The sequence below is a fragment of the Mucilaginibacter xinganensis genome (assembly GCF_002257585.1).
GTDB lineage: Bacteria > Bacteroidota > Bacteroidia > Sphingobacteriales > Sphingobacteriaceae > Mucilaginibacter > Mucilaginibacter xinganensis.
Genome location: NZ_CP022743.1, coordinates 4,605,770 through 4,836,455, shown reverse-complemented (window position 1 = coordinate 4,836,455; position 230,686 = coordinate 4,605,770). Strand labels below are relative to the sequence as shown.

Sequence of the window (230,686 nt, the reverse complement as noted above, 5' to 3'; positions counted from 1 at the left end):
CAGATTTTCTTTAAGTGCTATCTGAACAATTGCGCTTTTGGCGGCGGCATGCTTTACCACATTGTTTATTAACTCCTGAACAATGCGGTAAACAGCTATTTTTATAGCTTCATCGGTAGTAAGCTTCTCTATTCCGAAGCTTTGATAGGTTATTGGCAGGGCACCGCTGTTTGTTACCTGGTTGCAGTAATCTTCAAGCGCATCGTTCAGGCTCAATTTAAGCAAACTTTCCGGCATCATGTTATGTGCCACACGCCTAAGTTCGGTAATTGACTGATCCAGCATGTTCATCGTTTTTTCAAAGGCTGCAGCATTATCTGCACTAATAATCATGTTTTGTTTCATACTGCTTAAAGAATATTTAGTACCCGTTAATATACCCCCAAGCCCGTCATGAAGGTCTTTGGCAAGGCGGCTTCGTTCCGCTTCCTGCCCCTCCATTAATGCTTGTGTTGATAGAAGTTCTTTTTCTTTTTCCAGGATCTGGATCTGTTGCTCTTTTAATTCCCGCTCAGATATCAGTAGCTTTTCCTTTCGGATACTGTTATTTCGTAATAGCCAGGCAACAATAAGCAATACTGCTACTGCACAAGTTAAAACCACTATATAAATACTGCGCTTTTGAAGAGTAAGTTCCCTGATCTGCTTTTCCTTATTCAGGTTATTTATTTCTGCCTCTTTTTTTGATACGTTATATTTTGTTTCAAGCTCCTGGGTATTGATTAAGATCTGGTCAGCATGAAGTTTTGTTCTTATTGAATCTTCCAAAAGCCGGTTATGATGATATGCTGCAATGTTGCCTGTAAGCAGCTCAACATCCCCAAGTATGCTGTAGTCTTTCTCCTCAACCAAAACCGAACCGGTTTCGCGGGCAATAGCCACAGATGCCTGAAGGTGTGATTTTGCGGACACATAGTCTCCTTTATTAAAAGCGTACAGCGCTAAAAAGTAATCAGCATCGGCAATAGTTCTTTTATTCCCCGTTTCTTTACTCAGCAGCATTATCTCATCTGTATAGTTTTTTAATAAGTCATACTTTCCCTGTAATGCAAAAATATTATTGAATGCAACCAATTCACTTAACAGGGCAATCCTGTCATTTAACTTTTCGCTAATTCCTTTTGCCTCCTTTATAAGGGTTAAGGCTTTATCTGGCTCGCCCAAGTTCACATAAACAAAGCTTACGTTTAAAAGCGCTTCCTGCAGCACAATTTTATTGTTAACCGCCCTGCTAACCTCAATTGCCTTTAAACCATATTCAAGCGCTTTCTGAGGGGAATGCCCTACCGAAGAAAAGATGCCTAATATATTGGCATAAACAGCGGCAAGGTGTTTTTTGTCATCTAAACGTTCATAGACAGCAACAGCCTTTAAATAATAGGCGTAGGCCTTTTCAATATCCGAGGCATCGGTATAACATCCGGCAATATTATTGTAGGCTGCCCCTTTAAAATAATCATTATTGGTAGTTTCTGCCAGCGCTACGGCTTTTAATGCCATGTTTATTGCCTCAAAATTTTTTGCCTGCGAGCTTAGTACATCGCCATAACACGCATAGTATTTTAACAAACCTGTTTTGTTTTTTAACCGCGTAGCTATTTTATAAGCCATGTCATAATAATAAAGCGCCGAATCAGGCTTGCTACCGGCAAACACATTATAACCCAGGGCAATCAGATTGATCATTTTGGTGCTGTCGTCCATTGAGTTTTTTACGGCAGTAAAATATTTTGCGCGCTCTTTTGCGCCATCGTCCTGCGCAATGGTTTTAAAAGGGAGAAGCAGCACGCAAAAAGCAAGCAGCAAGAGGTACCTCATGTATTAGTGTATATTATATATGTAACAATGTAAAAGTGAGATTTATTTTCTCATAAAAAAACTCCCTTTTTAGGGAGTATGCTATTGGTGTTCAGGAAGATACTTTTGGATTGTGATAAGTATTAAAAGGTTATTCATTTTAATAAAACAAAACAATATTATGAAGTATTTTAAAATTTTAATTGCCACAACCGCACTGGGTTTGCTAACCCAGCTTGGCAGTGCACAGATACTAAAACCGGGCGAGATAGCAAAAGAAGCAGGCACCAGCGAAGTTAACAACACGGAAACAAGCACTATTGACAATGGCGTTAACAAAGCAGCCGGTGCAATAAAAGGCTTGTTTAAAAAGAAGAAGAAAACAGACCCTGCAACTACCGCAAATGCACCTGTCGCCCTTCCGCCGCCAACCCAGTCAGGCACCGCTATTGGTATGCAGCAAGGCCCGATAAGTGCCTACAACAACTACGATTTTGTACCAGGCGACCAGATTATATTTGACGATAGTTTTGCTGATGACCAGAACGGCGAATTTCCGGCGCACTGGAACCTGGGCGCGGGCCAGGCGGTGGTGAATACTATAGCGGGAAGGCCGGCATTTTTATTAACAGATGGTAATTATGCACACGTTAGTCCGTTAATTAAATCACCGTCTTACCTGGGCGATGCATTTACTATTGAGTTTGATAATTATAGCAGCGGCGGGTATCCCCCTAAATTATATTTCTATAACAGTAACGCCAATGCAATTGCTGCATCAAGCGACCAGGCCTGTATAACCATAGCTACGGACGTAATCGGGATTGAAAATAAAACAACCGGCCTTGATTTGCAGGGCAAGATCCCCGCAGACATTCTTAGTGAAAGGTACCTGAATAAATGGCACCACATCGCCATCGCCTACCGCAATAACCAATTAAAGGTATATGTTGACCAGTATCGCGTTGCAGTAGCGCCAAACCTGGGTACCAAACCCCATGCATTTGATATAGAGGGTATAGGCGACCCTAATAACCCTATTATAATAGCCAATGTTCGCGTTGCCAATGGCGGGGGTATGAACATGCTGGGTAAAAAATTCACCGATGCTAAAATCATTACCCACGGAATAAACTTTGATATTGATAAATCAACTATTAAGCCCGAAAGCATGGGTACCCTTAATATGATAGTTGGTATATTAAAAGATAATCCTGATTTAAAATTCGAGGTTGACGGCCATACCGATAACAGCGGCGGCGCAGCCCACAATGCAACGCTTTCGCAACAACGCGCCGATGCCGTTAAGTCACAACTGGTAAACATGGGTATTGATGGCTCGCGCCTTACCACCAAAGGCTTTGGCGACACCAAACCGATCAGCAATAACCTTACGCCCGAAGGTAAAGCCAATAACCGCAGGGTTGAATTTGTAAAACAATAAACAACAATTAAAATAAATAAACTCAAAAATCACCACAATGAAAAAGAAAGTAATGTACATGGTATTGGTTGCCGTATGCTTTTTTGCATACTCGTGCAGCACCAAAAATGACCCCACACCAACCACTACCACTTATAAGTTTATGGTTAACGGAAATACCTATACGGAAACAACGGCTGTTGATTCGGCAACTTCCATTTCAGGGGGAACAAAAGATCTGAATGCGCTGGGTGTAACAGGTCAGTCATCTGATAAATCGGCACAGGCGGCTATTATATTTTTCTGGGCAGGCACCGCGAAACCTAAAGCAGGGACATACACTATAGTTGGTGATGCTACAAAAATTGCGGCGGGACAGGTAGCTGCTTTAGTTATAGATAAAGTTACTGTAGCCAAACAGGGTATTTATGGGACTACCGGATTAGACGGCTCAACATTAACAGTTGCGGTAAGCGCGTCGGGAAAGATCTCACTCACTTTACCATCAATAGTGATCAAAGGATCCAATTTCGATAACACAGATCCTAAGAATTCAGTTATTACTGACGTTACCGGATCGATCTCTGGCAGTGTGGCCGAACAATAACATAAGTACATCTGCTAAAAACACCAACAAGCCGTGTTGTAATTAACCGGCTTGTATTTAAATCTCTGGCGAAAATGAAAAAAGTATTTTTATTAATCAGCCTGTTTTTGCTGATTTACTGCGGCCTAAAAGCGCAGCCCGCTACCTTCCCGGTAACAGATAAACAGCCTGCACTGGTCGACGGGCTTGAACTGGGTTACGTCATTAAATCGACCGAAGTAAAAGCCGTTGGTAACAAGGGTGATTTTAGTCGGTACGCTGTGAGCTTTTATGTTCGCAACACCACTAACCAGGGTAAAATAATGCTCTACAAACAGGGCTGGAATGTTCTGAATAACGTATCAGACCAATTGGCGCAGTTTAACTGTGTGAATGCAACTGGTGCCAGGTTAACATCAAAAGAAGCAATTATTAATGCCGAAGCCTGCAACGTGCTGGCAATGGTGAATGATTGCGACCCCAAAAAAGTTGACAGGATAAGGCAATTTGTACAGATAGGTTATTGGATTAAACCGGGCCAAACCATAAGCACAACCGCCATTTTAATCACGCCTTTAAATACCCTTCCCGATGTGCAGGTAACCTACCTGGCCAGCCAGCTAACACCGCTTGCGTCAGCTTCAGTAGGTGGCCCGCAGTTGGTTCCCGTAGCAGGCGGGCAATACAACCAACCGCCGCCGCCTCAACAACAACCGGTCGACGGGCTTGAATTTGTAAAGCTTAAGAACAGCTTTAATAATATGTACCTGAATAACCAGCAGGGCCCGCCGCAGGCAACAAATATTGATCCAGGCTGGTGGAGTGCGCAATGGCAGGTACTTGATATACCCAACAGCCATTATGTTAGTATAAAAAATCGGTGGAAGGAAAATTATCTGCTGGTTGACCAGCGGGGCTACGTTACGTTTACCGATAACTATGCCGACCGCGCAGGGTATTGGACCATGGAAACCACAAACGACCAGAATGTATATAGGTTCCGCAACCTGATGACGGGGGGGTACCTGTGTATTGCAGCCAATGGGGTATTGATCCAGTCGAAAACTCCTATTAACAATTTTTCCTCGGGCTGGCTGTTGGAGCAGCCTTGATAAAGGTAATCGGAACCAAATTAAAAAGATTTTAAGCGTGCTGTAAACAGTACCGGCATTAATGCTGGGTGTTGTTTTTATGGGCTGATTAATATATAAACCTAACGATAATGAAAAAAGTAATTTACACTTTGTTGTTCCTGGCTGCAGCCAATATGGCATCGGCACAGCTGTTTAATAAGTTGAAAAACAAATTAACCAGTGGCGCATCAAAAACCGCACAGAGCCAGGTAACCGGTCAGGCAGCCCCTGGCACCACAGTTGCACCAGATGGAACCGCCATAAAGTACACCGACCCTGCAGGATACGGAGTAGTTTTAATGACTTTCTCGCAGCAACAGCGCAATGCCAGCCCGGATGGGTTTGATATATGGTTTAGACGGGTTGAAGTAGTTAACAACCAGCTTGTTGCTAAAATAGCCGATTATAATATGGCCATGTATAGCTACAACAACGGACAGTTTCAAAAAACCGGCGAGACCCCTGATATGAGCATCCGCAATTCGTTGAAAAACGGCAGCGAGTGGGAGCAGCGGAGCACGGACTTTACCCAAATTGACCAGGGCCATGCGCTAATGAAGGACGGGCACAACGTGGCGTCAGGCATGATGGGCGGCAAGGCTGAGCAAAGCATGACATTTAACGGCAAACCGGTTGGTAACTTTGCCATGTTCCAAATAGCCCATAATGCCGACTCCACTATTATTGCCATAGCTGGGATGAGCGTTACAGGCGGGATGAATTACCACATGGTAGCATCAAACGGCATTCGGGTATCACTGCCAAAGGTTTACGGCACACTGCCATTGGTTAGCCCAGACGGTAAGTTTATTGGCGCTATTTCAGGAGTTGATCGGGTAGTTTATATGTCTAACGGAGCAAAACTGCCAATTAATGATATATTAAATAACCAGGTTTGGCTTCGCAATACAGGCAATGTTTTTTATATCCCTGTTAACAGCAACAACACTGTACTTGAAAGAAATGGTGCTGTTTTTTTTAAATTCAATAATCCGATTGAACCTAAAAATCTGTTTTTAAATGCCAATGAAACCGGCATGGCTTGGATGGGTTATCGTGGCCTCTATTTTTCAGATGGTACCGTGTTTGAAAACGCATCCTCGCCCACGAAGGTAGTAATCGACAATAAAGAAGTAATAGTTTTCCTGGATGTAGATCTTTCTAACGGCAGTTTATACCTGTGCAAGCACAATTTGTAGGATAATTAAACGCGTAAAACTTGAGGTAAAGTAAAAGGTAATAATAGAAGTTTATTGAAAACTTAATATTTATATAATGAAAAGATATTTGAGTATAACGGCATTTATCCTGTTATCCGCAAAGCTGTTTGCACAGAACGGGCGCGCTTCAGACGATGATCTGGCGAGGGCCATGCGTGGCGGCCGCTTATCGCTTAACGCAGAAAAAAGTGTTCTTTCGGCCAGCGAACAAACGCAGATAAACATAGATGTATATATCCCGCCTGCTACAAATAGCGATGGAGATTTTATTACAGACGGTCACCCGGTGCACATGTCTGATGCGGCACATACGCTTGCCAGTGCCGGTATACCTGTATCATACCACGCTCAAAACTGGAAGATTTTGCAGGGTGGCGGTTCATTGGACATAGTTGATGAATATTTAGTCCGATATACTGCTCCATCACAAACTCCACCGGATAATACCATGGTCATATCGGTAGAACTGATACCCACCGGGCACGACCTGCCCAAAGTGGTGCTGTTGAAAACTTTGTATTTTGAAACAGGGGATAACATATTTGCCTTTAACGTACCTGCATCAGGCATTAACGATGCCCGCTACAGTCAAAAAACCACCGGCGCTAAAGCATCTGCTACAAATCCATCAACTGTTGCAGCCATCGACCCTGCTATACTGGCCCGGATCCCGGCTGCTGACCGGGCAAGGCTGCTGGCCAAAAAAAGCCAGGTTGATGCGGCCTTACAATCCAGTGATGTAAACCTGGTGAGCCTTACAAGTAATGCAAATGCTATTTTCGACCCTGCAAATAACGTAACCGTGATAAAGTTTATAGGGCTTGGGCGCGATATGGGCCCGGGCAGCCACACGGCTGCCGGCAGCGGTGTAATGATGATAACTTATACCGGCGGGTTGACTAAAGGGGTGCATCCTTTTAACGGTAATTCAAATGCGATATATTTTACCCCTGATATACGGCCGGGCGTAAAGGTTTGCGCATGTTCAATGCAGGGAAATCAAAGCCTTCAAAAATTGCATTGCGGCGGCACCCTTACCATTACCAGCATGGATGGCGACTTTATTACAGGCACCATCAGCTCAACTGTATGGAATAACAAAACCGGGCATGACAAAATCTTTAACAGGGGTACGGTTTACGGCGTTTTTAAAATAAGAAAAGCATATTAATATACCGGCATGAAAAGAACAACGCTATCTATCCTGCTGCTGACAGGGTTATTAATTACTGTAAGTGTGCAGGCACAAGACAAAAGTTCGGCATTCAGGAAGCAAAGGCCCGAAGAAACAGCATTTTTAAATAAACTGCATAACGCGCTTTTTTATGCTTTGCCACATACTTTCCGCGACTGGACAACAGGCAAGGAAGATACAACATTTGACGCCATGAAATATTGGTGCCGGGATCCTGTTAGCTGGCATGATTGCACCGGCGATATTTTGAAAACAGTTGGATTAGGAGACCCTTACGCATTAGACTGGCAGGTGGAATTCACCATGCCCGAAGCAGAAAGCGGGGGATTGATGGGTGCTGCTGTTAGTGGTATAAAAGACTATACCAATGCACAGCAGGTGGCAGCTGCGCTTAAATCAATTAATAGAACCAAGCTGAAAATTTTTATTGTAGCGAACCTTTATATCACAGGTACCCATAGTTCGATGGCTTTGTCGTATTGCGCTAAAACGCCGCCTGTTGCCCTATCCATACCGGTGCCGACAACCCTTGCTTTAAAGGGGATCCGTTCCGCCGGGTGTCCTATTATGGATGGTGGCAGTGTAAGCCTCCACGGCGATTATTATGATACCGCCCTTGTGTTTTTAGGGAAGCCGGTTGTAGCCAAAAGCACGGAAAATACTAATGATGGATTGACAGACACCCGCTACGAACTTGCTTTTAACCGAACAAAAATTGGCAGACTGGTAGTGCAAAATATCGCCGTGCAATTTAAAGGTGATTCGGCCGATATCGATGAAGCTATCAAAATGATTGACTGGCAAAAGTTGAGTGATTTGATTGAAAGATAATTGTTAGGGATGGTGTCGCAAAGCGGGCCGGGGCGAGCCTGGCCTGCCAGCGGCCCAAAATCAATGTCTTCAATAAATATTAAAAACATTTATCCTGATACATGGTGAGCATAGCAAGTAATTAAGCATGACAAATTGTACTAATATGAAAAAACAGTTATTGCCTGTACTAACTATTATAGCCATGTGGTTCGTTCTGCCTTTATATGCCCAGACGCCCACCAAGGCCCAGGCGGAGGAAATGGCCAGGAAGATGATGACCATGACGCCTGCCCGGATGATGAAGTTTCGCGATTCGCTGATGAAAGCAATAATGCAGCAACAAGCAAAGGCGTTACCCAACGGCGACCAGTTGTTAATACAGCATCATTACGACACTACTTATACTACGGTTAGTTTTTATTATTCAAAGAAGGTAGCAGAGGCACATAGCAATGGAGGTGGCCCATCAGGCTCATCGTTTTACATATGCGCCGGAAAATCATCTAAGGCGCCCATGATGTACGAGGCAAACGGGCGCACCATAGTGCAATGCAGTATGAACCCCGTAGGCGCCAATACGGATGAAATAGACGAAATGGCCAACGGGATCAATAAGAATAAGAAATACCTTAAAACCGCCCAGGCGATCAAGAACACCGATATTGCAAGGCAGATGTCATTTTCGTCAATGTCCGTCAATGATAATTCGCTTAGCGGTACAGCCAGCGAAAACAGCGGATATACTGGAAAAGGCGGAACTACAATTACAACCACAAACCCGTCTGTAACCAGGATGTCGTTTTCATTTATATACGACCCTGTTCAGGTATTATCCACAGTAGGGTTGGGGGCTTCGATAAAAATTCACACTTCCAGCCACGACGAGAAAGGCAACCACGCTGAAAATGACGATACTGAAAACATAGGCATGAGGGCTTCAACTGATCCGCATTTTGCAAAGATAGCGGGTGCCCCCACCCAAACGTCAGGGACCCTCGACAACGCCTACCTTAAGGTAACTAAAACGACTTATGGATTTAAAATTCAATATTCTAAAACTGAGTATATCCGTGAAAATAATGCCAATATAACGGAGAACCTTACAGCAGATATTGGAGGACCGGAACAACAGTATGAGGCAGTGTTAGAACCTATGCCCGCCAGCAAATACGAAACATGGCTGCCAAAAGGTCCCAAAGTTGATGGCAGCGATGACGCAAAGGGTGACGACAGCTCGAAATTCTATGTAACGGTACACGATAAAAATAACCCTGATAAACTTTATCCGGGCAATTTTACCGTACGTTATGAATTAAAGGACATAACCCATTACAAAGGCTTTAACAGCAATTACCCGGTTTATGCCGGTAACGAAACCGCAGATTTGAAAATATGTGACAGCACAAAATATTTTTCGGCAGGTACATTTGACCCTGGCCGATGTACAGATAGCGTAGCAACCTCGGTTATCAATAATGGGAGCCTGGCCATTGTTCAGATAACGAGTATGGACTACGGCGCCTGGGGTAAGCTTACCGCCAAAGTAACGCTTGATGACGGAACTGAGCTTACCGCCAGCCCATATTACGATAAAGGCGAAACATTTATTACCATACCATTTGACCGTGATGAAAACAAAATTGCAGATGCATGGGAAAAAAGTGAAAATATTTTACACAAAGGGTACGGACTCGACTGGGATGAAGACGTTAAACCGGATAACCATCATAATGGTGACAATATTTCGCTTATTGACGAATATCGAGGGTTTTTAACCGAAGATGATAGCTACAACCCGGTTTACAAGCGGTTCTCTCCTCAGGTAAAGGAATTGATAACCCTGGGGCTGGCGAATATGAATGCGGCAGACCAACAGTATAAAAGCGCTATAAAAATGGGGGCGCTGGGTTATAGCAGGGCGTCTGGTGTTAAAGTATATCACCTCAGCAATTCACGGTATGGCCAGCGTGAACCGGGTGAGCCATCAGGGGTAACTTATGGCAGATGGGTGAATTATAATACACCGCTCCACACTTACACCCGCGGAATAGTAATAATAACCAATAGTGTGGTAAGGCCCGCCGGAGATAAAACTGTTGCGTCCACAGTGCCCGTAAATGGCGCGTCCGCAGCCGATACACGGTCTGGCGGAATATATCCCGAAGATACCCAAAACGTTGTAATATGGACAGATAACGTAGTGAAGACTTCCTATAAACCTGATGAATATTTACCGGCCAACGGTAACACTAATGACCCGAACGTGATCCGGAAAAATGGGTATTTAAGAGCGGCGAACACCGAATTTAATGTCAATATTGACCCAATGCATGCGTCTGACCTGGTTAGCCAGTATTACACTCAAAACCTTTCGCGAATTATAACCTTTACGGTTGCCCATGAGCTTTGCCACACCACTCATGTGCATCATCACCATCTTGCTGCGGGTGACGATGGCGCGTACGACGGCGTGGCGGGCTGCCCTGTGCGATATTGGCTTAATAATTATAACCCGGTAAACTGCAGCACCTGGGTGGCTATGTATATAACGGGAAAATGGAACCCTGCAACGTTAACAACGCCCTGGGGTATTAACCAGCCAATGCAGCTTTGTACCTCAGGTGATAATTGTTTTAGTCAGCTGCAATTAAAAAAACATTAACCAGCATGTTAAAAGCGGGTTATGTCAGTTGTAGAATTAATCTGTAACCAGCAATTCTTAATGTACATTAAGCATTAACATTACTGCATTAGGTATCTTTGTATATAAATTATTAAGGAGACTAAATGCAAAAGTTAATTGAGAAAATATACAGCCGTCCGGCACGCCCGGGCATGGTTGGAGATGGTTTCAGGGTGTTTAACTATTTTCCTAATGCGGAACTTACACAAAAACGGGTAAGCCCTTTTTTAATGCTTGATTTTAATGCTGCATATGATTTTGGTCCTTCAGATCATATCCGCGGGGTTGATGTGCATCCGCACAAGGGGTTTGAAACAGTTACCATTGCTTACAAAGGAAGCGTTGCCCACCATGACAGCACGGGTAACAGCGGTGTAATTAACCCGGGCGATGTGCAATGGATGACAGCCGGCGCAGGCATTCTGCACAAAGAATATCATGAAGAGTCATTCTCCAAAAAAGGTGGTCCGTTTGAAATGGTGCAGCTTTGGGTAAACCTGCCTGCAAAAGATAAATTAACCGCACCGGCGTATCAGCCTATAACCGCCGACCAAATGGGAAAGGTTGTTTTGCCTGGTGATGGTGGTGTTGTGAATATAATAGCAGGAAACTTTAATGGTTTTCAAGGGCCGGCAACTACTTTTACCCCGGTTAACCTGTTTGATATCAGGTTAAACAAAGGAGGTAATTTAACTGCTGATATTCCGGTTAGCCATAACACTATATTGCTGGTAATTGAAGGCATGGTAACCGCTAATGGCGAACAGGCAGCGGAACACGATTTTATCCTGTTTAAAAACGAAGGCGAAGAAATAAATATAACCGCTGATGAAGACAGCATCATACTGTTATTAAGCGGTGAACCGATCAATGAGCCGATTGCTCAATATGGCCCGTTTGTAATGAATACCCAGCAAGAATTACAGGTAGCTTTCCAGGAGTTTCAATCAGGAAAATTCGGGGTTCTTGAATAAACGGTGATATCCTTCTAAACACAAAAAGCGGCGAGGAGCCGCTTTTTGTGTTTTATGCTGTTACTGTTAGTTTGCGGCAGAGCTCCAACCGTCACTCCAGCCACCATTCAGGCTTGAACTTTTTGATTCTTTTATTAATTTATCATATTTAACAGCTTGGGCAGGAGTTAAAACTTCTTTAATTTTTTTGATAGTTGCAACACGTAAGGGAGCAACGTCGGCCAGCATTTTATTGGTGTTGCCGTGTTCTTTAACCTTGATTTTGTCAAATTTCTCTACAGATTCCTTATAAATGGCGCTAACTTTTTCAGTTTGCTTGTCCGAAAGGTTCAGCTGCTTTTGCAATCCTTTGGCTTTTTCAACCGGGTCGGTAACTATCTTAGGGCCTTGTGCATTACTTGCAGTTGTTAATCCAATAAACAAGCAGCATATTAACAGAAGTTTTTTCATTCTTTATAAATTAAAGGTTATTGATATGATAAATATAGTGTTCTTTTAAACCAAATGGAAATCATAAAGATATTACATGGCTTGGTATCCTGGTACAAACAATAGCTTAGTTTACTTTGGTAACCATGGGCATACAAACGGGCGAATTGGGCGAACTTTTAAATACCAGCCGTTTTAAATGAACAATTTCGGCAATGTTATTACCTTCGGTAATGTGCAAAAACTGGTTGGGGGCAATATTTTTAAAATGTTGTATGGTATGGCTGCCCGCCCAGTTTATCTCAATCTCATCAATAAATTTTGCTTTTCCAATCCCTATTTCCTGCTGCAACGGTGATGATCCGAAACTGCCTCCTGAGTTAACGTCCTTATAAACGCTTCGTTTTACTCCATTTTCTGTAAAGGTTATCCTGATATGGCTGCCAATTGCGGCTTTATTGGCTTTTACTCCTTCCAGCCTTAAGCTTATCCAGTTATTATTGTTTTGGCCCGGGTTAACATATAATGAGCTGGTATATGAATCACCCTTAAATGCGCCCCCTATTTCCGCGTAAATATCCTGTATGCCGGTATTCCTGATATCGGCAAAGGCAACGCCATGTCCTTTTTGCAGGTTCCCCATGCGTGAAGAGACGGTAACGTCGGCAAACCTCTTTCCATCAATGTTCCTGAACATTTTATTGGGCACGAGTGATTTAAAATCAGGATTTCCGGTGCCGAAATACATATCCATATAGCCGTCATTATCAATATCACCAAAATTAGCGCCCATACTGAATACTACTTTATTAAGCCCGGTTTCTTTGGTTACATTGGTGAACGTGCCGTTGTGGTTGTTTTGGTATAAATAAACATTACCGGCATTGGCCACCGGTTTTCCAAGGGCTTCAGCAGCAGAAAAATAGCCAAGGCTTTTGCCCATATTGCCATAGTCGCATACGATAATGTCACTCCATCCATCATTATTATAGTCAAAAAACCAGGTTGTGAATGTGCTTGCTGTATTTGTGCTTAATCCTGCTCTTTGAGTAACATCCTCAAAATCAACCTCGCCGTTTTTTAGTCCCCTGTTTCTCAAAAGATACTTAGTTCCATCCATCGATGACAGGAATACATCGGGCCATCCGTCATGATCAAAATCGGCTGACGTTGCGCCTTTCACAAATGCCATCACATCGCAGTGCGCCTGGCCTGCTTTATCAGTAAAAGTACCGTCGTGGTTATTGATATACAGCATACATTTATGTGTCCCGCCGGCATCGTATGTGGTGGGGTTTTCCGCACCAATAAACACATCAACCCATCCGTCATTATTAAAATCGGCCCACACGGCGGCCTGGGTAGGGTGTAAAAAGAACAGCCCGCTGGGTATGGTAACATCTGTAAATGTACCATCGCCATTGTTGCGCAATAACGAGCTTGGCTGGTTACCAAAACCCTGTGCATTCCAGGCACCTCTTAAAACAAAAATATCTTTATAGCCGTCATTGTTGTAGTCGGTTTGTTGAATATTTAAACCGCCGTTTATCCCCTTTAGCCCGCTTTGTTCCGTAATATCAGTAAAAGTTCCATTCTTGTTATTCTGAAAGTAATGCAAAGGGTCGTCCAAATCCCATCCCGAGGTTACAATATCCAGATATCCATCATTGTTAAAATCATCAACAATAACACCGCCTGCTCTGCCATTAACATTCAGGCCCAGGCTGGCAGCCATGTCAGTGAACGGTTTAATTTTAAACGCGGTGTCGGCATCCAGGCCGGGAATCAAAAACTCCTTTGGCACATTTTTGGGGTAGCCGCCCAAAGTCATATAGGCAATGTTGAGCAGCCACATCGATTCAAGGTCGTCCGGGTGGCTTCTTAAAATGGTTTGATACGTTTCTATCGCCTTTGCTGAACCCGTTTTTATAACGTGGACGCCGCCATCCTTTATGGGAAAAATGCATGACGAGCCGTTATGATTGAGCATACAATTGGTGCGTTCGCCCAGTCTCATATATGCAATCCCAATATTGGGCATCAATCCGCCGATGCTCATAAAATCCATTTTATTTACCAGATCCTCGTAAAGTTCTACAGCCTGGTTTTCTTTCCCTACTTTAATGCTCAGTGAAGCTCTTACTGCCATCAGGTTAACATTGTTTTCGTTACCCGGCAACTTTAACATTGAGTCGGCACGTGCCATTTTTACTTCGGGGCTGAAAGGGTTTTCCATGGTGTAATTTCTGTTCCGCAACTCTTTAAGAATCCCCGGCATTTTTCCCCTGGACGAGGTTCGGCTATAAGCCGTAACTATGATGATCAAAAGCAATAAAATAACTGCTCCTGCAATTTTTCTTTTAGTTGTCATAAATAATTTATTGACGTAATAAACTCCTTGATTTTTTAAAATTGTTTTTAATAGCCAGAACGGCCATTTGTTTAATGCATAACCGGCACCCCTTAATCGATATCTTTAAACAGGGGCAGGTGATTAGCAATTGCGCAGGCCTCCCTCACTATATTTATCTGGAAAGAAGACCTACTGCCAGCTTTATTGTGCGCAGTATTTAACACCGCAAAGCGTGTTGTGCCTTAATTTTGATAATAATGAGGTGTTAGCAGTTAGACCTGGGTGGTTGCTCCGGGATGTCGAGACTATGACAAATTATTTGCAACACAGGTTGTATGATTTTAATTGCAGAATTTTTATAAGGCGAATTAAATTCAAACTTGGTGAATGCAAAACTCAAATTGTCAACTACTGTGCTTTTGCCATATGGAACATGTTCCTTTTTTGGGATTTTTACCCCATCGATATTTTCGGCGTGAATTACGTTTTGATTTGATAACAGCGTAGTATCGTAGTTGGGGACGCATTTTAGATAGATAGCGTTCCTTGTTACCCGCATTTCAACATAATTGTACGACTCATCTGCAAACCGGATACTTCCACTTACCTTTTCATAAGTGGCCCATTCGCTTACACCGGGCATACTTGCGGGGATCTTTATTTCGGTAAGGTCGTTAACATTATAAAGGCCATCTTTTATCTGGACATTAAAAAAGCTATCTGCTTTCAGGTTTAAATATTGATAAACCGCTAACTGTCCGCATAAATTTAGCAGGTAAATACTAAGGAACAATATGGATAGTGTTTTTTTCAGAAGGTTTTTGGTTTGCGTTTTTAAATATCGGGTTTATAAACTAACATTCAAAATTATTTTCCCTGAATCCTGATTGCCCAATTGTGTCATAAGCAAAACAGAAATGGAGTAACGAAATTACACATGGCAACTTAAGGTATAACTTTAAGTTATTTAGGATTGTATTTTGTAATATAAATCCGATTTGAAAAGCCTGGATATTTGCTTAACAAAATAAGATATAGTTATGCAGTCTTCACATCATTTCACTAACCACACTTCATTTATCAATATTAATGATAACACAAAAAAGATAATATTTATTGCTTGTACTGCCTTTTGTTTTACACCTTTTGCGAGCCCTGCGATTGCTTTAATAATGGGCCTGGCTATTGCACAACTTATCGGCCACCCTTACCTGCACTTAAACCATAGGGCTACGCATTTGTTGTTACAAGTTTCCGTAGTTGGCCTGGGTTTCGGCATGAATATGCACAGTGCGCTGCAAGCAGGTAAGGAGGGTGTTTTATTTACTATAGCATCCATAAGCGGGACTTTAGTTTTTGGTTATTTTATGGGCAAATTTCTTAATATTGAAAAGAAAACCTCTTTCCTGATCTCAGGCGGCACGGCGATTTGCGGGGGGAGCGCCATAGCTGCTATATCTCCCGTTATTAAGGCAGAAGAAAAACAGATCTCGGTAGCCCTGGGCTGCGTGTTTGTATTGAATGCTATCGCCCTGTTTTTATTTCCGGTAATCGGACATCACCTCAATTTATCGCAAACACAGTTTGGCTTATGGTGTGCCATCGCCATACATGACACAAGTTCGGTCGTAGGTGCGGCAAGTAAATATGGCCCGCATGCACTTGAAGTTGCAACAACGGTAAAACTGGCCCGCGCGCTATGGATTATTCCGGTAACTTTTATGTCGGCCTTCCTGTTTAAAAATCAATCAAAAACGGTTAGCGTACCATATTTCATCGGCCTGTTTGTTATGGCGATGATAGCCAATACCTATATTCCGGCCATTTCAATTGTGAGCCCTTATTTGCTCATTATTTCCAAAGCGGGTTTAACGCTGACATTGTTTTTAATTGGAGCAGGGCTTTCAAGAAAAGTGTTATCGGCGGTAGGCTTCAAACCATTTTTACAGGGAACTATACTGTGGATAGCCATATCGGTATCGGCTTTGTATGCGGTTATGCATTTGGCATAGTAAGAATTACGTAACCGAATTGCTTAATCATATAAAAAGTTAAATAAATATAAGCCTTTTTATTATCCTTAAACTCATTCTCCCTTTTTCGTATTTTTGCAATTGTGAGTACGCCGGTTAAAAAAACTACCCCTTCAAAAAAAACGCCTGTAAGCAAAGTTATCCCTGCAAAAAAAAGAACCCCGGCCAACAAGAAAAAACAGAACAGCTTTTCGGTAAAGTGGAAAATAGCTTTGGCCGGATTTTTACTGGTGTTGCTTTCGCCATTTTACTATGGCTATGTAATAAAATGCTTTACCTCAACCTGGCGCTGGATCAGGGATATGGGCAGCGATCCGCATTACCGCACTTTTAAAAGCTTTAACATCCGAATTCCTGATAAATATGCTATCCATGGTATTGATGTTTCATCGTACCAGGGCAGGATTGACTGGCATAAGGTGAAGAACATGACGGAAGATGAGGTACACATTAGCTTTGCGTTTATAAAAGCTACCGAAGGTGTGGTTATTGTTGATCCGTATTTTCAGCGTAACTGGCGCGAAGGCCCTAAAGCAGGGATAATTTGCGGTGCCTACCATTACTTCAGGCCAAAAGCAAGCGGCAAATGGCAAGCGGTGTTTTTTTTGCAAAACGTAAAAACAGAAAAGGGCGATTTGCCTATGGCCGTTGATGTTGAAGAATTAAATGGCGTTGCCCCTGAAAAAATGCGCGCGGAACTGAATGCATTTTTAAAATATGTAGAGGCTAAAACTAAAATTAAACCAATAATATACTCGGGACTAAAGTTTTACCAGGATAACCTGGAAGGTTATTTTGACGACTATAATTTATGGATAGCCCATTACTATCAGCCGCAATTAAATGCGGGCAGCACAACAAAATGGAGCTTTTGGCAGCACAGTGACAAGGCAAAAGTAAGCGGAATTAATCATGTAACAGATTTTAACGCCTTTAATGGTGATAGCGTGGCATTCACTAAACTGCTTGTTAAATAAATTAAATACCTGTAATTAAGCTAATTGCAATTTAATTGCATTGGCAATGCAATAAGAATTGTTAATTAATGTTAATGTTTTTGATTACTAAATTTTTAGTTATACTTTAGTTTTCAATAAACCTAACATATGAAATTCACAATTTTACTTTTTGTTTCCAGCTTACTGTTAACCTTTTCCTCGTCGGCGCAAAACCTTTATTCGGTAAAAGGCTCGGTAATTGACACTGCTTCGAACGCTAAGCTGGCAAACACCTCCATAAGCGTATTAAATGCTAAAGATTCTACCCTGGTTAGTTTTACAAGGGCAAATGCATCGGGTGCCTTTACACTTCCCAATTTAAAAAAGGGTAAACTCATACTGCTGGTAACCTATCCCGGTTATGCTGATTATGTGGAACGTTTTACCCTTGATTCTGCAAAAAGCACGCGTGATTTCGGGCGTGTAAGTATGATCCTGAAGGCTAAGCTTTTGGCTGATGTTATTGTAAAAAGCAGCCGTGCTGCTATGAAGATGAAAGGCGACACCACGGAGTTTGATGCCAAGGCGTTTAAGATACAACCTAATGCCAAGGTTGAAGACCTGTTAAAGCAGTTCCCGGGGATCCAGGTAGATAAGGACGGCAAAATTACAGCCCAGGGCCAAACGGTTACTAAAGTGCTGGTTGATGGTGAGGAGTTTTTTGGGGATGACCCTACCCTGGTTACCAAGAATTTGCGTGCCGACATGGTTGACAAGGTGCAGCTTTACGATAAAACCAGTGATCAGGCAACTTTTACAGGCATTGACGACGGTAAAAAATCAAAAACCCTCAACATACAGCTCAAGGCCGATAAGAAAAATGGCTATTTCGGTAAGTTAGATGGTGGTATTGGCACCAATGGCTTCTATTCGGGGCAGGCATTGTTCAATAAATTCAAGGCTAAAGAAAAATTTTCGGCCTATGCCATAGTTTCTAACACGGGTAAAACCGGGTTAGGTTGGCAGGACAGCCAAAAGTACGGCGGGAGTAGTTTAGAGGTTAGTGACGATGGCGGCTTGATGTTTACCGGCGGCGGTGACGGCGATGGATTTGATGATGGCTGGAATGGCCAGTATAATCAACGGGGACTCCCTGTAGCGCGCACGGGCGGGCTGCATTACGATAACAAATTTAATAAGGACAAGGAGTCAATTAACGCCAATTATAAAATCGGGTCCTTAGAGGTTACCGGGACAAGCAACACATTATCGCAAAATAACTTACCAACCGGAACCATAAATACAGACGCAAATCAGAAATATGATAACTATATCTTTCGCCAAAAGCTGGACGCTACCTACCAGGTAAAACTTGATACCTCATCAAACTTAAAAGTAATGACTGACGGCACGCTAAAAAACAGCAAAACAAATACGAATAATGTTACGAAAAATACCCGGGCAGACGGGTCGGCGCTGAACGATAATACCAGTAATACCATCAATAACAGTAATTCGCAAATATTTAACGCAAGCGCATTCTATACCAAAAAGTTTAAAAAGAAAGGGCGCACGCTTTCGGCGCTTGTAAGTGATTCATATAAACAAAGCGAAACCAAGGGCTTTTTGAAATCAGATGCTCACTTTTTTGATGAAAAAGGCAAGCTTGATAGCACACAACAAATAGATCAGTATAAAACCTATAAAACAAAAAGCAATATATTAACCAGTAACATTACTTATACCGAGCCGCTGTCAAAAGCATCATCATTTATTTTTAATTACAGCGTAGGTATAGATAACGGCACATCAGACCGGCGGTCATTTAATGCTTCGGCACCTAATGTTTACAACGTATTGGTTGATTCATTGAGCAACAACTTTAAGCTTAACCAATTGTCAAACCAGGTAGGTGCATTTTATAATTATCAAAAAAAGAAAATCACCGTAAACTTTGGTACCAAAGTAACTGCGGTTAACTTTAACCAGGTTGATGAAGCCACCAACTATGAGTTTAAGAGAAACTTTGTAAACTGGAATCCCCAGGTTAGGGTTCAATACCGGCCTTCGCAACAAAAGTACTTTAGCGTTAGCTATCGCGGCAGCCCTACGCAGCCCACGATTGACCAGATCCAGCCGGTGGCAGTAAATAATGATCCATTGCTGGTTATTATTGGCAACCAGCAGTTAAAACCGGCTTTTGAAAACAGCTTTAACATTAACTATAACTCCTATAAGGTTTTAAGCGGCATGTCTTTCTTTGTATATGGTAATTATTCCTACACATCAAACCCGATAGTAAGCAACCAGACAACCAATTCGGCAGGTAAGAGTATTATACAATATGTAAACCTGGCTACAAAAAATCCGTCAAATTTTTATCTGGACGCCAGCGTGAGCAGGAAAGTAGGGCATACAGATCTTAACATTGGGCTTAACGGGAACATTTCGGGCAACAATTCGTATAATTTATCAAACTCCGAACTCAACTTTACAAAATCAAACACCTATTCCGGGGGTATACAGGCGTACGAATACATCCAAAAGAAATTTGACTTTAACGTTTTTTTCGGGCCTAATTATACCTTTAGCGGTTCATCGCTGCAGCCTAATACAAACAACAACGGCCGGGGGTTTAATGCACGTGGCTCATTCACGGTATACCTTCCCGGCAAGTTTCAAATTGCTTCAGATGCTGATTATCAATACCGGGCAAAAACAGAGACCTTTAATACCGACTTCCGCCGCACGCTCGTAAATGCGTCACTAAGCAAAACATTTTTAAAAGAAGATAATTTGAAATTTACCCTTGCCGCCAATGATCTCCTTGATCAAAACAAAGGATTCGACAGGACTGTAAATGCAAACTTTATCCAACAAAACACCTATACCACTATAAGAAGATATTTTATGTTTTCTGTAACCTGGGACTTTAATAGCATGGGCGGTACAGCAGCAAAAAAACAATAACTATGAAAACCAAAATCATCACAATTATAGGCATGCTGTTACTGAGTGGCAGCATGCTATTTGCCCAAAATGAGCACTTTACAACGCACGGCACCATTGAATTTGAAAAGAGTGTAAACATGTTTGCAACCATCAAAAAATGGATCACGCCTGAAAATGAGTCGTTTTTAGCCCCCCTGCTGGAATCATACAAAAAAACACAGCCCCAGTTTAAGAAGAGTAAAAGCATATTGAATTTTACTGATAACAAAACATTGGCTACCCCTGTTGAGTCAAACGACGCCGATCCTAATTCTTTTTTTAATGACGAAGCGGTTTCCGGTCAGCCAAATACCACTTATACCGACCTGGATGATAAAACCAGTATTACGCAAAAAAAGGTTTATGAAGATCTTTATTTAGTTAAAGATACCCTTCGTAAGATAACCTGGAAAATCACGGATGAAACGCGTGAAATTGCAGGTTTTACCTGCAGGCGCGCTAATGCACTGGTAATGGATTCTGTGTATGTAGTTGCTTTCTATGCCGAAAAAATACCCGTTTCTGGTGGTCCCGAATCATTTACCGGCTTACCCGGGATGATCCTTGGGCTGGCATTGCCGCATGATAATGTAACCTGGTTTGCCACTAAAGTAACAGATATGACCATAGAGCCCAAAGCCATGACCATACCAAAAAAAGGCAAGCCGGTGAATAGAATGGCCCTTTATAATACGCTTAAACAGTTGATGAAAAATTGGGGACAGGGAGCAAAAGATGAAATGAAGGCGTTGATATTATAGTGACAGAAACATTTTTATAGATTTAGCATGGCGCTGCTTATATTTAGCCGTTATTTAAAAGAATATGCTAAAAAAAGGCGAACATATTGAAGGTACACCAGCGGAATTAGAGCTGTTGTTAGTGGCGGATAAAAAGGCAAAAGTTTTTTTTGAAGCACTTTCAAAATCGTACAAACAAGGCTATTGTGATTGGGTGGGTTCAGCCAAGCAGGAAGATACCCGCAAGGTTAGGGCTGCAAAGGCATTGATAATGCTGCAAAATGAGCAGAAAACGCTAAAGACTTAACGAGGATAGGCTATTGGGTATTGAAATAATATTCCAATGTTAAACGCTTGTTTTGAATCTTTAACTTACCAAAAAAACCGCCCGATGTTCGATCTGCTGCTTAAAAATATTGACAAGTATATTCATCTGGATGATACAGAAAAAGAAAAATTCATTTCGCTGCTTCGCCCAAAAAATATCAAACGCAAACAATTTATACTTAATGAAGGCGAAATTTGTAAAAACTCGGTTTTTGTAACTAATGGCTGTTTGCGCGGTTTTACAGTAGATAAAAACGGTGTAGAGCACGTGTTAAGCTTTGCTCCCGCTGATTGGTGGATGGCTGATATGTATAGCCTGATCTCGCAAAAGCCCGGAATTCTTAATATAGAAGCGCTTGAAGATACCGAAGCCATCGTTCTGTCAAAAATAAACCAGGAAAAGCTATACCACGAAGTACCCAAGTTTGAACGTTTTTTTCGCATCCTTACAGAAAATTCATTAGTGGCTAATCAGCAGCGGATAGTTGATAACATGAGCCTAACCGCAGAGGAACGTTACAGTATTTTTTGCAAGCGTTATCCCACCCTTATTGATCATCTGCCTCAAAAACAAATAGCATCATATATAGGTGTAACGCCGGAGTTTTTTAGCAGGATGAGAAGCGCGTTGCTAAGGAAGCCATAGCCGGTATTTCAGGCTTAATGCAAGCCTGTTTTTAATAAGTACAAATTTAAATATACTGCGTACCTTATCGCATTTCTTAACCTACATCATCTTTCGTTAATAGCAACCGCCTTACCTTTGTTGTGTAAAAAATAACAGAAGGAAATAACAATGGCACATACCGTATTACATAAAGCCGAAACCCGTGGACATGCAAATCATGGCTGGCTTAACAGTTATCATTCATTTAGCTTTTCAGGATACTATAACCCTGAGCGAATGAACTTTGGCGCTTTGCGGGTATTGAATGATGATACAGTTGACGGAGGGATGGGCTTCGGCAAACATCCGCACGACAACATGGAGATTATCTCCATTCCGCTTGAAGGAGACCTGGAACATAAAGACAGCATGAACAATGTTGCTGTTATAAAAAATGGCGACATACAGGCGATGAGTGCCGGCACGGGTATTTATCACAGCGAATACAATAAGGACGGAGAGCAGCGTGTAAAGTTTTTACAAATATGGGTTTATCCCAATAAAAAAAATGTTGAGCCCCGGTATGACCAGATCACTTTGAATTTGGAAGACAGGCATAATAAATTACAGCAAATCCTGTCCCCGGATGCTAATGATGCCGGTGTTTGGATCCACCAGAATGCCTGGTTTCATTTAGGTAAGTTTGACAAAGGTATCAGTAGTGAATACACCATAAAAGGGGAAGGTAATGGCGTGTATGTATTTGTTTTAAATGGTGGCCTAAAGATAAATGACCAGCTGTTAAATACCCGCGATGGCTTCGGGATTTGGAATACAGATAAATTCAATATCACGGCCGAAACTGACACTGAGTTTTTGTTGATGGAAGTACCAATGGAATTTTAAGGTTAGACTAAGAAGGCGACAGGCCAGAAACCTTCGCCTTCTTAATTCTGATCCCCGCCCCCAAAAAAAATATGAAGACACAAATTTTGACAATAGGAAGGCATCCTGAAATCCTGCAAACCGTAGTGCGGTTAATAAACAACAATCCTGAATGGAATGCGACAGGAGTGTGCACAGATGATGAAGCCGTACTGGCATTTAGTACGCAGGAATTTAACCTGGTTTTGCTTGGAGGTGGGATAGAAGAAGAAAGTGAACAAAGGTTGTGCGATGCTTTTAAAGCATTAAAGCCTCAAATACTCATAGTACAGCATTACGGTGGAGGAAGCGGTTTATTAACTGCGGAGCTTTACCAGGCGATGGGTAAACGTTAATATTAGGAAGTCGACAGTTTACAGACTGTTCCCAACTTTTTTTCAATATTCCCCATTTTAAGCGAACTTTAAATTAAAGTTATCGTACACATGGTTTGTATAAACCAATAAATACGAATCAATCTTCTGATTCATCTGTGTATGCCATCAGTTAATGCGAATGCCAAGCGATACAAACCGGTGAAGGTGACAGGCTTTTTGCTGGCTTTTGTTTTCTTAATAATGCCCCGTATTGGTTACGCACAAAATGAGAGCCTGAAGTTTGAGCACATGGGTTCGCGCGAGGGGCTTTCGCAAATCAATGTAAATTGCATCAGGCAAGACAGCCGCGGCTTTATGTGGATAGGAACCAGGAATGGACTTAACCGTTACGATGGCTATAAATTCATTACTTTCCGCAACAACTCAAGAGACACAAACTCGATAAGTAACAACATGATCACCGACCTTGTTGAGGACCATAACGGTAATATATGGTTGGCGACACAAGGGGGGCTTAACATGTACGATCGACTTAGCGGTCGCTTTAAAAGATATTTACACAATGATCAGGACTCCAAAAGTTTGTCTAACAACCTGGTTAATCGATTAGCAATTGACAAAAATGGCATTCTATGGGTGGCGACGCAAAACGGCGGGCTTGATCGTTATAATATAAAGCAAGGTGGTTTCCAGCATCACATGCACATTGACAATGATTCGACAAGCATAAGCGATAATAACGCCCGTACCATATATATTGACTCGCAGGATAATTTGTGGGTGGGGACAGCAGTAGGCGGATTAAATCTTTACAACAGGAAGAACAATACCTTTTCAAAGTTATTGGGAATTAATCCGTTAAATGGTATTGCCGCAAAAAATATTACCTGCATTTTTGAGGATAAACAAAAGCATTTATGGATAGGAACCCAGGAAGATGGTCTTTATGTATACGATAGGGAAAAGAATGCTTTTAAACATTACCTGCACAGCGATGCCTCGCCGGGGACCATTTCAAGTAATGCCATTTACAGCCTTAATAATGATGAAAACGGAAACCTTTGGATAGGGACTGAAAACGGCGGATTGTGTATTTTAAACAGGGAAACAGGAAAAATTAATACGTACCTCCATGATGAGATTGATAACAACAGTATTATAGGGAACTCCATTTATGGTATTTGCAAAGATGCATCGGGAAATATGTGGGTAGGTGCTTTTGCTGGCGGTATTAATTTATTTAAAAAATCCACATCAAATTTTAAGTTGTACAGGCATAACTCATCGCCTCATAGCTTATCAAATAATTATGTGCTTGACATTTCTGAAGACAGGAATAAGAATATCTGGATAGGAACGGATGGAGGTGGACTCAACCAATTTAACCCTATAACAGGCACATTCAAAAATTACAAGAAGCCTGCGGCTGGAAAAAATGGAATAACCGGCAATTATGTTTTAGTATCAAGGCAGCATAAAGATGGCAAAATATGGATAGGTACCTGGGGTGATGGCGCTAGTGTTTTTGATTCTAAAATCGGCACTTTTAAAAACTTTAAAAAAGATCCCGCCAGGCCACAGGGAATAGGAGGTAATAATGTTTATTACATGCTGCATACCCGGGATGGGAATACCTGGTTAAGCCTGTTTAATGATGGTTTGGATTTTTATGATCATGCTACCGGCATTTTCAAACACTATAAATACAATATTAATAATAAAAACGGACCGAGCAGCGACAGGATTTACTCGTTATTTGAAGATAAAGCAGGGAATTTATGGATAGGGACTTCAGATGCCGGATTGGAACTTTTAGACCGCAAGAATGACACATTCACTCACTTTAAACATGACGAGACAAGAAATAGCATCAGCAATAACGGCGTAACTGAAATTTTTGAAGATAGCAAAAATAGATTGTGGTTGGGGACTTTATCAGGACTTGATCTTTTTAATCCCAAAAGCGGGAGGTTTACAATTTTTACTAAAAAGGATGGCCTACCAAGCGATATTATATATGCAATAAGAGAAGATACAGATGGGATATTGTGGATAAGTACAAATGGAGGCATAACAAGGTTCAATACCGCCGAAAAATCTTTTACCAATTATAACACTGAAGATGGTATTCAGGATGATGAATTTAAACCCCACTCGGCGTTAAAAGCTGACGATGGTAAGCTGTATTTCGGCGGGGTTAACGGATTTAATGTATTTTTTCCTCAAAATATTAAAAAGTCAGCAGGCTTTGCCCCATTGGTTATTACCGGTTTCCAGGTATTTAATAAGCCCGTAACTGTGGCGCAAAACAGCAAGGATCCGTCTCCTCTAAAGCAAAATATTACAGATACACGCAGTTTAGAACTATCATACAAACAGTCTGTATTTTCATTTGAGTTTGCTTCATTAGATTATTCTTCAACAGACAGGAAACAATATGCTTATAAACTTGAGGGTTTTGATGATGACTGGAATTTTGTAGGCAGTAAAAATACGGCATCATACACTAATTTACCCGCCGGCACCTACCATGTAAAATTAAAATATAAAAATAGTGATGGTGTATGGTCGCAGATAACTTCGCCGTTAGAGATAACTATTGTGCCGCCATTTTGGCTGACCTGGTGGTTTGAAATATTGGGTTCAGTTTTAATCATTGCGGCAATTTATGGCTTGTTCAAATACCGGGTAAGATTAATTAAGAAACAAAAAGGTGTTTTGGAACAGCAGGTTAAGGATCGCACTGAAAGCCTGGCACAGTTAACTATCTCGGAACGCAAATCGCGGGAGGCTGCCGAGAAAGCAAAAGAAGAGGCGGAAGCTGCGAAGGAAGAAGCTGAAAATGCCAATAAAGCGAAAAGTGTTTTTTTGGCAACCATGAGCCACGAAATAAGAACACCAATGAACGGGGTTATTGGGATGGCGACTTTGCTGTCAAATACGCAACTCACGGCTGAGCAACAAGATTATACAGAAACCATAAAAAGTAGCGGTGATGCACTGTTAAAGGTTATTAATGATATTTTGGATTTTACCAAGATAGAGACCGGCCACATGGAGCTGGAGGAGCATGATTTTGATTTACGTGAATGTGTGGAGAGCGTGCTGGATATTTTTTCGGGCAAGGTGGCAGCGTTAAATCTCGACCTGGTTTACCAAATAGCACCCAATATACCAGCCCGTATTATTAGCGATTCATTACGGCTGGGGCAGGTGTTAATTAATTTGGTAGGTAATGCGGTGAAATTTACCACGCGCGGCGAAATATTTATTGACGTAAAAGCCTTGAAAAGCAATGAGAAAGAACTTGTATTGGAATTTACTATCCGTGATACCGGAATAGGTATCCCCAAAGATAAATTAAGCAGATTGTTTAAAGCTTTCTCACAAATTGATTCAAGCACTACACGGAAGTACGGGGGCACCGGCCTTGGGCTTGTTATAAGTGAGAAATTAGTTAAGCTGATGGGCGGCGCTATTAATGTAACGAGTAAAACAGGCTTAGGAACCGTATTTAGTTTTACCATCAACGCACGTCCGGGGAACAGAACCGAGCGTACTTATGTGAACCTGAATTTGGAGGATCTAAAAAGTAAAACCATTTTAATTGTAGATGACAACGCTACCAATCGAAGCATTTTAGAAATCCAGCTCAAACAATGGCAGTTTACCCCCTTAGTTGCTGAATCGGGAGGCGAGGCTTTAAATATTTTAAACTCAGGAAAAACGTTTGATCTTGTTATTTCCGATATGAATATGCCGGGTATGAATGGCGTTGAACTGGCTAAGAAGATTAGAAGTGTTAAACCCGCTATGCGTTTAATTTTGTTAAGTTCAATTGGTAACGAACAAATTAGAAACGATGCCGGTTTATTTAATGTAATACTTACTAAACCTGTAAAACACCATGCGCTTTACAAGCATATTATTGAACAATTAAAGGACATTACAACAGCACCCCATGAAATGCAGCCGGTTAGTAGCCAGCTATCAAAAGAAATGGCTGAACGACATCCGATGGATATTTTAATTGCTGAAGATAATTTTGTAAACCAAAAAGTAATCTTACATATTCTTCAAAAAATGGGATACAATCCGGACGTGGCGAAAAACGGGCACGAGGTACTTGATGCGGTTTCAAAACACAACTATGATCTGATACTGATGGACATCCAAATGCCGGAAATGGACGGACTTGAGGCTACCGGGTTTATACGCCAGCATCTTATTGATCAGCCTGTTATTATTGCTATGACAGCAAATGCAATGACAGAGGATCGCGAAGCGTGTTTGAAAGCGGGCATGAATGACTACTTAAGCAAACCCATGAAACTGGGTGAAATTATAACCATGATAGAAAAGTGGAGCGGTAAAAAAAGAAAAGCCTAACTTTCTGGTTTAATCCCAGCCTTTAACGTAGCAGATACAAGCCTAATAATTGTTACGCATATACCGGAAAAACATCCCATTCTCTTCCGTATTGCGGTCTGAATGATCACAAATAAACTAAAAAAGCAATACTTTACCAGACTTAAGAAATGATCAAAAGCAGCCTGGTTCATGGTTAATACCGAAAGGTGTTTTGTTTACCCTCCCGTGTGAATGGTCAAAAGCTTTGTGTTGCAGGTATGTTTTTTGTGACGAATTTTGATTAACACGCACTTCTGAAATGATCTCAGCTTTAGCTGGCTGATCAGTTTTTACAACTTTTTTCATAATAACCTCCTTTTACTAAGATTTGGCATTAATTGGTTACACTAAGTTAACCAATTAAGTTGTTCATTTCAAAGGGTTTATTGTAAAATTTTTCCCGGCAGTATTAACCCTGTTTAAACGAAGTTTTTTGACTTATTGTGCCATCATAATACCGGATTCTCATATCACTGCCCCGGCACATTCGGTACAAAAAAAATAGGCCCACGTTAATGTTAGGCCTATTTAAATTCTATAAAAGATTACGAAGGGTTAAAGATGCTTTTATTAAGCGATTTCAAACTTAGATAAACTCACAAATTCCTGTACTCTTGCGGCAATTTCTTCCTGCGAAAGATTTACGATCTTTTCCGTACCGAATTTTTCAACACAAAAAGATGCCAGCGCTGAACCGAAAATGATCGCATTTTTCATGTTATTGAAATTTACAGTGCCAATTTTCGCCATATAACCAATAAAGCCCCCTGCGAAAGTATCTCCCGCGCCGGTTGGATCAAATACCTCGGCTAGCGGCAAAGCAGGCGCAGCAAATATTTTACCCTCACCAAACAACAATGCACCATGCTCTCCTTTTTTAATGATCAGGTATTTAGGCCCCATAGTCAGGATTTTATTGGCTGCTTTCACCAACGAGTATTCGCCCGAAAGCTGGCGCGCCTCAGCATCATTAATAGTTAATAAATCAACCATTTTAATGGTAGCCAGCAAATCATCTAACGCTATATCCATCCAAAAGTTCATGGTATCCATCACAATCATTTTCGGGCGATTTTTTAGCCTGTTAATTACAGTCTGCTGCACCTGTGGCGTAAGGTTACCCAACATAAGATATTCGCAATCCTGGTAATTTTCCGGTATAATAGGATCAAAGTCGGCCAAAACGTTGAGTTCAGTAATTAATGTATCGCGTGTATTCATATCGTTATGATATTTGCCGCTCCAGAAAAATGATTTCTCCCCGGCTTTTATCTGCAGGCCTTCAGTATCAATATGATGATTGTTAAAATCCTTTATAAAGCTTTGCGGAAAATCATCACCCACTACGGCAACAATTTTTGTTTTATTATAGAAGTATGAAGCGGCTAAACTTGCAAAGGTGGCGGCGCCGCCAACAATTTTATCTGTTTTGCCAAAAGGGGTTTCAATAGCATCAAATGCAACGGTACCAATTACCAGTAAACTCATGAATTATGTGATTAAATTTTTGCAAATATTATGATTTTACGCCACAATTGCCTCAATTTAATAATCGAGTGAAAATTTAAATGGCTTTAAGTCAGCCACTAAATTATTAATTGAAATAAAATTTGATTTTTTTTCAAAGAGTTGTTGCGTAATTACACCGGAAATGATACTTTTGCACACTCCAAAACGGAAAAGATTCCTGAGTAGCTCAGCTGGTTAGAGCATCTGACTGTTAATCAGAGGGTCGCTGGTTCGAGCCCAGCCTCAGGAGCACAAGCCCCGCACGTCTGCGGGGCTTTTTTTTGCCAAAAATGTTTTAAAAGGAGTTGTGCAGTTTTGCCTGCTGTACATATTTTGATTTGTAATATTTTCTTTACGTTAAGTGTGTTATATTGCAGCATATTTCACCGGAAGCTCCCTGATAATTGTTAAGAAATACACCGAACTGTGATTACCCATGAACTTATTCATCAAATTCAGTTTAATGACGATGAATCTGCGTTCAATGAGCTATATAAACAATATGTAGTCAAATTGTACCAGTTTACGTATTCATTGTTAGACGACAGGGAGGTGGGAGAGGAAATTGTGAACGATGTTTTCCTGAAGGTTTGGATAGGGCGTAAAAAGCTTGATTCGATAAGGAATTTACACGTTTACTTATATGTTGCCGTAAAAAATGCATGCTTAAATCACCTGCGAAGCATTTCATCGAAAAAGGTTAGGGAAATAAAAGTAACGGAAGCATATTATTTCCATTTGTCCGTTGATCCTGCCCAGCTCCTTATTGGTAAGGAGTTAAAAAAAAAGGTTGTAGATGCTGTTAACGAATTGCCGCCAAGGTGCAGGTTGATCTTTAAGATGGTAAAAGACGATGACCTGTCATGCAATGAAGTGGCAACCATACTTGGCCTTTCAAATAAAACAGTATTTGCCCAACTTACCATCGCCCTTAAAAAGCTTGACCACGCGTTGCGTACTTAATAGTTGTACTAAAATATATACCATAGAGGGCGTACTTAAATATTTTCTTTTTTTTAAATTCCGATTAAGAAAATCTTAGCTGAGCTGTGTCCTTACAGCAGAACATTAATTATTATGGGAAAATCCAGGTTTATTGAGCTCATGGCAAAGCGTGTTGGCAAAACAGCTACTGAAAAAGAGCTGAAGGAGCTAGAAATATTTCTTGACCGGTTTCCTGAATATAAAAAAATGCAAAAGGTTACTGATGCCTTAACAACAGATTTAAAACAGCAGGACCCCGCAGTAAAACAAAAAGACTTTAGCGAAGGGATTGAAGAGCTTTGGTATAAGATTAAAAATTCAGGTGAAGGGCAGGTAGTCTTCGAAAAAAGAAATGTAAGATCATTAATTTATTGGAGGGTGGCGGCAGCTATATTATTGATGCTTACTATAAGCGGCATATTTTTTTATACTAACAGGCAACTTGCTGATAATCAATTGACAAAAGTGATTATTCGCCATGTTTATGTGCCATACGGAAAAACTGCCGGAATAATATTGCCTGATGGTACAAAGGTAAAGCTTAATTCGGGCAGTACGTTTTCTTATCCCGAGACATTCTCAAAAACAACACGGGAGGTAGATCTGGAAGGCGAAGGTTTTTTTGAAGTGACCAAAAATGCTAAAAAGCCGTTTCTTGTGCATACAAATACCCTTACTGTAAAAGTACTCGGTACTGTATTTAATGTTAAGGCCTATCGTAATGACAAAAATATTGAAACAACGTTGCTAACCGGAAGAGTGCAGGTTGAATTGAAAGACAAGCCTGAGAAAAGTATAATATTACTACCTAATGAAAAACTTATTGTTGACAATAATATATCCGGAATACTTAATGCCTCTGCCGCCAATGCCAGGGAAGCTAAAATAGAATACCAGGTAACGGCTTTGCCCCGGGTTAGCGCGAAAGGTATTAAAGAAACAGCCTGGCTTTATAACAGGATAGTATTTACGAACCAAAGTTTTGAAGAGGTAGCTAAGCAAATAGAACGAAAATATAATGTGCAAATAACATTTGAAGAGCAGTCACTAAAAAACGAACAAATAAGTGGGGTATTGGAAAACGAATCATTGGAGCAGGCACTGGAAATTATTAAAATGACAACGCCGTTTAAATTCCGGATAGATGGACGGGCCATTTACTTAGCGCATATTGGAAACGCAATCAATTAATTTATTCACTCAAGCTTATATTATTATGAAAGAAACTTACTTATCAGATTCCTAAAGTGCTATATAAACAAGGGAAGAGGTGGTACTCTTCCCCCTTAAAAATCGGGACAAAATAACAGGAGTAAAAGTTTTCAGACAGCTTACTCCATTCCTTAATTTTCAAAAACAAATGTAATGAAAAAACTAATAAAGGCATTTGCGTTTATATATGCACAACCATGCTTTAAATTCATTTTACTAATGAAAGCAGCATTTTTAATAATTCTGGTTGCCTGCCTTCAAGCTTCGGCAAGTGTTTACTCCCAGCAAAAGTTCTCGCTCGATATTAAGCATAGCGATGTAAGCAACATACTTACCAAAATTCAAAAACAAAGCGATTACCGCTTTTTTTATAATTACTCGAGCATCAAAAAACTAGGTAAGGTAAATCTACAGGTAAAGGACGCTACCATTAACCAGATTTTAGATGCGATAATCGAGAATAAGCTCCCCTATAAAATAGCAGATGACAATGTGGTTATTATATATAACCAGGATGATGTTAACGCGCAGGTTACCGTAAAAGGAAAGGTTGTTGATAAAAACAACGAACCACTTATCGGGGTAAGCGTGAAATTACAGGGCACCAATTTAGGAGTAACTACGGATATTAATGGTGAGTTTTCAATAATAGCGCCTGAAAATGGCGTTTTAGAATTAACCTACATAGGTTTCGGAAAAAAAGTTGTTCAAATTGATGGGAAGACAAATTTAACGATTACAATGGATGCGTTGCCTTCCGCATTAAGCGAGGTGGTAATTGTAGGATACGGAACAAGTAAGAAAGTTGATGTTACTGGTTCAATATCAAGTGTTAAAGGTGCTGATATTCAAAATTTACCCGTAAGCTCTGCTACACAAGCTTTGGAGGGAAGGGCCAGTGGTGTGAACATTGTTCGTAATGACGGGAGCCCCGGCGCTGCGCCAAGTATCCGAATCCGTGGTACAGGTACCATTAATGATGCTAATCCGCTTGTGGTAATTGATGGTGTACCCACCAGTAACCCAGATGCATTAAGCGATATCAACCCTAATGACATTTCATCCATCGACATTTTGAAAGACGCCTCTTCGAGCGCGATTTATGGTACCAGGGCTGCGAACGGCGTGGTTTTGGTAACAACCAAAAAGGGTACATATAACCAAAAGCTAAGTACTACTGTAAATTTTTATAATGGATTTTCAAACTCAACCAAATATATAGATCTGCTAACTGCACCAGACTTATACAAATTGAAGCGGGAAAGATATACCAATGATGGCGTGGCTATTGACGCACCGTGGAACAATGATTACTACGCTGTGCAAAGAACTGACTGGCAGCGCGCGATTATGGGTACCGGACACGTAACTAACGGCGATGTTAACATTCAGGGTGGAAATGATGTATCAAACTATTATTTTTCAACCTCAATTTATAATGAGGACGGAATAATTGATAAAACTAATTTTAAACGCTACAGCACCCGAATCAATTCGGAGCATAAGGTAAAACCATGGTTAAAGCTTGGCGAGAATATACAATTAACCTATGCAGCTAATAATAGCTTTAATAATAACGACTCGCAAACGGGTTTAATATTTTCGGCATTGCGCTTTAACCCTGCTATACCTTTGATTAATCCGGACGGTAGTTATGGCACATCAAAAGCTTTTGCCAACCAGCTGGGAGATATTAACAGCCCGTATGCAACTGTACAGGAAGCCGACAGATTTAGCAAAAAATATCGGGCTTTAGCTAATGCCTTTGCAGAAATTACTTTTGTAAAGGAATTGAAACTACGTGTTAATTATGCTTTTGACGGCACAATAAACCGGGGATACAATTTTAATATTGCAGATGTAAACCAGGCCAGGCAAAATACAACTTCTACCTTAACTCAAACTGAGGAAGAGGTATCATCGCAATTGGTAGAATCCTTCCTTACTTATGATAAAGTATTTGGCAAAAGTCATGTAACGTTTACAGGTGGTTATTCTTATCAAAACTTTAAAGATTATGGCTTTAATGCTTCAAGGGTGGGATATGATGATACAGACCCGGCTCAAAGAGTACTTAACCAGGGTAACAGCCAGTTTAATTCAAGTTTACCGGTGCAACCAACTTCCCTTCAATCAGGTTTTGCAAGGTTGTTTTATGATTACGACGGCAGGTTCCTTGCAACAGTAACTTTCCGTGCGGACGGATCCTCAAAATTTGCTCCCGGCAAACAATGGGGGTATTTTCCTGCTTTTTCACTAGGCTGGAGGCTGTCTAACGAGCAATTTATTAAAAATATAACCTGGATAAATAACCTTAAGTTAACAGCTGGTTATGGTGAGCTGGGAAATCAGAATGTTGGACCATACCAATACCTGAGTTTACTAAAAATTGGCAGTACCTATGAAAATGGTGGTTATGCTTTTGGTGGTACAGGTGTAAGTGGCGCTGCTGTTACAAGTATAGCTAATCCGGACATTACCTGGGAACGTACCGCCATGACTAACATTAGCCTTGATGCAGGCTTTTTAAATAACAGGTTAAATACAACAGTAACCTGGTTTAATAAGAATACAAAAGGTATGCTTATTTCACCGCCTGTGGTAGGTTCAGCCGGTTCAGTAGCCATTCCTAATCAAAACATAGGTACGATGAACAACCATGGTGTTGAGGTAGAATTTAACTACCAGGGAGGCGATAATGGCTTAAAGTATTCATTTGGAGCAAATGCTTCATTCATTAAAAATAAAGTAACCAAGCTTAATGGCGATGGCACGTTTATCGGATCGGTAGTATATGGCCGTTCAAGCCAGGAGATCTCAAGAACTTACCAGGGGCAACCAATAGCTTCATTTTACGGATGGAAAACCGATGGCTTATACCAAACCCAGGCCGAGATAGATAATGACCCCGCCCTTAAAAACGATTCGAGAAAAAGTGCAATCAGGCCAGGTGATGTGCGATTTCTTGATTTAAACGGTGATGGTTTAATTGATGGTAATGATCGTACAACCCTGGGCAACCCTAATCCCAACGTTACTGCCGGTTTACAGGGGAGTATATCTTACAAAGGCTTTGATTTTTCGGCAAGTTTTACAGGCGTGTTTGGCGTGAGCTTATACAATGCCGACAGGATGCAGGGAATAGATCCAACTTATCCGTTTAATCTTTATGCCGAAGACTTAGGCCGCTGGACCGGCCCGGGAACAAGCAATAGCATCCCAAGATTATCGCTTGACCGAGCAAATGATAACTACCGCACCTCTGACCTGTTTGTTGAAAGCGGCAGCTATTTCAGCCTTAAAAATGCGACGTTGGGTTATACCCTACCTGTTAAATGGGCTAAAAAAGCAACTTTAAGCAGTTTAAGGTTCTACGCATCCGGTCAGAACATATTTATGATAACCAAATACAAGGGATATACGCCTGAGCTTGGATATACTAATGGCAATTTACAAAGGGGGGTTGATGTGGCCCAGTACCCTTCGGTTAGAACAATTACGTTTGGTTTAACAGCTAAATTATAAAATCATGAAATCGAAAATAATCATATATACAGTCATTGTGTTTGCGTTATTTAACAACGCTTGTAAAAAAGCGCTTGATTTAAAACAACAAGGGGTTTATACCTCAGATAATTATTTCAGAAATGAAGTTGATGCTGTTAATGCAGTATCCGGGATCTATAGCCTTTTAGAGGAAGAAGATTATATTGGCCATGCAGAAGCTACATTTGATGTTCCCTCTGATGATTACTGGCGCTCGGGCGATCATGGAGAAGATGAAGGAATAGAGAATTTAACCTATGATGCTTCAAATGCAGCAATAAGGTATCCATGGAAATGGAGATATGAGGAAATTAACCGCTCAACAAATTGCGTCATAAATATCCCTAAAATAACTGCTATTTCTACTGAGGTGAAAAATCGGAGTATGGGCGAGGCTTATTTTTTAAGAGCTTTTGGGTACTGGCGCTTAATGATAATTCATGGCGATGTCCCTATCATTACCGAAGAAGATTATACCAAACAGATTTTTAATGTTCCAAAATCGTCAATTGAGGATGTAAGGAAACAAATTGAGTCAGATCTGCTGAAGGCGGTTGAATTGTTACCTGAAAGCTATGGCGCTACGGATCGCGGCCGCGTAAGCAAAGGGACGGCGCTCGGGTTTTTAACCAAGCTTTATATGTATTGGGAAAAATTTCCCGAAGCAATAGCTACAGGCCAAAAGGTAATCTCAAATTCGCACTATGCATTGGCTGCCAATTACACTGATAACTTTACCCGTGCCAATGAGAACAGTACAGAATTGTTATTCTCTATCCAGGCAGTACAAAACGTTGTTCAAAATGATTTTACAGTATATTATATCCCAAGGCCATGGGGTGGATATGGTTTTAGCCAGCCTTTACAGGGTTTGGCAAATGAATTTGAGGCCAATGACCCGCGTAAGGCTGCTACCCTTTTGAGTGTTGGCGATAAGATAGATTTGGGTGATGGTAATGGACTAACCACTTTTACTGCCGATCTGTCGGCAACAGGCTTTGCTTTTAAAAAGTATGCTGTTTTTAACACAGCGGCAGATGGCGGTGGCGTTGACCATACCTTTGCAGTTCCGTTAATGCGGTCGGCTGATATTTACCTTTTGGTAGCAGAGGCCTTAATCCGTACGCAGGGCGCCGGTGCGGGTGATGCACTGATCAACCAGGTAAGGCACCGGGCATCACCGTTATTGCCGGCGGTTTCTGGTGCAGGTATGACGCAATTAATTCATGAACGCCGTGTGGAGCTGGCCGGAGAAGGCGAACGCCACCAGGACCTTATGCGTTGGGATAAAGCTAAAATTGTTGATATTGCGGCGATATACAACCTGCCGGTTTCAAAGGCCCCTATTGACCAGTCAAAAACAGTAACATTTATCCGCCCTAAAAATTATTATTTTCCTTTGCCACAGGTAGAAATTGATAAGAGTAAGGGAGTTTTGGTGCAAAATCCAAACTTTTAAAAATAATAATTTAATTTAAGTTGCCGGTAGCCCAGTATTCATTATTGATAAATATGATTATGTTGGCTACCGGCTTTTATTTGCCATTAAAATTCGTAATTAAAAGATTATATATAGATGAGAAATTGCTTGTTAGTTTTTATTATCGGTGTATTTGGTTTAAATGCTTATGCCCAGGTTGATCAAAAAGCTTCCCATGATTTTATTGAACGGGTTATTCCGGGTAGGTCGGCATCTTTCATTGTAGAAGCCATAAGCCAGGATAATGGCAAGGATGCATTTGAACTTGACAGCCGCGATGGTAAAATAATTTTACGTGGCAGCAATGGCTTATCTGTAGCAGCAGCTTTAAATTATTATCTTAAAAATTATACCTTTTGTGATATCGGGTGGAATGGCACAAATTTAAAACTACCGGCAAGTTTGCCCCCCGTTTCAAACAAGGTACACAAATCTACCCCATACCAATACCGGTATTACCTCAACTATTGCACGTTTAATTACTCAATGGCATGGTGGAACTGGGAACGCTGGCAGAAGGAGATTGACTGGATGGCCTTGAATGGGATCAACACACCGCTTGCCATTACCGGCGAAGAAGCTGTTTGGCAGGATGTATATAAAAGTATGGGCTTTGCCGACAAGGAATTGGCTGCATTTTTTAGTGGACCTGCATATTTTTCCTGGTTTTGGATGGGGAATATTGATGCATGGGGCGGTCCATTACCTCAGCACTGGATGGATAGCCATAAAGCATTGCAGAAAAAGATCCTGGACCGTGAGCGCTCATTCGGGATGAAACCCGTACTGTCATCATTTACAGGGCATGTGCCACCTTCTTTTAAAGACAGGTTTCCGAAGGCAAAAGTTAAAAAAACCAATTGGGACGCCGGATTTCCTGATGTTTATATTCTCGATCCGGATGATGAAATGTTTGAAACTATTGGCAAGAAATATATCGAAGCGCAAACAAAGGAATTTGGAACGGATCACCTTTATTCTGCCGACACATTTAATGAAAATGTACCACCCACCAACGATTCAACCTACCTGGATGGGATGAGTAAAAAAGTGTTCAGGTCGATGACAGTTGCAGACCCTAAAGCGGTTTGGGTAATGCAGGGGTGGATGTTTCATTACAATAATAAATTCTGGCAGCCCCAGCAGATCAAAGCTTTGCTGAATGCTATTCCTAATGATCAAATGATTATCCTTGATCTATACAGTGATGCCCACCCGGTTTGGAACCGTACCGATGCTTATTACGGCAAACCCTGGATCTGGAATATGCTGCAAAACTTTGGGGGTAATATCAGCTTGTTCGGGCGGATGCGCCATGTAGCTGCTGACCCTGCCATTGCACTTCACGACCCGGAATCAAAAAATATGATGGGGATTGGCCTTGCGCCGGAAGGGATAGAACAAAACCCTGCGCTGTTTGAATTGATGTTGGAGAATGTATGGAGAAACACGCCCATTGATGCAGATGAGTGGGTAAAAGACTATGCCCGCAGGCGCTATGGTCAAAAGGACTCCCGTGCCGGCGAGGCATGGCATATTTTATTAAATACCGTGTATAGCGGTGGGCTGACAGAGGGAGGCCCCGAATCAATAATTGTTGCAAGGCCAACAATGCGGCCGACTATCGACAGGGTATTAACCAAACTGAACTACGACCCTAAAGAACTGGTAAAAGCCTGGAGTTTACTGATAGCCGCCGCCGGTAGCCTTGAAAAAAGTGATGGTTTTCAGTATGATTTGGTTGATGTAACCCGGCAGGTGCTTGCCAATTATGCCACACCATTACAGCAAAAAATGGTTGCCGCGTACAAAGGCGGCGACAAAAACGGCTTTAAAAAATACAGCACCGCATTTTTACAGCTGATGGATGATATGGATGCCCTATTGAGTACCCGTAAAGACTTTTTATTGGGTAAATGGATCAATGAAGCAAGAGCCAATGGCATTACTGACGCTGAGAAAAATCTTTACGAATTTAATGCAAGAGACTTGGTGACCCTGTGGGGCGATAAAGAAAGCGGGCTGCGGGAATACTCCAACCGCCAATGGGCAGGGTTGATAAAAGGCTATTATAAACCACGCTGGGAATTATATTTTTCACAGCTTAATAAAGCAATGGCTTCCAACACGCCGTTTGATGATAAGGTATTTGATAAGCAGGTAAAAGACTGGGAATGGCAGTGGGTTAATAAGCATGATAATGCCTACCCGGATGCTATTAAAGGCGATGCCATTGAACAGGCTGAACTACTGTTTGCAAAATATAACAGCATCATCCAACAATCTTATTAACCCGGGGCAAGATGATTAAGAGGTTCTACTTGTTTTTAGCGGTGCTGGTTTTATTGGCTTGCAATGCCGCTGTACTTGGGCAGACGAGTAATGACCATATTTTCCCGGCATCGGCAATCGCCAAACCTTATATCGATTTTGACAGCAAAGGATTTTTGGTTAATGGTAAACGTACTTTCCTGGTATCTGCTGGTTTGGAATATGCGCGCGTACCGCATCAGCTTTGGTACGACAGGCTTTTGCGTTTAAAAAGGGCAGGTTTTAATTGTGTGGAGATTTATACCATGTGGAATTTTCACGAGCCGCTGGAAGGGAAATTTAATTTCAGCGGTGATCATGACCTGGGTGCATTTTTAGCACTGGTGAAAAAAATGGGTATGTATGCCATAGTCAGGGTTGGCCCGTATTATTGCGCCGAATGGGATAATGGCGGTTACCCTATATGGCTCAAGTTTAAAAGAGGACTAAGAGTACGGGAAGACAATGCCGTATTTGAGGAATATGTAGATCGTTTTTTTGATAAGCTGCTGCCAATAGTATTCAATAACCAAATTAATAAAGGCGGCGCAGTAATAATGGTGCAATTAGAAAACGAACATCCGAACGGATGGGGTACTATTATGCCTGATAACTACTTTAAGCGCTTGCAAAGCAAAGCACTGAACTTAGGGTTACAGGTCCCTTACTTTTTTAGCGGACTGCACCATTCAAGCGACCCTGCCGGGGATGGTAAACTTGATGATTCTAGCCGGCCAAATCCGTGGTTTTCAACCGAGTTTTGGAGTGTTTGGTATTCTCAATATGGTGCAAAACCAGCCGATGCCGGGGTATATGACCGGCGTACCTGGAAAATAATCGCGCATGGCGGTAATGGCTACAATTATTATATGGCGCATGGCGGATCTAACTTTGGATACACCAATAACGATGAGGATGCAGCGTCCTATGATTATGGTGCTGCAGTTGGCCAGGCCGGCGATCTTCGGCCGCTTTATTACACTTTTAAGCGCGCTGCCTTTTTCGCGCACAGCTTTAAGGAGATTCTTGAAAACAGCATAGATGCAACCGCTTCAATTAAAAATATTACTGCTGATTCAGGCCTAAAGATAACCGCACGTTCAAGTAAAGCCGGCGATCTTGTTTTTTTGGATAACCCGGGGGCTACTGCTTTAAAACCAAACCTTAGGGTAAACGATATCAACTCAAATATCAGGATTAGCGTTAGGCCGGGCGAGATTTATCCGCTGGTGCACAACTTCAATATCAATAAAGCTATAACCATTGACTGGGCGTTTACACGGATATACGGTATTATTAAGCAGGGAAATACCACTACAATTTTGGTTGAAGCGGAACAGAATGAGCCCGTTTCTTTACATTTTTTAGCAGCTGGTAAAATAAATGTCCCACAAAACTCAACTGAGATTAAAATAACCGGAAATAAGGTTGATGTTAACGGCACAATGAATGGGAGCGGAGTAGCTGTTGAATATTCCTTTACAACGGGTAAACAAAAGATCCGGGTATTAGCCATGAACAGAACGGCCCTGGATAAAACATGGGTGGCAGAAATGTCTTCATCAAATATAATCATCAGTGGGGTATCCTATTTAGGAAAAGCGGCGTTTAAGAATGGAAAGATCCTTGCTGATGCTGAGTATCCTTTAACATCAAAAAAAGATGGCCCTGCCATGATTTACTTTGAGAAAGGTTCCGCATTGCTGCTGAATGATAATCAAAGATCAGTAAGCGCAAAAGCAATTGTTAAATTATCATCCTGGGAAACTAAAAATGCCACTGATGCAGCAGCATCTCGTTATGATGATAAAAAATGGTTTAAAAGTTCATCGCCTTTGCAAATGGGCGCTGACGGTGATTTAACACCTTATGTCTGGTACCGCACACGATTTAGCGCACCAACAACCGAAAAATACACCATGCAGGTTGACGGCGGTGGCAACGGAACTGTGTTTATAGATGGAAAACGCGCCGCTAAATGGAAAATTCGCGATGGTGAAGTCTCGTTTGACGTAAAAAAAGGAGAGCATACGCTTGCTGTTTTTACTGCTCATGATGGCCGAGACAAGCTTGTTGCCTACCTGGGGGCTATTAATGATGTTGACCAAAAGGGCTTATCAGGCGATGCGACGCTAAAAAATGGCGGGCCGTTTATCAGTACTTTGGCTAACTGGTATTTTATAAAAGCAGCAAAGGTTGACAAAGTAAAACAAGGACCCCCGGTTTTTGATACTTCTCAATGGAAAAAATACACCATCGGTGCCGATGCCTTTGACCAGAAGGAGGGTTTTGGCTGGTTTCAAACCATTATCCCGGCACAACGGGAAGGTTTTACAAAGCTAATATTGAGTTTCAGGAGTGTTGACGAAAATGCTACTGTATTTATTAATGGTAAACAAATAAGCCATCATGAAGGATGGAACACGCCATTTAACGTTGAGGTTAATGATTCCGCTGTTCTTGAAAAACCAATGACACTGGCTGTGTTTATAGAAAATTACTCCAATGAAGGCGGGATTGATCAGCCGGTAAGAATAAATAATAGTGGCGATGGCGTTTTATTAACAGGCTGGAAAATGCGCGGTGGGCCTGGTAACCCGGATGAAACGACTGGCTGGGCTAAACTCGCCAAAAATAGGTTGCCTGATGGGCCGCAATTTTATCGCTCGCAATTTACTATTCCGGCGGTTAAGGGGCAGCATCTCATCTGGCGGGTACATACAAATGGGCTCAGCCATGGTTCCGTTTGGATTAACGGGTATAATTTGGGCCGCTATCCCGAAAAAATCGGTAACGATATAGGTATATACGTTCCCGAGTGCTGGTTAAAACAGGGTATTAATAAACTGGTAATTTATGATGAGGATGGTGAAAGGCCGGATAATGTGCGCATCCTATCAGAACAGGCTGCCGGCAGGGCGACTTATAAATTAGCAGGTAACATTAATTAAAAATTTTAGCTATATGACATTGTCCAACAACAGATTTATAACTCTTGATATTTTTAGAGGGATGACCATTTGTTTTATGATCATTGTAAATGCGCCGGGTTCCGGCGCTATTCAGTGGGCGCCGCTTGATCACGCTGCCTGGTTTGGCTTTACACCTACAGACCTGGTTTTTCCGTCCTTTCTTTTTGCTGTGGGCAACGCATTAAGTTTTTCAAAAAATAGGCTCCAAAGCAACGGTGGATTTTTAGGAAAGATATTTAAGCGTACGGTTATAATTTTTTTATTGGGATACCTGATGTATTGGTTCCCGTTTTTTCACCGCGAAAATGGAACATGGATATTTAACCCTCTTAGTCATACCCGGATTATGGGTGTATTGCAGCGGATTGCGCTTTGCTATTTCTTTGGGGCCATAATTGTTCATTATTGCTCAAAGAAAGCAGTTGTTGTTATTTCGGGGTGCCTGTTAATTGGGTATTGGGCATTTTTACTGCTGTTTGGCGAGGCTGGTAAAGAATATACGATGCTGGGCAACGCGGGCACTCGCCTGGATATCTTAATTTTAGGTAATGACCACTTATACCATGATAAAGGAGGTCCGATAGCTTTTGACCCGGAGGGGTTGTTAAGTACGTTAACAGGTATTGTAAATGTTATAGGAGGATATCTGGCGGGCGCATACATTCAGCGGAAAGGAAGAAATTACGAGTCTGTAGCCAAATTATTAATGTTTGGTGTATTGCTTATTTGCGGGGCTTTGTTTTTTGCGCAGTTTTTCCCGATTGCCAAAAAATTATGGACAAGCTCATTTGTATTGCTTACTGTGGGCATTGACCTGGTTTTATTAGGGATGCTGGTATATGTAATTGAGCTGAAAAATATAAAATGGGGAACAAACTTCTTCCTGGTATTTGGCCGTAATTCATTAGCCATTTATCTGCTGTCGGAGTTGTTGTTAACGTGCCTGCAGCTAATTTGGGTAAAACCTGACTTGAGTTTTTACGACTGGATTAACAACGTTTTTTATCAGCAAATATTCCCCGGAGCATTGGGCACGCTCGTTTTTGCAACCTGTTATATGCTGCTTTGCTGGTTTGTGGGCTACCTGATGGATAAAAGAAAGATCTACATAAAAATATAATTAAAGCTGATGCTTTTTAATTTATTAACTAATTTGATTTGAAAACTCCTTTTACGCTTGCCGTTGTTGCTGTTTTAGTAACACTTTTTTGTGGCGGCGTTTCCGCGCAACACGCAAACCACCTGCGATATGTAAATTCGTTTATCGGTACGGCCAAAAGCAACGTAGCAACCAAATGGGGCAGCGAGGGCGGTACTTATCCCGGGGCGGTAGCGCCATCAGGGTTTATACAGATAAGTCCCGAAACAACGTTTGCGAAAGGCTATAACTACGAAAATAACGCCATTTATTATTTCAGTTGTTCCGGGCACATGAGTGGCTTTCCGGAGGGCTCATCGGGTCACTTTTATGTCATGCCGGTTAATACGGACGCAGGGTTTGAAGCTGGCGGGTATTGTCGAAAGTTTTCGCACACAAACGAAACAGCAAGTCCGGGATATTATAAAGTGATTTTTGATGATGACCATACTATTGCCGAAGCAACAACAACAGTAAGAGCAGGGTTATTCCGTTTCACATTCGCTGCGGCTTCACGGCCTGGGATCTTTATTGGCGACGCTATGGAAATCAATGCTGTGTCACCCACAGTATTGCAGGCTTCAAATGGAAATACAGTTATCAATTTTACCGAAGCATACACAAATAAAAAGCGGGTTAACGGCGGCTGGATCTTCAGTTTTGAATCGCCATTAAAAGGTGAAAAAGTTATCGGTCTTAAGTTGAGCGCGTCGCCAGTTGGGTATGCAAGCGCTCAAAACAATATTGATAAAGAAATCGGTGCCTTGTCTTTTGAACAGATCCGTAAACGTACAAGTGACGAATGGCTTAAGAAACTAGCTGTTATTGATGTAATTGACGAAAACGAACAAAATAAAACCGTTTTTTACACAGCGCTCTATCATTCGTTATTGATCCCCTGGGTTATAGATGATGTGAACGGCAAATACAAGGGTGCTGATGGTGAAATTTACCAGAAAACAGGTGCCTGTCAATATGGAGCTTTTTCTCCGTGGGATACCTTCCGTTCCCTGCATCCGTTGCTTACCCTGCTTTACCCCGATAAGCAAAAAGATGTGGTTTTATCCATGCTCGATGTATATAATCAAACCGGCCACCTACCAACAGAATCCATGACTGGTAATCATGCTGTGCCGATTATAGTTGATAGCTATCTTAAGGGGATTAATGGTTTTAGCAAAGAGCTAGCTTATAAAGCTATGAAAAGTAATTTAGTAGATTCTCCATTTTTACAACCTGATATGGATATCTACCATAAAAACGGATATATCCCTTTTACGCGTTCTGAATCAGTAACACGAACGCTTGAATACGCTTATGATGATTGGGCCCTTTCGCAGTATGCAAAACAAGTGGTTCACAATGATGAAGACTATAAGATACTCTTAAACAGAAGCTACAGTTATCGTAATCTTTTTAATGCTGATGAACTTTTTTTTCTTCCCAGAAATAAAAGCGGTTTTAAGCTTCAGCCAGGTATGTCAGGGTATAAAGAAGGCGACAAGTGGGTCTATACCTATTTTGTCCCTCAAGATGCAAAGGATCTGATCAACCTGCTTGGGGGGAATGAGCGGTTTGCTTTCCGACTTGACTCCGCGCTTTCCCATAATGCCATTTTATTTGATAATGAAACGGTGTTTCATTTGCCTTATTTATTTAACCAGGCGGATAAGCCTGAATTAACACAAAAATGGTGCAGGCAGATCATGCTTGAGCGATTCAGTAATTCACCGGGTGGATTGCCTGGTAATGATGACCTGGGTTCTACCTCAAGCTGGTACGTTTTCAGTGCTATCGCCGTATATCCGGTATGCCCAGGAAGACCAATTTATGCTATTGGCTCACCGCTGTTTCAATCGGTAACGCTACACCTTCCAAACAACAAGGATTTTATAATTAATAGCCCAGGCTCATCTGTGAAAAATCCCGTTGTACAATCAATCTATATAAATGGAGAGTTATGGCCGAAATCGACTATCTCACATGCTAAGCTGACAGCAGGTGGTGAAATGGTTTTTAATATGGGGCACAAAGCCGGAAAGTGGCCGTTGAACAAAAAACCGGTTGAACTTTCGGAAACAAAGAGCAGTCCGAAATTCGAAATTTTAAGCTACTCCGTTACTAAAAAGACCGTCGAGCCTGATGAATTATTATCTGTAAAATTCTCTATTATCAACAAAGGTGCCACGGGAACAAAAACAGTTAGTTTAACAGTTAACGGAAAGCGCTATGGGGTTAAAAATTGCATGGTTGCGTCGGGAATGATAGTAAAAAATTCTATGCAGGTCCGGCTATACCCAGTAGGTAAATCTATACTAGAGATTAATGGAATGAAGCCAATGTCAGTTATAGTTAAAAAATCTAAAAAGTCGGTAGCGCATAATTACAGCGTAACAGCGCTTACTGCAACCCCAATGATTAGGCTAAATGAGAAGCAACAGCTCAATTATAACATTCAAAATATTGGGGGTATAAAAAGTGTCCTTAATATCCCGATAATTATCAACGACTCCGTGGCTTTCAGAGATACTTTAATACTTAACCCGGGTGAAACGAAAAACCTTAAGCATTATTTTGTTGCCGCAAAAGCAGGGTTTCAGCACGTTATAATTGATAACAATAAGATTGATTATAAGGTTTACATGGGTAAAAAGGAATCGCTTTTACTAGACCTGCCGTCGGTGGGAATCAATGCTGATAATTTGATAACTGACAAGTCAGGTTTTAACAATAACGGGCGAATTATATCTTCCAACGCGGAGGATACAAAAAATATTGGTGATAAATTACTTTTTGGGGACAACTGTTACGTCGAATTGAATTCTGCGGCAAGTTTAGATGAACTTGGGGAAACCATCACTATGATGACATGGGTATATCCAACATCTGTTGAGCCAGGTTTAACAGATGTTTTTACCAAAGGTGATATCAACGTTTTGCAGGTAGTTGCGGGTAAATCACTTACTTTTTTTACAGGTGGTTGGGGAAGAGGAGATTGCACTGTTGATTTGCCATCGGATTGGCTCCAACATTGGCATCATATAGCGGGTGTATGCAATGGCAAAACGCTTTATGTTTATATAGATGGCGTGTTAAAAGGAACAGCAATAACAAATCAAATCGCGAATCTGTCGGTTAATAATAAATGGATGCTGGGACGAAATGAGGAGTTTCCGTCAGAAAGGATATTCCATGGGTATATGAATGGTGCAAAAATATTTAAAGAGGCGTTATCGGAGGAGGATATTTTTAAAGTATTCAACAACGAGAAGGAATTTGTAAAAAAATAAATTAAAATTCCCTTTTTACTATCTTCATTACCAATTTTCGGCTGATATTTAGAATGCCTATGAACAGGAAAATACGATTTCTTTGAGAATAGGTCGGCAGTAATAGGCGTTGGCCGCACGCACGCCGGTAACGCCCGTAATGATCATTAGTCGCAATTTGGAAATTCTCAAACAGTTTCTAAACGCTTATTATTGATCATTATGAAAACGAAATTACCTGTGACGGTTATTTGAGATGTTTTTTATCAATTAAATTTTTGCAAGGGAATGATCGCTGTAAAGTGTTCCAAATATTAAGTATCTTCCTGAAAATTAAGTTTTACCGGTTGCAGCGTATCGTAAACCTAAAAAGCATCTGCTACGATGAGACTAAATAGCTGATTGCTTTCGGCTGATGGTTTTAACTATTTAAAGCTGTCTTTCTGCCTTCCTTAAAAACAGAGCTGTCTTTAAAGAAAACACCGATCCAAACCAATGTCGACAAAATAAACGCTGTTGGCAGCAGATGCTGGGAAATCTCTATAGCGCCTGCACCGCCAAGATATCCGCACAACAAGAAAAAGCCAATTCGCCAGGTTGCCGGAATTAAATATAAAACTACACATGTCAGTTCAAGTAAGCCTAATAAAGATAATGGGAAATAGGGGATAATACCCGCCTTTGTCAAGTTACTTACGATGATGGCAGCGCCTGCAAATTTTGCAGTAGCGCTTAATGCCAATAGTAAAGCGGGTAGCCATACCAAGATGCTTGTTGTGATCTTTTTAAGTTTCATTTTTTTTATTTGCTTAGGCTTAATTTTAGGGCAGTTAAAATTTCAGATGGTTCTACCCTGAGCCGGTAATCACCTCCCTCGGACTTAGCGAAAAGAACCTTTCCATTTTTATCAAGTATAAAAACGGCAGGCACGGGCACCTCCCTTGATTGGTCATCATAAAAACTGTAAAAATCCACGCCCAGTTTTTGTGCTTCGTCCACAGCTTCAACAGCGTTTTGAATGATTGTAGTATATAGCTTAGCCACTTGATTTCCACTATCACTTAGCACTTCGAATTCCAGGGCTTGTTTGGCCTGCATATCTAAAGAGCTATCAGGATTCTGCGATGAAATGGCTATAAAATTAGCGCCCAAGGCCTTAATATCAGGTAAGATCCTTTGATACGCGTTTAAGATCAGATTACAATAAGGGCACCAGTTCCCTCTGTAAAAAGTTATCACTACCGGACCCTCATTGAGCAAATCCTTTAGTGCAATTATTTTATTTACCGCATTGGGAAGGTGAAACAAGGGAGCCTGATCGCCAACTGATAGTTTCAGGGGAGACACGTAATCCAAAGCTAATTGGTCAGCATCCTCATTAAATACCTCTAATGATTCTTTAGAAATCATTGCCGCCAGATTCGCCTGTAATTGAATCTTTTCCTGTTCGTAAACAGGTGTTTGGTGAAATTTTGACATTGTTGTTATTTTTTAGCGTCGTTATTGACGACACAAAAATGCGACGATATCGGAAGCGAAAAAATGAATTGGATTAGGAAATAAAGTTAAACTGGTTCAACTTTATTTCTTCCTGTTTCTGATTTTACTTAGGAATTCCGTAGTAAAGCCGAGATAAGAAGCTAAGGTGTATTGAGGGACCCGGTTGGCAATAGCGGGGTATTTTTGAAAAAATTCATCATATCTTTCTTCAGCGGTTTTACTTAAATTAGATAACATTCTTTTTTGTAGAAAAGCAAAGGACTGCTGGGCGGCAATTCTAAAAAACCTTTCGAATTTTGGAATTGCTTCCATCAAAAGTTGTTCAGACTGGTAGTCGATTTGAATTAATTTGGTATCTTCCAATGCTTCAACAAATAGTGTTGCCGGTACTTGATTAATGTAGCTGTTAAAGTCACTGATCCACCAGTCTTCAATTGCAAAGGCAATCGTATGCGCTTGCCCCTTGTCGTCTGCCAGATAGGCTCTCATTGCACCTTTCACTACATAACTTCTGTACTTACATGTAAAGTCGGGTTGAACAATCAATTGCTTTTTTCTGATATTTTTCACCTTTAAAAATGAAACTATCCGGTTATTTTCGTCCTCAGTAAGTTCAATATATTTCGCAAAATGTTTTTTTATTGCCTCAAAATCATCCATGATATAAAAGTATATTTATTTTAACTATTAAAATCATGGGGTGGGTAAACCGGATCCGCATTACTAAGATGCTTAATATGAGCCGTAACGGGAAAAATGAATTTCGTTGGTCACTCTTCACTAACTTACTTTCTTTTTGTAAAAACCTGATGTAAGTACTGATGGTAACCAAGAGACAATTTGCAAATATTGTATATCGGAGTTTGTTGTTTGCCAGTGTAACAAGGTGGTCAATAGCTTCGAAATAAATATTTTGAAGGCGACCAACCGACTAAAAGATGAATAATATCCTATTATTACTAAATTTACCCGTATGAATATGACCTGTTCCCGACCATTCGGCACAATTTTGGTGACTATTACTCTCCTTCTGAATTTTATCGCTTTAAGCCAGGCTCAACAAAAAAAAAATCATACAAATAAGCAAGCTGTGGTCGGGGATACTTTATTAAGGTCATTCCAATCACCACCAGATTCTGCTAAATCGCGGGTTTATTGGTTTTGGATTTATAACAGGGTGGACAAAGCAGGTATTAAACGGGATCTGGAAGAATTTAAAGCGAAGGGTATAAGTGGCGTCAATTTGATCTGTAACGGTGGCTATGCAGGTAAAGAGCCCTTGCCGGGTGTGAAATTTCTTGGCGAAGAATGGCGCGAGCTTTTTAGATACGCGGTTAAAGAGGCTAACAGGCTGCATATTGAAATAGGCTTTAACCTTGCCGGCGGCTGGACGATGATGGGTCCATCGGTAACCAAAGACAACGCCATGAAGAAAGTTGTTTTTTCGAAACTAGAGGCTTCGGGGTCAGTTAAGTTTGACAGGGCACTTCCGCAGCCCGAAGTGGTAGAGGGCTATTATCATGATATTATGGTACAGGCATTTCCGGTACCGGATAGTAATAAACAAATCAACCCTAAAGAGATTATAGACATCACTGACAAGTTAGACGCTAATGGCTATTTAAAATGGAATGTACCAGCGGGTAAATGGGTGATTTTGCGTACAGGTTATACATTAACAGGACATCCATGGAGTAAATGGAAGGCTTATCCCGAAGGGGATACCTTTAAGGGTGGCGAGGGCTATGAGATAGATTATCTGAGCCGCGCCGCGTTAGACGATTATTTCGCTCATTTGGGTAAAACCATAATTGCCGAGGCTGGTAAAGCCGGAGGTCATTTGGATTATTTATGGTCTGATAGCTGGGAATGCGGCAAATTGACCTGGACCCAGGATTTTGCTCTCCAGTTCAGCAAATTCAGGGGTTATGATCTGAAACAGTATATGCCTGCTTTGGCTGGTTATACAGTGATTAATACGGAGCTATCAGCGCGTTTTCGTGATGATTTTGACCGCACGATCCAGGATTGTATAGCAGAGAATTTTTATGGACATTTTGAAGAGCTATGTCACAAACATGGCCTTAAAGTGGGTAACGAAGCTGGCGGGCCAAATGATATTCCCCCGCAGGACGTCCTGAAAAACTTTGGGCATTCTGACATCGTTGCAGGCGAGTTTTGGGTAAACGGCACTCGTAACGCACCGGGCGGTTATAACAAAAATCGGCGCGAGCGGCTCAATCTTAAACAAACGTCAACAGCGGCCCATGTTTACGGTAAACGCCAGGCCGAGGCAGAGGCTTTCACAGAGCAGGAAAAGGATGGCACACACTGGAGCCTTGGGCCGGGCGATTTAAAGCCTTATGCGAATGATGCTTTTTGTGAAGGTATTAACCGTTTGATGCTGCATGCGGCCACTTGCCAGCCACCGTCAGACGGTAAGCCGGGATATGAGTATTGCGCCGGGCAACATTTTACACCCAACATAACCTGGTGGGAGCAGTCGCCAGCATTTTTTAGCTACCTGTCCCGTTGCCAGTATATGCTGCAACAAGGGAAATTTGTAGGTGATGTTTGCTTTTATCTGGGCGAAAGGCCGCCCTTGCTGGCCCCGCCAAAATACCTTATCTCTACGCTTGGTCCGGGCTATGACTGCGATTACACCAATCCCGAAGTGTTATTGACCAGAATGAGTGTAAAGAACGGGCGTATTGTGCTGCCCGATGGCATGAGTTATACGCTTTTGGTATTACAGAATTGTGTTTCGCCCTCTGCGGAGATAGCTAACGAAGTTGGCTCTTATCAAAGCCTTTCGGTATCTTCCATCCCGTCTAATGCGATGTCATTACCGGTAATCAAAAAAATCAGGGAGTTGATAAATATGGGCGCTACCGTTGTTGGGCCGCCACCAGTTATGTCTGCTGAACTGAAAAACTACCCGGAGTGTGATGTGCAGGTACGAAAGATAGCTGCTGAGATTTGGGGCGACCTGGATGGTAAAACGCATACCGAGCGCCGTTTAGGAAAGGGACGTATAATTTGGGGCAAAACGCCACGGGAAATTCTTTTAGCTGACGGGGTGAAACCAGACTTTTCATTTAACGGGCAGGCCGAAAAATCAGATGAGTTCGATTATATCCATCGTAAAAGCGGTGAAACAGATATTTATTTCGTTATCAACCGCAGCAATCAACAGCAAACACGTGACTTTACTTTTAGAGTTAGCGGCAAGCAGCCTGAGATATGGGATGCTTTAACCGGTAATGCGGTCATCGCCAAAGCTTATCATCATGACGACGCGACTACAACATTATCGCTGCAGTTGGATGCTTTTAGTTCTTATTTCATCGTCTTTCGTAAACCAGTTGCCGCAATAGCTCAGGGCGCGGCAACGCGCAACTTTCCTAAGCTGGAACCGCTAGCCGAATTTGATGGATCGTGGACTGCATCATTTGATCCAAAATGGGGAGGACCGGCCAAGACTGTGTTCCCGGAGCTGATCAGTTGGACCAAACGCCGGGAAGAAGGAATAAAATATTACTCAGGGACGGCTACCTATACCAAGACATTTGATCTGTATAAATACAAAAAGGGAGAGCGGATATTTCTTGATCTTGGAAACGTGAAGGATGTTGCCGAGATACGCTTAAATGGGAAAAAGCTAGGTGTTTTATGGTGTGCCCCGTGGCGCGTTGAGATCACTGACGCAATCAAACAGCGATATAATGTTCTGCAGGTTAATGTGATTAATCTATGGGCAAACCGTGTGGTGCATGACTTAAGCCTGCCAAAAGAAAAAAGACTGACGCAAACACATGACGTTTTCCGTTTTGATATGCTAAATGTAAACACCCCTTTGTTGGAATCCGGATTACTGGGACCTGTAAAAATATTATCGGCTACGGATTAAAGAAATATTGCGGGGAACGTTGGCCAATAACTCTTCAAAAATTTATTTGCTGGTGTTGATTTGTGCTGGTAGGGTGCTAGGGAGCTTATTCTTTCAATTGATTTACAAAGTGTTATGTTTTTAATGTGTTAAGGGATGCTGAAGGAGGGATAAAAGTTTAGATTTTTTTCAAGAAATCTCTTGACAAGTAATAAAAAAAGTCACATCTTTGCAGCCCGCAAACGAGGAAGGAAAAAGGGGGAGAGCGGGGAAAGAAAAGGGCGACAAAATAAAAACGAAATAAAGTTTGCCAGAATAAAAAAGGTTTATACCTTTGCAGTCCCAAAAGAAAGGGGCGAAAGAGCCGAAAAAAGAAGGAAGTGATTCCGGGAGTGGAAGGCAGGGAAGGAAGCGATTTCCGGACCGATAAAAAGTGAAAAGTTAAGCAGCGGAAGCTGCGAAAGCATATAGCCTGACTGAGACAGAAAGGCGGCAAGTTCTTATAAGATACTGGATAATCATGTAGCGTAACGGTAACACACTGTTATGAGACGAAGAGAGAAAGAGGGATACTGTATAAAGATAATTATATACAGATTCTATTATTAATAATAGGGTCAGTGAACAAACAAAACATTTTACAATGGAGAGTTTGATCCTGGCTCAGGATGAACGCTAGCGGCAGGCCTAATACATGCAAGTCGGACGGGATTGGAGAGCTTGCTTTCCATGAGAGTGGCGCACGGGTGCGTAACACGTATGTAACCTACCCTTATCAGGGGGATAGCCTCTCGAAAGAGAGATTAAGCCCGCATAACATTTTACCCTGGCATCAGGGAATAATCAAATATTTATAGGATAAGGATGGGCATGCGGAACATTAGCTAGTTGGTAAGGTAATGGCTTACCAAGGCTACGATGTTTAGGGGATCTGAGAGGATGACCCCCCACACTGGTACTGAGACACGGACCAGACTCCTACGGGAGGCAGCAGTAAGGAATATTGGTCAATGGGCGGAAGCCTGAACCAGCCATGCCGCGTGCAGGAAGACGGCCCTACGGGTTGTAAACTGCTTTTGTACCGGAATAAACCTCATTATGTATAATGAGCTGAATGTACGGTAAGAATAAGGATCGGCTAACTCCGTGCCAGCAGCCGCGGTAATACGGAGGATCCAAGCGTTATCCGGATTTATTGGGTTTAAAGGGTGCGTAGGCGGCCTGTTAAGTCAGGGGTGAAAGACGGTAGCTCAACTATCGCAGTGCCCTTGATACTGATGGGCTTGAATGTACTAGAGGTAGGCGGAATGTGACAAGTAGCGGTGAAATGCATAGATATGTCACAGAACACCAATTGCGAAGGCAGCTTACTATGGTATGATTGACGCTGAGGCACGAAAGCGTGGGGATCAAACAGGATTAGATACCCTGGTAGTCCACGCCCTAAACGATGAATACTCGATGTTAGCGATATACAGTTAGCGTCAAAGCGAAAGCGTTAAGTATTCCACCTGGGGAGTACGCCCGCAAGGGTGAAACTCAAAGGAATTGACGGGGGCCCGCACAAGCGGAGGAGCATGTGGTTTAATTCGATGATACGCGAGGAACCTTACCCGGGCTTGAAAGTTAGTGAATTGAGCAGAGACGCTCAAGTCCTTCGGGACACGAAACTAGGTGCTGCATGGCTGTCGTCAGCTCGTGCCGTGAGGTGTTGGGTTAAGTCCCGCAACGAGCGCAACCCCTGTGTTTAGTTGCCAGCACGTAATGGTGGGGACTCTAAACAGACTGCCTATGCAAATAGAGAGGAAGGAGGGGACGACGTCAAGTCATCATGGCCCTTACGTCCGGGGCTACACACGTGCTACAATGGGCAGTACAGAGGGCAGCTACCTGGCAACAGGATGCCAATCTCAAAAAGCTGTTCACAGTTCGGATCGGGGTCTGCAACTCGACCCCGTGAAGTTGGATTCGCTAGTAATCGCAGATCAGCAATGCTGCGGTGAATACGTTCCCGGGCCTTGTACACACCGCCCGTCAAGCCATGGAAGCTGGAAGTACCTGAAGTGCGTAACCGCAAGGAGCGTCCTAGGGTAAAGTCGGTAACTGGGGCTAAGTCGTAACAAGGTAGCCGTACCGGAAGGTGTGGCTGGAATACCTCCTTTCTGGAGCAGTATCCACAAACTCTCTCTAAAAAGTTAAGTATCAGCGGAAGCTGTTTAGCTACATGACCAGGTTCTTATATATTAGTTGATTAGAGACTAGAGATCAGCGATTAGTTGAAAGACAAATCAAGGTCGAAGTCATTAATCAAATACTAATTAAAACGAAACAAAAGGAAAACCCAAAAGATGAAGCCATCGGGGTATGTGACCTTAAAAGGGAAAGCATAGGACCAGTGGCAGTAAGCAGTGGCAGCAGCAGTAGGCAGACAAGTCCTGCAACTGCAACTGAATAACTGCAACTAAATAGACAGTCCTGTAGCTCAGCTTGGTTAGAGCACTACACTGATAATGTAGGGGTCAGCAGTTCAAATCTGCTCGGGACTACACTGCAGCGCAGCTGCAGAGGCGATTAGAGGTTAGAGAACAGAGATTAGGAGGAAACAACAAATCGCTAATTAACTAATCACTAATTAACTCATCCAAAGGGGGATTAGCTCAGCTGGCTAGAGCACCTGCCTTGCACGCAGGGGGTCAACGGTTCGAATCCGTTATTCTCCACGATACCCACCAGTTGCCTGACAAGGCATGGATAATGACAAAGGCGATCCGCAAAGGAAGACCGGGGTAAAAGTTCTTTGACATATTGGAAGAAGTAAATTGAAAGAGAAGACAACAGTATAGAGGACTGTTGAGGCTTCGGAAGTTTACGAAAATGGAAGCAGGATTGTAGTAATACGATTTTGCGGAACAGGGAGTAAATGGAAGAACGCAACAAGAATCAAAAAAGCATACATACCGAGCAAAAGGCGGTATAGTAGAAGAAAGTAAGAAAGGGTACACGGGGGATGCCTTGGCTCTCAGAGGCGATGAAGGACGTGATAAGCTGCGATAAGCTGCGGGGATTAGCAAATATGAATTGATCCGCAGATTTCCGAATGGGGAAACCTAACTATTTGAAGAATAGTTGCATAAATGCGCGAACCTGCTGAACTGAAACATCTAAGTAAGCAGAGGAAGAGAAAACAACAGTGATTTCCTGAGTAGTGGCGAGCGAAAGGGAAGAAGCCCAAACCGGCTATGTTACGGCATAACCGGGGTTATAGGACCACAACATGAAACTTAAATAAAACCGGAACGGGGTGGGAAACCCGGCCATAGAGCATGAGAGCTGCGTACGGGTAATAGATAAGTGGATAGTGGTATCCTGAGTACCGCGAGGTCGGAGACGCCTTGTGGGAATTGCCGGCACCATCCGGTAAGGCTAAATACTCCTGAGAGACCGATAGTGAACCAGTACCGTGAGGGAAAGGTGAAAAGAACCCCGAACAGGGGAGTGAAATAGAACCTGAAACCGTGTACTTACAAGCGGTCGGAGCGGACAAGTTCCGTGACGGCGTGCCTTTTGCATAATGAGCCTACGAGTTACTCTTTCCTGGCAAGTTAAGTGTTTAAGACACGGATCCGAAGCGGAAAGCGAGTCTGAATAGGCGTATAGTCAGGGGAGGTAGACGCGAAACCTTGTGATCTACCCATGGACAGGTTGAAGGTGCCGTAACAGGTACTGGAGGACCGAACCGATAAACGTTGAAAGTTCCGGATGATCTGTGGGTAGGGGTGAAAGGCTAATCAAACTGGGAAATAGCTCGTACTCCCCGAAATGTTTTTAGGAACAGCCTGGCGGTGAAGTTATTAAGAGTAGAGCTACTAATTGGGTGCGGGGGAGTCAAATCCTACCAAATCCAGATAAACTCCGAATGCTTAATAAATTACGCTGGAGTGGGCTCTGGGTGCTAAGGTCCAGGGCCGAGAGGGAAAGAACCCAGACCATCAGCTAAGGTCCCCAAATTACCACTAAGTTGAACTAACGAGGTCCGATTGCACAGACAGCTAGGATGTTGGCTTGGAAGCAGCCATTCATTTAAAGAGTGCGTAACAGCTCACTAGTCGAGCGATCGGGCATGGATAATAAACGGGCATCAAGTGGTATACCGAAGCTATGGATTTGCAGCAATGCATCTGGTAGGGGAGCATTCTATTATCCGGTGAAGCAGGAGGGACAACCGACTGTGGAGGGAATAGAAAAGCAAATGTAGGCATAAGTAACGATAAGGCGGGGAGAGAAACCTGCCCACCGAAAGACTAAGGTTTCCTGATCAACGCTAATCGGATCAGGGTTAGTCGGGGCCTAAGGTGAAGCCGAAGGGCGTAGCCGATGGACAACTGGTTAATATTCCAGTACTTTTTATAACTGCGATGCGGTGACGGAGTAGTGACACTGACGCGAACTGACGGAATAGTTCGTTAAATGCTGTAGGTATATGGACTGTAGTTAAGTACGCAGACCATGCTGAAAGCAGATAGTACGCAGAACCTTCGGGGGATGTGATAGTTCAGGTAATCAGACTTCCAAGAAAACCCGCTAAGCTTCAGGTTATAAAAACCCGTACGTAAACCGACACAGGTAGTCGAGGAGAGAATCCTAAGGTGCTCGAGTGAATCATGGCTAAGGAACTCGGCAAAATGGCCCTGTAACTTCGGGAGAAGGGCGCTGGTAGCAATATTCAGCCGCAGTGAAAAGGCCCAGGCGACTGTTTAACAAAAACACATGGCTATGCAAAATCGAAAGATGACGTATATGGCCTGACACCTGCCCGGTGCCGGAAGGTTAAGAGGGGATGTTAGGGTTAAACCGAAGCATTGAATCGAAGCCCCGGTAAACGGCGGCCGTAACTATAACGGTCCTAAGGTAGCGAAATTCCTTGTCGGGTAAGTTCCGACCTGCACGAATGGTGTAACGATCTGGGCGCTGTCTCAGCCATGAGCTCGGTGAAATTGTGGTATCGGTGAAGACGCCGGTTACCCGCAACGGGACGGAAAGACCCCATGCACCTTCACTACAACTTAACATTGAAATCGGCTACAGGATGTGTAGGATAGGTGGGAGACTGTGATCTGGCTTCGCTAGGAGTCAGTTAGTCAACGTTGAAATACCACCCTTTCTGTATCTGGTGTCTAACTCCCTAACGGGAGGACATTGTTTGGCGGGTAGTTTGACTGGGGTGGTCGCCTCCAAAAAGGTAACGGAGGCTTTTCAAAGGTAAGCTCAGTACGCTTGGTAACCGTACGCGGAGTGCAATAGCATAAGCTTGCTTGACTGTGAGGCAGACAAGCCGAGCAGGGTCGAAAGACGGATATAGTGATCCGGTGGTTCTGCATGGAAGGGCCATCGCTCAAAGGATAAAAGGTACGCTGGGGGATAACAGGCTGATCTCCCCCAAGAGCTCATATCGACGGGGAGGTTTGGCACCTCGATGTCGGCTCGTCACATCCTGGGGCTGGAGAAGGTCCCAAGGGTTGAGCTGTTCGCTCATTAAAGTGGCACGCGAGCTGGGTTCAGAACGTCGCGAGACAGTTCGGTCCCTATCTGTTTGGGCGCAGGGAAGTTTGAGTGGGGCTGACCTTAGTACGAGAGGACCGGGTTGGACGAACCACTGGTGAATCTGTTATGGCGCCAGCTGTATTGCGAGTAGCTACGTTCGGAATAGATAAGCGCTGAAAGCATCTAAGTGCGAAACTAGCCACAAGATGAGACTTCCATTGAGGGTCGTAGCAGACTACTACGTTGATAGGTTACAGGTATAAAGGTGGTGACATCATAGCCAAGTAATACTAATCGCCCGAAGCTTTCTCATAGCAGGTAATTATGGAGATCAGAGACTAAAGATCAGAGATTAGGACTTGTCCTTGGAACTGACCGACTACCCTTTGATCTCTGAACGCTAAATATTGTTGTTTTCTCAATCTACTTACTTCTTTCAATAATATGTCATTGTTTATTAGTAGACAGTTAACGGCGTTTAGGCAACTAATCTCTAATTAACTAATCTCTAATCAACTAAAAATATTCAGGTGCCTATATCGGCGGTGTCCACCTCTTCCCATTCCGAACAGAGAAGTTAAGCCCGCCAGAGCCGATGGTACTGCAGTAAAATGTGGGAGAGTAGGTCGGTGCCAAATCTTATCAAGACCCTTTCATCTTTCGATGAAGGGGTTTCTTGCTTTATACCCCCCCCCGGGGTGTCTAGAGTATATCTATTTAAGTAATTTACTTTTTACTATCGTCACTACTTATTTTATCGGTTAAAAGGCTTTTCAATGCTTGTTTACCACCTTCATTATCCGGGTTTAATTCGATTGATCTCTTATACATAAAGATTGATTCCTGTATTTTGCCCGTTTTGGCCAAAGCTTCTCCATAGCTATCATAAGTATTGAAACTTGCTGGAAAAAACAAAGTATTAAGTTTCAACGTTTCGAGCGCGAGTTCGTCGTGATTAGTAAAATTTCCCGAATAAAGGAGCTGCAGGCCTAATTCGTTCATTTCGCCTTCGCTTAAATAATAATGTGCCGAATCGGCTCTTAAGCGTTGGAGTTTACAGAACGCCGCATCTACACCTTTGATTGCTAATACTTTACCATATACCTTCGTTAAAGACTTTTTACGGATAATTATAGCCTTGCCGTTAAGGATAGCCATCGTGTTAATTCCGTTTCCGTAAATGCTCCGGTTAAATGTATTATCAAAAATGATGACGGTTTGTTTTTTGGTGATATTCCTGATAAAGATACTTAAGGCGCCAGGTTGCCCACCTGTGTGGAAAACCATCTTCCCGGAAGAGCTATCAGCAAATATAAACCATCCGAGACCGTACGATGTCTTGCCGATTCCAATATTGGCAATATTATTTTCGCCATTGTTTAGTTTTGCAGGTGTAAATGCTTCATCTAGTGTAGACTTTTTTAAGAGCTTGTTGTGGTAAAGCGCATCATCAAACTTCAGCAGATCTGCTGCCGTGGTGATAACATTACCCTGCCCTATAAAGCCGCTTGCGCTAAAGGTTCTCCACCTGTATTTTGCCAGGCTATCAACATTTTGCATCTTATCCGAAAATAGAAAAGGATATTCATAGTTAACAGCCCTTTTGTTATCCTGAACGTGTGTGGCATTTTTAAGAAAATAAGTACTATTCATTTTAGCCGGTGTAAAAATGTATTGCTTTACATATTGCTGAAAGGTAATGCCTGAAACTTTCTCAACAAGAAGGGCCAGCAGGCAATAGTTGGTATTGGAGTATTGCCACTTTTCGCCCGGGGTAAAACTTAACGGTTTATTCCACATTTTTAATGATGACAATACGTCTTTGTTGCTGAATATTTTGCCGGGGTTTTCAGTGATTTGCTTTTCGTATAATTCATAATCGGGTAAACCAGAGGTGTGGGATAGGAGATTTCTTATAGTTATTTTACGGTACGGGAAATCGGGAAGGTATTTTGCCAATGGTTCGTCTAACTTAAATTTATTTTTGTCTCTTAACTGCAGAACTGCTGTTGACGTAAACGTTTTTGAGACAGATGCCAGCGAAAATTCAGTGTTATCGGTATTTGGAATATTGTTTTCAAAGTCTGCTAAACCGAACGACTGTTGATAGATAATGTTTCCCTGCTCAGCAACCAGTACATTTCCGTTTATTTCACCGTATTGATATAATGATTTAAAGAAGGTATCCAGGCGCATTCGGATGTCCTGTCCGCCAGCACGGGCGGTTGTCACCATACATAGTATCAGCAGGAACAGGGTCTTGGTAGTTGTTTTCATTTGCGATGTTTTTCCACAAATGTATAGGCCTTATTAATGAAACCGCATTTAGAAAAGCTTTGGAAAAGCTTTAGAAACCTTTAGATTTACCACTATAATCAGAAATTAATGCAAAACACAGTATTTATCATTAATGATCGTTTTTTTGTTGACGCAGAAAGAAGCGAGCTGGTGGATAAAAAGACGGGCGAAAAAAATCGCCTTGAGCCCCGTTTGATGAAATTACTCGTTCTGTTGACTGCACAACAGGGCAACATTGTAAAAAGGGAATTCATAATAAAAGAGATTTGGGATGATTACCCCGGGGCAAATGAGGGATTAAACCAGGCAATTTCCTCCCTGCGCAAACTCTTGGCGGATGAACAGAAAGCAATCATACAAACCCAGCCTAAAGTTGGTTATAGCCTGCATGCGGTAATTTCGCCGGTTGGTAAGCGTAAGCTTCAGTTGAAAAAAAAGAATGTACCGTTTATGATTGGTGCGATTGTTCTAATACTCGTGGTGTTTTTGACAGTGGATATTTATTTTCAAAGAAAAGCACTCCCGGCAACTAACCGGCAAGTAAATGAAAAAAACGATGCGGAAATATCAAGACTGGATTCGATCCGTCAGGTTTCGAAAATAAAGCTGTTATTAAAAGATACTTTAGGGCCTGCAGCTAAGGGGGATTCATTGAGGACTAAATAGAGATGTTGAGTAAATCAAACACACATCTTAAAAAAGCTGTAATCCTTTACACCTGGATTGGTTTTATTCTCCTTTAAACTTTAACCCGATCTGCCCCCTTGCAATATCCAGCATTGCAATCATCTGCCTCGACATTTCGTAACTAATAACCGGGCTTTCGGTTTTACCCTCACGGATCAATTGACAAAAGTGTGCTATTTCATAGTTCAGGCCACCGTCTGTAAAGGGTACATCAAGGTCAACCGAGCGGCCATCAAGATAATTAATGGTTGCATGGGATGGGTTCCACCAATTTTTATGAATAGTTACATGACCAAGAGTTCCGCAAATCAAGGCATCGCCTTTTCCGTGCAAGTCAAATCCGGCATATAGCTGTGCGTAACCGTTTGTATGGAGGGTTTGAAATACAGTAAACATATCAATACCTGTTTCGCCGAAGCGCCCCATTGTCTGCACTTCTTTGGTGTCACCAAGCCAGTCCACGGCTAAAAATGCTTCGTAAATACCTATCCCCATAATTGCCCCTCCTGCCAGTTCGTGGTTAAAGTTCGGGTGTTCCGGCGCAATATCAGCTACCGATGAGCCTGCCCTTACATAACCTACCGGGCCGATGGGGTCATTCAACAGGTATTCCTTTAAATTACGATATAAGGGATAAAAAGGCGGCTTCATTCCTTCCATAAAAAGCAGGTTGTGCTTTTTCGCTGCCGCAATGATTTCCTCCAGGCTTTTAAGATTGATGGCTGCCGGTTTCTCACACAACACATGCTTACCGGCTTTAAAAGCTGCAAAGCAATAATCGGCGTGGCTGTCGGGCAGGGTTGCTATATATACGGCGTCAATATCGCTTGTAAGTAATTCGTCAACGGTTTTGCAGGCGTTACCACCATGCAGGGCGGCAAAACTATTTACAGATTCTTCACGGCGCGACCATAATGAAACCAATTCATTACCAGGTACTGCTTTGAACCCCTGCATAAACCGGTGTGCAATACGCCCGCAACCAATAATACCCCATTTTATCATTTTTATTTTAAAAAAGCAGAGACGCAATAAATCGCGTCTCTAATAATGTCTTTAATAATATTCCCTTCCGGCGGCGCAGCATATAGCGCCTTTGCTATTATTGATATTGGATATAGATCGGGAAAGGCCTTTTCTTTAAAACTTCCTGTGGGGTAAGCATATGATGTGGCGCTTTCTTGATATCATTTTTGTAAAATAGTTTAAAGCCGGTGAACTGAACAGGTTCGTCACGAACAAAATAACGGTAAGTGCCTTCTTTCAGATCAGGTTCGCCCCATCCATCCATATCAATTACCATTTGAACTTCGGGACGCAGTTTGATGTTCTTATAGTTAGTTAGCATCTTTTTTGTAAAGCGGTGAACTATTAAAATTTTCGGTGGCAGGTGATTCTTTCTTACCAGGTTAGCAAGGTAATTTGATACATAATTGATGTCATCAGCATCGTAGGTGCCTATCTTTTTTCCCGGATGTGTGCCGTCTTTCATAGAAAATTCAGGATCCATACCAAAATGAACATTAGGCATACTCAGGTATTTTTCAAGCAACGGCAATTCAACCCTTATCGTGCTTAGTGCAACCTGTACATCCAAAAACACAATAGCATGTGCTTTTTTGGCAAGTTTTAACACTGTATCTATCTGTTTAAGCGGCATCCGATGACGGTATTTACCATCTTTGCCAGCGTCGCCGCTGGCTACAACAGCAATATAATGCAGTGCGGGTTGCACCGGTGTTTTTGGATCGGCTTTTTCCCAGTTCTTTACTTCCCCTTTTAATTTAGCAAGCATTTCATTTGGCGGTAATTCGCCAAGGATGCCCATTTTTTTCGCATAAAGATTACCGTAAAAAGCTACGACCCTTTTGAATGGCAATATAGCGCCTGGTAACGGATAAGGGGTGTTTTTTACGGGCCATTTCCCAGTAGTATCGCCATTGGCAAGGCGCTTCATCAGCGAGTCGTAAAGCTTTTTATCAATTGGCGGATATACCACTTTTGCGGTAACAGTATCCTCAGGTGCTTCGGCAGCAACTTTTTTGGTGGTGTCTTTTGCGGTGGCGGCCTTGTCTTTACCAGCGGGCTGGCTGCAACTTGAAAACAGCGCTAACGCGGATAGTACAAATGCAGCAGGAAGAATAATGTTTTTCAATTTCATTTATCAGATTTTTGTATATGGCAGGGGTTCTGCAAAGTAACACCTTTTTTTGTAGTTGGATTGGTTTAAATTATCAACAATTTATCAGTTTCAGGTTGTAAATGTGCAGTTTGCACATTTACACTTGTTGTCGGATTCTAAATGGCCGGTGTGCTACAACTATAATGCAGTTTTATAGAACTTCCCAAAAACTCCCAATGGTAGTTTACAACCTGCGGTGGCCTGCAGGTAAAGCTCCCCGGTTTCCAGGTTTTGAACTTGCGGATATGCACCTTTGATCAGGTTTTCAATTATCACCGACGAGAAACCAAGCGAATAGGTATTTAAGATCAGGAAATGTTCATCGGGATCCAGCAGTTGCATCACATCGGCCATCATTTCATTGATATTATCTTCCAGCTTCCACTTTTCACCGTTTGGGCCATGCCCGTAAGCCGGGGGATCAAGAATGATCCCATTATATTTTTTACCCCGCTTTAATTCGCGTTTTACAAATTTCAGTGCATCTTCAACCACCCAGCGAATGTTGGTGAGGCCCGAAAGCTCCTGGTTTTCATTAGCCCACGTAACCACCTGTTTAATGGAATCAACATGCGTGGTATCGGCACCGGCAGCCCTGGCAATCAGCGAGGCCCCGCCGGTATAGGCAAACAAGTTGAGCACTTTGGGCTCGGGCGTTTTGAATTTCTTTATATTTTGGGTGATATAGTCCCAGTTAACAGCTTGCTCCGGGAAAATCCCGAGGTGTTTAAAGGAAGTTAACGCTAACCTGAATTTAATACCCGCCTCGGGGTTTTTGTATTCAATATGCCAGCGATCAGGGGTGGCCGGGTTCTTTTTTACCCATTCGCCAGATGTTGCCGAACGGCCCTTAAATTTAATATGATGCAGGCGTTGCCACTCTGAATTGCTTAAAGCCTTGCTCCACACCGCCTGCGGCTCGGGCCTTATCAATATCACGTTGCCAAAACGCTCCAATTTTTCAAAATCACCGCAATCAATCAGTTCGTAATCTTTCCAGTGTATTGGTGTGAGGAGTTGGATCATGGTTGTTAGTGATTAGAGACCAGAGGTTAGCGATTAGATAGAATAAAACGCAAATATAATAATCTATGGCCTGATAGTGATTGAAGTTTTGTAATTGAAGGCTTTGATTCGACGAGCTTTACCCGGGTTCAACTAAGGTTCTGGCCAATAACCTTTAATCTCAGCCTATAACTTGCCTTTTGCCGCTTGCATAAACTTGCTGGCAAATACAAATGAGTTGAGTTCTTTATTGTCGGTGTGTGCTATTTCTTTATTTGAACCTTCCCACCATTTTTTGCCCTCGTGTAAAAAAACAATATGGTCGCCTATGCCCATCACTGAATTCATATCGTGTGTTACAATAACGGTAGTTATCTTGTATTCTTCTGTCAGTTCGTTGATGAGTTCATCAATCAGGATAGAAGTTTTGGGGTCGAGGCCCGAGTTTGGCTCATCCACAAAAAGGTATTTAGGCTGCATAGAAATGGCCCGGGCAATTCCTACTCTTTTTTTCATGCCTCCTGAAAGCTCGGAAGGGTATAATTTGTTTTTACCTTCAAGGTTAACTCGCTTGAGACAAAAATTTGCACGGTCAAGTTTTTCGGCACTTGTTTGCTGTGTAAACAAGTTTAGCGGAAACATAATATTTTCCTCTACCGTCATTGAGTCAAATAATGCGGAGTTTTGGAATAGCATTCCTATTTCGGTACGGATGGGCACCCGCTGGGTGAAATTCATTTCTGTAAAGTTCTGATCATCAAAAAAAACCTGCCCTTTGGTTGGGTCGTGCAACCCTACGATACATTTAAGTAAAGTAGTTTTCCCTGATCCTGACCCGCCTATGATAAGGTTATTTTTACCTGCAGTAAACTTTGCACTAATGCCTTTAAGCACCTCGTTCTCACCAAATGTTTTATAAATATCCTTTACCTCGATCATAGCATTAAACGTGTTATAACCAAATCGGCAAATAAGATCATTACACAACTGTAAACTACTCCTTTGGTAGCTGACTGTCCAACTTCGAGCGCACCGCCCGATGTGTAAAATCCCTGGTAAGCACAGATGGAAGCTATGATAAATCCAAAAACAACCGCTTTAACAAGTGCAACTCTTACAGTAAGGCCATCAAAACCGCTGTGTACACCTGATATGTAATCAGCCGGGCTAACATCGCCAGACAATACACAGGCAATCCAGCCGCCGGTTATGCCTAAGGTAATAGATGCAATAACCAGCAGTGGCACCATCGTCATTCCCGCAATAATTTTGGGGGCAATTAAATAGCCAGGCGCATTTACACCCATAATTTCCAGGGCATCAATTTGCTCAGTTACCCGCATAGTGCCTATTTGCGATGCAATGCTTGAACCTACCCGGCCAGCCAGCACCAATGATGAGATGGTTGGACTAAACTCAAGGATGGTTGAATCGCGCGCTATGCTGCCGGCAATACTGCGGGGCACCAACGGACTTGACAACTGGAACGCCACTTGTATGGTGGTGGCGGCACCTATAAATAATGATATGATACTGATTATCCCGAGAGATCCGATGCCCACAGATACCATTTCGCGCATTACTTCGGCCCAATAAACTTTAAATTTTTCGGGTTTGCGGAAACTTAAGTGCAGTAAGAGTATATATTTTCCTAAGCTATTAAACATTTAATAATTAAAATTCGGCTAAAAATACGGTTTTAAGCAATACGGTGCATTACGCAAAATCTTCTTAATTAATATTATGCCTTTTTAGTGATAAAATTGCAGAAACATTAATAGTGAGAATAACTAAAATACAAACAGTTAGTTTTGACAAATGTTACATTGGCACCATATATGCCAAAAATATACGCAAATGAAAAAATTGCATCATGCTTTAAGGCTGTTTATTTTATCAGTAATTGATTTCTTTTACAAACCCTTTAAAAAGTTTATTCCCTTGCAAACCTTCCGGTATGCTGCGGCAGGTGGTGCAAATACAGTGTTTGATATTGCTCTTTTTTCTGTTGCCTATAATTTCATTTTCAAAAAACAGAATATAGATATCGGGCATTTAACCATGAGTCCCCACATTGCATCGCTGGTATTTGCTTTTTGTTTTAGTTTGCCTTCTGGCTTTTATCTTAACCGCTATGTAGTATTCCAGCAATCCGGCTTAAGGCGCAGGAGCCAGCTTATCCGGTACCTGATAGTGGTTTTTTTCTGTATAATTTTCAACTACCTGCTCTTGAAATTATTTGTGGATTATTTTGGTTTCTATCCTACTCCATCAAAAGCGTTAACGACAGCGTTGGTGATTATTTTTAGCTATAGCAGCCAAACTTATTTCTTTTTTAAAACAAAAACTACGGACTGATTTAGTCCGCTGTAGTTGATAAGCAATTAGATTACCACAGGGCTCGGCCGTTAAACGACTTAGCCCTCTTCTTTTTCACCGCCTTTTTTCCCGGCTTTACCGAAAATTTAACCAGCTTTACCAAAAGCCATAATCGGCGCGCTTACATATAAATTAGATTTGACGTATAATATCATTGGGGATTTTTAGATATTATTGTTTGAATTAACATTACAGTATTCAAACACCAGGATAAAGAAAATGAAAAACGCACTCATAACAGCATCAACAAAAGGCATAGGCAGGGCAATTGCAATAGCGTTTGCAAAAGAAGGCATTAACCTTGCCCTTTGTTCAAGGAACGGCGATGATCTTGCTGCTTTCAGGGAAGTATTATCCGTTATTAATCCCAGTATAAACATATATACCGCTGTTACCGATGTTAGTATAAAACAACAGTTACAAGACTTTGCGCAGGGTGCAGCGCAACACCTTGGTTTTATGAGCATAATTGTTAATAACGCAGGCATTTATGAATACTCCAGCATATTGAACGACACGGAAACTACGCTTGACAAGCATGTAAATACCAACCTGATGCCTGCTTATGAGCTTTACCGTTATTTTGGAAAAACAATGATGGCGGCGCGTGAGGGACATATATTTAACATATGCTCCGTAGCATCGTTAAGCCCTATTGCTGAGGCTGGTACCTATAGTGTAACAAAGTATGCGCTGCTGGGTCTTAACAAAGTAATGCGTACCGAGATGCAGCCATACGGTGTAAAAGTAACGGCCATTATACCTGGCTCAACCCTGACCGACTCATGGAAAGATATGGAGGTTGACAAGGATAAAATGGTTTTGCCTGAAGACGTTGCATCGGCTGTTGTAAACATTTACAACATGAGTGCGGGTGCAAACGTAGATGAAATAGTAATAAAACCGACTTTCGGACAAATATAAATCAACTCAAAAACAATATAACAATGAACAAAAAACTATATCGTGATGAATACCACAAAGTGTTTGGTGGTGTTTGTTCAGGCCTGGCAGAATATTTCGAAATGGATGTTACTGTTATGCGCCTGCTATTTGCTTTCACCTTTTTTATTATGGGTGTAGGCTTCGGTACTTATATCATTCTATGGATAGTATTACCAAAAAAGGGTTACCTGTACAATAATTATAATAACCCAACGGTAGATTATACCGTGCCGCCACAACAAGCCGGCAGCCAGTTTAATACGCCGCCGCAAACCGGCAATCCTTTTGGTGGCAATCCTTTCAGTGCCAATCCATTTGAAAACGCACCGGTTGAAAGTGCTGCTCCCAAGCAAAAATCGCATGCGGGTGTTATAATAGGTTTGGTGCTTATTATGGTTGGTGCAGCAATCCTTGTTGATGAATATGATCTTATTCCTGATTTTGATTTCGGCAGGTTGTGGCCTGTAATACTGGTTGTGGTTGGCGGTTCGCTGATTATATCCGGCCAAAGAAAACAAGCCTGGGATAAAGAAGACTGGAAAGCTGGCCCCGAAAAAGAAGAACCAGCCGCTGATGACCAGGCTGCACCAACTGCTGACAACGCACCAACTGCATAATTACAGGTTCATAATAAATGAGCTAACCATAAAATAAAAATTAATATGAAAAACGATAAATTAATTCCGGGTGTAATCCTGGTGCTTATAGGAGCAGCAATACTGCTGGGCAATTTCGGATTGCTGCATTTTCGGTGGTACAATATATTTCACCTTTGGCCAATATTTTTAGTTATTGCCGGTGTAAACCTGGTATTTGCACATAATAAAACTATTTGGGCAACTATTATAAAAATAAGCGTAATGGTAATTGGTGTAGGCCTGTTGTTTTTTGGCGATTTTGGCGATCGTTATAACTTTTGGCCACGCCACAATTTTAGCTATCACAGCGATGATTTTGATGACAACAACGATGACGATAGCGACAGCAGCGGGTCGGATTTTAAAATGAGCGGTTCGGGCGCTTTTAATGAGCCTTATAACGTTAATATAAAACTTGCCCGTCTTAACATAACCGGCGGCGGTACCGCTTACAATTTATCAGATACTACCAACCAGTTGTTCAGCGCATCAACAATGGATAATGACAGCCGTTATCTTTTAACAAATACTAAAACTGACTCTGTTTATGTGGTTAACTTTAAAATGAAGGATCATAAAGGCATAAACTTCGACTCAGATAAAAACAAAGCCGAAATGCGGTTAAATTCTAACCCTATTTGGGACATAAGCGTTGAAACCGGTGCTGCAAGCCTTGATTTTGACCTGTCGAAATTTAAAATACGTGACCTTAAATTGCATGGCGGCGCGGCTTCCTTTAATGTTAAATTAGGTGCACCTTTAGCGCTAACTAATGTTGATGTTTCAACCGGGGTTTCAAACGTTGAAATAAGCATTCCTGAAAATGCAGCCTGCAGCATTGAGACGGATTCGGGCTTATCAGGTAACGATTTTGAAGGCTTTAATAAAACCCGCGACAACAACTATGAAACTCCGGGTTTCGCATCGGCCAAAAATAAAATACATATCCATATCAGCGGCGGCCTGTCAGGCTTTGCTGTAAACCGGTACTAAGTAACATTAAATAGATTTAGGCTGAAAGGTTGTAGTGTTGAAATAAACGTTACAACCTTTCGGCTTTATAGCGTTTTAAACTAACTTTGGTATGTAATGGAACCTTCTGATAATACCGTTTTTCGAGCCGTCAATACCTATTTTCTTGTTATCAATGGCAAGCCTGAAGGTCCATTTACCACGGAAGAGTTAAAACAGCACAGAATAAAGTCAGGCGACTTTGTTAAAACAGCAGAAATGGACGACTATAAAGAAGCCCATGAAATTATTGAGCTGAGACAGGTTTTAGGTTTTAAGCAGGAGGCCCTTATTCCCCAGTATTTTGGTAGTTTTGATCAGCGGTTGATGGCTTCTGCGCTTGACTGGTTTTTTGTTTCGGGTGTATGCATTGTGCTTGCCTTTATAGTTAGCTTATTCATCAGCGATGCAGCAACCCGGCTGATAGTTGTTTTGAGCCTTTTTGGCGTTATTCCCCTGGTGAAATTTATCTACCATATAATTATGGAAAGCTCGGCGAAGCAGGCAACCTACGGCAAGCAGATTTTGAAGATAAAAGTTTGCGATATGCAGGGCCAGCGGATCAGCCTTGGCCTGGCAGCGGCGAGAAACCTGGCTAAACTACTTTCCGTGTTAACCTTTTTTGTCGGTTACCTGTTCAGCTTCTTCACAAAACAACAACAATGCCTTCATGATATGATTGCAGGCACTTTGGTGATGAAAGACAGGTTGTTTTGAGTTTACCTTTCGGGTAAGCACAAAAAGTGTACTGACTATTTTTTTTACAACTACAATTTTACAACATAGGTTTTTGCCAGTAAATCATGCAACGCCTGGCGGTGTTCAGTAAAAAAGATGCTTAAAAAGCCGCTATAAAACAGAAAAATTGAAATGGCTTTACCTACACTCCGTAAAAGCGCATTCAAATAACTCAATCCCGCGCCGTCAATATCAACTACTACCAGCCGACACAACTTTTTGCCCAGGCTGCCTTTCATCGGTGATGCTTCGCAAATTGAATTGTACAATACAAGCGTAATGCTGGTAATTAGCTGCAATAAAAGAATATCTGTCACCGGCATCTTTAACAAATCGTTGTAAGACTTTAAATTGAAAACAAAACCGTTAACGGCGAGCATCCGTAACACCAGGTTCATTAAAAAGGACAGGATCACGTAGTCGATAACATAGGCAAGCAATCTCCAGCCAAACGAGGCCAGGTTATCCCCTGTTGGTAAATAAATTCCAATCGACTCAAAATAAGGATAAAATTCCGGCAGATCGCACGCATCCTGCCAGGTATCGGCTATAGATGAACGTACCCTTGTATGCACATCAATGTTCATTTTAGTTAATTCCTGGTAGCTGAACGGGCCACTTTGCTCACCATCAATTAAAATGTAATAATCTGTCATATGTAAAAGTATAAAACAACTAATTTACCTCATTATATCCTGATAATAAAAAGACTGTTTCGTGTCGGTAAAGTTATAACGAATAGTAATAAAGCGCTCAAATTTTAACTTTTTTATCTCGAAACATACAAACGTTAAAAAAGTGCAAACTTTTGTAAGAATAAAAGTGTTTATTTTTATTAGACGTGAATGTTTAGCATATAACTCCAAAAACATTCCGAAAGCCGATTGGAGGAGCGTCGAAAAATATGAATACACACCCTGTCCCCAAAAACGAAACAGCACGTGTAAAGGCGCTTCGCAATTACAATATATTAGATACGTTGAACGAGGCTGAGTTTGACCGGCTTACCGAGCTTGCATCGATTATATGTGACGTTCCTATTTCGCTGATCACCCTTATTGATGAAGACCGGCAATGGTTCAAATCTGTTATAGGCCTTGATGTAAAGGAAACTCCACGGGATATTGCTTTTTGCAGGCACACCATAATGGATACTTCGATATTAGAGGTGGAGGATGCCACGAAGGACGACCGTTTTAAAAATAATGAATTTGTACTTAATGACCCCAATGTCAGGTTTTATGCAGGCTATCCATTGATTGATACGCAGGGGCACGCGCTGGGTTCATTATGTGTAATTGATGACAAGCCGAGAGCATTAACGACTAAACAAAAAAGAGCGCTTGAGCTATTGTCAAAAGAAGCCATTTCGCTTATTATTGAGCGAAGGCAAAAAGAAGAGTTAAGAAATTTTGAAAAACTGTTTAATCTCTCAAACGACCTGGTTTTTGTTGGCGGGACGGACGGGTATTTCAAAAGAATAAATCCTGCTTTTACCAGGATATTCGGATGGACGGAAGACCAGCTTTTGAATACAAGGTCATTTGAATTTTATCATCCGGATGATATTGCCGCTTCCGAAAAGGAGTTAGAAAAATTGGGTAAGGGCCAAAGTACCGTTAATTTTTTACAGCGTTTTAGAACGAGCAGCGGAAAATATAAAGCCATCGAGTGGACATCGACACCGGAGCCTTCAACGGGTAGTATATTTGGTATTGGACGGGACGTTTCTGAGCTGATATTAAAGGAAAAACAACTTGCTGCAAGTGAAGAAAGGCAGCGCATTTTTTTTGAAAACTCACTGGGTGTTATGTTTACGCATGACCTTAAAGGGAAATTTCTTTCAATAAATAATGCTGCTGCTGATGTACTCGGCCATCCGCGCGATAAAATAATGAAAGCGTCTTTGTATGATTTGAATCCTGACCGCAAAGATGCAGTTGATGCCTACCTGGCCAGGATCCAGTTGGAAAAAAGCATAAAAGGACAAACTTCGACACCTCAAAAAGATGGAACAGTAAAAATATGGCTGTACAACAGCGTATTTGAAAATACCGGCGATCACGAGCCTTATGTGATTGTGGATGGGATGGACATAACTGATAGGTACCGCCTTGAAAAAGATTTGGTCAGAACTACACAAATGCTGGAAGAAACCAACAGGGTTGCAAGGGTTGGCGGCTGGGAGTTGGATATGGGAACCGGGAAGATCAGTTGGACGTCGGTAACCAAAGACATTCATGGCGTAAGTGCTGGCTATGAGCCGGATTTATCATCAGGGATAAATTTTTATAAAGAAGGTGAAGATCGGGAACGCATAATTAGGGTGATTGATAAAGCTATTTCGACGGGCAACCCATGGAATGAAGAATTGCAGCTTGTAACGGCCAACGGAGAGGAAATATGGGTAAGGGCCTTAGGTAATGCTGCGTTTGAAGACGGAAAATGTATCAGGCTTTATGGCACTTTTCAGGATATTAATGATTACAAGTTAGCCGAATTGGCCCTAAAAAAGTCAATGGATACCCAGGAAAAATTAAATCTTGTATTACTGGAGCAGCTTGAAGTAATACAGCAGCAGGACAAAACCATTGAAAAGATCAGGGAATTTGAATTCCTTGCTGATTCTATCCCGCAGATGGTGTGGACATCCAACGCAGACGGGAGTTTTGATTATTATAATAAACACTGGTATAATTATACCGGGCTTACGCCGGAAGAGACAAAAGAGAAAGGATGGGACACCGTGTTGCACCCTGACGACGTGAAAAATGACTTTGCCTTATGGGAACAGGCCGTAGCAACCGGGCAGCCTTACCAGTCAGAAATCAGGCTAAAAAGAGCATCTGACGCAGTATATAAATGGCACCTTGCAAGAGCATTGGCGATGAGGGACGAGAATGGCAATGTTATAAAGTGGTTTGGCTCATGTACTGATATAGATGAGTATAAAAGAGCACTTGACCTTGAAAACCGGATAAGCCAGTTTGAGGATTTTAACCGGATTGTAGCGCACAATTTACGCGGACCCGCAGGCAGTATCGATATGATTTTGAATATGATGTCGGCGTCGGATACCCGCGAGGAAAAAGACGAGTATCTAAAAATGCTAAAACAGTCAAGCTCGACACTTATTGAAACTTTGAATGAACTGATGAAGGTGCTTGAGGTGAGGAATAACCAAAACCTGCCTTATGATGACTGTGACCTTAATGACATTACGCTGAATGTAAAACAAATGCTAACCGGGCAAATCATTTCGAAAAAGGCCATTATAAGCACCCACTTCCATATAGCGGTGATGAAATTTCCGAAAATGTATCTTGAAAGTATATTCTATAACATGATCAGTAATTCATTAAAATATAGTAAAACTGATGTGCCTCCTGAAATAGATATTACTGCACAAAATAAAGCGGGGCGCATGGTACTTGTCTTTAGTGACAACGGGATAGGGATTGACATGAAGCGGCATGCCAAAAATATCTTTAAACTTAACCATACTTTCCATTCAGGGTATGATAGTAAGGGCGTAGGTTTGTTTATGACCAAAACACAGATTGAGACTTTTGGTGGTACTATCTCCGTAGAAAGTAAACCGGGGGCGGGTAGTAAGTTCACTATAACGTTTTAATGCCTATGACCTTCATTTGCCCAAAATGCGACCGCGAGTTATTAAATGAACAGCAAACGCATTACTGTGCAAGAATCAGCCTGGACGATCTGTTTAAAAATAAACCCGACGAATTGCTGTTATTATTTGATAAACTTTTGGCCGAAGTAACAGACTGGCCTGATGTTTTAGCCGGTACTACACCCAACTGCATCACTTTTGTTCACAGGCAAACATTCTTTGTTATCAGGCCGATGCAGAAGCAACTCGACCTCAAATTCTATTCTGATAAAAAGCTGGTAGATCCGCCTGTTATCAAAAGCATAGCAACTGCAGGCAGATTTCAGAACCACATCAGGCTAAGCAATATAAACGAGTTAAGGCCGCAAATATTCAGCTGGATCAGGAACTCTTATCAATTGTTATAACCCGGTAAGGTTTCGTTCAGGTAGTTATCAACAAAAAAAGAGGGTGTGATCCTAAAATCACACCCTTTTTTTTTGTTGCTTAATATTATTCTCAGATTCTTAGTAACGGTAATATTCCGGTTTAAACGGACCATCAACAGTTACACCGATATACTCAGCCTGATCCTGGTCTAAAACTTCCAGTTCAACCCCTATTTTTGCAAGGTGTAAACGGGCAACTTTTTCGTCAAGGTGTTTTGGCAGGGTATAAACTTTATTTTCGTAAGCGGCGCCATTGTTCCAAAGCTCAAGCTGGGCAAGGGTTTGGTTAGTGAACGAGTTACTCATTACAAAGCTTGGATGGCCGGTTGCGCAACCTAAATTCACCAGGCGGCCTTCTGCTAATATAATCAGGTCCTTACCGTCAATAGTATATTTATCAACCTGTGGTTTAATCTCAATTTTGGTATCGCCATAAGCGCCGTTTAACCACGCCATGTCTATCTCGTTATCAAAGTGACCAATGTTACAAACGATAGCTTTATCCTTTAAAGCGCGGAAATGCTGTTCGCGAACAATGTTCATGTTACCTGTTGCAGTAACCACGATGTCGGCTTCAGTGATAGCAGTGCCAAGCTTTTTAACTTCGAAGCCTTCCATAGCTGCCTGTAATGCGCAGATAGGGTCAATTTCTGTTACTATAACACGTACACCGGCATTGCGCAATGAATCTGCAGATCCTTTACCTACGTCACCATAACCGCAAACAACAGCCACTTTACCAGCCATCATTACGTCAGTTGCACGACGGATAGCGTCAACCAATGATTCACGACAGCCGTATTTATTATCAAATTTTGATTTGGTAACAGAGTCGTTAACGTTAATTGCAGGCATTGGTAATGTACCAGCTTTCACGCGCTCATATAAACGGTGTACACCGGTAGTAGTTTCTTCAGACAGACCTTTGATGCCGCCAATCAGCTCCGGAAATTTATCTAAAACCATGTTGGTTAAATCGCCGCCATCATCCAGTATCATGTTCAATGGCTTGCGGTCTTCACCAAAAAATAAGGTTTGCTCAATACACCAGTCAAATTCTTCGGCATTCATGCCTTTCCAGGCATAAACAGAGACGCCTGCAGCAGCAATAGCAGCGGCAGCGTGATCCTGGGTTGAAAATATATTACATGATGACCAGGTAACTTCGGCACCTAATTCTATCAATGTTTCAATTAAAACTGCGGTTTGGATCGTCATGTGCAGGCAGCCTGCTATCCTTGCACCTTTTAATGCTTTTGACGGGCCATATTCTTTGCGTAAAGCCATTAGTCCCGGCATTTCTGCCTCGGCTAATTCAATTTCTTTGCGGCCCCATTGTGCCAGCGAAATATCCTTTACTTTGAATTTTACAAATTCGGTCTCTACTGATGACATAATTCTTTTATTTTTTTTTCAAAGGTAAGGCATCACCTCATTAAAATGAAATACGGGATGCTAACAAGAGGACACAATGGTGCGAAGTTGTCCTATGGCAAGTTGTACCAGCGTGTTTTTAAGATAAATCAGCAGGGTTATGCCTCAATAGCCTTTGCCTCATGCCTGGGTAGCTTGTTCGGCTGGGCAGCTTTGTTGTTTTGTGACATGGAAAGGCTGCCGTTATAAACAGCGCCGTTCTCTACGGTCAGGGTTTGGGTCTTTATCTCACCGTTAACTTTTCCGGTGGCTTTTATTTCGAGCGAATTGGTTTGGATATTGCCGTTTACAACACCGTAAACAACCATTTCCTTGGTTATAACATTACCTCTTATCTCTCCTTTTTCACCTAAAATAAGGCCCTCATCAACCACCACGTCGCCGGTAATTTGTCCATCAATCCTTGTAAAGGCAGGCGCCTTCAGGTTGCCGTCAAAAATGCTGCCTTCACTTATCAATGTTGATATGGACTGCAAATCCAATGAAACTTTTTCTTTTTTTGAAAATAATGCCATGGTTTTGTTTAGGTTACTAATTATTAAGTGTCAGAAATTTTATAGGGTTAATTGCCTTGCCATTTTTGCGTACTTCATAATGCAAATGGTTCCCTGTTGAATGACCGGTTGAGCCTACTTCGCCAATTTTTTGGCCTACGGTAACTTCCTGGCCAACTTTTACGGTAATACGGGATAAATGCCCGTACAAGGTTTCAAAATTATTGGCATGTTCTATACGTACACAGTTGCCGTACCCGCCATAACGGCCTGCAAATACCACTCTGCCGGTGGCAGTACATTTGGCTTCGTCGCCGCGGTTACCCTTAAAATCAATACCGGGATGAAACTCTGCACTGGCTGTATTAAAAGGATCGCTCCGGTAGCCAAAATAGGAAGTTAACGCACTAACCCGCGGGTAGCCCATAGGTGTAAAGGCTACCGTATGTACCAAACGGTTTAAATATTCATCATACAAGGAATACTTTTCTTCATCGGTAAGTTTGGCTGCTTCTGCGTTACCATTGCCACCAACAGCTTTAGTAGAAAAGCCTTTGAGTCCGCGTTTTTTAAGGTAATCATTAATGGTTTGAAGTTTACCTTCGATAGACTGGATATAGTTTTGGGCGTTGTTGGGCTTTTTAACTTCAACACCGGCCACAGGTACTTCACCTTTGAGCTTGATCAATTGCGCTACCAGGTTGTGTTTCTCTTCTTCCTGTTCCTGGTTTTTATGACTCAAATAAATTACAGAAAGGGTTAGGGTAGTAATAACGGCTAAAATACCAAGCAGATAATGCTTGATGCGGCTGATATGTTTTGTTTTGATCTGTAATGTTTGAGAGCCTTCTTTATTCTTGTTTACAATAATAACTGTACTTACGTCAGACGGTTTCAATTTCATCGTAATTGTTAATTAGGGATCGCAAGGTAGCTAATCGGGCTAAAAAAACAAAATCATGTTTTTGTTAATAATTGATTATCAATGACCTATTCTTTTTCCTGTATTTTACCCGTTTCCCCGCATGTTTGTGGCCCTTTAACGTCAGCAAATTGTTATTATTCTTCTTTTTGAATTTTAACTGGTAATGATTTGTTATTTTTGTTTTGAAATTTAGAAAACGAAAAAAAATGTATCCAGAATATTTAGTAGCCCCAATGCGGGAAGAGCTTACCAGGGTTGGCTTTGAGGAGTTGAAAGATGCAGATGCAGTGACTAAAGCTATTGAAAGCGAAGGGACTGTTTTTGTGATGGTTAATTCTGTTTGCGGTTGCGCAGCAGCAAATGCACGCCCTGCTGTACGCATGGCTGCAAAAAACGAAAAACACCCTGATAAAATGGTAACCGTTTTTGCAGGTATGGAAGCTGACGCTGTGAACAAAGCACGTGCTTATATGCTGCCTTATCCTCCATCATCACCGGCCATGGCTTTATTTAAAGATGGCAAGCTGGTTCACATTATTGAGCGTCATCAAATTGAAGGCCGCCCGGCACAAATGATTGCTGATAACCTGATTGGTGCATTTGAGCAATATTGCTAAAAGATTTTTATACCTATAAAATAAAAACCGGCTCGCAATTGTGAGCCGGTTTTTTTTTATTTAATAGTTATTGAACTTTGGTCATATTAACCGACTGTCAAGCGTCATTAACTGTATTAAAAATGACAATTCTGTTTTTCTTTTTTTTTAGCTGCGTTTTTTTACTTCATGGTCGATAGTCAGCGCCTGCTCTTACTGCTCACAGCCAGCTGCCCGCTCCCTTTATAGTTTATGGTTGATAGCCGAAACTTTTTTTAACTAATCTCTGGTCTCTAACCTTAGATCACTCCGATCTTAAACTTTTAACAGGGTTTACCAGGGCGGCTTTAATGGTCTGGAAACTTATGGTAACTAATGCGATCAGGATAATGAGCCCGCCTGACAGTGCGAACATCCACCACTGCATGGTGGTGAGAAGTATTCTCCCGTACCGCAAGGTTGTCCGAAAGCCGCCGCGCGTGCTATTTCCTAAATCGCTTGATACCCTCGGAGACCATGTGCGCACCGCAAGGCTGCAACGGGGACTCCTGCAAAGGGACGTGGCGAAGATAGTAAATGTGTCGGAGGATTCGGTAACGTATTGGGAGAATGGCAGGGCCATCCCGCAGATACAGCACTACCCGCTGATTATCGCGTTTCTGGGATACTATCCCTTCACTCACGAGACTGACAGCATTGCCGGAAAACTGAAGCAACTGCGCTTCTGTCTGGGATACTCCTATGAGCAGTGCGGTGAAGTCTTTGTGGTCAATGCCTCAACAATACGGGCCTGGGAACTGTGCCATAACCTTCCATCGAAAAGCAAGCAGTCACTTATTCAAGCCCGGTGGCGCAGCCTGCCCGATTTTCTCACAAAAAAAACCACTTAATATGAAAGCACAGAAAAAAACCGCGGTACCCTCGCCGATGTCATACAATGAGGCAGTCCGGCACGCCTATGACCAAATCTTAAAAAAAGCGACGCAGCTGCTCGCCGCCCTAGAACAGGAAGAGTTGCGGTACGTACTCGAAAGAACGCAGAACGGTTCGGAGCCTCCCATCATTCTTCATGAACTGGTAAGCCCCATAGTCTACCTCCGGCTTGAATGCGTTGAGGATTCGAAACTGGTGATCCACTTCGGTGCCGAACCGTCTTCGCCGTTTCCCGAGGTGCAGGCGGTTACTGCCGGATTCCTGCGCACGCTGTTCACCCTGACCGGGAAGGCCTATACCGGAGTCAACGTTGAGGACTGCGTGAAGACCGACTGGCTGATTAATGTCTGTTCGGAGATGTTCGAGTATCTCGAAGGGCGTACCAAGTACCACACGTTTCGGAGAATTCCATACAAAAAGCGCACCCCGCAGCGAAAGCGGGTGTTAGCGGTGGCGTAAAAAAGCAATACTGCTCGAAAAGAGCGGTATTTTTTTAAAGATAATACATTCTTTATCGAAAAGCGATCGCAGCTACTTATCATGAATAGCACCCTCTCATGAATCGTGGGCCCTATGACTAAACGGTGTCTTGAAGGACTGCTTACTCGCTCCAGAATGAGCTCTAATGAATATATCCGGTAGCGGGTGTCTAACAATCAAGCTGCCTCACCGAGGCGGCTTTTTAATTCCTTCTTGGTAAGACTGATTTAGAATTGGGTAGACTAACCTTAAATGGCATCCGTGAAGTTGCTGCTCTGTCTGACAAAGATAGAAAGCAGGTCTTTACGGTTGCGGATGCCTTGACAATGGATGCCCATTAAACAACAAAGCCTGGCACCCGCCAGGCTTCCTTAAATTATTACTTATCGTTTCCATAGTCACGAGTCCGCCAGGCTTTTGACGCACTGCATCTCGCGAGAATGAGGGGCGTACGGCCTAGTCAAAAACCAATACTTATTATCTATGGTACACCCCTAATTACTCACAATCCCTACAGCTTGTACAAACAGCATCGTCACACTACTCTATCTCTTTAAAGTGGAAAACAAATTTCTAAAGTCAAATACCTTATTTCATCTTTAATCCATTCAATTTCTCTATTAATAGGAGTATCCACAATTGAAATATCTCCATTTATGTTTATTTCTAAATTAATTTCCTTTAATTTATTAGATACCAAAAAAGTTGTATTACTGGTCCACTTTGCCGTCCAAATCAATTTTGAATAAAAGAAAAATGTTGGATATGTTTTAAATAAAATAACAGTCTTCGTTTCGGATGTTTTTAGAAATTTGAAATTTACATTAAGTAAAGCATAATCTAAAAAATGTTCGGCTATCACTTGGCCTACTATCGTTTTATTATTGTTTTTCTTTGGGCCGCCGCATAATATATTTTTTAGTTGGTAGTCAATTTTTTTAATATGTTTGTATGTATTGACTAATATTTCTAGGTCAAGTCGAAGCACTGCAAATAATGCCTTTAAGCATTCAAATGCCGCATCACACAAGTAATCCTTCTTTTGATCAGAGTTAACACTTTCAAAAAAAGCAAAATCGAATTCATTTCGGATAAGATAAAGTTCTTGTCCTGTTTTTTCTCCCATTATCTCTAAACAGCTTGGCTGGTTAATTAATTTAATAAGAATTTTTTTTGTATTCTTTAGTTTTAAAGGAGGAAGAAGAAACGTGTATAAATTTTCAATTAAGCTTGAATAATTATTTAATATGTAGTCATCGTTCTTTAGAACAATTTGTATTATTATTCTTTTCTCTTTCATATTTTACTATTTAGGGAGAGGATACCATTGTCGATTTGGTGACCGTCCTCTGTGTGTCCTTGCATAAGCCGTCACTAAAACGGATTCTAATGATAAAGCCTGCAACCTGTTACTTGTTCTGGCTATTCTTACCCAACTATAAAGTCGACCAGGCTCGGCATTATCAAGCCCTTTATTTAGTCTATTGACCTGATATGCTGGTCTGGGGTTACTTCCATTATCAGTATCTTGCCTTCCAGAAATGCCATATTTTTCGGTTATCATATCACCATGCATATCAAGACTGAAAATTACATAAACTATATGCGGGTCGCTATTGTCTTTGCGGTTCCCGTTTCTTACAACTGTAGTAGTTACCGCCAATAAATCAGCTACATCTTCTCCAAGCTTGGCAAAGAAAGCGAAATACTGTCCGAGAATTTCTTCACTTCCGGCAATCCCATCAGCCGCAACGTCTTCAGGGCCTCCTCCAGCAGCTATTGTGCCAAGAGCAAAACCATTGGTCCAGTTCCTCACCTTTGAAGATAAGGATATGCCCTTTGATTTTGAAGTATCAGCGGCGGCTTTTGCATCAGCTCTTACTTTATCCTTTCCTTCTTTTGATGTTTGCCCTGCAATTTGAAGCCCCAATGCATAGTTAGTCGCATCAGGAGTACCAACGTTATCATATGTAGCATTTCCCCAATTATCATAACTTACACTCATCCCGTCCGGGTCAGTAAATCTTATGGGGTTATCCTTTACGTAATTGTAAGTTGACCATCTCCTATATATTTCCGCCAATGGATCAACATTCGTCCACCTTCCAATTACAGGATCATAGAACCGCGCGCCATAATCGTACTGTCCGAGTTCCTCCTGTAACTCCTTTTTATTGTAAAGGTATTCATTTTTCGGACTAGTTACACTCCTGTCTATTTCCATCCCAAAAGGTAGGTAATCATTGTTTTGGTAAGGTACAACAGTTCCTGTTTTTGTGCCAAAGGTTACCCGGGTATTGCCAAGGTTGTCACCAAGATAATACTCATAGTTGTATCCTGCTCCATTTGGCACGGCCTTGCCTTCCTCGGTTTGGATAAAGCTAAGTGTGTCGGTTGCGGTTCCATCGTATTGGATGCCGCCAATATAGTCGGTATTGCCGGTTGCCGAGCTCACCCTGCGCAGCTTGTTGCCTGCTGCGTCATAGGTGTATGTAATGGTTTTGCCGCCTGTTATATTTTGCGGCAGGTTGAGCAAGTTGTACCCTATGCTAATCCCCTTGCTGTTATCTATTTTTACGTTCCCGTTGCCATCATAAGTATAAGCGTGGCTGCCGGTTGGGTAACCTATAGTTCCTGCATCTAATGAACGATCGTTTATACTTTGCGCCTGGTTAGTACTGCTGTAAGCATAAGCCATGCTATCAATCACCACGTTGTTGTACACCCTGCTCAACGTATTGATATTCCCCATTACATCATAGCTTATGCCGCGCTCGGCAAAGTGGTCGCTCGATGCGCCGGATGTAAGCCGGTTCAGCCTGTCGTAGGTATAGGTAAAGGTATTGGTATTTGGCAATGCGGCGGTTCCCCAAAGCTGGTAGGCTATGTTGCCGTTGTATTGCTTGTTGGTTCCGGTATTATATTGCAATTGCAACTGGAACAGGCTTGCGCTGCTGCTGCGCAGCCAGCCGCGCTCGTTATAGGTATAATTTATAGGCTGCAAAAAGTTAACACTGTCTATGCTATGCAGGTTTTTGGCTTTTACCTGGTTTATTTCATTATAATCAATTTTACTGAGCAGTGTTTTGGTAGTTGGGGCATTGCTGCCATTCCGGATCTGCTCCCAGGTTTTTAGCTTTCTTCCTACATGGTCGTACAGGTACGTATTGGTTATGGTAAGCAACGGTACGGTTGTGCTGGTAGTGTTCCAATGCTTCCTTGTTACCGTGGTTGGCTCATTACTAAAATCATAGGTTATATTAACAGCGTCAAAGTTACGGGCATCAACGGTACCGCCAAGGTAATGCTGTGCATAGCTTATTAAACTTCTTCCCCAGTAATCGTAATAATGGGTACTCCACAACAGGTCTGCAGGGGCATTCAATACCGCCGTCTTTGTTGCCACAAGCTGCCCCCTTGTGCCCTGGTCTGTACCTGTTGGCGCGATAAATTGCGATGGCATGCCCGGTGCATTGCTATAATTGTCATAATAATTAACCGTAAGCAGTGTGGTATCACGGGTTGGCCAAGCCACATTGGTATAGCCGGTGCCGGTGGTGAGGGCAGTTTCGTACAGATTGGTGGTTATCCCCGTAAGGGTGCCTTGCAGCGCAGTTCTGGTAACGTCAGCCCCGCCGTTCGTCCAAATACCGGTCATTACCGCCCTGCCCTGTGCATCATATTTGGTGTAGATCCATTGTTTGTTGAAGTGCTGTAAACTGTCCTGCGTGGCTACGGGCTGGTCCATGTTGTTATAAACGATGTATTCCCAGCCCTTGCCGGGTAGTTTCTTTTGGATCGGCCTGCCTAGCCCGTCATACAAATACTGGTAGCAGAAATTGTTCAGCGTGGCTGTGCTGATGGCAGAAGTGCTGTCCGGCTTGGCGCCCGGCGGCAATACAAATGCCAAACGTCCCATGTCATCGTACACATAATATGTGCTGAGCTGCTGCAGGGTCGTACCCACATAATTATAAAACCGCTTTAGCAAAACGCGGCCGTCAATGTCCTTGTATTCCTCAACCGTGCCGGCCCTGCCGCTTGTCCAGTTCTCGTCTTTTGCAATGGTTACAGTTAGCCGGCCCGTGGGGTAAGTGGCGTTATTGCCCACCCTGTTTAGCGTTTGCGCTCCGCTGGGTATGATGGAAGTCGTATAAAGCGCAACCTGCCTGCTGTTTCCAGAAGTATCCGGCGCAGCATATGCAACGTTATTGTTTGAGGTATAATCCATTTTTACCGTATGCCCGCCGCCGGTTATCCCGGTAAGCTGCCAGGGAACGCCAGTAGCTCCCTGCTCAACAGGCCGGTTCAGCGGCGAGTTGTCAAACTGGGTTCTCGCATGTGCGCTGTCAATTGCCGAAACGCCCGACCAGGACGGCGGCGCCGTGTAAAAGCCCTGCTGATCCGTACTTACCGCATTGGTCCGGTAGCTGCCGGACGCGCCTGTTAAGGCGGGATAGGGCAGGTATCTGTTTATCTCGCGGCCATACTGGTCGTAAGCCTGCGGCAGGATTATGTCCTGCAAGGCCGGGCTGGCCATTACCTGGACGTTTTGGACGGGCCGGCCTAGGCCATCAACGTATTGAATGCTTTGCATCAGCTGGCAAGTGCCTTGACCCGCTAGCTGGCTCTCATCCGTAAACCCAGAAATCCGCGGAATGCCGCTGATCACATAATTACCCGTAAGGGTTGGACTGGTGGTTAGTGGCGCACAATCTACCGCCTGGATCTTTGCGACAAACGGCGCAAGGCTCCTGAAGCCCGGGGCAAGGGTTACCCTTACATTGCTGCTGTAGGTACCCGTCGTGCCTGGAGATGACAGGGTAAGCGGGCCTATGGTTTGGGCGCTTATGCTTGTTATGTACAGCAGCAGTGCTGCTGTGGCAATGTAGCGGAAACTTGAGGGGGTTATTTTCTTCATTTCTGCTGATCTTAGTTTACGGTAAGTGAAAGGTCGCTGCTGCCGGTTGCCACGGTCACGCCGTTGAAGGTGGCATTGTGACCGCTCACCGGCGTGCGGGTTCCGAACGTAAACGTGCCGGTAAAGGTTCCGTCAAAGGCTGCGACGACGGTCGCATAGGTAGAGGGCGGCACGATGAATGCCTGCGGACTGGCCGAGGCGGTGAACAGGTAGGGGCTGCTAATGCCGCTGAAGGTTACCGAGCCGCTATGACCCGATGCATTGGTGATGGTGAGCTGTACGCCGGAAGTGCAGGCGCAAACGGTATTTGCTTGTGCCTGTCCGTTGGTGTTCAGGTCATAGGAGGCTTCGGCATCAGCATCGGCTTGAGTTGAAGCATAATACCTGTTTGCAGCAACCGAATAGGTGGTTGAGCCGGGCGTGGTGCCTGCCGGGCAGTTGTTGCGCGTAAATGTGGTTGCGTTTATTGCCGCATTGCCATGCGTTTGGTCATAGAAATGGTAGCCAAAGTTTTTTACAATGTTGCCGTTCCAGTCCTTAATATTCTTTAATCGCGAAAAGGCATCGTAATTGAAATGGCTGATGCTGCCCTTGGTGTCTGCCATTCCCGTTATGCCGTTGGGGTCATACGTGTAGGTCGACATCTGCGCATCGGAGGGGTAGATGCGCAGCTCGTCAATGCTTGAGCTGCCGCTTACTGCCACTCCACTCTGCCCTGCGGGCACGGCATACTCGTAATAGGTCCAGCCGCCGGTGGCGCGGAGCGCCTTTCCGGACAGGCTGCTCCCGGCTGTTACCGTTGGCGCTGTGCCGTTGGTCCATAGCGAAACCACGTAGCCCTTGGATCTTTCCATCAGCGGGGAGCTCACCTGGCCCTGGCCGAGGGGATAGACCATGCTTCCCGTCGGCGCAGTCGGATCGGTGACTGCTGTGCCTCCGTAGCTCCATCCGCCGTGCTGCTGTGCCTCGAAGCTTGTATAGGCTGCTTGGGTACTTGCCAGCACGCTGTCCGTCGCGTTTTTCACCTGAGCAACCGGAAATTGGTACTCGTAGTCCCACAACACCGTCACTGGGGTCGCGTTGCGCGCCGTGTATTGGCCTATGTTGTTCTGCTTGTCGTACTGGTCGAGGCTGACCATCTGGACGTAGCGGGAATCCTTCGTGAAAAAGCCGCCGCTGATGGTGACCGTCGAGGGCGCGAAGTCAGTTACCGGACTTGGGATGTTCAATATGCTGACCCTGTCGGGCACTATGGTGTTGGAGATGGATCCGAACTTGAACTGATTCAGCTGTGCCGACGTTGTTGCAGCTGCTGCCGCGCCAATTTTGTATGTCTCGTTCCTTTCGATTACGTCTGCCCAGATGCGGCGGCCTGTCATTGCGTCAATAACAGCGTTGCCCGCGAAATAGTTAAAGGAATACTTGTTATTGGTAGTGCGGGTATTGCCCCTGCTGTCCACGCGCGTGATGGCGGCGACCTGCTGGTGAGTGGTATCTGCCGCATAGTCGTAGGTTGTCGCGGTGCTCACGTACTTGCTCGGGTCAGAGAGGTCGTAAATGAAGCTTTTGGTCCCGATGAGGTAGTTGTCCTGCGTCTTGATCGCGTAGCTGCCGCCGGTGAGCGTATTGTAGTCGTCCGGAGATACCTCTCCGTAGTAGGCCCTGGTAAGGGCCCCGTCGTTATACCAGGTTTGCCCAATCGCCACGCCTACCCCGTCGTACGTTGTGAGCGGGAACGCGGCGTACGAGTTCGTGTCCCTTCTTGCGATCTGGTATGTGCCGTCCGCCTTGCGCAAATAGTCGGACTTCTGTATCAGCTGCCCGCGCGCAAACGAGAAGTCGTAGATGATCGGGATGCCGGATGCCGACGCAGACTGGGGATAGTCGGAGAGGAAGTTGTAATTGTAGACCGACTTGCCGCTGTTCGCGGCAGGGGTGCCGCTGTACTCCGTTACCGCGGTGTAGGCGACAGGGTTTCCCTCTGATGGCGTCAGGCTGTAGCCAGGATCTGACGTGTAGGTCCTCACCCGCTTGGTCTTGCAGACGCCGAAGTAGTTCAGGGGCCCCGTTACGCTCACCCAGTAGCGGTAGTTTTGCAGGTGGCTGAAAAAGCCATACCCTAGCTGCCCACCGCTCCCGTCGCTTGTGACGAAGTTCGCCTTTGCGACGTCGTACTGGTACGTCTTGACCGTGGGGGTAGCGTTGACGTTGTCATAGCTCGCGACGGACCTTACCCGCAGCCCGCCTGTCAGCTGCAATGCGCCGCTGTCGTCATAATACCGGTTAGTTTGGTAGGTGAAGACCGTATGCCCGCCTGTCGGGTAATAAATGGTATCGAGCACGCCAGCCTGCATGTAGTTAGAGTCGGGCAGGCGCGTGTTGAAGCTGTCCGCCCCTATGTACAGGGAGTCCCTGATGCCGTTGGACTCCGTATAGACCTTGGTTCTTGGGATCAGCGTCTTGTTCGGAATCGAGCCGTCCATCTTCCCGTTGTAGTAGCCCCAGAAATCCTTCGAGAACGAGCCGGAGCTTGCCACGGGCTGCGCGTTGTACCTGAAGGCATAGCGGTTCACCACGCTGCCCGCCTTGTCGAGGAACTGTATCGAATCCAGCCGAAGCTTTCCCTCTATGCCGCCGACTCCGGCAAAATAGCTCTTGAAGAACTTGACGCTCTTCTGTAGCTCGTACGCCTTTAAGGCGAAGTTGTACGTATAGACGTTGACGGTGGCTAGGCTGTAAACGGTGCCTTGCATGTCAAGCCGTCTGTCCGCGGATAGCACGAACTCGACCTTGCCGTTCCTGAAGTCGATTCGCTGTATTTCTTGCTCCGTGACGCTGCTTGACACACTGCTCGGCACCTTTTGGGGAACGGTGTTGGCGTACCGTATCGGGCATCCGAACTCTCCCGGGGTGAACGTGCCGCTGTTGGCCTCGGAATCTTCGACTATCACCGTCTCTCCTGTCTGGTCGGGATTGGTAATGCCTTGGGCCTGATACGAGAAGTTTACGACGTCCCTGCCGTTTTGCGAATGGATGTTCTCGAGCATCCAGGCCGTCGGGGCCGTCGTGTTGCCGCTGCCGCTGACGAAGTACGTTTTCGTCGTCTCGACGTAGGTCTTGCCCAGCGAGTAGGTGTTCCCGTGCTCGTCCGTTATGTCGAATCCTCCCCTGCCTACTATCGACACCGGGGCCATGGGTATGAGTATTGGCTTGTAGTTGTTCCATCCGTTGAAAAAGAACTTTCCGCCATGTCCAGGAAGGCTATAGGAGTAGATGTCGGGGCGGATATCGAGATTGTGATCGCTTAGGATTCTGTAGACGGAATCGAGGCCCGCATGGGTCTTGGTATTGAGCGAAGAGATGCCCTGGTACCCGAAATATCCCCTGGAATCGTCCAGCCCCATGACGGACCGCGTTACGCTTCCGCCCGCGCTTACCGACCAGCCCGCGCCTGCCCAGCTCGCAGCGTCATCGACCCTCAGTCCCGAGGCGTGGTAGGAGAGGGTTATCGGCACCTTGATGCCTCCTGCCTCGATGGTATAGAGGGGTATGCTGATGTCAGGCAGTCCGCTGAACATGCTTACGGGGTAGTCGCCGTACCGCTCAAAGGCCGCGGAATTCGGGGACTTGGGAAATAACGTCGGCACATAGTTCAGGCTGGGATTTTGCCCGCTGGCTTCTATCGAGATCAGGCTTAAAGCAGCGCAAGCGATAATAAGTATGTTTCTCATGGCTACTTTCTCTTCAGCTTCTCAATTTCCTTTTGTTGCTCGGCTACCCTTTTGTTCAATTCCATCAGGTACAGCGTCAGCTCCTCCACCTTTTTCAGCAGCGCCATGTTCATCTCGCCCACGTTGATGCCGCCCTTCTCGAATTCCGCCGCGGTCGGAATGTCGGGCAGGTGGTGGTTCTTGTCCGTATAGGCCCTGACCTCGGCAAGCGTGGGCAGGCGATAGTCCTTCTCGAAGACATAGTCGGGTGTAGGTACGCTCGTATCGACCACGACTGATCGAGCGTGAACCGTGCCGTTCACCGTTAGCTTCTGGTCGGGATTCATCGTGCCAATTCCGACGTTCCCCGCACTATTGATGCGCATAGCCTCCGCGACAACGTCAGCGCTTGAAACGTCAAATGCAATCCCAACTTGCGACGAGTTTGCAAAAGTCAAGCCGCGCACTGCGGCATACCTGGTAGTTGGATTGGTTGTCTTATTGCCCAAAAAGCGAACTTCTCCCTGGTTGGTAGTGCCCGCGTCCGCGGTGTTGAACGCGAGAATGTTGTTGGTGCCTCCGGAAATTTGAAGGTTGTAGAGAGGACTGACAGTACCAATCCCCACATTGCCGCTGCTGCTGATGGTCATGCGCTGAAGTGGGCCATTCGCGGCGTCGCTTGTAAAGAACGATAGCTTGCCGGGAACGAACGTTGTTCCGGCGGCTCCATCCTGGCTCGCGTTGATTCGGGCGACGAAGGCATAGGCCGGCGTCGCACTTGCGTTTACCCCCTTAAAGTCAACCAGCCCTATGTTGTCACCGTCATTTGTTGTCGTCAGGCTCCCGACTGCCGTCCCCCGGGACTTGTTCAATATGATAAATGCCCCCGCGCCGCTGTTGGAGGAATAACCAGCAACGTTGACTGACGGCGCGGACGCCCCGGCTCCAACCTTTTGAATGTCAAGCGTCGTTGCGGGACTCGATGTCCCGATGCCTGCGTTGCCAGTCGCCGGAAACGTGTTCTGTGCCTTCGAGTAAAGGGCGGAGGTTACAATAATTAGCGTGGTAAATAGTCTTTTCATGAGAGCTTTATTTTTTGTTCGTTGTTTTTGATAGCCTGTTCAGTCGTTGCTTAAGCTGACTGATTTGTTGCTGCTGCTTGTCAAGGCGCCGGTTCTTCTCCCTGTCCTCCCTGTCCTTTTTGATCAGGTACAGCGTCAGCTCCTCCACCTTTTTCAGCAGCGCCATGTTCATTAGGCCAAGGTTAATGCCCTTCTGTTGAATTTCTGCCGCATTCGGCACTCCGGGTAAATGGTGGTTTTTGCTCACGTACCTCTCGAGGTCGGCAAGCGGGCTCAGGTCGTAGCCCTTGTCGAAAACGTAATCGGGTGCTGGAACAGTCGCGTCCACAGTCACCATTGTGGAATGCACGGTGCCGTTGACGGTTAGCTTCTGGTCTGGCGAGGCAGTACCTATCCCCACGTTGCCGGCGTTGTCTATCCTCATTTTTTCCGTGGAGGTCGTCGAGCCGTTGCTTGCCGTGGCAAACGTCAGGTAGGAGCCCGTGTTCGAGGAAGACCACGCCTCGGACGAAAATGAGGCGATCTGGCTCGGGTACCGGTACGTTGATCCGAAGTAGATGCCGCCAAATCCGACAAGGCCGAGCCGCTGGTCGGCTGCTGTGGGAATCGCTGGCGCAGCCGCCAGCAAGCCGCCGCCGGAGGCAGTTCCCAGCGCGGCTGCGTTAAGCGAGCGCAGCCCGGTGGTTGCGCTGGATCCCAGAATGTCCAATATAGTAGCGGGGGCAGTCGTGCCAATGCCCATGTAGTCATTGCTGCCCAGGGTCAAGACCGTATTGGCTGACTTGTTGTTGACGAAGCGCAGGTTGTTTGTTGAGCCCGTCCCTCCGACCAACGTGAAGTCGGATATGGAGCCCGCCGTCCCGGTTCGTATCCTCGCATATGAGCCGAAGCCGGTCGGGCTGTCCATAATGAGGCCGGAATTATTGGCGGACCCTATCGTCACGTACTGTGAAGGAACGATTGTAAGGTTGCCTGCTGGGTTTATCGTCAGATTGCCCAAGGAAGAGGTGGTGAACGAGGAGAAGTGAGTGGCATCATAGGACAGGCGCAGCTGCTCTGCCGTCGCCTGTGACTCGAGCTTGGCATTTGGAGAAGCGGTGCCAATGCCGACATTGCCGGTATTGGTGTTGCTGATATTGCCCGGTCCGGGCGTCCACTGCGCGCTGCATGTCGTGGCAAGCGCGATGTATGCGACGGTCGATAGTAGGAATGCTTTCATGTAATGGCGGCTTTGGTTTATTTACAAGGTATTAGGAAGGTAAACATGGCTTCCTCGCTTCCCCCTGTCGGGACGCGCGATCTTGAGAACGAGAATACGGGTTGTCAAATGCCGATTCCGGCTTTGATGAATTGTTTTCATCGTGAAAGGGTTAGATTCGGGCATCGTTATGCCCGTCAAATTTCGATCAATATAATAACTTTTATCCGAAGTTCGACGTCGAAAGTTATTTTTTTGCGCAGCAGCGTGCCCGCCCGGAAGCCTCTTGCAGTCCGGGCGGGCACGGGCTCCTGACGGCTACCTGCCGTAGGAATGGCGCCAGTACTGGTACTGTCCCCTGTCTTGTCCTGAAATAGGTTTACACAACAGTAAACAAAATGGAGAGATATTCAAAAGTTTTTGGGAGTAAATGGCAGAGTCAGTACAGTGAAGAATTTAAGCGATCAGTTTGCCGGGAATATTTAGATGGTCAAGAAGGTCTTAGAGCACTTGAACAGAAATATAATTTAGGTAATAGCAGGATCTCGGCTTGGTTGAGATCATTTGGCTGGGAGACAAAAAAGACAATTTGCCTATCTTCGCATATTATGCCAGCAAAGAGTGATCCGGGTATCCCAGCTGAGGACAGCGCATCTTCCAACTGCTAAAAAAGCAGTTGGAAGATGCTTTGCTGGAAAAAGAGCTCTATCGCAAAATGATAGAAGTAGCCGAAAGAGATCTGAAGATCAATATCCGAAAAAAGTCCGTTACCAAGTAATCCGTGAGACTAAAGACAGCTATCCTGGGGTCAGCCTGGTGAAATGCTGTTGCTTACTTGGTGTTAGCCGGCCGGCTTATTACCAGCACTTTTGGGAAGCAGAAGCTATCAGCTTCGAACAAGAAATCGTACTTAGTGAAGTAAGGAAATTAAGAGCCATACATCCTATTATTGGTGGCAAAAAGCTGTATGTTTTATTGTATTCCTTTTTGCTTGAACATCAGATAAAGATGGTAGAGATGCTCTTTTTGACCTGCTTGCTGCTCATTATCTGTTAGTTCGTAAAAGAAGACGAAGAGTATACACAACCCAATCCTTTCACTGGCTAAGAAAGTATCCGAATTGTATAAAAGAGATCATTCCCACCAAAGCAAATGAAATATGGGTATCAGATATTACCTATTACCGAACAAAAAAGGGCTCTGTTTATATTAGTTTTATCACAGATGCCTATAGCAAAAAGATCGTCGGGTATCATGCAGCAGATACTTTAGAAGCGGTTCATACGCTTAGCGCTTTACAAATGGCAATTAAAGAAAACGGCCAGTCATTAACTGGTTTAATACACCATTCCGACCGCGGAGCTCAATATTGCAGCTATGATTATGTAAAGCTATTACAGGACAATAATATTATTATCAGCATGACTGAGAATGGCGATCCTTTGGAAAATGCAATCGCAGAAAGGATCAATGGAATTATGAAACAAGAATACCTGGAACATCACATGCTGAACAATAAAGAAGAAGTTATGGAGCTATTAACAGCTTCGGTAAATATTTATAATAAACAAAGGCCGCATATGAGTTGCAATTTGCTTACGCCTGAAATGGTACATCAAAACAACATTGCTGTACAACGAAATTGGAAAAGTTATTATAAATCAAAAAATGTGGATCCGTAAACCTATTTTAGGACTAATAAATAATGTAAACCTATAACAGGATTAATCAATTAACCTGTAAACTTATTTTAGGACGATACACCCCGTCGGCCGCGGAGACGGGCGTGGCGTACGACAGCACCAGCACGAGCGAGTGCGCGTCAATGGAAGCCACGCCAATTTCCCTCGCCCGCTTTACAGATTGTGCGGTTGTGAGGTTCATGAAATTGATACAGGCTATCAGCAATACAAAAACGGCGATAATGCTAAATAGCCGCACATATTCGATCCGTCCGCCGGTTATTTCACCATTAACAAAGTTGGAATGCAGGTAAACTTCATTAAATTTTTGCAGTGCATGCTCAACCCGGTATGATTTACTGCGTTTGCTATACGTTTCTAAAATATGCGTCATTTTGCGGTTAACCGATAAAAAATCGACGTCCTTACGCAGTTGTATAAAGGTTAGCGGGCCGCTGTTATCCCAGTGTTTTGAACCGGGATATTCAGCGAGGTAAGCATCCCAGTTTATTAGGTATTCGAATTTACGCGATGCGCTTTCCGGCAGATCTTTAAAAACGGCAGTGACAATAAAGTCCTTTTTATTTTCAAAACGGATAGTTTTCCCGATGGCATTACCAGGACCTGCGAAAAACATAGTAGCCATTTTTTGAGAGATGGCAATATTCAGTGGCGAGTTTAAAGCATCATTAACAGATCCTTTTATAAGCGGATAACTGAACATTTTAAAAACATCGGCCCCGGCAAATGTGCCGCTTAATTTTAAAATTTTGTTATTGGCCCTGAATGTGTGATTGTCGTTCTCATCGCCCATGTTTATAGCGTATTCAACCTCCGGCAGTACTTTTTTTAATTCTTCACCAAGTAAGGCAGGAGTGTCATAATTGCCATCTATTTTATGGTCATAATATTCTCTTTCGTAAACTTTATACAAACGATCGCCGTTGGTGTGATACGCGTCGATACTTAACTCATTTTGCACCCATAATAAAATCAATAAACTACAGGTAAGGCCAACAGCCAGCCCCGAAATATTTATGAACGTATGCGCTTTGTTTTTTACAAGGTTACGCCAGGCGATTTTTAAATAATTCTTTATCATGTTTAGTTCATAGTTAATGGTTCATAGCCGTAAATTCAACTAATCTCTGGCCTGTAATCACTTACTCAGTCTTCAAACTATTCACCGGGTTCATGAGCGCGGCCTTTATGCTTTGGTAACTGACAGTCAGTATAGTTATAATAATAGTCCCAATTCCTGTGCCCACAAAAATCCACCAGGACAGGTCAGCACGGTATTTGTACCCCTGCAACCAACCGTACATGAAGTAATAAGCTGTAGGTATCGCTATCAGTAATGAGATGCTTACGAGGATGATAAAATCAACAGACATTAAGCGCCATAAACTGAATATGGAGGCCCCCAGCACTTTCCGTACACCGATCTCTTTGATGCGTTGTTCGGCCATGAAGGACGCCATTCCGAATAAGCCCATGCAACTGATGAAGATAGCCAATAAGGTAAAAAAACCTGCAAGCTTACCCACACGTTCCTCGTTTGCAAATTTCCTGGCATACTCCTCGTCTGTAAACCTGTAGTCGAACGGGCTGCCGGGATCGTACTTTTTAAATGCCGCTTCTATTTTAGCCAGTGCCTCACGGGTGCTCACCTTTGGATTTAAGCGAATATCTACCAGATTCCCTATGCCATTGTCCAATACAAATATGCTGGGTTTAACAGGTTCATAAGGCGAAGACATTACCATATCCTTTACCACGCCAATCACCGTAAATTTTTTACCCCAATCAATTATTTCGCCTACCGGATGTTTGAAATTCATGAATTTTGCAGCCGACTCATTCAAGATCATAGCTGAAGAATCACTTATAAACTCTCTTGAAAAATCGCGGCCATCCAAAATTTTCCATTGCGCAACTTTACCAAATTCCGGTGTTAAACGGATTGTCCCAAAATCGTCCTGCAGATCGGGAGCCTTGCCCCGCCATTTTAAACCGCTGTTGTTGGAGTAAACATCGGTTAAGGGGCTGCCCGACTCGGCCATCTCTATAATTGTACCGCTTTGAAGCAAATCGTTGCGTACTGCAGCAAAGTTTTTGTGGATTCCGTCGCTTTTCATTCCCATTTGTACAAGGCCAGTACGCTCATAGCCAACCGGCCTGTTTTTGGTATGCTGCACCTGCCTGAAAACAATAATGGTACCTATAATTAAAGTAACCGAAACAGTAAACTGCAATACTACCAATACTTTACGGGGTATTGCAGCAAACCGGCCGGCTTTAAAGGTGCCTTTTAATACCTTTACCGGCTGAAAAGACGACAGGTAAAATGCCGGGTAGCTGCCCGAAATTAAACCCGTTATGAGGCTAAAGCCTATGCCGATTATCCAAAAAACCGGACTGGCCCAAAGGATAGTCATAGTTTTATCGGCTACCTGGTTAAACCAGGGTAGTATCAATAAAACAATTACTATAGAAAACAGGAACGCAAATACAACTACCATTAACGATTCACTAAAAAACTGGACGATTAGCTGGCTGCGGAGCGATCCAACTGTTTTGCGAATCCCCACCTCTTTCGCCCGCTTTTCTGACCGGGCGGTGCTCAGATTCATAAAGTTGATGCAGGCAAGCAATAAAACAAACACGCCAATAATGCCAAACATCCACACAAATTGTATGGCACCGCCCGTGTTAATGCCATCCTTAAACTCCGAATATAAATGCCATTTGTCCATAGGATGTAAAAACACTACAGGTTTGAATGATGCACCCACATTGTCGCCCTGTGCGGCAATATTTATAGCTTTAAGCTTTTTAATCCGGGCATCAACCTTATCAATAGTTACATTTTGGTTTAGTTGCGCAAAAATCTGGAATGAGTTATTTCCCCATTGCGTTTGGGCCTGTTTTACCCATTGCTGGCTGCTTAAGTACAGGTCCCAGGGAAGTATAACTGATAGTTCATTAAAACTTGTATTATGCGGTAGGTCTTCATAAACCCCGGTAACCTTAACCAGTTGCTTATTATCAAGCTTAATGGTTTTGTCCATAGGATCATCGTTCCCGAAAATGGCTTTTGCAACTTTATCCGAAAGCATAATCGATGAAGGGTCTTTTAAAGCCCTCCTTGTTCCTTTAAGCATTTTCAGGGATAACATATCCGGCGCATCAGCCTGCATATAGCTACCCTGCATTGTTATCTTTTTATCGCCGTAGGCCAATATGTGATCATAATTCCAACTGGATAGTACCACGTATTTAAAATCACTGTGGTAATCCTTACCCAGCATAGTTCCCAATGGGATGGGCATCGCAATTTGGCTGCCCACCTTACCGTTAAACGTTTGGTGCTGCCATACCTGCACTATCCTGTCATGGTTCTGAAAGTATTTATCATAAGATAGTTCGTCCCAAATCCACAGGCCGATAAGCATTGCTACGGCCATGCCAACAGATAATCCGGTTATATTAATAATCGTATGCGCTTTATTTTTTATGAGGTTGCGCCAGGCTACTTTTAAATAATTTTTTATCATAACAGGTTTATTTGATTAATCAATAATAAAACACATGCCATTTGATTAAATAGCTTATTATCAGTTGTTTATTATTATAATAATAACTTATTGTTGTTCGGATTCGGACGGTGTCTGTACGATTTTGACGGACGAGTCCAGATCAGCGTTGTAAACTTTACCACCGGTTCAAATGGTTGCGGGCAAAAAATAAACCGGGCACTTAGTGTAACAAAACCGGCAGATTCTTCATCATAGCTTTTATAAATAAAACTTTATAATTTAGCTTAACAATTTAGTTCAAACTGACCTCATTTATCTGTTAATTATTAAACGTCATATTCATCATTATGATAAAAACTAAAACTATTTCAGCATTCGTGCTTTCAGGCCTTTTTGTGGGTTTGACAATTGCAGCCACTGCGCAGACCACACAGCCTGCAGATCCTGCATTAAAGATCTACAGGGCCACTCCTCCCAAAATCAATGATCTTGTACACACTAAACTTGATGTACGCTTTGATTATAAAAAGCGCTATATGTATGGTAAGGAATGGGTTACACTAAAGCCGCATTTTTACCCCACCGATACCCTTAGGCTCGATGCCAAGGGTATGGACCTTAAAACTATTGCGGTTGTAAAAAACGGCAAAAACGTCCCTTTGAAATTCAAATATGAAGACAGCCTTTCTGTAAACATCCAGCTGGATAAGGTTTATCATAACAATGAGAGTTATACACTTTACATTGATTATACAGCAAAACCTAATGAAATTAAACAACACGGAAGCGCAGCTATTACCGATGCCAAAGGTTTATACTTTATAAACCCTGATGGCACCGAGAAAGACAAGCCCACCCAGATCTGGACGCAAGGTGAGTCAGAGAGTTCATCGTGCTGGTTCCCTACTATAGATAAGCCGGAGCAAAAAACTACCGACGAGATCAGTATGACCGTCCCTGCAAAATATGTTACGCTGTCAAACGGTCGCCTGGCAGCGCAAAAGGTAAATGCAGATGGTACCCGCACCGATACCTGGAAACAGGAATTGCCGCACTCGCCGTATTTATTTATGATGGCAGTAGGCGATTTTAAAATTTATAAAGACAAATGGCGCAACAAAGAGGTAAGCTATTACCTGGAGCCTAAATACGCACCCTATGCAAAACAGATCTTCGGGATGACCCCTGAACTGATTGAGTTTTACTCAACCACATTGGGTGTTGATTTTCCATGGTATAAATATTCGCAGATTGTAGTGCGGGATTACGTGAGTGGCGCAATGGAAAATACATCGGCTACCCTGCACGGAGAATACGTACAGGAAACCCCGCGCGAATTGATAGATGCAGGATATGATGCCGGCCGCAGTACTATAGCCCATGAGCTGTTTCACCAATGGTTTGGCGATTTTGTGACTGCCGAGAGCTGGAGCAACCTGACTGTAAACGAATCATTTGCTGATTTTAGCGAAATGCTTTGGGCTGAACACAAATATGGCAAGGACGAAGCCGACGCACACAGCAACGATGCTATGCAAAGCTATTTAGGATCGCCTGATGCTAAAACCAAGAACCTGGTTCGTTTTCACTATAACAACGAAATGGACATGTTTGATGTGGTAACCTACCAAAAGGGTGGGCGTATATTAAATATGCTTCGCAATTATTTAGGGAAAGACGCATTTTATAAAGGCTTAAACATTTACCTTAAAACCAATGCTTACAAAACAGGCGAAGCACAACAACTGCGCCTGGCTGAAGAGGAAGCCAGCGGACTTGATTTAAACTGGTTTTTTAATCAATGGTATTACGGTGCCGGCAACCCGGAGCTGAAAATTAGCTATAAATATGATGAGGCTACAAAAACCGAAACTGTTTATTTAGCGCAAACCCAGGAAGGTCAAATATTTAAATTGCCTATGGCAATTGATATTTATGCCGGTGGCAAAAAGAACCGTTACAAAGTTTGGATGAACGATAAAGCGGATACGCTTAACTTCCAGTCGGCAACTAAACCTGACCTGGTAAATGTTGACGGTGACAAAGTATTACTTGCCAAAAAAACAGACGATAAAACCCTGGACGAGTATGCTTTCCAGTATTTTAATGCCCCATTGTACATGGACCGTTTTGAGGCCATTACTTTTGCAGCCACTCACCAGTCTGACAAAGCCGGGCAAAAAGTAATAATTGCCGCTTTAAAGGACAAATATTATGGCTTGCGGATAAAAGCGATCAAGGCATTAAATATGAGCAATGATGAAATTCACAATGCAGCATTACCCGTATTAGCATCATTGGCACAAACAGACGAAAATACCCTGGTGCGCGCCGCCGCTATCACCGCATTAGGTAAACTGAAAGCCTCGGGCAATTTAACCCTCTTTAAACAGGCATTAACCAGTCAGTCATACGCTGTACAGGGTGCAGCCCTTAATGCAATCGCCTTACTGGAGCCGGCACAATCTGTAGCGTTAGCAAAAGGTTTTGAGCAGGATAATAAAGGCGCACTCAGCCAGGCAATTGTTACAGTTTATGCTACCAATGGCGACGGTGAGCAATGGCCGTACGTTTATCAGAAGTTTAGTGATGCAGGTCCGCAGGCTAAATTTGCGCTTACCCGCAGCTTTGCCGCAATGACAGGCCGCGTTGAAAAGCCGGAATTTGCCCAGCAGGGGATTAACGCGATAAAAGATCTCGGCGTTAAATACAAACAATTTGGCATTGGCCCTTTTATTACCGGTTTATTAACAGACATTAAAACCGCACGTACAAAATTGAATGATGCTGCATCTGCAACCGCTGCGGATGATGCCATTAAAGCAGTTAATGACGCCAAGTAAGTAGCTGGCAATAAATAATAATAAGCAGTTGACGGTAGTTGATTTTTCAATGCCGGCAACTGCTTTTTTTATGACCTGTTTTTTATGCTCCCACATTAAAATTAACTTCATCCGGGTTATAAAAAACAGCTTCTCTATTTGCGGCTCTTATTTTTTAAGGATATTTGGTATTTCCTTAGTTTTTCGTGCATGTATCCACGCCTTTTGGTAGCGCCGGCAATAGAATCATCATTAAAGGAATCATCCAAAATTTTGGGGACAGCAATCCCTTGGGAACCATAGATGCCGGAGGTACCGCTAAAAAAGTAAGCGGTAAAACAAGCTATGGCGAATAATAATATATGCTCGCCGCCAAACAGTTCAACGCCCATAAAGGTACACGCCAGCGGAGTATTGGTTGCACCGGCAAATACTGCAATAAAGCCCAGTGCAGCAAACAAACCAACAGGTGCGTTTAATAAAGCCGACAAGGTGTTACCCAGGGTTGCACCAATGTAGAATAATGGTGTAACCTCACCGCCTTTAAATCCGGTTGCAAGGGTTACGGTTGTGTAAAGGGTTTTCCAAAGCCAGCTCCAGGTATCAGCGCCACCGGCGTTAAATGCGGACGGTATGGTAATGGCGCCAGGGTATTCTGCGTCCACACCAAGGCTCAGGTAGTCCGGCTTGCCATTAATAAATGTAAGCCCTATTATTATTAACCCGCCCAATACAGGGATCATCCATTTGTGTTTAAATAGCTTAAGGCAAATGCTTTTTATTTCATGCACCATGCCCGCAAACAGGGCGCTGGCCAAACCAAAAATAACGGATGCGATAATTACTTTGCCAAGTAACAGCAGATCGAAATGAAAGAAGTTATTCCAGTAGCCGGTTGTCGCCGGCATAATTGCTATGTGATATTGGGTATGCGTTACATGCCATGCACCAACGGTAATATCTCCAATTACCGCTGCTATTAAGGCCGGAAATAAAGCATCATATTTAATCCGGCCAATAGTTAATACTTCCATAGCAAAAATTGCACCGGTAACAGGTGTGCCAAATACCGCGCCGAAACCGGCTGCAACACCTGCGATGAGAATCAGTCGCATATCTGCACCGGTTAGCTTAAACCATTTACCAAACGTAGCGGCAATGCTTCCGCCTATCTGCACGGCGGTGCCCTCGCGCCCGGCCGAGCCGCCAAATAAATGAGTGATGATGGTAGTTAACAGGATAACAGGGGCCATTCTTTTGGGGACGCCGCCTCCTTCCTGGTGAATTTGCTCAATAATTAGGTTGTTTCCTTTTTCTGAAGATTTGCCAAACGTTTGATAAATGAAATGAATCAGCACACCGGCAAGCGGCAAAAAAAATAACAGCCATTTATGATCGAACCTGAAATGAATTGCTGTGGCAAGCATCCATAAAAAAAACGCCACCACGCTGCCAATAACTATAGCAACAGGAACGGTTATAATGGTCCAGCGAATCAGGTGCTTTACAATTGCAAAGTGTTCTTTAAAGGGGATAGTCCTGTTTTCGGTCATTACTGTTTAATGGCTTTAGGTTTAACAAAATGTCGGGCAATAAAAATCCATCCGGCATTTCCGGGATTTGATCAGTATTAAGTATGGAATTTAAATTTTTCACCCACAAACTTTATATCAACAAGCTTTATTGCTCTTGATTATGTTGCAGGCGTCATCAGCGAATGCGGTTTTTAAAAGGAAGACACCATTTCCTGATGCAAGGTAAATTTTATTTTTAATTTATAAAAATTTTTGGCTAAACAAATGTGTTCCCCATGCAAATTAATGTATTTGCGACATTTATTTTATTTTACTAATTTGCCTAACCAATTAATAAACATATTAGATGAAAAAACTTGCCTTTCTGTTTGTTGTATTAACAACGCTTTCAAATCTCTGCAGTGCCCAAAAAGCCAGCCACACTTTTGCGCTGGGCGACTCGACATTTTTACTGGATGGCAAGCCGTTACAGCTCATTTCGGGCGAGATGCATTGTACCCGAATTCCGCGCGCTTACTGGCGGCAACGGATGAAAATGGCGAAAGCCATGGGTTTAAACTCGATTGGAACCTACGTTTTTTGGAATGCGCAGGAACCTGAAGAAGGGAAATACGATTTTACCGGTAATAATGATATTGCTGAATTTGTGAAGATAGCCAAAGAAGAAGGCTTGTGGGTAGTGCTGCGCCCAAGCCCCTATGCTTGTGCTGAATGGGAGTTTGGCGGTTACCCATGGTGGCTGTTAAAAGATAAAGCGCTGAAAGTGCGCAGTAAAGACCCTAAGTTTTTAAAATACTATCGTGATTATATTATGCAGCTGGGCAAGCAATTGTCGCCTTTGCTGGTAACTAACGGCGGCAATATTTTGATGGTGCAGATAGAAAACGAATACGGTTCATATAGTAATGATAAAGAGTACCTGGACATTAACCGTAAAATATTCCGCGAGGGTGGGTTCAGCGGTTTACTGTTTACCTGCGACGGGCCGTCACAATTACCGGCCGGTTATTTGCCGGGCTATTTACCCGCTGTTAACGGGTTGGATAATCCGGCCGAAGTTAAAGCCCTTATCAACAAATACCATGATGGGAAAGGTCCTTATTATATAGCCGAATGGTACCCGGGTTGGTTTGACAGCTGGGGAACACCTCATGCCGGCAGTAATGCCGATGAAGATGCCAAAAAACTGGATGAGGTGTTATCGGCAGGCATTTCTATCAACCTTTATATGTTTCACGGTGGTACCACGCGCGATTTTATGAATGGTGCTAATATGAACAAAAAAGACCCTTACGCCCCGCAAACATCCAGCTATGATTATGATGCACCGCTTGATGAATCCGGCAAACCAACCGCCAAGTTTTACAAATTCAGGGAGGTGATACAAAAGCACCTGGCTGCCGGTAAGAAGTTGCCTGAAGTACCGGTAACAGGTAAAGCTATCGCAATTCCAAATATTAATTTGGTAAGCAGGGCTGCTTTATTTAATAACAAAGGCACGCCTGTTTCGGCTGCTGCACCGCTTTGTTTTGAAGACCTTAACCAGGGATATGGCTTTGTGCTATACCGCACCACGTTAAAAAACGCGGCATCCGGTCTTTTAAAAATTAAAGAAATGCGGGACTATGCCACCGTGTACCTGAATGGTAAACGCATCAGTGTATTAGACAGGCGGCTTAAACAAGACTCGCTGCAAATTACCGCAGCAAAAAAAGGAGACGTTTTAGATATACTGGTTGAGAACAATGGCCGTATTAACTACGGGCCGTTCCTGATAGATAACCGCCAGGGGATTACCGAAAAGGTTACTTTAAACGAAACAGAGCTTACCGGCTGGAAGATGTATAAATTTCCATTTAGTGATGTAAATGGGTTTAAATATTCAAATATTAAGGATACTAACGAGCTTCAGCCCGCGCTTTACAAAGGAGTATTTACTTTAAATAAAGTGGGCGACACCTATCTTGATCTGCATGGTTATGGTAAAGGCTTCGTGTTTTTAAACGGGCACAACCTTGGTAAGTACTGGAATATTGGCCCGCAGCAGACGATTTACATTCCGGCTTCATGGCTTAAAGCCGGGGTAAACGAAATTGTTGTGTTTGATGAGCTTAAGGGCGGGCATACCAAAATTGCCGCTTTGGATCACCCTATATTGAATGAGTTGCCTAAGGAATAACAACATTAGACGCAGCACTGCATCGCCGGTAAGTAATTATTATTGCTTACCGGTTTTTGCTTAACTGGTAAATGTTATAAGTGTCCGGTATATATTTCTGTTTGATATTGAAAGCTCACCATTCCATTTACATCCCACCTTGTAAAAGCATCCTGCAACACGTCAAGAAATTTTTTGCCTTCCACCGAGTTTTGCGGGGCGATGTACGATTAGGAACATACATTATTTGTTTCAGACAAACATTATATTTTCTTAAACACTAATAAAATATGCCGCTTCAAACACATGCCCCGGTTTTAAATGTTGCATATCTTCTTTTTGGCTAATGTCAACATGTTTACCAACGGTATCGGCGCAGCCAAGCCAGGGCTCAATACACACAAAATCGGCCCCGGGTTTGGCCCAAATTCCCAAGTAGTTAAAATGCGGAAATTCTACTGATAATGATTGCTCGTGTTTATCACTCTTAATACATACCTCTCGCGATTTATGATCCTTAAAAACCAGGGCATCGGCATTAAACAAATCCCTTGTTAAATAAAGGCGGTTTTTTGGTGTTGGAACGGGTTGGGTTTCACCATTAAAAAAACCATCTGCCGAAAGAAGATGCGTTACCAGTTTTTCGTCAGTTTCAAACTCCAGGTAATAATCTTCATACTTTTCGCCTTCATTGAACGGAACCCGGAACGCAGGATGGCCGCCAACAGAAAAGTAAATGGTTTTTTTATCGTGATTAATGAGTTTGTAAGTTAAGCGCAGTGCATTATCTATTAACGTATACAGAACCTGGAAATCAAATTTATAAGGGTAAACCTGCGATGTGGTTTCGCTGTTCGGGAGTGAATAAACGGCATGGACTTCATCGCTTTCCAGCAAAACAAATTCCGACTGACGCGCAAAACCATGCCTGCCCATGTGGTAGGCGTTACCCTCAACCATTAACTCGTCTTTTATTAAACCGCCAACCACCGGGAACAGGTTTGGCGCGTGCCAAGGCCAAATGTTTGGGTAGGCCTGCCATAGGTGCTCGGTTTGAGTTACTTTGTTATAAACAGAAGTGAGCTGGGCTCCCTTTGTGCTTACGGTTACTTTCAGAAATTCGTTTTCTAATAGGGCCATGAGGGTTGATGTATTGCTTGTAAAACTTTCTAAATTAGGAAATTGTTTTTAAAAAGGGAATGATGCATATCATGAGATGAGTGATTATAAAAAACGGTCCGGCTGCAGGCCGAACCATTTAATATAATGAAGTAGATTCTGATTAATGGTATTCAAACAGCGCTGGTGGTTGAGAACCTGCCCGGTTAATCGTCATCGTTCTTTTTTTTCTTCTCCAATATTACAAATGCGCTCCGTTTTGGTGCCGGCATAACTGCATTTTCTCCTTTTACATATTTCCAGATCACCTCATTAAGGGCTAAATCAGGCACAGCGTCTTCTTTGGAAAAATTAAAATGTGCTGATTTAAGGCTGCTTTTATTATCGGCAACATTACGTTGTTCCAAATTAACCTCTGCCGGTTTCAACTTGTACGAAGATAGGTCGGCCTTGCCGGTAAAGCACTCAAACATAGGCATAGCAGCTGCATCATACTGGCTCATAGGCGGCAGACCTAATATCAGCTCAATGGTGCGCAACACGCCGGATGTGGAGTACATATTATGGATCACCGCATTGCGTTTCACATAAGGGCCGGCAATATAAACCGGTGAACGGTGGGCATCAATATGGTCGGGGCCGTTTTGGGCATCGTCTTCCAATACAAAAACAACAGATTCTTTCCAGATAGGGCTTTGAGATAGGTGTTCAATAAAGCGGCCAACGCCCTGGTCGTTATCAGCAACGGCGGCAATGGGGGAGATGGCCCCTTTTTTTTGCCCGCTGGTATGATCGTTGCTAATTCTTATCGTGTTAAATTGCGGTACGGAATTTATGCTGCGGAGCGAATCAAAATCATGCGCCCAAACTTCATAACGCTTTATGTCAGTAATATCCAGGTTAAAGCCTGGTGCCTGCGCACAGTAATGGTCCTTTAACGCTTTAATATTTGGTTTGCCGTCATCTACAAACTCGCCATAGGTACGGTAGCTTATACCTGCTCTTTTACAATAGTCCCAAATATAGCCGTCGCGCGGGTCGCCTGCCTTACGGGTGCCTTCACTGTCATAATTGCCTCCGCGGCCACCATAGCTGGTTGGCCATGTTTTTTCAATAAAGTCTGTAGCGTAAGCTGCCATGCTCCAGTTATGCCCGTCGGCACTTACCTCGGCATCTACATAAAAATTATCCAGCAAAACAAATTCGTTTGCAATTGCATGCAGGTTTGGCGTTACCTTGCTGCCGAAAATACACAGCGACGTATCGCCGTTGCCCTTCGGTATATCGCCTAAAACCTGGTCGTAAGTGCGGTTTTCTTTGATGATATAGAAGACATATTTAATGGGAGATTTATCACCCCGTTTTCTTGGAATCGGGTTGCCGGCCTCACCGGCGGCATTTGCTGCAATCTTATTATTAAAAGGGGTATTGGCGTAAACTTGCTTGGTATAAGCTTTAAGTTTTGTTTCGGCAGGCTCGTCAATAAAGGAAAGTGTGCCTTTAAATAACCCACCGATATATTGTTCCCTGCTATTTACTGCACCTTTTTGGTAACCGCTGTTGTCGGTTTTTTTAACCGGCTGTGGTCCCCGTGGGTTGGCCATCGAAGTAAAGCCTTTGCCATTAGCTACCAATATTTTGTTACCCAGTATCTTAACATTTGTTGGATACCAGCCAACGGGAATAAACCCCGCACTTTTGCTGCTGCCCGGATTGCCAACGTCAAATACCGCAAGGCAGTTGTTGTCGGCATTGGCGATGTACAACATTTTTTCATTGGCTGATAGCGCCAGTCCGTTGGTGGTGGAACCGGTTAGTTTTGTGGGATATAATGTAGTGGAGAATACTTCGGCCGTTTTTCGGGTAGCCGTATTGATGACCGAAACCGAATTGTCATTAGCGTTGGCTACAAATAACCAGGTGCCTTTTTTATTCAGCAGCAACTCATTGGGGTGGCTGCCGGTTTTTATGCTTCCGGTTAATTTGCCCGTGTGGGTATCATAACAGCAAACCTCTTCGCCGCCCCAAATGGAAATGTATAAGGTTTTTTCGTCGGGGGAGAGGATGCAGCTGTAGGCCTCGGCAGGTAATTTAACGCGGTTTAATATCTTATGGGTGGCAGGTTCAATTACGTAAAGCGCGCTGTCTTCTTTAGTTACCGTGTATAAGCGGCTGTTGCTTTTATTAACGGTGATCCCCGTTGTGCAGATCTTGTTTTTTGGCCAGGAGGCGCCGAGAATTATCGTATCAGCTACGCCTATCTTTTTGTTTTGAATGGGATATGCCAGGATGCGGTTGTCATTACCGCCCGATGCGTACAGCATTTTCTCATCGTGGCTAAAGGCCAGCCCATACCATGATTTTTTGATGATCCTTTCGTCAAGCAGCTTTTCCGTTTTAGGGTCTATCAATTGGATTGATTGTGTGCTTTGCCCGTTGTTGGTAACCGCCAGCAGTTTTCCTGATGCGGAAAGCTGCATGTTAAGCGGCAGATCACCAAGCGCAAGGGAACGCCCGGCCGTACTTAGCTTCCAGCCGTTAGGTAACAAAACTTGCCCGGTTTTTTCAATCTTTCCGGGAGTTTGCGCCATTGCCCCTGAGGTTACGCAGGCCGCAGTAATACAAAAGATGAGTTTTAGTTTCATAAGGTATATGATAAAACTCAAAAATAGTGATTGATTTTGATGGATTGGTAAGGTTAACAGAAAGTTAATGTTGGCACCTGTAGTGAAGGTTCCGGCTTTATTTATCTGGCCGGATAGGAATTGGAGGTTAACAAAACGTTACTAGCGATCTTTTTTCATAGCTCTAATCATTTGCCCGTAATCCCATTTACGCAACATGGCGTTAACCGTATTAATGATGCGTTTATTGCGGGTTTCATTTGTTTTAGCGTCATTGATCCATTTTATAAAATATTCCCGGTGCGATTTTGGCATTTGATTAAAAAAAGCGAAAGCCTCCGGTTCAAACTCAAAGCAGTCGGCGAGGTCATCGGGAAGTGCTATTTTAAAGTCCTTATCCTCTTCAATACTCACCTGCAGCATGGCGCCACAGTTTTTATGCAGGGCTTTCCTGGTATCGGCTTTTAGGGGGATAATAAAGTTACCGCCGCCCATAGGCAACAACGCAACCCCGTTAATTGCTAATCCATCAAGCATGCCTTTAACCCGGAACGATTTTTTAGTGCCGGGTTTTAATTGCTGCGCAATATCTGCGGATATTTCTATATACTGCCACCCTGTTTTCTCGCCCTGTTCGGCAAATTGCAATATGATGGTGCTAAATGTTACCATGCCATTTGTAAAATATTTAATTATAGGTACTTATAGTTGATGTTAAATAAATGTAAAGTGCATTTTGTAGCTTTTAAGCTAATCAATTTGCCAAATTGTTAAATGTTTGTTAAAACTCAAAATAGTTGTAACTATTCATTTCCTGGCGCTGTCTTATTACCAAATACATAATCACAACTTAAATTACAATATTATGAAAACTTTAAAATCAATTATGCTGGGCTTAGCACTACTGGTGGTATGCGGCGCAGCAAAAGCAAATACCACCGATGATAAATTAACTGCAAATTATGCAATCAATACATTTGTTGATGCAATGACGCACGGTAAAACAGCAGGATTAAGTGATGTTTTAGATAAATCGGCCGAGTTTAACATGGTGCGGGGCAAAACAGTACTTAGTTACAGCAAAACTCAAATGCTTGAATTTTTAAACAGCAACAAAAACATTGAACAAGCTTGTACTACCAGCACATCTGTTGTTGAAAGTAATGCAAGCGTGACCATTGTAAAAGTGGCCATGAAGTTCGACGGTTTTGTACGCAATAACTATGTGACCCTTGCCAATACCGGAAACGGCTGGAAAATCACCAACGTGTACAGCACTTTTAAATAAGAATTAGTTTTAGGTTTAGTTAAATAGTTTGTTAGTAAAAGGCTCCGTGGTGGGAGCCTTTTTATTTTTAACCGGTCTTTAAGTTTTAGTAACTACTTTACGTATGGTTCAAGTACTGCTTGCCACTTATTATAGCCTTTGCTATTAAGGTGCAGCATGTCTGCTTCAAATAATGAGGAATCAGGGATAGCTGTATTGCTTTTTAAAATTGATGAGCCAAGGTCAATAAACGTACTGTTGGGTTTGTTGTTAAGGTAATTTTTTATCAGCTTATTGGCGGTTTCAACCTCGGTAAAGAATTTTGCGCGGCTGGGGCTTGGCTTTATCGACATAAAATAGATGGTGGCGTCGGGCAGTTTTTTATCGATCATTTCCCAAAGCTTCTGAAATTCCTCAAAAACAAACCTGCCGGTTTTTCCGGCGGCAATGTCATTTTCGCCTGCATAAATAAAGATCTTACGGGGGTGGTAAGGGAACAATATGTAAGGCGTGTAGTAATCAACTACCTGCCATAATTCGCATCCGCCTACGCCACGCCTAATGATGGGCTGGTTCGGAAAGCGTTGCTCCAGGTCGGTCCATTTACGGATAGACGAGCTGCCGACGAAAAGGATGCCATTTTTAGGCGGAAACTTCAGGCTGTCCTGATGCTTAAAATCCCTGATTTCGTTATCGAACGGGAAACCAGCCTGGGCACGCAGTTGTGAGCTGAGGGCAATGCCTAAAAACAGTAAAATAAATTTAGCTTTCATAATTGGTTATCATCAAACTTACTAGTTTTTTAAACTTTGCAGGTTTGTCACATGGCTTTTACCGTTATCCCTTTACTTCGGTATTTAACCTTTTCTCAAAAAATAAAAAGGGTAAAAAACTGTCAACTCCATTCATTACCCAAACAGGGCCATCGTTACAGAATAAGATAATTTCTATCGGCTGGTTTTGTTTTTTTTCAAACTCGGCCAAAACCTGCAGGCATGACCCGCACGAGGTAATGGGTTGTGAAATTTCAAACTCATCGGTAGCGGCTGTTACTGCCATGGCCTCAATAGGATCATCAGCATGATTTGCGCCCCAATAAAAAAGGGCAACCCGCTCGGCACATAAACCCGATGGATAGGCAACATTTTCCTGGTTACTGCCATGAATAATTTTACCACTTTGTAAACGCAGCGCAGCACCCACTCTGAATTTTGAATAAGGCGAATGGGAGCCTTGCATTGCTTTAATCGCTTCCAGGCAAAGCGCACGCCCGGGTTTATCCAGTTCTGTTAGTGTTTGGTATTCTTTAAATGTTATTTCCAGCTGGTGTTCAGTCATCTTTATACCCCCTTTAAAAACGGGGGGATACAAGATAAGGATTTATTCAATATGATTTAAACAAAAAAGCTTTGATAACCTTTAAAATTATCAAAGCCAATCGTTGCTTCATTCAACCTGTCTTTACACAGCAACCGGTAATTCCACACTATCAACATTCTCGGCAACCAGCGGGTTAATGCTTTCGTCATCTTTTTCAACCCTTAGGTTATTGATGATATGCTGCTGTCTTACAGGTGTGTTTTTACCCATAAAGTACTCAAGTAAGGCTTTAATATTGGCGTCTTTCAATATAACCGGGTCAAGGCGAATATCTTTTCCAATAAATAATCCAAACTCATCGGGCGAGATCTCGCCCAATCCTTTAAATCGCGTTATTTCGGGTTTAACTCCCAGTTTGGCTATGGCATTACGGCGTTCTTCATCACTATAGCAATAAATGGTTTCCTTTTTATTACGTACACGGAACAAAGGTGTTTGTAAAATAAAAACATGCCCTGCCTTTACCAGGTCGGGGAAAAACTGCAAAAAGAAAGTCATTAATAACAGCCTGATGTGCATTCCGTCCACATCGGCATCGGTTGCTATTACAATATTGTTGTAGCGCAGGTCGTCAAGTCCGTCTTCAATATTCAGCGCATGCTGCAGCAGGTTAAACTCCTCGTTTTCGTAAACTACTTTTTTGGTTAGTCCGAAACAGTTTAGCGGCTTTCCTTTTAAGCTGAACACAGCCTGGGTCATAACATCGCGCGATTTGGTGATTGATCCGCTGGCAGAGTCACCTTCGGTAATAAACAAGGTTGTTTCCTGTTTACGTTCGTGGGTTTCGTCAAAATGCACTTTGCAGTCACGCAGCTTGCGATTGTGAAGAGAGGCCTTTTTAGCGCGCTCATTGGCCAGTTTTTTAATTCCGGCAATATCTTTCCGCTCCCGCTCCGATTGCATGATGCGTTTTAACAGGGCATCGGCCACAGCAGGGTTTTTATGAAGGTAGTTGTCCAGCTCTTTTTTAACAAAGTCGTTAATAAAGCCCCGCACGGAAGGCCCTTCGGGCCCAATATTTTGTGAACCGAGTTTGGTTTTGGTTTGCGACTCAAACACCGGCTCCTGCACTTTAATAGCAATAGCGGCCACGATAGATGCACGTACATCCGATGCATCAAATTCTTTTTTGTAAAACTCACGGATGGTTTTTACCACTGCCTCGCGAAAGGCGGCCTGGTGTGTACCACCTTGCGTGGTATTCTGCCCGTTTACGAAAGAGTAATATTCCTCGCCGTATTGCTGCCCGTGGGTCATGGCTATTTCAATATCCTCGCCTTTTAAATGAATAATTGGGTAGCGGATATTTTCGGCATCGGTATTTTTGGTGAGCAGGTCGTACAGGCCGCGCTCCGAAAAATATTTCTGATTGTTAAAATTGATAGTAAGGCCGGCATTAAGGAACACATAGTTCCAGATCATGCTGTCAACAAATTCAGGAATGAAGCGATAATGCCTGAAAATGGTTTCATCCGGCAAAAAATTAATAGCTGTTCCGTTGCGTTGTGTTGTTTCTTTTTCAGGCTCATCACGGATCAGCTCGCCTTTGGCAAATTCGGCCAGCTTGGTACGTCCATCGCGGTAAGACTGTACCGTAAATGAGTTTGACAGTGCATTTACGGCTTTTGTACCTACACCATTAAGTCCCACAGATTTTTGGAAGGCCTTGCTGTCATATTTACCACCAGTGTTTATTTTGGATACGCAATCAATCACCTTTCCTAACGGGATGCCGCGACCGTAATCACGAACAGACACTTTGTGATCGCTCATGCTGATCTCGATGGTTCTGCCGGCACCCATAACAAACTCATCTATTGAGTTATCAACTATTTCCTTCAGTAAAACATAAACGCCATCGTCATAAGCTGATCCATCGCCCAGCTTACCAATATACATCCCGGGCCGTAAGCGGATATGCTCTTTCCAATCCAGCGAACGGATACTATCATCACTATAAGTTACAGCTTCTGCCATTTAAATATTATATAATTAAATTAAGGGAAAAGGATGGGCACGTTCCTTTGAACGCAAAGCCTGTCCGCCAGACAAAAATAATATTTACACGCTGAACTGGCTATGTAAATGTCCTAACTTATTAACATTGGTTAATCAGGGCTTAAATTTCATGGAATTTGCGGCTTTATCCATGTTTTTAAAAAATTCAGGCCCCTTGTCATTGGTAAAGCAAACTGCCATAATAATACCGGTATGGCTTTTTTGCAAGGTTATCAGCAGCGCATATTTATAACGCTTGGTTGCCGGTTGATCGCGAAGGTTTAACAGGTATGATTTTCCGGCGTCGGCATTGTATTTTTCCAATACCTCTGGCGGAATGTTTTTTACAAAATGTTTGTCATCGCCGGTAAAGGCTGCGGCATTTGCTTCGGCCAAAGACGAATAAGTGGAATCGGGATTGGCCTGTTCAGCACCCGGTGAATCTTTTGATTTTTCGTAACTGGCCCAGTTTTCCTTTTGCGATTTTACCAGCAGCCAGATCTCCAAATCTTTGCCCGGTAAGGCCATTGCATAATCAAACGAAAAATAATCATTGTCAGGGGCCTTTATTTCTTTAAACCCTTTTGGGAAAGTAAATATAACATTTGCAGTAGCAGCTATGCGGGTAAATTCAGCAAGCTGGGCGCTCATTTTAACAGGTTTTGCCGCCTGGCCTACAGGCTTAACTGCTGCAGGCTTTGGCTTAATTTGCGCAATATGATGCACTCCCTGCGAAAAAACAGGTGTGACAATTAACATAAGAATCGCAACAACTAGTATTTGCTTGATTTGCTTCAGAATAATCTTCATTGCAGGCGAACAATAGTTTTTAAGTAACCATTAACAGGGTGTAATAATAACAAATTTAAGATATAAAATTAAGAATTAAGTATTTAACATATTATTAATATATGACCAATTGATAGCTTGTAAGAACTTTTAATTACTGCGTATTTTTTTCATATTAGTGCTGATTTGTGCGGATAAACAACTTGTTATTTAAAGATATCGGTTTGGTGTAGCCCGCAATAAACTGTATATGATGGTGAAAGAAACCCCGCCGGTAAACAATATACGCTGAAATGAGTTTTTAAACCAATCATTGGTCCATTTTGCTATTTTAGCGCTTTTTAAACGCTTCTGCTGATTAATATGAACAGATCCATCTATAAATACCCCGCCTCGCTATTACAGGGTTTGCTGACTGCTTTTTTATTGTTCACTATCTCCTGTAAACCACATGTGCCGGAACGGGTACAATTTGAAGAAAAGCGAAAAGAGGATGCCGTTAAAGCAAAGGCGTTGTTAAAAAGCATTCAGGGCATTCGCTACACAGAAGTGAAAAGAACGTTTGACAATGGTTTGTCATTTAGCGCAGTTGGGTATCAATTGGTGCCGGAGTGGCGCATCTCTTTCCCTTCAACCGATTCCGTAAACATTTACAGCCCCAGAAAACACAGGTTTTTGAATACTCCGGTAATATTTGATCATGATTCGGTTTACAATGTTGCCTGGGCCTGGCTTAAATTAAAGTATATCAAAAAGGATAGCATTCAGTTTATGGTACTGCACGTGCACGATAATGTAATACAGGAAGAAAAGACCCATGTTTATATGACTTTTTATACCAACGATTATATAAAAAATGTGCTGCATGCCGATACCGCGAACATGTTAAAACCAAGCCGCAAGGATACCAATTTTATAAAAGCTAAGATTTTAAAGGCGCATAATACTATAGATAGTGCTTTTGCAGGTACGGAGCCAGCTATTTTAAAAGCCAGGAGCCCGCTTATCAGCATAAAGAAAGAAATTACACCTGAAGGGGATGTTGACGGCGGCATGTCGTTTGACGACTACCTTTCACCCACCTATAATATCACTATAAAAAAGGCCTATGATAATTTTAACTATATTTTCACAGCCTATGTAGATGAAAAAGGTATTCTGGTGTTTAGAAAGGCCAATCAGGCTATGTATCCGGAATTTAAAGTTGCCACCCTTGCAGCTATGACGGGGATAACAGATGGCTATTTGAAGCTGTACATGGATGTAACACCAGCCAAAACACTGGGCATCCCACATAACAGTATTGTAATTTTAAATGTAACGGGGATTAAAAAGTAATAATACCCTTAACCCATTAAAACACCTGGCTTACCCTTTTATTGGGGTAATCCAGTTTTTCGCTTTTACGTACGCCGCCAACGGTAATGTGAACAATGTTCATCTGGTCGTCGAACAGGTTATGCAGCAGGCTTACATCCACATCAACTTTTTTAACCGCCTGGATCTTATCCGATTCAAAATAAACATCGGTAGCCTCTTTATTAATCTCGAAGCCCACGTAGTTTAAATTTAAAGACGCTGCACCTGTTTTAACAAGCAGGTTACTGAGGACGTACCTTTTCACCAGCGCATCCATTGCGGCATGCATTTCGGCCTTGTTAAGGTCTGTTTTAGCGTGGAACTGTTTTACCAGGGCCGCTTCAAAATCATCTGTAAAAATAGTGCAGATCACCTCCAGTTTACTGTCCTGGTTGTTGTAACTGATGTTTGTGGTGCTTACATGGATGGGGTGAAAAGCCCCGGCTGCGTGTTTTGCGGGCACACCAGCATTTAACAGTATGTAACAATATAGTAACGGTTGATAAATAAATGCCCACATAGCGAACCCTGATTTTTATAGTTAAAAAAACGCCTTAAATTTAGTGCTTTCAACGGTTAGTTCGCAATGTTCGACTTTGCTTTTTATTTTAAGATGGGCTGGCAGCACATCATTAGTGCCGATGCCCTTGATCATCAGTTGTTTATTTTGGCCCTTGCGTGCGTATATGCCATCCGAGATGTTAAGCGGGTGCTGATATTGGTTACCGCTTTTACCATAGGGCATTCATTAACGCTGGCCCTAAGTGTGTATGATGTGATCAGGTTTTCAAGCAAATGGGTTGAGTTCCTGATTCCGTGCACCATTTTTGTCACCGCTTTAAACAATATATTTCAGCTGGATAGCAAAGGTAAAAGTGCAAGGATAAATTATTATCTTGCGTTGTGTTTTGGTCTTATCCACGGGATGGGTTTTGCCAACGCTATCCGGATCATGCTGGCTAAAGATCAAAGCATTGGTTTAGGACTGTTCGGCTTTAATGTGGGGCTGGAAGCGGGGCAGATAATTGTGGTTGCCGTTATATTACTAACCGGGTTACTGTTCTTAAACGTTTTTAAAGTTAAAAGGCGCGACTGGATCTTTTTCCTTTCGGCCGGGGTATTTGCGTTGTCGCTTAAAATGGCTTTGGAACGAATGCCGTTTTAGCCTCACCTGAATCCTCTCCAAAGGAGAGGACTTTAAAAGAGGTTAAAAAACACAGGGGGGATAGTCGACTTATGAAGGCTAATTTTAAATAATCAAGGCGCGAAGCTAAACGTCCTCTGCTTTGGAGAGGATTTAGGTGAGGCCTACTAACCCGAATGCACGTAAATAAAGGAAATCTTTCCGACTTCCGGACTTTACTGTCCTTCGGACTTAAAGAAAAACTGATCTTATAAATAATAATTAACTAAACATGAAAAAAGTTTTTACTTCACTGTTTTTCACTTTAACTATTGCCGGTTTTGTTAAGGCGCAGGATATTCAGAATAATCCCGCCAGCAACCATGGTAACAAGTTTGAGCAATTGGGCACCATTTTAAACACGCCCAATGAACAGCGCACGGCAAGCGGCGCCCCCGGTGCCAAATACTGGCAGCAGCGCGCAGATTACGACATTAAATGCGAACTGGACGAAAAGAACCTGAAACTTACAGGTGCCGAAACCATTACGTACTACAACAACTCGCCCGATCCGCTCGACTATATCTGGCTGCAACTGGATGAAAATCAGCATAACAACTTTGATAACGCCAACTATCAGCAAAGCTCGGTAATGCCGCGCGGCGCAGGTACACTGCAGTTAGACAGGGCCGAAAAATCAAACGTTGACAATGGCTATGGCGATAAAATAACCAGCATTACTGATGCCCTTGGCAAAAGCCTGCCCTACGTTGTAAATAAAACAATGATGCGTATTGACCTTTCGACCCCTTTAAAGCCGGGCGCGAAAATGATCTTTACTGTAAAATGGAACTACAAGATCTCTGACAGGATGAGCATTGGCGGCCGCGGCGGTTACGAATATTTCCCGGGCGACGGTAACTACCTGTTCACCATGACGCAGTGGTACCCGCGCCTGTGTGTTTACAGCGATTTCCAGGGATGGCAGAACCACCAGTTTACCGGCAGGGGCGAGTTTGCCTTAACTTTCGGTAACTATAAGGTGCAGATGACCGTTCCGGCGGATCATATTATAGGCGCTACCGGCGAGTGTATTAACTACGCTGCGGTGTTAAGCCCTGCCGAACTGGCCAGGTATAACAAATCAAAAACAGCAAAAGAGCCGGTTGAAATTGTTACCCTTGACGAAGCCAAAAAGAAAGAAGGCGCGCCAAGCACCGCTAAAAAAACCTGGGTTTTCCAGGCTACCAACGTGCGCGACTTTGCCTGGGGATCATCCCGCAAATTTATCTGGGACGGTATGGGCCAGAGCGTTGAAGGAAAAACCGTTATGTGCATGAGCTATTACGGAAAAGAAGCCTATAACCTGTACCGCAAGTTCTCAACCAAACTGGTTGCGCACACGGTAAAATCGTACTCAAGCTTTACGTTCCCTTTCCCTTATCCTGTTGCGCAAAGTGTTGAGGCTGCAAACGGAATGGAGTACCCGATGATCTGCTTTAACTATGGCCGTACCGAAAAGGATGGCACCTATAGCGAAAGTACCAAAAACGGGATGATAGGTGTAATTATCCACGAGGTTGGGCACAACTATTTCCCGATGATTGTTAACAGCGATGAGCGCCAGTGGACATGGATGGATGAGGGCTTAAACTCATTTATGGAATACCTTGCCGAAGAGCTTTGGGATAACAAATATCCGAGCAAAAAAGGCGCAGCTTATACCATTGTTGATTACATGAAATTGCCCAAGAATGAGCTGGAGCCTATTATGAGCAACTCGGAAAACATCGTGCGTTTTGGGCCAAACGCCTATACCAAGCCGGCTACCGCGCTGAATATTTTGCGTGAAACCATTATGGGGCGTAAGTTATTTGACTATGCCTTTAAAGAATATGCTAAACGCTGGGAATTTAAACACCCTACCCCAGCAGATTTTTTCCGCACTATGGGCGATGCCAGCGGGGAAAACCTGGACTGGTTTTGGAGAGGCTGGTTTTACGGAACCGAAGCTGTTGATATTTCTTTAGACAGCGTTAAAGTTGCCAAAGCCGACCTGAACGGAAAAATGCCGCAGTTTAACAGGAAGCCGGGCAAAGTTGATGCGCCTGCTGTTAATGAGTTTGACGATATCTCGAAGATCCGCAACCGCGAGGATAAAAACATAAAGTTTTATGTAGATAAAGATACCTCGGTACATGATTTTTATTACAAATACGACCGCGGACTTGCGGCTGTTGACACCATGAAGTTTAACAACATGGCTAAGGAGCTTGCAACCCCGCAACGCAGCGCAACTGCCGAGGCTATGACCGACGAGGATAAAACCAAGTATGCCGGCAAGTACTTTTACCAGCTTGACTTTAGCAATAAAGGCGGACTGGTGATGCCGATAATTGTTGAGTTTACTTACACCGATGGCACCAAACAGGTTGACCGCATCCCGGCACAGATCTGGCGGTTGAATGAGAAACACGCTTCGAAATTCTATGTACAGGACAAAGAGGTAGCTTCCATAAAATTAGACCCGATGCGCGAAACAGCAGATATTGACGAAACCAATAACTACTGGGGTAAAATGCCTGAGCCGTCAAAATTCCAGATCTTTAAACAAAAGGTTAATGCAGCCGCAGCGCGTGGCCAATCTGCGGGTGTAAACCCAATGCAGGTATCGGGCAGCGGTAAATAAAATAGTTACAAACCAAGGCCCATTTACAAGTCCGCTAAGCGCTTAATTGCGCTTAGCGGATTTTTTTTGAAGGGGTATAAAGTAGTAGGGGTGGATTACGTAATTGTTGATTAAGTTTACATTGCTTAGCAGGTGATTACTTGAAAGCGGACTACTCAGCACATGGGCGACAAGCCGGGGACGCTTGCGGCAGGGGAGATAAGAAAAATCAAATGGCACGACTAAATTATAACATGTACAAAAACATAAGTGACAATACATTTCTAGGCATATGCGAATTACTTATCCCTATAGAAACAATGATGAAAGAAATTTTAGCACCTCTGGGCTGGAGATTGCATTCTCCAGTTGCTGAAAGTGACGCGTTGGCAGTTGATTTTATAAAAACTGATACGTTACTATCGGGGAACATAGGCATTACATTTGATGATCTTGCTAAGAGGACAACTTTTACATTTTATATAACTAAATCTTTCGATGAGAAGGGAATACGTTATTTTTTGCGAGATTATATTTTAAAAAACCAGGAGATTATATTTTTTGAAAACAGAGTGGAAGAGCTTACAAATTTGGCATTAGAAAAGTACGATGCCTGGAATAATTACGACATAAGGATGCACGGCGAAAAAATAAAGCTGAGTTCTTATACTTGAGCTGTGTAGCAAGCGCTGGGCATAAATCAAATTGCATTGACGGGCACCTACGCTTGCGGTAGCGGAGGAAAAGAGCGATAAAGCGCCAATAACACCCACGCCAACACCCCCAACACCACACAAGCTCCCTAACCAATAAGATAAGTAAATGGGAAAGATAATATTTGAATACCAAGATTTAGAAGATAATTATGCTTTAGAAAGTGCGTGGGCTGAGAAACAAGGCGAGTATTATAAGTTATGCAATATACTATTCTATGCACCCGGATATTCTTGGGGTGACATAGTAAGTGTTGAGGATAGAAACGGTGAATTGTACGTGACTGACCTGATTGAAGAATCTGGGCATAGTACTATACGAATCATATTCTATACGAAAGAAATTATTGAACCCACAATACAGCAACTGAATGGCTTTGGGTGTACTTATGAAGGAAGCAATATTGCGAAATTGATATCGGTGGATGTTCCACTCACAGTTAATTACAAACCGATCAAAGAATTTCTTACTGAAGGTGAAATAAAGAAGTTGTGGAGTTATGAAGAGTCTTGTTTAGCTCATGAAATAGATTAATGAGTAGTCCTGAGTTGGGTTGACAGATGGTCTCGTCCGCTTTTGGGTTGATAGTTTGGAGGATTAAAAATCTTTTAATATTACCCACGCTGCCGCAAGGGTCCTCCTTATGTCCCGAAGGACAGGTCACCAACAAGTAGATAGCCATTGCGCAGCAACCTAAAGACTTTTTTATGTGTTTATACAGCAGTTTTTATTTGCTACTGCTCTTTCGTTGCTTTAGACTATAGGGTTCTTTGGCGCTTTTGGTAAATACAGTGATTAGTAAAACCCTGGATAGCCTGTCGCAAATTGGGTGTAAATTGTCGCAGACTCCCCCTTTTTATGCCTGTTTTTACCCGCACCTTTGTTAAACAAGTTAATAATGGTGGAGCAGCTACCACCTGCAAAAACGGGCGAACCGAAAAGCCAAACGAGTAGGAACACAAAAAAAAGGTTTTATGTCAGAAAACGAAGTTTCATTGCACAGAATTATTAAGGCCTCGCCTGAAAAGATCTATCGCGCATTTACCGAACCCGGCGCAATCGCGTCATGGTTGCCGCCTTATGGTTTTCTTGGTACAGTACACGAAATGAATGTCCAGGTAGGGGGGACGTACAAAATGTCATTCCGGAATTTTACAACCGGTAGCAGCCATTCATTTGGCGGGGTGTATGTGGAAATCAAACCGAATGAGTTTCTGAAATATACAGACAAATTTGATGACCCAAACCTGCCAGGTGTAATGACTACTTCTATTTGGCTTCAAAAAACATTGGTAGGTACAGAATTAAAAGTATTACAGGAAGGAATACCTTCGGTAATACCAGTTGAAATGTGCTACCTGGGTTGGCAGGAATCGCTGGAAAAACTCAATAAGTTGGTAGAGCCTGAAATACCGGATGCGTGATTAAATGCTGCCGCAAAGGGTCCCCCTTGTGGGCGGTAGGACAGATAACCAAAACGCAAAGGGGCTGCAGGACAAATTGCCTAATCCTGAAATATGTTTCCACATTTAAATCGCCTCAAAAAATGAAACACGCTGATTACAAGTAAGTTAAAATTAAACTTACAAAAGGTGCAAATTGTTTAATTATTGATTATCAATAACTTATATTCTGTTAAAAATTCAATATGTTGATAATCAGTGCATTTCAAAGTGTTCCGGGTGTTCCGCGTGTAAAGTGGAACGCTTTTGCGGCCCCAAAAAAAGAGCTTTTTACAGTAAATGCTGATTTACACCACCTTTACCCGGAGGTTATATGGCAATATTCTCCAAATACTTATACCCGCTGCCGGTGTTTATCATCAAAACTTTATCGCCGGGTTTTATCCAGTTGGTAGCTTTTAGTTTTTTAAAGGCCTGCCAGAGGGCGGCACCTTCGGGGGCCACCAGCATCCCTTCATGGCGGGCTATCTCTTTTACTGCTGCACTCATTTCCCCGTCGCCTATGGTAATGGCAGCGCCCTGGGTTTCGCGCAGCACCCGCAGGATCAGTTTGTCGGCATAAGGCTTCGGGACCCTTAAGCCGTTGGCTATGGTAAAGCCGCCGTCGGCAAATTCCGAGACCTGCTTACCCGCGTTAAAAGCAGTTACAATGCCGTTACAGCTTTCGGACTGTACGGCCACCATACGCGGGCGTTTGCTGCCTGTCCAGCCCAACTGCTCCAGTTCATCAAAAGCTTTCCACATGCCTATCAGCCCGGTGCCACCGCCTGTGGGGTACAGGATCACGTCGGGCAGCTGCCAGTTAAACTGCTCGGCAATTTCATAGCCCATGGTTTTTTTGCCTTCCAGGCGGTAAGGTTCTTTTAAGGTTGATACCTGGAACCAGCCGTTAACAGCAGCCAGTTCATTTACCAGCCGGCCGCAATCGCTGATGTTGCCGTCAATCTCAACCAAATCGGCCCCGTACAGGCGGCATTCATCTTTAAAAACCTGCGGGGTTTGTTTGGGCATGTACACCACGGCTTTTATCGCGGCACGTGCCGCATAAGCTGCCAAAGCGCCGCCTGCGTTCCCGGCAGTGGGGGTTGCTATAACGTCAATCCCCAGCTCCTTCGCTTTTGATACCGCCGCGCTAATTCCCCTTGCCTTGAACGAACCGGTAGGGTTACCTGATTCATCCTTCCAGTAAACTTCGTTATCACCAATAAAGCGTTTTAAATTTTCTACCGGGATGATGGGTGTAAAGCCTTCTCCTAGGGTAACTATGTTCTTTTCTTCAAACACCGGCAAAAACTCCTTGTAGCGCCACATGGTAGCCGGTCGCCCGCTCAAAATAGACTTATCAATGCCTGCCTGTAAATTGTAAACAGCAAACAAGGTTGATTTACAGGCCTCATTTGTGCAAACCGTATGAATAACCGCAGCATTATAGCTGGTGCCGCATTCAGGGCACGTTAAATTCGTTATCAGAGTACCTGTCTCCGTTTCAATATCACTGATCATTGTTTGTTTATTAGGCACGCAGCGCGGGCCATTTATTTATTGGGTATAGTAAAGTCAACACTTACTATCCTTTAACTAACTGCTATTCTCTAACCTCCGGTCACTAATTCTTAACCTCAAATATGTCACCCTTATTCCATATTGGCCGGGCAGGGTCTTCGGCTACCAGGTAGCCAATTAAAAAGTTAAGCTGTGCATATTTTTTACCGGCAGCAAAATTAAAGATGCCGTTTATATCGTCCTGTGGTTTATGATAATACTTTGCCCGCCACTTTGCCACAAAGTCGTTGAGGTTATTTTTGCCGTCGGCGGTTTTACTGCCGTATTTAATGTGAAGGGCCGGGATGCCGTTTACCACAAAACTGTACTGATCGCTGCGGGTAAAGCGGGCCTGCTTAGGTTCCGGATCGGGTTCAACGCCCAAATCAAGGTAAGCAGCTGCCTGGTTAACCGGGTTTATCAATGATGAATGTTCGGCCCCCAGCGCAGTAACTGAAAGCAAGGGCGCTATAATAGTTGGCATATCGGTATTTACATCGGCCACAATGCTTTTAACCGGCACTGTAGGGTGTGCGGCAAAATAACCCGAACCAAGGTCGCCCAGTTCTTCGCCTGTGAGCAACACGGTAAGAATGGAGCGTTTGGGCTTATGCCCGATGCTGCTGTAAATTTCAGCAATGCCCAACACGCTGGCAACACCCGACGCATTATCATGGGCGCCATTATAAATGGAATCGCCTTCCACCGGTTTGCCAATGCCCAGGTGATCTAAATGGGCGCTGTGTACTACATATTCCTCTTTTAGTTTGGGGTCAGATCCTTCAATTTTGCCGATCACGTTATAGCTTACTATATCCTGATAGGTTGACGTATAACTAATGTTTACACCGGCACTTATTGCGAACGAGGCTGGCTGCCCCGATTTTAACTGTGCGATGAGCGCAGGGATAGTTTTGCCGCTTTGCTGTGCTAGCGCGTTAAATACAGTATAATTAAACAGGCCCAGTGCTTTTACCTGTTTGGAGTAATAAATTCTTGAGATAGCAACCGAGCCGTCGGTATTCATTACACTATAAATGCCGCTTTTTGGGCTATTTAACTTTGCTGCAGAGTCGGTTGAGCATATGATTACACCTACTGCGCCGTGGTCCGCAGCGGCCTTTAATATGGTGGTGGGGTTCATGGTATGGGCAGATACAGACGAGGAAAACTTGTCGGGTGCGCCACGGGTTACCAGCACAACCTTGCCCTTAACATCTATGCCGGCGTAATCATCATATCCAATTGAGGGCTCGCTAACGCCAAATCCTAAAAAGGCTATCGGCGCACTCAGGGTAACTTCAGCTGTTTCCGGATTAGGATATATCACGTAGTCAACGCCGGATTTTACTGCCGGAATACTTGTTGCGCCGGTTAAGGTAAGTTCAGCACTTTTAACAAATGCCTTTCGGAATTTTACATCCTGCAGCCAGGTGCCATGTTCGCCGGCGGGTTTTACCCCCATCCTTTTTAGCCGGCTAACAACGTAATCAACCCCCATGCGGAAGCCCGGTGTGCCCGGTGCCCTGCCTTTCAGCTTGTCATCGGCCAAATAAGCAATATCTATCTTGAATTGACCGGTATCAACTTTACCCAGCGCTTGTTCAACTTCGGCACTCAATTTAATTTGCTGACTAAAAGCCGTACGTGAAACAAGTGCCAGCGTGCAGATTAGTAATGTTTTGTTGATGCGGACCATATGATGATAACGGGATTGTTTACGATTAGCCCACAAGTTATTAACTAAGCACCTTACCTGCAAGTTAATCGTAAAATTGTAACACAATTGATGGATTTTAAACACCGTATGGTCCAATTTAAAAAAAACGCGTTATCTTGTAATCACAAACCTGAATCGTATCATGAAAATTTTGCAAACCTTTTGGAGCGGCCCTGCTGATAAAGCTAACCAAAACCTGTTAAGCACTAAAGCGGGCTGGCTATCATGCGAGTATCATTGGATGAGCTGGGCCCTGAGTTGCCTGCAGGCCAAAAGTGTTTTTGGTGACGTTAACCTGGTGACCGATGAAAAAGGGAAACAAATTTTAATTGATCAGTTGGAATTGCCTTATTCCACCGTGTCTGTTAGTTTGGAGGGAACGCTTGATAATTATCATCCCGCTTTGTTTTCGCTGGCGAAAATCCATACTTATGGTACTCAAGCGGAACCTTTTCTGCATTTGGACGGCGATGTTTTTTTGTGGCAGAAGCCAGATGCTGATTTTATGAATTCACGCCTGCTGGCTCAAAATCTTGACAAAAACCTGGAGTTCTATCCTTATACATTGAACCAGATAAATCAGCATTTTACTTTTGTCCCCCCTGTTTTACAAAGGCAGCACTATGAAAATAAGGATGTGTATGGAAGTAATGCAGGCTTAATAGGAGGCAGTGATCTTGATTTTTTTAGATGGTACAGCCGCGAGGCTTTTGATTTTATAGATAAAAATAAAGATAACCTGAATAAGGTGAATACCGGCAGCTTAAACTTTATTTTTGAGCAATACCTGTTTTGCCAGCTTGCAGCCGAAAACAGGATCCCGGTTACGTACTACCGGCCCATGGTGGATGATCCTGTATTTAAGGACTATATTAAATTTGAGGATCATCCAAACGTAGCCATGGTGCACCCGGTTGGCAATTTTAAAAAATACCATCACGTATGTGATCACGTTGCCAGGACATTGAGGAGCGATTATCCTGATTATTACTACCGGATAATTGATCTGGTCAGATCTGAAGGGCTAAGTATGCGGTCGGCCATATATTACTCCCCGTTGTTGAAGCTGACGGAATTGGCACAGCAGAATCCGGGAAAAGCTGTCGAATCATCTTTTTTGCGGACAAATGCAGCAATCGATTATCTGAATAAAAAAGATCCGCAAAATCAAATAGCAGGTCTTAACAGCAATGCCCCTCCTGCTGAATTTATAAAGAATGTTAAGTTACGAGTATCCGAAGCTTCCGATTGCGATTGCCTGCTGGAGATATTCGGGTTGGAATCAGCAGCAAACGAGCTATTGGAAAAGCTATACACTGATGAAGCGACAGTAACCAACCTTTATAAAGCCGACCGCGAAAATTATAGCAACATTCGAAACGTTTTCTCATTGCCGGATGATGAATTACTCCAAATTAAGATTGGATTGCCGATACATTACAAATTGCTTAACCATAGCCTGAACTGGAAGCTGGACTATAAAGAACAGGTGCATGCACTGATACAAAGGAATTTTAATACGGAAAAGGCGGTGTGCCCGATGTTGCTCCTGCCGTCGGAGTTAGAGGGCGGTGTTAAGGAGTATTATTTGGATGAGCTGGACATGATTGTTTTTGATACCGTAAAGGACGTTTTTACGATAGCCAATTTGTTAATTGAATTGAAAACGCATTTTTCTTCGGAGGAAATAGAAGAAGATTATTTATCCTTTAAACAGTTGATAATTAGTACGATTAAAGGGTTGCTTTATGCGGGTGTGGTTGAAATTAAAATTTAGCTATTGGTTAAAATAAGTTTGTGGATTAAAAAGAATAATTCTACATTTAATATATAAACCAATTTAAAATTTAAAGATCATGGAAAAACAACCTAAGCCCGCAGGCAAATTGAGCCTGAAAACAGAATTGTCAAGGCAGGAATTAAAACAAATTACAGGAGGAGCTTTACAGCAAACCTTTTGTTCCTCTACCACCAACCCGTTTCCTAACGGGCAGCAGCCCATTGGTTGTCAGCCTGCTTATTGTTCGGCAGCGGGCCACGGATCATTTCTGTATTGTGCTTAATTTAAAAAGCCATTGAAGGGGGTGCGTTTGTAAGGGACGCACCTTTTTTATTGGCCCTGGGTTTTCCAATACATGTAGGCTATGCAGCCAATAACCATAATGGCTAAAACTATAAGGCCTGTTTTGCCTTTGCGTTTGTCCTGCCGCATCAGCCAAATTAAAAATACCACAAAGGGTACTAAAAACACGGCATAAAATATAAGAGATGGAATGTTCATGTTGGTTAGCCAGTAGCCGATGGTCCATAGTCCATAATCAGCCTTGTTTATTTTAAATATCTAATCTTGTAAAACTAAGGACTATGGTCCACGTTTTATTTACCTTGTTACATTGGCATCCTTGCCAGCGGCGCAACCGATTGATCGGTAAATTCACCCTTTAAAAACTTATAGTAACCTGCAATAGCTATCATTGCTGCGTTATCGGTGCAGTACTCCATTTTGGGAATAAAACAGCGCCAGTTGTTTTTTTCGCCTAAAGCTAACAGCCCCTGCCGTAACCCCGTGTTGGCAGATACACCACCAGCCAGGGCAATATCCGTTATATTACAAGCCATAGCGGCCTTGCTTAGTTTGTTTAAAAGAATGGTAGCTATCCGTTTTTCGACCGAGGCGCAAATATCATTGAGATTTTCCTGTACAAAATTTGGGTTAGCCGCCACATTATCCCGTATAAAATAAAGGATGGATGTTTTTAGCCCGCTAAAGCTGAAATCGAGGTTGGGGATCTGCGGCTCAGGGAATTTATAGGCGTCAGGATTTCCCAGGCGCGCATACTTATCAATAAGCGGGCCGCCAGGGTAGGGTAAACCTAAAATTTTGCTGGTTTTATCCATAGCTTCGCCGGCGGCATCATCAAGTGTTTGCCCTATCACCTCCATATCAAAATAGTCTTTAATTAAAACTATTTGTGTATGCCCGCCAGATACCGTTAAGCACAAAAACGGGAACGATGGTTTATTGTCGCCTATAAAATGTGCCAGTACGTGGGCCTGCATGTGATTTATGTCAATCAGTGGGATTTCTTTTGCCAGCGCAAATGCTTTCGCAAACGAAACGCCCACCAGCAATGAACCTAAAAGACCGGGACCGCGCGTAAAAGCTACCGCATCCACATCATTTTTGTTTACTTTTGCGTTTATCAGTGCCTGTTGTACGGCAGGAACAATATTTTGCTGGTGAACCCTTGAGGCAAGCTCAGGGACAACACCGCCATAAGCTTCGTGAATGGTTTGGTTGGCAATAACATTGCTAAGTATCTCGCCATCAACACATATAGAGGCAGAGGTTTCATCGCATGAAGATTCGATTCCTAATATTACAGGCACGATTTTTTGTATTATAAATTTTGAGTTAGTGACTTAGTAAGCAAGAAAGTTTAAATTTTGATTTATTGAACTAAATGCTAAACCTTAACTTGCAAATTATGTTTAACAAGCAATAATCCATAGCTCACTAAATCAATAACTATTTAAAAGGCAAAGTTATTAAAAAAGTACTCAAAATAGCGCTAAGTATAGTATTGGTTATTCTGTTAATTATCAGCATACTTTTGCTGGTGTTTCAATATAAGCCCGTGCAAACCTGGGCGGCCAAAAAAGCCACGGGTTACCTGTCTGAAAAATTAAATACCGAGGTTAATATTCAAAGCCTTTACATAAAGCCGTTTTCATCAATTGTGCTGGAGGGGTTTTATGTGCTGGATAAGCAAAAAGATACGCTGTTAAGTACTCCAAAACTCGAAGTTGACCTGAGCAATTTTTCATTGTTCAGCAGTATAAGCAACAAGTCTATCGATTTTAAGCTCATTAAACTGGATAATGGTTCTGTATATCTGAAAAAGCAAAGCGACAGTACCTCCAATCTCCAGTTTATTATTGATAAACTGAGCGGCGGCCCTCCTGATACCACCAAAAGTAAACCGTGGCAGGTTGTGTTTGAAAAAATTGCTATCAACAATTTCCACTTTCGCTTTAAGAACATGCTGGTGGATACGGTCATCAAAGGAATAAATTTTGACGACCTTGACGTGAAGCATTTTAGCGCAGTTGTTAAAAATATGGATATTAAGAACCATCTTTTTAAAGGCAATGTAAGCAATCTTACACTTCGGGAAAAAAGCGGGTTCTATCTTAAAAAGTTTAATGCCGACGCTACCATCGATACCAACCAGATCCTGGCGCAAAACCTTTTTATCCTCACCGACCATTCGAGCCTTAAAAACTATTTTAGGATGAAGTTTAAATCATTTGATGATGTAAGTGCTCATATTGAAGATAAAGTTTACATGGATGGGGATTTTAAATCATCAAAAATTTCCTCAACAGATATTGCTTATTTTACCAGCGGGCTGGAGGATGTGAAATTTGACCTGGGTATTGATGGCCGCATTAAAGGCTATGTAAATAATCTCAGGGCAAAACAGCTTACGGTTACAGGTGCTAAAGCTACTTACATTAGGGGCGATTTCAATTTAAAGGGTTTGCCAGATTGGGACAATACTTTTCTTGAACTGAATTTTGACCAGATAGCTACCAATAAAACCGATCTTGACTTTCTTTACAGCAATTTCACGGGTAAGCGTTATGCTAAAGTGCCTGATATTATCTCCAAATTTGGAAATGTCAATTTTTCAGGCAGGTTTACCGGGTTGCAGAACGATTTTGTAGCCTACGGAACATTTAAAACTAAACTGGGGAGGTTTGACTCCGATATTAACCTCAAAATAAATAAAGCCGGCGTGCCGGCCTACAGCGGCAAGCTTAACACCTATGCGTTTGATCTTGGTGAGCTGCTTGATGAGCAGGATCTTGGGCGGGTTACCATGGTGGCCAATGTTAAAGGCAGCGGCGATGAGCTTAAAAATTTAAACGAAAACGTTGACGCTAAAATAAGCGAACTGGCCTTTAAGGGCTACAATTATCACAACCTGGCTTTAAACGGGACTTTTATTAAAAAAGTGGCCAGCGGTAAATTGGTAATAAATGATAAAAAAATAACGCTTAACGGAACCGGGAGCGTCGACCTTAATCCGGTTTTGCCTGTTTACAGTTTTTCAGGGAATATTGACAATGCAAAACTGCATGATTTAAAACTCCTGAATGATACCATCACTTTCACCACACAGATGAAAGCTAATTTCTCAGGAAATAATTTGAATAACCTGAGCGGCGAAGCTACGCTGCAGAAAATAAGAATAGTTGATCCCCGGAATAATTACGTTATTGATTCCCTGCAAATCTCTGCAAACGGAAAAGGGCATCAAAGAGCCATTAACCTAAAATCAGATATTGCTGATGGCTTTATAAAAGGCAGTTTTGATTTGCCAACGCTTCCTTCTTATTTTAAAACCATTGTAAAGAAATATATACCATCATTAAAGACAGATATAGTAACACCTAAGCCGCAGGATTTTACTTTTAATTTAACGCTTAAAAATATCAATCCGCTAATCGCCATTTTTGTTCCGGATCTTAAAATTCCAGACCAGGGTACGTTTGTAGGTGATTTTAATTCAGAAAAGAAAAATGCAACGCTGAATGTGTATATCAAAACCATTCAATACGGTAAAACTGTTTTTCATGATTTCATTATTGATGAAGGCACTACTGATGATTATTTAGGCTTAAATATATCCCTGAGCAAGGTGAATATTACCGATAGCCTGTTTATTAAAAACATAACTATCACCAATTTCTTAAAAAGAGACAGTCTTAACTTCAACGTAAAGCTATCAGATAAAGACGCTGTTAACCAATTAGACTTGTACGGACTGGTGAATTTTGGACGAGACACTACTGCGAAGTTGCATATACTGCCTTCCGAGGTGATACTTGAACATCAAAAATGGAGGATATTAGAGAAGGTAAGAGTTAAATTTTTAGATGGCAAAACAGAGGTGCAGGGTTTTGAGTTGGCAAACGGCCAGCAAAAGGTGAAAATAGATGGTTTTGTATCAGATAATCCGGCCGATAAACTGAAGCTTACTTTTCAAAACTTTAGTATGGTGACCCTAAACCAATTAACAAAATCTGCCGGAGTCCAGTTAAAGGGTTTGCTTAATGGTGATGTTAATCTTACGTCAATTATGAAATCGCCTGGCTTAGATGCAAAATTAGCGATCGACTCTCTGTCGATGAATAATACGCTGGTGGGTGATGTGAAGATAGAATCCACTCTGGGGAATGACCGTAAGCAGGCTGATGTAAAAGTGAATATAAAAAATCGCGGACTTGAAACGATGAATCTTGCCGGGGTGTATCAAATAGGGCACGGCACAGAAGATAACCTTGATTTTGATGTAAATATGAACCAGACGGAGGCGATAATTTTTGAACCTTTTATAAAAGATCTGGTCTCGAATGTTAAAGGAACTATTTCATCTAACCTGAAATTAACCGGGCCTGTATCAAAACCAAAACTGAATGGCAATTTGATCCTTAATAATACAGGTGTCACCGTTAATTATTTAAAAACGCCATACATTGTCACTGACACTGTTGATGTGGTTAATAGCGTAGCGAAAATAAACGGGATGGTATTGAGAGATATTAAGAATGGTACAGGTACTGTTAATGGTACCGTAGATCTGAACAATCTTGCAAACCCGGATATTGAGGTTAGCGTTGATGCCAAAAATTTGATGGCGCTTAACACCAGTTTTAAAGATAATCACCTTTATTATGGTACGGCTTACGGAACCGGCAAGTTTAGTTTTAACGGGCCGGTTGATAATATGAAGATTGATATTAAGGCCAGCACCGAAGCGGGTACTGTATTTAATATTCCTCTGAATACCTCGGTAACAGTTAGTGATTATGATTTTATAAAATTTGTAAGCCACAGCGATACCACGAAATATGCTCCCAAAACGCTTGCTTTTAATGGCGTTACGCTGAATTTTGATCTTACTGTTGACGAAAAGACAGTAGTGAAAATAACTACCGATTATGGCGTACTGGAAGGGAGCGGGCAAGCTAAGGACTTAAAATTAAATATCAATAGCCTGGGCGATTTTGAAATGTTCGGCGACTTTTTAATTACTTCAGGTAAGTTTGAGTTTACAGCGAAAAATTTTATCAGTAAAAACTTTACAGTAAACCAGGGAGGTACTATCCGTTGGACAGGTAGCCCCTCAAATGCATCAATAAACCTTAATGCCATTTATGAAGTGCGTACGGATATACAGCCTTTGTACCAGGCCGCAGGGTCTCAATCGCCTAAAGGGCGCTCATTGGAGTTGGTACAGGCCGAATTGATCTTAACCAAAACACTGTTGCAACCTACCATTGACTTCGATTTTAATTTTCCGCTCGATCCGTCTATTAAAGAAGATTTGAGTACTTATTTGTCTGATAATAACAACCGGAGCCAACAGGCGCTAAGTATAATTGTAAGACGTAATTTCAGCAATGGAGCCAATAATAATTTAACCAACCAGGTATTAGGTACCGCGGGCGAGGCTGTAAGTGAATTTGCGTTTAATAAATTAAACAGCTTTATATCGCAGTCAAATATTAAAAACCTCGATTTGAATATCCGATCATTTAATGACCTCGGCGTTTCGTACCGGTTTAAAAACCGCCTTATACTTACCGGCAGTTTGTTCAATTCTACTTCAGGCAGCAGCGATTTGTTTAACAATAACACCAGCTTGTTTAACTCAAATTTTAGCCAGTTAACAAAGGATTTTGAAGCGCAGTACCTTATCCGTAAAGATGGTAATTTGAGCGCAAGATATTCATACCGGGTTTTAAACAGTACTACGTTAAACACCCTGCAAGACCAGTTGAATGTGCAGTATGTTAATGGTATAGGTTTAGTTTACCAGCGAGATTTTGACACATTTGGTGAATTTATCAGGAATATTTTCAGATCGGGACGAAGAAAAACAGCACCTGTTAACCCTACGCCGGTGCCGCCTACAACGCAAACACCGGCAGTTATTGCTCCTAATCCGGATGATGAAGATCAGTGATCGCGCATAATAGCGTGATCCATTTTATCTCTTTTTGTCCTTAAGTAAACTTCGTTATGCGGGTTTGATTCAATTTCAATCGGTACGTTCTCAACAACTTCGAGGCCATAACCTATCAACCCGGCACGTTTTTTCGGATTATTGGTCATCAAACGCATTTTTGATACGCCCAGGCTGCGCAATATTTGTGCGCCAACGCCATAGTCTCTTTTATCCATCGGGAAACCAAGCGCAACGTTTGCTTCAACCGTATCCATGCCGTTTTCCTGCAAATGGTAAGCCTTCAGTTTATTGATGAGGCCTATTCCACGGCCTTCCTGATTCATGTAAACAACCACACCTTTTCCTTCGCGGTTAATCATCTCCATCGCCTTGTGTAGCTGCGGGCCGCAATCGCAACGGCACGAGCCAAAAATATCGCCGGTAACACATGAACTGTGAACACGTACTAAAACGGGCTCATCAGGTTCCCAGGTGCCCTTTACCAGCGCTAAATGGTTTTCGCCGGTATCAGCCTGGGTATAAGCTATCATGTCAAAATCGCCCCATTCTGTAGGCATCTTTACAGATACATCTTTGTGCACCAGCGTTTCAGTTGCCAAACGATAAGCGATCAGGTCTTTTATAGAAATAATTTTAAGGTCAAATTCTTTTGCTAATACTAACAGCTCGGGCAGGCGTGCCATATCGCCATCTTCTTTCATGATCTCGCAAATTACCCCTGCAGGTTCAAATCCTGCTAATACAGCAAGGTCAATTGCCGCTTCGGTATGCCCGGTACGCCGCAATACGCCACCATCCCTGCCTATAAGGGGGAATATGTGCCCCGGACGACCAAGGTCTTCAGGTTTTGTTGCCGGATCAATTAATGCAAGCGTAGTTTTTGAACGGTCAGTAGCGGATATACCGGTTGTACAGCCCGCCAGCAGATCAACCGAAACCGTGAAATTGGTTTCATGCGATGTGGTGTTACGGCTCACCATGGGTTCCAGTTCCAGTTCCCTTGCGCGTTTTTCAGTAATCGGCGCACAAACCAGGCCCCTGCCATAGCGAACCATAAAGTTTATAGTTTCGGGAGTAGCGTTGCGGGCGGCTGTTAAAAAATCACCCTCATTTTCCCTGTCTTCGTCATCAACAACAATTATCGTTTTTCCGCTTTTTATAGCTTCTATCGCTTCGTTTATAGTGTTTAACATTTTATACAGCTTGTTTCGGTATTATTGCAGCTTTAATCAGCTCATACCCTTTTTTTACTCTTTGCAAATTTAACTGATAATAAGATCATTCCCGTCTGCGCTTTGTAAATTAGTAGCTTGTCCGGGAGCGGCAAAGAAATTTCCCAATTGATTACATATCATATAAATCAATACGAAATATGCGGTTGTCGGTTGCTTGTCTTAAATTTCTAAAAGCCTTTTAAATAATTGCATTTTATTAGCTCGCATCAACCGGTGGTTATTTTACGTTTAAACAGTTTGTTGAAAAACCGTTTGTAACTTTCCATATCAAAAATGACCGAATCCCTGGCCGCCTTGTATGAAAGAAACATGCCAATTGGTGTAATAATACAAATGGCAACCCATGAACCGATGATAGGTGACAGATCTCCATCTTTTACCGCTTTTTCACCAATGGTTGAAATGATATAATAGATCAGAAAAAAGATAACAGAAACTACCACGGGCAGGCCAAGACCGCCTTTGCGAATAATTGCGCCAAGTGGAGCGCCTATTAAAAATAAAGCGATACAGGCGGCAGACAAGGTGAATTTTTTCTGGTATTCAAGCATTGCCCTGCGGATATTATTATTAAGGTCCTTATCACGTTCTGAACGGTTTTTTAATAAATCCTGTATAGAACGCGCTTCGCTTGAAGCATTTGCGATAGCCCCCAATTGTTCGCTCAATCTTAAGTCATCAATGGTTTTATTAATGTTTTTTGTGATTGATTTGGCATATTTTTTTACCGAATCGGGCTTGGGTGTTATCGAATAATACTTAAGATAAGCAGTTATTAATTTAAAGTTTACGTTTAAACCGCTGTCAACCTGGCGCCGGGTAAAGTTTTCATTTGTTTTTAACTGACTAAGGTTCATCATTTGAAAGGCGTTCTTAAACTCATTTTCATCAGTGCGGTGCATTTTAAGGCCCGAAATGTCGAATTTTTGTTCTGTTTCCTTAAAGCGATAGCGCGTTAATACCTGGCGGATGTTAAAATTATTTCGTGCATGGTCCTCGGAATATCTTACTCCGTCTTTAAGCTTCAACACCAGGAACTCACCGTTGGGCGTGCGATACATTTTACCTTCTTTGGCAAGCAATACGTCGGTATTGTTTTCGGCCGCGCTTTTAGAATAGATCATGATGTCATAAAGCGTTTGCCCGTCCGGATCTTTTCTTTTTACCCTAATCACATGTCCCGGGAAACTGTTGCTGAAAACCCCTTCAGGCAAAAAGTTGGCTGACTTTTGCTGGCGTGCGTCATAGAGTAATGAAAAATATTTTAAGTTGGCTATCGGCAGCATATAGTCCGAAAACATGAAAGCGGCAACGCTAAAAATAACTACCACAATAAGCATAGGGTACATTGCGCGACGTAACGAAATGCCGGCAGATTTAATAGCCACCAGCTCATAATTTTCCCCAAGGCTGCCGTACGTCATGATGGAGGAGAGCAGCACAGACAACGGCAGCGCCATGGCTACGTTGGTGGCAGAGGCGTACATCATAAGTTCAAGTATTACGTACCATTCAAACCCCTTGCCGATAAGGTCATCGACGTATTTAAATAAGAACAGCATCAGCAACACAAACATCACGATCAGGAACGTGACAATAAATGGCCGAATAAACGATTTAAGCAGTAAAAGATGTATTTTCTTCATCAAAAATGACCTGTTTGGTATAACCCGGCAGCCCGAAACCTAACGCCCCGGACTGCTACATGCGTATTGTTGTTAATAACGGCGCATGGCGGTTTTACCATACAAAAGTAGGGATAAATAAATTTCTTTAAGCTCCGAGCACACTTATCAGGTATTCAATTTGATTGTCCCATATCAGCTTGCGCTCGCCGATAGTATCGTCTGTAGCAAAATCGGTAATACTGAGGGCAACATCGTTTGTCAGTTCATCCTGGATGATTTCCATTTCAAAATAGCAGGTGGGTTCATCGTCAATCCACCTGAATCGTACCAGTTTATTTTCTTTTATTGCAATTAATTTGGCCTTTTGAGGTTCGTCGTCCCAGGTAAAAGTGTAAATCTGTTCCCTTACGCTGACGTCGTCAGCAAACCATTGTGCTAGTCCATTTGGCTCATTTAGAAAGCTATACAGTATTCGCGGAGATGATTTTATTTCATACTCAATATTAAATTTCTTCTTATCGCACATCTGGGTTTATAGTTGAAATACTTAGTAAAGCTGTAAATGTTAACATTTTTTCTAAAGAAAGGGAATTTCTGCTATATTTGCAAACCTTTTTCAGAACCATCATTAATATAATCCGGCGGGGTAGCTCAGATGGTTAGAGCGTAGGATTCATAACCCTAAGGTCGGCAGTTCGATCCTGCTCCCCGCTACAAGGCCACTCGAAAGAGTGGTCTTATTTGTTTATATTGTCTGCCATGTTTACTGTTTACGCCTAATATCTACCTTGTTTAAAACAGATTTACATCGGTTTTATTTCCGATTTGACCGATCGTTTCCTATCACATAATGAATTAGCCACAAAGGGGCGTACCGTCAAATACAGGCCATGGGTAATAGCGCACACTGAAGAATTTCAAACTAAAAAAGGAAGCTATTATAAGGGAAAACCAATTGAAATCGGCCAACAGCAGAAAGTTTGCCTGTAGCATTATTCATCAAAAATTTGGCAGCTCAGGTGATTATAACCTAAAAGCGCCCGGATAAACATACCCAGGCGCTTTAAATATCATCATTAATATTATTGCTTAGCTATCTTATACAATTTTCCACCGTCAGTAGCGGCGTAAATAGCTCCATCTTTTCCAGTAGCCATGCAGCGCCAGCGTTCGTTTTTATCAGCAAGTAAACGTTCTTCGCCCACCACTTTGTTGTTTTTTATTACCAGGCGAATGATGTGTTGTCCGCTTAGCCCTCCAACAAACAGGTTGTTTTTCCATTCGGCAATGTTACCCGTATAAAACATTATGCAGCCAGGTGAAATAACCGGGTCCCAATAGTAAACCGGCTGTATAGTTCCCTTTTTTTGTTGGATTCCATCATAAACCTTCCCGCCGCTGTATTCGATCCCATAAGTAACAAAAGGCCAGCCATAGTTACCACCCGGTTTGATCAAATTGATCTCGTCGCCACCGCGAGGACCAAACTCAGCTTCCCAAAGGTCGCCTGTAACGGGGTTAAAGGAAAACCCATCCGGGTTGCGGAAACCGTAGGCATATATTTCGGGCTTAGCGTCGGGTTTGCCAATAAATGGGTTACCGGCAACCGGCTTTCCCTCTTTAGTGATATGTATGATCTTACCAGTTGTTGTGTTCAGGTCTTGTGCCTTTACGCGCATTTCATTCGCCATACGGTCGCCCGAGGTGACGAAAATATTGCCTTGTTTATCAAATAATAAACGCGAACCGAACTGACCGGCACCCTTAAAACGTGGATATGCTTCCCAAATCACCTTAACATTTTCCAGCTTTGTTTCATCGGCAGACAGTTTGCCTTTGGCCACAGCAAGTGTGGCTCCTTCGCCAGGCTGGGCATAGGTCCAGTAAATCATTCTATTTGTAGTAAAATCAGGGTCGATGTTTATGTCAAGCAAACCACCCTGGCTTTCATACTGTACGGCCGGGAAACCGGTAATAGTTTTTACAACTTTACCATCGGTTGTTAGTATTTGCATAGTTCCCGGCTTACTGCTGATGAGCAAACGACCGTCGGGCAAAACATGCATCCCCCATGGGCTATTTAGCCCGGTGTTTATAACGGTAGTCGTATAAGGGGTTTTAGTTTTAACACTGCCGATACGTGTTTGCCCCGCAAAAGCAGGTTTATAATTGCTATTCGCCTTATTTTTTTCAACAGGGTCGCCGGTTTGCGCCATAACGGTTGCGGTTACCGATAAAAGGACGGTTCCTAATATTAACGGCTTATAAAATTTTGAAAACATAGTGTCTATTTTGAATTGATCTCAAATATTACAACTTTAATGGCTATATGTTTAATTATAGCATGTTTTTTACAGTGAACTATTTAAATAAGTTCCCGATCCAGGTAATGCTATCGCATTTCAGCAAGACAAGTTAAGCATTTTTGAATAGAATAATGGTTTTGTAAATTCCAAAATTATATAACAAAGAACGACAACTGGATAGATTGGATTTCGAAACGTGGATAAACGAACGGCTTGACACATATATTAGCTATTATCGTCGCAAAAAAGCTAAACAATAAAGTTCCTTCATCTCCAGAAATGATTTTAGCCCGGGATTCAAAACCTGAATAAAAAAAGCAAATGACTACTTCTATTATCCGAAGTTTGCAACCTTGGATAATTAGGCACGTAGATTAGATCTACGCTGATTTTATACAATTAATCATAAGTTTTAATCCTCCAAAAAGTTCGACATTTCCCGCGTTTCCTCAACTTTTCATCAAAAGCCTTAAATCGGAATGTTTGAGGCTTTTTTGCCTACGAGAGATCGCACTCAGAAGCCCTAATGTCGATTTTTCAAATAATTGTTTATAAATTTAGCCCCGTTATCATATTTAACTAATATCATGAAGCACGAAGAGGTAGTTGAGGCCCTGAAAGTAATAGCAGAAAAGGGAATGGCCATTAATATCAGCAAGGAGGATCTGAAAAGCCTGCAGACCTACAATTTAATTGATGTTGCCAAAGGAGCGGAAATGGAGCGGTCGCCGGCTTGTGTATTAACAAAAAAAGGAAAAGTGATGCTTAAGGCAAATTCAAAGGCTTAGAAATAAAAGCTTATGGGTTTTCTTTAAGTCCCCAACGCAGCAAGTTACAGTTAACGCATTTTGTTTTTAATGTTGAAATTATTGTTTAGCGCTTTACCTGTTGGTTAAGCAACGGCAGCTATACGTGGATGATTATTTATTTTCCGGCCATTCACGGTAAGGCAAAGTGGCGAGGTTTGAGTTTGCATAGCGCATGTCATCTGTAACATCCCTGGTTATCCATTCTGGTTTTTCGAATTTGTCATTTTCACTTTTGAGCTCTATCTCGGCAATTAACAGGCCTTCATTATCGCTCAAAAATTCATCTACCTCCCACGTAAAGCCACCTAAAGGTATGCGGTAACGAATTTTTTCTGTGCCGTTTTTAGCGAATTTTTTCAGCATTTCAAGCCCATCAGCAACAGGGATCTCATATTCATATTCACTGCGGGTAATGCCGCTGGTCCGGCCCTTTAAGGTTATAAAGCCATGGGCGTCCGTCACCCTTATCCTTACAGTGCAATTCTCATCACTTACAATATATCCCTGCTGGTAATGTACGCCCGGCGGCTTGTCAAGTTTTTGCCACATCGCATGATCTACCAAAAACTTTCTTTCAATTTCTACACCCATAATTTTAACTTAATTGCTCTACAGCAAGTTCAACAGTAGTTGTAGCCTGGTTATAAAAATCCACTGTACTGGCTATTATATTGCTTTTTATTTTTTCAAGCTGATTTTTAAGATTGGCAAATGCTGTTTGGTTATGCACTTCGTATAGTGAAAAAAGATCAATAGCCAATACGGTATCATGCCAATCGCCAATGCTTTTTTGAACCCCGTCCAGGTAAGGTTCATTAAATCCGGCCTCCAGACCCTTGTAAACTAGCTTGTAGTTATATATCAAAATCTTAATCCGTTTGCGCGCGTTATGAAGGCTCTCGTCGAATTGGAGCGGTGCTAATGACGCGGCAATTTGTTTTAGCTGGGCCTGGTAAAAAAGGTTGATATGAAGATTGCTGACAGGTTTTATTTTTCCTTTAATGGCCTTATGCGCAAATTTTATAGCTTTTAGGTTTTTATCGCCATTGGATTTAAATGTCTCCGTACCATTTTTCATTAGTAGTTGTTGTTCTGCAACAAAACTTCCGGTGTTAAATTGATGGTCCTTACCTATTTTGACATTTATGTAGGCGTTCCTTATTTCGCCCGCCTGCTTAAAAACCAGCCTGACTGGTTTAAAATGTTTGAGAAGTGGGATGTCAACGCCTAAACTGTCCAATAAAATCAGGAATGCACGTAGTTTTTTTACCTGTACCCTAAAACGATGAAGGTTTTCCTGCTCCCCGTTTTCAATAAAAGCAGTTAAGGCGGCCTTCATGGTCTTCCATTCTTTATCAAAATATTTTCTTTCTTCCCTGCTTTTCATACTGGCAATCTTATTTAGAATTCTTTATTCCGCTAGCCATAAATACGGAACTATTAAAAGTATTGATTTAATAAAGCACCATATTACGCATATTTGTCAATACCCGCAAATGGGCTGTTATATTAAGCCGAAATTGTTTTCTGCAAAAAAATAAACGCACTGGTTACAATTTTAAAGCCGGTGCTGACTAATTGAAAAACAAGAACTTTATGGAATCGTCAATATTAGTTTTAATAACCGCCACTGCGGCGGTGATTTTACACCACAAAAAAAATATTTTACTGCGGCCCGTAATTGTGTTTGCAAGTATTTGCCGAAAACCAACTGAAACAAAGCAACGGTGTGGTAATACGCTGCGTAATTATTATAATGTTTAACCTTATCTTTGTAATATTTTGAATACGCGGGTAAAGTGATAATGATAAACAGACCTCAAGAAAATGCCAAATAAGTTATATATAGTTATTCTCGCCTGTCTTTATTGCTTCTGCATAGCTTGCAGTAAAGACAAATCTGTTACGCCTGGTAAAATGCCGCCTGCCGGTACAGATCCCAAAATTGCCCTTTATGGCGACTCAGTATTCTATATCCAAAGCGCCGATCTGTTAGTTAAGCCTGTTGTAACTAAAGCAGGCACCTATAGCAGTTTGCCCGAAGGGCTTAAAATAGATGAAGTTACCGGCGAAATAGATGTAAATAAAAGCGAAACCGGCCTTAAATACCAGGTTACTTTTACACCGGCAGATGCGAGTGGTAGCCAGGTTAATTATGTGGTTATTTCGGGAATAAATTATGAAGACAAAATTTACAATTTATCTGCCGGTGATAGCGTAGCTACGCCAATTTACAACGCCAACGCTCGCCTAACAATGCCTGACGCCGGGTTAGATAATGTTTTTGACGAAAGCGGGGGCTGTAAAAATGCGGGCATCGCAGTTGATCCCAAAAACGCCAGGATCAACCTGGCTCAAACCGTCCGAAACCAGGCAATTGATACAGGTGCCACCCAGGAAGTGAAATTAGCTTACCGTATAAATGATAAAAGCGAAAAAGCATTAAACGGCCTTAACGTGAAGATTTACTTTTACCGGAATGCCTCAGAAATTCCGCAATACCTTATTGATTTGATCAATGAACGAAAAACTACCATATTATATTCCGGTGCCATCATTCGTTCTTTTGCATTAAACACTTCGGGCTTAAAGGTAAACGTAAAGAAACCGGCAAGGCCAAGGCCGCCCTGTATTATTGTTGTTGGCAACTAACAGTATCATCATTTACCTTTAACTTATTTTTCGATATATTTAGTCCATGTATCTGGACAGGTTTTTTCGTTACGCTTTACCGGGAATTTTTTTTTGCAGTTTCCAGGTATTCGCTCAAACAAAGCCTCAATATAAGCTGATATTTAATACAGCCGAAAAACTCGCCAATACCGAAAATCATACGGATGAAACAGATGAACAGGCATTTGCGAATTATAAAAAGGTAATAACCTTATTGACTACCACCCACCTCGATGATGCTTTTCTGTTAAAGGCATATATAACTACTGGTGCCTTTCTGCAGGTACTTGATCGCCAAAAAGAAGCAATCCCCTATTTCAAAAAATCATTTGCACTAAAAAATAATATTTCCGGGGTAAATGACTCTGCACTGTTTAAACCCCTGGTATATTGCGGTAACAGTTATTACAAATTGGACAAGCCTGACTCTGCTGATTATTATTATAAAAAAGCAGAAAGTGTTGCAGAAAGCTATCCGCAGGTAAGCGAACTTGAAAGGCTTTACAATACGCTGGGGGTAATTGCTTATGCAACCGGAAACTATAAAAAAAGTACGACCTATTACGAAAAGGCTATTACCACGCTCCTCGGTCATTCAGCTTATGATAAGTCGTTACTGGTAACTTATAAAAGTAACCTGGCCACGGCCTACAGGAAATTAAAAAGGTATAATGAAGCATTAAAAATATACCGTGAGCTTTTGCTTTACAAGGTTGAAACCGATAACCTGTTTCATAATATCGGCTCCGTTTACCTGGCTTTGGGGGATGGAAAAACTGCTGTAACTTATTTAAAAAGGGTTAAGCCCTTAAACCAAAAATTATTGAACGACCTGGCGCGTGCCTATTTTATCCAAAATGATTTTAATAGTGCTGCCTTGAAGTTAAGAGAGGCTGCTGAAATGAATGCCAGGTTAAACGGCAGTCATAAAAACAGTGATTACGGCATTACGCTTAAATACAGTGCCGATCTTTTTATGCAAAAAAACGATCTTCCGGCAGCACTACAGCAATATCAGTTGGCTGTTAATAATCTACAATTTGACTTCAATTCACAAAATATTTATATAAACCCTTCCGATTTTAACAGCGTTTTTTATACGGCGGATTTATTGGAAACACTGCTGGCCAAAGCAACCGCATTTAAGTTGCTTTACACGCAAAGCCATCATACAAGAGATCTCGAAGCGGCACTGCAAACCTATCTTTCATTTTATAAGCTAGCCGACCACATTCAGCGATTTTATGAAACTGACGATGCGAGACTGCTGATCAGCGATAAAAAATACACTTCGCACCAGCAGCCCATCGATATCTGCCTGCAGCTATTCAGCCTTACAAAAAATGAAAAGTATATAAAGCTGGCGTTTTTTCTTGATGAGGAAAATAAGGGAAATACACTTTCATTAAACCTGGAAGAAAGCAAATTAAAAGCAGCGGGCAATGTATCTAAGCAATTGCTGCAACAGGAGAGGAATTTAAAGGAACGGATTACACGAGAATTATTAAAAGCATCAGCCCAATCGGACAGTGTAACCCTTGCTAACCTGAAAAACCGTGTAAATGATTATACCATCCAACTGGTAAAAGTGCAGCAAAAAATAAATCAGCAAACAGGGTTAAATAAACTAAAACATCCGGACGAAGCGAATGATATTGAGGCCCTGCAGAAAATAATACCTGGCCGAAGTGCTATTTTATCTTACCACATTGGCAATGCCGATTTGGTATGCTTCGTCATAACATCGGCCGGGCTTCATTTCGTAAGCACACCGTTACCAGCTGGCTTTATATCATTAGTAAACAAAGCTTTTAAACAAGCTCAATATCGCAATGGTAATAATAATAAGGAAATGCGAAACATCGCACAAACACTATACAGGCAGCTAATAAAGCCGGCAGAAGCCCTGCTTGACGGGAAAGAAAATTTGATGATTATTCCTGATGATGAATTAAACTATCTCCCTTTCGAAATTTTGGCAGGCGACTCGGGCGAACTGCTGTTAAAAAAATATACCGTCACCTACAATTACTCCTGTAATGTGTTGTTAAGCGGAAGTAACGCTGGATTAGCTGCCGATGCAACCAGGCTGGGCATAGCTCCATTTAATGACAAGGTGATAACAAATGGGCAAAATGTAAATGAGTGGGTTCAACTATCCGCATCGAAACAGGAAGTGGAGGCGCTTAACGGCGTTTCATTTTACAATAAGCAGGCTACAAAACAAATGTTTTTGAAACAGGCACCTAACTTCAATATCATACACCTGGCAACCCATGCCTACGCAAATGACAAAGATCCGAACCAGTCGTTTATATCTTTTTACCCTTCGCAGCCCGATTCTGCTTTTAGTTATAAATTATACCTGCCCGAAATTTACAACCTAAAACTTGATAAAACCCGGTTAGTGATATTAAGCGCCTGTGAAAGTGGCTCCGGCGAATTGGTGAAAGGAGAGGGGCTGATGAGCATAGCCCGGGCTTTTTCATATTCCGGTTGCAATAATATTATAACTTCCATGTGGAAAGCCGACGATGCTTCAACCGCTTATATTTCCGCCAAATTACATTACTACCTGCAAAAGGGCTATTCTATAGCAGCTGCATTGCAACAAGCCAAGCTAGACTACCTGGGAGATGATACTATTTCAGATGGGAAAAAGCTGACCGGCTATTGGGCCCACCTTCGGCTTACCGGGAGCTTTGAAAAACAAGATGATAAACAATATTTAACAGTTGTGATAAGCGCATTAATTTTACTTGCAGGTGCTTTGATGGTATTAAAAAGCCGGAGTCGCTTTAAGCGACCCCGGCCTAATTAACCCCTATCACAATTATTATCCATCACTACCGTGGCTCTCGCCGCCCTGGTTTTGGCCATTGTCATCGCCGCCTTTATGTTCGTGCTCGCCTTCAAACTCTGTGCCGCCTATGTTCTGCAAGTTTAATATGATTTTATTAAGCAGTGCCGCGTTTGATGAGCTGCTGATAACAATAGTTCCCGATGTTTGAGTAGCGGCAGCTAATTCGGCGGGCGTTACCCCCTGTAGTAACTCGTTTAAACGCAGGATCAGTGTTGTTTTAAGATTGGTTGTCTTGTCGATAAATACATTCTTTGCTTCGGCTTTAATTTCAAAATTATCGTTCACATCAAGCTCAACAGGAACCACTGTACCATCGGGCTTAGTAAAACTTCCTTTCAACACCAAAGGGATAGCAGCACCGGTTGTTGATTTAACAAATTCAACTTTTACCTCTATCTCGCTAAAAAGGCCGGTGTCAATGGTTGTATTTACAAAAGAAGGTGAAAGGTCAAACAGGTTAACATTTGTAAGCCCTTTTGCCTTAACTTCCTTTTTAATGCCGCCCATTTTCGCTTCAAATTTAAATTCGGCGATATTAGCTGTACCTTGTGTCCAGCTGATAACGGGTGCTACCGCAGCAGTTTGCAGGCCGGAAGCGGAAAGCGGGGTTAATGAACTGCCGGCTTTTATCCCGAATGAGATTTGCGATCCTGCGGCGGGTTTCACGCCGGTATCTTTTTTACAGCTAACTAACGCTGTTGATAATATCAAAAGAGCCGTTGCAAGTTTGATAGTGTTTGTTTTTAAAGTTTTCATAATTTCCCTTTTTTTATAGTTAGTGTACGCCAAAAGAAAGGATGTAACCGCAGACTGATTTTTTTTTAGATAGATAAACTCACCCCATTATGCTACAAAAAAAAATCCCGGTTAATGACCGGGATTTTTTAGGATGAGTATTTTGATTTTCAACATCGTCCACCAGCTAACCTTGTTGTGGTATAGGTGATCCTTATCGTTGTGTATTTTTTTAAATAGTTCCTCTGCATTTTTAGGTTGGTTGTTTTGCAGGTGACTAATAGCCAAATAATATTCAGCATCATCTTTATAACTTGATGCTGCGTCGGGTTTGTTCAGTACTACTTCAAATTCTTTGATGGCATTTGCAGGCTGTTGATCAGCAAGGTATGATAACGCTCCCAAAAAATGTTCCTTAAGAGTTATGCTGTCTTCTTTTTTCAAGTAATTGATGGCAAGTTTGAATTTTTTACTTAAGTAAGCCGTTTCAATAGCAGAAACTTTACCAGTGCCTCGTTCAATACTCACTTCATAAGACCGATAATTTTCCCGGGCTAATTTTGACGGTGATACCGAAACAAACTCATAAACCCCGAACAAAACCATGAAACCAAATAATGCCGCTGCTATCCGCATTGTGTTACGGATAAAAGGATATATACCGCGCTTGTTAATGCTTTCAGTTTCTGTATTAAGCTCCGCCATCATGCTGCCATGAACACGCGCCACCTGATGTTTCAATCCGTAATGCTGTACTACTGACTTTGCCAGTTTCATGCTTTGTAGTTCCGCTTTAATTGAAGCGTTTTCGGCTAATGTTTTTTCAAAATCATTCAATTCATCCCCTGTCAGTTCACCATCAAGGTATTTGATTATTCTGTTGTCCGGTTGTTTATTGTTAGTGTCCATAAGCCAAAGCGCTTTTAAATCGTTTAGATAAGCCGGGGTCGGCTGCGAGTATTTGCTCCAGGTTTTTCAAACATTTATATTTCTTATTCCTGAGCACCTGTTCATTTTCATAGTTCACAAGTGGAAGTATCTCTTTCATCGAAAAATTATCATAGTAATATGCCAGTAAAATTTTGCGGCACGTTTCGCCGAGTTTATCCATCATTGCCACCACCATATTTTTTGATTCCCTTTCTACTAAAAAATGACTCAGATCCCTGTCATCCACTTCTGAATCATCTTCATATTTCTCTTCCCGTGCCAGGGTTCGGCTTCTCTTTTTAAGTTCATTTAACCAGGTAAACCTGTTTAAGGTAAAAAGAAACGTTTTTATACTCGATTCACTTCTGAATTTTCCTGCTTTAATAATTTCAATAAAGTTTACAACCACTTCCTGAAATATATCTTCCGCATCCTGTTGTGATCCTTTGTTAAGTTTTATGTAATTGCTTAATACACCATAATAATTACGATACAGAAATGCTATTGCCATATTGCTAACTTGTTGTTGCTTAAGTGCTTCAATTAACTCCTCGTCGGAGAAATTCACCACGACTTTTTTCATAAATTATAACGATTAGTAAATGCTGAAACCTGTAGTGTAACCACTAATAGTTTTCTTATGGTCTCTTTCAAAATTATGTTTTAAATATTAAATACCATAAATACCTACGAGGTTTCGAAATTTGACCAAATAGGATATTATAAAATTATCACACGCGGTAAATAGATAAAATTCCATGATATTTCTTTACTTTTTTTGTTAAAGGTGTGTGATAAATATGCTATGTATCTTCATTTTCGATTTAGGAATTTTATATTTACTACTTATTATAAAGTAGGCAACCCGCTTACCTTAGTAATAAGGTTTAGGTAAAACCCCCAAGCAGCAAGTGTAAGGGGGTTTTTATAAATGCGCAAAAGCCAGGTTATTACTTATACTGTTTTAGAAATACCTGATACTTTTTTAGCTTTAATAATAATTTTAGTGTTAAAAAGCCTTACCAGGTGTATTATAACCCAACTCTTTCTTTACCTTTAATCGATACCTAATTATGAACCGGAGAATTGCCATAGCCTGTTTGCTGCTTATTGCTCTGGGAGCAAAAGCTCAGCAAAAAGTAATTCAGTTGTATAACGGTGCCGCGCCAGGCTCCGAAAAGTGGACGTACAATGAGAAAGAATATGGTACAGGCAGTGGAAACGCGCTGGTGTACAATGTTTCGCACCCTACTTTAACGGTTTATCCTGCCGATCCCTCAATAGCCACGGGTACGGCTGTGATTGTGTGCCCCGGTGGCGGATTTTATATTTTAGCCATAGATTCAGAAGGTATCGACGTTGCGCACTGGCTCAATAAAAAGGGCGTTACAGTTTTTGTGCTTAAATACCGGGTGGCGCGAAGCTTAACAGACAACCCGGGAAAGGAGTTGGGCGACAATATGAAAAAAAGTGACTTTGCAGATAAAATAAAGCCTATAGTTCCCTTTGCTATAGCAGATGGCAGAGAAGCTATTAAATACGTACGTGCGCACTCTGCTGATTATGGCATCGCAACTAACCGTGTCGGAATCATCGGGTTTTCTGCGGGCGGAACAGTTGCGGCCTCAAGTGCCTTTAACTATACAGCGGAAAACCGACCGGATTTTGCGGCTCCAATTTATGCGTATATACCACATTTTCTGCAAGGTACTGTGCTGCCGGATGCGCCTCCCTTGTTCATTGCAGCGGCAACGGACGACCAACTGGGGCTTGCCCCGCACAGCGTTGACCTTTACTCTAAATGGCTGGTGGCAAAACATCCTGCAGAACTACACATTTATGAAAAGGGAGGGCATGGGTTTGGCATGCATAAACAAAATATCCCAACCGATAGCTGGATAGAAAGGTTTGGCGACTGGCTCGGGTTGCAAGGGTTGTTAAAGGCTGCTATTGCGAAATAAATAATCAAGTCAATTGATTACGTTTATAAGATGAAAAGTGCCTTAAAGAAACTGTTTAATTTCTTTGGATATGAGCTAAGGCGAATTGATCCCTTCCCTCCGGGTGCTCCACAAAGGCCGGTAGGCAGTATGAACCTGTTGCTTGAGGATTTAAAGGCCCGTGGATTAAACTGCAGGTCAATAATGGATGTAGGTGCGCATACCGGTAGTTGGAGCATCATGGCGAAACAAATATTCCCGGAGGCAAAGTTTTGCTTAATTGAACCGCAAATTGAGATGGAGGATAACCTGAAGTTATTTTGCAGTACGTCAAATAACTCAACTTACTTTATTGCAGGTGCCGGGCCTGTAACAGAAAAAAAACATTTAACCCTTTGGGACGATTTTGCAGGCTCTTCTTTTTTACCGGTTGAGGATGAAGCCCACAAAGCGGTCGGACGGCAAAGAATGGTAAGTATGATTGCAATTGACGAGATAATTGCAACTAATGAATTTGAGGTGCCAGAGTTGGTTAAACTTGACGTACAGGGATATGAACTGGAAGCCCTAAAAGGAGCCGGGCGACTTTTTGGTAAAACAGAAGTTTTTATTCTGGAGGCTTCTTTGTTCTCTTTTAGTGATGTTACCGGCATGCCGATTTTTTCGGAAGTGATGAATTTTATGTTGGAAAGAGATTATTTAGTTTACGACTTCGCGGGATTTTCACGAAGACCTTTAGACGGTGCGCTGGGACAGTGCGATATTTGCTTTGTGAAACGGGATGGTTTTTTGAGATCATCAAACGAATGGAATTGATTCAGTAAAACCAGATCCCCTAAATGTTGTTTTTACTTAACAAAATTTCATTTGCACGTATTAGCGCTTTTTCAAAAGTATCCTTTATGTTACCTTTCCCGATCTGAAATAACAGCCTTGCCTTTTTTAATTCCTCTGTAACCTGGACACTGTCAATTTCGGAAAGGATTAGTTTTGTGCCCTTTCTTTTTATGTCTTTATTAACTTCTTTCAATACCCTGATGCCGGTGGCATCAATAATAGGGACATTCTTCATCCTGATGATCAATACCTGCGCCGGATCTTCCAATACTCTCATTGCATCTTTAAATTTATAAGCCGCACCAAAAAATAAAGGCCCGTTTATCTCAAACACATCAATCCCTTCCGGAATATCTGGCAGGTCAGGTTGTTCGTCATGCAAATGCTCCGGCGAAAAAACGGCTTGCTGTACCGAACTGCTTTGCATCATTTTTCGCATAAATAAAAACGCAGCCAATATAATCCCTATCTCTATTGCCACGGTAAGGTCAACAAGCACGGTAAGTCCAAATGTTGTCAGCAAAACAGCGGCGTCACTTTTCGAGCCTTTTAGCACATCCATAAAGTTTTCTATTTCGCTCATATTCCAGGCCACCACAATAAGTATCCCTGCAAGGGTCGCCATTGGTATAAGAGCAGCCCATTTACCTGCAAAAAGCATAATGATGAGCAACGTAACTGCATGAATTATTCCGGCAACAGGCGAGCGTCCACCATTTTTAATGTTGGTAGCAGTGCGTGCGATAGCGCCCGTTGCTGGAATTCCGCCGAATATGGAAGAAACCATATTTGCAACTCCCTGCGCTATAAGTTCTGTGTTTGACCGGTGGTTTCCGCCGATCATTCCATCCGCTACCACAGCCGACAATAATGATTCTATACTGCCAAGCAGCGCTATGGTGAAAGCCGGCCTTATTAGTTGCTGAACCGTAGTGAAGCTTACCTGCGGAATTACCGGGTGCGGCAACGATGACGAAATAACCCCAAAGCGGCTGCCAATAGTTTCAACGGGGATTTTAAAAAAATAAACAGCAAGCGTTGTAATTATAATCGCTATTAACGATCCCGGGACCTTATGCGTTACTTTTGGCCATAAAAAAACAACCAGCAAGGTAAATGCCCCAATTACTACTGCATATATGTTGGCAGAAGACAGGTGCAGCCCATAAGCCATCCACTTGCTAATAAAATCAGCTGGAACAGCCCCCATTTTTAGCCCGAAAAAATCTTTCATTTCAGATGAAAAAATGATCACGGCTATTCCTGTGGTAAAGCCAATAATGAGTGGGTATGGTATGAATTTTATAGCACTCCCTAATTTGGCAATGCCCATAATTATCAATATAATGCCTGCCATAAAAGTGGCTATAACTAAGCCGCTAATGCCAAATTGCTGAACAATACCGTAAACTATAACTATGAATGCGCCCGTTGGCCCACCTATTTGTACGCGGCTGCCCCCCAAGGCTGATATGATAAATCCGGCAATAATGGCCGTGAAGATCCCTTTTTCCGGCGAAACACCAGAGGCTATGGCAAACGCAATAGCCAGTGGTAAAGCAACAATTCCAACGATCACCCCAGCGACCATGTCTTTAAGAAACCGCTCTTTTGTATAATTTCTTAAAACGTCAACTAACTTTGGTTTAAACATCACTCATTCCCTTTTTTTAAAACCTTTAGCGCTGCGGCATAACTTATATAGCAGTGTCTGAAATCACCCGCACGCCCATACTATCCCTTTATCCACATTTTCAGTACACTGCTATAGGAGTTGTTTATCAATTGATAGCTCGGCGGAACTTGTCCTTCAGTGCAATGAAAAGTCACCAGCCTCGTTTCAGACGGCTTTTTATCAAGCATTTCGTACACAAACCGGGTATATAGCTCATATAATTCGAACGAAGTACTTACAGAATAATCTATCCGGCTGTCTGGCTCAATGTTTTCGTAAAAAGCATTATAAAAATAAAAATGATCATAGTTTCCATAGTTCAATTCTGTAAGGTTCCCATGAATGAAACTCACATTAGGCAAATTGATTTCGCCTTTTGCTTTTTCAGCAATATTATAAAGCTCTTTGCGCTGTTCTACGCCGTAGAATGTTGTTTCGGGGTGATGAAAGCCTGCTACCATACAAAACTTTCCAACACCGCTGCCGATATCAAGCACCCTGGCATTTGGAACGGCCAAAAACGCACCGGCTTTTTTGGCGATGTCAACAGCGGTCCAATGCATTGGTGATAACGCCCGGATATGTTCGGGATATAAATTGTCGAAAGCCGCATCCTTGCTGAAAAGCGGGGGGCTTAAAGTATAATAGGGCATCTTTCTTTGGTTTTGAGGGTTTTTTAAAATTCGGTCGTAAAGCAGTTGAAAATTGAAATACTTCATTGGTTATTGCTTGATCCACATTTTTAGCAGTGTATCACATGAAAAATCTACCAGTTTATAACTCGTGTGTATCTCCTGCTCCAGGCTATGAAAAGTAACCAGCCTGGTTCCCGGTGGTTTTTCATATAGGGCGTTGTAAAGGTATTGCGTATAATAAGAATATAAGCTTTCGGATAACTCTATGGTATCATCAATTTGATTTACCGGATCAAGATTTTCGTAAAAGGAATTGTAAAAATAAAAATGATCAAATTCTTTAAAATGTATCTGGGTAATGTTGCCGTGAATAAAATTTACGTTTGACAGCCTGGTGTATTTTTTTGCTTTTTCTGCCAAATCAATTAATTCCAGCCGCTGCTCCACTCCGTAAAAAGAACTGGCCGGAAAGTGATAGCCCGCCGTAAGGCAAAATTTACCAATTCCGCTACCAATGTCAAGCACCCTGGCACCGGGTTCGGCTAAAAATTCAGCTGCCTTGTGGGCCACAGAAAGGGGAGACCAATGTTTAAGGGATAATAATTGTGCTTTTTTTGGATACAGCCAGTCAAATTCTGCATCGTTCCTGAATAAGCAACCGTTCAAATTATCCATTTCTGAATTTTCATTCGATCCTAAACGTTGCCCGGCCGGTACCGGCGGAAAATGAGAAAACGGGTAACTTTTCATGATATTCAAAGTTAGTGGCTGTTTTAAAGCGTTTTACCGTATTAAATCAATGAAGAATATGATATTTATCAGTTTTTTATTTCTTTACCTTTGCAATATGAGCTTGTCCGGAATTTTTCCTATCGACCGATGGAATTTTACAACGCAATCAATACTTACAATCCTTTCAGCAGAAGATTATTCAGCCTTAGTTGCTAATCAAAGCGATTTTAAATATTTGAAGGGCGACGTTATTTTCAGGGAGGGAGCTGTTCCGTCCGGTATTTTTTTAATAAGAAGCGGGAGAGTAAAAAAGTTCAAGATTGATAACCTGGCTAAAGAACAGATCATATACGTAGCCAACCAGGGCGAGCTTATTGGTTACCATGCCGTTTTATCAGAAGAAAGATATCCTGATTCGGCAGCAGCGATCGAGGATAGCCTGATCAGTTTTATCCCTAAAGAAGATTTTATAAAAGTGTTACATCAGTCGCCGGCCTTTTCCCATCGGTTGCTGAAAGCTTTAAGCCATGAATTTACGGTTTTAGCAAACAGTATTTCTGTTATAGCCCACAGATCCGCGCCGGAACGGCTTGCCTTAGCGTTGATCGTTTTTCGTGAAAAATTTAAAGATGAGGTATCTGACGGAAAAGAAATAATCTTGAATATCTCCAGAACAGACCTCGCTAACATGGCCGGAATTGCCCATGAAAATGTGATCCGCCTGTTAAAAGAGTTTAAAGAAGAGGGTATCTTGGAAACTGATGGCAGAAAGATCCGGATTAAGGATATAAAGCAGTTGATAAAAAAGTCAAACTATAGTTAAGGCAACTCGTCTTTTAAATTGCTCAAAACAGTGGTTTTGCTTGTATCTTTCCACACTGGCGTAATAAGCTATCTACAATCATAATAATAAGCCATTATTCGTTACAGGACTAATTAATTCCTTTTTTCTAATCAGAATCGGTGCGGCGCTTCAAGCTCAAGCTGATGGTAGTTATCGTATTTATTTAGCTGGTTTTTACTGCCGCATTATTTTTTTGACTTCAAATAGGGCATTTGTGTTGCGAAGGGGCATTATTTAAATTTTTAGCCTTTATTAACGTTATTCATTAGTTATCAAAAGGCTATAAGGGAATTTATATAGGCACTTGCTTTGCAAGCGGTAAGTTACAATGTACCTCTTTATAAAAAACATGGTCAGCGTTCGCTGCAAAATAATTGTTCAATCAGAATTCGAAAAATTCGGGCTAAAATGCATAAATATAGAGATGGGAAGGATTGAAATATCTGGATTTATTACACCGGAACAAAGCCAGCTTATTGGAATTGCATTGCTTGATTACGGTTTAGAGCTGTTGGATAACAAAAAAAACATCTTAATTGAAAGAATTAAAAATGTGATTATTGATATGATCCATTATTCTGATACACCGCTTAAAATAAATTTTTCCGAATACCTGAGCAATACATTAAAGCTTGATTATACCTATCTGGCAAATATTTTCTCTGAGGTACAAGGTTCTACTATAGAACAGTTTATTATCATGCAAAAAATTCAATTTGTTAAACAATTGATAATTTATAATGAACTTAACCTCACCGAAATATCGTGGAAGCTGCATTACAGCAGTGTTGCACACCTGTCTGCACAATTTAAAAAGGTAACTGGCCTAACGCCATCGGCGTTCAAGCATCTCGACTATCAGGGCATCAGTGCCTGAAAAAGGTGTGAATTATATAACTTAAAAAGAAAGTTATGTAACGAATAGGTTACAAAGCCTGCCTACGTTTGTATATCCTGAAATCCGACCCAATAAGACTTAAGGAATTACAATTTACCCTTCAAATAAAATTTTATGAAAAAACAAATTACTACCCGTTGGAATGGCATTTTTACGCGTCAAAGCAAAGGCTATTCTTTAATATTAAAAACCATTTGCGCCCTCGCACTGCTTTTTGCAGTTTTAGCCCCGGGATGTAAAAAGGATGATTATAAAGGAGAAATAAAGGGTACATGCCCGGTTGTAGTTTCTACCGACCCTCTTGATAAAGCGGTGGACGTTGTTCTCACCAAAGCTATATCGGTAACTTTTAATACAAGTATGGCTCCCGCTTCTATTAATAGTAAAACCTTTACTATAAAACAGGGCGCTGCGACAATTGCAGGAACAATAGCGCCCACTAGTAATGGCACCGTATTTATCTTTACACCAAGCCAGCCATTATTGCCCTTTGTATCCTATACCGGTACTATTACAACCGGTGCTACCGATACTTTACATACCGCACTTGTTAAAGACTATATTTGGACCTTTACCTCCATTCCACAAGTAACATTAACAGCACTTCCGGTTGCCGGCGGAACAGTTGAGGGTTTCGGAACATTTGCCCAGGCATCAGTAGTTACTGTAACAGCAACGCCTAATACAGGTTATGTGTTCACTAACTGGACAGACAACGGCACCATAGTTTCCACAAGCTCAAGTTACCAGTTTACTATGGCCGGTAATAGGGTGTTAGTAGCAAATTTTAAAGTTATCCCGGCATCGCAGTTTGCCGTAGTATTAAACTCATCACCTGTTGCCGGCGGAACAACAAAAGGGTCAGGATCTTACAATGCGGGTACGTCTGTAACTGTTACAGCTTTGCCTAATGCAGGTTACATTTTTGTTAATTGGACTGACAACGGTAATATAGTATCAACAAGTTCAGGTTATCAGTTTATTTTGGGAGGCAACCGTAAGTTAATTGCTAACTTTAAAATCATCCCTTCATCGCAATTTGCGGTTATATTATCGTCGAGTCCGCCAGATGGTGGTTCAACCACCGGCTCAGGAGCGTATAGTGCCGGCACATCAGTTACGGTAAGCGCAGCAGCAAATTCGGGCTATACCTTTGTCAATTGGACAGATAATGGTGTTGTGGCTTCAACCAGTACAAGCTACACGTTTGCATTAAATGCAAACAGGACATTGATTGCCAACTTCGCCAAAAGTATTTATACGCTCGCTTTATCAGCCAAGCCAACTACGGGCGGAACAGTAACGGGAGCAGGTTCATTCAGCGCAGGTTCTTCTGTAACGGCGCTTGCAGTACCAAAGTCCGGATACGATTTTGTAAGCTGGACAGATAACGGTGTTGTTGCTTCAACTAACGCCAGCTATACATTTATATTAAATGGAAGTAAAGCGCTTGTGGCTAACTTTGTTGTTAACACAGTAACGTTAAATGTAACAGCTGTAAACGGTTCCGTTATTAAAAATCCTAACCAGCTGGCGTACAGCAAGGGGGCACAGGTAAAACTTACCGCAACCGCAAATGCCGGGTATGTATTCACGTCATGGAGTGGCGATGCAACAGGTTCGGTTAATCCGCTTACCGTTACTATGAATGCCAATAAAAATATCACGGCAAACTTTAAGCTGATAGCGGCATCACCGGTATTAGGTAGTATATCCAAATTTGGGGCTTTTGGTGGTAATGCAGGTATTACCAACCAGGGTTTAAATACGGTTATAAATAACGGAGGTATTGGCACAACAGCGGCCTCAACATTGGTAACCGGATTTCACGATGGGCTGACTGCTGCGGTTTATACAGAAACTCCACTTAATAAAGGTAATGTAAAAGGTGGCATCTTCACGGCTCCTCCGGCACCTGGCACTGCTACTTCTTTTGCTGTTGCATCGCAGGCCTTAATTGATGCTACCATAGCTTATAACAGTATTTCGCCGGCTTCAAAACCTGGTGGAATTGACCCGGGCGCCGGCGAATTAGGCGGTTTAACTTTAGCACCGGGCATATACAAATCTGCAAGCGGAACATTTAAAATAACCAACGGCAACCTAACGCTAGACGCTAAGGGCGACCCTAACGCTGTTTGGATATTTCAAACAGCTGCCGGTCTTACTGTTGGCATTGCGGGTCCGGCTGGAGCCAGGAGTGTGGTGATGATAAATGGAGGCCTCGCGAAAAATGTATTCTGGTACGTAGGAAGCGCGGCTACTATTAATGCTGCCGGTGGCGGTATTATGACAGGAACCATTATTTCAAGCGCCGGAACTACTTTATCAACAGCCGGTAACGCAGTACAAACGGTATTAAATGGCAGGGCTATTTCTTTGGTTGCTTCAGTTACCATGGTAAATACAACAGTTAATGTGCCTCAATAAGCAATTGGTTTAAAACCGTGTATTATATCCCCTTCGGGGGATTTATTAAAAACCGTAACAGTTATACAATTAAAAGAAAATCTTATGTTATCAACTAATAAAATACTTCAAAAAGTCATCACTTGTGTTTTGGTGACCATGCTGGCAGCCTCCACGGTTAACGCACAAACCACGTCTCCAACATGGTGGTTTGGTGCCTCCGGAGCAGCAAATTTCAATTTTTATGATGGAACAACCCAAAGGTTAAACAATTCATTAATAGCGCCAACGGCCTTCCATAAAGGCAGGAGCGTTCGTCCTTATGCGTCTATATTGGCAGAGTATCGCCCGGCAGGTATCTGGGGCGGTATGTTAAATGTTGCCTATGATGGCCGGGGCGGAAAATTTAACGATGTAGTTGCCCCTTGCGATTGCCCGGCTACGTTAAAAACAAGTACCAGTTATATCACTGTTGAACCAAGCTTGCGTTTAAGTGTGCCGGCATCAGGTTTGTACTTTTTTGCAGGGCCAAGGGTGTCTTTTAATATAAATAAGGATTTTGCATATACGCAGTTAAGGCAGCCTAATACCGATGGTGAATTAAGCGCGATGCACAAAACCATATTTTCGGGCCAGGTAGGTGCGGGTTATGATATCATGATGTCATCAGCAAACAGCACAACCAAAGTTAGCCTTTCGCCATTTGTTGCTTTTATACCATACTTTGGACAGGAGCCGCGCACCATCGAAAGCTGGTCGGTTACTACCGTTCGGGCGGGTATCGCACTTAAGTTTGGAAAGGCTAAGAAAATGATAGTTAAAGAAACTGTTGCAACGCCTGTGCCTTTACCAATGCACGATTTTACTTTTAACGTGCGTGCACCTAAAGCAGTCTCGTTAAAACGCCAGGTAAGTGAAACATTGCCTTTAAGGAATTCAGTATTTTTTGATGAAGGATCAACACAGGTTCCGGCCAGGTATGTGCTGCTTTCAAAAGAGCAGGCAGGCTTGTTCCGGGAAGAACAGCTGCAGGCAGACCAGCCTGATGATATGACAGGCCGCTCAGCAAGGCAATTAACTGTTTATCATAACATTTTGAATATTACAGGAGATCGTTTAAGATCAAATCCGGGAGCCGTAATATCACTTAGCGGTGCTTCAGCAAAAGGCCCTGAAGACGGTATAAAACTTGCCGAATCAGTGAAGCTGTATTTGGTTGATGTATTTGGCATCGATGGTTCAAGGATTACTGTAAAGGGACGTAATAAACCGGTTATCCCATCTGAACAGCCTGGCGGGACGAAAGAGCTTGTGCTGCTTCGCGCCGGTGATCGCAGGGTTGACATAACCAGCGCCTCTCCTGAATTATTAGAAGAAGTAGGCGGCGATATGCTGAAGCCTGTTCAAATAAATGCCACACAGGCAGACCCGCTTGATAGTCAAATCGTACTTAATATTGACAGTGCTGCACAGTTGCTTAAATCATGGTCAGTAGATATTACTGATGATAAAGGAATTGCTCAACACTACGGGCCATACACCCGGGATCAGGAGAGTATCCCCGGAGCCGCCATCTTAGGCAATAATCCCGAAGGTGACTATAAGTTAGCGATGACAGGTGAAACAAAGGCCGGCATGGCGGTAAGAAAAGAAGGTACAGTTCACCTTGTACGCCAGGATGAAGCTACTGCTAAAGGTTTGCGATACAGTATTCTTTATGAATTTGACAAAGGCACTTCAATTGCCAGGTATGATAAATTTTTAACGGAAGTCGTAGCCCCTTCAATAGCTGATGGATCGACCGTGATTATACACGGGCATACTGACATAATAGGTGAAGAAGATCACAACATGAAGTTATCAAGGGAGCGGGCTCATGATGTTCAAAATATCCTGGAACGCGCGTTGGCTAAAGCCGGGAAAAATAATGTAAAGTTTGAAACATTAGGCTTTGGAGAAGATATTAGTAAAGCACCTTTTGAAAACACCGCTCCTGAAGAGCGTTTTTATAACAGAACGGTTATCATTGATATTGTTCCGGTTAAGTAATAAAAAAGATTAAAAAATACAAAGAGGCCGTCTCATAAGCAATTATGAGGCGGTTTTTTTTATTAACCCGGTAGTGATCCCGCTTCTTCGTTTTTCAATATCCTGTTGTTAAATACATCGTTTATAGCGAAGATATTTCCAATTGTTATTTTGTGGTATGAATTTTTTGGTGGTGCGGTTTAATTGAAAATTAGCAAATTTTCTTTAAGTGAGAATATTCCCGCCAGCTTATTTTTTAGCTATTTCTCATCTAAAAGCAAAAAAATGCCGCCATAGTACCAATTGGGAAGTAAACTTTGTCGCCTATTTGTTTTAAATTCCTAAAGCGATGGGATATGTTAAATAAATCTTCAGCCTCCAGGATTTTAAAAAAAACCTTAATTGTGAGGTCTGTGGGCTTTTTTTTGACGTGCTGTAACATAGTGCATTACATTAAATGCCATCAAAAAAAATAAAAATCACTTCATGTTAAAATAGCGTAAAACCCGCATTGCTAATATTGAAAATAATAATAAACTTTATAAACTTAAATATTGCTAAAGCGCTGTGTGTTAATGTAGTGTTGTTGGATAATAATATTAATTGCTGGTTAGTATAGCTATGAAGTAGCCTCTTAATATAAGTACCGAATGCCTTTTAAAACCCAAACCAATGTATCAGATTTTTTTCGGAAAAAATGCCGCTGAACCGCGGCTGAAGATAGAGAAACTATCCATACTTATAGCTACACAGTTAGTAATTGCAAACAACTTTTACAACTGGTAAACGAATTGATTTACAGTAATATATAACCAGCATTACCTGAAACATAATATTTACTTATTAATATAAAAAGCTTTTCCCCCACTTTGTTATTATGAAAACACCCTTACCCTTATTGCGAAATTTTTCTTCGCCGTTAATTGCCTTAAAAAAATTGAGCATCGTCGTGTTTATGATGCTATGCTGTTTCAATAATTTGTACGCTGGTGCCATCACTTCACCCCATTATAAAAGGCTTATGAACACCCGGCTTGTTAACAGAAAAGCCGCATCAAAAATAAAATCAAACCAATTTACAGGCCCATATATCAGTTATACCAGTCCACAGACGTATGTAGCGGGGACGGCGATCACGCCTCTTGCGCCGGTGATCAGTGGCGGGGTAGCGGCCTCACCGGCTTACAGCAGCAGTACAACAACGCTGGGATCGGGCTTTAACATCCCTGCGGGGATAGCGGTAGACGGTGCGGGGAATATCTATATCGGGGACCAGAACAACAACGTGGTCAAAAAGATCCCGGGCGGCACGGGTACGCCGGTGGTTATCGGGACGGGGTTCAACACCCCAGACGGCGTAGCGGTAGATGCAGCGGGGAATGTGTATGTGGCCGACGACGGGAATAACCTGGTGAAGAAGATCCCGGTAGGTGGCGGTCCGATCATCACGCTGGGCTCGGGCTTTCTGCAGCCGTTCAATGTGGCGGTAGATGGCGCGGGTAACGTTTATGTGGCAGACCGGGGGAACAATGCGGTGAAAGAGATCCCTGTGGGTGGCGGCGCAGTGATCACGCTGGGGTCGGGCTTTGTGACCCCGACGGGCGTAGCGGTAGATGCGTACGGGAATGTATATGTGGCAGACTTTGGGAACAGCGCGATCAAGAAGATCCCCGTGGGTGGCGGTGCACCGGTGACACTGGGTTCGGGGTTCAGCACGCCATTCGGGGTAGCGGTAGACGGATCGGGGAACGTGTTTGTGACGGACTACGGGAACAAGCAGGTGAAGGAGATCCCGGTATCGGGGGGTCCGATCCTGACGGTGGGCTCAGGGTACAGTTTTCTGTTCGGGGTAGCGGTAGACGGGTCGAATAACGTGTTTGTGACAGACTACGGGAACAATGCGGTAAAAGAGATCAACCCGGTTGGGGGCTATTACATCAGCCCTGCCTTACCGGCGGGACTAAGCTTTAACAATACCACGGGCATCATCAGCGGCACACCAGCGGCAGCGAGCCCGGCAACAAATTATACGGTAACGGTTTATAATAACAGCGGCAGCAATACGGCTACCCTGAACCTGAAAGTAAACGCGGTAAGCATCAGTTATACCAGTCCACAGACGTATGTAGCGGGGACGGCGATCACGCCTCTTGCGCCGGTGATCAGTGGCGGGGTAGCGGCCTCACCGGCTTACAGCAGCAGTACAACAACGCTGGGATCGGGCTTTAACATCCCTGCGGGGATAGCGGTAGACGGTGCGGGGAATATCTATATCGGGGACCAGAACAACAACGTGGTCAAAAAGATCCCGGGCGGCACGGGTACGCCGGTGGTTATCGGGACGGGGTTCAACACCCCAGACGGCGTAGCGGTAGATGCAGCGGGGAATGTGTATGTGGCCGACGACGGGAATAACCTGGTGAAGAAGATCCCGGTAGGTGGCGGTCCGATCATCACGCTGGGCTCGGGCTTTCTGCAGCCGTTCAATGTGGCGGTAGATGGCGCGGGTAACGTTTATGTGGCAGACCGGGGGAACAATGCGGTGAAAGAGATCCCCGTGGGTGGCGGCGCAGTGATCACGCTGGGGTCGGGCTTTGTGACCCCGACGGGCGTAGCGGTAGATGCGTACGGGAATGTATATGTGGCAGACTTTGGGAACAGCGCGATCAAGAAGATCCCCGTGGGTGGCGGTGCACCGGTGACACTGGGTTCGGGGTTCAGCACGCCATTCGGGGTAGCGGTAGACGGATCGGGGAACGTGTTTGTGACGGACTACGGGAACAAGCAGGTGAAGGAGATCCCGGTATCGGGGGGTCCGATCCTGACGGTGGGCTCAGGGTACAGTTTTCTGTTCGGGGTAGCGGTAGACGGGTCGAATAACGTGTTTGTGACAGACTACGGGAACAATGCGGTAAAAGAGATCAACCCGGTTGGGGGCTATTACATCAGCCCTGCCTTACCGGCGGGACTAAGCTTTAACAATACCACGGGCATCATCAGCGGCACACCAGCGGCAGCGAGCCCGGCAACAAATTATACGGTAACGGTTTATAATAACAGCGGCAGCAATACGGCTACCCTGAACCTGAAAGTAAACGCGGTAAGCATCAGTTATACCAGTCCACAGACGTATGTAGCGGGGACGGCGATCACGCCTCTTGCGCCGGTGATCAGTGGCGGGGTAGCGGCCTCACCGGCTTACAGCAGCAGTACAACAACGCTGGGATCGGGCTTTAACATCCCTGCGGGGATAGCGGTAGACGGTGCGGGGAATATCTATATCGGGGACCAGAACAACAACGTGGTCAAAAAGATCCCGGGCGGCACGGGTACGCCGGTGGTTATCGGGACGGGGTTCAACACCCCAGACGGCGTAGCGGTAGATGCAGCGGGGAATGTGTATGTGGCCGACGACGGGAATAACCTGGTGAAGAAGATCCCGGTAGGTGGCGGTCCGATCATCACGCTGGGCTCGGGCTTTCTGCAGCCGTTCAATGTGGCGGTAGATGGCGCGGGTAACGTTTATGTGGCAGACCGGGGGAACAATGCGGTGAAAGAGATCCCTGTGGGTGGCGGCGCAGTGATCACGCTGGGGTCGGGCTTTGTGACCCCGACGGGCGTAGCGGTAGATGCGTACGGGAATGTATATGTGGCAGACTTTGGGAACAGCGCGATCAAGAAGATCCCCGTGGGTGGCGGTGCACCGGTGACACTGGGTTCGGGGTTCAGCACGCCATTCGGGGTAGCGGTAGACGGATCGGGGAACGTGTTTGTGACGGACTACGGGAACAAGCAGGTGAAGGAGATCCCGGTATCGGGGGGTCCGATCCTGACGGTGGGCTCAGGGTACAGTTTTCTGTTCGGGGTAGCGGTAGACGGGTCGAATAACGTGTTTGTGACAGACTACGGGAACAATGCGGTAAAAGAGATCAACCCGGTTGGGGGCTATTACATCAGCCCTGCCTTACCGGCGGGACTAAGCTTTAACAATACCACGGGCATCATCAGCGGCACACCAGCGGCAGCGAGCCCGGCAACAAATTATACGGTAACGGTTTATAATAACAGCGGCAGCAATACGGCTACCCTGAACCTGAAAGTAAACGCGGTAAGCATCAGTTATACCAGTCCACAGACGTATGTAGCGGGGACGGCGATCACGCCTCTTGCGCCGGTGATCAGTGGCGGGGTAGCGGCCTCACCGGCTTACAGCAGCAGTACAACAACGCTGGGATCGGGCTTTAACATCCCTGCGGGGATAGCGGTAGACGGTGCGGGGAATATCTATATCGGGGACCAGAACAACAACGTGGTCAAAAAGATCCCGGGCGGCACGGGTACGCCGGTGGTTATCGGGACGGGGTTCAACACCCCAGACGGCGTAGCGGTAGATGCAGCGGGGAATGTGTATGTGGCCGACGACGGGAATAACCTGGTGAAGAAGATCCCGGTAGGTGGCGGTCCGATCATCACGCTGGGCTCGGGCTTTCTGCAGCCGTTCAATGTGGCGGTAGATGGCGCGGGTAACGTTTATGTGGCAGACCGGGGGAACAATGCGGTGAAAGAGATCCCCGTGGGTGGCGGCGCAGTGATCACGCTGGGGTCGGGCTTTGTGACCCCGACGGGCGTAGCGGTAGATGCGTACGGGAATGTATATGTGGCAGACTTTGGGAACAGCGCGATCAAGAAGATCCCCGTGGGTGGCGGTGCACCGGTGACACTGGGTTCGGGGTTCAGCACGCCATTCGGGGTAGCGGTAGACGGATCGGGGAACGTGTTTGTGACGGACTACGGGAACAAGCAGGTGAAGGAGATCCCGGTATCGGGGGGTCCGATCCTGACGGTGGGCTCAGGGTACAGTTTTCTGTTCGGGGTAGCGGTAGACGGGTCGAATAACGTGTTTGTGACAGACTACGGGAACAATGCGGTAAAAGAGATCAACCCGGTTGGGGGCTATTACATCAGCCCTGCCTTACCGGCGGGACTAAGCTTTAACAATACCACGGGCATCATCAGCGGCACACCAGCGGCAGCGAGCCCGGCAACAAATTATACGGTAACGGTTTATAATAACAGCGGCAGCAATACGGCTACCCTGAACCTGAAAGTAAACGCGGTAAGCATCAGTTATACCAGTCCACAGACGTATGTAGCGGGGACGGCGATCACGCCTCTTGCGCCGGTGATCAGTGGCGGGGTAGCGGCCTCACCGGCTTACAGCAGCAGTACAACAACGCTGGGATCGGGCTTTAACATCCCTGCGGGGATAGCGGTAGACGGTGCGGGGAATATCTATATCGGGGACCAGAACAACAACGTGGTCAAAAAGATCCCGGGCGGCACGGGTACGCCGGTGGTTATCGGGACGGGGTTCAACACCCCAGACGGCGTAGCGGTAGATGCAGCGGGGAATGTGTATGTGGCCGACGACGGGAATAACCTGGTGAAGAAGATCCCGGTAGGTGGCGGTCCGATCATCACGCTGGGCTCGGGCTTTCTGCAGCCGTTCAATGTGGCGGTAGATGGCGCGGGTAACGTTTATGTGGCAGACCGGGGGAACAATGCGGTGAAAGAGATCCCCGTGGGTGGCGGCGCAGTGATCACGCTGGGGTCGGGCTTTGTGACCCCGACGGGCGTAGCGGTAGATGCGTACGGGAATGTATATGTGGCAGACTTTGGGAACAGCGCGATCAAGAAGATCCCCGTGGGTGGCGGTGCACCGGTGACACTGGGTTCGGGGTTCAGCACGCCATTCGGGGTAGCGGTAGACGGATCGGGGAACGTGTTTGTGACGGACTACGGGAACAAGCAGGTGAAGGAGATCCCGGTATCGGGGGGTCCGATCCTGACGGTGGGCTCAGGGTACAGTTTTCTGTTCGGGGTAGCGGTAGACGGGTCGAATAACGTGTTTGTGACAGACTACGGGAACAATGCGGTAAAAGAGATCAACCCGGTTGGGGGCTATTACATCAGCCCTGCCTTACCGGCGGGACTAAGCTTTAACAATACCACGGGCATCATCAGCGGCACACCAGCGGCAGCGAGCCCGGCAACAAATTATACGGTAACGGTTTATAATAACAGCGGCAGCAATACGGCTACCCTGAACCTGAAAGTAATAACAGGGGCCAGTAATACATATCTTACAAATTTAGCAATAAGTAAAGGTGTACTGAGCCCAACATTTGCCGCAGGAACGATCAGTTATACCGCCATTGTACCAAATGCATTTTCATCAATAACGCTAACTCCAACTGCCGGTGATCCGGATGCTACAATAAAGGTTAACGGAGCGGCGGTAGTTTCCGGCACAGCTTCGGCAAACTTGCCATTAGTAGCGGGTAAAAATATTATTAGTACTGTGGTAAAGTCATCAAATGGCGCTGCTGCTAAAACTTATACGCTTACGATGACACGGGCCGCAGCCGGGTTATCAACCAATGCACTCTTAACATCAATAAAGGTAACTCCTGCTACGCCACTGGTTACTGTGGTTGGGTCGGGTTATAAAAATTATTTCACATCGGTACCCAATAGCCAAACCAGCTTACAAGTTACCTCGGTTGTTCAGGATGCTAACGCAACTATAAAAGTAAATGGAACTTTGGTTGCATCAGGAGCGCCATCAGCAGCAATTCCGCTTGTTGCGGGCAGTAATGTAATTACTGTGATAGTTACCGCGCCGGATAGCGCAACCACCAAAAGTTTTATTATTACCGCCACGCGTGCGCCTGCATCAAATGCGACCCTTGCTAACTTAAAACCGAGTAAAGGGATATTAAGTCCTGTTTTTGCGCCAGGCACAAACGCCTATACTACTATTGTACCAAACGCAACAACTTCCATAACTGTAACACCAACGCCCGGCGATCCGGATGCTACGGTAAGGGTGAACGGTGTAATTGTAGCACCGGGCGCTGCTTCTGCAAGCCAGCCATTGGTGGAGGGAACAAATGTCATTAATATCTTAGTAACAGCATCAGACGCTATCACTACGCAAAGCTATACATTAACGGTAACCAGGGCAGCGGCCGGGCTGTCAACCAATGCATTGTTGACCAGCCTTAAGTTCTCGCCGGCTTCCACGTTTGTTACGGTAAGCGGCCCTGATTATAAAGACTACACTTCCGCCGTACCCAATAGTGAAACCAGTCTGCAGGTTATAGCTGTAGCAGCTGATGCTAACGCCGTCATTAAAGTAAATGGTATTACCGTGGCGTCGGGAGTAGCCTCACAGGTAATTCCGCTTGTTGTAGGCAGTAACATTATCTCAGTTGTAGTAACGGCGCAGGATAACGCGACCGTCAAAAGTTTTGTAACCACCGTTAACCGTGCTGCGTCATCTAACGCTAATCTTGCAAACCTTACAATCAGTAGCGGCACACTAAGTCCTGCATTTGCAAGTGCTGTAACAAGCTATACAGCAAGCGTAGCCAATGCGGTAAGCTCCATTAAAATCACGCCGACTACAAGTGATGCCGGGGCTACGGTAACAGTTAACGGCACAGCCGTAGCGTCGGGAGCGGCTTCAGCAAGCCTGCCATTGGCGATAGGTACAAATACTATTACTACAGTAGTTACAGCGGCTGATGCTTCCACAAAAACATACACGCTAACGGTTACAAGGATTTCTAATAACGCACTGTTAACCAGTCTTAAATTTTCCCCTGCTTCCGCATTTGTTACGGTAAGCGGTCCGGATTACAGGGATTATACCTCAGCGGTACCGAACAGCGAAACCAGTTTGCAGGTTATCGCTGTAGCCAGCGATGCTAATGCAACTATAAAAGTAAACGGTACTATAGTGGCATCCGGTGTTGCCTCGCAGGTAATTCCGCTTGCTGTGGGAAGTAACGTTGTTTCCGTGGTGGTAACCGCGCAGGATGGAGTAACTAATAAAAGCTTTATCACAACAGTAACCCGCGCGGCGGCCAGCATGGCGAGTCAATATACCGAGACCCCTGCCGACAGTTTGAAAACAACAGATGAAAGCTTAGTAGTACGTCCTGCGATCTCTCCTAATGGTGATGGTATAAATGATGTGCTGATTATCAGTAATATTGAAAAATACCCAGATAATAAGCTTACCATTATTAACGCCGCCGGTGCAGAAATTTACCAGGCAACAGGCTATGATAATATCAATAAAGTATTTGACGGGCATTCCAATAAAACAATGGCATTGCAAAAGCCAGGCACTTATTTTTACCAGCTGGAGTATAATGACAAAGGTAGGGCTAAATATAAAACAGGTTATATTTTATTAAAATATTAAGATAGATTATTGACAGCAAAAACAGGTTAGGGCACGCAACCCATTTGCACGCCCTAACCTGTTTTATTCTTTTATCATACGGCTGCCGTAAACCGGGCCGGCACTGTTGCCTTCCTTTGGTAATAATTTAACTGTTACTTTTTGTTTTCCTTTTGTTAGCTCAATTGGAATGGTGTAGCTGATATCGTAAAAACGGCTTTCCTTGTACTTGTTTAAATCTTCAGTTGATAGTTTTATGCCATCGATCAATATATCAAATATCCTGCCCCTGTTATCCATGCCCCAGTAGGTGTTGATAAGGGTGTTTTGTGCATTTGCGTCAACTTTCATTTCATATAAAAGGTAACCGCCATTTTCTGTTGACCGCCATTTTTTTTGATGGTCTTCGCCGGTAATAGCATTCTCGCCGCTGAAGTTATGGTCGCGTTCCGGCTGCATTTCACCAATTCGCAATATATCTGTGGTACGCGCTTCAAGTTGCTGCTGCTTTTTCTTTTGCTCATCGTAGGCCTTTTGCTGCACTGCCCATGTGCCAGGGGTAAATACATCCCAATAAACCGAATAGTATTCGTCTTTAGTTTGGTTGAAGGGAATCAGTTTAACTTCTTCCGGCTTTGACACATTCACTGTTTTGAAACTTAATTGATCTGTAGTAACCATTTGCAGCCATTTGTTTGGGTCGGTTTCGCTGGTAACAAAAACGGGAACACCTTTAAGCGGATCCGGCTCTGTATTACCCAATACGCCGGCCAGCAATACGGGGCCATAAAATATCGCGCGCCTGTTCGCATTGTCAGGCATCGCTTCTGTATAAATATTTTCAGGCGTTGTAAATTCTATTTTGTCGTTATTTCTCCATTTACGGTTTAAAACAAAATAACCCTGTGCATCTGCAATTACTTGCTGTTTTTGTCCGTTCACCTTAATCGAAGGATTTATTGCCCAATGTGGTTTTCTAATACGGATAGCCAGCGTTACCGGCTTTAAGGTACCTACTGTAAAGCTAATTCTGTCACTTGCAGGCAGGTTGCTCTCTTGTTTTAAGGTTAACCCCTTTTCTTTCCAGTTTAGTACAGCCGGTATAAAAAGGTTAACATACAGGCTGCCGTCATCGCCCCTGAAAAAAATGCTTTCATTATATTTAACATGATTCTCCATGCCCGACCCAACGCAGCAGGTAAAAGTATCAAAAGGGGTGCTGTATTCCTTTTTGCCACCCATTCTTAGAGGAACAAAATAGCACATCATGCCGTTGGTATGGTTTTGGGATGCCAGGATATGATTATATAAAGCCTTTTCATAATAATCCATTAACGGTGCCGAAGGATCAACCGCAAACAAATGCCTGGTCAGCTTAAGCATGTTATAGGTATTGCAGGTTTCTGTTGTATTTTCTGTAAGCTTATCATTCAGTTTACCGGGTTCGCCAAGATATTCGTAATTGCTGTTGCCGCCGGTAGCATAAGAGTGGTTATTAGTAACTGTTTCCCAAAAAAAATCAGCAATTGCTTTGTCTTTTTTATCGCCGGTAAGTTCATATCGCCTGGCGCTGGCAATGATTTTAGGAATCTGGGTATTGGAATGTTTGCCTGGCAATACGTCCTGCTTTTGGGCAAGGGGATCCAATATTCGTTTGTCATAAAATTTGTACGACAGATCAAGATATTTTTTGTCGCCGTTTATGGCGTATAAATTAACCAGTGTTTCTGCCATGCCGCCATACTCGCATAACAGCATCTTTTGAAGTTTCTCATCGTCCAGATTTTTTATGGTTTCACCGGTCCAATTGGCCATTTTTTTGCAAATGTTAAGGGCCTGTTTGTTATTGCAATACAGATAGGCATCCAACAGTCCTGCCATAACCTTATGCACAGTGTACCATGGCGACCAGCCGCCATTCAGGTCAAAACCCCTTGAGCGAATATTGCCTTTGGCAACTTCTGCCCAAATCGTATCTTCTTTGGGTATCGCCCCTATATAGCCGGTTTTGCGTGCTGCCTGGCATTCATTAAGTTCGTTAACAATATAATTTACGCGTTTTAGAAACTCAGGGTCTCCGGTTGATGCATAATGCATAGCTATGGCCGACAGGTAATGTCCAAGTGTATGGCCCGCAAGGCCTGATGATTCCCAGCCTTCGTACATTTTTCCCTTAGCTTTTAAACCCGAATGGGTACGGAACGCAGAGAGCAGGCGGTCAGGCTCAATCGAAAGTAAATAAGCCACATCTGCCTGCATAGCCTGTTTAAAAGGACTTTCCAATAATGTTACCTCCTTCAAATCAAAAGCATAAGCTTTTATAGCTGTTTGCGGCTTAATGGTCATTCTTGCGTCGTTATACTCAGGTAGGTATGATTGCGCGTTTGCTGTTTTAACTGTTATTACTATTGTAAAAACATACACACTTAACTTAAGCCACTTAATTGATAACATAGTTGAAGGATTATGGTAATTGTAAATCAATTTATAAAATTAGGCGGGCGAAATGGATTTTTATACCCAATAATTTCCATTTGATAGCTATATATTACCTAATTATTAATAAAACGCAGTAATTTAGAGGTAAATTGCTGAGATAGTTTCTAAATCTGCTCCAGCGTGTTAGGATAGGTTAATTAATACCAGGAGCTTAATAAGGTATTACAAACAAAAAAAGTTTTGCGTTAAAGCAAAGGTCCCAATAGGTAGCAGCTTGGGCAAAGTTTATACTTAATATCCAAATTGATTTTTAAGCCAGTCAATAATGCCCCCTTTAAATTTAAAGGAGTCTCCGGGTAAATGCCAGCTATTTGATTTATGCTTATTAGTGTTATATTTACAATTATTTATATCTTAGTATCACATTGTGTTTTTTAGGGTAGTGCCAATTATACCCGTATTTTAATATTATGCGCTTTAAAGTTTACATAACGGTTGTGCTGTTTGTTATAATGCAGCAACGCACGTATGCGCAAAATACGGCGTATCAATTTTCGCACCTTGATATTACCAACGGCCTTTCAATCAATCAGGTAACCAGTGTTTTCAAAGATTCAGCCGGATTTATGTGGTTCGGGACTATCTCCGGCCTTAACAGGTACGATGGCTACAAGTTTAAGGTGTTCAAACATTCGCCTGCTGACCCAAATTCTTTAGGTGATAATTCTATAGCAAATATTTTTGAGGGCCCCGGGAATAAGCTGTGGGTTAAAACACATAGTGGTTTTAGTGTATATAACGCAACCACCGAAAAGTTTTCAAACGATATTTCGCGTGAGTTAGGGAAATACAAAGTTTTAACAGATCAGTTATTACAAATTAAAAAAGACAGGCAGGGAAATTTTTGGTTTTTGACCAATAATGATGGATTGTATTTTTACAACCCTAAAAGTAATACCACCAGTTTTTTCAATAGTGCCGGTAACAATTCAATCGCCATCCTGCATTCAGATGCATTAACAGACATTGTTCAGGATAGCCATAACTTTATATGGCTTATTTATGCGGATGGGGTAATTAACAAACTTGATGCTAAAAATAACGAGATTGTTTTCAGTTCGGATAAGTTGGTTAAAGCTAACGGCAGTAAACCTGAACTTTATTCTGCAACGGTTGATGAGAGAAATAATTTATGGCTGTTTGCAGCCGGAAGCCCGATCGGCGTTTATCGCTACAATACCAATACTGATGCGATTGACCATTTTAGTACAGAAACAGGCGATGTAAAGCTAAACTACAACGTTATTAATAATATAATACTTGGTGACGATCACAAAATATGGATCGGGACCGACCATGGCGGCATTAATCTTTTAGACCCTGAAAACAAAAGTGTAAAATACCTTTTAAGCCGGGAAGATGATCCTAAATCGATACAGGGTAACAGCGTAGTGCTTTATAAGGATAACCTGGGAATAATTTGGGCAGGTACATTTAAACAGGGGATAAGTTACTATCACAAAAGCATCATCCAGTTCCCGCTCATCAGGCACTATGTTTCTGATAGTAAAAGTTTGCCTTATGAGGATGTTGACTGTTTTGCAGATGATGCAAACGGGAATTTATGGATAGGCACCAATGGCGGCGGACTAATTAACTACAATTCGGTAACAAAAAAGTATATACAATATAAGCACGACCCTAACGACCCTAATAGCCTGGCCAATAATATTGTGATCAGTATGTATATCGATCATGAGCACAAACTTTGGATAGGTACTTATTTTGGCGGGCTGGACTGTTTTGACGGCAAAAGGTTTATTCACTACCGGCATAACGATAATGTACCATCAAGTATTTCCGATGATCGTGTTTACAGCATTATGGAAGATTCATCCTTAAAACTTTGGGTGGGTACTTTTGCTGGCAGTACCAATATTTTTGACAGAGCCTCAAACAGTTTTTTGCATCCCGATTACAAAATGCTATCGGACTATACCGCAGTTATTTATGAAGATAAGAAAAAAAATATCTGGATAGGAAGGGATAAAGGAATTGATTTTATTGCCAATGGCAAAAGCGTAGCCAGGCATTATGTAAATCACCGTAACGATCCTAATAGCTTAATTGGCAATGATGTAAATAGCATTATTGAGGACAGCAGAGGTTTAATGTGGATAGGCTCAAAAGATGGCTTAAGTATCTTGAATGCGCAAACAAATAAATTTTATAATCTTAACGATACCAAAGGACTACCCGGCAATGATGTTTTAAAAATACTGGAAGACAAAACGGGAAAAATTTGGTTAAGCACTGCAAACGGACTGGCCAGTATAAAAGTTATTAAAACAGGTGGTGATTATAAATTTTTGATTAATAAGTTTGATGAGTTCGACGGATTGCAGGGACGTGAATTTAACGCTTATTCTGCTTTTAAAACCCGGGATGGTCAGTTAATATTCGGCGGGGCACATGGCTTTAACCTGTTCAATCCGCAAAACATAAATTTCACCAAAAACAAGCCGCAATTAGTATTCACCGATTTTCAATTATTCAATAAAAGCGTTGCAGTTGGCGACACGATAAACGGTAATGTCGTTTTGAAAAGTTCTATTACGACAACAACAAATTTAACCCTTAATCACAATGAGAACGATTTCAGCATCGAATTTGCCGCCTGTGAATATTTTAATCCCGATAAAATAGTATATCAATATAAGCTGGAAGAGTTTGACAAACAATGGCTCTCTGCTACCAACAGTACCCGTAAAGCAACCTATACAAACCTGGATGCCGGCGACTATGTATTCATGGTAAAGGCCTGGAATATAAATGATCCGGGAAATACGAGCACCATAACACTTAATATAAGAGTACTACCGCCATTTTGGAAATCTCCACTGGCTTATGTGCTTTATTTTTTAAGCATAGCCTGTCTGCTGGCTTACGTTAGGCATAAAGGCATACTTAAGTTAAAAAATGAGTTTAAAGTTAAACAGGATAAATTAGAGGCAGAGCGGAAACTTGAAAATGAACGTGAAGAAGCGCGCCGTATGCACCAGCTGGATTTGATGAAAATTAAATTCTTTACCAATGTGAGCCATGAGTTTAGAACGCCGCTTTCGCTGATCCTGTCACCAATCGACGATCTGATAAAAACAGCGGATAAACCAGAGCAGCAGCATCACCTGGTAATGATAAAAAGAAACGGAAAGCGCCTGCTTAACCTGGTGAACCAGTTGCTGGATTTTCGTAAAATGGAATACAATGAGTTAAAACTTTGCTTAAAAAAAGGCGACATTATCCAGTTCATAAAAGAGGTGTCGTCGTCGTTTACAGATGTTGCTCATCAAAAACAGATCCAGTATCTTTTTGAAAGCGACGTGAATTCATTTATTACCAATTTTGATCACGATAAGATAGAAAGGATTCTCTTTAACCTGCTCTCGAATGCGTTTAAGTTTACACCTTCGGGCGGCTACATTAGTGTGATGCTGAATTTATCGGTTCCTGAAGCTTTCGCACGGGATCAAAGAATGCTGGAAATAAAAGTAATTGATACAGGTATAGGAATACCTGCAGAAAATCAGGGAAAGATCTTTGAGCGTTTTTTTCAGGATAACATGCCTGAAAGTTTATTGAACCAGGGGAGTGGGATCGGCTTATCGATTACTAAGGAATTTATAAAAATGCATGGCGGAACCATTAAGATTGAAAGCGAACCAGACTATGGAAGTTGTTTTGTTATCGAGCTTCCCGTTGGTGATTTGCATGAGAGCCAGCCTGTTATTGAACCCAAAAAGGATGACGTTTCAATCCCTGCTCTATCTTACGCTGATAATATACAATCGACAAAGAAACTTACTGTTTTGTTGATTGAGGATAACGATGACCTAAGGTTTTACCTTAAAGATAATTTAAAAAATAGCTTTCATATAATTGAAGCAATTAATGGTAAAGACGGTTGGCAAAAGGCACTCGCTTTACATCCGCAACTTATTGTAAGTGATGTTACAATGCCGGAAATGAACGGTTTAGACCTTTGTAAAAAAATAAAGGGAGATAGCCGCACTGCGCACATTCCAGTAATTTTATTAACTGCGTTAATTGGGCAAAGTGATGAACTGGCCGGGCTTGAAAGCGGGGCCAATGATTATATTGCTAAGCCTTTTAACTTTGAGATTTTGCTCTCGAAAATTCACAGCTTGTTGAGGATTCAACAAACCATGAAGAAAACGTATCAAAAGCAGGTAGATGTGGAGGCCAAGGGTATAGTGGTGGTGTCAGAGGATGAAAAATTCTTAAAAAATGCTTTTGCCAGTATTGAGAAAAACATAACCAACCCTAATTTTTCTGTTGAGGAGTTAAGTCGTAATTTAAACCTGAGCAGGGTATCACTTTATAAAAAATTGTTAACGCTTACCGGGAAAACTCCTGTTGATTGCATCAGGACCATCCGGTTGAAAAGAGCGGTGCAATTATTAGAGAAAAGTAAGTTGAGCATTGCCAATGTGGCTTATGAGGTAGGATTTAATAACGCGGCGTATTTTGCCAAAGTATTTAAAGAAGAGTTTGGAATGCTTCCGTCAGAGTATATCATTGAGTTGAAAAGCAGAGAAAAGGAAGAGACCACAACTTAGTTAAATAATTTTAATTGAACATTGATTGAATTTTTTATCCTTTATGAAATATATATATCTTTTTATCCTTGCCGGTCTGTTACCCTTTTTTAATTCTGCATCAGCACAAAACGTAGCATTAACACCGCCTATGGGTTGGAACAGTTACAATTGCTTCGGCTCTGCCGTTCATGAGGATGAAGTAAAAGCAAATGCTGACTACATGGACAAAAACCTGAAGCAGTATGGCTGGCAGTATGTGGTGGTTGATTTTTTATGGTCGTATGATAATCCTCCGGGAAGTAACATTGGTAATCCATTTCAATTAAGATTGCAGGACGGCTCCTATGTCCCATGGCTAACCATGGATCAATGGGGGCGGCTGCTACCGCAGCCTACCAAGTTTCCCTCTGCATTTGGCGGTAAGGGATTTGGACCGCTGGCAACCTACGTGCATTCATTGGGTTTAAAATTTGGCATCCATGTAATGCGGGGTATTCCGCGCCAGGCGGTATGGGCGAAGTCGCCGGTAAAGGGCACTAATGGCATAACAGCTGATATGATTGCTGACACCAACTCGAAATGCCCCTGGATGAACCATATGTATGGGCTCAATATGAAAAAAACCGGAGCACAGGAGTACTTAAATTCTCTTTTAGAACTTTATGCGGGATGGGGTGTGGATTTTATAAAAGTTGACGACCTTTCCCGGCCTTACAGCGAACCGGAGGTTGAGGGATATAGCAAGGCCATTCAGAACTGCGGCCGACCGATAGTATTAAGTCTGTCGCCTGGTGCCACACCAGTGGCGGAGGCCGACCATGCTGTAATAAACGCAAACATGTGGCGTATGGCTGATGATTTTTGGGATAACTGGAAGGAAATAACCGGAATGATGAACTATGCAAAACAGTGGGAGGGCGTAAGCGGACCAGGGCACTGGCCAGATTGCGATATGATCCAGATTGGCAAACTATCAAAACGCGGCCCAGTTGGGCAGGAACGCTTCAGCAGGTTTACCGAAGACGAGGAATATACCCACATGACTTTTTGGAGCATCTTCCGGTCGCCGCTGATGCTTGGTGGAAATCTGCCCGAAAACAGGCCGTTTGAGCTTGCCTTGTTCAGCAACAGCGAAGTAATTGCAGTAAATCAGCTGGGCGAAAATCCGCGGCAGTTGTATGTAAAGGATGGCAAAATGATTTGGTATTCACACGCGCATAATAGTAAAGACGTTTATGTGGCCATGTTTAATTTGAGTGAGCAAACACAGGATATCGACTTGTCTTTTGCATCTGTGGGCCTGATAGGAAAAATAGCCGTTCGCGACTTATGGAAAAAACAGGATGTTGGCGTATTAAAACAAGGCTATCACCAGCAAATAAATAAACACGGAGCAGCATTGTTTAAGTTATCACCTCAATAAATAGAGAAAAGAATCCAATGTAAGGGGAAGATGTAAAACAAAAGTTTAAAATGAACTTAATTTGCGCTATCATCCTGCCGAAAAATAAACCTATGATAAAGAAAATTTTCACCCTGCTGATCTGCACCATTTCGTTTCAGGCATTTTGCCAGGATAATTTAAAATTGTGGTATAAAAAGCCCGCAAAAATTTGGACGGATGCCCTGCCCCTGGGCAATGGTCGCTTAGGTGCTATGGTATTTGGTGGTGTTAAGCGGGAACTTATTCAATTAAATGAAGCTACTTTGTGGACAGGTGGCCCGGTACGCACAAACGTTAACCCGGGTGCTTATGCCAATCTATTACTGGCAAGGGAAGCGCTTTTTAAAGAAGAGGATTACGCCAAAGCATATAATTACGCAAAAAAAATGCAGGGTTATTATTCTGAATCGTACTTGCCGCTTGGCGACCTTGTAATTACACAGGATTTAAAAGATACAATACCTTCATCATATTTCCGTAACCTCGATATCAGAAATGCGATTGCAACTACCCGTTACACCATTGATGGTATAACCTATACCAGGCAGGTAATCAGCTCGGCACCTGACCAGGTAATTGTTATTCACCTTACTTCCAGCAAGGCCGGTAAACTAAAATTTAAGGTTGGGGCCTCAAGCCTTTTAAAATATCATACAGTTGCGGTATCTGGTAATGAAATTGCATTAAAAGGTAAAGCCCCGGCACATGCGCAACCCAACTATATTGACTCTAAAAACCCAATTACTTATGATGACAGTACGGGCTGTAAGGGGATGCGGTTTGAATTACAGGTGAAAGTTTTGAGTAAAGACGGGCAGATAACGGCCGACACGAGTGGTATAGCGGTGAAAAATGCTTCCGATGTAACCATATTTCTTTCAGCAGCTACCAGTTTTAACGGGTTTGATAAATGTCCCGACTCGGATGGTAAAGATGAACATAAAATAGCAACTGATTATCTCAATAGAGTTGCTTCAAAAAACTGGCAATTGTTATTGACGCGTCATTATGCAGATTATCATCATTTCTTCAACAGAGTATCCTTTAAGCTTGCAGCCCCTGCTGATAATAGCAATGCCAAATTACCTACCGATGAGCGCCTGGTAGCTTACACTAAAGGGGCAAAAGACCCTGAGCTGGAAACTCTTTATTTTCAATATGGCAGATACCTGCTTATTTCGAGTTCGCGAACTAAAGGTGTTCCAGCTAACCTGCAGGGAATCTGGAATAAGGAAATGCGACCTCCCTGGAGTTCCAACTATACCACAAATATTAATGTGCAGATGAATTATTGGCCGGCCGAAGTAGCTAATCTTTCTGAAATGCACATGCCTTTTATTGAATTTATTAAAAATGTGGCAGTTACAGGCAGGGTTACTGCTAAGGAATTTTATCATGCAAAGGGCTGGGCTTTGCACCATAACAGTGATATATGGGCACTATCAAACCCGGTTGGTGACAAAGGGGATGGTGACCCCACCTGGGCAAACTGGACAATGGGATCGCCCTGGCTCTCGCAGCATCTGTGGTGGCATTACCAGTTTACAAAAGATAAAAAGTATTTAAAGGAGATTGCTTACCCGCTGATGAAGGGCGCGGCTGAATTTTGTGAAAGCTGGCTGGTGAAAGATAAGGACGGATACCTTGTAACAGCACCTTCTGTGTCGCCCGAAAACGCTTTTTATGATGATAAAGGAAAAAGAGCCAGCGTTTCTATCGCCACCACAATGGATATGTCAATTATTCGCGATTTGTTTACAAACCTGATTGATGCTTCGAATGAGTTAGGTGAAGATAAAGCGTTCCGCGATACGATTATTGCTAAAAAGGCGCAGTTATATCCTTTCCACATTGGTAAGAAAGGGAACCTGCAGGAGTGGTATAAGGATTGGGAAGACCCCGAACCGCACCATCGCCACGTTTCGCATTTATTTGGACTTTTTCCGGGTAACCAGATCTCGCCCGTAAACACGCCGGAACTTACCGCCGCCGCGAAAAAGACGCTGGAATTAAGGGGTGATGAAGGCACCGGCTGGAGCCTGGCCTGGAAAATTAATTTTTGGGCACGGTTGCTTGATGGTAATCACAGCTATAAAATGCTGAAAGACCTGTTACGGGCAACCAACGTAGAAGGTACTAATTACTCGGGAGGAGGTGGTTCATACATTAACTTGTTTGATGCACATCCGCCATTCCAAATTGATGGGAACTTTGGAGGTGTATCCGGAATGGCCGAAATGCTGCTGCAAAGTCAGAATAACGAGATTCAATTATTGCCGGCCCTTCCTGATGCCTGGGCTAACGGAGAAATCTCTGGTTTAAAGGCGCGCGGAAATTTTGAAGTAAGCATGAACTGGAAAAGTAAAAAGATAGTGACCGCTTCCATATTAGCGGTTGCCGGTGGCAAGTGCACTATCCGCAGTAATGAGCCCCTGACAATTGTTGGCATGCAGGTAAGATCAAACAAAACAACAAACGGGTATGTAATTGCTTTTGATGCTAAAAAAGGGGTTAGATATAATATTGCCGGCAAAAAATTTAATTGAAGAACAGCCGGATGGAGATGGAAAACACAAAGCAATCATCAAGAAGGAATTTTATTAAGCAAGCTTCGGTATTGGGGGCAGCAACATTAACTGTTCCGGCTGCGCTAAGCGGCTTTGCTTCGCCACATGACGAAAACGAAGGAAATAATTATACTTTTCTGTTCCAGGGCGACTCAATTACTGATGGTAACCGGAGCCGGAACATGGACTGGAACCATGTTTTAGGCCACGGTTATGCTTATCTAATTGCGGCTAGGCTGTGGTACCAGTTCCCTAAAAAAGGCTTCCATTTTTTTAACAGAGGAATAAGCGGCAATACAACTGCCGACCTTACCGCCAGATGGGATAGCGACACAATTGCTATAAAACCAGATCTGCTGAGTGTTTTAATTGGAGTTAATGATACCATGCATGCTGTTTATGGCGACAAAGCTTACACAATAGAAAGTTATGAAGAAGGATATAGGGAATTGCTAACAAAAACTAAACAGCAGTTGCCGGCTATTCAGTTGGTTATTTGCGAACCGTTCCTGTTGCCTGTAGGAAAAGTTAAAGAAAGGTGGGCGGATTTTGAACGCGAAATAAGCGGCAGGCAGGGAGCAGCAAAACGTATGGCCACCGAGTTTGATGCTATATATGTCCCGCTGCAGGAAAGTTTTAATAAGGCGGCCGAAAAGAACCCGCCATTTGAATATTGGCTTTGGGATGGTATTCACCCTATGCCCAACGGACATGAACTATTTGCAAGGCAATGGATAGACCATGTTGGCAAAAAATTAAAATTTATCGGGTGATTTTTAACCGGAAATATTTGCAAACGCATAAGTAGCTTATATAATTAACAAATTAAGGCTGTAGTAAACATTTGTATTATACATATTATCAATGTTGTTATCCGTTTTTGAAAAACCGGGGTAGTTTTAGCCTCCGAGTTAAACCAATTTAAAATCGAACTGCATCATACAATGCATAATACAACATCAATGAAAAGATATTTGATTAAGTCGCTTTTTTTAAAATTCTCTGCAGTGCTGGTAATTAGCCTCGCATTCTTACACCCGGTTCAGGCCTCGGTAATTTCCTATACCAAAAATGTGGACGGTGTTACTTTCAAACTAGACAAAGGCCTAATGAAAATAAGGGTTTGTAAAGCTGACATTATCGAGGTTAAATACACTATTTTTAGTGCATTCCCTCAAAAAAACTCTTTGGTGGTTAATAATAGCTGGAAGGAAAAAGCGCCTTTCAGCATCGCCGAACATGATGGGTATATTGTTATTACGACGCAAAAGCTTGATATCAGCATCAACAAAGCTACCAATGCTATAACTTACACTAACAAAAAAGGGGTGGTCATAACCTCAGAAGGGGCTGAAAATAAAAGTATGAGTGCGGCAACCATTGCCGGAATCCCTACCTATAATTGTGTTACCAGCTTTAACTCGCCCGCTGACGAGGCCCTTTTTGGATTGGGTTGCCACCCTGAAGATACCTTGTCTATCAATTATAAGGGACGTAACCAGGAAATGCTGATCAAGTATATGACCGGTGCAATACCCGTTATGCTATCTAATAAAGGGTATGGTTTGCTGTGGGATAACTATGCTGCATCAAACTTTTATGGCGCTGAGGCAGGAAATACGCAGTATAAATACGTATCGGAAAGTGGTAAAATGGTTGATTATTACTTTTTCTACGGGCCCGATTTTGATAGGATAATTGACCTTTACAGAACCGCGACAGGCAGGGCGCCTATGTATCCTAAGTGGTCCTTTGGGCTGTTCCAGTCGCAGGATAAATATACCAGCCAGGCTGAGATCCTGGGTGTTAAGAATAACTACCGTAATAATCGCATTCCGGTTGACGCAATAGTACAGGACTGGTACTGGTGGTCGCCATTGCCTATGGGGTCACATGTGATGAGCCCCGACAGATATCCTAATCCGAAAGCAATGATAGATGAACTGCACAAGGCTAATATGCATGCCATGATCTCAATATGGCCGGTATTTGGCAGCGGAACCAGGGATTTTGATGATTTGAAAAGCAAGGGGTTTTTAACAAGTATTACCTGGGATAATTTTGTTACGCATACGTTCGATAGTTATTACGACGCTCATAATCCGAAAGCCCGGGAAAGATATTGGGAACAAGCGCGGGATAGCGTTGTAAAACGTTATGGCTGGGATGCATGGTGGGTTGACCAGTGCGAGCCTGATAACGGCAGCTTGCTTGACGAGCGCCGCAAAGCTGATTTTTCTGTAGGGAAAGGAATTGATTATTTTAACTCCTATTCCTTAGAGCATTCCAAAGGTCTTTACAAAGGATGGCGCCGGGATATCCCGGGAAAGCGTGCCTTCCTGCTTATCCGGCAGTCATTTGCCGGCGAACAGCGCGGTGCGGCAACCTTATGGTCATCTGATATAACCTGTACTTTCGCTTCTTTACGCAACCAGGTGCCGCAGGGAATTAATGCTTGTGTATCAGGCATCCCGTATTGGACATCTGATATTGGCGGATATCTTTCACGTGTTGATAAGGACGGGATCCCTGATTGGTCTCAGCCGCAATACCGCGAACTTTTTACCCGTTGGTTCCAGTTCGGAACATTTAGCCCCATTATGCGCATCCACGGAAAAGGGGAACGTGCATTATTCTCAAAAAACTGGGATGATAAAACCAAGGCTATTCTTTTAAATTATGATAAACTCCGCTATCGTTTGGTGCCATATATTTATTCGCTGGCGGCAAAGGTTACTAATGAAAACTATACCATAATGCGCTCGCTTGCTTTTGATTTCAGAAATGATAAAAACGTTTATAACATTCCTGATCAGTATATGTTCGGACCTGCATTTTTGGTAAACCCGGTAACACAGCAGCTATACACCGGTAAAAATGTCGCTGATGGTGTTAAGACCAGGAAAGTGTACCTGCCCAAAGGAACCAAATGGTTTAACTTTTGGACAGGCCGGCAGCTTGACGGCGGACAGTTTATTGACGCTGAAGCCCCGATAGAAACCATGCCGCTTTATGTTAAAGCAGGTTCTGTTGTGCCTTTAGGGCCAAATGTTGAATATGCTACGGAAAAGCCTAATGGCGCTATTGAATTGCGAATTTACCCTGGTGCCAATGGTGAGTTTAAGCTTTATGAGGATGAGAATGATAATTATAATTACGAAAAAGGCAGTTCGTCAACAATCAGCTTTAAATGGAATGATAAACTACAACAGTTAACCATTGCCGCCCGCAAAGGGAGTTTTCCGGGGATGATTAAAAAGCACCTGTTCAATGTGGTTTTAGTAAAGGAAAATCATGGCGGCGACATCAGTGTGAGCTCTAAGGCAGATAAAACCATCAACTATACAGGTAAGGCAATGGTTGTAAAATTATAGGCAATGGTTGAACATATTAGTAAATGAAAAATGTAGCGTGTGAATGCCTCCGCTATTAATAACAGTTTAAATAAAATATTAACCCGAATGATAAGCATAAATATATTTAATAGAATACTTACAATTACTTTGTTAATTACTCTTTCGCATTCAGCATTTGCTCAAAAAGCCGTTATTGGTAACCCAATTGTAAAGGGTTATTATGCTGATCCGACAATAATAAAGGACAAAGGTGTTTTCTATATTTATGCAACAATTGATCCCTGGGGAGGTAAAGAATTGGGTGTGCTGGTAACAAAGGATTTTGTCAGCTTTGAGACTAAGCACATTAACTGGCCCACAAAAGCGGCGTGTACCAGTCCGACTTCAAATGGATCTATGGTATGGGCTCCATCTGTGCGGAAAGCTGCAAATGGCAAATTTTATATGTATGTGGCAGTAGGCAGCGAAATTTGGGCCGGTGTAAGTGATCACCCGCTCGGACCCTGGCGAAATGCAAAAAATGATCATACGCCATTAGTGGCAGGCAATAAGTATCCGGGTGTACATAATATTGATGCGGATTGCTTTATTGACCAGGATGGACAGGCCTATTTATATTGGGGCTCGGGGTTTAACTGGGTTAACGGGCATTGTATGGCCGTAAAACTTAAAAAGGACATGATAACTTTTGATGGTGAGCCAATAGATATTACCCCGCCTCATTATTTCGAAGCGCCGCATATGTTAAAGCGAAACGGCCTGTATTACCTGATGTATTCATACGGCAAAGCAATTGACGCCACTTATCAAATAAGATATGCTGTAAGTAAGACACCTTTGGGGCCATGGGCAGAAGGTGAAAATGATCCTATACTTTCAACCAGCCGCGATAGTACCACAGTAGGGCCGGGGCATCATACCGTTTTCCAGCAAAACGGGCAATATTATATTTTATATCATCGCATTCATCCGCAAAAAAGGGAATATGTATTGCGGGAATTATGCCTTGATTGTATGAATTTTGATAGCCGTGGGAATATATTGAAGATAAGACCAAATGGAATAAAGCGTTTTTAAGGCTATTCAATTTTACCCAGGTTACTTCACATTTGGTTTGTAAATGTAAGTAATGACACTGCTGCTGATGTATATAAAAACGTCTTGGGCAAACATAGCGCGGCTAGCATTCCCCCAAATAATTCATCACCCTCCTTTGATGGTAATAACAGCTATTGGCTATGCTAATATTGATAAATCAACTTATGATTATTATAGCATTTGTTAATGATATTTTGATAAAAATAACCATAAGTAATTGATAATCAATGCATGTTAATTTGATTAACATTTGTGCTATAATCGTTATCAATAGTGTTATCCCTTTTCTCCTATCCTATATAAATTTATCAAAATAACCAATTGTATAACGCCTGCGTCCTGTTAACGGCTAAGCTGAACTCTGTAACGTAAATGAATCAATGTTCATTACTGCTGTTGTAGTAGGAAAGAATAGCCAACAAATAACCAGGTACAACCAATTTTCTATAAAATAATTCTAAATGAACTGAAATGAAGAAAGATTTACTATTTTACAAATTAAATAGTTGCAAAAAAACACTCCTGGTTTTTTTGTTAACTGTATTTACCTGCTATTCAGCGTTGGCTCAAACCCGGCAAATATCAGGTAACGTATCTACGGCCGACGGGCTGGCCATACCTGGTGCAAGCGTTAAAGTTAAAGGATCATCTGCTGGCGTTACCACTGATGTTAACGGTTCCTTTAAATTAACCGTTCCTGAAAAGGCAACGCTGGTTTTTAGCTTTATCGGCTATTTGTCGCAGGAAATCCCTGTGGGCAGCGGAAGTGTTTACAATGTGAAACTTACACCCACGGTAAGCAATTTGAACGAAGTGGTAGTAGTTTCTGTAGGCTATGGTACTGCAAAACGTAAAGATCTTACAGGGGCAATTAGCTCTGTTAATGCCGCTACTATTGCAAAGCTACCGGTTACAACGCTGGAGCAAGCTTTACAGGGCCGCGCTGCAGGTGTACAGGTTACCAATAACGATGGAGCGCCCGGTGGTAACGTAACTGTATTGGTTAGGGGTGTTGGTAGTTTAGCCAGTAATGGTAACGGCCCCTTATATGTTGTTGATGGTTACCCAATAAGCGGAGGTATCAATAACTTTAACCCAAGTGACATCGCCTCTATAGACGTACTTAAGGATGCATCTGCTACCGCTATTTATGGTATCAGGGCCGCCAACGGTGTAGTACTGATCACTACTAAAAAAGGAAAAAAAGATGGTACGCAAGTTTCTGTTGATGCTTACACCGCATTCCAGGGGAAACCAAAACTGTACAAGATATTAAACGCGCAGCAATGGGCCACCTTAGCCAATGAAGTTGCTGATGCTGATCCTCAACATAATTTCCAGGAATTAACCAACTGGCGCGATCCGGGATCGTTGACTAATGTTGATTGGCAGAATGCGGTTTATCGCAGCGGATTAACGCAAAACTATAGCGTTGCCATACGTGGCGGCAATGATAAAGTGCAATCGTCAACTTCTGTAGGCTACTACGATCAGAAGGGCATCGTACTGGGATCGTATTTTAAAAGACTTACGCTTGGCCTAAACCTTGATTACAGCCCAACAAAATGGCTTAAATCATCAACCAGCGCCAAATATACTTACCAGGATGCTAACAACCCTTTTGGCAGTGGTAGTTTGGTTCAGTTGAGTCAACTGCCTCCAACGCTGGATGGGGGTAACAAAATGACAAATTTGATTAAAGATGGCGCAGGTAATTATGGCTTTTACAACCCTAAAAGCACTTACGTATCAAAATATGGTAATCCTGTTTATAGTATCGAAACCAACCAGTTTAAAAATATAACTAATTACTTTTTGGCCAATTCTTCATTGGAAGCTACCATAATCGACGGGCTTAAAATTAAAACAAATGCAGGTGTAAATGTTAGTGATTATTCCGGCTCTTTTTATCAGCCAGAAGACGATCGTTCAGATCAGCAGTATGGCCTGGGTGGGGCGACTCAAAATGCGCTTTACTCGCAGCACTTAAATAATACATTTGAATGGTTATGGGAAAATACCATTTCGTACGATAAAACTTTTGGTTTACATGCCATCAATTTTGTTGGCGGTGTTTCTGAGCAGGAAAACACCAACACGCTTATGGGCGGCAGCGGTATCCCTCCTAACAGTGTGATCAGGGATTTGGCACAGGTTACCAATTTAAAACTGGATGCAAACGGTAACGGACAAAATATCTATTCCCTGGCCTCGCAGTTTGCAAGGTTAACCTATAAATTTAATGACAAGTACCTGGTAACCGGAACTGTAAGACGGGACGGGTCTTCAAAATTTGAAAAAGGTCATCAGTATGGCATATTCCCTACCGGCGCAGTTGCCTGGAAAGCTAAAGAAGAATCGTTTTTGAAAAATACCGATTGGATTTCTGATCTGAAATTCAGAGGCAGCTACGGTAAAGTGGGTAACCAGGGGTCAATTGGTTTATTCCAATACCAGGGCTTATATTCAACGGGATCTGCCGCAACAAACAGCGGTAACCTGGGTTATCCATTCAATAAATTATACCAGGGTGGTATTGCTGCAATTCAGCCCTCTAACCCTAACCTGAGATGGGAAACAGATTATCAAACCGATATTGGTATGGATGCCTCATTTTTACATGGCGACCTAACCTTTACTTTTGACTGGTTTAACAGAAAATCGCAGGATTTTTTATTAACGCTGGCCGCGCCTGCACAAACCGGGTATAACTTTTTAACCCGTAACGTGGGTAGTATGCAAAATAAAGGCATTGAGATTGCGATAAACTATAACCACACCATAAATGATTTCCATTATGGCTTAGGTTTAACTGTATCTGCCGTAAGGAACAAATTGACCAGCATAACTTCCGGAACTAACTTTGTTACAAACTTCGGTGGTCTTTCTGTAGCCGGGTTGGGATGGTCAACTTTCACTGAAACCAACATTGGTCAGCCGGTAGGAGAATTTTACGGATATAAATCGCTAGGCATATTCCAAACACAGTCACAAATTGATGCTTTGAACAGTGCTGCCGCTGCTAAAAATCCTTCTAACCCATATTATCAAAAGAGTGCTACCGCGCCGGGCGACCGTTACTTTGCCGATACAAATGGCGATGGCCAGGTAACCGCATCTGACCAGGTAAGCCTGGGCAGTCCGCTCCCTAAATTCTATGGTGGCTTAAACCTGGATGCATCTTATAAATCATTTGATTTTAACGCATATTTTTATGGTGTTTATGGTAATAAGATCCTTAACTACCAGGAAAGCTCACTGGAAAGTTTCCAGAACCGCAGTTTTGTTGGGGTAGAAAACGTTAGTGTTAACTATTATCAAAACCGCTGGACGCCTACAAACCCATCAAATATTTACTCTCGGGCTACCTATAATGACGATGCTGTTGGCAGCAACGTTCCGTCAAGCGCATGGATCCAAAACGGCAGTTTCCTGAAGTTGAAGAATGTTACTGTAGGATATACGCTTCCTTCAGATATTGCTAAACGACTTTCCGTAACAAAAGTAAGGGTGTATTTCTCAACGCAAAACCTATTCACTATTACAAAATACACCGGGCTTGATCCGGAGATTGGTTTGCAAAATGGCAACGCAACTCAAAATGGTGTAGATAACGGGACGTATCCATCATCTAAATTTTACACAGTTGGTTTGAATCTGACTTTTTAATAAGGAATATAAAAATATTAAGATATGAAAATGAACAAAAAATATGTTGCACTTATTGCCCTCTTCGCGGCATTAATGGCACCGCTCGCCTGTAAGAAGAACTTTTTAGATCAAACCAATACTTTTTCTTCAACTGCTGACGCAACTTTCCAAAAATCGTCAGACGTTGTAGCGTTGGTAAACAGTATTTACGATGGTTATCAAAATAGTGACCTGTTAAAAAAATCAATCTGGTATTACGCCAATTTTCAAACCCATGATTGGTTTAACTATGGTGCCGATATTATTTGGAACAACTATCAAATTACTTCTGATTTTGGTGCACTTGCCACCTTTTGGAATAATGCTTATGTGGATATTGCGCGATCAAACGCCGCATTTGGTATTATAGCCAGCGCAAAAGCAAAGGGTATTGTTACACCGGAACTTGCAGATCGCTTAACAGGCGAAGCTTATTTCCTTCGTGGCATGACCTATTATTATTTGGCCGGGTCATTTGGCGGGGTTCCGCTTGAGTTGAGCGCGACTTCAAATGGCTTAACCCCGAGGAGTACTCAAGACCAGGTATTTACCCAGGTTGTGGCTGATATGCAAAAAGCGGAAACTTTATTATTATCAAAATCAACCTTGCAGGCAAAAGACCTTGGCCGTGCTACAAAAGGTGCAGCATATGGCTATGAAGGTGCAGCGCAAATGTGGCTGAAAAATTATACTGCTGCTTTGGCTGCATTTAACAATCCTGAATTAACTTCAAATTACCACTTAATGCCAAATTTTGCCGATGTTCATGAATTTGATCATCAGAACAACGATGAGTCTCTTTTCGAGATTCAGTTTGATGTACAGGGATCACAAAGCTGGGACGGCGGCTGGCAGAATGGTGGCGAGGTAGCGTGGATAGATGACTTTAGTTGGCCTGAAGAAATATCAAATTTTGGGTACGATTACGGAAATCCGGCACTTTGGTATTCTTATCAAAGTGGTGACAAACGCCGTGCGCTTACTATTATCGGCCCTGGCGATGAGAATGTTAGTCCTGGTATTGTTAACAAATGGGGCGGTATAAAAGGTTATCCTGCTGTAATATCAGGTTTTGCGGCCGGCGATCAGCGTTATATGGGTGATGATGGCAAGATCATTAACACCTGTGGTACACTTACCCGCCCATGGTACGGCGTATCCGATCAAAAACGTTCCGGTTATTACTGTGCAAAAAAATGGAGAGATCCAACCCTTACAGGTGGTACAGGGCCGCAGGTAATTTTTGGTTCGCAAAATCAGATCCTGTTACGTTACGCAGAAATTTTACTGTCCAGGGCAGAGTGTAAAGTTCGTACCGGTGATATTCCGGGAGCAATGGCCGACCTTAAAACAGTTAGGGACAGGGCATTTGGCGGTTCTGCACCTGCCGTTATGAAAGATGGCGCTAACTTTGATGGCAGCCCATCTACCGCAATAACGGATCCGTTGCAAATGGTATTGAGCGAGTACAGGCACGAGCTTACTGCGGAATATTCCCTGTTTTATGATCTGCGCAGGGCTGGTCCTGGGGTAGCGGCTGCTTTCATCCATACGGCTTATGGTACAGATGCCAGTTCAACGCCGCAACCTAACCCGGCGCCGGGGCCTACGCATGATGGTTTGCTTCATGGTGTATGGCGTACAGCGCTTCCTGAAGGACGCGATCTGTTGCCAATCCCTCAAAGCGCTATTGGCCTTAATCCAAACTTAACGCAAAACCCGGCTTACGGTAAATAACCCGGAAATGATATAGGACAAAGCCCTTCAATTTTTGTTGAAGGGCTTTGCTATTTTCTACAGTCGCCAAAGGTTGTTTTATTTAAACAGCCATGAATTAGACTATAAATTATGTTGTTTTTACCTTGTAAAACTTATAACCAAAAAGGAAGATCACCACGTAACAGATTATAGGTAAGTAATAAGCTTTTGCTACATCATGGTTAGCTATTAATCCCATAACCAACGGAAAAACTGCACCGCCAACTACCCCCATTGAAATAAATGAAGAAGCCTGTTGCGTATGACTGCCCAGGTTTTTGATTCCGAGGCTGAAAATAGTTGGAAACATAATGCTGAAAAAGAAGTTGATCATGAGCAGGGCTATGTAGGATGTCCAGCCTAAGCTTTGTGCTACTACTAAACACATTAAAATACTGCCGCATGCAAATGCTGCGAGTAATTTATTTGGCGCGATATACGTCATTAATGAAGTTCCTACAATACGGCCCAAGGCCATCATCCCCATAAAAATAATCATAAAATACCCAGCCTTTTCATTGCTGAAATGCATAATATCCACACCATAGTTAATGAAATATGCCCATGTGCCTCCCTGTGCCGCCACATTAAAAAACTGCGCTGCCACTGCCCATACAAAATGTGAATGCTGGTATAGTTTTTTTGACGGTGCCACATCTATATTAATGGCATCCAAATCTGTTGCAGAAGCTTCTATATGCGGGTCTGTTAAAGCGGGGATTTTTAAAAACATAAAGGCAATCGCTATGAGGATAATTACGCAGCCGATAGCTACATATAGCGTTTTGACGGAGGTAAGGTCGGTTGAGCGTACGGTATCGGAGCTCAGTAGGAAATAGGAGCCAATCGCTGGCCCAATCATGGTGCCTATGGCATTAAAGGTTTGTGCGAAATTTACCCGTTGGTCGCTCCGGCGCTGATCACCTAATGCGGCTGCAAAGGGATGCGCCACAGTTTCTAATGTAGCCATGCCGCAACCCATAATGAACAAAGCTATCCTGAAAAAAGTGAACGAGGCAGCATTGGCAGCAGGTACAAACAAGAATAAACCCGAGGCAAATAAAATCAACCCCAGAATTACACCCGGTTTATAACCAAACTTTTTTAAGAAATAACCCGCAGGGATACTCATAATAAAATAGGCCCCGAAAACGGAGAACTGGATTAAGCCCGATTGAGACTTGGAGAGATTGAGCACATTTTGAAAATGTTTATTCAGCACATCGCTCATGGAGTGCAGCAACCCCCACATTAAAAAAAGGGAGGTTACAAAAATAAAGGTAATAACAAACTTCTTTTCGGTAAAGGCTGCTTTTTGCTGCATAATAGGTTCTATAAATTGGTGAGGGTGAATTTAAGCGAAAAAATATTCAAAAAGTCAATTAGAGCAAGTTTTGTTCTATTGGGTCTTTACAACGGCTGTTAAACCTGCTCATTTTTATGTTAACAGGATGAATTTGCTTTGGGTTCTTCATACCCCACAAGGGAGGAATAATCGGTTACAGTATCAAAATCAGCATTTTTTATCATTGTAGTTAGGCTGTCGCTATAAAATTTATAGTGCCGGGCTAAACAAGTATCTCACTTGGCGAATTTTATTAAATATTAATGATGGTTATTTAGTCTTTGTAAGCTTATTTTAATAATTTTTGTAAGAAATTAATCTTGTTTTATAAATAGTTGGTCTCTATGAAGAAAAATTTAATAAAATGCAATGCTGATAGTTGTTTTTTGTGTAAAAACTGTGTTTCGGAGTGGAAGCCTGCTATCGTTGCGCACAAAAAAAATTTTAATGTCAAAAAAAATGAGATTATTTTTAGAGAAGGTGATCCTGTAAAAGGAATTTACTTTGTTTTGAACGGGAATGTTAAAGTTCATAAAAAATGGGGAAGCGATAAAGAGATTATATTGCGTTTTGCCAATAACGGCGCTATTTTTGGACACCGGGGGATGGCGGATTCGGTTTATCCAATATCAGCTACTGCCATTGAAGAGGGGATAGTTTGTTATTTTGACATGGACTTTTTTGAAAGTACATTAAAGGTTAACCACGACTTTACCTATAAACTAATGATGTTTTTTGCGAAGGATCTTCAGGAGTCAGAGAATAAAATGCGTAATCTGGCGCACATGTCCGTTAAAGGGCGGGTAGCACAGGCGCTTTATTCGCTCGAAATGCAGTTTGGCTTAACCTCAGAAGGCTTTGTTAATGTTAAGTTATCCCGGCAGGATCTTGCTTCTTTTACAGGGGCCACTTACGAAACTGTTTTTAGGGTGATCAATGAACTGACAAACGAAAAGATTATTTCACTGCGGGATAAAAACATAAAAATTGAAGATAAGCAAAGGTTGATGAAACTTACCAATGATGAGATAACTTAATATTAGTAAAGAGAAAAACCAATCGTTATTTTGCATGTTTTAAGCAAAAAGATTTTATCATGCCAGAATTGCCAGACCTACAGGTTTTTAGCCACAATCTTAACAAATTGTTTAAAGGTAAAAAACTTGAAAAATTGATATTAAGGTAAGCCAGAAATTAAATGTGCCTGAAAACAGGGTACGCGAAACATTGGAAGGCCATACCCTTGCCAATGTAAGGCGGGTAGGTAAGGAACTGCAATTTGAATTTGATAATAATCATGTGCTGGCTACCCACCTGATGCTGCACGGGCAATTGCAATTATTTGATAAAACCAATAGCCATAAATTCACTATCCTTGAACTTTTATTTGAAGGCGATAAAGGGCTTGCACTTACAGATTTTCAGAAGGCGGCTACACCCACGCTCGACCCTGAAAAAAATGAAACCCCCGATGCATTGGATTTTGATGAGCAGTATCTTGAGGATAAATTAAGCTCAACTAAAACTCCTGTTAAAACCGTTTTAATGGATCAAAAAGTGTTGCGTGGTATTGGGAATGCTTATGCAGATGAAATCCTGTACGACGCTAAGTTGTCGCCCTTCTCTCCTTCAAACAAAATACCCGCAGGCAAAGTGAAGCAATTGGCTAAATCAATAAAAAAGATACTGGAGGATTCAGAAAAGCAAATCCTAAAAAATAACCCTGATATTATAAGCGGCGAGTTTAGGGATTTTATGCTGGTGCATCAGCCAAAAAAGAAACAAACCCCGGCCGGCGAAATCATTCATCAAAAACCTGTGGGTTCAAGGAAAACTTATTATACAGACACACAGGAATTATTTGCTTAAGCCGATTTTAAATGCCGTTTACTATCGCGGATGCCCCATTCAGCCATGGCGTTTAATACAATAGTGAGGTCTTCACCTGCTTCACTCAAAAAGTAAGTTACAAAGGGCGGAACCACATTTTCTGCCTTTCTTATTACCAGGTTATCATCCTGTAATTGCTTCAGGTGCTGGATCAGCATTTTCTCAGTAACTGCGGGGATCGCCCGCTTTAATTCGCTGTAGCGTTTCGGCCCGCTCATTAGCTGGTAAAGAATAATAGGCTTCCAGTGGCCGCCAATTTTGTTAATAGCATAGGTAACCGGGCAGGGTGATGTTGCCTTATTAAAATTCCTGGTTGAGTTTTCTTTTATTTGTGTCATAGATACATACTTTGGGGTAAGTACTTGTAAAAAAGTAAGTGCAAATATACCTTTGTTCCCAACAAATAAAACATAAAATGAAAATTATAATCACAGGATCATTAGGAAATATCAGCGGCCCTTTGACCGAACAACTGGTTAAAGCGGGTCACGACGTAACTGTTGTGAGCAGCAGTGCAAATAAAAAAGCAGACATTGAAAAATTTGGTGCTTCGGCAGCAATTGGGTCTGTAGAGGATATTGAGTTTCTTACCAAAACCTTTACCGGGGCCGATGTTGTTTACAGCATGGTACCGCAGCAGGCAACTTCCAGCGACTACAAAGCCTTCATCAGGAAAATAGGTCAGAACTATGCAGTCGCGTTAAAAGCGGCGGGTATTAAAAACGTGGTAAACCTGAGCAGTATTGGCGCACACTTATCTTCGGGCACAGGGCCCATTGCCGGGATGCACGATGCGGAAGAAATATTAAATAAACTGGACGGCGTAAATATTAAACATCTGCGCCCCGCTTCATTTTATTACAATTTCAACAACAATATTGGCATGATAAAGCACATGGGCATATTAGGTGGAAACTACCCCGCTGATGCACGTATTGTTTTAGTCCACCCAAAAGATATTGCCGATGTGGCGTTTGAAGAAATTACCGCGCCTTTTAGCGGAACTACTATTCGTTATATTGCCAGTGATGAAAAAACCGCCGGCGAAGTAACTGCTATATTAGGTACTGCTATAGGGAAACCGGAGCTGCCTTGGATTCAGTTTACTGATGAGCAGTCTGTAGCAGGCATGCAGCAAGCGGGCTTATCAGAAGACGTGTCAAAAAACTTAACAGAAATGGGAACTGCCGTACGAAGCGCAATACTTTGGGAAGATTATGACAAACACCAACCTGTTTTAAGTAAGCGAAAATTTGAGGATTTTGCAAACGAATTTGCAGAGAACTACAATAAATAAGAAAAGCGTTCCGCAAACAATTGCGGAACACTTTTTTTAAATTATCACTACCTGATCAAGACCTGGTATTTTAGTGATTGGTTGTTTACTGAACTAAATGTTTGTCCTGCATTTGTGCTGTAACCTGATTTGGAGTTAACTGAGTAGCGGTAAACTAAACCGTAATTACCCTCGTTTGCGGTTGATTTCACAACTATGCAGTAAATGGTACCTTTAACCAGCTTTAGGTCAGGATGCATAAGGATGTTCTTAGCCGACCAGCTGACAGATGCGGAAGTTATTGTCAACGATTTCAACGGCGATCCTTTTGGACGGGAAGTTCCATCAGCCTTAAAAACCTGAATAGTTAGCCCCGAATCGGGGGTGTTTAATTTAAATGCCGTTAAGCTGAGGGTGGTTAAAAGTCCAGTTTTCGAAGCTTTGAATGATTGGAATCTTTGGGTGGTTTTATCAATATCGCGGTATGTTTTATAACCTGGCTGTAAAGTTAAAGTTTCAACTGCATTAAGCGCGCGTACCTTTACTGCCTGCAAACATTCCATCGGCTTGATTGAACCGTCGGCATTAAAACTTAGCGGAGCCCAGTAATAATTGGCGAGTGCTTCGTTTTTCGCGGCGTTGTTCCATAAATCACTTCCAAATAAGAAGATTGACCCACCGGCTAATTTAATAGTCGAAACAAAAGAGGGCTGGCCGCCACAGGAATTATCACTTATTTTTTTTCCTTCAGACCATGGTCCCAGCGGTGATGATGCAGTGCGGTAGGACGCTCCTGTTCCCGAACAGTAACCGCAATTAGGATCGGAATAAACGACGTAATAAATACCGTTTCGTTTAAATAGTGCAGGTGCTTCAGTGCTCCCGGTGGTAACCGTTTTTATACATACTCCTGTTCCCGTTGTGTAAGTATCATCCAGTTTTTCAATTACAATACTTCCTTTTGTCCGCCAGTCGGTATAGGCTAAGTAGCCTGTGCCATCATCGTCAACAAAGGTATCATGATCACCGTTATTTAAACCGGCAGCAGGCGCATCACTGTTTACTGCTAACCTGGGTTCAGCAACTTCTGTAAACGGGCCCGCCGGACTTTTACCCGTAAACACGCGGTAACCCGAAACGTTATCATACACGTTTATCCATAGTACATATAAGTTGGTTATTTTATTGAAAATAACGTGCGGGCGAAAACATCCATAGGTGCTGCCATTACAGCGCGATTGCCATACCGGCGTTGTAGCATCAAACAATAATCCGCGATCTGCCCAGTTAACGAGGTCAGTTGACGAATAAACTTTAAACCCACAGAAAGGGGCTTGTTTGTTTCCCCAGGAAAATCCGCAATCATAACTGGTGCCGTATAAATAATAAACGCCATTAAATAGGGCAATTTCGCCGTCGTGAGCATCAATGGCATCGCCAACCCTACTAAAGCGGATTAGCTGCTCCCCTTTTTTATTAAAATTTGTAATAGTAGTATAGTTTGGGTTGTGCTTTGCTTTATGTGATTGAGAAACAGTAACTTTAGATGAGAGCAGGATGCAGAGTAATGCCGAAAATAACATTTTGGCGCAAAGCCATATTTTGTCTAGATTCATAAAATTGATGTATATGCAGATGGATATATAAGGCTAATTTAGTTAATGAATGTTTTTAAAAATGCATTATGTCAAATACTATATATCAAATATCAATTTAGCCATATAATTGAAACTGTATTGAAATAGATTTGTACATTCCGCTTTTTTTAAATGAACAATTATAAAATACACACCCGCATATTTCTAGCCCTTTTTATGCTCATTTGCCTGTTGTGCCCCTGTTTGGCGGGAGCACAGCCGGGAAATTTGAAAAGTGGGTTTCTTAACTCTCCTGCTAGTGCAAAGCCGGGTGTTTACTGGTATTTTATGGATGGTAACATGACCGCGCAATCCATTACCAAAGATCTGGAAGCGATGAAAAAAGCAGGAATTGGCAACCTGATCTTTTTGGAAGTGAATGTTGGCATTCCGAGGGGGAAAGTCGATTTTTTAAGTGCGGAGTGGCAGAACTTGTTTAAACATGCTGTGAGAGAATCAGAGCGGCTTGGTATTGAAATAACCTTAGGGATTGGGCCCGGCTGGACGGGTAGCGGAGGGCCATGGGTACCTGTAAAGCAATCCATGCAACACCTGGTATCAAAAGCGGTAATCGTAAAGGGAGGAGACAAACAAAAAATAGTCCTGCCCGTGCCTGACCCTATGAAGCCTTATTTTGGGGAAGGCGCATTTACGCCGGAGTTAAAAAAACAATGGACCGATTTTTATGAAGATGTGGCCGTACTGGCATATCCAACCCCAGCTATTGATAAAAAGGTTAACGATATTACGGAGAAGGCGCTTTATTACCGGGCACCCTATTCATCGGTAAAAGGTGTTAAGCAGTTTTTACCATCTTTGCCATTTTATGAGCAATTACCTCCGGGTGCTATTATCCCAAAAAATAAAATAATTGACCTTACAGACAAACTGCAGGGTGACGGAACATTGAGCTGGACCGTTCCTGCCGGCAACTGGACCATCGTACGATTCGGAAGCCGAAATAACGGTGCAATAACCCGTCCCGCCCCGGTGCCGGGTTTGGGTTTTGAGGCAGATAAATTTGATACCGTAGCACTAAACGCCCATCTTGATAATTACGTCGGTACCCTGCTGAAAAAAACCGGTAAGCCTAACAGTAAACAAGCAGGTGGCTTAAAACGGCTGCATATGGATAGCTGGGAGATGGGTGCACAAAACTGGACGGCACATTTTAGGCAGGAGTTTATAAAACGCCGAGGATATGATCCGCTGCCTTTTTACCCGGTTTACAGCGGCAGTATAGTTGAAAGCCTGGAAATAAGTGAACGCTTTTTATGGGACCTGCGCCAAACTTCGCAGGAACTGGTACTTGAATATCATGCTGCCGCTGTAAAAAGATACGGGCATAAAAACGGTATGGGGCTTTCTATTGAGCCCTATGATATGAACCCGACAGCCGACCTTGAGCTTGGTAATATAGCGGATGTACCTATGGCCGAATTTTGGAGTAAAGGGTATGGTTTTAATTCATCGTTCAGCTGTTTTGAAGCAACTTCGATAGGGCATGTGAATGGCAAATCGCTAATCCCTGCTGAGGCCTTTACCGCTCAGGATAATGAAGGCTGGAAACAATATCCCGGTGCCATGAAAAACCAGGGCGACTGGGCTTTTGCGATGGGGATCAATCGCTTTACTTATCACACTTTTCAGAACCAGGTACTGGCAGATTCTTTACGGCCCGGGATGACGATGGGGCCTTATGGTGTTCATTGGGACAGGAACCAAACATGGTGGCCGATGGTAGGTTCTTATCATCAGTATATTTCCCGATGTTCATATCTTTTGCAGCAGGGAAATACGGTAGCTGATGTTTTATACCTTACACCCGAGGGGTCTCCGCATGTGTTTCGTCCGCCATTTTCAGCCATTGAAGGCGACGCTGTTATTCCGGACAGAAAAGGGTATAATTTTGATGGCTGTGCGCCGGGGCAGTTATATAAAGCAGCTGTAAAAAATGGCAGTATTGTTTTTCCGGGCGGTGCCAGCTACCGCATAATGGTGCTGCCGGCCGTAAAAACCATGACACCCGGTTTGTTAACAAAAATTGCGCAACTGGTAAAAGATGGAGCTATGGTAGTAGGAGGGCCGCCTGTGAAATCACCGGGCTTATCCGGTTATCCTGTGTGTGACGAAACTGTAAAAGAATTAGCCACAGCAATTTGGGGAACAATTGATGATGCCGGAAAGGAAAGTGTACATAGTTACGGAAAGGGTAAGGTAATTTGGGGCGGAGCTTTTGATGAAAAAATTGATAACCTTTATCCTGAGTATAGTTTAACTGCCGAATTATTAATGTCGATGAACGTTAAACCGGATTTTGAAACTGACGGAACTATCCGTTATACGCACCGGACTTCGGCCAGTTGGGATATGTATTTTGTTGCCAACCGGTCTGCCCGTGAAATTAAAGCTGATTTAATCTTCAGAACCACTATTGGGCCGCCGCAACTTTGGAACCCTTTAACTGGCGAAATAAAGCAATTGCCAGAATTTAAGGTAAAAGGCGGGCGAACGAGTGTAAGGATGAAATTTGATACTTACCAAAGCTTCTTCTTGGTTTTTGCAAAAGGGCCTGTTCCCAAATCAACAGAAACAAAAAACTTTGAGGTGACTAAAAAGTCTATTCCCTTAAACGGTTCCTGGGATGTCTCATTCAACCCTAAATGGGGTGGACCCAAATCAATCACTTTCGATAAACTACAGGACTGGACGGCAAGAGCCGAAGACGGCATAAAATATTACTCAGGTACGGCTGTTTACAAAAAAATATTTAAGCTGCCTGCAAATATTAGCGCCAGGAAAAACAGGAGAATTTATCTAAACCTGGGCGAAGTATATAACCTGGCCCGGGTAAAACTAAATGGAAAAGACCTTGGCGTATTATGGACCGCGCCATGGCGTGTGGACATTACTATAACTGCACTGAAAAAGAATAATGTTTTAGAAATAGAGGTAATAAATCTATGGCCCAACAGATTGATAGGCGATTCAAAATGGCCGGATGATGGCATAAAAGATGAAAAATGGCCGGATTGGCTTGCTAAAGGCTTATCACGTAATAGTAAACGACTGACCTTTGCCACCTATAACTTTTACGATGAAAAGTCGCAGCTGTTAAAATCAGGGCTGCTTGGTCCTGTTACCATTCAATATAGCGAGCAGTAATTTATAGAATAATGAAAGAGAATTATAAACCCGCGCTTAAAGTTGGCCTTTTTGGAATTGGCCTGCAGGCGTACTGGGAACAATTTGACGGGCTGGAACAGCGCCTCACCGGATATATTGATATGGTGGGCGGGCGGCTGCAAGGCTATGGTGCAGAAATTGTGAACCTGGGATTGGTTGATACACCTGAAAAGGCATTTGAAGCGGGTAGCCGCTTCCGCCGTGAAGAGGTTGACCTGATATTTTTATACGTTACTACCTATGCTTTATCATCCACCGTTTTGCCAGTCGTAAGCAAAGCTAAAGTGCCGGTTATTGTACTTAACCTGGCACCGGATGCGGCGATTGATTATAAAGTTTTTAACCAAATGGGCGACCTTACAGCCATGACCGGCGAGTGGCTTGCCTTTTGCTCAGCCTGCCCTGTACCTGAAATTGCAAGTGTTTTTAAACGTTCTAATATCCCCTTCTATCAAATTACCGGCATGCTGCAAAATGATCCGGTGGTTTGGAATGAAGTCGAAGGGTGGATAGCAGCAGCCAGGGTAGCCCACACCATGTATTATAACCGGCTCGGAATTATGGGTAATTATTATGGAGGGATGCTTGATATCTACTCAAATTTAACCCTCCATTGCGCAACGTTTGGCGGGCATGTTGAGGTGATAGAAGTTGATGAGCTCTCGGGGATCAGGAGCGGTGTGACTGAGGATGAAATAACTAAGAAAATAAAAACATTTTATGAGATTTTTGAGGTTCAGGCCGATTGTTTAGCCAGTGAAATAGAGCGGGCGGCTAAAACTGCGGTCGCGCTAGATAAACTTGTCGTTAAGCATCAGTTAGGGTCGCTGGCTTATTATCATAAGGGCACGGGTAATCCCGAAAATGAAAACACGATGAGCTCGGTTATTTTGGGCACTTCATTGTTAACCGCGAGTGGCATTCCTGTTGCCGGAGAATATGAAATAAAGAATGCGCAGGCCATGAAGATAATGGACAGTTTTGGGGCAGGTGGCTCGTTCACTGAATATTATGCAATGGATTTTACGGATGCTATTGTATTGATGGGGCATGATGGCCCCTGCCACCCGGTAATAGCCGAGGGAAAGATAAAGGTAAAGCCGCTGCAGGTTTATCACGGCAAAGTGGGTAATGGACTATCGGTAGAAATGTCTGTTAAACATGGCCCGGTTACTTTGTTATCTGTTGTGGAAACAGTTGACGGGAAACTGCAGCTGCTGGTAGCCGAAGCGGAATCTGTTGCGGGCCCGATATTGGAGATTGGGAATACCAATAGCCGGTACCGTTTTTCTGCCGGAGCCAGAAATTTTGTGGAAAAATGGAACGCTTGTGGCCCGGCCCATCATTGCGCTGTAGGTAAAGGGCACATTGCATCTAAAATAGAAAAGCTGGGAAAATTGCTTGGGATTGAATGTATAAAGGTTTGTTAATTAGCCGGGTAAAAAGGTATGGAGAAAATAGCTTTTAAAATGAAACTGAAGCCCGGCTTTAAGATTGAATATGAAAGGCGGCACAATGAAATATGGCCGGAAATAGCAGCTTTGTTAAAAGCAAATGGAATAAGCGACTACAGTATTTTTTTTGATGAAGATACCGATACCCTTTTTGCTGTACAGAAAGTAAAAGGCGGAACCTCATCGCAAAACCTGGGCAGCGAACCGATTGTAAAACTGTGGTGGAAATACATGGCGGATATAATGGTTGTAAATCCGGATAATTCACCAGTAGCTGTTCAATTGGAAAAAGTCTTTCACCTGGAATAAGCTGTCAATTTATTATTTTAAATGGTGATAAACCCTTTAGTCACAGGGAAGTAAAAAATAGATTTTAATTTGAAACGATCGTTTCAGTATTTCTATATTTGTTCTGTCAAAGGGAAATAACTAAAATCATAAGTAATTCTGAAACGATAGTTCCAGAAATTAAAAATTAAAATGAAAAAAAAATGAAAGATCTGACAAACAAAGTTGCCGTAGTTACCGGTGGTAATAGCGGTATTGGTTATGCATCAGCAAAAGAATTTGTTGCGAAGGGCGCACATGTGGTAATTACAGGCCGTAATAAGACTGTAGTTGATACTGCTGCTCAGGAACTCGGGGTAACAGGAATCGTTTCTGACCAGGGAAAGCTGGAGCAAATAGACAACCTGGTAGCCGAGGTGAAAGACAAGTTTGGTAAAGTTGATATATTGTTTTTAAATGCCGGTGTCGCCAACTTTAGCCCGGTTGAAACAGCTACTGAAGCACATTATGACGGGATGATGGACCTTAACGTAAAGGGTGTTTATTTTACAGTTCAAAAATTTATTCCAATACTGAACGATGGCGCATCAATTATCTTTAATACTTCGGTTAATGCAGTTTTGGGAATGCCTGATAGCGGTGTTTATTCAGCGGGTAAAGCGGCGTTAATATCACTAAGCAGGGTATTGGCACGCGAGCTTGCACCACGGCAGATCCGTGTTAATGCAGTTTCGCCAGGCCCTGTTGCCACACCATTATATGGTAAAATAGGCTTAACTGAAGCTGAGATAAATGGCTTTGGAACGGTATTAGGCGAAAGGATTTTGCTTAAACGTTTTGGGCGCCCGGAGGAAATAGCCAACGTGGTACGGTTCCTGGCTTCTGACGATGCTTCATTTATAACCGGAACAGAAATTACGGTTGATGGTGGCCTAACCGTTAACGCTGTTATTTATTAATAAAGACGCACCAATCTGAAACAATTGTTTCAGATTGGTAGCTTTGCTTATATATTTTTTAAATGGCAAGGAAAAAGGAATTTGATGAAGATGAACTGCTTGAAAAAGCAGTGGGGCTATTTTGGAAAAAGGGATATCACGCCACCTCTGCACAGGATTTGGTTGATTGCCTTGGGATAAACCGTTCGAGCATTTATAATACTTATACCGATAAAAGAACGCTTTTTAAAAAGTCGTTGCAGCAATATCAATCAAGGCAGACTAACGCAATGATAGCTGCGCTTGGTAAAGCCGATAATGCCCAAAAAGAATTAAGCCATATATTCAGCACTTTAATAAAAGAAAGCACAGAAGACAAACTTTTAAAAGGCTGTTTTATGGTGAATACAGCAGTTGAACTTTCGGGAATAGACGAAGAAATAGGTGAAATAGTTAATAAAAACAATAAAGGTGTTGAAGATGCCTTGACCAAACTAATTGAGAAAGGGCAGCAGGCCGGGCAATTTTCAACCAAAACGGATGCGCGCACTTTTTCCAGGTTTATTTTTGGAAACATTACCGCTATAAAAGTGGCCGCACGTTCAGGAACGCCAAAAACGGTTTTGGAGGACATAGCCGAAGTTGCGTTATCCGCCCTGATATAGGATCACAATAGCATTAAAAAAAACTTACGCCAATTGTCCAGCCGGTCCAGCGGGTATAATATGGATTATTTGTTGGGTGATGGTTAGGTTCAGTAAGCACATAACTATACCCGCCCACAGGTTTTTTTTGATCGGTGTAATAAAAGTTTAATGACGGGCTGACAATGATACTGAAGGATTTGCTAAGTTTAATGTTCAGTCCCGCATCCAACCGGTATAAAATATTGGCGTACCGGGCGTTACCCTGGTATAAATAACGGGCGGTAAGCTCCGTATTAAAAGCAAGGAATTTAAATATCGAAACTTCGTTACCGTAACCAAGCCCGTAAGCAAATTGCTTGTTGTTACTTTTGAGGTTAGCCCCCGCCAAAAATATGTTATACAGCCAGGGAGTCCCGGTTTTATAGAGCAGGTTGGCATCGGTAGTTTCGGTGGTATTAACAACCACTTTATGATAGCCATTTTTTACCAGGTTGATCAATCCCAGACTTACTCCTGATGAACTGTCAGATGTGTTGATCAATCCAAACTGCATCCCCCGTAAGTTTTGGGCATAATTGAACAATGCACCCAACTGTATGCCGCTGAACTTCTTATTGGCTATGTTCATTACACCGGTTTGTATGCCTGATATATTTCCGCTTGCAGAGTTAAGCGCGGCCACTTGCACGCCGTTCAATTTATTGCTTTCATTAAAACCGATTGCCAGCTGTACACCGCTGACATCGCCATGTACAGAATTAAAGCCTGCGGCGAGTTGAAAAGCGCTTACATTGGTCAGCACCTGGTTAAAGGCGCCGCCTATCTGGATCCCACGAACGCTGCCGCCTACCGTATTAAAAAGAACTGCCAGCTGGAATGATTTTACATCACTTTTATCCAGGTTAAACATTCCGATCTCGGCACCATCAACCCCTGCATTATAACCACCGATAAGGTTAAGGGAAATAGTATTTATCACTTGCCCGCTTAGCGAACCGTGTGTACTTAACCCGGGTAACAGCGAAGCCTGGAATGGCGCCTGGGTAATCAGCCCTCCAAGATTGAGCGTTTGTATTTTTTGTTTTGACGAAATAAGTAGGCGCCCTACACCTGAGTTTTCCAGTTTGGAAACATCTCCCGTAAGGTACCGGAAATTATTGTTTTCATCTTTGTCATCATAAACCTTGATATCCGACAGGAAAGTGATGGACGTGTCTTTATAATTCTCTTTACTTACTGTTAGTGTTACCGGCTGATTCTCATTTTTAACTTTAATTTCGAAATAGCCCCCGCCGTCAGTAATGACCGATTCAAGTGAACGCCTGCAATAAACACTGGCTTTATCCAACTTTTGTCCGCTATGTTCATTGCTTATATAGCCGCTAATGGTGCAATACTGATCTTCACTATAAAATTTATCGGTAACAAGCACCAGCTGCGATGGTGCATAACGAAGGATCACAAAGTTTTCTGCTTCGCGATATTCAAAACGATTGCTCAATAATTTACTGAGCGCATCCTTAACGGTTTGATTAGCTACGTGAATATTTACAAGGCTATCTTTTGGGATGAGGTTACTGTTGTAGGAGAAGCTGAATTTGCCTTTTTCTTCCATCATCCGTAAAACGCGCCCGAGCCGCTCGCCGTTCACATTCATAGTAATATTACGGTTTAATACCGGCTGCGAATAAACGGGGATTAAAATAGATGTAAATAACAAAAAAAGCCATCCTTTAAGCTGATCAGCAAATTTGAATTGCATAGCCGGCTATTTTAAAAAGATCTCGTTTCCTTCGCTTTCAACCTTTATTTTAAAGGTTTCGGCAATAATATTTAATACCTGCTGCAGGGTTTGCTCTCTAAACGTAGTTGTTATAGGCAGATTTTGTAATTGCACGTTTGCAATTTTTATATGGCTGCCATAAACCTGGTTAAGCTTATCAACTAATTGATATAAAGGCGTACGATCACACACGAGTGTTTTGGTTATATAATAATTATAAAGGCTGCCGCGGGTTTCTTTTAACTCAAGGCTGGCAGCTGCATCAGCTACTACCATTTGCCCGTGATGCAGCAATACCTGCCTGCCCTTCAATGTTACTTTTACTATGCCGGTTTCAACTATCACTTCTGTTTTGCCTTTAATATTCTTTACATTAAATGACGTTCCAACAACCGTAACCGTTGCAGTATTTATTTTTATTACAAAAGGCCTGGTTTTATCAGGAGTAACCTTAAAAAACGCCTCGCCACTCAGTTGCACTAATCTTTGATTGCTTTTGAAACGATTTGGGTAACTGATCTGAGAATTGCTGTTTAGAGTGACTGAAGATCCGTCGGGTAAACTTTGGGTTAATGCAGCTTCGCCGTTGTTGCTGATAATATTTATTTTCCAAAAGCTGTTATAACCAAAATAGCCAACTGCGCTTATTAATAATATGGCCGCTGCAACCTTTAGCCAGGTGACATTTAATGACGGTTTTAATGGTTGAGTTTCATGGTTTTTATTAATACGATTTTGAAGGCGCAACCAGGCACCATCTTCGTCGGGGCTGCTTGTTGATGCTATAAGTTCGCTTTCTTCCCATATCAGTTTAAAATCGGTATAATATTTCCGGTTGGCATCATTTTCATTTAGCCATTGCTGTGTTTCCTGGTTTTCTGCTGCATTGGTTTCACCCAGTATATATTTTACCAGCAGATCGTCAGTAATATGTTTTTTATCTGCGCTCATTTGTATAACCAGGTTATTATGTATAAAATAACAATTGGCAAAAACTCCGAAAGTTTTTCCCTTAAGATCCTTAAAGCTTTACCCATTTGGTTTTCAACCGTTTTTACCGAAATGTGGAGCTGGCCGGCTATCTGCTTGTATTTCAAATTCTCAAAACGGCTTAGCTGGAAAATAATGCGGCACTGCTGGGGTAATTCATCCAAAGCTTTTTGAATATAGGTATCCAGTTCTGCCATCATGATTTTTTCGGACGCTGCGTTTGCGGATTCATCTTCTTTAGTATTATAATTTACCCTGAAAGCGTCACGCGTTTTTTGATGCTTTAAATAATTCAGGCTTTCATTATGTACTGAGCGGTACAGGTAGGCCTTTAAGGAGCCGTCGGTTTTAAGCAATTCGCGTTTCTCCCAAATGCGGCAAAAAACATTTTGTACAATTTCTTCGGCCTGCCCGTCATCTTTCGTAAATGTATAAGCGTAAGCATGTAAAAATTTAAAATACTCCCTGAATATTTTTTCAAACGCCTTTGCATCGCCTTCTTTAATTAAATTAATAACAGTGCTGTCGCTATACTCCACTTAAAAAGGCTAATTATATCTTTCAAATATAATCGCTTTCAGCGTATCTGTTGTATAAATCACATCCCGGCGCCCGTTCGGAACAGTTATCAGCTTGCATTGTTCCTTTCGGACGCAGGGACGGTTCAGGCCAATACCGGTATTACATTTTTATAACTGGTTTTAACTTGCTTTTAATGATTATCGCTTTAATAAATTGTGGTAAAATACTGTTTAGTAAAACCATTAACTTGTTAATACCTCCCGGAATAATTTCTCTTTTTCCTAAAAACATGCCATGAATAGCTTCATAAGCCACCCTGTTTGGCTCGGTAATGGTAGCTTTGGCAATGCCTTTTAATTTGTGATTAAGTGCCAACAGTTCAGGCTTCGTATTAATTCCTCCCGGACTAAGCAGGCTAATACTGATGTTTGCGTTTTCCATTTCCAGTTGCAGGCATCGTGTAAAATAACTGATAAAAGATTTTGTAGCGCCGTAAACCTGCTTTTTAGGTACCACAAATTTTCCCGCCAGGCTACCTACATTTAACAGGTAGGCGGTGCGCTCTTCATCCAGCTGCGCTAAAAATAAATGAGTAAGCAAAACGGGGGCAATAACATTCAGCTCTATCTGTTTTTTATAAAAGCCAGGATTTTTATCTCCAAACCACGACCAGTTGCCCAGCCCGGCATTATTTATTAAAATATGAGCAGTCAACCCACTATTTTTTAAAAAATCGAATAACGAAGTGCAGCTTTCGGCAACCGTTAAATCAGCTTCAAATATTGTAACTTTTAATTCAAAGTTTTTTAGGATATAGTCTGCCAGTTCGGGTAATCCACTGGCAGGCAATGAAACGAGCACCAGGTTTATCTTTCTTGATGCAAGTTCAAGGGCAAATGATTTACCCAGGCCGTCGCTTGCGCCTGTAACTATAGCGGTTAACGGACTCATAGGTTTTTTATGTGATTAATGGTTTTTGCTATGCCTTCCTCAAAAGGTGTAATAGAATAGTTTAGTCGGTTAACGGCTTTTTGGCTGCTGTATTTTTGATCTTTTTTCAAGCGAGCGGCAAACTCGGGTAAGAATACGGGCGGCCAACCAGTGAGGGTTGTTTTTAGCAGTTCAAACCTGCTATAGATTTCAATTATTCGCTGTGGCAGTTTTACCATGCGGTAAGTTTTACCCGATATGCTTTGGAGTGTGCTGAAAAAAGTATTAAAGCTGATATCCTCGCCCCCCAAAATATACCTCTCGCCCGGTGTACCCTTTTCCATCGCTGCTATGTGGCCTTTTACAACGTCATCCAGGTAAGCGTAATTTGAAATTTGCTTGCCGGTACCGGGAACGACGCGCCACTTACCCTTAAGGTAGCTGCTGATCATTTTTCCAACGGTATTGCTATCGGTGATAGGCCCTTCGCCATACACTCTTGAAGGATTAACAGTTATTACATTTAATCCATTGGCGAAAAAATTGCGAGCCTCAATTTCTGCAAGGTATTTGGTGCGCTCATAATCAATTGCAAACCCATCAATACGAGGGTCGTTTTCGGTCATGGGGTGCTTTATAGTTGGTCCCCAAACCCCACAGGTTGAAGTATATACTACCTTATTTACAGTCTTTTCTGCCGCAAGCTCCAGTACATTTCGTGTGCCGATAACGTTGATGTTATAATAATCATTTTTATTACGGCACCACATTTTGGCTAGTGCAGCAGTATGATAAACCTGCCCGCAGCCATTCATGGCCAGGGTTAAACTTTCCCGGTTTAGTATATCGCCCTTTACGGGAAAAATATTTTTATGAGATATAAGATACCGATGGTTTAGGTCGCGGCAAAGGGCCATCACGCTGTACCCTTGTTCAGCAAGTTTAAAACACAAATTCCGGCCGATAAAACCGGTGGCGCCTGTTACTAATACTTTCATGGTTATGTAAGCTGAATTTGAATGGTGTATAACGAATGATGAATGTCAACTTTACTGCAAATGCCATTTGTATAGGTGTAATAATTGTAGTTGCCGTCGGGCAGGTTTATTCGGTAGGTGTGTTCCTCAACCTGTTTAATCTGCACAAACTGCTGGAAATTGTCAGAGTAAATTTGCGACAGGCCTACAGGTTCATGCAGGTACATCATGGTAAGGTTATTAATAATTTGTTTTTGGTTGATGGAACCTATTTTATCGTCATCCGTAAGTTGATATTGGTCGCCATTGGCTTTTGTAAACTTATCCGCCTTTTGTTTGCCATTTACCTTCCTTATGACATGTGAACTTAGCAGCTTACCATCACGGTAATGGGCATCTTCCCGGATATTTACCCGGATACTGAATATAAAACGCATCGTAACATCCGATACGATCTTTAAAAAGGTGTCATTGCCCTCTTTTAACTGCTGCAATTTCATGTACCCAACTGAATGGCCACTGTGCAGCACGTCATAATTATAGGTTTGTTCCTGCGCAAACGCAAATGAACTTAAAGTCAAAAAAAGGATGGTGACGGTTGCCTTTTTTAAAGGGGCGAATAATCGGCTTAAAGAAATGTTGCGGCTGTTTAAAAATGGCCTTCCGTATTTTTTAAAAAGCCATATGGATAGTGCTGGTATCATTTTGCCTGATTTAGTTATGTCTGATATTGTTTTTAGTACCTGTAATACACCTGTTTTATATTGTACCCCTACGTGATGCGTAAATATTTTATTTAGTCGTTTTATTAATTGTGATGCAAATGAACAGGAAAGTGCCGTGCGGGCATTAATTATTCGAAAAGTCATAAATCAACGCTACTAAATTGTTCAGGTACTGTATGGCAGTGAAAAAAACAGTTTCGCCGAAACTTCATTTAATTTATTATTTAAAACAATTGCATGATATAATGCATTATCCATCTGCTCAATTAATGATTTGAATGCCGGTATTTTATTAGCAGACAAATTGGGTTAGAGCTTGTAAGTGAAGGAATGTGTGGTATCTGCTGAATCAGATATTAACCCCGGCCTTTTATACAATAATTTTTTTCGTGTATATTTATTGCTGGTTGGTTACCAGTAGTGATTCGGGAAATTGGTCGTGATACTTCTACGCAATAGCTGTTGGTTAATGAAACTCACTGTGTATTTATGAAGAAAAGCTTTACGCTGTTAATAGGTTTGTTTTTTGCTTGCGCCGCCGGCCATGCTCAGCAGTTAAAGAACGACAGCATCCGCATTGCAGTTGAGCCTGAGTATAACAAGGTTAGTAAAACGCACCGCTTTTGGTTTGGCGAGAATTACCGGGCCTTATGGGCACAGCCTGTTAAGCTAAAAGTTTTTAGGTTGGAAGATGAAAAAGGTGGATTGAAAATTCTGCAGCAGGGTGGTGGGAAACAAACTTTGTCGCTTAGGTTGCAGGATTCCAGCGGTCAGCAATGGGTGCTCCGTACCATACAAAAATATCCCGAAAGAGGCTTGCCTCCAAAATTACGGCCAACAGTTGCTAAGGATATTTTGCAGGACCAGGTATCGGCGGCACACCCTTTTGCCGCATTAACTGTTCCGCCATTGGCTGAGGTGTTGGGGGTTCCGCATTCAAACCCGCAAATAGTTTACGTAAAAGAAGATCGGGCGTTAGGTAAATACACAAAAGATTTTGCCAACAAGGTTTTTTTGTTTGAGGAGCGGGAGCCGCTGGATGCTGAAAAAACTGATAATACCGAAAAAGTACAACGTAAGCTGAAAGAAGATAACGATAATCGTGTAGATGAAAAAACCGTATTAAAAGCCCGCCTGCTTGATATGATCCTTGGTGACTGGGACAGGCATGAAGACCAGTGGCGCTGGGAAAAGAAGGACGAAGGTAAAGGGAACGTTTATGAGCCCGTGCCCCGTGATCGTGACCAGGTTTACTATAAAACTTCCGGCGTGTTTCCCTGGGTGGTGTCTCACCAGTGGTTAAAATCAAAATTTCAGGGTTACAGCGATGAGATAAGGGACATTGACGGCTGGAACTTTAACGCGCGTTACTTTGACCGCTATTTTTTGAATCAGCTTAGCGAAGATGACTGGCGCGAACAAATTACCTATGTGCAAAAAACACTAACCGATAGCCTCATTACTGCCGCGGTAAAAAAAATGCCCGACGCCATATTTAAACTTTCGGGCAATGCCATCATTACAAAGATGAAGGCCCGCCGTGACAAGCTCATGAAGCAGGCACTTGAATACTATAATTTTATTTCCATTTATGTTGAAATTCCGGCGTCAGACAAAAGGGATAATTTCACCATTCACGAAGGCTCGGCAGGCACACTAGAGGTGACTGTTAAAAAAATAAAAAAGGACGGGGAACTCGACAAGACAACCTACCACCGGGTATTTAAACCGGCTGTTACCAGGGAAGTAAGGCTTTATGGTTTTAATGGTAACGATGTTTTTTCGGTAACAGGCGATACAACATCGCCCATAAAAGTACGCATGATTGGCGGGGGAGGTGTGGACAGTTTTTATGTAGATAAAAAATTGAATAACCGGAGTAAGCTGTATGTGTATGACCGGTCAGATTCAGCCAACGTGACACCGCCCTCATCGCAGGCACGGTTGCGCACCAGTATCGATACCGGGGTAAATAATTATAACCGCACCAGTTTCAAGTACGATAGGTTTGAGCCGATAATCCTTGCAAACTACAATACGGATATCGGTATCCTGTTAATCGGTGGTTTCTCTTACGAAAAACATGGTTTCAGAGGTGAGCCTTATTCTTTCAGGCAGGAGTTCCTGACCAATTATTCTCTTTCGCGCAAATCGTTGCTTTTTACCTACGTGGCTGATTTTAAAAATGCTATCGGGAACAACGATCTCAGGATAAATGCGCTTTCAAGGGGGCCTAATAACGTAAGTAACTTTTTTGGTGTAGGGAACGGAACGCCGTTTGTAAATGAAGGGGATAAAAAAATCACCTATTACCGTAATCGCTATGACCTGGTAACCGCTGATGTTGGATTGTACCACAGATATGGCAAATGGGTTTTAAATGCAGGGATAGGAGGGCAGTTTTATAACAGCGGCGCTGCCAATAACACCACCCGGTTTTTGAATGATTATAATGCGGCCCATCCTAATGAAGATGTGTTCTCAACAAAATGGTCGGCCGGGCTGGTAGCGGGCGCCACTTATGATACCCGTAACAAAGGATTTTTAACCACCAGTGGCGTTTACTGGAACACTACAGTTACATCAATGAAAGCGCTAACCGGATCGCACAACGCTTATACCCAGATCCAATCGGAGTTTAGCTTTTACGCTAACCCGGATAAGGACTCTGTATTGATTATAGCTAACCGCACCGGCGGCGGAACTTATTTTGGCACTGCCGATTATTTTCAGCAGGTAAAACTCGGTGGCCCGCAAACCTTACGCGGTTTCCACACCTGGCGGTTTACGGGGCGGACAATGCTTTACAATAACTTTGAAGTAAGGCTTAAAGTGCTCGATTTTACTTCGTACCTGTTACCTGGAAGTGTAGGTGTAATCGGTTTTAACGATATTGGCAGGGTTTGGTCAGCTACAGACAGTTCAAACGCGTGGCATGACGGTTACGGCGGAGGTATTTACGTGGTGCCTGCCGAGCTGGTGCTGATCCAGGCAGCGGTGGGTTTTTCAAAGGAAGGTTCTTTGCCTTATATATCTATTGGATTTAGGTTTTAGGTTTTAGGTGAATTTAGCTGCGGTAGTGACGGAATGGACTTGAATTTATATTAATTAAATCTCACTATGGTTCCCGCATTAATTATATTTACCTAACCAATTTGTTTAGCCATGAGAAGAATACGCTACTGCCTTGCATTATTTTTCATTTTTAATGCTGCGTTTTCTCAAAAGGCAGTCTTGGGTAAGCCACTTGTTGAGCCGGCAAAAATTTTGAAGGACGGGTTAAGCCTTGCTTACTATAACCGCGATTATTTAAAAACTACTGAAGATTTTACGGCTTATAATACATCATCAAGAGCTATAGACAAGATGAAATTTTTCCAGCTTTTTGCAACGGGTAATTACCTGCCTATGCGGTTGGCCGGGCCGGGAAACCAGTATCGTTTGTATAAGCTGGCTCCCAGGGTAAGTGACGATATCCATTCCGTTCTTCAGAGTTATGGAAAAACGGCACTGGCTCATTATAAAATGGAGGGCAAAAAGTTTCCGGGGTTAAATTATACTGATATTGATGGTAAAGTTTATAATTCTAAAAACACCAAAGGAAAGATTGTAGTAATAAAATGCTGGTTTTTGCACTGCCAGGCTTGCAATGAGGAAATACCTGCTTTGAACCAATTGGTTGATAAATATAAAAACCGGGATGACGTTGTTTTTATCAGCCTTGCTTTCGACCCGGTAGAAAAGCTAAAAGCTTTTTCGAAGAAGACAGTATTTAAATATGCATTGGCCCCGGTTAAAGAGTCATACATAGAAAAGGACCTTGGCACCAATGAATACCCAACCCACTTTGTAATAAACAGGCAGGGCTTAATTGTAAAAGTAGTTAATGACGCTGATGAGCTTGCAGCAGCACTAAATAATGAGGCAGGAAAGTGAACATCAGAAACAATAAAAATAATTGACTGGCTTTTTGGTTGCTAATTAATTTAATGAGCTAAATATTGAGTTCACCGCATCGGTTTTGTAGGAAGAGATATAAACTGTCGGGTAAATAAGCGTTTTTAATGCGAGGTAGCTTGTGTTACAAGAACGCACGTGAATACCATTTATACTGTGCTGGAAATAGTTTGGCGTAAAAATGCGCTCTATTTATTGAGAAGCTGTATTGGGCCAACTATTATTTTGCTCAAAACAGCCACCGCATATTTACACACAGATGCGTTTATTTTTATTGATATAAACAACCGTACCTAAAGTAATATCGTAAATATACACATGGATAAACCATTTCTCCGGTGTCGCAAATGCGGGGCAGTATTTCATTTCCCGATACAGAAAGGTTGGATATTAAGAAACTTGCTGTTTTTTTTACCGGTAAGGATATATTTTTGCGCCAAATGTAATACTTCGCGCTACCGGTTGCTTACCGACAAAGAAGCGCATAAATACCACCCGGTATAATTACTGCACGGTTTAATTACTGTTTCCATAAGCCAGCTGCATATACATTCTTACTTCATCATTAATATCCTCCGGCAGGTACATCCGGAAATGGTGGTTAAAATCGCTGCTTCCAGTTACCGGCTTTATTTTATTAAAGCATAAATTATCATCATAGGTTTGTTTAAAAGGGAATACAACATCTATGAAGTTTTTGCCGAGTTGAATAACGTATGCAAATCTTTTTCGGCTGGCAAAGCTGATCATTGACTTTGCCGGATGAAGCCTGACCTCGCCAATTTTTTGAAACTCACCTACTAAATGATTGAAAAGCGCAATGGTATGTTCCGATTTTCCATTTAAAAAGTCTGTGAGCTGTTTTTCCCTGCATGAATGCACCTGGTTGGTGTTTATAAATTCCTGATTGCATAAGGGGCACGTCCACATAGTGTTTGAAGATTGGTTGCTCAAATATAAAAAAAGCGATCCGGATCTCATCCCGGAACGCTTTCAACTAACTCTCAGGTTTTATAGATGAGGGGCTGAGCCTTTTTAAATAATTTGCGTTGTTAGTTGTTGGAGGGTTTTTTAGCTGAGCTAAAGGTTTTTACTCGCTTCTCAAACTCTTTACGGGGTTGGCCAGGGCTGCTCTGATACTCTGATAGCTTATTGTTAAAATGGCAATTAAAAACACCATTAACATAGGGAGTATAAAATACCAGGCATTAAACTCAATGCGGAACTTATAGCCTTGCAGCCATTTATTACAGCCCCAATACGCCAGCGGCAATGCTATTGTATTGGCAATTAAAATCAGCCCGGCAAAGTCTTTTGAAATGAGCAGCAGTATGTTGGCTACTGATGCACCCAATACTTTACGGATGCCTATTTCTTTAATACGCTGTGTTATGGTAATTAATGTTAAGCCGAATAAACCCAGGCAGGCTACAAAAATAGCAAAGCCGGAAAACAGGCTGAATACCTGACCAAAATGCTGCTCAACCTTATATTGCTGATCAAAAAACTCATCTAAAAAGAAATACTGGAAGGCAGCGTCGGGAAATACATTTTTATAGGTTTTTTCTATTTGTGCAATGGTTTGCGGCAAATTATTGTTGTTAAATTTAACCTCATAGTGGGTTACGCTTGAAGGGTCGATCCCTCTGATAACCAGTGGGGTGTAGTTGTCTTTTAACGAAGTTTGATGAAAGTTTTTAATTACACCTACCACTTCATTTTCAAATACCCGGCCACGACCATTTTTTGTTTCGACCAATTTACCAATGGCATCCTGCGCATTTTTAAAGCCAAGGGATACAACTGCGGCCTCATTCAGCATCATCGGGCTTTTTGAGGGATTTGTGTTAGCGCTGATCTTTTCTCCGGCAACAACATTTACCTTAAACTGGTTGAGGTACCTGTTCCCGATTTCAAGGGTTGAAAGGCGCAGATTTTTTTCTCCGGCTTGTGTATGGCGGGTGTACGACATAATATAATCAATACTTTGTCCGGGGATACTTGACGACGAGGTAACACTTTTTATCCGTGGGTCGCGGGCAAGTTCTGTTTGAAAAACGCTGTCTTTTACGGTGAAGTTAGCTGCGTCCTGGTCGGTGCCCCTTACATTTTGAGGGGCTAAAATAACCAGGGTTTGTTTCATATCCATCCCCATATTTGATGATTTCATGAAGTTTACCTGGCGATAAACTACCAATGTACCCATCATAAAGGCAATGGTGACAACAAACTGGAAAACAACAAGCGCTTTGCGGAGCGAGAGACCCTTGGTGTTGTTTATAAACTTTCCTTTTAAGATTTGTACGGGCTTATAATCTGAAAGGATGAGGGCAGGGTATGTGGCTGATAATAAAACACCACCAATCAAAACACCCAAAAATCCGAATGCAAAATAAGGGTCTTCCCATAAGGTAAAGCCGATCAGTACACCACATAGCGCGCTGAACCAAGGCATACAAAGCAGAACAATAAATATTGCCACTGCCACACTTATAACGTTCAGCAATAACGATTCGAACAAGAACTGTCTGACAAGCTGCGCACGTTGAGAACCCAGTACCTTGCGAATGCCAACCTCCTTTGCCCGTTCCATTACCTTAGCGGTTGACAGGTTTATATAATTGATATAAGCAATAACCAGGATAAGAACCGCAATGAGGCCCAGATACCAAACCAAATTCCCGTTACCACCAGCGCTGATCTCGTTAGAAAGATTAGAATATAGATGGATGTCGCCCAAGGGCTGCAAACTTAATTTTATGGAGTTAATATTTGTTTTTCCCTGTGTTGGGCTCATTGCGTTTTGGCCGTTCAAACCAGCATATTTCTTTATAAAGCCAGGTAGTTTGGCGTCAAATATTTTTGGATCCGTTTGAGGCGAGAGGGAGATGTAAGTGTATGAATCCGGGTAAACCCAATCACCGGCTCTGGCATCACCGGATACCAGGAAGTCGAATTGCAAATGAGAGTTTGCAGGCACATCCTTGAATACGCCTGTAACCATAGCTTTAATATCCGTGCCTGAAATCTGTTGCTGGATCCTTATAGTTTTGCCTACAGGCTCGCGGCTGCCAAAATATTTTTTCGCAGTACTTTCGCTAATTACAACTGTATTGGGGTTGTTCAGAGCTGTGGCATTACCCTCGGTCATTGGGAAAGAAAACAAGCGTAAAAAAGATGCATCTGCCTGGTAAATCCTTTCTTCGTTAAAAGCTGTTATTGATCCGTTGATTTGTTGCGTGCTAACCAACCCTCCCAACTTTGAGATCCTCGTTACTTCCTGCACTTCAGGGAAAGTGGCCTTTAGCGCGGGGCCCACCGCAGAATACGTTTTCGGCATATCCTCAATTACGTTACCCTGGCTATTATTTTGATGTTTAATGCGGTAGATGCGGGCGCCGTTTTTATGGAAATTATCGTAGCTTAATTCAAAGCTAATATATTGCACAATAAGCAGGCATGCAGCCATACCTATAGCGAGCCCCATCACATTGATAAGCGAAAATAGTTTTTGACGCATCAGGATGCGCCAGGCGGTTTTTAAGTAGTTTAATGTCATTTTATTTCACAGTTAATAGTTTAAAGACGGGAAATTTCCCGGTATAGCAATCAGGATCAATGGCTGATTACTCACTTTTGAGGCTTTTAGCCGGATTCATTAATGCTGCATTTATGCTTTGATAGCTTACAGTTAAAAGGGTGATCAACAATGTGCCTATAGCCGATGCAGCAAATATCCACCAGGATAAACCAGTGTGATACGTGTAGTTTTGTAACCATTTGAGCATGCAGTAATAAGCGCCGGGTGTTGCAATTACAAGGGCTATAACTATCAATAAAACAAAATCTTTAGATAATAGCGCCCAGAGGTTAAACACAGTGGCACCTAATACTTTTCGTACACCAATTTCCTTAGTGCGTTGTTCTGCCATAAAGGTAGCCATACCAAATAAACCAAGGCAACTGATAAAAACAGAAAGGCCGGCAAAGAAGCTAGCCAGTTTACCTACGCGTTCCTCATCACCAAATTTTTGTGCATATTCCTGGTCAACAAATTTGTAATCAAACGGATCTGCTGGTGCATACTTCTTGCAAATAGCTTCAATGTTGGTTAATGCTTCACTTACACTCATTTTAGGATTAATTCGAATGTTTACAATACCCGCTTCGCCGGTTAAATAAAAAATAGTAGGCTTTATTGGCTCATAGGGCGATTCAACGATCATGTCTTTTGTAATTCCCAGTATGCGGTATTTTTTATCATCCCAATTAATAATTTGTCCCACAGGATTTTTTAACCCCATATACTTAACCGCAGTTTGGTTTAATACCAGGCCGCTTAAATCTGCCGGGGTTGATCTTAAAAATCCCCTGCCATCATTAAATTGCCAGTTCACGGTGTTCCCATATTCCGGCGTTACCGCAACCGTTGCAAATTCTCCCGCAGTGCCCGCATCTTTTCCCGGCCAGTTAAATCCTCCGCTTGTTCTGCTTCCCTTTGTGATTTGGTTCCCTGATTCGGCTATTTCTATTACTGACTGTGATTGCAGCAACTCATTTCTAACCGCTTGCATGTTTTTGTGAAGCGCTTCGGAATAAGGCCTAACCATAATTAAACCGGAACGGTTATAGCCAATGGGCCGGTTTTTTGCAAATTGGATCTGTCTGAGCACAACAATTGTCCCGATAATCATGGTAACTGAAAATGTGAACTGAACAACAATAAGCACTTTTCGCGGGATGCCGGCGAACCGGCCAGCTTTAAATGAACCCTTTAACGCCTTTACCGGTTGGAAAGATGACAGATAGAAAGCCGGATAACTGCCGGCGAATAAGCCGCTGATTACCAAAAAGCCAATGCCAGTTAACCAAAACAAGGGGCTGGTCCATAATATACTAACGTGCTTTCCTGTTAGGGCGTTAAAATAGGGAAGTGTTAATTGCGCCAAAAACATTGCTGCAACAAAAGCCAGCGCTGCTACCAGCAACGATTCGCTTAGAAATTGCCAGATCAACTGGCTCCTGAGTGAACCTATAGACTTTCGTATTCCAACCTCTTTTGCCCGCTTTTCGGAACGAGCGGTGCTCAGGTTCATGAAATTTATGCCTGCCAGCATCAAAACAAAAATACCGATGATGCCAAAGAGCCATACATACCTGATAGCGCCATCGGTATTTACGCCATTTTTAAACTCAGCATATAAATGCCACCTGCTCATCGGGAACAGGAACACCTGCGGGTTTGATAATTTTCCCTGCTGATCAAGATTTTGCTTTTTGATATTTTTAATTTTTTCTGAAACTTCGGTAATGCTTTTTGATGCTACAACCTGAGCGAAAATTTGAAAAGAGTTGGCGTTCCAGTTAGTTTTGGATTGTTGAACATCGCCCGAGTTGGCATATAGTTCCCACGGAGCAATAAATGCCACATTACTGAAGGTGGTATTTGCAGGCAGATCCTGGTAAACGCCGCCAACTTTTAAATTAGTTCCATCTAATTTTATGATTTTGCCTACCGGATTTTCATCGCCAAAAAAAGCTTGCGATACTGATTGAGTAAGCAGGATGGACGATGGGTCTTTTAAAGCGTTTATTAATCCTTTATTCATGCTAAGGGTAAGCATTTCAGGGGCGTCCTGTTCCATGTAATTACCGGACACAGAAATGTTTTTGCCGCCGAACGATATAAGATGCGCGTTGGTCCATGACGATAGCACAACATGCTTGAAATAGTTGCCATACAAGTGCCGAAGCTCATAAGCAGCGGGGACAGGCATAGCTTTTAGCGAATTAACTTCGCCATTAACGGTTTGATTCTGCATTACCCGGGCTATGTTTTCGTAATTTTTGTGGTACCTGTCAAATGATAGTTCATCCACTATCCATAAACCAATTAATATAGCTACGGTCATGCCAACTGCAAGGCCGCCGACGTTTATCCCTGTAAGGCCTTTGTTGTGTACCAGGTTACGCCAGGCAATTTTTAAGTAATTCTTTATCATAATTTGGTTTTAGTGTAAAACAGTAATTATTCGCAGCCGGATATTTTTTCGATAAACTAAACTATTCAAATAAATCCTTCGTACGAGTTACTCTGATTTTAAACTGTTAGCCGGGTTAGCCATGGCAGCCTTAACCGACCGAACACTTATAGTAATAAACGCTATTAACATGGCAGCTACGCCTGCGGCAATAAATACCCACCATTGGATATTTACGCGATAAGCAAAATTTTGCAGCCATTTATTTACAGCAAACCATGCAATCGGAGCAGCAACAATTGCAGCAACAAATACCAGCAAAACCAGCTCTTTGGCCAGCATGTTTACAATGTGGTGTATACCGGCTCCCAAAACCTTTCTAATTCCAATTTCCTTTACCCGTTGTTCAGCAGTAAAAGTTACCAGGCCAAACAACCCTAGGCAGGCAATACAAATTGCCAGCACCGTGAAAATTAATAACAAATTGCCTTGCTTTTTTTCCGACAGGTATTGATCGGCAAAGTTTTGATCAAGCCAATGGTAATCTACTTTGTTTTCAGGATCAAACCTGGCGTAAACTTGCTGCAGGTAAGCCAATGCAGCCGGAATATTGTTTTTGCTCAAACGTACATACATGTTATCCCTATCATTAGTAACGGCAGGTAGGTTTAGCACCATTGGCGAAACTTTGTGCTGTAGCGAATAAGTGTTAAAATCTTTCGTTACGCCAATTATGGTTGAATAGTTGATAACACCATGATTGACACCAGTACGGACACGCCTGCCGATTGGATTTTTCCACCCGAGTTCGTTTATTAATGTTTCGTTAACTATAATGGAGTGGTTCGCGGTATCCGAAATACCTTTTTGAAAATTACGTCCCATTGCCATTTTTATTTGCATTGCGGGTATAAAATCGGGATCAACAATTAAAGACTCAACCATTTTGGTATCGGCTGCGTTGTTACCGTCCGGACCTATGTTAAAGGCATTTGAGCCGATGTCATTATTGCCGATGGGGTTACCTGCAACAGCTACGCTTTGGATCAATGGGTTTTGCAGCAATTGCGCTTTAATTTCTTCAGTTTTTGCGCGTGCACCTTTATTATGGATGTGAAAAGTTAGCATCTGCGATTTATCAAAGCCGAGATCTCTATTTAAAACATAATGCAGCTGCTGGTAAATTATGCAAGAACCAACAATCATCACGATGGTGATAACAAACTGGAAAATAACCAGGCCTTTTCTGAAAAGAATGGTTGACGATTGATTGCCCAATTGGCCTTTCATGGCCGGGATGGTTTTAAAACCGGATAAGAATAGCGCAGGATAGATGCCGCTCACAACACCCGTTACAAGTGCAAAAAATGCAAATATCAGCAACGATTTGCTTACACCGAAGTACCAAATGTTTAATGATTTGCCCGAAAGGAGGTTGAAATAAGGTAGAGCAGCCTGGATCAGCACCATTCCTGCAAGTGTAGCCAGAATAGCCAACAGGATGGATTCGAAAAAGAACATATAAAGCAATTGCGCCTTGCCAGAGCCTATCACTTTACGGATGCCTATCTCTTTAACCCTTACCGATGAACGTGCGGTAGTGAGGTTAACATAGTTGATTATCGCGATAACCAATATCAGTAAACCAACAATACCGAATATGTACATATAGGTGATATTGCCGTTATTGCCCATTTCATAGTCAAGGTTTGAATGCAGGTGAATGGAAGTAAGCGGTTGCAGTTCCATTTTATATTTTACACCGGCGAAGGAAGCCTTTAAGTGCTTGTTAAAGAAATCGTCAGACCGGGCCTCTATTTTCTTATAGTCGTCATGGTTTTTAAGTAGTACAAATGTGAAAACCCCGGCACTGGCCCATTGACCGGTATAGTTATCATCAAAGGAACGAAGTGCACTGAATTTGAAGGTTGAATTTGCCGGTACATCGGCAATTACGCCGGTTACCACGTTTTGCGAACTGCCATTAACACCAAACGAAATGATTTTGTCCATGGCTAACGCAGCATCACCAAATATTTTTTCGGCAAGGGTTTTTGTAAGCACTATGCTATTGGGTTTTGATAGGGCGGTATTGGGATCTCCCGATAAAAAATGATAAGTAAAAATGTTGAAAATTGCATTGTCGGTAAATGAAATATCATTGGCAACTATCTGTTTATCATTATATATAATTTTTCCGCCACCTTCCAGGTCAATGCGGATGGCATCTTCAACTTCAGGATAATCTGCTTTTAAAGCTGGTGCATAAGGGATGGATGTAATAGCCAGGTTAAAACCACCATTTCCCCATTTGCCATGCTGAGCAACACGAAAAATTCTGTCTGATTTGTCATTATATCGGTCGTAGCTCCATTCATCGGTCATGTATGACGCGATAATCCAGAAGGCGGCTACGCCAAGGGCTAATCCACAAATATTCACTAATGAAAAGAACCGATGCTTGTTCAGGTTTCTCCAGGCAATTTTTAAATAGATCTTTATCATAGCAGGCTTACTTGAAGGTATATGAGTGATGGAATTACAATTTCGGGCTTTTTTAGCAAATATTCAGTATACAGCCAAATCTTTATCATTAACATCGTGCCGCTATTTTAATATATTAATAATCAGCGTGTTGTATTGATTGATTGTGGGCTGTGCCTGTTGCATATCCGTACGGTAGGTGTCCGGTTTTGTTACAGCGGAAGTGCTTTTATGCGGGTGTTTTATTTAAATTGTTCAGGAGTTTTAAATGCCTGAAGGTTTCTTCAAAAAGTATGGGGACATTTAGATCATGAGGATTTGTAAGTATTTGGGTAATATTATTGAAGCAGATCTCTTGTTAATCAATATGTTATAAATCTATTAAAGATAATTGGATTACAATTATCTTTAATAGATTTGGGTATTATAACCCTGCTGTAAGCACTGCAATATATTTCCAGATAATAACCCATTATGAAAAGACGATTTCTTACACTTTCGATGGCTTTTGCCTTGATTATCTTAGGCGACGCTGAAATGGTAAATGCCCAAAAAAGTAAGCTTTACACTGCTGCCAATAAAAAAGTAACCGTATATGTTACTGCAAAAGGTACTGATGACCGAATGAAACAAATGGGCACCCTCACATTTACAAGCAATCCTCAGCCTGTTGAAACCGAAGTCGCCATATTTGTTGATCCGTCGAAAACGTTCCAAACAATGCTGGGGATAGGCGGCGCGCTAACCGATGCATCAGCGGAAACCTTTTATAAACTGCCTAAAGACAAGCAAAAGGAACTGCTCACCGCTTATTTTGATAAAAATAAGGGAATTGGTTACACGCTGGGACGCACCAGTATTCAAAGCAGCGACTTTTCAAGCGAAAGCTACAGCTATGTTAAAAACAATGATGTTAGTTTAAAGTCATTTGACGTAAGTCACGATAAAAAATACCGGATCCCTTTTATAAAAGAAGTTACCGCTGCAGCAGGTGGCAAACTTACCTTATTTGTAAGCCCATGGAGCCCGCCGGGATGGATGAAAACCAATGGTGATGTTTTACATGGCGGAAAGCTTTTGCCTAAATATGACCAGCAATGGGCAAATTTTTATGTGAAATTTATTCAAACCTATGAAAAACTGGGTATGCCAATCTGGGGTCTTTCGGTGCAGAATGAACCTATGGCCACCCAAACATGGGAGTCGTGCCTGTACACTGCGGAAGAGGAACGCGACTTTATAAAAAACTTTTTAGGCCCAACACTTTATAAAGCAGGCATGGCCGGTAAAAAACTGATTGCCTGGGATCACAACCGCGATTTAATGTATCAGCGTGCAAGTACCATTCTGGAAGATCCGGCTTCTGCAAAATACGTTTGGGGAATAGGCTTTCACTGGTATGAAACGTGGACCGGCGCAGGCATGAATTTTGAAAATGCGCGCCTGGTGGCAAAGGTATTCCCGGATAAGAAATTGATATTTACCGAAGGCTGCGTTGAGAAATTTGATTTTAACAGGCTTAATGACTGGGCGCTTGGCGAGCGGTATGGCCTTTCAATGATCAATGATTTTAATGCAGGAACAGTAGGATGGACAGACTGGAACATTTTGCTTGATGAAAAAGGCGGGCCAAACCACGTTGGCAATTTTTGCTTTGCACCCATACATGCTGACACCCGTAACGGGAGCTTGATCTATACCAATTCGTACTATTACATGGGGCATTTCTCCAAATTTATCCGCCCGGGTGCTAAACGCATTGTAAGTTCTGCAAGTAGGGATAAGCTTTTAACCACCGCTTATATTAACCCCGATGGCAAACTGGCTGTTGTGGTAATGAACAAAACAGATGAAAATATTGATTACTCGCTATGGATAAAGGGCAAGGCTGCCAAAACAACCAGCCCGGCGCATTCAATTGAGACTTTGGTGGTGGAGTAACCAATCCCGCATAAAACAATAAAAGCGGACATCAGCCGCTTTTATTGTTTATGGTTTATGGTGTATGTGTTAATCTTCTATCACCACACCCATATTGCAGAACTTATCTATCCTTTCGGTAACCAGTTCATCAATATTGCGTTCTTTTAATACTTTAAGGTCTTTCAAAAGCTGTTTCTTTAAAATAGCAGCCATGGCAACCGGATCCTGGTGTGCGCCGCCAAGGGGTTCTTTAATAACACCGTCTATCAGTTTGTTTTTCAGCATTTCGGTGCTGGTAAGTTTCAGCATTTCTGCCGCTCTTTCCTTATGTTCCCAGGTTTTGAACAGGATGGTTGAGCAATTTTCTGGAGAGATAACCGAATACCATGAATTATCAAGCATCAATACCCTATCGCCAATACCTATTCCCAATGCACCGCCTGATGCGCCTTCACCTATCACAACGCAGATAACAGGCACTTTTAATATCGACATCTCCAGCAGGTTGCGCGCTATGGCTTCGCCTTGTCCGCGTTCTTCGGCTTCAAGGCCAGGGAATGCTCCTGGGGTGTCTATTAGTGTTATAACAGGCTTATTGAACTTTTCGGCTAGTTTCATCAGCCTTAAAGCCTTGCGGTAACCTTCGGGATTAGCCATACCGAAATTGCGCATCTGGCGCTCTTTGGTGTTGCGTCCTTTTTGGTGGCCAATAAACATAGCTGTTTGTCCGCCAATAGTTCCGAAGCCCCCAATTATCGCTTTGTCGTCGCCAACAGTCCGGTCGCCATGTAATTCGATAAAATCGTCGCACATCAGTTCCAGATATTGCAGGGAGTATGGCCTTTCCGGGTGACGGGAGATCTGTACTTTTTGCCAACCGGTCAGGTTCGCATAAATCTCTTTCTTAGCGGTTTCTAATTTATTTTCAAGCTCTGTTATCGTTGCCGACATATCCAGCTTGTTTTTATCTTCAACCTGTTTTACCTTTTCTATCTGCTGCTGCAGTTCGGCAAGTGGTTTTTCAAAGTCAAAAGTAATCTTCATTCAACAATTTTATTAGTAGTGAGATGAACTTTCTATATCAATCAAATTCACACCCCTTTTGCGTTAACAAAACACTATGATGTTTTACACTTAATCAGGGGGCGCTAAATTAAATAAATCTAATGGTATTTCCGTTAATTACGTTTTTCTAACGATTCAATTTTGCGCAACTGCTGTGGCGTGAGCAAGTTTTTGGTAACCAGGTATGATTGTAAAATAACATTTCTGAGTTCGCCCTGGTATAATCCGTAACGGTTTGCATAAAATATCAACGACCCGTTATCCAGTTTGTTATATTTAAAAATACTATCCAATGTGCGCTCATTGCGGATAATTATCAAACCCATCTCCAATGTTTTGCGGCGGAGCTCCTTGACAACGGCATTTAATTTGGTTAACTGCTGCGGACTAAGGTCCAGTTCCTTTTTGTATTGCAGCGCTTTTTGCGGCGATGGATAATGATTTAATTCGGCAGCCAACGACATGTGGTAAAGATCTTTGCCATTCAATAAGGCTGTATATTCTTCATCTGTTAACGTCTTTACGGATGATTTTTTGATAGTTATGCTATCTGTTGCCGGCTGAGCTTTTACTTTAGTCAACATGAGCAGGATAAAAAGGAGATGTAAATAATTCTTCATGTTTTGTTGACTCATTCAAATTCTTGTGATGTTCATCCGGTTGAATCAAAATACATTCCAATTTAACCAGACTTTGCTTAATCAACTAAATAAAATAGCGATTGTTCAATTATAGTTTAAAAAACACCTTTTTCCTATAAAGGAAGTAACAAAGCAGCCATTCCAGCCCAAAAATGCAGGCTGAGGCCACAATAACTTTAAGTAACTCGCCGGCATTAAACCAACTCAAAATGCCATTTGAAATACAGCCGATGTAACCATTAAACCAACGGCTGCCCACAATTTCAAAAAACAGGTATATGAAAATGGAATTCATGCCTACAATGGTGAAAAAAGTTAAATACTTACGGTGGCCCAGTACATCAACCCACCAATAGCTGATAGCCAAAAACCACAGGCACCAGCCTAACGCAGCTATAGTGAATGATGTCGTTGCTATGCGTTTGATGATCGGCGTGATGTTTAACAAGTCGAACCCATAACCTAACACCAGGCAGGCCAATCCCCAAAGGATGAGCTGCCTTAATTTATGATGATTGCTGCTCAATAGCAACTTCCCGGCCAATGCGCCGGCAATGGTGTGCACAGCAGTTGGGATGCAGTTTATGGCTACCCATCCGCCATTGTTTATCTTATTCATCAGCAGCAGGTCGATGTAATTACCAAAGTTATGCTGGTCGGTAAACGGTTGATCGAAGCCGGGCACGTGCGTAAACCGGTACAATATTTCGGTGAGCACCAACAAACCTATGCATACGCCTATCTGTGCCAGCGAGCTCCACCTGAAAATGAGGAAAGCTACCAACGTGGTAAAAGAAAGCTGGGTAAGTACATCCCATAATTCGAATGATAAACCCTTCGGGCGAACAGCGTAATCCAGCACACCCCAAAAAAACAGCCAGCCACAACGTTTTAGTGTTTTTTTAAAACTCTGGTTCCAGGTGGTCCCGTTCGCCCATTGTTTATTCAATGAAAAAGCCATTGCTACCCCTGCCATAAACATGAACGCCGGCTGCACCAGATCCCAAAAGTGGAGGCCGTGCCAGGGATGATGGGTGAATTGTTCAATAAAACTATTGTGTGAATGCTCATATAAATAATCATACATTCCTGTTGATTCGATGGCCAGTAGAACCATGATAAAGCCGCGAAGAAAATCGAGGGAAAGCAGGCGGGTGGATAATGGGTTTAGTGTTTGCTTTGTAGTCATAAGCTACTTTTTAATTTTGTGGCGGGCATTATTAACGGATTTAATAAAGCTAAGCAATTATTTAAATTTTTGAATAAAGCAGTTAATTGGCTAGTCTTATTTTTTTTAAACAAACGCCTTTTTAATAAAGGATCTTTTTATTAAAGGTTTAATTTAGTTATATTAATATGTAAATATTAAGTGTAGTGATAGTGGTTTTGCTTTAAATTATATAGCAACGGAAATTCTATTATTATATATAAATTGTTATCATTATAAGTAGTTAAATTTATTACATTCGACCGATTTTAAATTATTACCGGGCGTTTACTTGAGAAAATTAACTGTTGTTTTTTTTGTTGTTTTTTTATCTGTAACCGCCAGGGCACAGAGTTACGCCACATTTGGAGCCGGTTTTGATATAAGTTCGACATTAGGATATACGGACCTGGTAAAGCAAAATCCCGGATATAGTTACGCAGCTCATGTGAGCTATAACTACAGCGCATTTGTTCCAATCTCTCTTGAGTTGCAGCGGGGAAAACTATCCGGCGGGGGAGACACTTTTACACTGGATAAAAATCTAAGAAAATATGAGAATAACTATACTGCGCTGTTCCTGCGTGTAGAGATTCAACTGGGGGAACTTTTGGATAAGGATAACACCGTCAACGATCTTTTAAAAAACTGGTTTGCCGGATTTGGTGCCGGCGGGGTATTTAGCCAGGTTAAAACAAACCGGATCAAACCTGATGGCTCACACTATAGGTTTCCCGGAAGCGATCAAAGCAGGGAGTTCATCGCCTCGGCAAGGGCCGGTTATGCTTTGAAATTTAATAACATGTTTGGTGAGCCAACCTATGTAGTCAGTATTTGTTATGTACATAATTTCGATATCGGCGATGGCCTCGACGGTTACAATGATCCCCCCTCAAAGTTTAAAAATCGCGATACAGATCATTACCGGCAGCTATTAATAGGAATTACCTATAATTTTGGCCCTATTCAAACATATTACCGGCAACGAACTTACCGGTAATATTAATTTGCTTTTAGTTTTTGCCTGCCATTTTTAAGGTGAAATAAAACCGGCTGCCTTCACCCAGTTCGCTTTCAACGCCAATTTTACCTGCCTGTGCTTCAATAAAATCTTTAGCAATAGCAAGGCCAAGGCCCGTGCCTGTTTGATCTGTAGTAGTCCCGGGCACCTTAAAGTACCTGTCGAAAATCCTTGATAAATATTGTTGATCTATCCCGCGGCCATGGTCCTCCACTGAAAATTCCACTTCATCATTGTGATGTTTTTTTACAACAAGATCAACTACCGATTTTTCATGGCTGTATTTGATGGCGTTTGAAAGCAGGTTTATAAGTACCCAGGTAGATTTATCCAGGTCGGCATGCACATCAGGAAGGTTTTGAGCGCATTTTACATTAATGGTAATATGTTTTTGCTCCGCGGTGGTTTTTAATGCCTTAATGGTATAATCGACAATGTTTTGTGGATGCGTGCTGCCAAAATGCAGGTTCAGCTTTCCGGTTTCAGCTTGCGCCATATCAAGCAATTCGGCAGTTATTTGCAATAGCCTGCGGGCATCCTCATCAATGTTCTCCAGCAGTTGGCGCTGCTCAGTATTTACCGCGCCAATACGGCTATCTTCCAGTAATTTTAAACTCATTTTTATGGATGAGATAGGTGTTTTCAGTTCGTGCGATATGGTTGCTATAAAATTTGTTTTAGCCTCATCCATTTGCTGAAACTCGGTAATGTTTTTTAAGATGATAACACTTCCTATCACTTTGTCTTTGCTTACAATTGATAATACCGCTTTTGAATAAAAGCTTTCGCGGTTATCAGCATAGATCTTCATTTTGGGTTGATCGTTTATCAGCAGGTTGCGTAAAAGGTCATTTTCCAGGGCTACATCGGGCGCATATTTGCCGGTAATACTTTTTTCGGGCAAGCCAATAAGTGAGCAAGCAACCTGGTTGGCAAATATGATCACCGATTTTTCGTCAAGACCTATGATCGCATCCTGCATGGAATTGATGATGGTTTCTATCCTTTTTTTCTCAAATAAAATACTGGCCAGGTTACTGTTCTCATATTCATCAAGTTTTAGGGTCATGGTGTTAAATGCACGGGCAAGTTCGCCAAATTCATCGTTTGATTTAAAATCCAGCTGCTGGTGATAATTGCGGTTAGAAACTTCCTTTATCCGCGCGGTTAGCTCCCGCAACGGGTTGGCAATGTAGCTGGGGAAGTTAACCACAAAGCTAAATGCAACAAGGAATAAAAATGAAGCTGTAAACGCAACCAGCAATATCGCCCTGTCTGCCGTGCCTTTTGCCCGGGTATCTTTATGATCGATGGCGTTTAAGTTAAGCTGCATTATACCGAACAGCAATCTTTTCATATCGCCTTTTAACACGGTTATTTGTGCGGGATCATTTTGTGCCTTTTTTAGTTTTTCGTAGCGTGCGCGCAAAGAGTCGGTAAGTTGCCGCTCGCCAGGCTCGGTGATGTTATGCTCCTGCTGAGTTAGGTTTTTCTCGATAAGCGTTGTTTGCGCCGTATTTAGCGGCCCGTCAGCGGCATCCAGCGCCACGCCGATGTTCTTAGTGAATACAACCGTTTTGTAGTTGTCTTTTAAGATGTTTCGGGCATCGGCAGAGAGCCTGTTCAGAAAGTAAATAGATAGGCCGCAGCACAAAAGTGACAACATGAACAAAAAGCTGAAGCCGGCGCGGAGTTTATTTTTTATAGTCATGATAGTATTACAAGATCAATATGCGTTTGTGACATTTTGTTTAATAGCTGTGTAAACACAGCTGTTTTTAAAACCAATTGGTAAAATTTAAAGTGCGGTTTTCCGAGGCATATGGTAGTAATGTCGTATTTCTCGGCTGTTTCCCAAATAGTTTTGGCAATATTATCACTTTTTATTTTCAGCACTTCGCCGCCCAACTGTGTGGCTAATTTCATGTTATTGATAAGGTGTCGCTGCGACGCCAGGTTTATTTTATCGCTGCTCTCATTTGATGTTTGCACATACAGCAGATACCACTTCGAGCGATAATAAGATGCCAGCCTTGCCGTTTTGCGGATGATGATCTTTGCAGATGCTTCATTGGTACTGATACAGGCTAAAAAAAGTTCGGCGCGCAGCTTAATATTTTTGGGAACCTCCACGTCTATTTTGCGGTTTACCTGGTGGGCAACCTCACGCAGGGCAAGTTCCCGCAATTGAAGGATCCTTTCGGCCTGAAAGAAGTTATTCAAAGCAATCGGGATCTTTTTCTCATCATAGATCTTTCCCTCCTTTAAGCGGTCAATAAGTTCATCTGCCGTAAGGTCAATATTTACAACTTCGTCGGCCATTTGCAAAACCTTATCGGGAATACGTTCGTTGATAGCTGCCCCGGTTATTTTTTCTACTTCACTGTTAAGGCTTTCAATATGCTGAATATTAACCGCGCTAATTACGTTGATTCCTGCATTTAAAATTTCAACCACATCCTGCCAGCGTTTTTCATTTTGGCTGCCTTCAATATTGGTATGCGCAAGTTCATCAACAATTACCACCTCGGGCCGAAGGTTAATAATGGCATGCAAGTCCATTTCATCCAGCTCTTTACCTTTGTAAAAAAGTTTGCGGCGGGGTATTACCGGTAAGCCGTTAAGCAACGCCTCGGTTTCTTTGCGTTTATGCGTTTCAACATAACCGATCTTTACGTCAATACCATTGCGCAGCAAGGTTTGTGCTTCTAAAAGCATGCGGTAAGTTTTACCCACACCGGCGCTCATGCCGATATAGATCTTAAACTTGCCGCGCCTCGACCGCTTTATCAGTTCAAGAAAATGCTCAACCGATTGTTCTTTGTTTTCTTCTGACATTTTTTTGGGGTTGGTATTTTTGTAAGAGGACCAAAAGCTGTGAAATTTCAAATGCTCTTACAATATCCCAATATTTTTAATAAAAACCATTGAAAGGGGATGCCTTCGCATCCCCTTCAACACGCACCTCAATCAAACCCAATTAAAATGTACGTGTATATCTTATTCTTTTTATTTAGAAAGCATAAACAGCAGCCAGTACAAATTGCGAAGCATGGTTAGTAAGCGCACCATTGCTATCAGTAAACACAGTTCCAAAATCACTGCTCTTGCTGTCAAACCTTACTTCAGGAATAATAGTTAACGGTCCGGCTTTTATGTTTGAGGTAACGGTAATACCTTTTACATTGCCACCATTATCTTTCACTTTAAAGTACTCGCCTCTTAAACCAAAGGTTACAGCAGGCGATACCGCTAATTGCGGGTACAGCGCTACGCCGTCAAAACCACCACCGTTGTTAGGTGCTTTAAAAGTAGCGGCGTTAAGCCCCAGTTTAAATGCACCGGTTATCTGGTAAGCGGTAGTAAGGTCAAATTCTGTTCCCGAGTATGAACCGGTTACCAGGTTCAGATAAGCGGTCCACCCTTTTACCGGGGCAATCATCAACTGGGCACCAAAAGTAGATACATCACCATAAGTTGTGTTATCAGCGCTTAATGATGAGTAGTAGTTCCATTTGTTGTTAAAGATACCTGCCATTAAGCTTACCTTATCGCTGAAAGCGTAAGTAGCTTTAAAGCCTGCATTCTGGAATGGCCCGTTGGTAAATAAATAAGAAGTAGAATAATTGAAATTACCGGCAGGTGAAATTACTTCGTAACCCACAAAAGTTGCCATGTAGCCTGCGGTAAGGTTAAACTTATCGGTAACATCGTATGAAACGTATAAGTTTTGGATATGGTAACCTGAAGTAGGGATAGACTGATCGCTGCGGGGGCCGAAAGACAACTCGCCTACAAAGGCTGCCTTGCCTACCTTTTTCTTAAGGGCCAGATCAATCATACCCACTGATACGGAATTGTTTTCGTTTGCAAAGCTGGTACCGATGTTTGGATGACCTGAGAAATCAGCCTTATAATAAGTATCAACAGATCCTGAAAATACCAGCGGCGGATCAGCAACAACTTTTGTAGTGTCAGAACTATTAGCGGCCTTAGCTGTAATTACAGCCGAAGCAAAAAGGCTTATCAATATAATTTTTTTATACATCTTGTTTTTTAGTAGTTTGTAGAATTGACTGAGTTTCTATTTTGCAGACCCAATCAATCCTGTTAACTTATTTTTTTAGCTCGTCAAGTGCCACGTTTAGTTTTAGTACGTTAACTTTTGGAGGACCAAATAATCCTAAAAGGGGTTGTTCGGTATGGTCTTCCACTAATTTTTCTACCTGTGCCGCAGACAGGTTACGTACTTTAGCAACACGTGCTACCTGTACTTTGGCACCGGCAGGCGACAGATCAGGGTCTAAACCACTACCTGAAGCTGTTACCAGTTCGGCGGGGATATCCGAACGTTTTACGCCTGGATTGTGCTTTAAAAACTCCTGGATGCGTTTTTCAACATCTTTTAAATAGTCTGGGTTTGACGGGCCTTTGTTTGAGCCTCCTGACCCTGCAGCGTTATAATCAACGGCAGACGGGCGGGACCAGAAGTATTCATCTTTTGTGAATTTTTGGCCAATGTTGGCATAGCCAACAACACGGCCTTTGTAGCTGATGGTTTCACCATCGCCATGTCCCGGTGTAAATTTTCCGATTCCGGCAATTGCAAGGGGGTATATTCCGGCAGTTATTACTATCAATATGATAGTCAACTTAATGGATGGCAATAAATACGTTTTCATTTTCTTTTTGATTTGATTATTTAGTAAGAGGAATTAGTGAGAAGTGAAATAAGTTGCTGATCCCACTCCTCCTATCCTGCATCTATATAAATGTTGCTATTATTAAATCAATTAATTTGATCCCTATAAAAGGTACAATCACGCCACCCAGGCCATAAATAAGCAGGTTGCGGCGTAGCAGTGCACTCGCACCTATCGGCTTGTATTCAACACCTCTTAAAGCCAATGGGATAAGCATTGGAATAATGATAGCGTTAAATATTACTGCCGATAATATGGCAGATTGCGGACTGTGCAGATCCATTATATTTAATGCCTTTAAAGCGGGAATAGATACCATGAACAGCGCTGGAACAATAGCGAAATACTTGGCTACGTCGTTAGCTATGGAGAAGGTGGTAAGTGTTCCGCGGGTCATCAGCAGTTGCTTGCCTATTTCTACTATTTCAATAAGCTTCGTAGGGTCGTTGTCCAAATCAACCATGTTACCGGCTTCTTTGGCCGCTTGTGTGCCGCTGTTCATTGCCACGCCAACATCGGCCTGTGCAAGTGCAGGAGCATCATTTGTTCCATCTCCCATCATGGCTACCAACTTGCCGCCCTGCTGTTCTTTTTTAATGTAGTTCATTTTATCCTCCGGTTTTGCCTCGGCAATAAAATCATCCACACCAGCTTTTTCAGCAATAAATTTGGCAGTTAAAGGGTTATCACCAGTTACCATAACTGTTTTTACACCCATTTTGCGCAGGCGCTCAAAACGTTCTGCAATGCCGGGCTTAATAATATCCTGAAGTTCAATTACACCCAGGATTTTCTCGTTTTGTGATACTACCAGCGGAGTGCCGCCGTTTGACGAGATCTTTTTAACATTTTCCTCTACATCTGCAGGGAAAGCGTTGCCGGCTTTAAGGGCGATGTTACGGATAGAATCAAAAGCGCCTTTCCTTACACGGATACCATCCGGTGTATCCAAACCGCTTGAACGGGTTTCGGCGGTAAACTTTATAAACACCGAATCTTTGGGTGCTATTACCGACAGTTTATCGGAGCCCTGCTGAGCCAGTTCAACAATTGATTTACCTTCAGGCGTTTCATCAGCTAATGAGCTCAGAACGCAGGCAGTGATAAAGTCGTTTTCAGCAATGCCAACGGTAGGGTAAAAATTAGTTGCCTTACGGTTACCGATTGTTATGGTGCCTGTTTTGTCAAGCAGCAGGGTATCCAGATCGCCGGCAGTTTCAACAGCCTTGCCCGATTTTGTTATTACGTTTGCCCGTAATGCCCTATCCATCCCGGCAATACCAATGGCCGATAGCAGGCCACCGATTGTTGTAGGGATCAAACAAACAAATAACGATATAAAGGCGGCAATGGTGATAGGCGTATTGGCATAATCAGCAAAAGGCTGCAGGGTAACACAAACGATCACGAAGATGAGCGTAAAACCGGCCAGTAATATGGTAAGTGCGATCTCATTCGGTGTTTTCTGGCGCGAAGCTCCTTCAACAAGGGCAATCATTTTATCCAGAAAGCTTTCGCCGGGTTGTGTGGTAACCATAACTTTTATCCTGTCTGACAAAACTTTGGTGCCGCCGGTAACAGATGATTTATCACCTCCCGACTCACGGATAACCGGTGCAGATTCACCGGTAATTGCAGATTCGTCAATAGTGGCTATACCTTCAATAATTTCGCCATCAGTAGGGATATTGTCACCTGTTTCGCAGATGAATACATCGCCTTTTTTTAACATGGATGACATTACGCGGCTCTCTTTCCCGTCAACAAGCAACCTTGCAGGTGTTTCTTCACGGGTTTTGCGCAGGCTTTCAGCTTGTGCTTTTCCGCGTGCTTCGGCAATAGCTTCGGCAAAGTTGGCGAACAACACGGTTAGCAGCAACACTATAAAAACGGTGAAGTTGTAAGCAAAGCTGCCCTGGCTTTTATTTGCGAAAGAGAATATGGTTACCACCAGCATTACGGCGGTACCTATCTCAACGGTAAACATTACCGGGTTACGGAATAATATACGGGGATTGAGCTTAATGAACGACTGCTTAAAAGCTTCCTTCACTTGATCGCCCCTGAATAATGTATTTTGATCAGATTTCATGATGAATTCTATATTTAATTATTTTAAGGAAAAGTGTTCAGCAATAGGTCCCAGTGTTAAGGCCGGGAAAAATGATAGCGCTGCAATAATGGCGATAACCGCAAAAACCATTATTCCAAAAGTTGTAGTGTCGCTTTTAAGCGTACCTGCAGATTCAGGAATATACTTTTTGTTGGCTAATAAACCGGCTATAGCCAGCGGCCCGATAATTGGTAAAAACCTGCCCAGCACCATTACAATACCTGTAGTAACGTTCCAGAAAATATTACCATCGCCCAGGCCTTCAAAACCTGAACCGTTATTTGCTGCTGATGAGGTGTACTCGTAAAGCATTTCTGAAAAGCCGTGGTTACCCGGATTGTTAAGCCATGAGGATGGTTTTACAGCCCAGTCGGCACCGGGAACGTGCATTACTACATATGACGAGATTGCGGCACCTACCAGGATGATGAAGGGGTGGAGCAGCGCTATTATTGAAGCGATCTTCATTTCCCTGGCCTCTATTTTTCGGCCAAAGAATTCAGGTGTCCGCCCAACCATCAATCCCGAAATGAATACAGCGACGATCACGAAGATGTAGAAATTAAGGATCCCTACCCCGCAGCCGCCATAAAAGCAGTTGATCATCATGCCGAAGAGCATCATCATACCGGATACAGGCATGGCGCTGTCGTGCATTGAGTTAACAGATCCTGTTGAAATTATGGTGGTCATGATACTCCAATAAGCAGAGTTGGCCGGTCCAAACCGTACTTCTTTACCTTCCATTGCACCGGTTGGCTGGCTAACTCCCATATGCGTAATCGCGGGGTTCCCATTCAGTTCGGCATTTATAGTAGGGATCATTAACAAGAGCATTCCTAACGTCATAACTCCAAAAATTACCCAGGCAAACTTTTTCTTATTCAAATAAAAGCCAAGGGCAAATACTAAACCTATAGGTATAAGTACCTGGGCAACCAGTTCAACGGTGTTTGTTAAATAATTGGGGTTTTCAATAGGATGAGCAGAGTTAGCACCAAACCAGCCACCACCATTTGTGCCTAGGTGTTTAATAGCAACCAAAGCCGCTACCGGCCCGCGTGATACATGGACGGTGTCGCCCTGCATGCTTATAAAAGTATCTTTTCCTTTGTAGCTGGTGGTCATTCCGTTAAAGGCAAAAATTACAGCTATTACAAATGAAAGGGGAAGCAGGATACGGGTGATAGATTTTACAAAGTATTCCCAAAAGTTTCCCAGTTTATCAGTTACCTTATCTTTTAATGCCCTGAAAACCACTACCAGTGCTGCAATACCTGTTGCCGCTGATACGAAGTGAAGGAACATAAAAACAAAGTGCTGTGTAAAATAGGTAGCACCGGATTCGCCGGAGTAATGCTGCAGGTTACAGTTAACTAAAAAGCTGATAGCTGTATTAAAGGCAGTATCGGGCGACTGGCCCGGGTTGCCATCCGGATTTAAAGGCAGGTGCCCCTGCGACATTAAGCATACAAAAGCATAAATAAGCCAAACGCTGTTAATGGTAAGCAAGGCATATAAATGCTGTTTCCAGTTCATTTCCTTTTTTGTGTCGATACCGCTGAAGCGATATATAAAGCGATCAACAGGGGCCATAAAATCAAGCCACGTTTTTTCGCCTTTAAAAACGCGGGCTATATAACGGCCAAAAGGAATGGCAAGCGCTAAGGTGAGCAGGTAAGTGAAAACTACACCTATAATTTCAGTGTTCATAGTTTAATAATTAAAATTTTTCGGGTTTAAGCAATACATACACCATATAAATAAATACAGCGATTGCTACAATAAATAGTGCTAACATGATGGGTTAAATTTTTTCGAAGTAATTAACTGATTTAAAGAAGAGCCAGAATATTACTATGAAACATAGTACATAGGCCAAAGTGAGTATGATATCCATATTTATTTGATTTTGTGAACGTTTAATTATTATATCGGACCAATAGCTCCTAAAACAATTGTCGATTTATATATTGCTATGTATTTCAAGATCCGTTTTTTTATAACCTGTAAGCTGTTTAATTTGGTTGCAGATGTATGTAAAGCTTTATAAATAAGTCAATTAATAATATGATTTCTGACACTTAAAACAATGATGGTTGTCATACGATTTTGAGGATATCCCAAAGAATCCACAGATTTTAAATAAATCCATAATATAACAAGAAAAAAAAGCAGGAAAGCCAAAGTGAGTATAACATCCATAGTATTTGATTTTGATGGGTGTATACCAACCAGATGCCAAAAAAGGTGATTTTTATTTATTTGCCTGTAAATTAGTTAAATATGTATTTTGTGGGGGTGGAAAAAGAGCTTTGGCTTCTCAAATTGAGCTATCATTTTGATAGGCTATTATCAATATGGATAAGAGTCAGGCTGCAAAAAGTTTAAATATATATTTTATTGATTATTTACTTATAGCCAGTAATAATTCTCGCTATTCTGGTGACCAATAAAAAAAAGGTATGTATAGTATGAATCAAGGTTTTGGCTATAAGACTGCGATGCCCTAAAATGGCTCAACAGAATTTTATGGGCGTATAATAAATTATGGTTTTTGTTAAATAAACCTCAGTAAGTCGCTAAGGTCTTTTTTATAGGTGGCGCCGATAGGGATTTCTTCCTCTTCAATCCAAAGCCTGTTATCCTGTATTTTGGTTATATAGTTAATATTTACAATGTATGACCGGTGAACGCGTACCAGGTTTTTTGCAAAGGATAGTTTCCCTTCCAAAAAGCTGAGGTTTTCACAAAACATGATATGATCTTTTTTAAGGTACAGGAAACAGTAGCTCCCGTCGGCTTTTAAAAAGCGGATATCACCAGTCATTATTTTTTTAAAACTGCCCTCATCTTTAATAAATATCGAGTCGTTCATTAAGTGAGAAAACTCATGGGCTTTTCTTGATGCCGTTTCCCTGTCGCCCGCCAGTTTAAGCGTCAGGTCAATAGCTATACTGATATCGAGTTTGGTGAAAGGTTTAGGAACGTAATGCAGGGCGCTGGTCTGGTAAATAGCTTTCTTGCGAATCCGCTCATCGGTATTGTTTGTAATGAAAATTATAGGCGGATCTCCCATTTTTTTTAGTTCAATGGCGGTGTCAATACCATTTGTATTGTTGGCCAGCTCAATATCCATAATAATGATATCGGCCAGCCCGGGCCTGAAGTTCCTGATTGCTTCTGTACCCGAAGTGAAAATCGCGGGTACTTCGTGGCCGAGGTTTTCAAGCATCATCCTTAACGACTCGGCAATCAGTATTTCATCCTCAACAACTAAGATCTTTACTTTACCTAACATGGTCCAAAGTTATAATAACAATTGATGGTTGATATACTTATTAACGTCATTTGTTAATTCCTGTTCGGGCTTTTTTGTTCGTGCCCAAAAACGGGGTGTTCACAAGGTAAAATAGCCAGTTCATAAACTCGTTACAGGGTTTATGAAGGAATTGAGTTAATTTCAATCGTTTGATTTATCAGGCTATAAAATTAGCCTGAAACATATAAAGGCCAGGTCCGGAAACGGAAAATGTTCAACCAGTAAATGTAAAATCAGACAAATAGTAAAATGATATAGATAGTTTAACCGGGCAGGAAATAACCGTTTAAACTAAAGATATTAAAGAAGCAATACCTAAACCTTATCACGTATGAATCCGAATATACATACGTGCCGCTACATCTCCTATAATTTATTGTGCCGCCGTAAAGTATTTCAAAAACAGATATCGGGGTTTTTATGCTGATATAGGATCCAAAATTGTAAAAGTCTTTTTCGGGAAAGCGGGTTATGGGCATTGCCCCGGCCCTGGAAAAGTCATGCCCTTAATTTTAAACTATTTAAAACAAGGGAAATGAAAATCAAACAATTAAGCATTGCTGCAATAATGGTTATTTCAGCAACAGTAGCGCTTAGCAGCTGCAAAAAAGATTCAAATGTAATGCCGAAAAGTCATCAAACAATTAAGCGTGCCACAATTGATTCTACTGCATTATCTGGTGGGGGCCAGGGGCCACAAAGCCCACATAAGCCTTAATAATTAATATTTAGGGGCGGCATATTTTGCGC

General features: G+C 42.5%; 159 protein-coding genes, 4 tRNA genes, 3 rRNA genes and 1 riboswitch (1 of these 167 only partly in view). Of the genes, 90 read left to right on the top strand and 76 right to left on the bottom strand.

The features are described from left to right. A protein-coding gene (locus MuYL_RS21050) for an ATP-binding protein (protein ID WP_094572424.1) crosses the window boundary here: on the bottom strand, positions 1-1,818 show its 5' portion. It extends 174 nt beyond the left edge of the window; 1,818 of the gene's 1,992 nt are visible here — the first part of the coding sequence; the start codon lies at positions 1,816-1,818; its stop codon lies beyond the left edge, outside the window. Between the two features lie 160 nt (positions 1,819-1,978). On the opposite strand from MuYL_RS21050, the gene MuYL_RS21045 reads away from it, so the two are divergent. The 8 genes from MuYL_RS21045 (at position 1,979) to MuYL_RS21010 (ending at position 11,824) form a co-directional block, all read left to right on the top strand. Then, positions 1,979-3,241 (top strand): OmpA family protein, encoded by a 1,263-nt coding sequence (locus MuYL_RS21045; RefSeq protein ID WP_094572423.1) that lies wholly within the window; start codon positions 1,979-1,981, stop codon positions 3,239-3,241. A 37-nt stretch (positions 3,242-3,278) separates the two neighbouring features. Next, the gene (locus MuYL_RS21040) at positions 3,279-3,827 is read left to right on the top strand and encodes a hypothetical protein (protein WP_094572422.1); all 549 of its coding nucleotides are present in this window, start codon (positions 3,279-3,281) and stop codon (positions 3,825-3,827) included. 74 nt (positions 3,828-3,901) lie between these two features. Further along, complete coding sequence (locus MuYL_RS21035; RefSeq protein ID WP_094572421.1) at positions 3,902-4,918, top strand: RICIN domain-containing protein; 1,017 nt, start codon at positions 3,902-3,904, stop codon at positions 4,916-4,918. A gap of 110 nt (positions 4,919-5,028) precedes the next feature. Continuing rightward, positions 5,029-6,138 (top strand): hypothetical protein, encoded by a 1,110-nt coding sequence (locus MuYL_RS21030; protein WP_094572420.1) that lies wholly within the window; start codon positions 5,029-5,031, stop codon positions 6,136-6,138. A 76-nt stretch (positions 6,139-6,214) separates the two neighbouring features. Continuing rightward, positions 6,215-7,330, top strand: coding sequence for a hypothetical protein (locus tag MuYL_RS21025; protein WP_094572419.1), 1,116 nt, complete (start codon positions 6,215-6,217; stop codon positions 7,328-7,330). 9 nt (positions 7,331-7,339) lie between these two features. Beyond that, positions 7,340-8,185, top strand: a complete 846-nt coding sequence (locus MuYL_RS21020) for a hypothetical protein (protein ID WP_094572418.1) — start codon at positions 7,340-7,342, stop codon at positions 8,183-8,185. 145 nt (positions 8,186-8,330) lie between these two features. After that, entirely contained in the window at positions 8,331-10,829 is a 2,499-nt protein-coding gene (locus MuYL_RS21015) for a DUF2059 domain-containing protein (protein ID WP_094572417.1), read from the top strand. Between the two features lie 125 nt (positions 10,830-10,954). Further along, on the top strand, positions 10,955-11,824 hold the full coding sequence (locus MuYL_RS21010; RefSeq protein ID WP_094572416.1) for a pirin family protein: 870 nt from the start codon (positions 10,955-10,957) through the stop codon (positions 11,822-11,824). A gap of 66 nt (positions 11,825-11,890) precedes the next feature. Here MuYL_RS21010 and MuYL_RS21005 read toward each other — a convergent pair whose 3' ends face one another. The 3 genes from MuYL_RS21005 to MuYL_RS20995 all read right to left on the bottom strand — a co-directional run bounded on the left by MuYL_RS21005 (position 11,891) and on the right by MuYL_RS20995 (position 15,399). Beyond that, complete coding sequence (locus MuYL_RS21005; RefSeq protein ID WP_094572415.1) at positions 11,891-12,274, bottom strand: hypothetical protein; 384 nt, start codon at positions 12,272-12,274, stop codon at positions 11,891-11,893. Between the two features lie 106 nt (positions 12,275-12,380). Then, positions 12,381-14,624 (bottom strand): CRTAC1 family protein, encoded by a 2,244-nt coding sequence (locus MuYL_RS21000; protein ID WP_094572414.1) that lies wholly within the window; start codon positions 14,622-14,624, stop codon positions 12,381-12,383. Positions 14,625-14,871: 247 nt separating this feature from the next. Next, positions 14,872-15,399 carry a hypothetical protein gene (locus MuYL_RS20995; protein WP_094572413.1) on the bottom strand — a complete coding sequence of 176 codons (528 nt, stop codon included), beginning with the start codon at positions 15,397-15,399 and terminating at the stop codon, positions 14,872-14,874. 247 nt (positions 15,400-15,646) lie between these two features. On the opposite strand from MuYL_RS20995, the gene MuYL_RS20990 reads away from it, so the two are divergent. The 9 genes from MuYL_RS20990 (at position 15,647) to MuYL_RS20950 (ending at position 27,893) form a co-directional block, all read left to right on the top strand. Continuing rightward, complete coding sequence (locus MuYL_RS20990; protein WP_094572412.1) at positions 15,647-16,618, top strand: YeiH family protein; 972 nt, start codon at positions 15,647-15,649, stop codon at positions 16,616-16,618. Between the two features lie 104 nt (positions 16,619-16,722). Further along, entirely contained in the window at positions 16,723-17,616 is an 894-nt protein-coding gene (locus MuYL_RS20985) for a glycoside hydrolase family 25 protein (protein ID WP_245845665.1), read from the top strand. Positions 17,617-17,745: 129 nt separating this feature from the next. Continuing rightward, the gene (locus MuYL_RS20980) at positions 17,746-20,547 is read left to right on the top strand and encodes an outer membrane beta-barrel family protein (protein ID WP_094572410.1); all 2,802 of its coding nucleotides are present in this window, start codon (positions 17,746-17,748) and stop codon (positions 20,545-20,547) included. 2 nt (positions 20,548-20,549) lie between these two features. Next, positions 20,550-21,329, top strand: coding sequence for a GLPGLI family protein (locus MuYL_RS20975; RefSeq protein WP_094572409.1), 780 nt, complete (start codon positions 20,550-20,552; stop codon positions 21,327-21,329). Positions 21,330-21,393: 64 nt separating this feature from the next. Continuing rightward, positions 21,394-21,615: a YdeI/OmpD-associated family protein gene (locus MuYL_RS20970; RefSeq protein WP_094572408.1), complete on the top strand. Its 222-nt coding sequence runs from the start codon at positions 21,394-21,396 to the stop codon at positions 21,613-21,615. Between the two features lie 84 nt (positions 21,616-21,699). Further along, on the top strand, positions 21,700-22,281 hold the full coding sequence (locus MuYL_RS20965; protein WP_094573052.1) for a Crp/Fnr family transcriptional regulator: 582 nt from the start codon (positions 21,700-21,702) through the stop codon (positions 22,279-22,281). A gap of 150 nt (positions 22,282-22,431) precedes the next feature. Beyond that, a complete protein-coding gene (locus tag MuYL_RS20960) occupies positions 22,432-23,148 on the top strand; it encodes a pirin family protein (protein WP_094572407.1) in 717 nt (238 codons plus the stop codon). Between the two features lie 71 nt (positions 23,149-23,219). Then, a complete protein-coding gene (locus tag MuYL_RS20955; RefSeq protein ID WP_094572406.1) occupies positions 23,220-23,522 on the top strand; it encodes a ComEC/Rec2 family competence protein in 303 nt (100 codons plus the stop codon). Between the two features lie 141 nt (positions 23,523-23,663). Next, on the top strand, positions 23,664-27,893 hold the full coding sequence (locus MuYL_RS20950; RefSeq protein ID WP_094572405.1) for a hybrid sensor histidine kinase/response regulator: 4,230 nt from the start codon (positions 23,664-23,666) through the stop codon (positions 27,891-27,893). Between the two features lie 153 nt (positions 27,894-28,046). On the opposite strand, the gene MuYL_RS23355 is transcribed toward MuYL_RS20950, so the two are convergent. Then, positions 28,047-28,220 carry a hypothetical protein gene (locus MuYL_RS23355; RefSeq protein ID WP_157741021.1) on the bottom strand — a complete coding sequence of 58 codons (174 nt, stop codon included), beginning with the start codon at positions 28,218-28,220 and terminating at the stop codon, positions 28,047-28,049. A gap of 264 nt (positions 28,221-28,484) precedes the next feature. Next, complete coding sequence (locus tag MuYL_RS20945; protein ID WP_094572404.1) at positions 28,485-29,402, bottom strand: PfkB family carbohydrate kinase; 918 nt, start codon at positions 29,400-29,402, stop codon at positions 28,485-28,487. 197 nt (positions 29,403-29,599) lie between these two features. Here MuYL_RS20945 and MuYL_RS20940 point away from each other — a divergent pair. The 9 genes from MuYL_RS20940 to MuYL_RS20900 all read left to right on the top strand — a co-directional run bounded on the left by MuYL_RS20940 (position 29,600) and on the right by MuYL_RS20900 (position 46,355). After that, positions 29,600-29,673 (top strand) — tRNA-Asn (locus MuYL_RS20940). A gap of 176 nt (positions 29,674-29,849) precedes the next feature. Then, positions 29,850-30,386, top strand: a complete 537-nt coding sequence (locus tag MuYL_RS20935; RefSeq protein ID WP_157741019.1) for an RNA polymerase sigma-70 factor — start codon at positions 29,850-29,852, stop codon at positions 30,384-30,386. Positions 30,387-30,500: 114 nt separating this feature from the next. Beyond that, positions 30,501-31,598, top strand: a complete 1,098-nt coding sequence (locus tag MuYL_RS20930) for a FecR family protein (RefSeq protein WP_094572402.1) — start codon at positions 30,501-30,503, stop codon at positions 31,596-31,598. A gap of 174 nt (positions 31,599-31,772) precedes the next feature. Continuing rightward, positions 31,773-35,144, top strand: coding sequence for a TonB-dependent receptor (locus tag MuYL_RS20925; RefSeq protein WP_094572401.1), 3,372 nt, complete (start codon positions 31,773-31,775; stop codon positions 35,142-35,144). 4 nt (positions 35,145-35,148) lie between these two features. After that, on the top strand, positions 35,149-36,624 hold the full coding sequence (locus MuYL_RS20920; RefSeq protein ID WP_094572400.1) for a RagB/SusD family nutrient uptake outer membrane protein: 1,476 nt from the start codon (positions 35,149-35,151) through the stop codon (positions 36,622-36,624). A 117-nt stretch (positions 36,625-36,741) separates the two neighbouring features. Then, positions 36,742-38,937, top strand: coding sequence for an alpha-N-acetylglucosaminidase (locus MuYL_RS20915; RefSeq protein WP_094572399.1), 2,196 nt, complete (start codon positions 36,742-36,744; stop codon positions 38,935-38,937). A gap of 11 nt (positions 38,938-38,948) precedes the next feature. Continuing rightward, entirely contained in the window at positions 38,949-41,906 is a 2,958-nt protein-coding gene (locus tag MuYL_RS20910) for a beta-galactosidase (protein ID WP_094572398.1), read from the top strand. Positions 41,907-41,919: 13 nt separating this feature from the next. Continuing rightward, positions 41,920-43,047 carry an acyltransferase family protein gene (locus MuYL_RS20905; protein ID WP_094572397.1) on the top strand — a complete coding sequence of 376 codons (1,128 nt, stop codon included), beginning with the start codon at positions 41,920-41,922 and terminating at the stop codon, positions 43,045-43,047. A 38-nt stretch (positions 43,048-43,085) separates the two neighbouring features. Further along, a complete protein-coding gene (locus tag MuYL_RS20900) occupies positions 43,086-46,355 on the top strand; it encodes a GH92 family glycosyl hydrolase (RefSeq protein ID WP_094572396.1) in 3,270 nt (1,089 codons plus the stop codon). 400 nt (positions 46,356-46,755) lie between these two features. Here the strand turns inward: MuYL_RS20900 and MuYL_RS20895 are convergent, their stop codons facing one another. The 3 genes from MuYL_RS20895 to MuYL_RS20885 all read right to left on the bottom strand — a co-directional run bounded on the left by MuYL_RS20895 (position 46,756) and on the right by MuYL_RS20885 (position 48,494). Continuing rightward, a complete protein-coding gene (locus tag MuYL_RS20895; RefSeq protein ID WP_094572395.1) occupies positions 46,756-47,130 on the bottom strand; it encodes a hypothetical protein in 375 nt (124 codons plus the stop codon). A 5-nt stretch (positions 47,131-47,135) separates the two neighbouring features. Beyond that, entirely contained in the window at positions 47,136-47,813 is a 678-nt protein-coding gene (locus MuYL_RS20890) for a peroxiredoxin-like family protein (protein ID WP_094572394.1), read from the bottom strand. Positions 47,814-47,915: 102 nt separating this feature from the next. Further along, positions 47,916-48,494, bottom strand: a complete 579-nt coding sequence (locus tag MuYL_RS20885; protein WP_094572393.1) for a Crp/Fnr family transcriptional regulator — start codon at positions 48,492-48,494, stop codon at positions 47,916-47,918. Positions 48,495-48,807: 313 nt separating this feature from the next. Here MuYL_RS20885 and MuYL_RS20880 point away from each other — a divergent pair, with 313 nt between their 5' ends. The 6 genes from MuYL_RS20880 to rrf all read left to right on the top strand — a co-directional run bounded on the left by MuYL_RS20880 (position 48,808) and on the right by rrf (position 57,902). Then, on the top strand, positions 48,808-51,744 hold the full coding sequence (locus tag MuYL_RS20880; protein ID WP_317043859.1) for a glycosyl hydrolase: 2,937 nt from the start codon (positions 48,808-48,810) through the stop codon (positions 51,742-51,744). Positions 51,745-52,363: 619 nt separating this feature from the next. Then, positions 52,364-53,885, top strand: a 16S ribosomal RNA gene (locus tag MuYL_RS20870). A gap of 309 nt (positions 53,886-54,194) precedes the next feature. Beyond that, positions 54,195-54,269 (top strand) — tRNA-Ile (locus MuYL_RS20865). Positions 54,270-54,369: 100 nt separating this feature from the next. Beyond that, positions 54,370-54,443, top strand: a tRNA-Ala gene (locus tag MuYL_RS20860). A 260-nt stretch (positions 54,444-54,703) separates the two neighbouring features. Next, positions 54,704-57,577: ribosomal RNA gene (locus tag MuYL_RS20855) — 23S ribosomal RNA — on the top strand. A gap of 213 nt (positions 57,578-57,790) precedes the next feature. Beyond that, a 5S ribosomal RNA gene (rrf, locus tag MuYL_RS20850) occupies positions 57,791-57,902 on the top strand. The 16S, 23S and 5S rRNA genes sit together here with 2 tRNA genes alongside, the layout of an rRNA operon. Before the next feature lie 88 nt (positions 57,903-57,990). Here the strand turns inward: rrf and MuYL_RS20845 are convergent. Next, on the bottom strand, positions 57,991-59,541 hold the full coding sequence (locus MuYL_RS20845) for a serine hydrolase domain-containing protein (protein ID WP_094572392.1): 1,551 nt from the start codon (positions 59,539-59,541) through the stop codon (positions 57,991-57,993). Positions 59,542-59,649: 108 nt separating this feature from the next. Here MuYL_RS20845 and MuYL_RS20840 point away from each other — a divergent pair, with 108 nt between their 5' ends. Further along, positions 59,650-60,228 carry a winged helix-turn-helix domain-containing protein gene (locus MuYL_RS20840; RefSeq protein WP_094572391.1) on the top strand — a complete coding sequence of 193 codons (579 nt, stop codon included), beginning with the start codon at positions 59,650-59,652 and terminating at the stop codon, positions 60,226-60,228. Positions 60,229-60,291: 63 nt separating this feature from the next. On the opposite strand, the gene MuYL_RS20835 is transcribed toward MuYL_RS20840, so the two are convergent. The 5 genes from MuYL_RS20835 to MuYL_RS20815 form a co-directional block, all read right to left on the bottom strand. Further along, on the bottom strand, positions 60,292-61,254 hold the full coding sequence (locus MuYL_RS20835) for a Gfo/Idh/MocA family protein (protein WP_094572390.1): 963 nt from the start codon (positions 61,252-61,254) through the stop codon (positions 60,292-60,294). A gap of 97 nt (positions 61,255-61,351) precedes the next feature. Beyond that, positions 61,352-62,410: a hypothetical protein gene (locus MuYL_RS20830; RefSeq protein ID WP_094572389.1), complete on the bottom strand. Its 1,059-nt coding sequence runs from the start codon at positions 62,408-62,410 to the stop codon at positions 61,352-61,354. A 159-nt stretch (positions 62,411-62,569) separates the two neighbouring features. Then, the gene (locus MuYL_RS20825; RefSeq protein WP_094572388.1) at positions 62,570-63,457 is read right to left on the bottom strand and encodes a class I SAM-dependent methyltransferase; all 888 of its coding nucleotides are present in this window, start codon (positions 63,455-63,457) and stop codon (positions 62,570-62,572) included. Positions 63,458-63,622: 165 nt separating this feature from the next. After that, positions 63,623-64,375, bottom strand: coding sequence for an ABC transporter ATP-binding protein (locus MuYL_RS20820; RefSeq protein WP_094572387.1), 753 nt, complete (start codon positions 64,373-64,375; stop codon positions 63,623-63,625). Further along, positions 64,372-65,103: an MlaE family ABC transporter permease gene (locus tag MuYL_RS20815; protein ID WP_094572386.1), complete on the bottom strand. Its 732-nt coding sequence runs from the start codon at positions 65,101-65,103 to the stop codon at positions 64,372-64,374. Before MuYL_RS20815 ends, MuYL_RS20820 begins: the two co-directional genes overlap by 4 nt. A 190-nt stretch (positions 65,104-65,293) precedes the next feature. On the opposite strand from MuYL_RS20815, the gene MuYL_RS20810 reads away from it, so the two are divergent. The 5 genes from MuYL_RS20810 (at position 65,294) to MuYL_RS20790 (ending at position 69,126) form a co-directional block, all read left to right on the top strand. Further along, positions 65,294-65,794 (top strand): GtrA family protein, encoded by a 501-nt coding sequence (locus MuYL_RS20810; protein WP_094573050.1) that lies wholly within the window; start codon positions 65,294-65,296, stop codon positions 65,792-65,794. Between the two features lie 240 nt (positions 65,795-66,034). Continuing rightward, positions 66,035-66,739: an SDR family oxidoreductase gene (locus tag MuYL_RS20805; RefSeq protein WP_094573049.1), complete on the top strand. Its 705-nt coding sequence runs from the start codon at positions 66,035-66,037 to the stop codon at positions 66,737-66,739. A 23-nt stretch (positions 66,740-66,762) separates the two neighbouring features. Beyond that, entirely contained in the window at positions 66,763-67,377 is a 615-nt protein-coding gene (locus tag MuYL_RS20800; RefSeq protein ID WP_094572385.1) for a PspC domain-containing protein, read from the top strand. Positions 67,378-67,422: 45 nt separating this feature from the next. Continuing rightward, positions 67,423-68,391, top strand: a complete 969-nt coding sequence (locus MuYL_RS20795; protein ID WP_094572384.1) for a LiaI-LiaF-like domain-containing protein — start codon at positions 67,423-67,425, stop codon at positions 68,389-68,391. 96 nt (positions 68,392-68,487) lie between these two features. Further along, on the top strand, positions 68,488-69,126 hold the full coding sequence (locus tag MuYL_RS20790) for an RDD family protein (RefSeq protein WP_094572383.1): 639 nt from the start codon (positions 68,488-68,490) through the stop codon (positions 69,124-69,126). Between the two features lie 50 nt (positions 69,127-69,176). Here the strand turns inward: MuYL_RS20790 and MuYL_RS20785 are convergent, their stop codons facing one another. Next, on the bottom strand, positions 69,177-69,803 hold the full coding sequence (locus MuYL_RS20785; RefSeq protein ID WP_094572382.1) for an RDD family protein: 627 nt from the start codon (positions 69,801-69,803) through the stop codon (positions 69,177-69,179). A 248-nt stretch (positions 69,804-70,051) separates the two neighbouring features. Here MuYL_RS20785 and MuYL_RS20780 point away from each other — a divergent pair, with 248 nt between their 5' ends. Both MuYL_RS20780 and MuYL_RS20775 read left to right on the top strand, forming a co-directional pair. After that, positions 70,052-72,781, top strand: coding sequence for a PAS domain S-box protein (locus tag MuYL_RS20780; protein ID WP_094572381.1), 2,730 nt, complete (start codon positions 70,052-70,054; stop codon positions 72,779-72,781). Positions 72,782-72,786: 5 nt separating this feature from the next. After that, positions 72,787-73,188: a DUF5655 domain-containing protein gene (locus tag MuYL_RS20775; RefSeq protein ID WP_094572380.1), complete on the top strand. Its 402-nt coding sequence runs from the start codon at positions 72,787-72,789 to the stop codon at positions 73,186-73,188. Positions 73,189-73,287: 99 nt separating this feature from the next. On the opposite strand, the gene ahcY is transcribed toward MuYL_RS20775, so the two are convergent. From ahcY to MuYL_RS20760, 3 genes are all read right to left on the bottom strand, one after another. Continuing rightward, positions 73,288-74,604, bottom strand: a complete 1,317-nt coding sequence (gene ahcY / locus MuYL_RS20770; protein ID WP_094572379.1) for an adenosylhomocysteinase — start codon at positions 74,602-74,604, stop codon at positions 73,288-73,290. A gap of 137 nt (positions 74,605-74,741) precedes the next feature. Further along, positions 74,742-75,158 (bottom strand): bactofilin family protein, encoded by a 417-nt coding sequence (locus tag MuYL_RS20765; protein WP_094572378.1) that lies wholly within the window; start codon positions 75,156-75,158, stop codon positions 74,742-74,744. Between the two features lie 16 nt (positions 75,159-75,174). Further along, positions 75,175-76,041, bottom strand: coding sequence for a M23 family metallopeptidase (locus MuYL_RS20760; protein WP_094572377.1), 867 nt, complete (start codon positions 76,039-76,041; stop codon positions 75,175-75,177). Between the two features lie 227 nt (positions 76,042-76,268). Between MuYL_RS20760 and MuYL_RS20755 the strand changes: the two genes are divergently transcribed. From MuYL_RS20755 to MuYL_RS20745, 3 genes are all read left to right on the top strand, one after another. Next, the gene (locus tag MuYL_RS20755; protein WP_094572376.1) at positions 76,269-76,679 is read left to right on the top strand and encodes a BrxA/BrxB family bacilliredoxin; all 411 of its coding nucleotides are present in this window, start codon (positions 76,269-76,271) and stop codon (positions 76,677-76,679) included. 329 nt (positions 76,680-77,008) lie between these two features. Further along, a complete protein-coding gene (locus MuYL_RS20750; protein WP_094572375.1) occupies positions 77,009-77,548 on the top strand; it encodes a helix-turn-helix transcriptional regulator in 540 nt (179 codons plus the stop codon). 1 nt (position 77,549) lies between these two features. Continuing rightward, positions 77,550-78,050, top strand: coding sequence for a hypothetical protein (locus tag MuYL_RS20745; RefSeq protein WP_094572374.1), 501 nt, complete (start codon positions 77,550-77,552; stop codon positions 78,048-78,050). A gap of 574 nt (positions 78,051-78,624) precedes the next feature. Here the strand turns inward: MuYL_RS20745 and MuYL_RS20740 are convergent. From MuYL_RS20740 to MuYL_RS23350, 5 genes are read right to left on the bottom strand one after another with little or no spacing between them, the layout of a single operon-like run. Further along, positions 78,625-79,371 (bottom strand): hypothetical protein, encoded by a 747-nt coding sequence (locus MuYL_RS20740; RefSeq protein WP_094572373.1) that lies wholly within the window; start codon positions 79,369-79,371, stop codon positions 78,625-78,627. A gap of 6 nt (positions 79,372-79,377) precedes the next feature. Beyond that, positions 79,378-82,992 carry a DUF6443 domain-containing protein gene (locus MuYL_RS20735; RefSeq protein ID WP_094572372.1) on the bottom strand — a complete coding sequence of 1,205 codons (3,615 nt, stop codon included), beginning with the start codon at positions 82,990-82,992 and terminating at the stop codon, positions 79,378-79,380. 11 nt (positions 82,993-83,003) lie between these two features. Then, positions 83,004-86,723: a DUF5977 domain-containing protein gene (locus tag MuYL_RS20730; protein ID WP_157741017.1), complete on the bottom strand. Its 3,720-nt coding sequence runs from the start codon at positions 86,721-86,723 to the stop codon at positions 83,004-83,006. A 2-nt stretch (positions 86,724-86,725) separates the two neighbouring features. Beyond that, entirely contained in the window at positions 86,726-87,784 is a 1,059-nt protein-coding gene (locus MuYL_RS20715; RefSeq protein WP_094572368.1) for a hypothetical protein, read from the bottom strand. 7 nt (positions 87,785-87,791) lie between these two features. Continuing rightward, entirely contained in the window at positions 87,792-89,003 is a 1,212-nt protein-coding gene (locus tag MuYL_RS23350) for an autotransporter outer membrane beta-barrel domain-containing protein (protein ID WP_157741015.1), read from the bottom strand. A gap of 543 nt (positions 89,004-89,546) precedes the next feature. Between MuYL_RS23350 and MuYL_RS20700 the strand changes: the two genes are divergently transcribed. Next, entirely contained in the window at positions 89,547-90,038 is a 492-nt protein-coding gene (locus MuYL_RS20700; RefSeq protein WP_157741013.1) for a hypothetical protein, read from the top strand. After that, complete coding sequence (locus tag MuYL_RS20695) at positions 90,014-90,664, top strand: IS3 family transposase (RefSeq protein ID WP_094572364.1); 651 nt, start codon at positions 90,014-90,016, stop codon at positions 90,662-90,664. Before MuYL_RS20700 ends, MuYL_RS20695 begins: the two co-directional genes overlap by 25 nt. Before the next feature lie 46 nt (positions 90,665-90,710). On the opposite strand, the gene MuYL_RS20690 is transcribed toward MuYL_RS20695, so the two are convergent. Together MuYL_RS20690 and MuYL_RS20685 are read right to left on the bottom strand one after the other, a co-directional pair. Next, positions 90,711-91,766 carry an ABC transporter permease gene (locus MuYL_RS20690; RefSeq protein WP_094572363.1) on the bottom strand — a complete coding sequence of 352 codons (1,056 nt, stop codon included), beginning with the start codon at positions 91,764-91,766 and terminating at the stop codon, positions 90,711-90,713. Between the two features lie 61 nt (positions 91,767-91,827). After that, a complete protein-coding gene (locus MuYL_RS20685) occupies positions 91,828-94,221 on the bottom strand; it encodes an ABC transporter permease (RefSeq protein WP_094572362.1) in 2,394 nt (797 codons plus the stop codon). 329 nt (positions 94,222-94,550) lie between these two features. Here MuYL_RS20685 and MuYL_RS20680 point away from each other — a divergent pair, with 329 nt between their 5' ends. Next, positions 94,551-97,046 (top strand): M1 family aminopeptidase, encoded by a 2,496-nt coding sequence (locus tag MuYL_RS20680; RefSeq protein WP_094572361.1) that lies wholly within the window; start codon positions 94,551-94,553, stop codon positions 97,044-97,046. 134 nt (positions 97,047-97,180) lie between these two features. Here MuYL_RS20680 and MuYL_RS20675 read toward each other — a convergent pair whose 3' ends face one another. Next, positions 97,181-98,578 carry a voltage-gated chloride channel family protein gene (locus MuYL_RS20675; protein ID WP_094572360.1) on the bottom strand — a complete coding sequence of 466 codons (1,398 nt, stop codon included), beginning with the start codon at positions 98,576-98,578 and terminating at the stop codon, positions 97,181-97,183. Between the two features lie 141 nt (positions 98,579-98,719). Further along, a riboswitch (Fluoride riboswitch) is annotated at positions 98,720-98,782 on the bottom strand. 124 nt (positions 98,783-98,906) lie between these two features. On the opposite strand from MuYL_RS20675, the gene MuYL_RS20670 reads away from it, so the two are divergent. Further along, positions 98,907-100,739 carry a glycoside hydrolase family 35 protein gene (locus tag MuYL_RS20670; protein WP_094572359.1) on the top strand — a complete coding sequence of 611 codons (1,833 nt, stop codon included), beginning with the start codon at positions 98,907-98,909 and terminating at the stop codon, positions 100,737-100,739. 252 nt (positions 100,740-100,991) lie between these two features. On the opposite strand, the gene MuYL_RS20665 is transcribed toward MuYL_RS20670, so the two are convergent. The 3 genes from MuYL_RS20665 to MuYL_RS20655 form a co-directional block, all read right to left on the bottom strand. After that, the gene (locus tag MuYL_RS20665) at positions 100,992-101,858 is read right to left on the bottom strand and encodes an aldose 1-epimerase family protein (protein ID WP_094572358.1); all 867 of its coding nucleotides are present in this window, start codon (positions 101,856-101,858) and stop codon (positions 100,992-100,994) included. Positions 101,859-102,043: 185 nt separating this feature from the next. Beyond that, complete coding sequence (locus MuYL_RS20660; RefSeq protein WP_094572357.1) at positions 102,044-104,482, bottom strand: bifunctional YncE family protein/alkaline phosphatase family protein; 2,439 nt, start codon at positions 104,480-104,482, stop codon at positions 102,044-102,046. Between the two features lie 141 nt (positions 104,483-104,623). Next, the gene (locus tag MuYL_RS20655) at positions 104,624-105,133 is read right to left on the bottom strand and encodes a YdeI/OmpD-associated family protein (protein ID WP_094572356.1); all 510 of its coding nucleotides are present in this window, start codon (positions 105,131-105,133) and stop codon (positions 104,624-104,626) included. A gap of 193 nt (positions 105,134-105,326) precedes the next feature. On the opposite strand from MuYL_RS20655, the gene MuYL_RS20650 reads away from it, so the two are divergent. Then, positions 105,327-105,749, top strand: coding sequence for a nuclear transport factor 2 family protein (locus MuYL_RS20650; RefSeq protein ID WP_157741011.1), 423 nt, complete (start codon positions 105,327-105,329; stop codon positions 105,747-105,749). 92 nt (positions 105,750-105,841) lie between these two features. Here MuYL_RS20650 and MuYL_RS20645 read toward each other — a convergent pair whose 3' ends face one another. From MuYL_RS20645 to MuYL_RS20630, 4 genes are all read right to left on the bottom strand, one after another. Further along, complete coding sequence (locus MuYL_RS20645) at positions 105,842-106,501, bottom strand: GDSL-type esterase/lipase family protein (protein ID WP_094572354.1); 660 nt, start codon at positions 106,499-106,501, stop codon at positions 105,842-105,844. A gap of 64 nt (positions 106,502-106,565) precedes the next feature. Further along, entirely contained in the window at positions 106,566-107,066 is a 501-nt protein-coding gene (locus MuYL_RS20640; protein WP_094572353.1) for a cytidine deaminase, read from the bottom strand. 123 nt (positions 107,067-107,189) lie between these two features. Then, entirely contained in the window at positions 107,190-109,085 is a 1,896-nt protein-coding gene (locus tag MuYL_RS20635; RefSeq protein WP_094572352.1) for a DNA topoisomerase IV subunit B, read from the bottom strand. A 135-nt stretch (positions 109,086-109,220) separates the two neighbouring features. Next, positions 109,221-109,865, bottom strand: coding sequence for a hypothetical protein (locus tag MuYL_RS20630; protein WP_157741009.1), 645 nt, complete (start codon positions 109,863-109,865; stop codon positions 109,221-109,223). Between the two features lie 393 nt (positions 109,866-110,258). Here MuYL_RS20630 and MuYL_RS20625 point away from each other — a divergent pair, with 393 nt between their 5' ends. Next, positions 110,259-111,233, top strand: a complete 975-nt coding sequence (locus MuYL_RS20625) for a hypothetical protein (RefSeq protein ID WP_094572350.1) — start codon at positions 110,259-110,261, stop codon at positions 111,231-111,233. 16 nt (positions 111,234-111,249) lie between these two features. Here the strand turns inward: MuYL_RS20625 and MuYL_RS20620 are convergent, their stop codons facing one another. Then, the gene (locus tag MuYL_RS20620; RefSeq protein ID WP_157741007.1) at positions 111,250-111,717 is read right to left on the bottom strand and encodes a DUF6702 family protein; all 468 of its coding nucleotides are present in this window, start codon (positions 111,715-111,717) and stop codon (positions 111,250-111,252) included. A 123-nt stretch (positions 111,718-111,840) separates the two neighbouring features. Between MuYL_RS20620 and MuYL_RS20615 the strand changes: the two genes are divergently transcribed. The 5 genes from MuYL_RS20615 to MuYL_RS20595 all read left to right on the top strand — a co-directional run bounded on the left by MuYL_RS20615 (position 111,841) and on the right by MuYL_RS20595 (position 117,183). Continuing rightward, complete coding sequence (locus tag MuYL_RS20615; protein WP_094572348.1) at positions 111,841-112,419, top strand: HupE/UreJ family protein; 579 nt, start codon at positions 111,841-111,843, stop codon at positions 112,417-112,419. Between the two features lie 250 nt (positions 112,420-112,669). Beyond that, complete coding sequence (locus MuYL_RS20610; protein WP_094572347.1) at positions 112,670-115,066, top strand: M1 family metallopeptidase; 2,397 nt, start codon at positions 112,670-112,672, stop codon at positions 115,064-115,066. Positions 115,067-115,206: 140 nt separating this feature from the next. Next, complete coding sequence (locus MuYL_RS20605; RefSeq protein WP_094572346.1) at positions 115,207-115,719, top strand: hypothetical protein; 513 nt, start codon at positions 115,207-115,209, stop codon at positions 115,717-115,719. A 148-nt stretch (positions 115,720-115,867) separates the two neighbouring features. Then, on the top strand, positions 115,868-116,293 hold the full coding sequence (locus MuYL_RS20600; protein WP_094572345.1) for a DUF4265 domain-containing protein: 426 nt from the start codon (positions 115,868-115,870) through the stop codon (positions 116,291-116,293). Positions 116,294-116,733: 440 nt separating this feature from the next. Beyond that, complete coding sequence (locus MuYL_RS20595; RefSeq protein ID WP_094572344.1) at positions 116,734-117,183, top strand: SRPBCC family protein; 450 nt, start codon at positions 116,734-116,736, stop codon at positions 117,181-117,183. Positions 117,184-117,531: 348 nt separating this feature from the next. Here the strand turns inward: MuYL_RS20595 and MuYL_RS20590 are convergent, their stop codons facing one another. Together MuYL_RS20590 and MuYL_RS20585 are read right to left on the bottom strand one after the other, a co-directional pair. Next, on the bottom strand, positions 117,532-118,725 hold the full coding sequence (locus tag MuYL_RS20590; protein ID WP_094573048.1) for a threonine synthase: 1,194 nt from the start codon (positions 118,723-118,725) through the stop codon (positions 117,532-117,534). Positions 118,726-118,828: 103 nt separating this feature from the next. Continuing rightward, positions 118,829-120,463 (bottom strand): M28 family peptidase, encoded by a 1,635-nt coding sequence (locus MuYL_RS20585; protein ID WP_094572343.1) that lies wholly within the window; start codon positions 120,461-120,463, stop codon positions 118,829-118,831. Between the two features lie 163 nt (positions 120,464-120,626). On the opposite strand from MuYL_RS20585, the gene MuYL_RS20580 reads away from it, so the two are divergent. Then, entirely contained in the window at positions 120,627-122,261 is a 1,635-nt protein-coding gene (locus MuYL_RS20580) for a DUF6734 family protein (RefSeq protein ID WP_094572342.1), read from the top strand. Between the two features lie 79 nt (positions 122,262-122,340). Then, positions 122,341-122,547, top strand: a complete 207-nt coding sequence (locus tag MuYL_RS20575) for a hypothetical protein (protein WP_094572341.1) — start codon at positions 122,341-122,343, stop codon at positions 122,545-122,547. 47 nt (positions 122,548-122,594) lie between these two features. Here MuYL_RS20575 and MuYL_RS23345 read toward each other — a convergent pair whose 3' ends face one another. After that, positions 122,595-122,765 (bottom strand): hypothetical protein, encoded by a 171-nt coding sequence (locus MuYL_RS23345; protein ID WP_157741005.1) that lies wholly within the window; start codon positions 122,763-122,765, stop codon positions 122,595-122,597. Between the two features lie 107 nt (positions 122,766-122,872). Then, a complete protein-coding gene (gene tsaD / locus MuYL_RS20570) occupies positions 122,873-123,874 on the bottom strand; it encodes a tRNA (adenosine(37)-N6)-threonylcarbamoyltransferase complex transferase subunit TsaD (protein ID WP_094572340.1) in 1,002 nt (333 codons plus the stop codon). A 131-nt stretch (positions 123,875-124,005) separates the two neighbouring features. Here tsaD and MuYL_RS20565 point away from each other — a divergent pair, with 131 nt between their 5' ends. Continuing rightward, positions 124,006-128,523 (top strand): translocation/assembly module TamB domain-containing protein, encoded by a 4,518-nt coding sequence (locus tag MuYL_RS20565; RefSeq protein WP_449406600.1) that lies wholly within the window; start codon positions 124,006-124,008, stop codon positions 128,521-128,523. Here the strand turns inward: MuYL_RS20565 and MuYL_RS20560 are convergent. The 3 genes from MuYL_RS20560 to MuYL_RS20550 all read right to left on the bottom strand — a co-directional run bounded on the left by MuYL_RS20560 (position 128,517) and on the right by MuYL_RS20550 (position 131,915). Next, on the bottom strand, positions 128,517-129,719 hold the full coding sequence (locus MuYL_RS20560; protein WP_170309776.1) for a bifunctional 3,4-dihydroxy-2-butanone-4-phosphate synthase/GTP cyclohydrolase II: 1,203 nt from the start codon (positions 129,717-129,719) through the stop codon (positions 128,517-128,519). The two genes, MuYL_RS20565 and MuYL_RS20560, sit on opposite strands and share 7 nt — an antisense overlap. Before the next feature lie 248 nt (positions 129,720-129,967). Continuing rightward, entirely contained in the window at positions 129,968-131,407 is a 1,440-nt protein-coding gene (locus MuYL_RS20555) for an LptF/LptG family permease (protein ID WP_094572337.1), read from the bottom strand. Between the two features lie 127 nt (positions 131,408-131,534). Next, on the bottom strand, positions 131,535-131,915 hold the full coding sequence (locus tag MuYL_RS20550; RefSeq protein ID WP_094572336.1) for an START-like domain-containing protein: 381 nt from the start codon (positions 131,913-131,915) through the stop codon (positions 131,535-131,537). Between the two features lie 114 nt (positions 131,916-132,029). On the opposite strand from MuYL_RS20550, the gene MuYL_RS20545 reads away from it, so the two are divergent. Together MuYL_RS20545 and MuYL_RS23670 are read left to right on the top strand one after the other, a co-directional pair. After that, positions 132,030-132,103, top strand: a tRNA-Met gene (locus tag MuYL_RS20545). An 87-nt stretch (positions 132,104-132,190) separates the two neighbouring features. Next, positions 132,191-132,379 (top strand): GIY-YIG nuclease family protein, encoded by a 189-nt coding sequence (locus MuYL_RS23670; RefSeq protein WP_394339004.1) that lies wholly within the window; start codon positions 132,191-132,193, stop codon positions 132,377-132,379. Positions 132,380-132,471: 92 nt separating this feature from the next. Here MuYL_RS23670 and MuYL_RS20535 read toward each other — a convergent pair whose 3' ends face one another. Beyond that, entirely contained in the window at positions 132,472-133,671 is a 1,200-nt protein-coding gene (locus tag MuYL_RS20535; RefSeq protein ID WP_245845658.1) for a PQQ-dependent sugar dehydrogenase, read from the bottom strand. Between the two features lie 611 nt (positions 133,672-134,282). On the opposite strand from MuYL_RS20535, the gene MuYL_RS20530 reads away from it, so the two are divergent. Continuing rightward, the gene (locus MuYL_RS20530) at positions 134,283-134,483 is read left to right on the top strand and encodes a hypothetical protein (RefSeq protein WP_094572335.1); all 201 of its coding nucleotides are present in this window, start codon (positions 134,283-134,285) and stop codon (positions 134,481-134,483) included. A 132-nt stretch (positions 134,484-134,615) separates the two neighbouring features. Here MuYL_RS20530 and MuYL_RS20525 read toward each other — a convergent pair whose 3' ends face one another. Continuing rightward, the gene (locus MuYL_RS20525) at positions 134,616-135,095 is read right to left on the bottom strand and encodes a CYTH domain-containing protein (protein WP_094572334.1); all 480 of its coding nucleotides are present in this window, start codon (positions 135,093-135,095) and stop codon (positions 134,616-134,618) included. A gap of 4 nt (positions 135,096-135,099) precedes the next feature. Next, on the bottom strand, positions 135,100-135,891 hold the full coding sequence (locus tag MuYL_RS20520; RefSeq protein ID WP_094572333.1) for a CHAD domain-containing protein: 792 nt from the start codon (positions 135,889-135,891) through the stop codon (positions 135,100-135,102). Between the two features lie 440 nt (positions 135,892-136,331). On the opposite strand from MuYL_RS20520, the gene MuYL_RS20515 reads away from it, so the two are divergent. Next, entirely contained in the window at positions 136,332-137,156 is an 825-nt protein-coding gene (locus MuYL_RS20515) for a hypothetical protein (protein ID WP_157741003.1), read from the top strand. 46 nt (positions 137,157-137,202) lie between these two features. After that, the gene (locus MuYL_RS20510) at positions 137,203-139,998 is read left to right on the top strand and encodes a CHAT domain-containing protein (protein WP_094572331.1); all 2,796 of its coding nucleotides are present in this window, start codon (positions 137,203-137,205) and stop codon (positions 139,996-139,998) included. A gap of 15 nt (positions 139,999-140,013) precedes the next feature. Here MuYL_RS20510 and MuYL_RS20505 read toward each other — a convergent pair whose 3' ends face one another. The 3 genes from MuYL_RS20505 to MuYL_RS20495 all read right to left on the bottom strand — a co-directional run bounded on the left by MuYL_RS20505 (position 140,014) and on the right by MuYL_RS20495 (position 142,288). Beyond that, entirely contained in the window at positions 140,014-140,796 is a 783-nt protein-coding gene (locus tag MuYL_RS20505; RefSeq protein WP_094572330.1) for a hypothetical protein, read from the bottom strand. Positions 140,797-140,907: 111 nt separating this feature from the next. After that, the gene (locus MuYL_RS20500; protein WP_094572329.1) at positions 140,908-141,684 is read right to left on the bottom strand and encodes a hypothetical protein; all 777 of its coding nucleotides are present in this window, start codon (positions 141,682-141,684) and stop codon (positions 140,908-140,910) included. After that, a complete protein-coding gene (locus tag MuYL_RS20495) occupies positions 141,674-142,288 on the bottom strand; it encodes an RNA polymerase sigma factor (protein ID WP_094572328.1) in 615 nt (204 codons plus the stop codon). The genes MuYL_RS20500 and MuYL_RS20495 overlap by 11 nt, the downstream gene beginning before the upstream one ends. 490 nt (positions 142,289-142,778) lie before the next feature. Between MuYL_RS20495 and MuYL_RS20490 the strand changes: the two genes are divergently transcribed. Both MuYL_RS20490 and MuYL_RS20485 read left to right on the top strand, forming a co-directional pair. After that, positions 142,779-143,666, top strand: a complete 888-nt coding sequence (locus tag MuYL_RS20490; RefSeq protein ID WP_094572327.1) for an alpha/beta hydrolase — start codon at positions 142,779-142,781, stop codon at positions 143,664-143,666. Between the two features lie 30 nt (positions 143,667-143,696). After that, a complete protein-coding gene (locus tag MuYL_RS20485; RefSeq protein WP_094572326.1) occupies positions 143,697-144,461 on the top strand; it encodes an FkbM family methyltransferase in 765 nt (254 codons plus the stop codon). A gap of 19 nt (positions 144,462-144,480) precedes the next feature. On the opposite strand, the gene MuYL_RS20480 is transcribed toward MuYL_RS20485, so the two are convergent. From MuYL_RS20480 to MuYL_RS20470, 3 genes are all read right to left on the bottom strand, one after another. Then, positions 144,481-146,136: a SulP family inorganic anion transporter gene (locus MuYL_RS20480; RefSeq protein WP_094572325.1), complete on the bottom strand. Its 1,656-nt coding sequence runs from the start codon at positions 146,134-146,136 to the stop codon at positions 144,481-144,483. Between the two features lie 80 nt (positions 146,137-146,216). Then, the gene (locus MuYL_RS20475; protein ID WP_157741001.1) at positions 146,217-146,876 is read right to left on the bottom strand and encodes a class I SAM-dependent methyltransferase; all 660 of its coding nucleotides are present in this window, start codon (positions 146,874-146,876) and stop codon (positions 146,217-146,219) included. A gap of 3 nt (positions 146,877-146,879) precedes the next feature. Beyond that, positions 146,880-147,542, bottom strand: coding sequence for a class I SAM-dependent methyltransferase (locus MuYL_RS20470; protein ID WP_211710191.1), 663 nt, complete (start codon positions 147,540-147,542; stop codon positions 146,880-146,882). Between the two features lie 97 nt (positions 147,543-147,639). On the opposite strand from MuYL_RS20470, the gene MuYL_RS20465 reads away from it, so the two are divergent. From MuYL_RS20465 to MuYL_RS20445, 5 genes are all read left to right on the top strand, one after another. Continuing rightward, positions 147,640-148,347, top strand: coding sequence for a Crp/Fnr family transcriptional regulator (locus MuYL_RS20465; protein WP_094573045.1), 708 nt, complete (start codon positions 147,640-147,642; stop codon positions 148,345-148,347). Between the two features lie 445 nt (positions 148,348-148,792). Next, positions 148,793-149,245 (top strand): helix-turn-helix domain-containing protein, encoded by a 453-nt coding sequence (locus MuYL_RS20460; RefSeq protein WP_317043858.1) that lies wholly within the window; start codon positions 148,793-148,795, stop codon positions 149,243-149,245. A 135-nt stretch (positions 149,246-149,380) separates the two neighbouring features. Then, on the top strand, positions 149,381-151,696 hold the full coding sequence (locus MuYL_RS20455) for an InlB B-repeat-containing protein (RefSeq protein WP_094572322.1): 2,316 nt from the start codon (positions 149,381-149,383) through the stop codon (positions 151,694-151,696). Between the two features lie 84 nt (positions 151,697-151,780). Continuing rightward, positions 151,781-153,724, top strand: a complete 1,944-nt coding sequence (locus MuYL_RS20450; RefSeq protein ID WP_094572321.1) for an OmpA family protein — start codon at positions 151,781-151,783, stop codon at positions 153,722-153,724. 1,000 nt (positions 153,725-154,724) lie between these two features. Next, on the top strand, positions 154,725-161,978 hold the full coding sequence (locus tag MuYL_RS20445) for a cadherin-like beta sandwich domain-containing protein (protein WP_170309775.1): 7,254 nt from the start codon (positions 154,725-154,727) through the stop codon (positions 161,976-161,978). A 63-nt stretch (positions 161,979-162,041) separates the two neighbouring features. Here MuYL_RS20445 and MuYL_RS20440 read toward each other — a convergent pair whose 3' ends face one another. Next, positions 162,042-164,411 (bottom strand): glycoside hydrolase family 127 protein, encoded by a 2,370-nt coding sequence (locus tag MuYL_RS20440; RefSeq protein ID WP_094572319.1) that lies wholly within the window; start codon positions 164,409-164,411, stop codon positions 162,042-162,044. A 455-nt stretch (positions 164,412-164,866) separates the two neighbouring features. Here MuYL_RS20440 and MuYL_RS20435 point away from each other — a divergent pair, with 455 nt between their 5' ends. The 8 genes from MuYL_RS20435 to MuYL_RS20400 all read left to right on the top strand — a co-directional run bounded on the left by MuYL_RS20435 (position 164,867) and on the right by MuYL_RS20400 (position 182,910). Continuing rightward, positions 164,867-169,036 (top strand): hybrid sensor histidine kinase/response regulator transcription factor, encoded by a 4,170-nt coding sequence (locus tag MuYL_RS20435; protein ID WP_094572318.1) that lies wholly within the window; start codon positions 164,867-164,869, stop codon positions 169,034-169,036. A 43-nt stretch (positions 169,037-169,079) separates the two neighbouring features. Then, positions 169,080-170,441 (top strand): glycoside hydrolase family 27 protein, encoded by a 1,362-nt coding sequence (locus MuYL_RS20430; RefSeq protein WP_094572317.1) that lies wholly within the window; start codon positions 169,080-169,082, stop codon positions 170,439-170,441. A 92-nt stretch (positions 170,442-170,533) separates the two neighbouring features. Continuing rightward, positions 170,534-173,008: a glycoside hydrolase family 95 protein gene (locus MuYL_RS20425; protein WP_094573044.1), complete on the top strand. Its 2,475-nt coding sequence runs from the start codon at positions 170,534-170,536 to the stop codon at positions 173,006-173,008. An 11-nt stretch (positions 173,009-173,019) separates the two neighbouring features. Beyond that, on the top strand, positions 173,020-173,802 hold the full coding sequence (locus tag MuYL_RS20420; protein ID WP_211710190.1) for an SGNH/GDSL hydrolase family protein: 783 nt from the start codon (positions 173,020-173,022) through the stop codon (positions 173,800-173,802). A gap of 189 nt (positions 173,803-173,991) precedes the next feature. Next, entirely contained in the window at positions 173,992-176,403 is a 2,412-nt protein-coding gene (locus tag MuYL_RS20415) for a glycoside hydrolase family 31 protein (protein WP_170309774.1), read from the top strand. An 87-nt stretch (positions 176,404-176,490) separates the two neighbouring features. Then, a complete protein-coding gene (locus MuYL_RS20410) occupies positions 176,491-177,462 on the top strand; it encodes a family 43 glycosylhydrolase (RefSeq protein ID WP_094572314.1) in 972 nt (323 codons plus the stop codon). A 492-nt stretch (positions 177,463-177,954) separates the two neighbouring features. Further along, positions 177,955-181,152, top strand: coding sequence for a SusC/RagA family TonB-linked outer membrane protein (locus MuYL_RS20405; RefSeq protein WP_094572313.1), 3,198 nt, complete (start codon positions 177,955-177,957; stop codon positions 181,150-181,152). 24 nt (positions 181,153-181,176) lie between these two features. Further along, positions 181,177-182,910 (top strand): RagB/SusD family nutrient uptake outer membrane protein, encoded by a 1,734-nt coding sequence (locus MuYL_RS20400; RefSeq protein WP_094572312.1) that lies wholly within the window; start codon positions 181,177-181,179, stop codon positions 182,908-182,910. A gap of 109 nt (positions 182,911-183,019) precedes the next feature. Here the strand turns inward: MuYL_RS20400 and fucP are convergent, their stop codons facing one another. Continuing rightward, complete coding sequence (gene fucP / locus MuYL_RS20395; protein WP_094572311.1) at positions 183,020-184,255, bottom strand: L-fucose:H+ symporter permease; 1,236 nt, start codon at positions 184,253-184,255, stop codon at positions 183,020-183,022. Between the two features lie 365 nt (positions 184,256-184,620). On the opposite strand from fucP, the gene MuYL_RS20390 reads away from it, so the two are divergent. Next, positions 184,621-185,313: a Crp/Fnr family transcriptional regulator gene (locus tag MuYL_RS20390; protein WP_094572310.1), complete on the top strand. Its 693-nt coding sequence runs from the start codon at positions 184,621-184,623 to the stop codon at positions 185,311-185,313. A 163-nt stretch (positions 185,314-185,476) separates the two neighbouring features. Next, on the top strand, positions 185,477-186,145 hold the full coding sequence (locus tag MuYL_RS20385; RefSeq protein ID WP_245845654.1) for a DNA-formamidopyrimidine glycosylase family protein: 669 nt from the start codon (positions 185,477-185,479) through the stop codon (positions 186,143-186,145). Here MuYL_RS20385 and MuYL_RS20380 read toward each other — a convergent pair. Further along, positions 186,142-186,504, bottom strand: coding sequence for a winged helix-turn-helix transcriptional regulator (locus MuYL_RS20380; RefSeq protein ID WP_094572309.1), 363 nt, complete (start codon positions 186,502-186,504; stop codon positions 186,142-186,144). The two genes, MuYL_RS20385 and MuYL_RS20380, sit on opposite strands and share 4 nt — an antisense overlap. Positions 186,505-186,581: 77 nt before the next feature. On the opposite strand from MuYL_RS20380, the gene MuYL_RS20375 reads away from it, so the two are divergent. Continuing rightward, a complete protein-coding gene (locus MuYL_RS20375) occupies positions 186,582-187,463 on the top strand; it encodes an NAD(P)H-binding protein (protein WP_094572308.1) in 882 nt (293 codons plus the stop codon). Between the two features lie 47 nt (positions 187,464-187,510). On the opposite strand, the gene MuYL_RS20370 is transcribed toward MuYL_RS20375, so the two are convergent. Continuing rightward, positions 187,511-189,058: a family 43 glycosylhydrolase gene (locus MuYL_RS20370; protein WP_094572307.1), complete on the bottom strand. Its 1,548-nt coding sequence runs from the start codon at positions 189,056-189,058 to the stop codon at positions 187,511-187,513. Between the two features lie 153 nt (positions 189,059-189,211). Here MuYL_RS20370 and MuYL_RS20365 point away from each other — a divergent pair, with 153 nt between their 5' ends. The 5 genes from MuYL_RS20365 (at position 189,212) to MuYL_RS20345 (ending at position 195,610) form a co-directional block, all read left to right on the top strand. After that, the gene (locus MuYL_RS20365) at positions 189,212-192,244 is read left to right on the top strand and encodes a glycosyl hydrolase (RefSeq protein ID WP_094572306.1); all 3,033 of its coding nucleotides are present in this window, start codon (positions 189,212-189,214) and stop codon (positions 192,242-192,244) included. A gap of 11 nt (positions 192,245-192,255) precedes the next feature. Continuing rightward, complete coding sequence (locus MuYL_RS20360; RefSeq protein ID WP_094572305.1) at positions 192,256-193,695, top strand: arabinose isomerase; 1,440 nt, start codon at positions 192,256-192,258, stop codon at positions 193,693-193,695. An 18-nt stretch (positions 193,696-193,713) separates the two neighbouring features. Further along, positions 193,714-194,028: an L-rhamnose mutarotase gene (gene rhaM / locus MuYL_RS20355; protein WP_094572304.1), complete on the top strand. Its 315-nt coding sequence runs from the start codon at positions 193,714-193,716 to the stop codon at positions 194,026-194,028. A 182-nt stretch (positions 194,029-194,210) separates the two neighbouring features. After that, positions 194,211-194,966 (top strand): glucose 1-dehydrogenase, encoded by a 756-nt coding sequence (locus MuYL_RS20350; protein WP_094572303.1) that lies wholly within the window; start codon positions 194,211-194,213, stop codon positions 194,964-194,966. A gap of 62 nt (positions 194,967-195,028) precedes the next feature. Then, positions 195,029-195,610 carry a TetR/AcrR family transcriptional regulator gene (locus tag MuYL_RS20345; protein ID WP_094572302.1) on the top strand — a complete coding sequence of 194 codons (582 nt, stop codon included), beginning with the start codon at positions 195,029-195,031 and terminating at the stop codon, positions 195,608-195,610. Between the two features lie 13 nt (positions 195,611-195,623). Here MuYL_RS20345 and MuYL_RS20340 read toward each other — a convergent pair whose 3' ends face one another. The 6 genes from MuYL_RS20340 to MuYL_RS20315 all read right to left on the bottom strand — a co-directional run bounded on the left by MuYL_RS20340 (position 195,624) and on the right by MuYL_RS20315 (position 201,663). Further along, positions 195,624-197,354 (bottom strand): STN and carboxypeptidase regulatory-like domain-containing protein, encoded by a 1,731-nt coding sequence (locus MuYL_RS20340; protein WP_094572301.1) that lies wholly within the window; start codon positions 197,352-197,354, stop codon positions 195,624-195,626. A 6-nt stretch (positions 197,355-197,360) separates the two neighbouring features. Then, a complete protein-coding gene (locus tag MuYL_RS20335; RefSeq protein WP_094572300.1) occupies positions 197,361-198,326 on the bottom strand; it encodes a FecR domain-containing protein in 966 nt (321 codons plus the stop codon). Then, a complete protein-coding gene (locus MuYL_RS20330) occupies positions 198,323-198,904 on the bottom strand; it encodes an RNA polymerase sigma-70 factor (RefSeq protein ID WP_094572299.1) in 582 nt (193 codons plus the stop codon). The genes MuYL_RS20335 and MuYL_RS20330 overlap by 4 nt, the downstream gene beginning before the upstream one ends. Positions 198,905-199,046: 142 nt before the next feature. Continuing rightward, positions 199,047-199,838 carry an SDR family NAD(P)-dependent oxidoreductase gene (locus MuYL_RS20325; RefSeq protein WP_094572298.1) on the bottom strand — a complete coding sequence of 264 codons (792 nt, stop codon included), beginning with the start codon at positions 199,836-199,838 and terminating at the stop codon, positions 199,047-199,049. Further along, positions 199,835-200,815 (bottom strand): NAD-dependent epimerase/dehydratase family protein, encoded by a 981-nt coding sequence (locus MuYL_RS20320; RefSeq protein WP_094572297.1) that lies wholly within the window; start codon positions 200,813-200,815, stop codon positions 199,835-199,837. The genes MuYL_RS20325 and MuYL_RS20320 overlap by 4 nt, the downstream gene beginning before the upstream one ends. Before the next feature lie 2 nt (positions 200,816-200,817). Further along, entirely contained in the window at positions 200,818-201,663 is an 846-nt protein-coding gene (locus MuYL_RS20315) for a DUF6134 family protein (protein WP_094572296.1), read from the bottom strand. Positions 201,664-202,008: 345 nt separating this feature from the next. On the opposite strand from MuYL_RS20315, the gene MuYL_RS20310 reads away from it, so the two are divergent. Together MuYL_RS20310 and MuYL_RS20305 are read left to right on the top strand one after the other, a co-directional pair. Then, a complete protein-coding gene (locus MuYL_RS20310; protein ID WP_094572295.1) occupies positions 202,009-204,573 on the top strand; it encodes a BamA/TamA family outer membrane protein in 2,565 nt (854 codons plus the stop codon). 111 nt (positions 204,574-204,684) lie between these two features. Next, positions 204,685-205,455, top strand: coding sequence for a TlpA family protein disulfide reductase (locus tag MuYL_RS20305; protein WP_094572294.1), 771 nt, complete (start codon positions 204,685-204,687; stop codon positions 205,453-205,455). Between the two features lie 537 nt (positions 205,456-205,992). On the opposite strand, the gene MuYL_RS20300 is transcribed toward MuYL_RS20305, so the two are convergent. The 4 genes from MuYL_RS20300 to MuYL_RS20285 form a co-directional block, all read right to left on the bottom strand. Next, entirely contained in the window at positions 205,993-206,406 is a 414-nt protein-coding gene (locus tag MuYL_RS20300) for a DUF5655 domain-containing protein (RefSeq protein ID WP_211710188.1), read from the bottom strand. A 160-nt stretch (positions 206,407-206,566) separates the two neighbouring features. Further along, positions 206,567-209,035, bottom strand: a complete 2,469-nt coding sequence (locus tag MuYL_RS20295; protein ID WP_094572293.1) for an ABC transporter permease — start codon at positions 209,033-209,035, stop codon at positions 206,567-206,569. 67 nt (positions 209,036-209,102) lie between these two features. Then, positions 209,103-211,478: an ABC transporter permease gene (locus MuYL_RS20290; RefSeq protein WP_094572292.1), complete on the bottom strand. Its 2,376-nt coding sequence runs from the start codon at positions 211,476-211,478 to the stop codon at positions 209,103-209,105. 87 nt (positions 211,479-211,565) lie between these two features. Next, positions 211,566-213,962, bottom strand: coding sequence for an ABC transporter permease (locus MuYL_RS20285; RefSeq protein WP_094572291.1), 2,397 nt, complete (start codon positions 213,960-213,962; stop codon positions 211,566-211,568). Positions 213,963-214,415: 453 nt separating this feature from the next. Here MuYL_RS20285 and MuYL_RS20280 point away from each other — a divergent pair, with 453 nt between their 5' ends. Next, complete coding sequence (locus tag MuYL_RS20280; protein ID WP_094572290.1) at positions 214,416-215,882, top strand: glycoside hydrolase family 30 protein; 1,467 nt, start codon at positions 214,416-214,418, stop codon at positions 215,880-215,882. A 69-nt stretch (positions 215,883-215,951) separates the two neighbouring features. On the opposite strand, the gene MuYL_RS20275 is transcribed toward MuYL_RS20280, so the two are convergent. From MuYL_RS20275 to MuYL_RS20265, 3 genes are all read right to left on the bottom strand, one after another. Beyond that, the gene (locus tag MuYL_RS20275) at positions 215,952-216,908 is read right to left on the bottom strand and encodes an acetyl-CoA carboxylase carboxyltransferase subunit alpha (protein ID WP_094572289.1); all 957 of its coding nucleotides are present in this window, start codon (positions 216,906-216,908) and stop codon (positions 215,952-215,954) included. A 134-nt stretch (positions 216,909-217,042) separates the two neighbouring features. Beyond that, positions 217,043-217,549 carry a hypothetical protein gene (locus MuYL_RS20270; protein WP_211710186.1) on the bottom strand — a complete coding sequence of 169 codons (507 nt, stop codon included), beginning with the start codon at positions 217,547-217,549 and terminating at the stop codon, positions 217,043-217,045. Positions 217,550-217,658: 109 nt separating this feature from the next. Further along, complete coding sequence (locus MuYL_RS20265; RefSeq protein WP_170309773.1) at positions 217,659-218,759, bottom strand: acyltransferase family protein; 1,101 nt, start codon at positions 218,757-218,759, stop codon at positions 217,659-217,661. Between the two features lie 310 nt (positions 218,760-219,069). On the opposite strand from MuYL_RS20265, the gene MuYL_RS20260 reads away from it, so the two are divergent. After that, complete coding sequence (locus MuYL_RS20260) at positions 219,070-219,777, top strand: hypothetical protein (protein WP_094572287.1); 708 nt, start codon at positions 219,070-219,072, stop codon at positions 219,775-219,777. Between the two features lie 13 nt (positions 219,778-219,790). Here MuYL_RS20260 and MuYL_RS20255 read toward each other — a convergent pair whose 3' ends face one another. From MuYL_RS20255 to MuYL_RS20220, 8 genes are all read right to left on the bottom strand, one after another. After that, the gene (locus MuYL_RS20255; RefSeq protein ID WP_094572286.1) at positions 219,791-221,509 is read right to left on the bottom strand and encodes a HAMP domain-containing sensor histidine kinase; all 1,719 of its coding nucleotides are present in this window, start codon (positions 221,507-221,509) and stop codon (positions 219,791-219,793) included. Beyond that, positions 221,506-222,636: a histidine kinase gene (locus MuYL_RS20250; RefSeq protein ID WP_094573041.1), complete on the bottom strand. Its 1,131-nt coding sequence runs from the start codon at positions 222,634-222,636 to the stop codon at positions 221,506-221,508. Before MuYL_RS20250 ends, MuYL_RS20255 begins: the two co-directional genes overlap by 4 nt. A gap of 175 nt (positions 222,637-222,811) precedes the next feature. After that, entirely contained in the window at positions 222,812-223,846 is a 1,035-nt protein-coding gene (locus MuYL_RS20245; RefSeq protein WP_094572285.1) for a porin, read from the bottom strand. Positions 223,847-223,913: 67 nt separating this feature from the next. Beyond that, positions 223,914-224,480, bottom strand: a complete 567-nt coding sequence (locus MuYL_RS20240; protein WP_094572284.1) for a K(+)-transporting ATPase subunit C — start codon at positions 224,478-224,480, stop codon at positions 223,914-223,916. Between the two features lie 82 nt (positions 224,481-224,562). After that, complete coding sequence (gene kdpB, locus MuYL_RS20235; RefSeq protein ID WP_094572283.1) at positions 224,563-226,593, bottom strand: potassium-transporting ATPase subunit KdpB; 2,031 nt, start codon at positions 226,591-226,593, stop codon at positions 224,563-224,565. An 18-nt stretch (positions 226,594-226,611) separates the two neighbouring features. Next, positions 226,612-228,327 (bottom strand): potassium-transporting ATPase subunit KdpA, encoded by a 1,716-nt coding sequence (kdpA, locus tag MuYL_RS20230; RefSeq protein ID WP_094572282.1) that lies wholly within the window; start codon positions 228,325-228,327, stop codon positions 226,612-226,614. Between the two features lie 10 nt (positions 228,328-228,337). Beyond that, positions 228,338-228,415, bottom strand: coding sequence for a K(+)-transporting ATPase subunit F (gene kdpF, locus MuYL_RS23905; RefSeq protein WP_094573040.1), 78 nt, complete (start codon positions 228,413-228,415; stop codon positions 228,338-228,340). A gap of 759 nt (positions 228,416-229,174) precedes the next feature. Beyond that, the gene (locus tag MuYL_RS20220) at positions 229,175-229,915 is read right to left on the bottom strand and encodes a LytR/AlgR family response regulator transcription factor (protein WP_094572281.1); all 741 of its coding nucleotides are present in this window, start codon (positions 229,913-229,915) and stop codon (positions 229,175-229,177) included. A 556-nt stretch (positions 229,916-230,471) separates the two neighbouring features. Here MuYL_RS20220 and MuYL_RS20210 point away from each other — a divergent pair. Continuing rightward, positions 230,472-230,654: a hypothetical protein gene (locus MuYL_RS20210; RefSeq protein ID WP_094572279.1), complete on the top strand. Its 183-nt coding sequence runs from the start codon at positions 230,472-230,474 to the stop codon at positions 230,652-230,654. The last annotated feature ends 32 nt before the right edge of the window (positions 230,655-230,686 follow it).

Bases quoted from the DNA above. Each gene is read 5' to 3' on its own strand.
- MuYL_RS20410 (WP_094572314.1), top strand. From the start codon at position 176,491: ATGATAAGCATAAATATATTTAATAGAATACTTACAATTACTTTGTTA.
- MuYL_RS20480 (WP_094572325.1), bottom strand. From the start codon at position 146,136: ATGTTTAAACCAAAGTTAGTTGACGTTTTAAGAAATTATACAAAAGAG.
- MuYL_RS23345 (WP_157741005.1), bottom strand. From the start codon at position 122,765: ATGAACATTCCATCTCTTATATTTTATGCCGTGTTTTTAGTACCCTTT.
- MuYL_RS20730 (WP_157741017.1), bottom strand. From the start codon at position 86,723: ATGAGAAACATACTTATTATCGCTTGCGCTGCTTTAAGCCTGATCTCG.
- MuYL_RS20220 (WP_094572281.1), bottom strand. From the start codon at position 229,915: ATGTTAGGTAAAGTAAAGATCTTAGTTGTTGAGGATGAAATACTGATT.
- MuYL_RS20655 (WP_094572356.1), bottom strand. From the start codon at position 105,133: ATGGTAACATTTAGCACCATCATATTGCAATTTGCCGAACAGGGCGAG.
- MuYL_RS20250 (WP_094573041.1), bottom strand. From the start codon at position 222,636: ATGTCAGAAGAAAACAAAGAACAATCGGTTGAGCATTTTCTTGAACTG.
- MuYL_RS20445 (WP_170309775.1), top strand. From the start codon at position 154,725: ATGAACACCCGGCTTGTTAACAGAAAAGCCGCATCAAAAATAAAATCA.
- MuYL_RS20645 (WP_094572354.1), bottom strand. From the start codon at position 106,501: ATGAAAGCTAAATTTATTTTACTGTTTTTAGGCATTGCCCTCAGCTCA.
- MuYL_RS20530 (WP_094572335.1), top strand. From the start codon at position 134,283: ATGAAGCACGAAGAGGTAGTTGAGGCCCTGAAAGTAATAGCAGAAAAG.
- MuYL_RS20210 (WP_094572279.1), top strand. From the start codon at position 230,472: ATGAAAATCAAACAATTAAGCATTGCTGCAATAATGGTTATTTCAGCA.
- MuYL_RS20885 (WP_094572393.1), bottom strand. From the start codon at position 48,494: ATGGATGATTTTGAGGCAATAAAAAAACATTTTGCGAAATATATTGAA.
- MuYL_RS20950 (WP_094572405.1), top strand. From the start codon at position 23,664: ATGCCATCAGTTAATGCGAATGCCAAGCGATACAAACCGGTGAAGGTG.
- MuYL_RS20370 (WP_094572307.1), bottom strand. From the start codon at position 189,058: ATGAATCTAGACAAAATATGGCTTTGCGCCAAAATGTTATTTTCGGCA.
- MuYL_RS20975 (WP_094572409.1), top strand. From the start codon at position 20,550: ATGAAAACCAAAATCATCACAATTATAGGCATGCTGTTACTGAGTGGC.
- MuYL_RS20535 (WP_245845658.1), bottom strand. From the start codon at position 133,671: ATGTTTTCAAAATTTTATAAGCCGTTAATATTAGGAACCGTCCTTTTA.
- MuYL_RS20495 (WP_094572328.1), bottom strand. From the start codon at position 142,288: ATGAAAAAAGTCGTGGTGAATTTCTCCGACGAGGAGTTAATTGAAGCA.
- MuYL_RS20630 (WP_157741009.1), bottom strand. From the start codon at position 109,865: ATGTTAATTGTCACACCTGTTTTTTCGCAGGGAGTGCATCATATTGCG.
- MuYL_RS20295 (WP_094572293.1), bottom strand. From the start codon at position 209,035: ATGACATTAAACTACTTAAAAACCGCCTGGCGCATCCTGATGCGTCAA.
- MuYL_RS20255 (WP_094572286.1), bottom strand. From the start codon at position 221,509: ATGACTATAAAAAATAAACTCCGCGCCGGCTTCAGCTTTTTGTTCATG.
- MuYL_RS20790 (WP_094572383.1), top strand. From the start codon at position 68,488: ATGGAACCTTCTGATAATACCGTTTTTCGAGCCGTCAATACCTATTTT.
- MuYL_RS20800 (WP_094572385.1), top strand. From the start codon at position 66,763: ATGAACAAAAAACTATATCGTGATGAATACCACAAAGTGTTTGGTGGT.
- MuYL_RS20890 (WP_094572394.1), bottom strand. From the start codon at position 47,813: ATGTCAAAATTTCACCAAACACCTGTTTACGAACAGGAAAAGATTCAA.
- MuYL_RS20240 (WP_094572284.1), bottom strand. From the start codon at position 224,480: ATGAAAACGTATTTATTGCCATCCATTAAGTTGACTATCATATTGATA.
- MuYL_RS20465 (WP_094573045.1), top strand. From the start codon at position 147,640: ATGAGCTTGTCCGGAATTTTTCCTATCGACCGATGGAATTTTACAACG.
- rhaM (WP_094572304.1), top strand. From the start codon at position 193,714: ATGGAGAAAATAGCTTTTAAAATGAAACTGAAGCCCGGCTTTAAGATT.
- MuYL_RS20350 (WP_094572303.1), top strand. From the start codon at position 194,211: ATGAAAGATCTGACAAACAAAGTTGCCGTAGTTACCGGTGGTAATAGC.
- MuYL_RS20840 (WP_094572391.1), top strand. From the start codon at position 59,650: ATGCAAAACACAGTATTTATCATTAATGATCGTTTTTTTGTTGACGCA.
- MuYL_RS20810 (WP_094573050.1), top strand. From the start codon at position 65,294: ATGAAAAAATTGCATCATGCTTTAAGGCTGTTTATTTTATCAGTAATT.
- MuYL_RS20685 (WP_094572362.1), bottom strand. From the start codon at position 94,221: ATGATAAAAAATTATTTAAAAGTAGCCTGGCGCAACCTCATAAAAAAT.
- MuYL_RS20460 (WP_317043858.1), top strand. From the start codon at position 148,793: ATGGGAAGGATTGAAATATCTGGATTTATTACACCGGAACAAAGCCAG.
- MuYL_RS20475 (WP_157741001.1), bottom strand. From the start codon at position 146,876: ATGAAGTATTTCAATTTTCAACTGCTTTACGACCGAATTTTAAAAAAC.
- MuYL_RS20400 (WP_094572312.1), top strand. From the start codon at position 181,177: ATGAAAATGAACAAAAAATATGTTGCACTTATTGCCCTCTTCGCGGCA.
- MuYL_RS20955 (WP_094572406.1), top strand. From the start codon at position 23,220: ATGAAGACACAAATTTTGACAATAGGAAGGCATCCTGAAATCCTGCAA.
- MuYL_RS20965 (WP_094573052.1), top strand. From the start codon at position 21,700: ATGTTCGATCTGCTGCTTAAAAATATTGACAAGTATATTCATCTGGAT.
- MuYL_RS20510 (WP_094572331.1), top strand. From the start codon at position 137,203: ATGTATCTGGACAGGTTTTTTCGTTACGCTTTACCGGGAATTTTTTTT.
- MuYL_RS20315 (WP_094572296.1), bottom strand. From the start codon at position 201,663: ATGACTTTTCGAATAATTAATGCCCGCACGGCACTTTCCTGTTCATTT.
- MuYL_RS20910 (WP_094572398.1), top strand. From the start codon at position 38,949: ATGATTAAGAGGTTCTACTTGTTTTTAGCGGTGCTGGTTTTATTGGCT.
- MuYL_RS21020 (WP_094572418.1), top strand. From the start codon at position 7,340: ATGAAAAGAACAACGCTATCTATCCTGCTGCTGACAGGGTTATTAATT.
- MuYL_RS20380 (WP_094572309.1), bottom strand. From the start codon at position 186,504: ATGACACAAATAAAAGAAAACTCAACCAGGAATTTTAATAAGGCAACA.
- MuYL_RS20520 (WP_094572333.1), bottom strand. From the start codon at position 135,891: ATGAAAAGCAGGGAAGAAAGAAAATATTTTGATAAAGAATGGAAGACC.
- MuYL_RS20635 (WP_094572352.1), bottom strand. From the start codon at position 109,085: ATGGCAGAAGCTGTAACTTATAGTGATGATAGTATCCGTTCGCTGGAT.
- MuYL_RS20270 (WP_211710186.1), bottom strand. From the start codon at position 217,549: ATGAAGAATTATTTACATCTCCTTTTTATCCTGCTCATGTTGACTAAA.
- MuYL_RS20275 (WP_094572289.1), bottom strand. From the start codon at position 216,908: ATGAAGATTACTTTTGACTTTGAAAAACCACTTGCCGAACTGCAGCAG.
- MuYL_RS20500 (WP_094572329.1), bottom strand. From the start codon at position 141,684: ATGGACACTAACAATAAACAACCGGACAACAGAATAATCAAATACCTT.
- MuYL_RS20650 (WP_157741011.1), top strand. From the start codon at position 105,327: ATGAAAACTTTAAAATCAATTATGCTGGGCTTAGCACTACTGGTGGTA.
- MuYL_RS20830 (WP_094572389.1), bottom strand. From the start codon at position 62,410: ATGAAATTGAAAAACATTATTCTTCCTGCTGCATTTGTACTATCCGCG.
- MuYL_RS20990 (WP_094572412.1), top strand. From the start codon at position 15,647: ATGCAGTCTTCACATCATTTCACTAACCACACTTCATTTATCAATATT.
- MuYL_RS20895 (WP_094572395.1), bottom strand. From the start codon at position 47,130: ATGAAACTTAAAAAGATCACAACAAGCATCTTGGTATGGCTACCCGCT.
- MuYL_RS20880 (WP_317043859.1), top strand. From the start codon at position 48,808: ATGAATATGACCTGTTCCCGACCATTCGGCACAATTTTGGTGACTATT.
- MuYL_RS20845 (WP_094572392.1), bottom strand. From the start codon at position 59,541: ATGAAAACAACTACCAAGACCCTGTTCCTGCTGATACTATGTATGGTG.
- MuYL_RS20455 (WP_094572322.1), top strand. From the start codon at position 149,381: ATGAAAAAACAAATTACTACCCGTTGGAATGGCATTTTTACGCGTCAA.
- MuYL_RS20930 (WP_094572402.1), top strand. From the start codon at position 30,501: ATGGGAAAATCCAGGTTTATTGAGCTCATGGCAAAGCGTGTTGGCAAA.
- MuYL_RS20285 (WP_094572291.1), bottom strand. From the start codon at position 213,962: ATGATAAAGATCTATTTAAAAATTGCCTGGAGAAACCTGAACAAGCAT.
- MuYL_RS21015 (WP_094572417.1), top strand. From the start codon at position 8,331: ATGAAAAAACAGTTATTGCCTGTACTAACTATTATAGCCATGTGGTTC.
- MuYL_RS20485 (WP_094572326.1), top strand. From the start codon at position 143,697: ATGAAAAGTGCCTTAAAGAAACTGTTTAATTTCTTTGGATATGAGCTA.
- MuYL_RS20805 (WP_094573049.1), top strand. From the start codon at position 66,035: ATGAAAAACGCACTCATAACAGCATCAACAAAAGGCATAGGCAGGGCA.
- MuYL_RS20345 (WP_094572302.1), top strand. From the start codon at position 195,029: ATGGCAAGGAAAAAGGAATTTGATGAAGATGAACTGCTTGAAAAAGCA.
- MuYL_RS20420 (WP_211710190.1), top strand. From the start codon at position 173,020: ATGGAGATGGAAAACACAAAGCAATCATCAAGAAGGAATTTTATTAAG.
- MuYL_RS20340 (WP_094572301.1), bottom strand. From the start codon at position 197,354: ATGCAATTCAAATTTGCTGATCAGCTTAAAGGATGGCTTTTTTTGTTA.
- MuYL_RS20595 (WP_094572344.1), top strand. From the start codon at position 116,734: ATGTCAGAAAACGAAGTTTCATTGCACAGAATTATTAAGGCCTCGCCT.
- fucP (WP_094572311.1), bottom strand. From the start codon at position 184,255: ATGCAGCAAAAAGCAGCCTTTACCGAAAAGAAGTTTGTTATTACCTTT.
- MuYL_RS20265 (WP_170309773.1), bottom strand. From the start codon at position 218,759: ATGACTACAAAGCAAACACTAAACCCATTATCCACCCGCCTGCTTTCC.
- MuYL_RS20785 (WP_094572382.1), bottom strand. From the start codon at position 69,803: ATGACAGATTATTACATTTTAATTGATGGTGAGCAAAGTGGCCCGTTC.
- ahcY (WP_094572379.1), bottom strand. From the start codon at position 74,604: ATGTCATCAGTAGAGACCGAATTTGTAAAATTCAAAGTAAAGGATATT.
- MuYL_RS20675 (WP_094572360.1), bottom strand. From the start codon at position 98,578: ATGACCGAAAACAGGACTATCCCCTTTAAAGAACACTTTGCAATTGTA.
- MuYL_RS20740 (WP_094572373.1), bottom strand. From the start codon at position 79,371: ATGAAAGAGAAAAGAATAATAATACAAATTGTTCTAAAGAACGATGAC.
- MuYL_RS21030 (WP_094572420.1), top strand. From the start codon at position 5,029: ATGAAAAAAGTAATTTACACTTTGTTGTTCCTGGCTGCAGCCAATATG.
- MuYL_RS20980 (WP_094572410.1), top strand. From the start codon at position 17,746: ATGAAATTCACAATTTTACTTTTTGTTTCCAGCTTACTGTTAACCTTT.
- MuYL_RS21000 (WP_094572414.1), bottom strand. From the start codon at position 14,624: ATGACAACTAAAAGAAAAATTGCAGGAGCAGTTATTTTATTGCTTTTG.
- MuYL_RS23355 (WP_157741021.1), bottom strand. From the start codon at position 28,220: ATGAAAAAAGTTGTAAAAACTGATCAGCCAGCTAAAGCTGAGATCATT.
- MuYL_RS21010 (WP_094572416.1), top strand. From the start codon at position 10,955: ATGCAAAAGTTAATTGAGAAAATATACAGCCGTCCGGCACGCCCGGGC.
- MuYL_RS20915 (WP_094572399.1), top strand. From the start codon at position 36,742: ATGAGAAATTGCTTGTTAGTTTTTATTATCGGTGTATTTGGTTTAAAT.
- MuYL_RS20820 (WP_094572387.1), bottom strand. From the start codon at position 64,375: ATGATCGAGGTAAAGGATATTTATAAAACATTTGGTGAGAACGAGGTG.
- MuYL_RS20680 (WP_094572361.1), top strand. From the start codon at position 94,551: ATGATAAAAACTAAAACTATTTCAGCATTCGTGCTTTCAGGCCTTTTT.
- MuYL_RS20640 (WP_094572353.1), bottom strand. From the start codon at position 107,066: ATGACTGAACACCAGCTGGAAATAACATTTAAAGAATACCAAACACTA.
- MuYL_RS20760 (WP_094572377.1), bottom strand. From the start codon at position 76,041: ATGAAATTGAAACCGTCTGACGTAAGTACAGTTATTATTGTAAACAAG.
- MuYL_RS20580 (WP_094572342.1), top strand. From the start codon at position 120,627: ATGAAAATTTTGCAAACCTTTTGGAGCGGCCCTGCTGATAAAGCTAAC.
- MuYL_RS20550 (WP_094572336.1), bottom strand. From the start codon at position 131,915: ATGTGCGATAAGAAGAAATTTAATATTGAGTATGAAATAAAATCATCT.
- MuYL_RS20490 (WP_094572327.1), top strand. From the start codon at position 142,779: ATGAACCGGAGAATTGCCATAGCCTGTTTGCTGCTTATTGCTCTGGGA.
- MuYL_RS20970 (WP_094572408.1), top strand. From the start codon at position 21,394: ATGCTAAAAAAAGGCGAACATATTGAAGGTACACCAGCGGAATTAGAG.
- MuYL_RS20775 (WP_094572380.1), top strand. From the start codon at position 72,787: ATGACCTTCATTTGCCCAAAATGCGACCGCGAGTTATTAAATGAACAG.
- MuYL_RS20245 (WP_094572285.1), bottom strand. From the start codon at position 223,846: ATGTATAAAAAAATTATATTGATAAGCCTTTTTGCTTCGGCTGTAATT.
- MuYL_RS21025 (WP_094572419.1), top strand. From the start codon at position 6,215: ATGAAAAGATATTTGAGTATAACGGCATTTATCCTGTTATCCGCAAAG.
- MuYL_RS20825 (WP_094572388.1), bottom strand. From the start codon at position 63,457: ATGATCCAACTCCTCACACCAATACACTGGAAAGATTACGAACTGATT.
- MuYL_RS21035 (WP_094572421.1), top strand. From the start codon at position 3,902: ATGAAAAAAGTATTTTTATTAATCAGCCTGTTTTTGCTGATTTACTGC.
- MuYL_RS20555 (WP_094572337.1), bottom strand. From the start codon at position 131,407: ATGAAGAAAATACATCTTTTACTGCTTAAATCGTTTATTCGGCCATTT.
- MuYL_RS20765 (WP_094572378.1), bottom strand. From the start codon at position 75,158: ATGGCATTATTTTCAAAAAAAGAAAAAGTTTCATTGGATTTGCAGTCC.
- MuYL_RS20755 (WP_094572376.1), top strand. From the start codon at position 76,269: ATGTATCCAGAATATTTAGTAGCCCCAATGCGGGAAGAGCTTACCAGG.
- MuYL_RS20280 (WP_094572290.1), top strand. From the start codon at position 214,416: ATGAAAAGACGATTTCTTACACTTTCGATGGCTTTTGCCTTGATTATC.
- MuYL_RS20660 (WP_094572357.1), bottom strand. From the start codon at position 104,482: ATGAAACTAAAACTCATCTTTTGTATTACTGCGGCCTGCGTAACCTCA.
- MuYL_RS20440 (WP_094572319.1), bottom strand. From the start codon at position 164,411: ATGTTATCAATTAAGTGGCTTAAGTTAAGTGTGTATGTTTTTACAATA.
- MuYL_RS20435 (WP_094572318.1), top strand. From the start codon at position 164,867: ATGCGCTTTAAAGTTTACATAACGGTTGTGCTGTTTGTTATAATGCAG.
- MuYL_RS20600 (WP_094572345.1), top strand. From the start codon at position 115,868: ATGGGAAAGATAATATTTGAATACCAAGATTTAGAAGATAATTATGCT.
- MuYL_RS20325 (WP_094572298.1), bottom strand. From the start codon at position 199,838: ATGAGTCCGTTAACCGCTATAGTTACAGGCGCAAGCGACGGCCTGGGT.
- kdpA (WP_094572282.1), bottom strand. From the start codon at position 228,327: ATGAACACTGAAATTATAGGTGTAGTTTTCACTTACCTGCTCACCTTA.
- MuYL_RS23350 (WP_157741015.1), bottom strand. From the start codon at position 89,003: ATGAAAGCATTCCTACTATCGACCGTCGCATACATCGCGCTTGCCACG.
- MuYL_RS20515 (WP_157741003.1), top strand. From the start codon at position 136,332: ATGCCAAATAAGTTATATATAGTTATTCTCGCCTGTCTTTATTGCTTC.
- MuYL_RS20925 (WP_094572401.1), top strand. From the start codon at position 31,773: ATGAAAAAACTAATAAAGGCATTTGCGTTTATATATGCACAACCATGC.
- MuYL_RS20390 (WP_094572310.1), top strand. From the start codon at position 184,621: ATGAAGAAAAATTTAATAAAATGCAATGCTGATAGTTGTTTTTTGTGT.
- MuYL_RS20335 (WP_094572300.1), bottom strand. From the start codon at position 198,326: ATGAGCGCAGATAAAAAACATATTACTGACGATCTGCTGGTAAAATAT.
- MuYL_RS20375 (WP_094572308.1), top strand. From the start codon at position 186,582: ATGAAAATTATAATCACAGGATCATTAGGAAATATCAGCGGCCCTTTG.
- MuYL_RS20905 (WP_094572397.1), top strand. From the start codon at position 41,920: ATGACATTGTCCAACAACAGATTTATAACTCTTGATATTTTTAGAGGG.
- MuYL_RS20590 (WP_094573048.1), bottom strand. From the start codon at position 118,725: ATGATCAGTGATATTGAAACGGAGACAGGTACTCTGATAACGAATTTA.
- MuYL_RS20505 (WP_094572330.1), bottom strand. From the start codon at position 140,796: ATGAAAACTTTAAAAACAAACACTATCAAACTTGCAACGGCTCTTTTG.
- MuYL_RS20780 (WP_094572381.1), top strand. From the start codon at position 70,052: ATGAATACACACCCTGTCCCCAAAAACGAAACAGCACGTGTAAAGGCG.
- MuYL_RS20470 (WP_211710191.1), bottom strand. From the start codon at position 147,542: ATGAAAAGTTACCCGTTTTCTCATTTTCCGCCGGTACCGGCCGGGCAA.
- MuYL_RS20945 (WP_094572404.1), bottom strand. From the start codon at position 29,402: ATGAGTTTACTGGTAATTGGTACCGTTGCATTTGATGCTATTGAAACC.
- MuYL_RS20320 (WP_094572297.1), bottom strand. From the start codon at position 200,815: ATGAAAGTATTAGTAACAGGCGCCACCGGTTTTATCGGCCGGAATTTG.
- MuYL_RS20665 (WP_094572358.1), bottom strand. From the start codon at position 101,858: ATGGCCCTATTAGAAAACGAATTTCTGAAAGTAACCGTAAGCACAAAG.
- MuYL_RS20615 (WP_094572348.1), top strand. From the start codon at position 111,841: ATGTTCGACTTTGCTTTTTATTTTAAGATGGGCTGGCAGCACATCATT.
- MuYL_RS20715 (WP_094572368.1), bottom strand. From the start codon at position 87,784: ATGAAAAGACTATTTACCACGCTAATTATTGTAACCTCCGCCCTTTAC.
- MuYL_RS20360 (WP_094572305.1), top strand. From the start codon at position 192,256: ATGAAAGAGAATTATAAACCCGCGCTTAAAGTTGGCCTTTTTGGAATT.
- MuYL_RS20670 (WP_094572359.1), top strand. From the start codon at position 98,907: ATGAAAAAACTTGCCTTTCTGTTTGTTGTATTAACAACGCTTTCAAAT.
- MuYL_RS20305 (WP_094572294.1), top strand. From the start codon at position 204,685: ATGAGAAGAATACGCTACTGCCTTGCATTATTTTTCATTTTTAATGCT.
- MuYL_RS20745 (WP_094572374.1), top strand. From the start codon at position 77,550: ATGAAAGCACAGAAAAAAACCGCGGTACCCTCGCCGATGTCATACAAT.
- MuYL_RS20415 (WP_170309774.1), top strand. From the start codon at position 173,992: ATGAAAAGATATTTGATTAAGTCGCTTTTTTTAAAATTCTCTGCAGTG.
- MuYL_RS20585 (WP_094572343.1), bottom strand. From the start codon at position 120,463: ATGGTCCGCATCAACAAAACATTACTAATCTGCACGCTGGCACTTGTT.
- MuYL_RS21005 (WP_094572415.1), bottom strand. From the start codon at position 12,274: ATGAAAAAACTTCTGTTAATATGCTGCTTGTTTATTGGATTAACAACT.
- MuYL_RS20365 (WP_094572306.1), top strand. From the start codon at position 189,212: ATGAACAATTATAAAATACACACCCGCATATTTCTAGCCCTTTTTATG.
- kdpB (WP_094572283.1), bottom strand. From the start codon at position 226,593: ATGAAATCTGATCAAAATACATTATTCAGGGGCGATCAAGTGAAGGAA.
- MuYL_RS20310 (WP_094572295.1), top strand. From the start codon at position 202,009: ATGAAGAAAAGCTTTACGCTGTTAATAGGTTTGTTTTTTGCTTGCGCC.
- MuYL_RS20920 (WP_094572400.1), top strand. From the start codon at position 35,149: ATGAAATCGAAAATAATCATATATACAGTCATTGTGTTTGCGTTATTT.
- MuYL_RS20795 (WP_094572384.1), top strand. From the start codon at position 67,423: ATGAAAAACGATAAATTAATTCCGGGTGTAATCCTGGTGCTTATAGGA.
- MuYL_RS20625 (WP_094572350.1), top strand. From the start codon at position 110,259: ATGAACAGATCCATCTATAAATACCCCGCCTCGCTATTACAGGGTTTG.
- MuYL_RS20560 (WP_170309776.1), bottom strand. From the start codon at position 129,719: ATGTTAAACACTATAAACGAAGCGATAGAAGCTATAAAAAGCGGAAAA.
- MuYL_RS20835 (WP_094572390.1), bottom strand. From the start codon at position 61,254: ATGATAAAATGGGGTATTATTGGTTGCGGGCGTATTGCACACCGGTTT.
- MuYL_RS20690 (WP_094572363.1), bottom strand. From the start codon at position 91,766: ATGATAAAGAATTATTTAAAAATCGCCTGGCGTAACCTTGTAAAAAAC.
- MuYL_RS20300 (WP_211710188.1), bottom strand. From the start codon at position 206,406: ATGTGGACGTGCCCCTTATGCAATCAGGAATTTATAAACACCAACCAG.
- MuYL_RS20405 (WP_094572313.1), top strand. From the start codon at position 177,955: ATGAAGAAAGATTTACTATTTTACAAATTAAATAGTTGCAAAAAAACA.
- MuYL_RS20525 (WP_094572334.1), bottom strand. From the start codon at position 135,095: ATGGGTGTAGAAATTGAAAGAAAGTTTTTGGTAGATCATGCGATGTGG.
- MuYL_RS20960 (WP_094572407.1), top strand. From the start codon at position 22,432: ATGGCACATACCGTATTACATAAAGCCGAAACCCGTGGACATGCAAAT.
- MuYL_RS20750 (WP_094572375.1), top strand. From the start codon at position 77,009: ATGGTCTGGAAACTTATGGTAACTAATGCGATCAGGATAATGAGCCCG.
- MuYL_RS20610 (WP_094572347.1), top strand. From the start codon at position 112,670: ATGAAAAAAGTTTTTACTTCACTGTTTTTCACTTTAACTATTGCCGGT.
- MuYL_RS20815 (WP_094572386.1), bottom strand. From the start codon at position 65,103: ATGTTTAATAGCTTAGGAAAATATATACTCTTACTGCACTTAAGTTTC.
- MuYL_RS20735 (WP_094572372.1), bottom strand. From the start codon at position 82,992: ATGAAGAAAATAACCCCCTCAAGTTTCCGCTACATTGCCACAGCAGCA.
- MuYL_RS20575 (WP_094572341.1), top strand. From the start codon at position 122,341: ATGGAAAAACAACCTAAGCCCGCAGGCAAATTGAGCCTGAAAACAGAA.
- MuYL_RS21045 (WP_094572423.1), top strand. From the start codon at position 1,979: ATGAAGTATTTTAAAATTTTAATTGCCACAACCGCACTGGGTTTGCTA.
- MuYL_RS20290 (WP_094572292.1), bottom strand. From the start codon at position 211,478: ATGATAAAGAATTACTTAAAAATTGCCTGGCGTAACCTGGTACACAAC.
- MuYL_RS20450 (WP_094572321.1), top strand. From the start codon at position 151,781: ATGTTATCAACTAATAAAATACTTCAAAAAGTCATCACTTGTGTTTTG.
- MuYL_RS20425 (WP_094573044.1), top strand. From the start codon at position 170,534: ATGATAAAGAAAATTTTCACCCTGCTGATCTGCACCATTTCGTTTCAG.
- MuYL_RS21040 (WP_094572422.1), top strand. From the start codon at position 3,279: ATGAAAAAGAAAGTAATGTACATGGTATTGGTTGCCGTATGCTTTTTT.
- kdpF (WP_094573040.1), bottom strand. From the start codon at position 228,415: ATGTTAGCACTATTTATTGTAGCAATCGCTGTATTTATTTATATGGTG.
- MuYL_RS20430 (WP_094572317.1), top strand. From the start codon at position 169,080: ATGAAATATATATATCTTTTTATCCTTGCCGGTCTGTTACCCTTTTTT.